General features: G+C 58.9%; 193 protein-coding genes and 1 tRNA gene (2 of these 194 only partly in view). 84 read left to right on the top strand and 110 right to left on the bottom strand.

Annotation, left to right across the window (positions count from 1 at the left end):
* Positions 1-1,906, bottom strand: the 5' portion of a protein-coding gene (locus tag EGJ27_RS02480) for a membrane-bound PQQ-dependent dehydrogenase, glucose/quinate/shikimate family (protein ID WP_125829128.1). 488 nt of this gene lie to the left of the window's left edge; the window shows 1,906 of its 2,394 coding nt (coding positions 1-1,906); the start codon lies at positions 1,904-1,906; the stop codon falls past the left edge of the window.
* A 355-nt stretch (positions 1,907-2,261) separates the two neighbouring features.
* Here EGJ27_RS02480 and EGJ27_RS02475 point away from each other — a divergent pair, with 355 nt between their 5' ends.
* On the top strand, positions 2,262-3,245 hold the full coding sequence (locus EGJ27_RS02475; RefSeq protein ID WP_125829127.1) for an EthD domain-containing protein: 984 nt from the start codon (positions 2,262-2,264) through the stop codon (positions 3,243-3,245).
* Positions 3,246-3,312: 67 nt separating this feature from the next.
* On the opposite strand, the gene EGJ27_RS02470 is transcribed toward EGJ27_RS02475, so the two are convergent.
* Both EGJ27_RS02470 and EGJ27_RS02465 read right to left on the bottom strand, forming a co-directional pair.
* Complete coding sequence (locus tag EGJ27_RS02470; RefSeq protein ID WP_125829126.1) at positions 3,313-5,727, bottom strand: glucose/quinate/shikimate family membrane-bound PQQ-dependent dehydrogenase; 2,415 nt, start codon at positions 5,725-5,727, stop codon at positions 3,313-3,315.
* Between the two features lie 304 nt (positions 5,728-6,031).
* A complete protein-coding gene (locus EGJ27_RS02465) occupies positions 6,032-6,661 on the bottom strand; it encodes a TetR/AcrR family transcriptional regulator (protein WP_158619326.1) in 630 nt (209 codons plus the stop codon).
* Positions 6,662-7,871: 1,210 nt separating this feature from the next.
* Between EGJ27_RS02465 and EGJ27_RS02460 the strand changes: the two genes are divergently transcribed.
* The 3 genes from EGJ27_RS02460 to EGJ27_RS02450 are packed head-to-tail and all read left to right on the top strand — an operon-like array spanning position 7,872 to position 11,780.
* On the top strand, positions 7,872-8,591 hold the full coding sequence (locus tag EGJ27_RS02460) for a gluconate 2-dehydrogenase subunit 3 family protein (protein ID WP_125829124.1): 720 nt from the start codon (positions 7,872-7,874) through the stop codon (positions 8,589-8,591).
* A gap of 34 nt (positions 8,592-8,625) precedes the next feature.
* Positions 8,626-10,395 (top strand): GMC family oxidoreductase, encoded by a 1,770-nt coding sequence (locus EGJ27_RS02455; protein WP_125829123.1) that lies wholly within the window; start codon positions 8,626-8,628, stop codon positions 10,393-10,395.
* Between the two features lie 11 nt (positions 10,396-10,406).
* Positions 10,407-11,780 carry a cytochrome c gene (locus EGJ27_RS02450; protein WP_125829122.1) on the top strand — a complete coding sequence of 458 codons (1,374 nt, stop codon included), beginning with the start codon at positions 10,407-10,409 and terminating at the stop codon, positions 11,778-11,780.
* A gap of 127 nt (positions 11,781-11,907) precedes the next feature.
* On the opposite strand, the gene EGJ27_RS02445 is transcribed toward EGJ27_RS02450, so the two are convergent.
* Positions 11,908-12,600, bottom strand: a complete 693-nt coding sequence (locus EGJ27_RS02445; RefSeq protein WP_125829121.1) for a response regulator transcription factor — start codon at positions 12,598-12,600, stop codon at positions 11,908-11,910.
* A 333-nt stretch (positions 12,601-12,933) separates the two neighbouring features.
* Here EGJ27_RS02445 and EGJ27_RS02440 point away from each other — a divergent pair, with 333 nt between their 5' ends.
* A complete protein-coding gene (locus EGJ27_RS02440) occupies positions 12,934-14,298 on the top strand; it encodes an aminotransferase (RefSeq protein ID WP_125829120.1) in 1,365 nt (454 codons plus the stop codon).
* A gap of 340 nt (positions 14,299-14,638) precedes the next feature.
* On the opposite strand, the gene EGJ27_RS02435 is transcribed toward EGJ27_RS02440, so the two are convergent.
* The 7 genes from EGJ27_RS02435 to EGJ27_RS02405 all read right to left on the bottom strand — a co-directional run bounded on the left by EGJ27_RS02435 (position 14,639) and on the right by EGJ27_RS02405 (position 20,883).
* On the bottom strand, positions 14,639-15,403 hold the full coding sequence (locus EGJ27_RS02435) for a transporter substrate-binding domain-containing protein (RefSeq protein WP_125829119.1): 765 nt from the start codon (positions 15,401-15,403) through the stop codon (positions 14,639-14,641).
* 83 nt (positions 15,404-15,486) lie between these two features.
* Positions 15,487-16,272: an amino acid ABC transporter ATP-binding protein gene (locus EGJ27_RS02430; protein ID WP_125829118.1), complete on the bottom strand. Its 786-nt coding sequence runs from the start codon at positions 16,270-16,272 to the stop codon at positions 15,487-15,489.
* Positions 16,273-16,279: 7 nt separating this feature from the next.
* Positions 16,280-16,963 carry an ABC transporter permease gene (locus EGJ27_RS02425; RefSeq protein ID WP_125829117.1) on the bottom strand — a complete coding sequence of 228 codons (684 nt, stop codon included), beginning with the start codon at positions 16,961-16,963 and terminating at the stop codon, positions 16,280-16,282.
* 3 nt (positions 16,964-16,966) lie between these two features.
* Entirely contained in the window at positions 16,967-17,677 is a 711-nt protein-coding gene (locus tag EGJ27_RS02420; protein ID WP_125829116.1) for an ABC transporter permease, read from the bottom strand.
* Positions 17,678-18,005: 328 nt separating this feature from the next.
* Positions 18,006-18,812 (bottom strand): sugar phosphate isomerase/epimerase, encoded by an 807-nt coding sequence (locus EGJ27_RS02415; RefSeq protein WP_125829115.1) that lies wholly within the window; start codon positions 18,810-18,812, stop codon positions 18,006-18,008.
* Entirely contained in the window at positions 18,809-19,549 is a 741-nt protein-coding gene (locus EGJ27_RS02410; RefSeq protein ID WP_125829114.1) for an SDR family NAD(P)-dependent oxidoreductase, read from the bottom strand. The genes EGJ27_RS02415 and EGJ27_RS02410 overlap by 4 nt, the downstream gene beginning before the upstream one ends.
* Positions 19,546-20,883, bottom strand: a complete 1,338-nt coding sequence (locus tag EGJ27_RS02405) for an MFS transporter (RefSeq protein ID WP_125829113.1) — start codon at positions 20,881-20,883, stop codon at positions 19,546-19,548. The genes EGJ27_RS02410 and EGJ27_RS02405 overlap by 4 nt, the downstream gene beginning before the upstream one ends.
* Positions 20,884-21,181: 298 nt before the next feature.
* Here EGJ27_RS02405 and EGJ27_RS02400 point away from each other — a divergent pair, with 298 nt between their 5' ends.
* The gene (locus tag EGJ27_RS02400) at positions 21,182-22,117 is read left to right on the top strand and encodes a LysR family transcriptional regulator (RefSeq protein ID WP_256672625.1); all 936 of its coding nucleotides are present in this window, start codon (positions 21,182-21,184) and stop codon (positions 22,115-22,117) included.
* A 218-nt stretch (positions 22,118-22,335) separates the two neighbouring features.
* On the opposite strand, the gene EGJ27_RS24940 is transcribed toward EGJ27_RS02400, so the two are convergent.
* On the bottom strand, positions 22,336-23,217 hold the full coding sequence (locus EGJ27_RS24940) for a nuclear transport factor 2 family protein (RefSeq protein WP_218568045.1): 882 nt from the start codon (positions 23,215-23,217) through the stop codon (positions 22,336-22,338).
* 527 nt (positions 23,218-23,744) lie between these two features.
* Between EGJ27_RS24940 and EGJ27_RS02390 the strand changes: the two genes are divergently transcribed.
* From EGJ27_RS02390 to EGJ27_RS02380, 3 genes are read left to right on the top strand one after another with little or no spacing between them, the layout of a single operon-like run.
* Entirely contained in the window at positions 23,745-24,869 is a 1,125-nt protein-coding gene (locus tag EGJ27_RS02390; RefSeq protein WP_125829112.1) for an efflux RND transporter periplasmic adaptor subunit, read from the top strand.
* 10 nt (positions 24,870-24,879) lie between these two features.
* Entirely contained in the window at positions 24,880-28,032 is a 3,153-nt protein-coding gene (locus tag EGJ27_RS02385; RefSeq protein ID WP_125829111.1) for an efflux RND transporter permease subunit, read from the top strand.
* Positions 28,022-29,458 (top strand): efflux transporter outer membrane subunit, encoded by a 1,437-nt coding sequence (locus tag EGJ27_RS02380; protein WP_125829110.1) that lies wholly within the window; start codon positions 28,022-28,024, stop codon positions 29,456-29,458. Before EGJ27_RS02385 ends, EGJ27_RS02380 begins: the two co-directional genes overlap by 11 nt.
* A 346-nt stretch (positions 29,459-29,804) precedes the next feature.
* Here the strand turns inward: EGJ27_RS02380 and EGJ27_RS02375 are convergent, their stop codons facing one another.
* Complete coding sequence (locus tag EGJ27_RS02375; protein ID WP_125829109.1) at positions 29,805-30,809, bottom strand: LLM class oxidoreductase; 1,005 nt, start codon at positions 30,807-30,809, stop codon at positions 29,805-29,807.
* Positions 30,810-30,906: 97 nt separating this feature from the next.
* Here EGJ27_RS02375 and EGJ27_RS02370 point away from each other — a divergent pair, with 97 nt between their 5' ends.
* Both EGJ27_RS02370 and EGJ27_RS02365 read left to right on the top strand, forming a co-directional pair.
* A complete protein-coding gene (locus EGJ27_RS02370; protein WP_125829108.1) occupies positions 30,907-31,857 on the top strand; it encodes a LysR family transcriptional regulator in 951 nt (316 codons plus the stop codon).
* 182 nt (positions 31,858-32,039) lie between these two features.
* The gene (locus tag EGJ27_RS02365) at positions 32,040-32,369 is read left to right on the top strand and encodes a LysR family transcriptional regulator (RefSeq protein ID WP_158619324.1); all 330 of its coding nucleotides are present in this window, start codon (positions 32,040-32,042) and stop codon (positions 32,367-32,369) included.
* Positions 32,370-32,401: 32 nt separating this feature from the next.
* On the opposite strand, the gene EGJ27_RS02360 is transcribed toward EGJ27_RS02365, so the two are convergent.
* On the bottom strand, positions 32,402-34,024 hold the full coding sequence (locus EGJ27_RS02360) for a sigma-54-dependent Fis family transcriptional regulator (RefSeq protein ID WP_125829106.1): 1,623 nt from the start codon (positions 34,022-34,024) through the stop codon (positions 32,402-32,404).
* 217 nt (positions 34,025-34,241) lie between these two features.
* On the opposite strand from EGJ27_RS02360, the gene EGJ27_RS02355 reads away from it, so the two are divergent.
* The 10 genes from EGJ27_RS02355 to EGJ27_RS02310 are packed head-to-tail and all read left to right on the top strand — an operon-like array spanning position 34,242 to position 45,253.
* Positions 34,242-35,465, top strand: a complete 1,224-nt coding sequence (locus EGJ27_RS02355; protein ID WP_125829105.1) for a CaiB/BaiF CoA-transferase family protein — start codon at positions 34,242-34,244, stop codon at positions 35,463-35,465.
* 26 nt (positions 35,466-35,491) lie between these two features.
* Positions 35,492-36,271, top strand: coding sequence for an enoyl-CoA hydratase-related protein (locus EGJ27_RS02350; RefSeq protein ID WP_125829104.1), 780 nt, complete (start codon positions 35,492-35,494; stop codon positions 36,269-36,271).
* 28 nt (positions 36,272-36,299) lie between these two features.
* Entirely contained in the window at positions 36,300-37,466 is a 1,167-nt protein-coding gene (locus EGJ27_RS02345; RefSeq protein WP_125829103.1) for an acyl-CoA dehydrogenase family protein, read from the top strand.
* Positions 37,467-37,492: 26 nt separating this feature from the next.
* Positions 37,493-38,365, top strand: coding sequence for a 3-hydroxyacyl-CoA dehydrogenase family protein (locus EGJ27_RS02340; RefSeq protein ID WP_125829102.1), 873 nt, complete (start codon positions 37,493-37,495; stop codon positions 38,363-38,365).
* Positions 38,366-38,368: 3 nt separating this feature from the next.
* Entirely contained in the window at positions 38,369-39,016 is a 648-nt protein-coding gene (locus tag EGJ27_RS02335) for a 3-hydroxyacyl-CoA dehydrogenase family protein (RefSeq protein WP_125829101.1), read from the top strand.
* Between the two features lie 41 nt (positions 39,017-39,057).
* On the top strand, positions 39,058-40,170 hold the full coding sequence (locus tag EGJ27_RS02330) for a CaiB/BaiF CoA-transferase family protein (RefSeq protein ID WP_125829100.1): 1,113 nt from the start codon (positions 39,058-39,060) through the stop codon (positions 40,168-40,170).
* Positions 40,171-40,184: 14 nt separating this feature from the next.
* Positions 40,185-41,183 carry an NADPH:quinone oxidoreductase family protein gene (locus EGJ27_RS02325; protein WP_125829099.1) on the top strand — a complete coding sequence of 333 codons (999 nt, stop codon included), beginning with the start codon at positions 40,185-40,187 and terminating at the stop codon, positions 41,181-41,183.
* Between the two features lies 1 nt (position 41,184).
* Positions 41,185-42,717: a 3-hydroxyacyl-CoA dehydrogenase PaaH gene (paaH, locus tag EGJ27_RS02320; RefSeq protein ID WP_125829098.1), complete on the top strand. Its 1,533-nt coding sequence runs from the start codon at positions 41,185-41,187 to the stop codon at positions 42,715-42,717.
* Positions 42,718-42,767: 50 nt separating this feature from the next.
* Entirely contained in the window at positions 42,768-44,468 is a 1,701-nt protein-coding gene (locus EGJ27_RS02315; protein ID WP_125829097.1) for a class I adenylate-forming enzyme family protein, read from the top strand.
* The gene (locus EGJ27_RS02310) at positions 44,465-45,253 is read left to right on the top strand and encodes an SDR family NAD(P)-dependent oxidoreductase (RefSeq protein WP_125829096.1); all 789 of its coding nucleotides are present in this window, start codon (positions 44,465-44,467) and stop codon (positions 45,251-45,253) included. The genes EGJ27_RS02315 and EGJ27_RS02310 overlap by 4 nt, the downstream gene beginning before the upstream one ends.
* A 104-nt stretch (positions 45,254-45,357) precedes the next feature.
* Here the strand turns inward: EGJ27_RS02310 and EGJ27_RS02305 are convergent, their stop codons facing one another.
* Positions 45,358-45,990: a TetR/AcrR family transcriptional regulator gene (locus EGJ27_RS02305; RefSeq protein WP_125829095.1), complete on the bottom strand. Its 633-nt coding sequence runs from the start codon at positions 45,988-45,990 to the stop codon at positions 45,358-45,360.
* Positions 45,991-46,359: 369 nt separating this feature from the next.
* Between EGJ27_RS02305 and EGJ27_RS02300 the strand changes: the two genes are divergently transcribed.
* From EGJ27_RS02300 to EGJ27_RS02290, 3 genes are all read left to right on the top strand, one after another.
* On the top strand, positions 46,360-47,127 hold the full coding sequence (locus EGJ27_RS02300; protein WP_125829094.1) for an enoyl-CoA hydratase/isomerase family protein: 768 nt from the start codon (positions 46,360-46,362) through the stop codon (positions 47,125-47,127).
* Position 47,128: 1 nt separating this feature from the next.
* Entirely contained in the window at positions 47,129-47,869 is a 741-nt protein-coding gene (locus EGJ27_RS02295; RefSeq protein WP_125829093.1) for an SDR family NAD(P)-dependent oxidoreductase, read from the top strand.
* A gap of 258 nt (positions 47,870-48,127) precedes the next feature.
* Positions 48,128-49,480 (top strand): MFS transporter, encoded by a 1,353-nt coding sequence (locus tag EGJ27_RS02290; protein WP_125829092.1) that lies wholly within the window; start codon positions 48,128-48,130, stop codon positions 49,478-49,480.
* A gap of 113 nt (positions 49,481-49,593) precedes the next feature.
* Here EGJ27_RS02290 and EGJ27_RS02285 read toward each other — a convergent pair whose 3' ends face one another.
* The 5 genes from EGJ27_RS02285 to EGJ27_RS02265 form a co-directional block, all read right to left on the bottom strand.
* On the bottom strand, positions 49,594-50,952 hold the full coding sequence (locus tag EGJ27_RS02285; protein ID WP_125829091.1) for an OprD family porin: 1,359 nt from the start codon (positions 50,950-50,952) through the stop codon (positions 49,594-49,596).
* A gap of 335 nt (positions 50,953-51,287) precedes the next feature.
* On the bottom strand, positions 51,288-52,898 hold the full coding sequence (locus tag EGJ27_RS02280; RefSeq protein WP_125829090.1) for a rhodanese-like domain-containing protein: 1,611 nt from the start codon (positions 52,896-52,898) through the stop codon (positions 51,288-51,290).
* A gap of 86 nt (positions 52,899-52,984) precedes the next feature.
* Complete coding sequence (locus EGJ27_RS02275; RefSeq protein ID WP_125829089.1) at positions 52,985-54,196, bottom strand: acyl-CoA dehydrogenase family protein; 1,212 nt, start codon at positions 54,194-54,196, stop codon at positions 52,985-52,987.
* A gap of 129 nt (positions 54,197-54,325) precedes the next feature.
* Positions 54,326-55,402 (bottom strand): LLM class flavin-dependent oxidoreductase, encoded by a 1,077-nt coding sequence (locus EGJ27_RS02270; RefSeq protein WP_218568044.1) that lies wholly within the window; start codon positions 55,400-55,402, stop codon positions 54,326-54,328.
* The gene (locus tag EGJ27_RS02265) at positions 55,399-57,003 is read right to left on the bottom strand and encodes a rhodanese-like domain-containing protein (protein ID WP_125829087.1); all 1,605 of its coding nucleotides are present in this window, start codon (positions 57,001-57,003) and stop codon (positions 55,399-55,401) included. Before EGJ27_RS02265 ends, EGJ27_RS02270 begins: the two co-directional genes overlap by 4 nt.
* A gap of 283 nt (positions 57,004-57,286) precedes the next feature.
* On the opposite strand from EGJ27_RS02265, the gene EGJ27_RS02260 reads away from it, so the two are divergent.
* From EGJ27_RS02260 to EGJ27_RS02220, 9 genes are all read left to right on the top strand, one after another.
* Positions 57,287-58,273: an ABC transporter permease gene (locus tag EGJ27_RS02260; protein ID WP_125829086.1), complete on the top strand. Its 987-nt coding sequence runs from the start codon at positions 57,287-57,289 to the stop codon at positions 58,271-58,273.
* A 2-nt stretch (positions 58,274-58,275) separates the two neighbouring features.
* Positions 58,276-59,217, top strand: a complete 942-nt coding sequence (locus tag EGJ27_RS02255; RefSeq protein ID WP_125829085.1) for an ABC transporter permease — start codon at positions 58,276-58,278, stop codon at positions 59,215-59,217.
* Positions 59,214-60,872 (top strand): ABC transporter ATP-binding protein, encoded by a 1,659-nt coding sequence (locus tag EGJ27_RS02250; RefSeq protein WP_125829084.1) that lies wholly within the window; start codon positions 59,214-59,216, stop codon positions 60,870-60,872. The genes EGJ27_RS02255 and EGJ27_RS02250 overlap by 4 nt, the downstream gene beginning before the upstream one ends.
* A 221-nt stretch (positions 60,873-61,093) precedes the next feature.
* Positions 61,094-62,323: an acyl-CoA dehydrogenase gene (locus EGJ27_RS02245; RefSeq protein WP_125829083.1), complete on the top strand. Its 1,230-nt coding sequence runs from the start codon at positions 61,094-61,096 to the stop codon at positions 62,321-62,323.
* A gap of 42 nt (positions 62,324-62,365) precedes the next feature.
* Positions 62,366-62,824 (top strand): nuclear transport factor 2 family protein, encoded by a 459-nt coding sequence (locus EGJ27_RS02240; RefSeq protein WP_125829082.1) that lies wholly within the window; start codon positions 62,366-62,368, stop codon positions 62,822-62,824.
* 133 nt (positions 62,825-62,957) lie between these two features.
* Positions 62,958-64,514 carry an ABC transporter substrate-binding protein gene (locus tag EGJ27_RS02235; protein ID WP_218568043.1) on the top strand — a complete coding sequence of 519 codons (1,557 nt, stop codon included), beginning with the start codon at positions 62,958-62,960 and terminating at the stop codon, positions 64,512-64,514.
* 84 nt (positions 64,515-64,598) lie between these two features.
* The gene (locus tag EGJ27_RS02230) at positions 64,599-65,642 is read left to right on the top strand and encodes an LLM class flavin-dependent oxidoreductase (RefSeq protein WP_125829080.1); all 1,044 of its coding nucleotides are present in this window, start codon (positions 64,599-64,601) and stop codon (positions 65,640-65,642) included.
* Between the two features lie 280 nt (positions 65,643-65,922).
* Complete coding sequence (locus EGJ27_RS02225) at positions 65,923-67,623, top strand: hypothetical protein (protein WP_177522911.1); 1,701 nt, start codon at positions 65,923-65,925, stop codon at positions 67,621-67,623.
* A 200-nt stretch (positions 67,624-67,823) separates the two neighbouring features.
* The gene (locus EGJ27_RS02220; protein WP_125829079.1) at positions 67,824-68,108 is read left to right on the top strand and encodes a DUF3892 domain-containing protein; all 285 of its coding nucleotides are present in this window, start codon (positions 67,824-67,826) and stop codon (positions 68,106-68,108) included.
* A gap of 113 nt (positions 68,109-68,221) precedes the next feature.
* Here the strand turns inward: EGJ27_RS02220 and EGJ27_RS02215 are convergent, their stop codons facing one another.
* Positions 68,222-68,452 carry an AbrB/MazE/SpoVT family DNA-binding domain-containing protein gene (locus tag EGJ27_RS02215; protein WP_256672623.1) on the bottom strand — a complete coding sequence of 77 codons (231 nt, stop codon included), beginning with the start codon at positions 68,450-68,452 and terminating at the stop codon, positions 68,222-68,224.
* 58 nt (positions 68,453-68,510) lie between these two features.
* Positions 68,511-68,906 (bottom strand): helix-turn-helix domain-containing protein, encoded by a 396-nt coding sequence (locus tag EGJ27_RS02210; RefSeq protein WP_125829077.1) that lies wholly within the window; start codon positions 68,904-68,906, stop codon positions 68,511-68,513.
* 423 nt (positions 68,907-69,329) lie between these two features.
* On the opposite strand from EGJ27_RS02210, the gene EGJ27_RS02205 reads away from it, so the two are divergent.
* Both EGJ27_RS02205 and EGJ27_RS02200 read left to right on the top strand, forming a co-directional pair.
* Positions 69,330-69,767, top strand: coding sequence for a nuclear transport factor 2 family protein (locus EGJ27_RS02205; protein ID WP_177522910.1), 438 nt, complete (start codon positions 69,330-69,332; stop codon positions 69,765-69,767).
* Between the two features lie 891 nt (positions 69,768-70,658).
* Positions 70,659-71,006 carry a hypothetical protein gene (locus EGJ27_RS02200; protein ID WP_125829075.1) on the top strand — a complete coding sequence of 116 codons (348 nt, stop codon included), beginning with the start codon at positions 70,659-70,661 and terminating at the stop codon, positions 71,004-71,006.
* 165 nt (positions 71,007-71,171) lie between these two features.
* On the opposite strand, the gene EGJ27_RS02195 is transcribed toward EGJ27_RS02200, so the two are convergent.
* The 4 genes from EGJ27_RS02195 to EGJ27_RS02180 are packed head-to-tail and all read right to left on the bottom strand — an operon-like array spanning position 71,172 to position 77,722.
* Positions 71,172-71,936, bottom strand: a complete 765-nt coding sequence (locus EGJ27_RS02195) for an RNaseH domain-containing protein (protein ID WP_158619322.1) — start codon at positions 71,934-71,936, stop codon at positions 71,172-71,174.
* Positions 71,937-71,938: 2 nt separating this feature from the next.
* Positions 71,939-73,594 carry a pPIWI_RE module domain-containing protein gene (locus tag EGJ27_RS02190; protein ID WP_125829074.1) on the bottom strand — a complete coding sequence of 552 codons (1,656 nt, stop codon included), beginning with the start codon at positions 73,592-73,594 and terminating at the stop codon, positions 71,939-71,941.
* On the bottom strand, positions 73,572-76,700 hold the full coding sequence (locus tag EGJ27_RS02185; RefSeq protein ID WP_125829073.1) for a hypothetical protein: 3,129 nt from the start codon (positions 76,698-76,700) through the stop codon (positions 73,572-73,574). The genes EGJ27_RS02190 and EGJ27_RS02185 overlap by 23 nt, the downstream gene beginning before the upstream one ends.
* Positions 76,688-77,722, bottom strand: a complete 1,035-nt coding sequence (locus EGJ27_RS02180) for a hypothetical protein (protein WP_125829072.1) — start codon at positions 77,720-77,722, stop codon at positions 76,688-76,690. The genes EGJ27_RS02185 and EGJ27_RS02180 overlap by 13 nt, the downstream gene beginning before the upstream one ends.
* Positions 77,723-78,057: 335 nt before the next feature.
* On the opposite strand from EGJ27_RS02180, the gene EGJ27_RS02175 reads away from it, so the two are divergent.
* On the top strand, positions 78,058-79,101 hold the full coding sequence (locus EGJ27_RS02175; RefSeq protein ID WP_158619320.1) for a serine protease: 1,044 nt from the start codon (positions 78,058-78,060) through the stop codon (positions 79,099-79,101).
* A gap of 151 nt (positions 79,102-79,252) precedes the next feature.
* Here the strand turns inward: EGJ27_RS02175 and EGJ27_RS02170 are convergent, their stop codons facing one another.
* Positions 79,253-80,221, bottom strand: coding sequence for a tyrosine-type recombinase/integrase (locus tag EGJ27_RS02170; RefSeq protein ID WP_125829070.1), 969 nt, complete (start codon positions 80,219-80,221; stop codon positions 79,253-79,255).
* A gap of 193 nt (positions 80,222-80,414) precedes the next feature.
* Between EGJ27_RS02170 and EGJ27_RS02165 the strand changes: the two genes are divergently transcribed.
* Positions 80,415-81,488, top strand: a complete 1,074-nt coding sequence (locus tag EGJ27_RS02165; RefSeq protein WP_125829069.1) for a DNA-binding protein — start codon at positions 80,415-80,417, stop codon at positions 81,486-81,488.
* A gap of 252 nt (positions 81,489-81,740) precedes the next feature.
* Here EGJ27_RS02165 and EGJ27_RS02160 read toward each other — a convergent pair whose 3' ends face one another.
* The 6 genes from EGJ27_RS02160 to EGJ27_RS02135 form a co-directional block, all read right to left on the bottom strand.
* Complete coding sequence (locus tag EGJ27_RS02160; RefSeq protein WP_125829068.1) at positions 81,741-82,463, bottom strand: HNH endonuclease; 723 nt, start codon at positions 82,461-82,463, stop codon at positions 81,741-81,743.
* The gene (locus EGJ27_RS02155; RefSeq protein WP_125829067.1) at positions 82,463-83,806 is read right to left on the bottom strand and encodes an ATP-binding protein; all 1,344 of its coding nucleotides are present in this window, start codon (positions 83,804-83,806) and stop codon (positions 82,463-82,465) included. Before EGJ27_RS02155 ends, EGJ27_RS02160 begins: the two co-directional genes overlap by 1 nt.
* A gap of 137 nt (positions 83,807-83,943) precedes the next feature.
* On the bottom strand, positions 83,944-85,860 hold the full coding sequence (locus EGJ27_RS02150) for an AAA family ATPase (RefSeq protein WP_125829066.1): 1,917 nt from the start codon (positions 85,858-85,860) through the stop codon (positions 83,944-83,946).
* Positions 85,850-86,356 (bottom strand): ABC-three component system middle component 5, encoded by a 507-nt coding sequence (locus EGJ27_RS02145; RefSeq protein ID WP_125829065.1) that lies wholly within the window; start codon positions 86,354-86,356, stop codon positions 85,850-85,852. Before EGJ27_RS02145 ends, EGJ27_RS02150 begins: the two co-directional genes overlap by 11 nt.
* Positions 86,350-86,922: an ABC-three component system protein gene (locus tag EGJ27_RS02140; RefSeq protein WP_125829064.1), complete on the bottom strand. Its 573-nt coding sequence runs from the start codon at positions 86,920-86,922 to the stop codon at positions 86,350-86,352. Before EGJ27_RS02140 ends, EGJ27_RS02145 begins: the two co-directional genes overlap by 7 nt.
* Positions 86,919-87,311 carry a hypothetical protein gene (locus EGJ27_RS02135; protein ID WP_125829063.1) on the bottom strand — a complete coding sequence of 131 codons (393 nt, stop codon included), beginning with the start codon at positions 87,309-87,311 and terminating at the stop codon, positions 86,919-86,921. Before EGJ27_RS02135 ends, EGJ27_RS02140 begins: the two co-directional genes overlap by 4 nt.
* Before the next feature lie 186 nt (positions 87,312-87,497).
* On the opposite strand from EGJ27_RS02135, the gene EGJ27_RS02130 reads away from it, so the two are divergent.
* Together EGJ27_RS02130 and EGJ27_RS02125 are read left to right on the top strand one after the other, a co-directional pair.
* On the top strand, positions 87,498-88,652 hold the full coding sequence (locus EGJ27_RS02130) for a DUF2235 domain-containing protein (protein WP_125829062.1): 1,155 nt from the start codon (positions 87,498-87,500) through the stop codon (positions 88,650-88,652).
* Between the two features lie 60 nt (positions 88,653-88,712).
* Positions 88,713-89,180, top strand: coding sequence for a DUF1810 domain-containing protein (locus EGJ27_RS02125; RefSeq protein WP_125829061.1), 468 nt, complete (start codon positions 88,713-88,715; stop codon positions 89,178-89,180).
* 88 nt (positions 89,181-89,268) lie between these two features.
* Here the strand turns inward: EGJ27_RS02125 and EGJ27_RS02120 are convergent, their stop codons facing one another.
* The 6 genes from EGJ27_RS02120 to EGJ27_RS02095 form a co-directional block, all read right to left on the bottom strand.
* Positions 89,269-89,517, bottom strand: a complete 249-nt coding sequence (locus EGJ27_RS02120) for a hypothetical protein (protein ID WP_125829060.1) — start codon at positions 89,515-89,517, stop codon at positions 89,269-89,271.
* A gap of 102 nt (positions 89,518-89,619) precedes the next feature.
* Positions 89,620-90,414 carry an NYN domain-containing protein gene (locus tag EGJ27_RS02115; RefSeq protein ID WP_125829059.1) on the bottom strand — a complete coding sequence of 265 codons (795 nt, stop codon included), beginning with the start codon at positions 90,412-90,414 and terminating at the stop codon, positions 89,620-89,622.
* A 111-nt stretch (positions 90,415-90,525) separates the two neighbouring features.
* On the bottom strand, positions 90,526-90,720 hold the full coding sequence (locus EGJ27_RS02110; RefSeq protein ID WP_125829058.1) for a hypothetical protein: 195 nt from the start codon (positions 90,718-90,720) through the stop codon (positions 90,526-90,528).
* 538 nt (positions 90,721-91,258) lie between these two features.
* Complete coding sequence (locus EGJ27_RS02105) at positions 91,259-91,897, bottom strand: hypothetical protein (RefSeq protein WP_125829057.1); 639 nt, start codon at positions 91,895-91,897, stop codon at positions 91,259-91,261.
* 218 nt (positions 91,898-92,115) lie between these two features.
* Positions 92,116-92,472 carry an antitoxin Xre/MbcA/ParS toxin-binding domain-containing protein gene (locus EGJ27_RS02100; protein WP_125829056.1) on the bottom strand — a complete coding sequence of 119 codons (357 nt, stop codon included), beginning with the start codon at positions 92,470-92,472 and terminating at the stop codon, positions 92,116-92,118.
* 321 nt (positions 92,473-92,793) lie between these two features.
* Positions 92,794-93,189: a hypothetical protein gene (locus EGJ27_RS02095; RefSeq protein ID WP_125829055.1), complete on the bottom strand. Its 396-nt coding sequence runs from the start codon at positions 93,187-93,189 to the stop codon at positions 92,794-92,796.
* A gap of 722 nt (positions 93,190-93,911) precedes the next feature.
* Between EGJ27_RS02095 and EGJ27_RS02090 the strand changes: the two genes are divergently transcribed.
* From EGJ27_RS02090 to EGJ27_RS02075, 3 genes are all read left to right on the top strand, one after another.
* A complete protein-coding gene (locus EGJ27_RS02090; protein WP_125829054.1) occupies positions 93,912-94,625 on the top strand; it encodes a DUF6875 domain-containing protein in 714 nt (237 codons plus the stop codon).
* Complete coding sequence (locus EGJ27_RS02085; protein ID WP_158619318.1) at positions 94,625-96,025, top strand: ABC transporter ATP-binding protein; 1,401 nt, start codon at positions 94,625-94,627, stop codon at positions 96,023-96,025. Before EGJ27_RS02090 ends, EGJ27_RS02085 begins: the two co-directional genes overlap by 1 nt.
* Before the next feature lie 1,681 nt (positions 96,026-97,706).
* Complete coding sequence (locus EGJ27_RS02075; protein ID WP_256672622.1) at positions 97,707-98,669, top strand: DUF4062 domain-containing protein; 963 nt, start codon at positions 97,707-97,709, stop codon at positions 98,667-98,669.
* Between the two features lie 135 nt (positions 98,670-98,804).
* On the opposite strand, the gene EGJ27_RS02070 is transcribed toward EGJ27_RS02075, so the two are convergent.
* The 3 genes from EGJ27_RS02070 to EGJ27_RS02060 form a co-directional block, all read right to left on the bottom strand.
* Positions 98,805-99,218, bottom strand: a complete 414-nt coding sequence (locus EGJ27_RS02070) for a hypothetical protein (protein ID WP_125829052.1) — start codon at positions 99,216-99,218, stop codon at positions 98,805-98,807.
* Positions 99,219-99,965: 747 nt separating this feature from the next.
* Positions 99,966-100,184 carry an antitoxin Xre/MbcA/ParS toxin-binding domain-containing protein gene (locus tag EGJ27_RS02065; RefSeq protein ID WP_125829051.1) on the bottom strand — a complete coding sequence of 73 codons (219 nt, stop codon included), beginning with the start codon at positions 100,182-100,184 and terminating at the stop codon, positions 99,966-99,968.
* Between the two features lie 524 nt (positions 100,185-100,708).
* Entirely contained in the window at positions 100,709-102,943 is a 2,235-nt protein-coding gene (locus tag EGJ27_RS02060) for a hypothetical protein (protein ID WP_125829050.1), read from the bottom strand.
* An 825-nt stretch (positions 102,944-103,768) separates the two neighbouring features.
* Between EGJ27_RS02060 and EGJ27_RS02055 the strand changes: the two genes are divergently transcribed.
* Positions 103,769-104,248, top strand: coding sequence for a VOC family protein (locus EGJ27_RS02055; RefSeq protein ID WP_125829049.1), 480 nt, complete (start codon positions 103,769-103,771; stop codon positions 104,246-104,248).
* Positions 104,249-104,339: 91 nt separating this feature from the next.
* Here the strand turns inward: EGJ27_RS02055 and EGJ27_RS02050 are convergent, their stop codons facing one another.
* The 4 genes from EGJ27_RS02050 to EGJ27_RS02035 all read right to left on the bottom strand — a co-directional run bounded on the left by EGJ27_RS02050 (position 104,340) and on the right by EGJ27_RS02035 (position 109,016).
* Entirely contained in the window at positions 104,340-106,382 is a 2,043-nt protein-coding gene (locus EGJ27_RS02050; RefSeq protein ID WP_125829048.1) for a pyridoxamine 5'-phosphate oxidase family protein, read from the bottom strand.
* Between the two features lie 52 nt (positions 106,383-106,434).
* A complete protein-coding gene (locus tag EGJ27_RS02045; RefSeq protein WP_125829047.1) occupies positions 106,435-107,061 on the bottom strand; it encodes a glutathione S-transferase family protein in 627 nt (208 codons plus the stop codon).
* A gap of 153 nt (positions 107,062-107,214) precedes the next feature.
* Complete coding sequence (locus tag EGJ27_RS02040) at positions 107,215-108,117, bottom strand: LysR substrate-binding domain-containing protein (RefSeq protein WP_125829046.1); 903 nt, start codon at positions 108,115-108,117, stop codon at positions 107,215-107,217.
* Entirely contained in the window at positions 108,114-109,016 is a 903-nt protein-coding gene (locus EGJ27_RS02035; RefSeq protein WP_177522909.1) for a LysR family transcriptional regulator, read from the bottom strand. Before EGJ27_RS02035 ends, EGJ27_RS02040 begins: the two co-directional genes overlap by 4 nt.
* Before the next feature lie 276 nt (positions 109,017-109,292).
* Between EGJ27_RS02035 and EGJ27_RS02030 the strand changes: the two genes are divergently transcribed.
* On the top strand, positions 109,293-110,480 hold the full coding sequence (locus tag EGJ27_RS02030) for an MFS transporter (protein WP_177522908.1): 1,188 nt from the start codon (positions 109,293-109,295) through the stop codon (positions 110,478-110,480).
* A gap of 107 nt (positions 110,481-110,587) precedes the next feature.
* Here the strand turns inward: EGJ27_RS02030 and EGJ27_RS02025 are convergent, their stop codons facing one another.
* Both EGJ27_RS02025 and EGJ27_RS02020 read right to left on the bottom strand, forming a co-directional pair.
* Positions 110,588-110,920, bottom strand: coding sequence for a hypothetical protein (locus tag EGJ27_RS02025; protein ID WP_125829044.1), 333 nt, complete (start codon positions 110,918-110,920; stop codon positions 110,588-110,590).
* An 84-nt stretch (positions 110,921-111,004) separates the two neighbouring features.
* Positions 111,005-111,901, bottom strand: a complete 897-nt coding sequence (locus tag EGJ27_RS02020) for a LysR family transcriptional regulator (RefSeq protein WP_218568042.1) — start codon at positions 111,899-111,901, stop codon at positions 111,005-111,007.
* A gap of 121 nt (positions 111,902-112,022) precedes the next feature.
* Between EGJ27_RS02020 and EGJ27_RS02015 the strand changes: the two genes are divergently transcribed.
* The 5 genes from EGJ27_RS02015 to EGJ27_RS01995 all read left to right on the top strand — a co-directional run bounded on the left by EGJ27_RS02015 (position 112,023) and on the right by EGJ27_RS01995 (position 118,395).
* Entirely contained in the window at positions 112,023-112,961 is a 939-nt protein-coding gene (locus tag EGJ27_RS02015; protein ID WP_125829042.1) for a 2-hydroxyacid dehydrogenase, read from the top strand.
* A gap of 64 nt (positions 112,962-113,025) precedes the next feature.
* A complete protein-coding gene (locus tag EGJ27_RS02010) occupies positions 113,026-114,402 on the top strand; it encodes an MFS transporter (RefSeq protein ID WP_125829041.1) in 1,377 nt (458 codons plus the stop codon).
* 96 nt (positions 114,403-114,498) lie between these two features.
* Positions 114,499-115,398, top strand: coding sequence for a YghX family hydrolase (yghX, locus tag EGJ27_RS02005; protein ID WP_125829040.1), 900 nt, complete (start codon positions 114,499-114,501; stop codon positions 115,396-115,398).
* Between the two features lie 416 nt (positions 115,399-115,814).
* The gene (locus EGJ27_RS02000; protein ID WP_125829039.1) at positions 115,815-117,464 is read left to right on the top strand and encodes a phosphoethanolamine transferase; all 1,650 of its coding nucleotides are present in this window, start codon (positions 115,815-115,817) and stop codon (positions 117,462-117,464) included.
* Positions 117,465-117,720: 256 nt separating this feature from the next.
* A complete protein-coding gene (locus EGJ27_RS01995) occupies positions 117,721-118,395 on the top strand; it encodes a response regulator transcription factor (protein ID WP_125829038.1) in 675 nt (224 codons plus the stop codon).
* A gap of 202 nt (positions 118,396-118,597) precedes the next feature.
* On the opposite strand, the gene EGJ27_RS01990 is transcribed toward EGJ27_RS01995, so the two are convergent.
* Together EGJ27_RS01990 and EGJ27_RS01985 are read right to left on the bottom strand one after the other, a co-directional pair.
* Positions 118,598-119,347, bottom strand: coding sequence for an SDR family oxidoreductase (locus tag EGJ27_RS01990; protein WP_125829037.1), 750 nt, complete (start codon positions 119,345-119,347; stop codon positions 118,598-118,600).
* A 118-nt stretch (positions 119,348-119,465) separates the two neighbouring features.
* A complete protein-coding gene (locus EGJ27_RS01985) occupies positions 119,466-122,513 on the bottom strand; it encodes an FAD-binding and (Fe-S)-binding domain-containing protein (RefSeq protein ID WP_125829036.1) in 3,048 nt (1,015 codons plus the stop codon).
* Between the two features lie 178 nt (positions 122,514-122,691).
* Between EGJ27_RS01985 and EGJ27_RS01980 the strand changes: the two genes are divergently transcribed.
* From EGJ27_RS01980 to EGJ27_RS01965, 4 genes are all read left to right on the top strand, one after another.
* Positions 122,692-123,597 (top strand): LysR substrate-binding domain-containing protein, encoded by a 906-nt coding sequence (locus EGJ27_RS01980; RefSeq protein ID WP_125829035.1) that lies wholly within the window; start codon positions 122,692-122,694, stop codon positions 123,595-123,597.
* A gap of 11 nt (positions 123,598-123,608) precedes the next feature.
* Positions 123,609-124,505, top strand: coding sequence for a LysR substrate-binding domain-containing protein (locus EGJ27_RS01975; RefSeq protein ID WP_125829034.1), 897 nt, complete (start codon positions 123,609-123,611; stop codon positions 124,503-124,505).
* Between the two features lie 183 nt (positions 124,506-124,688).
* Positions 124,689-126,014 carry an MFS transporter gene (locus EGJ27_RS01970; protein ID WP_125829033.1) on the top strand — a complete coding sequence of 442 codons (1,326 nt, stop codon included), beginning with the start codon at positions 124,689-124,691 and terminating at the stop codon, positions 126,012-126,014.
* Positions 126,011-127,270, top strand: a complete 1,260-nt coding sequence (locus tag EGJ27_RS01965) for an amidohydrolase family protein (RefSeq protein WP_125829032.1) — start codon at positions 126,011-126,013, stop codon at positions 127,268-127,270. Before EGJ27_RS01970 ends, EGJ27_RS01965 begins: the two co-directional genes overlap by 4 nt.
* 99 nt (positions 127,271-127,369) lie before the next feature.
* Here the strand turns inward: EGJ27_RS01965 and EGJ27_RS01960 are convergent, their stop codons facing one another.
* The 6 genes from EGJ27_RS01960 to EGJ27_RS01935 form a co-directional block, all read right to left on the bottom strand.
* Positions 127,370-128,266, bottom strand: a complete 897-nt coding sequence (locus EGJ27_RS01960; RefSeq protein ID WP_125829031.1) for a polysaccharide deacetylase family protein — start codon at positions 128,264-128,266, stop codon at positions 127,370-127,372.
* A 202-nt stretch (positions 128,267-128,468) separates the two neighbouring features.
* Positions 128,469-131,564, bottom strand: a complete 3,096-nt coding sequence (locus EGJ27_RS01955) for an error-prone DNA polymerase (RefSeq protein WP_125829030.1) — start codon at positions 131,562-131,564, stop codon at positions 128,469-128,471.
* Positions 131,561-132,976 (bottom strand): DNA polymerase Y family protein, encoded by a 1,416-nt coding sequence (locus tag EGJ27_RS01950; RefSeq protein WP_125829029.1) that lies wholly within the window; start codon positions 132,974-132,976, stop codon positions 131,561-131,563. Before EGJ27_RS01950 ends, EGJ27_RS01955 begins: the two co-directional genes overlap by 4 nt.
* A 7-nt stretch (positions 132,977-132,983) precedes the next feature.
* Entirely contained in the window at positions 132,984-133,601 is a 618-nt protein-coding gene (imuA, locus tag EGJ27_RS01945; protein WP_125829028.1) for a translesion DNA synthesis-associated protein ImuA, read from the bottom strand.
* Positions 133,601-134,218, bottom strand: a complete 618-nt coding sequence (lexA, locus tag EGJ27_RS01940; protein ID WP_125829027.1) for a transcriptional repressor LexA — start codon at positions 134,216-134,218, stop codon at positions 133,601-133,603. The genes imuA and lexA overlap by 1 nt, the downstream gene beginning before the upstream one ends.
* Positions 134,219-134,281: 63 nt before the next feature.
* Positions 134,282-134,968 carry a hypothetical protein gene (locus EGJ27_RS01935; protein ID WP_125829026.1) on the bottom strand — a complete coding sequence of 229 codons (687 nt, stop codon included), beginning with the start codon at positions 134,966-134,968 and terminating at the stop codon, positions 134,282-134,284.
* Between the two features lie 502 nt (positions 134,969-135,470).
* Here EGJ27_RS01935 and EGJ27_RS01930 point away from each other — a divergent pair.
* From EGJ27_RS01930 to EGJ27_RS01920, 3 genes are read left to right on the top strand one after another with little or no spacing between them, the layout of a single operon-like run.
* On the top strand, positions 135,471-136,481 hold the full coding sequence (locus EGJ27_RS01930; RefSeq protein WP_125829025.1) for an aliphatic sulfonate ABC transporter substrate-binding protein: 1,011 nt from the start codon (positions 135,471-135,473) through the stop codon (positions 136,479-136,481).
* Complete coding sequence (locus EGJ27_RS01925; RefSeq protein ID WP_125829024.1) at positions 136,478-137,323, top strand: ABC transporter permease; 846 nt, start codon at positions 136,478-136,480, stop codon at positions 137,321-137,323. The genes EGJ27_RS01930 and EGJ27_RS01925 overlap by 4 nt, the downstream gene beginning before the upstream one ends.
* Before the next feature lie 2 nt (positions 137,324-137,325).
* Positions 137,326-138,054: an ABC transporter ATP-binding protein gene (locus EGJ27_RS01920; protein WP_125829023.1), complete on the top strand. Its 729-nt coding sequence runs from the start codon at positions 137,326-137,328 to the stop codon at positions 138,052-138,054.
* A 58-nt stretch (positions 138,055-138,112) separates the two neighbouring features.
* On the opposite strand, the gene EGJ27_RS01915 is transcribed toward EGJ27_RS01920, so the two are convergent.
* Positions 138,113-139,183, bottom strand: coding sequence for a polyamine ABC transporter substrate-binding protein (locus EGJ27_RS01915; RefSeq protein WP_125829022.1), 1,071 nt, complete (start codon positions 139,181-139,183; stop codon positions 138,113-138,115).
* Positions 139,184-139,524: 341 nt separating this feature from the next.
* Here EGJ27_RS01915 and EGJ27_RS01910 point away from each other — a divergent pair, with 341 nt between their 5' ends.
* Positions 139,525-139,782: a DUF1652 domain-containing protein gene (locus EGJ27_RS01910; protein ID WP_125829021.1), complete on the top strand. Its 258-nt coding sequence runs from the start codon at positions 139,525-139,527 to the stop codon at positions 139,780-139,782.
* 64 nt (positions 139,783-139,846) lie between these two features.
* On the opposite strand, the gene EGJ27_RS01905 is transcribed toward EGJ27_RS01910, so the two are convergent.
* The 7 genes from EGJ27_RS01905 to EGJ27_RS01880 all read right to left on the bottom strand — a co-directional run bounded on the left by EGJ27_RS01905 (position 139,847) and on the right by EGJ27_RS01880 (position 145,877).
* Entirely contained in the window at positions 139,847-142,327 is a 2,481-nt protein-coding gene (locus tag EGJ27_RS01905; RefSeq protein WP_177522907.1) for a UvrD-helicase domain-containing protein, read from the bottom strand.
* 144 nt (positions 142,328-142,471) lie between these two features.
* Positions 142,472-143,677, bottom strand: a complete 1,206-nt coding sequence (locus EGJ27_RS01900) for an amino acid deaminase (RefSeq protein ID WP_125829020.1) — start codon at positions 143,675-143,677, stop codon at positions 142,472-142,474.
* A 22-nt stretch (positions 143,678-143,699) separates the two neighbouring features.
* A complete protein-coding gene (locus EGJ27_RS01895; RefSeq protein WP_125829019.1) occupies positions 143,700-144,095 on the bottom strand; it encodes a RidA family protein in 396 nt (131 codons plus the stop codon).
* A gap of 50 nt (positions 144,096-144,145) precedes the next feature.
* The gene (locus tag EGJ27_RS24755; RefSeq protein WP_158619314.1) at positions 144,146-144,496 is read right to left on the bottom strand and encodes a 2-oxoacid ferredoxin oxidoreductase; all 351 of its coding nucleotides are present in this window, start codon (positions 144,494-144,496) and stop codon (positions 144,146-144,148) included.
* Positions 144,497-144,554: 58 nt separating this feature from the next.
* On the bottom strand, positions 144,555-144,998 hold the full coding sequence (locus EGJ27_RS01890; RefSeq protein ID WP_125829018.1) for a hemerythrin domain-containing protein: 444 nt from the start codon (positions 144,996-144,998) through the stop codon (positions 144,555-144,557).
* Between the two features lie 125 nt (positions 144,999-145,123).
* Entirely contained in the window at positions 145,124-145,549 is a 426-nt protein-coding gene (locus EGJ27_RS01885; protein WP_125829017.1) for a DUF3830 family protein, read from the bottom strand.
* A 130-nt stretch (positions 145,550-145,679) separates the two neighbouring features.
* Positions 145,680-145,877 carry a hypothetical protein gene (locus EGJ27_RS01880; protein WP_125829016.1) on the bottom strand — a complete coding sequence of 66 codons (198 nt, stop codon included), beginning with the start codon at positions 145,875-145,877 and terminating at the stop codon, positions 145,680-145,682.
* Positions 145,878-146,241: 364 nt separating this feature from the next.
* On the opposite strand from EGJ27_RS01880, the gene EGJ27_RS01875 reads away from it, so the two are divergent.
* From EGJ27_RS01875 to EGJ27_RS01865, 3 genes are all read left to right on the top strand, one after another.
* A complete protein-coding gene (locus EGJ27_RS01875) occupies positions 146,242-147,831 on the top strand; it encodes an ABC-F family ATPase (protein WP_125829015.1) in 1,590 nt (529 codons plus the stop codon).
* Positions 147,832-148,239: 408 nt separating this feature from the next.
* The gene (locus EGJ27_RS01870; RefSeq protein WP_125829014.1) at positions 148,240-149,430 is read left to right on the top strand and encodes an MFS transporter; all 1,191 of its coding nucleotides are present in this window, start codon (positions 148,240-148,242) and stop codon (positions 149,428-149,430) included.
* Positions 149,431-149,660: 230 nt separating this feature from the next.
* Positions 149,661-152,294 (top strand): autotransporter outer membrane beta-barrel domain-containing protein, encoded by a 2,634-nt coding sequence (locus tag EGJ27_RS01865; RefSeq protein WP_125829013.1) that lies wholly within the window; start codon positions 149,661-149,663, stop codon positions 152,292-152,294.
* Between the two features lie 96 nt (positions 152,295-152,390).
* Here the strand turns inward: EGJ27_RS01865 and glgB are convergent, their stop codons facing one another.
* The 3 genes from glgB to EGJ27_RS01850 are packed head-to-tail and all read right to left on the bottom strand — an operon-like array spanning position 152,391 to position 159,991.
* Positions 152,391-154,622 carry a 1,4-alpha-glucan branching protein GlgB gene (gene glgB / locus EGJ27_RS01860; RefSeq protein ID WP_125829012.1) on the bottom strand — a complete coding sequence of 744 codons (2,232 nt, stop codon included), beginning with the start codon at positions 154,620-154,622 and terminating at the stop codon, positions 152,391-152,393.
* Positions 154,619-157,951, bottom strand: a complete 3,333-nt coding sequence (gene treS / locus EGJ27_RS01855; protein ID WP_125829011.1) for a maltose alpha-D-glucosyltransferase — start codon at positions 157,949-157,951, stop codon at positions 154,619-154,621. Before treS ends, glgB begins: the two co-directional genes overlap by 4 nt.
* An 18-nt stretch (positions 157,952-157,969) precedes the next feature.
* Positions 157,970-159,991, bottom strand: coding sequence for an alpha-1,4-glucan--maltose-1-phosphate maltosyltransferase (locus EGJ27_RS01850; protein ID WP_125829010.1), 2,022 nt, complete (start codon positions 159,989-159,991; stop codon positions 157,970-157,972).
* 374 nt (positions 159,992-160,365) lie between these two features.
* Here EGJ27_RS01850 and EGJ27_RS24845 point away from each other — a divergent pair, with 374 nt between their 5' ends.
* Positions 160,366-160,524 (top strand): hypothetical protein, encoded by a 159-nt coding sequence (locus EGJ27_RS24845; RefSeq protein ID WP_177522906.1) that lies wholly within the window; start codon positions 160,366-160,368, stop codon positions 160,522-160,524.
* Positions 160,525-160,534: 10 nt separating this feature from the next.
* Here EGJ27_RS24845 and EGJ27_RS01845 read toward each other — a convergent pair whose 3' ends face one another.
* Positions 160,535-161,089, bottom strand: a complete 555-nt coding sequence (locus EGJ27_RS01845; RefSeq protein WP_125829009.1) for an MgtC/SapB family protein — start codon at positions 161,087-161,089, stop codon at positions 160,535-160,537.
* Between the two features lie 135 nt (positions 161,090-161,224).
* Between EGJ27_RS01845 and EGJ27_RS01840 the strand changes: the two genes are divergently transcribed.
* Positions 161,225-161,458 (top strand): DUF3203 family protein, encoded by a 234-nt coding sequence (locus EGJ27_RS01840; protein ID WP_125829008.1) that lies wholly within the window; start codon positions 161,225-161,227, stop codon positions 161,456-161,458.
* A 17-nt stretch (positions 161,459-161,475) separates the two neighbouring features.
* Here the strand turns inward: EGJ27_RS01840 and EGJ27_RS01835 are convergent, their stop codons facing one another.
* From EGJ27_RS01835 to EGJ27_RS01790, 10 genes are all read right to left on the bottom strand, one after another.
* The gene (locus EGJ27_RS01835) at positions 161,476-162,222 is read right to left on the bottom strand and encodes an SDR family oxidoreductase (RefSeq protein WP_125829007.1); all 747 of its coding nucleotides are present in this window, start codon (positions 162,220-162,222) and stop codon (positions 161,476-161,478) included.
* Between the two features lie 129 nt (positions 162,223-162,351).
* Positions 162,352-164,448, bottom strand: coding sequence for a bifunctional diguanylate cyclase/phosphodiesterase (locus EGJ27_RS01830; RefSeq protein WP_125829006.1), 2,097 nt, complete (start codon positions 164,446-164,448; stop codon positions 162,352-162,354).
* 166 nt (positions 164,449-164,614) lie between these two features.
* Positions 164,615-166,081 (bottom strand): efflux transporter outer membrane subunit, encoded by a 1,467-nt coding sequence (locus tag EGJ27_RS01825; RefSeq protein WP_125829005.1) that lies wholly within the window; start codon positions 166,079-166,081, stop codon positions 164,615-164,617.
* Positions 166,078-169,182 carry a multidrug efflux RND transporter permease subunit gene (locus EGJ27_RS01820; protein ID WP_125829004.1) on the bottom strand — a complete coding sequence of 1,035 codons (3,105 nt, stop codon included), beginning with the start codon at positions 169,180-169,182 and terminating at the stop codon, positions 166,078-166,080. The genes EGJ27_RS01825 and EGJ27_RS01820 overlap by 4 nt, the downstream gene beginning before the upstream one ends.
* Positions 169,179-172,286, bottom strand: a complete 3,108-nt coding sequence (locus EGJ27_RS01815) for an MdtB/MuxB family multidrug efflux RND transporter permease subunit (protein WP_125829003.1) — start codon at positions 172,284-172,286, stop codon at positions 169,179-169,181. Before EGJ27_RS01815 ends, EGJ27_RS01820 begins: the two co-directional genes overlap by 4 nt.
* The gene (locus EGJ27_RS01810; RefSeq protein WP_125829002.1) at positions 172,283-173,587 is read right to left on the bottom strand and encodes an MdtA/MuxA family multidrug efflux RND transporter periplasmic adaptor subunit; all 1,305 of its coding nucleotides are present in this window, start codon (positions 173,585-173,587) and stop codon (positions 172,283-172,285) included. Before EGJ27_RS01810 ends, EGJ27_RS01815 begins: the two co-directional genes overlap by 4 nt.
* Positions 173,588-173,741: 154 nt before the next feature.
* Positions 173,742-174,242 (bottom strand): thiol peroxidase, encoded by a 501-nt coding sequence (gene tpx, locus EGJ27_RS01805; protein WP_125829001.1) that lies wholly within the window; start codon positions 174,240-174,242, stop codon positions 173,742-173,744.
* Between the two features lie 98 nt (positions 174,243-174,340).
* The gene (locus EGJ27_RS01800; RefSeq protein WP_177522926.1) at positions 174,341-178,024 is read right to left on the bottom strand and encodes a translocation/assembly module TamB domain-containing protein; all 3,684 of its coding nucleotides are present in this window, start codon (positions 178,022-178,024) and stop codon (positions 174,341-174,343) included.
* Between the two features lie 5 nt (positions 178,025-178,029).
* Positions 178,030-179,757, bottom strand: coding sequence for an autotransporter assembly complex family protein (locus EGJ27_RS01795; RefSeq protein ID WP_125828999.1), 1,728 nt, complete (start codon positions 179,755-179,757; stop codon positions 178,030-178,032).
* Between the two features lie 67 nt (positions 179,758-179,824).
* Complete coding sequence (locus tag EGJ27_RS01790; RefSeq protein ID WP_125828998.1) at positions 179,825-180,475, bottom strand: GNAT family N-acetyltransferase; 651 nt, start codon at positions 180,473-180,475, stop codon at positions 179,825-179,827.
* A gap of 225 nt (positions 180,476-180,700) precedes the next feature.
* Between EGJ27_RS01790 and xthA the strand changes: the two genes are divergently transcribed.
* Positions 180,701-181,513, top strand: a complete 813-nt coding sequence (gene xthA / locus EGJ27_RS01785) for an exodeoxyribonuclease III (RefSeq protein ID WP_125828997.1) — start codon at positions 180,701-180,703, stop codon at positions 181,511-181,513.
* Positions 181,514-181,638: 125 nt separating this feature from the next.
* Entirely contained in the window at positions 181,639-182,982 is a 1,344-nt protein-coding gene (locus EGJ27_RS01780; RefSeq protein ID WP_125828996.1) for a substrate-binding domain-containing protein, read from the top strand.
* A gap of 118 nt (positions 182,983-183,100) precedes the next feature.
* Here the strand turns inward: EGJ27_RS01780 and EGJ27_RS01775 are convergent, their stop codons facing one another.
* Positions 183,101-184,306 (bottom strand): acyl-CoA dehydrogenase, encoded by a 1,206-nt coding sequence (locus EGJ27_RS01775; protein WP_125828995.1) that lies wholly within the window; start codon positions 184,304-184,306, stop codon positions 183,101-183,103.
* A gap of 172 nt (positions 184,307-184,478) precedes the next feature.
* Between EGJ27_RS01775 and EGJ27_RS01770 the strand changes: the two genes are divergently transcribed.
* The 7 genes from EGJ27_RS01770 to EGJ27_RS01740 all read left to right on the top strand — a co-directional run bounded on the left by EGJ27_RS01770 (position 184,479) and on the right by EGJ27_RS01740 (position 193,197).
* The gene (locus tag EGJ27_RS01770; RefSeq protein ID WP_125828994.1) at positions 184,479-185,414 is read left to right on the top strand and encodes a LysR family transcriptional regulator; all 936 of its coding nucleotides are present in this window, start codon (positions 184,479-184,481) and stop codon (positions 185,412-185,414) included.
* A 184-nt stretch (positions 185,415-185,598) separates the two neighbouring features.
* On the top strand, positions 185,599-185,991 hold the full coding sequence (locus EGJ27_RS01765) for a MerR family DNA-binding transcriptional regulator (RefSeq protein ID WP_125828993.1): 393 nt from the start codon (positions 185,599-185,601) through the stop codon (positions 185,989-185,991).
* A 14-nt stretch (positions 185,992-186,005) separates the two neighbouring features.
* Positions 186,006-186,905: a hydroxymethylglutaryl-CoA lyase gene (locus EGJ27_RS01760; protein ID WP_125828992.1), complete on the top strand. Its 900-nt coding sequence runs from the start codon at positions 186,006-186,008 to the stop codon at positions 186,903-186,905.
* Positions 186,906-187,614: 709 nt separating this feature from the next.
* Positions 187,615-188,778 (top strand): isovaleryl-CoA dehydrogenase, encoded by a 1,164-nt coding sequence (locus tag EGJ27_RS01755; RefSeq protein ID WP_125828991.1) that lies wholly within the window; start codon positions 187,615-187,617, stop codon positions 188,776-188,778.
* 15 nt (positions 188,779-188,793) lie between these two features.
* Complete coding sequence (locus EGJ27_RS01750; protein ID WP_125828990.1) at positions 188,794-190,401, top strand: carboxyl transferase domain-containing protein; 1,608 nt, start codon at positions 188,794-188,796, stop codon at positions 190,399-190,401.
* A 13-nt stretch (positions 190,402-190,414) separates the two neighbouring features.
* Positions 190,415-191,233 (top strand): gamma-carboxygeranoyl-CoA hydratase, encoded by an 819-nt coding sequence (locus EGJ27_RS01745; protein WP_125828989.1) that lies wholly within the window; start codon positions 190,415-190,417, stop codon positions 191,231-191,233.
* Positions 191,230-193,197 carry an acetyl/propionyl/methylcrotonyl-CoA carboxylase subunit alpha gene (locus EGJ27_RS01740; RefSeq protein ID WP_125828988.1) on the top strand — a complete coding sequence of 656 codons (1,968 nt, stop codon included), beginning with the start codon at positions 191,230-191,232 and terminating at the stop codon, positions 193,195-193,197. Before EGJ27_RS01745 ends, EGJ27_RS01740 begins: the two co-directional genes overlap by 4 nt.
* Before the next feature lie 178 nt (positions 193,198-193,375).
* Here the strand turns inward: EGJ27_RS01740 and EGJ27_RS01735 are convergent.
* Positions 193,376-193,452, bottom strand: a tRNA-Val gene (locus EGJ27_RS01735).
* 182 nt (positions 193,453-193,634) lie between these two features.
* Here EGJ27_RS01735 and EGJ27_RS01730 point away from each other — a divergent pair.
* Complete coding sequence (locus EGJ27_RS01730) at positions 193,635-194,918, top strand: FAD-binding oxidoreductase (RefSeq protein WP_125828987.1); 1,284 nt, start codon at positions 193,635-193,637, stop codon at positions 194,916-194,918.
* Positions 194,919-194,976: 58 nt separating this feature from the next.
* Here the strand turns inward: EGJ27_RS01730 and EGJ27_RS01725 are convergent, their stop codons facing one another.
* Entirely contained in the window at positions 194,977-195,675 is a 699-nt protein-coding gene (locus tag EGJ27_RS01725) for a peptidase C39 family protein (RefSeq protein ID WP_125828986.1), read from the bottom strand.
* 219 nt (positions 195,676-195,894) lie between these two features.
* On the opposite strand from EGJ27_RS01725, the gene EGJ27_RS01720 reads away from it, so the two are divergent.
* Positions 195,895-196,077: a hypothetical protein gene (locus EGJ27_RS01720; RefSeq protein WP_177522905.1), complete on the top strand. Its 183-nt coding sequence runs from the start codon at positions 195,895-195,897 to the stop codon at positions 196,075-196,077.
* 71 nt (positions 196,078-196,148) lie between these two features.
* Here the strand turns inward: EGJ27_RS01720 and EGJ27_RS01715 are convergent, their stop codons facing one another.
* Positions 196,149-196,907, bottom strand: a complete 759-nt coding sequence (locus EGJ27_RS01715) for a TerC family protein (protein WP_125828984.1) — start codon at positions 196,905-196,907, stop codon at positions 196,149-196,151.
* Positions 196,908-196,939: 32 nt separating this feature from the next.
* Positions 196,940-197,176: a hypothetical protein gene (locus tag EGJ27_RS01710; protein WP_125828983.1), complete on the bottom strand. Its 237-nt coding sequence runs from the start codon at positions 197,174-197,176 to the stop codon at positions 196,940-196,942.
* 122 nt (positions 197,177-197,298) lie between these two features.
* Between EGJ27_RS01710 and nhaR the strand changes: the two genes are divergently transcribed.
* Entirely contained in the window at positions 197,299-198,201 is a 903-nt protein-coding gene (gene nhaR, locus EGJ27_RS01705) for a transcriptional activator NhaR (protein ID WP_125828982.1), read from the top strand.
* Here nhaR and EGJ27_RS01700 read toward each other — a convergent pair.
* The gene (locus EGJ27_RS01700; protein ID WP_125828981.1) at positions 198,198-198,707 is read right to left on the bottom strand and encodes a DUF1993 family protein; all 510 of its coding nucleotides are present in this window, start codon (positions 198,705-198,707) and stop codon (positions 198,198-198,200) included. The genes nhaR and EGJ27_RS01700 overlap by 4 nt on opposite strands.
* Positions 198,708-198,873: 166 nt before the next feature.
* On the opposite strand from EGJ27_RS01700, the gene EGJ27_RS01695 reads away from it, so the two are divergent.
* Positions 198,874-199,551, top strand: coding sequence for a YceH family protein (locus EGJ27_RS01695; RefSeq protein WP_125828980.1), 678 nt, complete (start codon positions 198,874-198,876; stop codon positions 199,549-199,551).
* Positions 199,552-199,563: 12 nt separating this feature from the next.
* Here the strand turns inward: EGJ27_RS01695 and EGJ27_RS01690 are convergent, their stop codons facing one another.
* A complete protein-coding gene (locus EGJ27_RS01690) occupies positions 199,564-200,376 on the bottom strand; it encodes a shikimate 5-dehydrogenase (protein ID WP_125828979.1) in 813 nt (270 codons plus the stop codon).
* A gap of 245 nt (positions 200,377-200,621) precedes the next feature.
* On the opposite strand from EGJ27_RS01690, the gene EGJ27_RS01685 reads away from it, so the two are divergent.
* Positions 200,622-200,993, top strand: coding sequence for a hypothetical protein (locus EGJ27_RS01685; protein WP_125828978.1), 372 nt, complete (start codon positions 200,622-200,624; stop codon positions 200,991-200,993).
* 158 nt (positions 200,994-201,151) lie between these two features.
* The gene (locus tag EGJ27_RS01680) at positions 201,152-201,334 is read left to right on the top strand and encodes a hypothetical protein (RefSeq protein WP_125828977.1); all 183 of its coding nucleotides are present in this window, start codon (positions 201,152-201,154) and stop codon (positions 201,332-201,334) included.
* Between the two features lie 138 nt (positions 201,335-201,472).
* Here EGJ27_RS01680 and EGJ27_RS01675 read toward each other — a convergent pair whose 3' ends face one another.
* Positions 201,473-202,033, bottom strand: a complete 561-nt coding sequence (locus EGJ27_RS01675) for a DUF5336 domain-containing protein (protein WP_125828976.1) — start codon at positions 202,031-202,033, stop codon at positions 201,473-201,475.
* Between the two features lie 253 nt (positions 202,034-202,286).
* Here EGJ27_RS01675 and pbpG point away from each other — a divergent pair, with 253 nt between their 5' ends.
* Complete coding sequence (gene pbpG / locus EGJ27_RS01670; protein ID WP_125828975.1) at positions 202,287-203,228, top strand: D-alanyl-D-alanine endopeptidase; 942 nt, start codon at positions 202,287-202,289, stop codon at positions 203,226-203,228.
* Between the two features lie 112 nt (positions 203,229-203,340).
* On the opposite strand, the gene EGJ27_RS01665 is transcribed toward pbpG, so the two are convergent.
* The gene (locus EGJ27_RS01665; RefSeq protein ID WP_125828974.1) at positions 203,341-204,198 is read right to left on the bottom strand and encodes an SDR family oxidoreductase; all 858 of its coding nucleotides are present in this window, start codon (positions 204,196-204,198) and stop codon (positions 203,341-203,343) included.
* A gap of 311 nt (positions 204,199-204,509) precedes the next feature.
* Positions 204,510-205,379: a LysR family transcriptional regulator gene (locus EGJ27_RS01660; protein WP_125828973.1), complete on the bottom strand. Its 870-nt coding sequence runs from the start codon at positions 205,377-205,379 to the stop codon at positions 204,510-204,512.
* Positions 205,380-205,481: 102 nt separating this feature from the next.
* On the opposite strand from EGJ27_RS01660, the gene EGJ27_RS01655 reads away from it, so the two are divergent.
* A complete protein-coding gene (locus EGJ27_RS01655) occupies positions 205,482-206,873 on the top strand; it encodes an aldehyde dehydrogenase family protein (protein WP_125828972.1) in 1,392 nt (463 codons plus the stop codon).
* A gap of 46 nt (positions 206,874-206,919) precedes the next feature.
* Here EGJ27_RS01655 and EGJ27_RS01650 read toward each other — a convergent pair whose 3' ends face one another.
* Positions 206,920-207,504 carry a flavin reductase family protein gene (locus tag EGJ27_RS01650; protein WP_125828971.1) on the bottom strand — a complete coding sequence of 195 codons (585 nt, stop codon included), beginning with the start codon at positions 207,502-207,504 and terminating at the stop codon, positions 206,920-206,922.
* 67 nt (positions 207,505-207,571) lie between these two features.
* Here EGJ27_RS01650 and EGJ27_RS01645 point away from each other — a divergent pair, with 67 nt between their 5' ends.
* Entirely contained in the window at positions 207,572-208,174 is a 603-nt protein-coding gene (locus EGJ27_RS01645) for an NTP transferase domain-containing protein (RefSeq protein WP_125828970.1), read from the top strand.
* A gap of 3 nt (positions 208,175-208,177) precedes the next feature.
* Here the strand turns inward: EGJ27_RS01645 and EGJ27_RS01640 are convergent, their stop codons facing one another.
* From EGJ27_RS01640 to EGJ27_RS01620, 5 genes are read right to left on the bottom strand one after another with little or no spacing between them, the layout of a single operon-like run.
* The gene (locus EGJ27_RS01640; RefSeq protein WP_125828969.1) at positions 208,178-209,146 is read right to left on the bottom strand and encodes an XdhC family protein; all 969 of its coding nucleotides are present in this window, start codon (positions 209,144-209,146) and stop codon (positions 208,178-208,180) included.
* Positions 209,147-209,171: 25 nt separating this feature from the next.
* Entirely contained in the window at positions 209,172-211,388 is a 2,217-nt protein-coding gene (locus tag EGJ27_RS01635; RefSeq protein WP_125828968.1) for a xanthine dehydrogenase family protein molybdopterin-binding subunit, read from the bottom strand.
* Positions 211,389-211,397: 9 nt separating this feature from the next.
* On the bottom strand, positions 211,398-212,393 hold the full coding sequence (locus EGJ27_RS01630; protein ID WP_125828967.1) for a xanthine dehydrogenase family protein subunit M: 996 nt from the start codon (positions 212,391-212,393) through the stop codon (positions 211,398-211,400).
* Positions 212,393-213,073, bottom strand: a complete 681-nt coding sequence (locus tag EGJ27_RS01625; RefSeq protein ID WP_125828966.1) for a (2Fe-2S)-binding protein — start codon at positions 213,071-213,073, stop codon at positions 212,393-212,395. The genes EGJ27_RS01630 and EGJ27_RS01625 overlap by 1 nt, the downstream gene beginning before the upstream one ends.
* Positions 213,074-213,118: 45 nt before the next feature.
* The gene (locus EGJ27_RS01620; RefSeq protein WP_125828965.1) at positions 213,119-213,610 is read right to left on the bottom strand and encodes a cupin domain-containing protein; all 492 of its coding nucleotides are present in this window, start codon (positions 213,608-213,610) and stop codon (positions 213,119-213,121) included.
* A gap of 945 nt (positions 213,611-214,555) precedes the next feature.
* On the opposite strand from EGJ27_RS01620, the gene mqo reads away from it, so the two are divergent.
* Both mqo and EGJ27_RS01610 read left to right on the top strand, forming a co-directional pair.
* On the top strand, positions 214,556-216,220 hold the full coding sequence (gene mqo / locus EGJ27_RS01615) for a malate dehydrogenase (quinone) (protein WP_177522904.1): 1,665 nt from the start codon (positions 214,556-214,558) through the stop codon (positions 216,218-216,220).
* Positions 216,221-216,385: 165 nt separating this feature from the next.
* Positions 216,386-216,622, top strand: a complete 237-nt coding sequence (locus tag EGJ27_RS01610) for a hypothetical protein (RefSeq protein ID WP_125828963.1) — start codon at positions 216,386-216,388, stop codon at positions 216,620-216,622.
* 40 nt (positions 216,623-216,662) lie between these two features.
* Here EGJ27_RS01610 and EGJ27_RS01605 read toward each other — a convergent pair whose 3' ends face one another.
* From EGJ27_RS01605 to EGJ27_RS24840, 3 genes are all read right to left on the bottom strand, one after another.
* Positions 216,663-217,406 (bottom strand): DUF72 domain-containing protein, encoded by a 744-nt coding sequence (locus EGJ27_RS01605; RefSeq protein ID WP_125828962.1) that lies wholly within the window; start codon positions 217,404-217,406, stop codon positions 216,663-216,665.
* Positions 217,403-217,834, bottom strand: a complete 432-nt coding sequence (locus EGJ27_RS01600) for a DNA methylase (protein WP_125828961.1) — start codon at positions 217,832-217,834, stop codon at positions 217,403-217,405. The genes EGJ27_RS01605 and EGJ27_RS01600 overlap by 4 nt, the downstream gene beginning before the upstream one ends.
* Before the next feature lie 65 nt (positions 217,835-217,899).
* Positions 217,900-218,046 carry a hypothetical protein gene (locus tag EGJ27_RS24840; protein ID WP_177522903.1) on the bottom strand — a complete coding sequence of 49 codons (147 nt, stop codon included), beginning with the start codon at positions 218,044-218,046 and terminating at the stop codon, positions 217,900-217,902.
* A 551-nt stretch (positions 218,047-218,597) separates the two neighbouring features.
* On the opposite strand from EGJ27_RS24840, the gene EGJ27_RS01595 reads away from it, so the two are divergent.
* Entirely contained in the window at positions 218,598-221,417 is a 2,820-nt protein-coding gene (locus EGJ27_RS01595) for a winged helix-turn-helix domain-containing protein (RefSeq protein WP_125828960.1), read from the top strand.
* A gap of 158 nt (positions 221,418-221,575) precedes the next feature.
* On the opposite strand, the gene EGJ27_RS01590 is transcribed toward EGJ27_RS01595, so the two are convergent.
* The 13 genes from EGJ27_RS01590 to EGJ27_RS01530 form a co-directional block, all read right to left on the bottom strand.
* Positions 221,576-222,622 carry an EscU/YscU/HrcU family type III secretion system export apparatus switch protein gene (locus EGJ27_RS01590; protein ID WP_125828959.1) on the bottom strand — a complete coding sequence of 349 codons (1,047 nt, stop codon included), beginning with the start codon at positions 222,620-222,622 and terminating at the stop codon, positions 221,576-221,578.
* Positions 222,619-223,431, bottom strand: a complete 813-nt coding sequence (sctT, locus tag EGJ27_RS01585) for a type III secretion system export apparatus subunit SctT (protein ID WP_125828958.1) — start codon at positions 223,429-223,431, stop codon at positions 222,619-222,621. Before sctT ends, EGJ27_RS01590 begins: the two co-directional genes overlap by 4 nt.
* Before the next feature lie 6 nt (positions 223,432-223,437).
* The gene (locus EGJ27_RS01580; protein WP_125828957.1) at positions 223,438-223,707 is read right to left on the bottom strand and encodes an EscS/YscS/HrcS family type III secretion system export apparatus protein; all 270 of its coding nucleotides are present in this window, start codon (positions 223,705-223,707) and stop codon (positions 223,438-223,440) included.
* 4 nt (positions 223,708-223,711) lie between these two features.
* Positions 223,712-224,368 (bottom strand): type III secretion system export apparatus subunit SctR, encoded by a 657-nt coding sequence (sctR, locus tag EGJ27_RS01575; protein WP_125828956.1) that lies wholly within the window; start codon positions 224,366-224,368, stop codon positions 223,712-223,714.
* On the bottom strand, positions 224,365-225,432 hold the full coding sequence (gene sctQ, locus EGJ27_RS01570; protein WP_125828955.1) for a type III secretion system cytoplasmic ring protein SctQ: 1,068 nt from the start codon (positions 225,430-225,432) through the stop codon (positions 224,365-224,367). The genes sctR and sctQ overlap by 4 nt, the downstream gene beginning before the upstream one ends.
* Positions 225,429-225,914 carry a hypothetical protein gene (locus tag EGJ27_RS01565; protein ID WP_125828954.1) on the bottom strand — a complete coding sequence of 162 codons (486 nt, stop codon included), beginning with the start codon at positions 225,912-225,914 and terminating at the stop codon, positions 225,429-225,431. The genes sctQ and EGJ27_RS01565 overlap by 4 nt, the downstream gene beginning before the upstream one ends.
* Positions 225,915-225,950: 36 nt before the next feature.
* Entirely contained in the window at positions 225,951-227,207 is a 1,257-nt protein-coding gene (locus EGJ27_RS01560) for a FliI/YscN family ATPase (protein WP_256672645.1), read from the bottom strand.
* A gap of 65 nt (positions 227,208-227,272) precedes the next feature.
* Positions 227,273-227,866 (bottom strand): FliH/SctL family protein, encoded by a 594-nt coding sequence (locus EGJ27_RS01555; RefSeq protein ID WP_125828952.1) that lies wholly within the window; start codon positions 227,864-227,866, stop codon positions 227,273-227,275.
* Complete coding sequence (locus EGJ27_RS01550; protein WP_125828951.1) at positions 227,859-228,506, bottom strand: type III secretion protein; 648 nt, start codon at positions 228,504-228,506, stop codon at positions 227,859-227,861. The genes EGJ27_RS01555 and EGJ27_RS01550 overlap by 8 nt, the downstream gene beginning before the upstream one ends.
* Entirely contained in the window at positions 228,503-229,282 is a 780-nt protein-coding gene (gene sctJ, locus EGJ27_RS01545; RefSeq protein ID WP_125828950.1) for a type III secretion system inner membrane ring lipoprotein SctJ, read from the bottom strand. Before sctJ ends, EGJ27_RS01550 begins: the two co-directional genes overlap by 4 nt.
* A 3-nt stretch (positions 229,283-229,285) precedes the next feature.
* Entirely contained in the window at positions 229,286-229,717 is a 432-nt protein-coding gene (locus tag EGJ27_RS01540; RefSeq protein ID WP_256672616.1) for a hypothetical protein, read from the bottom strand.
* Between the two features lie 10 nt (positions 229,718-229,727).
* On the bottom strand, positions 229,728-229,943 hold the full coding sequence (locus tag EGJ27_RS01535; RefSeq protein WP_125828949.1) for a hypothetical protein: 216 nt from the start codon (positions 229,941-229,943) through the stop codon (positions 229,728-229,730).
* A gap of 42 nt (positions 229,944-229,985) precedes the next feature.
* Entirely contained in the window at positions 229,986-230,600 is a 615-nt protein-coding gene (locus EGJ27_RS01530; RefSeq protein ID WP_177522902.1) for a type III secretion protein, read from the bottom strand.
* Here EGJ27_RS01530 and EGJ27_RS24750 point away from each other — a divergent pair.
* Positions 230,599-230,686, top strand: the 5' portion of a protein-coding gene (locus EGJ27_RS24750) for a hypothetical protein (protein WP_158619312.1). Its footprint extends 62 nt past the window's final position; 88 of the gene's 150 nt are visible here — the first part of the coding sequence; its start codon is at positions 230,599-230,601; its stop codon lies beyond the right edge, outside the window. The two genes, EGJ27_RS01530 and EGJ27_RS24750, sit on opposite strands and share 2 nt — an antisense overlap.

Below are 230,686 nucleotides of genomic sequence, written 5' to 3'. Positions count from 1 at the left end.
CGTCATGAACGCCGGTGCTTTGGGACTCGCCCAGCGCTCGCGGTGTAACCAGGGTCGAGAGCAACGGCAGGCGAATGTCGTTGACGATAAGCGTACCCGTGTCTTCGTTCACCGAGGCACTTCCCCAGTTCATGCCACCATAGTTGCCCGCAAACTGGAGTCCGGTCGAGTCCGGGCGAGGGGGCGTGAACTCTCCGTCATAGCGCACAGATTTGAAAGTAATGCGACACAACATCTGATCGAAGATAGTCGCCCCCCACATGTCCGACTCCACCAGGCGCTTGGTACCGATGACGGGCATTTCAGTAGAGTAGGGCTGCGTGGCGGAAACAAAGTCGCCAGGCGCTGCACCTTGCGGCACAGGACGCTCTTCCACTTTGCGCACAGGGACACCGGTCTGCCTATTCAACACGAAGATCTGGCCGCGCTTGGTCACCTGCACCAGTGCCGGCACCTTCACACCCAGAGCACCAGGAAGGTCGACCAGGGCAGGTTGGGCGGGCACATCGTAGTCCCAAAGATCGTGGTGAACGGTCTGAAACTTCCAGGCGACCTTGCCGGTGGCGATATCGAGAGCAACGATCGACGACGAGTTGGCTTCATCAAAATCCCGGCGCTTTGCGCCGTAGTAGTCTGGAGTCGCGTTGCCGGTTGGCAGGTAGACAAGTCCCAACTTCTCATCCACCGCAGGCGTGCTCCAAACGTTGGGGGTGCCACGGGTGTAGAGATAATCAGCAGGTGGGGGAACCTGAAGATTAGGGTTCCCAACATCCCAAGCCCACGCGATCTTGCCTGTACGTGCATCGTAAGCACGGAACGCACCGGAAGGTTCGTTCACCTCCTGGTTGTCGTACACCCAGCCACCGACCATGACTAAGCCCTTGCCGACCGTTGGTGCAGAGGTCGGCACGTAGAACGCATTCTTGATCTCGCCCAGACCTTGCTTGAGATTGACGACACCCTTTTCGCCGAAACTCTCACATTGGCGGCCTGTCGCTGCGTCCAGGGCGATCAGCCGGCCATCAACGGTAGAGGTGAATATCCGTCTGCTGCATGACTGATCAGAAGTTGCCTGCTCAGAAGCCGAAGCAACGGCTGAACTGTTGGTGGCTGAATCAAAGTAGCTAACGCCACGGCAACGCTGCCATTTTCCATTCCCTTTGACTTCCGGGTTAAAGCGCCAGCGTTCTTCGCCCGTATCTGCATTGATGGCAATGACCTGGTTGAGGGGTGTGCACACATACAGCGTGTCACCCACCTGCAAGGGAGTGTTCTGATTCTCAGAACCATTAATGGGCAGCTCACCCGTTCTGAATGTCCAAGCGACTTTCAGGTGGCCAACATTCTTTTTATCGATTTGCTCTGCGGTTACAAAACGGGTGCCCGAGGGGGACTTGCCGTATGCGCTCCAGTCAGAACTAATGCCGTTGTCAGCCGTGTTGGTTATGACGTCCTCACCAGGATTGCTAATTAATCCGTGAGGGGAAAACATTGCCGCGAAGCCTGCAATCACTGCAATTGTCATGACTGAGGCTGCGACGTACCACTGTCGAGCTGAGGTCGCTTTGCCTTGGAGTCTCGGGGCGAGGAGGAGTGCAGGAATTGCCAGGATGAAAACACCGGACAGCCTTGGTATCAAAGGCCAGAATTGGAGCCCCACTTCGTTCAATGCCCATAGGAGGGTGCCGACGAAGAGTCCGGAAAACACCCAGAAACCACTACGTCTGCCTCTCAGAAAAAAGAAGCCACTAATCAGGCAGGTGATGCCGGCGATCAGGTAATACCCTGAACCACCTAATTTCACCAGCATCGCGCCGCCAATGGCGAGCGCGAGTCCGCACGCCAAGAGGACGCAACCAAATAGCGCGGGCGCTGTTCGACTGGTTGCGGGTTTCGTTTCGCTCATATTGTTACCTTTTTTGGGGCCAAGCACGGGCACAGCTGTTCAGCATCCAGAGCTGCGCAACTTGGATTGTTGGTAGTGACAATGCGTGTCGAAATCGTGGTCGACGAAGGGTGCGCATTTAACGCGCAGCCGAGCATAACAGCCTGCCTAGAAGTAATAGACGAATGCCAGTCAACTCAGTTGCGATGCATCTGAGGTGTACTTCATCGGCGCCTCACATTTAGCATAAGTCGCTCATCGCCCATTCTTCCTGGCAATGGAAAGCAGTGTTTCAGTTTTCCGAAACTGCTCATGCGTTTGTAACGGGCCCTGATCTAGCTATGCCACCGCTATCTTTGCAGGGTCACCGTATAGAATGTTGGAAATTATTGAAGACCGTCTTTTGCGCTTGCCGTATCTTCAACCTCGTAATCACAGCCAAGAACCATTGACTGTATTATTCTCATTGCTTACGCGCTCTGTTGAGCTCAGCCGTGATCATCTGAATAGCCCGGGAGTCAGCTGTCGAGCTTTCCCAACGTCTGACCAGGCCACAACGTCCGCAGACCAATGGGGAGCCTACTGGCGACAAGTCCATGCCCCTTGTTTCATACACACAGATGAAGCCGGTGATAACTCGATCGAGCGCCTGCACCGATACGTTCAGCTGCATCGCTTCGCCCCCGGCCCCTCTCAAGTAGCGGCCCCTCCCTACAATGTCTGCCTGGATCAGCTAGGGACGCTTTGGTCTTCCGCCACCGTGCCCAAAGGGACGCGTCAGCGGCCTCATTGGGATGGTGCCTCCTACCTGACCTTTTCTGCCGTAGACGACATTCCTGTTGTGTTCGGTGCAGGGCGGACGAGGCAAAGAGTCTTGGCGGACGACCAAAGCATTTTCCAGGACTTGGCACCCATTCTCGCCCGGGAGTACATCATCATCCCTAGCTCTACCGCTAACGAAACCATCGTTTTGGTAAAGCTGCATGTGCGTTCACTCGCGTTGGACAGAGTGACATTTCATCATCGATGGTTGAATGAACATGGCGATGTGATCAGAAGCAACGCGAACTCACTGATCAAGCGCTATGTTCAGCTTCATAACGTCGGGCCAACCAAGGCTGGCAAACCCTTCTTTCATCCTGACGCAAGCTGGATAGATGGGGTGACACTGATGAGCTTTACGAGCATGAATGACATCGAAGACTTTTTTAGAAGTGCTGAATACCGTGCCATTGCTCAGAGTGAAGCACTGATCAGCAATGTCGGCGCGAGTGAATGGTGGACAGCAATAAGTATCGGAATTGTGGATCGAATTGGCCGTGAAGAGGCAGGCGATCCTCCTAAAGGCGAGACGAATTGAAAGTGCGCACGGGCGTGCGCACTTCCTAGCTGTAAAAGCGTACTTGCGTTGATGCTTGGCTCAGTTTCTATTTTTCGCCAGGCAATGCGTAGGCAATGACATAGTCGCCGCGATCAGGCGACTGGCGTGCGCCGCCAGCGGTAATGACGACGTATTGCTTGCCCGTTTTAGGCGATACATAGGTCATCGGGCCACCTTGGCTACCCACTGGCAGACGGGCTTTCCAGATCTCCGCTCCATTCGCTGTGTTATAGGCACGCAAGAAGTAATCCTGGGTGCCCGCAATGAACAGGAGGCCGCCCTGAGTCGAGAGGGTGCCGCCAAGTGTTGGCATCCCGATTGGCAACGGCAGATGCATCTTGATGCCAAGTGGGCCAGTGTCCTGCACAGTGCCGACTGGAACCTGCCAGGCGATGCTTCGCGTTTTCATATCGATCGCGGTCAAGGTACCAAACGGAGGCGCCTGACAAGGAATCCCTGCGACTGACAGGAACCGGTTTTTATTCACGGAGTACGGCGTACCTTTCAGCGGCACCGCTCCCATGCCTGTGTTGAGGGCTTCACCGCCGGAGGCGGTTTTCTCACCTTGCTTCTGAGGCGTCATCGTGACCCAGAGGCCAAGCCGCATATCGTTCGCAAAGATGTAGCCGTGGACTGGGTCGAAGGACAGACCGCCCCAGTTCATGCCGCCAAGCGATCCTGGGAAGCTCAACGACAGATCGGTACCAGGCGCGGTGAACAATCCTTCATACCGCATCTTCTTGAAAGCGATCCTGCAAAGCATCTGATCGAACGGTGTGGCACCCCACATGTCCGATTCCGTCAAGGTAGGAGCCCCGATCTGAGGCATACCAAGCGATTTTGGCTGAGTCAGTGAGTACTGCTCGCCAGGGATGTTGGCTGCCTTGACGGGTACTTCCTTAACCTCAGTCAGCGGCTTTCCGGTTTTGCGATCAAGAACAAAAAGCTGACCGGCTTTTGTGCCGATCACGATGGCGGGCACCGGTTTGCCGTCGACGGGGAAGTCTACGAGACTTGGCTGCATCGGCAAATCAAAATCCCACAGATCATTGTGAACGGTTTGATAGACCCATTTCTCCTCACCTGTAGTGGCGTTCAGGGCAAGAACAGAGGCGCCATATTTATGATTCAGCTCGGTTCGCTCAACACCATAGATATCGGTCGAAGAGCTACCCATTGGCAGATAGATCGTGTTCGACGCTGGCTCATAGGTCATCGGAGCCCAGTTATTCGGCGTGCTTCGAACGTACGTCTTGCCGTCAACAGGAGCTTGTCTATCGTCTGGATTGCCCGGGTCAAAGGCCCAGCGCATAGCCCCAGTGATGACATCAAAGCCGCGGATAACGCCGCCTGGCATATCGGTCTGAACGTTGTCGGCAATACGGCCGCCGACTACTACTGTGGTACCTGCCATCTGAGGTGGGGAGGAAAGTGAGTAGTAAGAGTCAGGCATATCGCCCATGCCAGCTTTGAGATTGACCTCGCCGTTGTTTCCGAAGCCCTGGCAAAGTTCACCGGTGTCAGCGTCTACAGCGATCAAGCGCGAATCGATGGTGTTCGTGAGGATACGACGTTGGCAGTTGGCCCCGGCTGGCACTGCAACAGGGGGCACTGGAGTGCTGCCGTCAGAAGGCTGCACGATGGACGCAGTGGCATCGAAGTACGCCATGCCACGGCAGCGTTGCCAGAGCTTGGTTTGAGCATTGGTTTCGTGCTTCCAGAGCTGCTCACCCGTATCGGCATCAAGGGCGATGATGTTGTTGTGAGGGGTGCAGATGAAAACCTTGTTGCCAATCTGCATCGGGGTCAGTTGGTCTTCTGCTCCATTGCCATCGCTGAGGGCGACGTCACCTGTGTGGAAAGTCCAGGCAGGTACCAATTTCGAGACGTTGTCCCGATTGATTTGATCTAGTGCAGCAAAGCGACTTCCGCCGACGTCGTTACCGTAGAACTCCCAATTCTTCTGCGCATGAGCAGGATCGACCTTGGTTAAGCCTGGGCCCTGCCCGTTGATTGGATTGTGAGGTTGAAACATACCCCAGAAACCGGCGACCAAGGCCAATGCGAGGATTCCCGCCGTCGAGTATCCGGCGGCGCCAGCGTTTAGACCGACCGACTTGCGCGCAGTCGGATAGGTCAGCGATACAACAAAGCTGAGCACCCCGAGGGCGAAAAGGCGCGAGATTAATGGCCAGAATTGCAACCCTACGTCAATAAGCGACCACGCCACGGACGCAACGATGATGGCTGTAAACAGCCAGAAACCAGCAAGTTGGCGACGCGCAGTCAAGACCGCACTGACAATGAATCCGAGTCCCGCCAATAGAAAGTACCAACTGCCTCCCAGTGATGCGAGATAGGCACCGAGTGCGGTGTAGGGGAGGCCAAACACCAGCATTCCGAAGACAGCGAGCCAGATAAGCCAGCGATTGTGAATCGCTGTTGATCTTGGGGTAGTCATGTTGCGTAGATCCTACGAGTGAAGATAGCGGTAAGCACATCGCTCCGGGTTGTAGCCGGGAATGTGCTGCTTGGTGTACTAATCAGTACCAAATTAAGGCGAGTTTGTTTTACCTGCGATGGTTTCGCGCAGGTTCAACAATCAGAGATGAATAGCTCCTCTGGTCATAGCCAGATTGGCTGCGATGGTGGTTAGGATCCGAATAAGAATCGTTGAACTGGCAAGTCTCGACGGCAAGCGTCAGGAAGGAAGGGCAGGCATGAGTTCCCGGCTTTTGTATAACCCATTACCCGCTGCAAGCGAATTACTTAGCACTGGCTTCATAAGCCATTGTTGCCAGCCGGGTGGCTGTCTCGATTGCAGCAGACCTTTCACCTGCGGGCGGGGTGACCAACGACGTGGCCGCATTGCTCAGCAGGCAGAACACCAAAGTCCCCTGTAATGCGTCCGCCAAGCTTCGAATCCACTCATCATCGCGCTGGTCAGCAGTAATATGGCTGCGTAGAAAATTTTGGAAGACAGCGGATACAGCACCCACCCCCTTGGAGTACCAAGTGGTGCCCACCACAGGAAACCTCGCGGTGTTGCCTAGTACCAACCGATAAAATGCTACTTGACGTTCGTCGACAGCGATGTCAACCAGCGAGACGGCCAGTCTGCGGAAACCCGCCTCGAAAGAGTCGGCCGCGTAATCAATAGAGCTTAGCTGTCGGTTATACCCATTACAGATTGACTCGATCACAGCTTCAAACAGTTGCTGCTTGCCACCAAAAGCTCTATATACCGTGGCGCGCGAGCCGCCCGACTTTGAAATAATGTCTTCCAGGCTTGCACCGTCATAGCCCTGTGCCAGAAATACTTCAGTGGCAACGCTCAGCAAATTCTCCACTCGCTCACGGCCTTTTGGGGTCGGTGGGACAAACTCGGTTTTCACAGACAATAGCTCGCTAGGCCTCAAGACGGCGGCTAGTGTGCCACAGTCTGGAGATCAAACGGGTTCGCGTGCGAAATCACTAAAGCCTCAGGCCAAGCGGCCCGAAATCCATGGTTGATTTAAGCGCTACATTTTAGGGACAGCTTCACGCGGCTAGCTTCGCAAAACTCATTAAGCGTTTGCTAAACCATGCCACTACTCTAGCCGTTGGAAACATGACTCAGGTTTTCGAATCGTTCCTCACTGGAGGCTGTCCCCCGTAGATTACGACGATGCTGCCGGCCGCGCTCATTCCTAGATCGCTCAAACTATTAGGCCAGGTTATGGAATGAGCGAGGGATCACCGGAACGACCGATTTTCGCGTTCGAAGGTTAATCCCTCTCAGTTTTTTTCAGAGCGGCGTCCTGCGTGCCGCCTCGGTGCTGCGAAGTGAGGTGGCAAGGGAGAACTCATTTCAGAAGAGGCTTCAGAGCCTCGGCCATCATTAGCGTCACTCCAGCAAAGAAAATCGCAAAACCAAGCCAGTTTCTCAGACGCATTTTGCTGTTCTTCATTTCTTCTAGTTCTCATCAATCACACGGGTGAATCGGCCGTGCCAATTCACGGCTTTCAACTATCTGCGTTTAGAAGCAACCTACCCCAGTTCTCCTCATGTACTTCCATCCGCTTCCACCGGCCGGAGTACACCGCCAGGGTCACTCGTATAACAAGCGTCCAGTCAATGGCCACGCGGAACGCGATGTAATAGTGACTCGTACGTCCCTCATTGCCTTGAACGGGCGGCGAATTGTGGTCGAAGCCAGGAGATGCCTGCATGTGAGGATGATAACTGCAAATCTGTACTCGCGGTTACATTCTCTGTTGCATCTGGTAACATGTCCTACAACCCGTGATGACCAAGTGATTCAGTCCTACCACTTGATGCCGGCCCGGTCACAGTCCGGGGCCTAGCTCGCACACACCACAATCAGAGCAGACGAATATCTGCCGCCTCCCATCTCTTTACCGGTGTCGAAATCAGTTCGCTTGGCGTACTCAGCGCGAGCAATTTCGCAGTGGCGAAGCCATGCCTCTCGGTTTGTAGCCTGATCCTGATTTGGGATGCGCAATCTACAGCCTGGTGTAGGGAGTTTCGGTTTGCACAGCATCAGACGTGGAGACTTGCTCTTGGGCGGGACGTTCTTCTGAGCATCCATAGGTAGCCCGTACATGCTTCTAACCAGACCTACATCTCGTCGAAAATTTCTACTGTCGTCACTGATTGCACTACCTGCGATGGGCGTGACGGTTAAAGGGCTCACGGCTGCTGCCGCAGCCGAGATGGCCGCCCCAAGCATCGAAACCTATAAGCCGGCATTTTTCTCTCCGGGCGAGTGGGCATTCATCATGGCCGCGTGTGATCAGTTGATCCCCGTTGGCGGCAAAACGCCGGGAGCGCTGGAAACCAATGTACCCATTTTTATGGATCAGCAATTGGCAGGCGATCTGGGTAGCGAGATCTATCTCGACGGCCCATTCGATCTCAACGCTCCCAAGACGCTTGGGTATCAGATCCCCTACATACCTCAGCAGATCTATCGCAAAGGGATCGGCGCGGTTGATGCATGGTGCCAACAAAATCACAAAGCGAATTTCGCTGCTCTGAGCGTTGAGGAGCGTGTCCATGTCCTCAAGAAAATCCAGGCAGGCGAGGTGAACTTCAAAGATTTTGGCGAAGACATCCTCCCATCCAAATTGTTCTTTTCAGAAATGCTCACCCTTACCCAGCAGGGCTATCTGTCCGACCCGATTTACGGCGGCAACAAGGGCATGAAGGCGTGGATCGCTATCGGGTTCCCAGGTGCTCGCGCCAGCTATCTGGAATGGGTTGCGCAGCACAACGTGCCATACCCCCTTGGGCCTGTAAGTCTTAACGGCGACCGCGGCTAACCCTAATTTTGTCCTGATGAATTCAAGGTTTTGTATGCCAACTATTACCAATGACGAAGTTGACGTTGTAGTCGTCGGCCTGGGTTGGGCCGGCTCCCTGATGAGCATTGAACTGGCTAAAGCCGGTCTGAAAGTGCGAGCACTGGAGCGAGGGGAGGATCGTGTCAACGCTGACTTCGCCTATCCGAAGCCTGCTGATCAATACGCCTATGGCGTGCGCAACAAAATCATGGTTACTCCCAAAGCCGGTGCATTGACTGTACGTCACGATCTGAAAAGCACGGCCCTGCCTACCCGAAAATGGGGCGCATTTGTGCCTGGCACTGGGGTAGGCGGATCGGGTCTGCACTGGACAGGTGTGTTGATCCGTCCGACGCCGACAGATATCAAACTCAAGACATACGCTGACCAGGCGTACGCGCCCGGCATTCTCGGCGAGGGTATGCAGATCCAGGACTTTCCGTTCACCTGGGAAGAAATCGAACCTTACCTGGACAAGTTCGACAAAATCTGCGGTCTTTCGGGCAACACTGGCAACCTGAACGGACAGATTCTTGTAGGAGGCGACCCCTTCGAGGGCCCTCGATCAAATCCGTACCCGCTCCCCGCGCTCGAGGACACTCTGAACAACTCCATGTTCTCAGATGCAGCGCGCAAGCTCGGGTATCACCCGTTCCCCAACCCATCAGCCAACGTATCACGGGCCTGGACAAATCCTTACGGGAACCAGCTAGCCCCGTGCAACTACTGCGGCTACTGCAGCAAATACCCGTGCCTGAATTACTCCAAAGCGTCACCTCAGACAAGCGTGCTGGATGCGCTCAAGCGCATGGACAACTTCTCATATCGTACTCAGGCGAACGTCCTTCGGGTTGATCTGCATGCAGATGGGAAGACGGCGAAGGGCGTGACCTACGCTGACGCGTCTGGCAACGAAGTGTTCCAACCCGCAAAGATCGTCGTGCTTGCAGGCTTTCAGTTCGTCAACGTGCGCTTGATGCTGCTTTCAGGTATTGGCAAGCCATATGACCCGGTGAGCGGTACCGGTACGGTGGGGCGCAACTACGCATTTTTGAGCAATGGCGGCGCAACACTGTTCTTCAAGGACAAGCACTTCAACCCGTTCGCCACGGCCGGTGCGACCGGGCAGATGTTCAACGACGTTTCTCCAGGCAATTTCGATGGCCCATCCTTAGGATTTATCGGGGGCGCCAAGATTCACAGCTCCCAGGCCACTGGTGCACCTATCGGGACTTCGTTGCCAAGTGGCACGCCTGAGTGGGGAGCAGGGTGGAAGGAAGGCCTTGCAGACTGGTATGGCCGCTCGATGAAGATCAGCATCTCTACTGGCTGCATGTCATACCGCGATCACTATGTAGATCTCGACCCGACCTATAAGGATCCATGGGGTCAGCCTCTTTTGCGGATCACTTTTGACTGGAAACAGAATGAGCTGAAGCTTCAGCAGCACTTGCGCAAGATTGTCTTGAACATTACCAGGGAGCTTGGGCCGGATAGCTTCTCTGAGAGCTTCCTGGGAATGGATTCGCACTGGGATATCACAAAGTACGTCTCCACCCACAACGTCGGCGGAGCCATCATGGGGGATTCCCCCCAGACCAGCGCTCTTAACCGTTATCTGCAGAGCTGGGACGTGCATAACGTATTCGTGCCCGGCGGTAACGCTTTCCCGCAAAATTTCCAGGCCAATCCGACATCGATGATCGGAGCGCTGACCTTGTTCTCGGCTCAAGCGATCAAGGATCAATACCTGAAAAACCCTGGCCCACTGGTGCAAGCGTGAGGAGCGCGACGATGAAATTGAATACTCGCTCTTTGCTGCTTGTACTGGTGGCACTTGGTTTCGTCGCCGCAATCGCGGCCTGGTTGTTTGCGTCAGTGCTCAACCGATCCGGAGATCCAGCGGAGCCACTGTCAGTCGAGATTACGCCCTCGCTCATCGCCAAAGGTGAGTATCTGGCCAAGGCGGGAGACTGCGTGGCGTGTCATACGGCGCACGACGAAGGAAAGCCATTTGCTGGTGGGTTTGGCATCAAATCGCCAATTGGTACGATCTACTCCACCAACATCACTCCCGACAAAGAAACCGGGATCGGAAACTGGACGTACGGAGCTTTCGAGCGAGCGGTGCGCCGTGGTGTCGGTCACGATGGAAGTGCACTCTATCCTGCTATGCCGTTCCCATCGTATGCAAGTACTACCGTCGAGGATACACAGGCGCTCTACGCGTATTTCATGAACGGTGTAACGCCCGTCAAGCAGGCGAACAAAACTAACGACATACCTTGGCCGCTGTCGCTTCGCTGGCCGCTCGCTTATTGGCGTACGTTCTTTTCACCCTCTCCTGAAGCAGCCGCCTCTTCGCTGAAAATGGCTGCTGTCGGGGCTGGCGATATCGCTCGGGGCGCTTATCTGGTAGAGGGCTTGGGACATTGTGGCTCCTGCCATACACCAAGGGCGCTAACCATGCAGGAAAAAGGTCTGGATGCTTCGTCCAAGACCTATCTGACCGGGTCAGAGCTCAATGGATGGGCGGTACCGGCATTGCGCGGCGTGCAGCACTGGACACAGGAAGAGCTGGTCGACTACTTAGGAATGGGTCGCAACGCTCAGGCTTCCGTTGCAGGAGAAATGACGGATGTCGTGGCCAACAGTACGTCGCACATGACCGACGCTGACCTAAATGCCATTGCGGCATACCTCAAGTCTCTAGCTGGCAGCCCGCAACCCTATCAGTACCTAGCACAGCGCACCGACGCGACTATCAAGAAGCTCACCGCTGCCAAAGATTTGAATTTGGGAGAGCGACTCTATCTGGACAACTGTGGCGCGTGTCACTTTGTGGCGGGCAATGGTGCGCCCAAGGTGTTCCCGAAGCTTGACGGTGCTTCTGTGGTCAACGCAGAAAATCCGACTGCGCTCATTCAAGTCATCTTGGCAGGCACCAAGACGCCTTCCACAGAAAGAGCTCCATCAGTCCTGCCTATGCCTGGATTTGCATGGCGATTGAATGATCATGAAGCCGCCGAGCTTGCTACATTCATCAGGAAAGCCTGGTCTAACCAGGCGAGCGAGGTTTCTCAGCAGCAAGTCGAAGCTGTGCGTCAGAGCCTGGATGCGCATACGAGCGTCGGGACTTCAGCGGGGCCGTTGAAAGCACCCCACTAGAAACAGACATACCATGCATCAGTGATAAACCGAGCCTGGCGTCTACTGACGCATCATAAGCCGCCTTAGGGCGGCTTTTTCGATTCGTGATCCCGGCCGTTCGGACTGGTTGTCCAGGCGCGGCTTGCTATGCGTTCAATAACGATACCGCTTTGCTGCGGCTCTGCACTTCGAGTTTCTGAAAGAGGTGTATCAGGTGGGTTTTTACGGTCGCTAACTCCACGTCCATCAATGATGCGATGGACTTATTCGACTCACCTAGAACGAGCAATTCGGCCACTGCGATCTCTTTGGGCGTCAGTTTGTATCTGTCTCTCAGGCGTTGCTCTCGGTCTCGCATTTTCACCGCCGGCAGCAGCGAAAAACCATACTGCAGGTAACCCTGCATTTCTTTGAGGGCAATGATACCCAAGGAGGTCGATGTGTCCTGAGTCTGCACAAGAGCAGCAGAGGCAACGGCTTTCCCTCCCGCCCAGAAAATGAAATCGATCTCCTCTATGACACCGTATTTGTGTAGGTGGGGCTGATACTGCTCAAGCAGCTCCTCGTCATGTTGTTCCGAGGCCTCGGAGAGTGTTTCGAATGTTTTGCCAAGGGCGGCCAACCGCTCGGCGCGCATCGGGTCACTGCGCTGATAATCGCAATAGTATTCTCGAATCTTGCGGCTATCCCCACCGAGTTGAATGGTCGGGGGAAATTCAGAATGGTCTTCCCACCAGGTGAACACCACTGCAGATGAGCCTGTGCTGTGCTTGAGGAACGAGACGGTTTTTCTTGCGTAGTCCTCACAGCTTATGCTCAGCCTGCGTGTATCAAACATCGGAACCTACCTCTGTATTGCCGTATTAAGGGCGCGGCTTCAGAAAATGCACCTCGCTAGTGCGATTGCCATCTGGCCGCGCCCAATGCGGAAGATTTCCGCACCAGCTTTTCTACAGCACGACCCATGCCAACCGAATACCTCAACCGAATGGTTGACGTGAGCGCCTGTAAGGGGCGGTAAGCTCCAGTCTCTCCCAAAAGAGGATCCTGCCTTCACGGGAATCATAATGCGTTTGGCCGATTTGATTCTGAGTCATCTTGAACCAGTGCGCATCGAGGGTGGAGGCGGCGGTCAGTTGTTCTGAAGTCCCTTACTCACGGCTGGATTCAAATGACACCATCACTGCAAGTGCAATCTCTGGAAGCTCTGGACAAGAAATACATCCTGCATTGTCAAACCGATCCGCTCAAACATGAGGATAAAGGCCCTCTGATCATTGAGCGTGGTGAGGGTGTGTTTGTCTATGACAACCACGGCAATCGTTATCTGGAAGCTATGTCCGGCCTATGGTCGGTGGGCCTTGGCTTTAGCGAAAAGCGCTTGGGTGACGTGGCGAAAGCACAGTTCGACAAATTGCCCTTCTACCATCAGTTCTTCCATCGCTCGACCGAACCGGCGATCCGGCTTGCTGCCAAACTCATCGAGATGGCTCCAGTACCAATGTCAAAGGTCTTCTTCGGCGCTTCCGGATCGGAATCCGTCGATTCAGTGATCAAACTCTTGTGGTTTTCAGCGAACGCCGCAGGTCAATCTGAAAAGAAGAAAATCCTCGCCCGACAGGGGGCGTATCATGGTGCGAACATCACTGCCACGAGCGTGACTGGGCTCGAGGCCATGCACTTGGGACAGGACAATGTTCTTCCCATTGTGCGGCTAACCTGTCCCAACTATCGGCGTGAAGCCCTGGAGGATGAGTCGGAAGAGGACTTCTCCACTCGTCTTGCCCGCGAACTTGATGATCGAATCCTTGAGGAGGGGGCTCATACCATTTCTTGCTTCATCGCGGAGCCTGTGATGGGCGCTGGTGGGGTCATTGTGCCGCCAGCGACTTACTGGGAAAAAATTCAAGCTGTGTTGCGCAGACACGACATCATCTTCGTCGTGGACGAGGTTATATGCGGGTTTGGGCGCACTGGCAATATGTTCGGTACGCAGACGTATAACCTGTCACCAGACGTCATGATTTATTCAAAACAACTGACTTCATCCTACATTCCCTTCAGCGCCATCGTCCTCAACGAGCGAGTGATGGCTGGCGTTTATGCAGGAGCGAAAGTCCACGGAGGGGTCTGGCACGGCTTCACGACCGCCGGGCACCCGGTAGCCTGCGCCATCGCGCTAGAGAACATTCGCATCATCGAAGAAGAAGGACTGCCGCAAAACGCGTCCGTCATGGGCGCCAAACTTCGCGCGGGGTTGGAAGCTCTGGGTCATCCGCTGATCAGTGAAATTCGAGGAGTGGGTTTGATGACGGCGGTGGAGTTGGATGCGCGGCACATCAGCTCGACTTCAATCCTCAACAAGGAGCTGGCTGCTCTCGCCATAGACCGGCTGCTGGCAAATGGTGTGGTCAGCCGGCCCTCCAACGGTGCGATCCTGTTTGCGCCGCCTATGATCATCACCGCAGAACAGATTGACATGATCGTCACCGCCGTCTCCATTTCGTTGGATCAAGTCGTGATGCAGATCGACTGAGGTGATGATGAGAAACGTGCAGCTTTTGGAGGTTGCACGTGTTTCCCCTTCTGTCTGAAGCGTAGTTGGCCACAGAACCGGGACAACACCCGGTTGGATGTTTCTTCATGGGAGCGTCTGCGGTCTTGCGCGGCCATTGTGCTATTCAATTTTCTCCCAACGACCTCCACCCTGAACGCGCAACGCAGCGCCATGGCAAGCTTTGCGTGTCACTCGGCCGCGGTGTTTCGACCAGTCGGTCAGACAGGAGAGGAAGAACGCGAAGGACGCACGATTCCGGCTGGGGTACTGAGATGGTCAGCTCCGCAGATGTAAACGCGAAACTGACCAGAATCGCTGATCAGTAGAGGGGGAAGGGAAAGTATTTGGCATTGATTTTCTGGAAGGTGCCGTCTGCGAGAATTTCATTTAGTGCTTGATTGAATGCTGCCTTGAGCTCCGGATCATCCTGACGCAGCCCAATGCCCTTGCCATCACCGAAGAAGGCGGCGTCTTTTATGCCCTCACCCGCGAGCATGCAACACTCGCCGTCTTTGCTTTTGATCCACGTGTAGACACTGGCTGAATCGTTCAGAATCGCGTCAATCCTTCCGTTGGCCAAATCCATGGCAGCGTCGTCAACAGTTTTGTACTGCTTCATCTCTGACTTAGGATATTTGGCTTCGATATAATTGGCCTGAACCGAAGACACTTGCACGCCGATCGCTTTACCCTCAAGGCCTCCTGGCGAGACGTCGTGTACACCACCATCCTTCATCACAACGAATTGCGAGCTGGTGGAGTAATATCTGTCGCTGAAGGCGATTTTCTTCTTACGCTCTTCTGTCATGTTCATCGAGGCGACAATCGCATCGAATTTGCCAGTCACCAGGCCTGGAATCATGCCGTCCCAGTCTTGGGCCTGGACTGTGCAGTGTACTTTCATCTTCTCGCATAGCGCTTCAGCAATGTCGACATCAAAGCCTTTAAGCTTGCCGCTTTCCATAAAGCTGAAGGGTGGGTAGGTGCCTTCTGTCGCGATGCGAACAGTCTTCTCTCCCTGGGCATGAGCAAACGAGGCACAGAAGGTAACGGGAATAATCAAAGCCTTGAGCATTGTCTTCATAGGAAGCCTTTTCATCAGGTGGTGGAACTTTGCACTTGCGTATCGGTGTGTGAGATACACCGCCGTTGCGGTACTGGGGCGACTCAGTGCGCAATGATTTGCGAGAGAAATTTCTGAGCCCGCCCACTTTGAGGATTGAGAAAGAATTCATCCGGAGTTGCTTGCTCGACGATCTGCCCTCTATCCATGAAGATCACACGATCGGCCGCCTGCCGTGCAAACCCCATCTCGTGCGTGACGCAAAGCATCGTTATCCCATCGTTGGCCAGGCCTAGAACCACATCCAGAACCTCTTTCACCATTTCAGGGTCAAGGGCGGATGTGGGCTCATCAAGGAGTAAGATCCGCGGGTTCATACACATGGCGCGTGCAATCGCAACGCGCTGTTGCTGGCCGCCGGATAACTGGCTGGGATAATGATTTGACTTATCCTTCAATCCGACCCGATTGAGGAGCTCGACTGCTTGCTCCCTAGCTTCGCTTTTGCTCTTCTTGAGTACCCGCATGGGCGCAAGCATGCAGTTTTCAACAGCGCTTAAGTGTGGAAACAGGTGAAAGCCCTGGAACACCATGCCTGTTTCCTTGCGGACTATGTCGACCCCGTCAGGCGTCGCCATAGAGTTGCCATTGACCACCAGATCACCGCTTTGAAACTCCTCAAGGCCATTGATGCAACGGATGAGTGTTGACTTCCCGCTTCCGGAGGGCCCGCAGATAACGATGCGCTCGCCTTGGTGAACATCAAGGGTGACTCCATTCAAGACCGCGAAGTCCGAGTACCACTTTTTCAAGTTATTGACCCTGACGACTACCTCACTCGACGCTTTACTCTTGGCCCGTACCGGAACCACATTTTCAATCTTGGACATAGTTATCTCAACGAATCACGTGTTTAGTCAGCCGGTTGTTGAACCAAGCGCAGATGCGGCGGATTAGCTCCACCAGTGAGAGGTAGAGCAGGGCTGCCCAGAGGTAGACTTGGAAATCAAAGGAGCGGGCAAATGCCTGGTTCGTGATCCCCATGAGTTCAGGCACGGTGATGGTGCTGGCGATTGCCGAGGACTTCAGCATGAGGATCAACTCATTGCTCAGAGGCCTTAAGGCGACCATCAATGCTTGGGGTGCAATGACTTCCTTCAGTCCCGTAGGTTTGCTCAAACCCAGGGCATGGATTGCCTCCCATTGGCCTTTGCTGACTGACAGCACGGCGCCTCGCCAGATTTCAGCCTGGTAAGCGGCGGTGTTGAGCGTGAACGTCATCACCGTGCACCAGAATGCATCTCTGAAGAACCACCATATTCCTAGCGACTGCAACTCAGGGCGGATCTGGCCTGCGCCGTAATAGACCAGGAAAACCTGCGCAATCAGTGGGGTGCCTCGAAACAGGTACGTGTAGGCGGATGCTGTGCGGCTAATCCAGCGCTTACTACTCATGCGTGCCGCGGCCAGTGGCAAGGAAATGAGTGCACCAAGGGCGATGGAAATCAGTACGATCTTGAGCGTAGTGCCCAAGCCGTCGAGCATGCGCGGGCCATATGTGTGTAAGAGTTCCCAGTTCATGATTCAGGCTCTCCCATAATATCGATTGGCACGTTTCTCCATCCTCGACAGCAATTGCCCGGACATAAGTGAGAGCAGCAGGTAAATCCCGCAGGTAAACGCGTAGAAGAAAAAAGGCTGTTTGGTACTCGCGACTGCCATGTAGGTTTCACGCATCAGGTCGGAAAGAGAGATCACGGACAACAGCGATGTCTCTTTGAGCAACACAAGCCACAGATTGCCAAGTCCAGGCAACGCGATTCGCCACAACTGCGGAGCAATGACGAACCTGAATCGATCAATGCCAGAGAGCCCGAGAGCATGTGCTGCCTCGCTTTGCCCCTTGGCGACTGCTTGAATGGCCGTCAGGAACACCTCACTAGAGAACGCGCCAAACACCAACCCAAGCGCAACCATGCCGGCAAAGAAACCATCTACCTCAAAGCTTTTCGAGCCCAGGAGCGTGGCCGCCTCTCGCACAAGCAGTTGCCCGCCGTAATAGATGATGAAAATGGTGAGCAGCTCTGGCAGGCCTCGAAAGATCGTGACAAAGACTGTGCACAAACGGTTGAGGAGCACATGTTTGCAGTTCATCCCCAGCGCCAGCAAAAGTCCAAGGACAAGGCCGCCGGGGAGGGTTGCAATGGCAAGCCTTATGGTCAGCCAGGTACCTTTCAGAAGTGGTATGCCCCATCCATGGGGCTCGAAGGACAACAACGCAAAAAATTCACTCATAGGATCGTTCCGCTCGTCTAACCGTAATCTGTGGGGTGCCGAGCTGTCCTGAGATGCACTCACCCTAGTCGGTCGGCGCATTGCTCAAGGCGATCGCACTCCACTGGCAGGAATGAAAGCCAATGCCAATTCTTGTTGTCGTGAAAATCATCAATGCAAGCTTTCTAGCCGGAGAGACATCCCTTTTCTTGGGCTCGACTCTCGGAAGAAGCATAAGAGAAAATTGATCGTGCTCCATCCACCAAACGGTTGAGCACAGCGTGCAGTGGGGGCGCGGTAGATACCGCGCAGGAAGCCAACATGCACGCGGGGGAACGACGCCCGCTGCTCAGCCGGGATAGAGATGCGCCGAGAGTGCGGATTGCAGTACGCTTGCTGCGCCTCGGCTCAAGCGCTCGCCATTCGATAAGCCCTTTACTGGAGTTTCGACACTGTAGCGTACGTCCCGCGGCAGCTTTAAAATGAGGTCAGCAAGTGGCAGGGCACCATCGCCAGGAAGCAGCCGACCCTCTCTAGCCTCCTGGATGATGAGGTCGGCTGCCGGCGCGGTGAGCGGTGCGTCACAGAGCTGAACATCGGCCAACCAGGCGGGGTTAAGCCCTCCAAGATCATCAGAGGTATTGCCAGCACGGAATAAGTGCAATGTGTCCACCAAAATTCCGGCATTCGATTTAGCCGTAGCTTCAATAAGTGCCGCTGCGTGCTGGAGATTCGCTACCTGGCGCCAACGCATGAACTCGATATTGATACGTACCCCGTAAGGCGTAGCGAGTTCACAAAGGGCACTGAAATTGGATGCCAGTCGTGTGAAATCAGGATCATCACCAGATACCGTAAGTGAGCTCGCGCCAAGCTCAGCTCCCGATTCCAAGAGCCACTCGAACGAGGCAATGTCGACGTCCGGCGCTAGCTCGACAAACTCGATGTCATTGACTCCAACACCCTCATTATTGAGCACCGTGAGCAATTCTGTCATCCCCGAGGTGCCGGAGCGCAAGGGATAAGCGATTCCGCCCTTCATGGCAGGGTGTAGTCGCAACCCTACGTGCGTAAAGCCAGCTCGACCAGCCTCCCTGGCCAGCGTTTTGGGCTGCAAATCGAGTGCGGTGAGATGAGCGACGCTTAAGCGTTTCAATACGTTGCCCTCCCGCCACTCAGGTCAAATACGAAGCCTGTTGTGAAGCTGCACTCAGGCCCGGCGATCCAATTCACCATGTTGGCAATCTCCTCGATTTGCAGGAATCGGCCCATCGGAATCTTTGCCTTGCTGGCAGCGATGTGCTCAGGCGTCATTTCGTCCATCAACGCTGTTTCAGCCATGGCAGGGGCGATACAGTTCAGGATCACACCGTCCTGTGCGAGCTCTTTGGCCGCGGCCTTGGTGAACGCGATCACACCCGCTTTGGCAGCCGAGTAAGCCGAGATGTACTGGACACCATCTTTGCCAGCCATTGACGCGACGTTCACGATTCGGCCATAGCCATTCTGTCGCATGTGCGGAATTGCTGTCCTGCAGCAATAGAACACTCCGTTCAAATCAACTGCGATTACCTGATCCCATGCTTCCACGGGGTATTCCCAGGAGGGCACTACGGGGCCGTTGATGCCAGCGTTGTTGACCAGAATGTCGACTCGACCAAATATCTCAACGGCATGAGCAAATGCCTGTTCTACAGAAGGGAGTGAAGCCACGTCCACGGCTTGTCGATGAGCTGGTTCAAACCCGGCTGCGCTGGCATCCCACTTGTCGACGTTCAGATCCCAGATGATTACTTGAGCACCTGACGCATGGAGGCGCTTGGCGATGCCAAGGCCGATCCCTCGCATGCCTCCAGTCACAATGGCTGTTTGGCCTTCGAGATACAGTGTCATTTAGAAACTCCTTGCTCAGGCTGCTCTATGGCAGGCAAGCGGGTAAGGTCACGAACGATGAATAGGTAGCAGAGGGCGCCAAAGACGGTAATCGAAGAAACAAACGCCAGAGCCCACACAAAAGATCCGGTGGTCGAAACGATCACGCCAATCGTGAGAGGAGTGACGATGCCAGCGGCGTTAGCGAAGAGATTGAAAACGCCCCCGGATAGGCCGAGCATCCCTTTGGGTGCGATGTCGGACACAATCATCCATGCCAGCGCAGACATGCCTTGAGCAAAGTAGGCGACGCAGAGAATGCCGATGACCAATGCATCAGATTCAACGTAGTTGGCGAGTACGATCACAGAGGCCGTCAGCAGACCTGCGATCACTGGCAACTTGCGGGCTACGTTGAGCGAGTATCCGCGGCGAAGGAGGGCATCGGACACCCAGCCGCCGACTAGGGTGCCCAGGGATGCTGCGATAAAGGGGAGAACGGCAATCCAGCCCACCTTTAGCCATGGCATATGCCGCTCTGTCACCAGGTAGGTCGGGAACCAGGTCAGAAAGAAGACGTTTGTGGAGTTGCAGGCAAATTGTCCGAGGCAAATGCCCAGCATGTTGCGGTGTTTCAGCAGAGCTGGGATTTGGCGCCATTCGAAGCGTGTAGCTTTCTGCCCACCGTCCACAATCCCGCCGCCTTCGCGGATGTAGTCGAGCTCTGCTGCATTCGCGGTTTTTGATTCGTGCGGCTCGTGGTATTTACGCCACCAGATCAGGCCGTACACAACACCCACGGCGCCGACGCTCAGGAGCAGCACTCGCCATCCATAGGCATGGAGAACCCAAAACAGCGCCGGGGACAAAAAAGCCAGACCGATGTATTCAGCGAAAGTGTAAATACCAGTTGCGCGCGCTCGCTCGCTTTGAGGGAACCATGTGGCCACAACTCGGCTGTTGGTCGGGAAACAAGGTGCCTCTGATGCGCCCACGAGCATCCGTAAGCCGAGCAGGGAAGCGAACCCTTGGGCGAGCCCTTGAAGTGCAGTGAAGAGCGACCACAGGGTCAGAGCCAGCCAGTAGGTGAGCTTCGTACCCAAGCGGTCGATGAGGATGCCACCCGGAATCTGAGCGGCTGCGTACGTCCAGGAGAATGCTGAAAATACCAGGCCCATCATTACCGCGGAGAGGCCTAGATCCTGACTGATCGCCGGCGCCGCAATACCCATGACCGTCCGATCAAGGTAATTGATCATCGTGCCGCCGGAGATGAGTGCCAGGATCATGAAGCGAGTGCGGGTACGCCGCGCATGGGTAGCCGGCGTGTCCATTACAGGAGTATCAAATGCCATTTTGGGTGCCTCTTATCATTGTTATTTAGTGGCGCGCAGGCTTGGCGAGTTGAAGCTAGACAGACCCACGGGATCGCATCCCTTGAGCCTCAGCCTCGTCCTGAGAACAAACAACCGTAAAGCCTGAGCCAAAGAGCCACATAACGAACCGGTAGGCATCGGTAGGCGGGTGCTTGACGTTTCGTTGTCGCCAAGGCCCACTGTTAGTGTGGCTCGTAATTACATTACGACGATCCTGAAGGCGACGCTCATGAGTAGATCGCCGAGACTATTAGCCAGAGTAATGATGTCTATGCCGATGCCAGATTCGACCCAATGGGTCTTCAAAATGCGCCACATGGAAATGTTTCGTGCGGTGATGCTCACCGGCTCAGTCAGCGCAGCGGCAAGGATGATGTATGTGACTCAGCCTGCTGTGAGCAAGCTGATCCAGTACGTTGAGTCCAGGCTTGGCTATCGTCTATTCGAGCGGATCAACAACAGGCTAGTACCTACCGCGGAAGCTCAAACGCTTTATCGAGAGGTGGAGCGGGTCTACCTCGCCGCTCAGGCGGTGAATGAATGCGCCATTGCGCTTTCCGTACAACCTGCCAGACAGTTGCGGATCTGCTGCAGTACGACGTTGGCTACCGTGCTGATCCCCTATGCATTGGCCACGATCAAGCGCGCAGTCCCTGGACTGGAAATCCAGTGGCAGTCGGCGCTGATAAGTGACATGCCGGCTCAGCTTTTGGGGAAAAAGGTCGATCTGGCGATATCTGCGTTGCCGGTCACGCACGAGCATCTGCACTCACTCGCCTTCATGCGCGGGAGTATGGTCTGTGCAGTTCCAACTGACCATGAATGGGCCGGACGTGAAGAGGTATCTCTCGAAGAGCTTGCAGGGCAGGATCTCGTACTTTTTCGCCGAGACATACCTTTCGGCCGAATCCTGGCGGGAGAGTTTGAGGAGCGAGATTTGAAGTACGCCTCCATCCTGAATTTCACAACAGCCGTAGAAGGCGTGGCGCTTGTGAGACAGGGGTTGGGGATCGCCGTGATAGATGAGTTTGTGGCGCAAGACTGCGGCCTTGCTGTGGTCAGGCTTGCTCAGCCTATCGAGTTTGAGATCAGCTTTGTGTATTCGCGGTTCGAGCCATTATCGGAGGCGTCGCTACACCTCATGAAGATTTTGCTGGAGCGAGCAGCCTCGTTGAACAGGCTCATCAAAGGATGCAAGCTTCCAAAGGTGTAAACCGAACGGTAGACGAACCGGTCTACGAACCGGTCTACGAACCAGCATGAACCCTCGACTGTAGGCGCAGGCCAGGGCTCTGATCAGCTGGCAGGATTTTCTTGAATGAAGTCAGCACGCCAGTAGCGAGGTTTTGAATACCTGTTTACTGACTGATGGACTCAATCTTCGTTGCGGCATCATGGCTTGCCCAGACGTGGCAGCGAGGTGAGCCAGGCTCAAAACATCGTGTTCTGATTCGCAGATTTCTCGGGCACATCTTGGATCACATCCCAATGCTCTACGATCTTGCCGTCTTTTACGCGAAAAATATCCAGCACCGCTTGGCCGCGATCGTTAGGCGACTCCGTTGAATGCACGTGCAGCCAGACGAGGTCATTCTGAGCAACGCTGCGCACAATCTGAGCCCGTGAGTCCGGATGTGTTTTGAAGTAATCAGTAAAGTACTCAACAAACGGCGCCTTACCATCAGGCACTCCAGGGTTGTGTTGAATGTAATCGCTGGCGATCACGCCACTGGCGTCGACAACCTTGTGCTGGTTGAACACGCCATCGTAAAACGCCAAGACCGTCTTGAGATTTGCGCTCTCTTGAGCAACGTCACGTGCTCCTGTGGCTCTGGGCAAAACGTCATCAAACATTCCGTTAGCGTTCGCAGATTCCGCCGGCACCGGCTGGATGATGTCCCAATGCTCGACGATTTTTCCTCCTTTAACGCGGAAAATGTTGAGGATCGCCGACCCGCGACTGCTGGCGTCAGGTTTACTGAGTAGGTGCACGTACACGAGGTCATCAATGGCAGCGCTGCGAACTACCTCTGAATGGGCGGCAGGATGCGTCTGGTAGAACTTCGCGAAGTAATCTACGAACGGGGTTCTCCCATCCGGTACTGTCGGGTTGTGTTGTTTGTACTCGGTAGACACCACTTGCTCAGCCACATCCGTACGGTGCTTGTTGAAAAATTGCTCGTAAAAGTCCAGAACCAGGGTCTGATTGGCTTTTTCCTGCGCCAGATTCCGAGGGGGCTCAGCAAAGGAAACAGTGGACAAAATCGAAGTGCTCAGCAGAGCTGCCTTTACTGCGCGCAGAAGAGTTGACATCGCGATGCTCCTAATTAGATACACGAAACTCTAAATCTCTCAGGTTGCGTCAACAAGACGGGCGCCACGATCATGGTTCAATTCTCTCCGCCGTGCGGTGGTCGTGGCAGCCTGGCAGCCCTTCACTTGGTTGAGGATCTTGCCGCCGGAATCTCCGATTTTTTTGCACAGGTGTAGCCCAACCGCACCCGCTCACTCAGCGCAATGAAGCAACTCGCTATCACAAAGAATGACTGAACTACCCGGGTTCATTTTGGAATCTGCGGATGAAATGGTTGGAATGATCGCCCGTTAATCGCTCTTTGATGGCCCAGTAGAATGACCGTCCATCGGTGAGCCAGGCCAGGAAGATTGATCATCATCCTTCATGACTGCGGCTCTAGCTCGGCCATCCAAATATAAAAACCGGCTCTGTGTACCTTGTCGAAATTAGTTACACCCTCGACAGGCACCTGGCTCGGCTCACCTTTTTCCAGGACATACGGACGAGAGCTCCGTATCCAGTTTTTTTTGGTGAGCGCAGCTTTATGAAAAGTAACGGATTTATGCTTTTGGGGCTTCTTCCCCTTGCTGCAATGTTGATGGCGGGTTGCAAGCCGGGGGATTCACAACCCAAGCCTGCTGCCGCCGTGAAGGTTGGATATTACGAGGTGTCAGCAGCTCCGCTGACCCTTACGACCGATCTCCCAGGCAGGACGACGGCATACCGGGTTGCCGAAGTGCGGCCTCAGGTATCTGGCATTCTCCTTCATCGTTTGTTTACAGAGGGTACTGAGGTCAAACAGGGCCAGCAGCTCTATGAAATCGATCCTCGTACCTATCTGGCACAACAGGCTCGGGCTGAGGCCAATCTCAAAAGCGCCAAAAACCTTGCTGAGCGCTACGAGCGCCTGCTGATGACGCGTGCCGTCAGCCAGCAACAATACGATGATGCGTTCGCCGCCTGGAAACAGGCAGAGGCAGACAAGCGTGTCGCTGATATCAATGTCCAATACACCAAAGTGCTTTCGCCGATCTCAGGACGCATCGGCCGCTCGACGGTCACTGAAGGCGCATTGGTCACCGACGGCCAAAGCACAGCGCTTGCGACTGTCAACCAGCTCGATCCTATCTACGTCGACGTGACTCAACCCATCACCCGAATCCTGCGCCTGCAGCGTGCATTGAAATCGGGTTCTCTAAAAACCGCTGGTGACGATCAAGCTGAGGTGACGCTCACGCTTGATGATGGCAGCGAATACCCGCTTCCAGGCACGCTCAAATTTTCGGAAGTGAGCGTGGATCAAGGTACCGGCTCTGTGACGTTGCGCGCGGTGTTCCCTAACCCTAGTCGGGCTTTGCTTCCTGGCATGTTCGTGCACGCCGAAGTGAAAGAAGGGGTAAGGGAAAATGCGATCCTGGTGCCTGAGCAGGCCATTGTTCGCGATAGCCGCGGGGTAGCGACCGTGTGGGTCATCGACCCGGATAACCACGTCGAATTACATGACCTCAAAACCGTTCGCACGGTCGGCAACGCCTGGTTGGTGGACGCAGGTGTGAAACCTGGCGACCGGGTGATCACCGAAGGCCTTCAATTCGTGCAACCCGATTCAGTAGTCGAAGCGAAGCCGGCCACCAACGTCCGTCTTCAAACAGCTCTGAGCGCTAACTGAGGGATTGACGATGTCACGCTTTTTCATTGATCGACCCATTTTTGCCTGGGTGATCGCCCTCGCGATCATGTTAGCCGGAGCGCTGGCCATTCACGGCCTTCCAGTTAATCAATATCCCAACATTGCCGCGCCCGCGGTACAGATTTCTGTGACCTACCCGGGAGCTTCCGCCCAAACGGTGCAGGACACCGTTATCCAGGTGATTGAGCAGCAGCTCAATGGGCTGGACGGTTTGCGCTACATCAGCTCCAATGCCAACAGCGATGGCAGTGTCGAAATCACGGTGACGTTCGACCAAGGCATCAATCCAGACATCGCTCAGGTACAGGTTCAGAATAAACTCCAGCTTGCCACGCCAAATCTGCCGCAAGAGGTTCAGCGACAGGGCATTCGCGTGGTCAAGTACCAGGCGAATTTCATGCTATTGGTCAGCATCTACTCAACCGATGGCAAGCTCAGCTACGGAGATCTGGGCAACCTGGTGGTTTCCAACTTCAAGGATCCGCTGTCACGTACCAAAGGCGTTGGAGATTTCTTCGTCTTCGGTTTCCAGAACGCCATGCGCATCTGGCTGGATCCGGCAAAACTCAACAGCTATCAGTTAATGCCGAGCGACGTCACGGCTGCGATTTCAGCGCAGAACGTTCAGGTATCGTCAGGGTCGATTGGCGGCTTACCAACTCGAAAAGGCGTCGAACTCAGCGCTACTGTGATCGGTAAAACTCGCCTGCGCTCCGCGGAAGAGTTCAAGGAAATTCTGGTCAAGGTTCAGCCGGATGGGTCTCAGATCCGCCTCAAGGATCTGGGCGAGGTGGTGCTTGGCAGCGAGACCTACTCGTACGACGTGAATTACAACGGCAAACCCGCTGCAGGTATTGCTTTGCGTCTTGCCAGCGGTGCCAACATGCTCGACACCGTTGAGCGCGTCAAACAAACCGTTGACCACCTGAAAGCCTCCTTGCCGCCCAATGTCGAGGTGGTTTATCCCTACGACACCAGTCCTTCGGTGAAGGCATCGATCGAGTCGGTGATACACACCCTGTTCGAGGCTATTGTCCTGGTTTTCCTGGTCATGTTCCTGTTCCTGCAGAACATCCGCGCGACCTTGATTCCGACCCTGGCTGTTCCTGTCGTACTGCTGGGGACGTTCGGTGTTCTTTACGCCTGCGGTTTCACGATCAACGTAATGACGATGTTTGCGATGGTGTTGGCCATCGGATTGCTGGTCGACGACGCGATCGTCGTCGTGGAGAACGTTGAGCGTCTGATGGCTGAGGAGCATCTGTCCGCGAAGGAGGCTACCTACAAGTCCATGCAGCAGATATCCGGGGCGCTTGTGGGGATCGCCCTGGTCATCAGCGCAGTGTTCATGCCAATGGCTTTCTTCGGCGGTTCCGCGGGGATCATCTACCGGCAATTTTCGATCACCATCATCACCGCCATGGCCTTGTCGGTACTGATCGCGTTGATATTCACCCCTGCGCTTTGCGCAACCATTCTCAAAGACCACGCACATGGCGAGAAAAAGACGAAGGGCTTCTTTGCCTGGTTCAATCGGATGTTTGACCGCAACACCAGCCGATACCATGCCTCCGTCGCCGGGATATTGAACCGCCCCAAACGAACCTTCTTCGTCTACGTATTGCTGCTGATCGGCGTCGCACTGATGTTCCACAAACTGCCGGCAGCATTTCTTCCTGATGAGGATCAGGGGCTGATGGTGGTTCAGATCCAGACCCCGCCAAATAGCAGTGCGCAGAGAACTGAGTCCGTTATTCAGAAGGTGCGCAGTTACCTTTTGGAGCAGGAGAAGGCGGGGGTCATGTCTGCGTTCTCGATCAGCGGCTACAACTTCGCGGGCCGGGGCCAGAACTCAGCAGTCGTGTGGGTTCGCTTGCGGCCTTTCGAGGAGCGCACATCGAAGGAAAATTCGGCCTCGGCGATTGCGCAGAGAGTCACTCAATTTGCCCATACAATTTCCGAGGCGAACATCGTTTCGATCGTTCCACCCGCCATCCTGGAAATGGGTAATGCGACCGGCTTCGACCTCTACCTGCAGGACAATGGTGCGCATGGACATGCGGCACTCATGGCGGCCCGTGACCGACTCATGAAGTTGGCAGCTCAAGAGCCAGCACTGTCGACTATTCGACCGAACGGTCTGAATGACGAAGCACAGTACCAAGTGACCATTGACGATGAAAAAGCGCGCGCGCTGCAACTTACCATCGAATCAATCGACAACACGATGTCAGTAGCCTGGGGCTCGACTTACGTGAACGACTTCATCGACAAGGGCCGTGTGAAGAAGGTCTACGTCCAGGGCCAGACGGATGCCCGGATTTCTCCCGAAGACTTCGATAAGTGGTACGTGCGAAACGCAGCAGGCCAGATGGTACCGTTTTCGGCATTTGCCTCAGGCAAGTGGATATACGGCTCACCAAAACTCGAGCGCTATGCAGGCATTCCTTCGGTCGAACTGCTGGGCACCCCCGCAGAGGGCTACAGCACCGGTGAGGCGATGGCCGCAGTGGAACGGGTAGCCTCGCAGTTGCCGAGCGGCTTTGAGGTTGCCTGGACGGGTCTGTCGTACGAGGAGCGCGCGGCGGGTTCTCAATCGACGATGCTGTATGTCCTTTCTCTCATCATCGTGTTCCTGTGTCTGGCTGCGATGTATGAGAGCTGGTCTGTCCCTGTCTCAGTGATGCTGGTAGTGCCATTGGGTGTTCTTGGCGCAGTGGCGGCAACCCTCGGTCGCGGTTTGGCCAATGACGTGTTTTTCCAGGTGGGTATGCTTACCACCATGGGCTTGGCGGCAAAAAACGCGATCCTGATTGTCGAGTTCGCCAAGGAGCTTCAGGAGAAGCATGGCCGCAGCTTGATCCAGGCGGCAACGGAAGCGGCTCGGCTGCGTCTGCGCCCAATCATCATGACGTCGATCGCGTTCGTGATGGGCACGCTGCCTCTAGCCCGCGCCCATGGCCCGGGAAGCGGAAGCCAGCACTCTATCGGTACTGCTGTGGTAGGGGGAACGCTCGCGGCGACATTCCTCGCTATCTTCTTCGTCCCTTTGTTCTACGTGGCAGTCATGCGCCTTTTTGCTTCCCGCAAACGCAAGAGCACTGAGGAGTTTGCGAAAGGGGGTGTCAGCCATGACGCGTAATCCTCTATTGCTTGTGCTCGCCATGTCTCTGAGCGGATGCAGTTTCATTCCTCACTATGAGGAGCCTGCAGCGCCGATCCCTGGCGCGTATCCAACGTCGACGGCTGACTCAAAACAGGTGGAAACCAATGCGACTCAGGTCAGCTGGAAGGTCTTTTTTCAAGACCCAGGCCTTCGCCGGTTGATCGGGTTGGCGCTGGACAACAATCGCGATCTCAGGAAAGCAGCTCTCAACGTTGCCGCATATCGTGCCCAGTACCATATTCAGAGCGCCGAGCTCTTGCCTGAGATTGGAGTAAATGGAAGAGGCGGGCGTTCTCGCACGCCCGCGGATCTGTCCAACACGGGCAAGGCTCTGACCACTGGTGATAATGCGCTGCAGGTTGGTCTCGCCAGCTATGAGCTGGATCTCTGGGGTCGTATCCGCAGCCTGGACAAGAGCGCGCTCGAAACTTATCTCGCCACGCAGGAGGCTCAGCGCAACGTTCAGATTGGTCTGGTCTCTAATGTCGCCGTCGCCTATCTCAGCTGGCAAACCAATCAGCAGCTGCTCGCGGTGACTCAATCCACGCTGGAGAACTACCGCCACAATCTGGAACTTGTCGAAGCCAGTAGCCAGGCCGGCACTGGCTCTGATCTTGATGTCAGACAAGCCCGCACCCTGGTCGACAGTGCTCGCGGGGAAGTGCAAGCCTACCTGCGGCAAGTCGCACAGGACGAAAACGCGCTTCGTCTCTTGCTGGGAACGGGGCTCCCTACAGATCTGCCTCACGCGGCTCTGGATACTCAGGTGCTCGTTCGGATACCGGCTGGTTTGCCGAGCGGACTGCTTCATCAACGCCCCGACATTCTTGCAGCTGAACACCGGCTGATTGCGGCTAACGCCAACATCGGAGCAGCAAGGGCAGCTTTCTTTCCCAGCATTACCTTGACCGGGAGTGCAGGGACTGCGAGCAGCAGACTCAGTGGTCTCTTTGATAGCGGATCTGAGAGCTGGAGCTTCATGCCTCAGATCAACATCCCCATCTTTACTGGCGGGCGGCTCAGTGCGAGCCTGGATTATGCCGAGATCGAAAAAGACATTGAGGTCGCGAACTACGAACAGTCCATCCAAACAGCTTTCCGTGAGGTTGCGGACGGCCTGGCGGCGATGGACACGTGGGATGAGGAGCTCGGCAGCCAGCAAGATCTCGTACGCAGTACGAGCGAGTACACCCAAATGGCACAGCAACGCTACGATGAGGGGGTAGACAGTTACCTGACGCTGCTGGACGCGCAGCGTCAGTTGTTATCAGCCAGGCAAAAGCTGCTCACCGATCATCTCGCCCAACTGACCGCGCAGATCAATCTGTACAAAGCCTTGGGCGGAGGTTGGGATTCCACAGCCTCAACCCCATCCACGCCAGGCAGTGATAGAAAAGGTTAGATCATCCAACGAACGGTACGGGGGGCAGCCTGTAGACTGCCTCCCGGCATTTCCCGCACCGCCTCGGCAGCGTTTCGAGACGCGGGATATCACTGAAAAGCCTTCGTGCATGAGCTCAGGGAATTCATCGAAACCTTGCACACAACAACCCGATCCTCAAACCCAAACTGATGTCGGGAGGAACGCGTGCAGAAGATGTGGGCGAGGAATGGATTGCCGCAGGATGTTCAGCTGAGGGATGACTGCGGTCGCGGCAATTACCGGCGGGCTGCGAAGCGTGACGCGACCTGCCGGTGAAGCAAACTGTGGGGCGGACAGGTTCCGCCCCGTTTGGAAACTGGATGATCTACCAGTTTGTATGGGATTTGAAAAACGGCAGAACTTCTGTCGCAAGCTCTTCCAATATGCTTTTGTAGGGCCGATTACTGACCTTCAAATTGAGAGCGAAGTGGTTAACGCCCGCCTCCTGCGCGGCCTGCAGATATTCCACCAGCGCCTTTGCGCCTGTTCTGAAGCCGCCGCGCGTACGGCGCAGGGGAACGTCTGAATCCTCGACCAGGTCTACGAATGCTCCCACTCCCAATGGTTTGAATGCCGTGGCCCCAGCCTCGACAAGCGCGCCTTTCCACTGGCCTGCAATGTTGATCAGATCCGCAGGTTCCGGCGCGGAGCGTATCAGGCCATCCATGTGCTCCGCGATCCAGGGTAGCGACTGTTGTGCCTGGCCAACCGCCAGTGTAGGGGCACGGCCTGTAACAGGTTTGGGGATCAACTCGAACTCACCGTTGGATTGGCCGAATCGAGGCGAGTCGAACTCTGGGAATGACTCTTCTGTGAGCTTTCTGAAGACGCTGTAGATCTCACGAAATCTGTCTCCCCGGGTATCGAAATCGATCCCAAACAGCGGGTATTCAGCAGGCCGATCACCAGAAGATATCCCTAGCAACATTCGCCCTGACGAGAGATGGTCAATTGAGGCGATCTGCTTGGAGAAAATAAGCGGCTCACGAAATGGAAGAACAATACCGGTGGTTCCCAGCGCGATGTTTCTCGTAGCTGCCGCGAGATATCCGAGGTAGGGAATGGGGTCGAAAACCTGGGCCACATCGCCGTAGCGGGGATCGTAAAACGGGACGTCGCGTAACCAGAGCGCTGCGAAACCGAGCCGATCTGCAAGCTGGGCCATCTCCGTATGATCTTCCATGGTGGGTGCTGGCCTGATCGCATGAGTTTCCAGAGGGGCAATCAATCCCAGCGTCAGCTTGCTGTTCGCAAACACACGACGATAGCCGCGGTGGGGAGCGAGGCTGGCGGGGTACTGAAGGTTTGCCGGGGGCGTCACTGAGTTCATCCGTAAGCTCCAATCAGAGAATTACGGCCAGTGTATTACTGTATAATTAAGCGATTAACCCGTTCGGATTCTCTACATTGTTGCCTGGAATTCTAAAATGTCGATGATTAGCTTCGACGGTATCAGAGAGTTCGTCACTGCGGCGCAGACGTTGAGCTTTACAGCCGCCGCGCATGAGCTAGGGGTTACCAGTTCCGCCGTTGGAAAGAGCGTGACCCGCCTGGAAGCACGCCTGGGCGTGAAACTCCTGCATCGCACAACTCGCCGATTGATACTCACGAATGAAGGCGAGGCTTACCTCGCCAGTTGTCTGCGAGCGATGGAAGCGCTCGTAGAGTCAGAAAGTTGCCTCACCACCGGGCATCAGGAGCCCGTCGGGCGGCTGCGGATAGACTTGCCTGCCGCATTCGGGCGCCGGCATATCCTGCCCACCCTGATTAACCTTGCCGCGCGATACCGCAAGCTGGATTTGTCAGTCAGCTTTAGCGAACGCTTGGTCGACATCATGAATGATGGGTTGGATCTTGTCGTGAGGATTGGAACGCTTAAGGATGACGGCGAAATCGTGGCGAGGAAATTGGGGGCGCAAAGCCTGCTGATCTGTGCAACTCCAGATTACCTGGCTCGGCGAGGAATCCCAGAAACGCGTGAAGACTTGCTACGCCATGACTGTATGGTGGGATGGAAGAGCGGTACCCGGAAAACCTGGATTCTGCGGGAGTCGAATGGCAGCGCGAGCGAGCAAGAGATTTACGTCAAGCACGAGATGGGCGACGGTGAGATGTTGCTGGAGATGGCTCTTGCAGGTGGAGGGTTGGCTCAACTGCCCACCTGGTTAGTCCAAGACTACATCGAGCAAGGCGTTCTGATCCCAGTACTCGAACAGTACGCTGGCGCTGAAATGCCCATCCACGTCCTTTGGCCGCGCACGCGCTACATCCAGCCCAAAGTCAGAATGATCGTGGATGAATTGCTGGCGCTGGCTTTACGAGAACCCAAGGCTTTTCGACCAGACGTCTCATCACCCGCGCTTCCTCGCCATAGCTAGAACCAGCCAGCTGCGGATTCCTTCCAATGCACCGGCGGCCTTGGCCGCCGATGCTCAACACCTTGGCCTGAGATTCCAAAATGTGGAGGTCGGCCAGCGCCTAAAATAGCGGCCGTTCCTGTTTGGTTTAGAGGAGGGAATGCATGAGTACCGTGAGCGTTGGCGGAAGTGAATCTCGACAAATGCCTACCTTTCTGAAACGAGTCGACCTTGCAAAACTGATCGTGTTCATGACGGTGTTCCGCGAGCGGAATGTCAGTACCGCAGCGTTGCGCCTGGGCGTGACTCAACCCGCTGTCAGCAACTGTCTGCGTGACTTGCGCCATGACTTTGCGGACGATCTGTTCCTGCGAATGCAAGGGATGATGAAGCCAACGCCGAAAGCCGAAGCCATCGCAGCAGCCTTGCTACCCGGGCTCGAGATTCTCAGCCACGCCGTGATGAGTTTCGCATCGCCGATGTGGTGTCAGACTCTGGAAATCCCATGCATGGAACGCCATGGCGTCCGCTGAAGACACCTGCACGGGATTCCAGCACAGGACTGTCACTCCTCATCAAGATCCGCCAGCCGCTTATAGAGATAAGACCGTGAGATCCCGAGTTCTTTGGCAACTCGCTTTTTATTGCCACCGTACTGTTTGAGAGCGTCACGGATGAGGTTGAGCTCAACGTTTCCCATAGTGTCTTTCATCGTCAACGCGCCTGCCTCCAAATGCGCCTCGTTATCGTGCGGGACGTCGATGTTATCCAGGTGCCCAAAGTCGCTGGCTTCCAGCTCATGGTGGTTGGCAAAGATGATGGCCTGCTGAATCTCGTGGTATAGCTGCCGGACATTCCCTGGCCATGGCTGGCGCTGCAGGAGAGCCAGCGCTGCCGGATTGATACTGCGCACGTCCGAGCCTACCCGGTTTGAGATGTGAGCAATGAAGTGACGAGTAAGCAACGGGATGTCTTCTCGCCGTTCGCGCAGTGGAGGGATGGTCAGCGTCACCCCGCTGATGCGGAAATAAAGATCTGCGCGATACTCCTGGCCAGCAATCGCGCTTTTGAGGTCTCTGTTTGTCGCACTGATCAAACGGAAATCTGTGGTGCGAGCCTTATTACTACCGACACGCTCAAAACTGCTGCCTTCCAGTACACGCAGCAGCTTGACCTGAGCCTCCAGAGGAAGGTCGCCGACCTCATCAAGAAACAAGCTGCTGCGATCCGCGAGCTCGAATTTCCCCACCCGGCCTTCACGCTTGGCTCCAGTGAATGCGCCTTGGTCATAACCAAACAGTTCGCTCTCGACCAAGGTGTCGGGGAGGGCGCCACAGTTGACGACAACCATGGGCTTCTCGCTGCGCCGACTCAGATTGTGGATGGCGTGAGCAACGAGCTCCTTGCCTGTCCCGCTTTCTCCGGCGATGAAGACAGGAACGTCGAGCGGTGCGACCTTTCGGATCTGAGATTTGAGTCTTTGGATGGCCTCACTTTCGCCCACGATCTCATCCAGTCCATAGGTGCGGTGCCGCAAGCGAGTGAGCTCTGATTCGTAGTAATTGACCTCTGCACGCAGTGACGAGATTTGACGACTCAGTTCATGAACCTCCTCAGGAGCGCGAAACATCACACGGCCAATTGCGCCTACGACTTCGCCATCGCGCGTGATCGGTATTCGGTTGACGACACGTGAGGTATTACGCATCTGCTGTACTTGGCCAATCTCCGCCTTGCCGGTGCGCACCACCTCCTGCAGGCGAGTGTTCTCGATAACGTCCTCCACAGGTTGCCCGACAGCGCCACCTGGTTTGAAACCAAAAAACCGCTCATGCACGGGGCTGATGTACCGTAGCACCGCATCCCGGTCGACGACGGTTATACCCTCATAGGGATTGGTGATGAAGTGCTTGAGGATATCGAACGCGATGTCCACGGAGCCGATGAAATCGAGCAACGTATGGTCGGCGGAGTCTTCGTGGACGATTGCCATCGTTTGGGTGGGCTGACGCAGGAACAATGCAACCCGCTTGTCTTCCTGTCCTAGGGGAACGAGTTGCCGAGATTCGGGGGTGCTGTGGATCAAGCGAGCTAGTTGGCCATGAAGCTCAGGATCAGCCCCGCCGCGAGTGCAAAATTGAACCTGACCATCGTCATCAAAAACGACCACTTCGAAGCTGGGATGCATCTTGGCACCTCGTGTTTTTTCTATAACCGCACTGTGCACAACGCAGACAGAGTAGGCGGATGGTGTGTCTTTCTAAAATACAACTTCGATGCGCATAGCTGCTTAAGTCAATGGGCATGCGATGAGTTTGAGCGCTTAAATCCCTGATCTGCAAGCGATCCTAAACGTATGGCATAGCTGTTGCAAAACATCATGCAAATACAAAAAGGGGAACTTCATGCTAGCCACCAGCCTCCCGATTGGTCATAAAGAACCGACGTTTTCCATCCTCGAGGGGGTGCGCGTTCTAGACCTCACTACGTCCATCGCTGGGCCCTACGCAACCATGCTGCTGTCGGATTTCGGCGCCGATGTCATCAAGGTTGAACGGCGCGGCGGGGATGACGCCCGTTTCTGGGGCCCTCCATTTCTGGATGGTGAATCGTTGTGGTTTTTGAGTGTGAATCGGAACAAGCGCAGTGTCAGGCTTGATTTCAGCACCGTTGAGGGACGTGCTGTGCTGGATGCCATGCTGGACAAGGCCGACGTTGTGGTCACCAACCAGACCAAAGATGTTCAGTTAAAACTTGGCATGACACCTGATCAGCTGCGCTCAGGTCGTGATCGTCTGGTCGTCGCCAGCATCACCGGTTTCGGGCTCACAGGGCGAAATGCGAGCAAGCCATGTTATGACCTGATTGCAGAAGGTTACAGCGGCATCATGGATCTTACAGGGCCATCTGATGCCGCCCCTCAGAAAGTTGGTGCTCCAGCCGCAGACATGCTCGCCGGCAACGATGCAGCCATGGCCGTCCTGGCTGCGCTGTATCGCCGCCAGCAAACGGGCCAAGGGGCGACGGTGGACATCGCACTGACTGAAAGCATGGTGCGATTCACTTCCCCGAGGATCACTCCCTACCTGGGCTCTGGCGAGGTTTCGCGCCGAACCGGGGGCAGGGACAGTGTCATCGCTGTCTACCAGACGTTTGATACCGCAGATGAGCCCCTGACGTTGAGCTTGGGTACTGATCGCATCTGGCAGCGTTTCTGGGAACTGGTGCAACGGCCAGAAATGGGTCTTGACCCTGAACTCGCCAGCAATGCCCAGCGTCGAGAGCGCAGAGAAGAAATCGTCGCCGCCATCCAGGACATTCTTCTGCACAAGCCTCGCGCTGAGTGGTTGGAATTGCTGGCTGGGGCAGGCGTCCCCGCGGGGCCGATATACCGTGTCGATGAAGTCACCGACGACGCGCACTTTCACGACCGGAACCTGTTCTTCCAGATTCCCCGCGACGGCCATTCCCTCCCTCAGGTTGGGCTTGGTATTCAGCTGGACGGCAAGGCAGCAGGGTACCGTAGCGCGCCCCCAAGACTCGGCGAGCACACGCATGAGGTGCTGGGGGATATGCTGGGCTACACGCCTGAGCAAATCGAGCTGCTCAGCAACGACAAGATCATTTGAACTGCCACGTAACAAGGAAGCCTCTCATGCAATACGAAACGATTCTGTACGAAGAAGACGGTGCGGTAGGGACGCTGACGCTCAATCGCCCGGACGATGGAAACATGTTCACGAAGACCATGTGCCTGGAGATACGCGATTGCATCGAGTCTGTTCGCAATGAGACACGCACCCGGGTGCTGGTGATCACAGGCGCCGGTGACCGCTTTTTTTGCACAGGTGGCCGTAAAGACGGCATGGAAGATTCGCTGCTTTACGCGGGGGTGCTTCCGACGTTGGAAATGTATGACGCCATTGAGCGCCTGCAAAAGCCAGTGATCGCGAGCGTTAACGGCCACGCCGTCGGAGGTGGAAACGTTCTGCAAGTCGTGTGCGATCTCTCGATCGCCAAAGAGAGCGCCATTTTTCGTCAGGTCGGCCCAATGGTTGGCAGCTTCGATGCGGGGTATGGCACCTGGTACCTGGAAGATCTGGTAGGTAAGCGTCGAGCGAAAGAGATGTGGTTTTTGAACGACAAGCTCACCGCCCAGCAGGCTCTGGAGTATGGACTGATCAACAAGGTCGTTCCTGATGATCAGCTCGCGGCGGCTACTCGGGAGATGGCGCTTGCGGTTGCCGATCGTGGCGCCTTTGCGCTGGCATCTCTGAAAGCCGCATTTACTGCCAGGCACAACGGCGTTGCCGGCCTGGCTCGCATATCCCACGACCTACTGCTGCGACCTTATCTCGACTCTGAGGAAGCCCATGAACTGAAGGCGTCTTTCAACGCTCGGCGCAAGCCTGACGCTGACAAGTTCGGCCACTGATCAACCCTCATAGCAACAGGTGCCTTCAATGAATGTAATCGAACGGCTGGACAGCCAACTGGGCCTCAACCCGGAAGAGGCCATGCTCTTGGAGTCGGTCAAAGCGCTGGCTCGCGAAGAGATAGCCCCTCGCGCCGCTCATTACGATGAGACGAAGGAATTTCCGTGGGCGAATGTTGAAGCGATCAACAGGCTAGGACTGAACGCTATGTTCATTCCGGAAGAGTACGGAGGCGCCGGGCTCTCGTACCTCGTGTATCTTGCTTGCGTTCGTGAAATCAGCGCGGCTTGTGCGAGTACAGGCATCATCTGGGCAACGAATTACCATGCGATTAAGCCGATCATTGAGTTCGGTACCGCTGAACAGAAAGAGCGGCTGCTCCCTGTAATTGCGAACGGAGGCATCGGTGCACTGGTCATCACGGAGCCCGATGCAGGTTCTGATGCGACGGGTATGCGCACCAGCTTTCGCGAGGATGGCGATCACATCGTCGTCAATGGCAGTAAAACCTTCATCACCAACGGCGATGTCGCTGACGTGTACCTGGTGTTCGGAAAGTGGGCGGGCGTTGAAGATCCCAAGCAAGCGATCTCCTGCCTCGTGATCGAGAAGGGTACTGCTGGTTTGAGTGTTGCCCGCCTTGAAGACAAGCTTGGGCACCGTGCATCCAGTACTGCGACCTTGAATTTCGACCAATGCCGGGTTTCGCGGCACAACCTTATCTGCGGCCCTGGCGAAGGGCTGAAGATGCTCATCGGGTCTCTGAACAAATCTCGCCCCAGTGTCGGTGCGCACTCGCTCGGTATTGCGCGAGCAGCGTTCGAGGATGCAGTGGCCTACATCAACGGGCGCCGTCAGTCTTCCCGACGCATCATCGAGTTTCAGGGCATCCAGTTTCTGCTTGCCGATCTGGCGTCGGAGCTCGCGCTTTGTGAGGGCTGGTTACTCAACGTTGCCCGACTCGTCGATAGCGGCATTCACGACATCGGCGTCGAAGCGTCGATCCTCAAGCTACGTGCGTCTGACCTCGCAATGCGCATGGCCACCGAAGCCATTCAGCTTCACGGCGGCTATGGCTACTGCAAGGAATACAGAGTGGAAAGGTTGTTCCGTGACGCGAAGATTGAACAGATCTGGGAAGGCACGAACCAGATCCACCGACAAATCATCGGGCGCAGCTTCATCGAGCGTTAACCGTACCTGCGTAAGGAATAAAAACAATGTCAAAACTATCCATCTGCGTGGCCGGGTGCGGAACCATGGGCACCGGCATCGCGATCGTTGCCGCACGTAGCGGCGCCAGCACTGTCCTTTTCGATGTCGATCAGGGTCGTTTGGAAGCGGCACGGGCACAAATGGCAGCCTTCTTTGAAAAGTCCGTTGCCCGCGCAAAGCTCACAGCAGAGCAGGTCGAAGAGATCATGGAACGTGTCGGCGTTGCCACCGACCCTGAGCAAATCAAAGACTGCGACCTGGTGATCGAGGCAGTCTTCGAAGACCTCAAGGTAAAGGGCGCGTTGTTCCAACGGCTCGACCAGCACTGTGGGCCGAACACGCTGTTTGCGTCCAACACGTCGACGTTATCGATCACTGAGATTGCCGCGGTGAGCGGCCGGCCGGATCGATTCGTCGGGATGCATTTCTGTTTGCCTGCACAGCTCATGAAGCTGGTCGAAATGTCACCAGGGCTGGAAACCAGCGACGACACATTTAGCCGAGCGTGGTCGATCTGCGAAGAGATTGGTCAGCGTCCTGTGAAAACTCAAGATCAGCCTGGGTTCATCCTCAACTGCTTCCTCGTGCCATTCAACAACGACGCGATCCGCCTCGTGGAACAAGGTGTGGCCGATCCTGCAGAGATCGATAAGGCCATCAAAGGAGCGTTGGGTTACGCCATGGGCCCGATGGAGTTGCTCGACCTTGTCGGGCTCGACACGCAAGTGCTGCTCTGCGAAGCCCTGCATGGTGTTACGCATGAGCCCCGCGCCGCATGCCCGCCGCTTCTTCGGCGAATGGTCGCGGCAAAACGTCTGGGGCGTAAAACCCAGCGCGGCTTTCTCGAATACGACTCAACCAAGATCTTCGGGAGCTAAACCATGAAATGCTCAATTCACCACGCTGGCAGCAGCCGCTCATTCCCGACGCCGCATGCTCTGATCGAAGCGCACACCGTCGACACCGATATCCTGGTCATCCTTGGCAGTGACGCTGGGCAAGCCTTTGCGCAGTTGAGCGATGCCGGTCACTACCGACTGATTCTGATCGAATTGGGTGACGAGTGTCTTGGAGTGCACACCGGTGAGCATCGAGGGGAAGAGGGCAGTCGGGTCATGGGATTTGCGCGCTTTCGCCTAGGAAATGCATCCCCCAGTGATCTCGTAGAGATTGTGCGTCAACCCAACACGCCTACAGATGCAATTGCCCTCGCCGAGAACCTATTTCAATCGCATAAGTTGAAAACTGCGGTGTGCGCCGATTTTCCTGGCCGCATCGTCAATAGATTAGTACGCCCTTACTACAACGTCGCCTTGGCGAAGCTTGATTCGGGGTTGGCGACAGCTGATGACCTGGATTTGACCCTGCGGCTTGGCCTCGGCTACCCCGAGGGGCCAATCGAGCTTCTTGAACGCACCGGCCTGGCTGAGCACTGTTTGACCACCGAAGCGTTGTACAAGGCGCTCGGGGACGCCGCCTACGCGCCTCCTCGTCGCGCCCAGGTCGCCTTGGCTCGCCTGCCTCGTTGAGATCATCGTTTCACCCATAAAGCGAATAAGAGGTGAATACCATGCAACCATTGGAAGGTCTGTTAGTTCTCGATTTCAGCACACTGCTGCCGGGGCCCATGGCCAGCCTCATTTTGGCAGACGCCGGGGCTCGGGTAGTGAAACTGGAAAAGCCGGATCGTGGCGATGAGATGCGCACCTACGAACCCAAGCTTGGCGACGACAGCGTTAACTTTGTGCTTCTAAACCGGGGTAAACAGTCGATTGCCATCGACCTCAAATCACCTGATGCAATTGCTCGACTAAAACCACTCATTGAGCGTGCGGATGTCCTGATCGAGCAGTTTCGCCCGGGCGTCATGGAGCGGCTGGGGCTTGGCTATGAGGCGGTGCGCCGCATGAACCCCAAGCTGGTCTATTGCTCTATCACTGGTTGGGGGCAGTCTGGGCCCAAAGCACGCAATGCCGGCCACGATCTCAACTATATGGCCGAAACTGGCGTCCTCAGCGTGAGCGGAATTGATTCCGTACCGGTACTTCCGCAAGTGCTTGCTGCTGACATTGCTGGCGGCGCGTACCCAGCCGTAATGAACATCATGTTTGCCCTCGCCAAGCGAGATCGCACGGGCCTCGGTTGCCATCTGGATGTCTCGATGGCCGATAACCTGTATGCGTTCATGTACTGGGGGCTTGGTAACGGCTTTGCTCATGGCCGCTGGCCTGGGACGGGTGATGAGGTGGTTACCGGCGGGTCGCCTCGGTACCAGATCTACCCGACCGCAGATGGCCGATACCTGGCTGCAGCTCCGCTAGAACCCAAGTTTTGGGCATTGTTCTGCAACCTGATTGAGCTCCCATTACATCTGCGAGAGGAACATGCGCCCGCGGATCTGGTGAAGTCAGCGGTCGCGCAGATCATTGGCAGTCGTTCCGCCGAGCACTGGCGATCAGTGTTTGAAGGGCAAGACGTCTGCTGCTCGATCGTGGCCACGCTTGAGGAGGGGGTGCAGGATCCTCAGGTCACCGCTCGGCGGGTGTTTGACCGCCATGTAGAGGCAGGCGGTCAAAAAATTCCTGCCCTCCCGACGCCTGTGTCGGCGCTTTTCAGATCGGCTCATGCCTGTTCCAACGCTCCGCGCCTCAACGAAACCCAAGACCCACTGTTGCTCGTCTGATCAGGAGAAGAACGATGCGTAGTTATCGCGTGCATGAACATGGCGAGCCTCACACTCTTCAAATTGATGAGCTGCCGCAGCTAAAAGCCCAGCCGGGTGAAATTGTCGTAGACGTCAAGGCAGCCGGGATCAATTTTCCAGACGTGCTCGTCATATCGGGAAAATACCAACTGCTGCCACCACGGCCCTTTACCCCCGGCAAGGACTTCGCGGGGGTTGTAAGCGCTGTAGGTGAAGGTGTTGAGGGCTACGCTCCGGGTGATCGCATCATGTCGCAGATCGAGTGGGGCGCGCTGGCGGAACAAGCCATCACAACGCCTGCCCAGAGCTTCCATATGCCTGAGGGGCTCGACTTTCCAGAAGCGGCTGCAATGGGGTTGGTTTATCAAACAGCCTACTTTGCGCTCACTGAGAGGGGGCAACTTAAAGCTTGTGACATCGTTCTCATCGGTGGTGCCTCGGGCGGCATCGGCTTAGCCTCGGTTCAAATAGCAAAGGGCCTGGGCGCTCAAGTGCTTGCCGGTGTTCGGAACGATGCTGAGGCTCAGGTCGCTCGGGAATCTGGAGCGGATCACATCATTGATCTTTCAGGCGACAACCTGAAGGACAGCATCCGTGAACAGGTTTACGCCGTGACGGATGGCTACGGCGCCGATGTCGTCATTGATCCTCTCGGCGATCCGTTTTTTGCTGGCGCGTTACGCGCCACAGCTTGGTGTGGACGTATCGTCGTCATCGGGTTCGCGGCAGGAGAAATCCCTCACATGAAGGTGAATTATCTGCTGCTAAAGAACATTGGTGTTTGCGGTCTGCAATGGAGTGACTACCGCGACCGCACGCCAGATAAGGTGGAGGCTGCTCAGCAAACGCTATTCAAGCTGTGGCGTGAAGGAGCAGTCAAACCGCGGATCATGCGGTTATTCGACTTCGAGAATGCCGGCGAGGCGTTGACCTTGGTCAAAGAGGGCAAAGTGCAAGGAAAGGCCGTCGTATCGATGAAAAGGGGGGCCTGAGATGAATGCTCTGAGTTCTTCTACCGAAATCGCCGTCATTGGGGCTGGAGCGATGGGCAGCGGTATTGCACAGGTCGCTGCCGCCGCCGGGCACACTGTCTGGCTCTTCGATGTTCGTGAGGGTGCTGCAGCGAAAAGCCGCGAACAGATACGCGCTATGTTCACCCGCCTCGTTGAAAAAGGGCGGATGAAAACCGAACAGGCTCAAATGGCCTCGGAGGCGCTTAGGGTTGCCTCCTCCATCAACGATGTCGCCGCCGCAGGACTGGTCATTGAGGCCATCGTTGAAGACCTGGAGGCGAAGCAGCACCTTTTTCTCGAGCTAGAAGCGGTAGTTGATCCAACCGCGATTTTGGCCACCAATACATCTTCTGTGTCCATCACAGCGATAGCCGCCAAGCTTGCATATCCAGGGCGCGTCGCCGGGCTTCATTTTTTCAATCCTGCCCCGTTGATGGCACTCGTCGAGGTCGTTTCAGGCCTGGCTACCGATAAGACAGTCGCACAGACGCTTTATCAAACAGCGTTGGCTTGGGGAAAGAAGCCAGTCCTTACCCGATCAACCCCTGGCTTTATCGTCAATCGTGTAGCGCGCCCGTATTACGCTGAAGCCCTTCGGCTGCTCGAAGAGCAGGTCTCGAATGTGGACACCCTGGATGCATTGATGCGAGAAGGGGGAGGCTTCCCTATGGGGCCGTTCGAACTCATGGATCTGATTGGTCATGACGTCAATTTTGCCGTGACGTGTTCGGTGTTCCAGTCGTACTTTCAAGATCCTCGTTACAAGCCTTCACTGAGCCAACAAGAGTTAGTCTCGGCGGGTTTTCTTGGCCGCAAGTCAGGGCGCGGCTTCTACTTCTATGGCCCCCAGGCGACGCCTCCCGCCGTCTCAGAGCACGAGCCCAAGCCTGTACCCGCTAAATTGATCGTTGAAGGCAATCTTGGCCCCGCCGAAGACCTTCTTGCATCACCACTGCAAGGCGTTGACCTTCAATGCGTTCAGGGTGGAGGGCTACTGCGTATGGACGGCTGTACGCTTGCCCTCAGCGACGGTCGGAGTGCAACGATCCGCAGTGCCGAGGACAACCTGCCAAACCTTGTTCTGTTCGATCTCGCTCTCGATTTCAAAAAGTCTGGACGGCTGGCCATCGCCAGGGCTGACCAGGCATCGCCAGCGGCCATCGATGTCGCCACAGGCTTGCTCCAGGCGCTTGGTTGGCGGGTCAGCGTGATTGACGACACACCCGGTTTAGTGGTGCTTCGTACTGTCGCCATGCTCGCGAATGAGGCCTCAGACGCGTTGATGCAATCGGTAGCCACTGCGCACGACATTGATCGTGCGATGCGGTTCGGCGTGAACTATCCCGAAGGGCCTTTGGCGTGGGCCGATCGCCTTGGAGCAGATTATCTCTACCGCGTTCTCGACAATATTCAGCGCCACTACCAAGAGGATCGGTATCGGCCCTCTGCGCTTCTGCGCCGATTAGCAGCAGGTAAAGGCCGCTTTGTGGAGAGCCAATCAAGCGCTCCGTGAGATTTACGAGATCAACCCTTCTCAATAATAGAAATAATATTGGAGGCACCATGCGCTCGACTTTGATGACACTGCACGATCCGCAGCTCGCCAAGGAGTTTTACTCCAAAGGGCTATGGCAAGACGTGACGCTGTATGGAATGGCCGTTCAGCACGCAGCTTCTCACCCGGAACGGTTCGCCATCCGAGACTCCGAGCTTCGCCTGACATGGGCAGAATTGGTGAGTTGGGCTGATGCACTCGCAACGGATCTCCATGAAGCTGGACTGCAGAGCGGAGACCGTGTGGCCGGCTGGCTTCCGAGCCGGGTGGAATGCGTAGTTCTGTTGTTGGCCTGTTCTCGTAATGGTTACGTTTCGATGCAGGCACTGCACCAGAATCACACAGTTGACGAGATCTACACGCTGCTTGAGCGCTGCGATGTCCGCGCTTTCGTAGGACAGCCTGGATATGGCGCAGATGCCGATAGAAAAGACATTTTTTCCCGTCTGCACAGTCTCAAAGGATTCTGCCAAGCCTACGTCGTCGCACCTCCCGGAACATCCAATTTGAATTTGCCGCCAGAGGCAAAACGCTTTCCTCAGAATCGTGGTGTTAAGGATAGCCCGGTACCGGATGGCAATCCGGATAAGATTGTCTACATCGCCTTTACCTCAGGAACGACGGGCCAGCCAAAAGCGCTTATGCACAGCGATAACACGTTGTTGGCCAATGGGAGGGCATTGGCGGCTGACTGGGGTCTGACCCGAGAGACAGTGATTTATTGCCTGGGCCCTCTCAGTCATCACATCGCCACCGTTGGGTTGGAGCAGTGCCTGATTACCGGTTGCGAGTTCATCGTGAATGATCAGGTCAAAGGCAAGCAACCCATTGACCGTATGATTGAATCTGGCGCCGACTATGTGATGGGCGTTCCTACCCACGCCATTGATATCCTCCAGGATGTCCGCAGCAGAGGACTGGAGCAACTGGGCCGGGTGAAGATGTTCTACATGGCCGGCGCCGCCATTCCAGAAGAGGTTGCTCGCCAGTTGGTTGCTCTGGGTGTGATGCCTCAAAACATCTATGGGATGAGTGAAAACGGCTCCCACAATGCGACCATTCCAACCGATAGCGTTGAAACCCTGACCAGAACAGTGGGACAACCGGTCGGCCGCGGTAATCCGGCTTACGAGGTCAAAATCTGGAAAGCGGATAACCGTGACATCGAGGCGGCCATTGGCGAAGTAGGGGAGATTGGTGGGCGCGGGGCGACTCTCATGCTGGGTTACTTCGGTAATCACGTCTCCACTCAGACTTCTTTCAATCGCCACGGCTGGTTTATGAGCGGTGACCTGGGGCGACTGGACGCGAACGGTAACCTGGAGATAGTAGGGCGCTCAAAAGATCTGATCATCCGTGGTGGACACAATATTTACCCCGCGGAAATTGAAAACTTAGCACTGCGCCACCCCGGGGTCGCTAAAGCCGCAGCGTTCCCCGTCGCGGACGCAAGGTTAGGGGAAAAGGTTTGCCTGGCAATCATTCCCGCCGTCGGCACAGCGCCGCTCAGCGAGGAGATCCTTCAGCACCTTGATGCAGTCGGTTTGTCTCGCTTCGATATGCCCGAGTATTTCCTTAGCGTAGAAGCATTTCCGATGACGGCGAGCGGCAAGATTTTGAAGCGCGAGTTGTCCGAGCAAGTCAAGGACGGTCATCTCAAACCGGCAGCTGTTCGCTGGGTGGGTACTTCTGAGGCAACCAGCGCATGAGCGTCACGCCAGACAAGGTCAGCGAGATGCTTCGATTCGACGGCAAGGTGGTGCTGATCACTGGCGCCGCCTCCGGCATCGGCCGTGCTCAAGTGGAGTTGTTCATGGCCGCCGGGGCAAGGGTCGCCGCGGTAGATGTCAATGCTGCCGGACTAGAATCATTGGCCTGCGCGTCAGGGGCTGCACCAGACAAACTGTTTACTTTTACAGTTGATCTGGGTGACGCCGAGGCGATTACTGAGTGCATCGCGCAAATACAGCCCCAGCTGGGTTGTATCGATGTCCTCTGCAACACGGCAGGCGTTCTCGATGGATTCAGCCGCTGTCTGGATACCGACGAGGCGCTATGGCAGCAGACGATGAACATCAACGTGAGCAGCATTTTCCGACTGACCAAGGCAGTGTTGCCACAAATGTTGGAGCGAGGCGGTGGTGTCATCATCAACGTTGCTTCTATCGCCGGCCTGTTTGCCGGCGGGGGCGGTGCGGCTTATACCGCGAGCAAGCACGCGGTGCTGGGCTTTACCAAGCAGCTCTCGTTCGACTACGGCCGTAAGGGGGTTCGAGCCAATGCGATCTGCCCGGGAATGATTGATACCGGTATGACCCAGGATGTCTTGGCCGACCCTGACTCCAAATTCAGCCAGGTCGTTCGCAGTGTGCCCGCTGGGCGAGTCGGACACCCCCAGGACATTGCCAACGCAACCTTGTTCTTGGCGAGCGAAGCGGCACAGTTCATTCATGGGGCATCAATCATGGTCGATGGTGGGCTCACGATTAAGTGAGACCTGTCAACGACGTACAGCTTTTTGGGGCCCTTCCAGGCCCCAATGTTCGATTTCCCGCCCTGATTGACACTAGCGTGCACAGGACTGATCAACCGGCTCTGCTAAACATCGCTGACGACGCCAGGTACGCCAGTTTTCCCACGTGTGCACACAAGCTCTGTCGCTAAGACATCCACGATGCGGCAAAGCAGGTTGCCGTCATCTGAACCCACCAGCCAAGGTTCGTCATACAGGTGGCTTTTAAGCACCGACAGGATTCCCCCTGTGATTCCCATATGCTGTAGATAAGAGCAATCCACCCCACAACGAGCGCTGATAGCTTGATCCAACTGATCTGTGAAGCGCAGCAGCAACCCGTCAATCTCACCGCGATGATGAGTGGACAACCTGCCCGACTCGCGAAAGGCTAAAGCGAGTTGCAAGCCATCTCTCCTGGCCTGCTCAAGGAATACGTTCGTCAAAAGCGCCAGCTGTTTTGAGGGATGTACGCGAGCGATTCCAGCACTCGTCACCGCGTGCAGCAATGCGCTCAGCGACTCCTCCATGAGGTCTACCAGCAGCGATTGCTTGCTTTCGATGTAGTAGTAAAGCGACCCGGAGCTGATGCCCGCCCGCTTGGCAATGTCTCGAAGCGACACCGCTTCGTAGCCCTGTTCGTGGAACAGTTGCGTCGCAACCTCCATTATGCGGAGCGAGCGCTCCTTGTGGGGATTCAACGCGGTAGTCTCAGCCATTGCAGCTCTCCGACAGGTTTGGTGCTTGCGTCGCAAGCGCTGTGCCAAGGTCTTTGTGCTAACCCTGTCGCGGTTACCGATGAGGCTGGGCGGATCATTGAATGAATGGGCACGGGCGATCAGTGCATAAGTGACCGATTAGCACACACTTCAGATTGCACGAGTGTCTTCATCGCAGACATTCTCTGGTCTGCCGCCTCACACCTGGGTCAAAAGGTCTCTGTTTTGAAGGTGTACAACTGAATCTCGAGCGATGGCACGCAGCTTGCGGGGAAGAAATATGTGTCTGTCCAGAGCTGGCCGGATTTTTTCGATTACTTCTGGCCATCGATCACATGCTTGAATCCAACAACAAAACGAGGGAAGTCGATGACAGTGTCTCTAACACGGGCTGGCCCCTATGCCCACTTGATTTTGAACCGCCCCGAAGCTCTGAATGCGCTCAGTTTTGAAATTCTCGCTGAGATCGGCGATGCATTGGACGAAGCGGCCGATTGGGATATCAGAGCATTGATCATCAGCGGCAGTGGGGAGAAGGCCTTTTGTGCCGGCGCCGATATCAAAGAACTCCAGGATCGTAGCCTTTCCCAGCAACGAAAGGGGCTGGAAGTCGGCCAGTCGGCATTCTCCCGGTTGGATCGATTCCCCGTTCCTTCGATAGCTGCCATTAACGGCTATGCCTTCGGCGGTGGTCTGGAGCTGGCCCTCGCATGCACTTTTCGAGTTGCATTGAGCAAAGCAAAGCTAGGGCTGCCAGAGGTCAAGCTTGGCCTTATGCCCGGCTACGGGGGCACACAACGCCTGCCTAGATTGATCGGCGAAGCGCGTGCCATGGAGCTGATCCTGACGGGACGCACCCTGGACGCAAGCGAAGCGCATTCAATTGGCCTGGTGAATAAGCTGGTTGAGGAGGACGTCATGCTCGCAGCGACAAACTTCGCTGACCAGTTCAGCGGTTTCAGTAAGCAGGCGACTGCCTTTGCACGAGAGGCGGTTCAGCGAGCAATGGGCGGCACCCTGGCCGACGGTTTACGCATTGAGGCCGATCTGGCAACGCTTGCATTTCAAACCGCTGATGCCAGGGAAGGCATGGCTGCGTTCGTGGCAAAACGTCCACCCCAATTCAAGGATCATTGAGATGACTGCCAAGAACATCTTTCTCACCGGCGCCAGCCGTGGCATCGGTGCAGTAATCGCCATTGACCTCGCACAGCGCGGGTATACCGTCGGTTGCCTGTCACGCAAAGGTATGGGGCCAGAATCCTTGAACGTTCCTGATGAGCTTCGAGATCGCCTGATTTACCTTCAGGGGGATGTGACCGATCCGGCTTCCATTGCGCAGGCATTGGCATCGTTCAGTGACCAGGTTGGCGACATCCATGGGCTTATCAACAACGCCGGAATCCAGACCGAGGCACCTTCCGCCAAACAGCCTCTTTCTGAGTTCAATGAAGTCATCCAGACCAACGTGGCCGGAACATTTGCTGCCTGCCAGCAAGCCTATCCTTATCTGGAGCACAGTGGCGGACTGATCGTAAACGTGGGTTCTTTTTTCGACAAGATGGGCGTCAAGCGTAACGCAGCATATGCCGCGTCCAAGGCGGCGATTGGAGCCATCGGGCGGTGCCTCGCGGTCGAGTGGGCGTCCAAAGGTATACGGGTGCTAACCGTCGCACCCGGCTATATCGAAACGGATTTGAATAAAGACTTCATGCAATCCGAGAAGATCAAGAACTTCCTTGCTGCGCGCATCCCTGTTGGGGGCCCTGGCTCGGCGCTGGATGTAGCCGGATTTATCGCCATGCTTTTCCATGAACAAATGCCCTATTTCACCGGAGAAACAATCTACCTGGACGGTGGACAAGGCGTGGCGCTCTGACCGCCAGGCTGCTCGATAACAAAAACGGCCAATTCTGGCCGTTTTTTTTCGTCCACCCGCGCAGCCAAATGTGTCCTCCAAGACGACACTGGCCCAAGGAGCCCTGCGTTCATATCAAAATTAGTTGTTTAGTTTCAATTGGTTAGCTTGGCGGATTGCTTTGGTACGCTGCTTGCAAACTTCACATGAGTTGCCGGGATGCATAGGCGACGGGACGGTTCACAAACAAAACAAGAAACCTCCAGTGGAGATGCGCCCATGAGTCACCTAAGTGATAAACCACCACGCTCACCTATTGTCAGGGTGGCCTTCGCAAGCTTCATCGGTACGCTGATCGAATACTTCGATTTCTTCCTGTTCGGCACCGCGGCGGCGCTGATTTTCAATAAAATCTTCTTCCCGACACTTGATCCGCTCACAGGCACACTCGCAGCATTTGGTGCTTTTGGCGCCGCCTTCGTTGCACGCCCGCTTGGAGGTGTGATCTTCGGTCATTTCGGTGACAGGTTAGGGCGCAAAACCATGCTGGTCTTGAGCTTGCTCATGATGGGGCTGTCCACGCTTTCGGTGGGACTCATGCCTACCTATGAGCAAGTAGGTGTACTGGCACCCGCTCTTTTGTTGACCGCGCGTCTGTTTCAAGGGATTGCGATTGGTGGCGAATGGAGTGGGGCGGTTCTGATGGCGGTGGAGCACGCTCCGCCTGGCCGACGAGCCTTTTACGGAAGTTGGCCACAATGTGGCATCCCCGCCGGCCTGGTTTTAGCAACGTCTTCCTTTTATCTGGTGCAGTTGCTGCCCGAGGCAGAAATGCTGGCCTGGGGGTGGCGAGTTCCTTTCGTCGCCAGTGCATTGCTGGTGATCCTGGGCCTCTACATCCGATTGAAGATTACCGAAACACCGGAGTTCAAAGAAGTAAAGCGCGAGGGGCGTGAGGTGCGGTTCCCAGTGACACAGGTGATTACGACGGCTTGGAAGTCCGTCCTGATCACCATGTTCTCGATGGCGGCCGCGAATATCATTTTCTACATCGCAACCGTCTTCATCCTGCGTTACGTGTCGACGACGATCGGCCTGCCCAAATCAACCGTATTGGGCGCGGTGTGTCTGGCGTCGCTGATACAAGTGTTCACCATACCTGTGATCGCCATCATGGCTGACAAATACGGGCGCCGACCTGTGCTGATGATCGGGTGTGTGCTGATGATTATCCTGGCGTACCCCATCTTCTGGCTGGTGGATTCGGGCGACACTCTGAACGTCTACCTGGCCATGTTCATTTGCCTGCCTGTGCTTCACGCAGCGACCTACGGCCCCCTTGCCAGCTTCGTGACCGAGCAGTTTGAAACCCGCTTGCGGTACACAGGCTCAGCAATCGGATATCACTGCGGTGGGATGATCCATAGCGGCCCCGTTCCGTTCATAGCCACCACCCTGGTTGCATGGTCAGGGGCGTCTTGGCCGTTGGCGCTATACATCATTTTTGGAGGGGTCTTGACCTTCATCGCTGTGGGGTTTGCAAGAGAGACCGCTCCTCATCTGGCATCCTCTCAAAGCCCGTCATCATCGGAGGCGGGTGAGGCGCTGATTCGAACCCCTTCGGCTCCTTAAGGGTATAGCGATAAACGGGCTCGGTTGGACGTCATCCAGGCGAGCCCGTTTCAATCGATGTTTGATGGCGTCCACCTGTCATTCAGGTCAGGTCAGCCGATCAAAAACCGATCTTAAAAAGTCCCGGTTAACGGGAAGTCGATCGAAAATCTCCACCAATCCTGATCCGCCTCGGTCTGAGCCTTGTTGGCACGATGGCTGTTATACCTGAGGAAGAAGGACATTCCCTTGGCGGAGCCACTCTGCACGACGTACTTCGCTGAGACCCCACGTTCCCAGTGCCGACCATCCTTCCCGTAGCCAAGGTATTTGTAACCGCCGGTACGATCCATGTGGGTTCCGTCGATGTTCCATCCCTTCACATAGTTGCTACTGAACGTCAGTCCCGGAACACCGTACGGCGCCATGTTCAGATCGTATCTGGCTTGCAGTGATTTCTCGTTGGGCGCATCGAAACCAGAAATAGGGGATGAGTTGCTCAGGATTTTTCCGCTGCGTGTGAGGTAGTCGAAAGGCGTGTTTCCATCGACTTCCTGATAGCCCAGCATGAACGTGTGGGCGTTGTAGGAATAGCTGGAAATCAAGCTCCAGGCAGTATCATCAATTTTACCCGACAACGCTTTGCCGGTATCCGTCATACGGTAGAGATTGAAGTTCAGTGCAACTGCTTGCTGCGGCGTCAACGGGTAGGCCCATGTGCCACCGACATAATGTTTGCGCCAGGTGTCTTCATACTCTGAGGTGTAGAGGCTGATGGATGTATCCTTGAACCCGGTGTAGGTAGAACCCACGAAATCTGACCGATTTCCTTGCTTTGCATTGGAGTAGTTTACGACAAAGCCTTGATCGTGGCTCGACGCATTGCGGTCAGTGCTCTCTGTGAAGTGGCCAGCAACAAATTTATAGTTCGGGATTTCTTTGCTTTCTAGGAATAGACCTGTCGCAGTCTCAGGCAGCAGTCGATTGTCAGACGAGTTGAACACTGGAGTGACTACGCGCTGCTCCCCGATGGCCAACGTTGTGTTGGACACACGGAACTTGATAGCGACGCCTCCGCGCGAAATGTTGTTTTTCATATGGCCGTCATTGTCGACCCCGAGAAGCCGAGCTTTACCGCCGCGCCCACCGCCGCTGTCCAACTGTTGACCGTAGTAGACATGTGCGTCCAGGCCGACGCCCACAACGCCCTGTGTAAAGCCTGACTGGATGTTCCCCATCAGGCCATACGCCCATTCTTCTGCATAGCCATTACGCTCAGACTTGGGCTTTACAGCGTTGCGAGCTCCGGAATTACTCGCTCCATGACGATAATCCCTATAATCGATCAGCGTTCGATTCAAGAGCCCCCATGTGCTGTCCTCAATGAAGCCTTTGGACGATTCTTGGGCGCTATCAGCAAGCGCTGACTGAAAAGGGTCAGAAGCAATAAAGGCAAGCGAAGAAAGCCAAAGCAATTTGTTAGATGGCGACATCGTGAAACTTTCCTAAGGTGTGTGAATGCCGCTCATTGCCGCAGGCAGGTAAGCCGTTGTATATGAGCGCTGGGCCTGTCACTCTAATTTCACAAACCTCGGGACGTGTTTACACGCGCCTTCGACTTTAGAGTCGGTGACATTATTACTATCGATTCTCTTATTAGTATTGTATGAATCGCCGAGCGACTGGCGTGGTGCATACCCTTCACATGCTGATCCGCCGTCAGAAGAAGTAGTACTACCAGTTGCTCGTACAATGATTGCCCGCTTGTTATTGCGTCGGCTTTCTAGCTGTTCTTTACATGTAAATTTTTCTGGAGGCGCAAGCTGACCTAGACGAGATCCGGCAGCTGAAACTCGGCGGTTCCATCGCGCTGGAGTTGTTCAACAAGTTGAAGTTCCCAATCTAGGTATTCTCGAAACGCTGCGTGAGGATTTTCCGCGGTGTAGGGGCTTGGCCATATGTCCAAAAACTGTTGTCGCTGCCCGTTGTCACCTCCAATCAATGGAAGGCCTGCAGCCAACCAGGCGTTGGTTCCACCTGATAACACCAGGACATCTGTCAGCCCAGCTTGTTCGCATCGCGCGGCTGCGTAGGAGGCTACGATACCGTCTACGGACGTGAGCACCACCGGATGGTCATTCTTGATGCTGCGTATCTTGGCAATCAACTCTGTGCCTAGCGTGAACTCGCTGCCAGGGATGTGACCGATCTTGAAAAGGTTGCTGGCTGAGACGTCGATCAGATTGACTTCATTTGCCGCCAAAAAGCGATGCAAGACTACAGCGTCGATTTCCCGCGCCTTTGGAGGGGTGATGGCATAGCGATGAGGGGCCGTGCCCACCTCGACAGCTCCAGCAAGAGCATCCTGAAGAATGTAAACCTCAGCCCAGTTGATTTGGGTTAACCATGAGGCGGTTATTGCTGCGCGCACCCCATCCGCACCGTCGATCAATACAATCCGCGCGTTCTGCGTGCCAACCCACTCACCCACCTGTTGGACAAGCTGCCCACCATAGGCCCATCTCGATCCCGGATAATGCGATGTCTCGAACTCCTGTTGGCTTCGCACATCGAGCAGGTAGAGCGAACGCTCCTCCAGCAGGGCCTGAGCAGTGAAGGTCGCAAGCTCCTGTTTGGTGATCGATTTCAGATCGAACTGCCGGGCTAGCTTCGCGGCAGACTCCAGTGCGGCTTCCAGCGCATGAGAGGAGGGCTCCCGCACTGGTTCAGCGGTACCGGGTTCCAATGGAAAACCGTGCAGCAACCAGTCCATCGTCCCATTGGCGAGGGCAGCAACCTTATTGGGAACGCCAGCATTAATGAGCGCTTGGGCGCCAATAATGCTACGTGTGCGGCCAGCACAATTGACCACCACCAACGCATCGGGATCGGTTACGACCTCGTGAAATCGATAGACGAGCTCGGCGCCTGGCAAATCAATCGCCCCGGAAATGCTGAATTTACGATATTCATGCTCTGGCCGGCTGTCGAGCAGAACAATGTTTTCGCCGTTATCCCGCCGTTGTTTGAAATCCACGACGCTGATGCTAGGCGTCCCATAGTGGTGCTCTACCACCTCACCAAACGCCTTCCCGATCGCATGCACGCCGGTAAAAATTTCATAGCCTGCATCTCTCCAGGCCGAAGTGCCTCCAAGGAGAATCGAAACCTTGTGATACCCCAGCGACTCAAGTCGCTGTTTCGCGGCTTCCGCCAGCTGTCTCTTGCCGTCGTCGTACACAACCACCTGTGTCGAGAGAAGGGGCACCAGTTCGCCGATACGGTATTCAAGGACACCTAACGGCAAAGAGATACTGCGAAGGATATGACCATCACGGGCATGTATTCCGCCTTCCCTGACGTCGAGAACCGCAATCTCGGTTGCCTTCAAAAAGAGCGACTGCAGTTGCTCGGGAGATACAGCGGTTTCTTTGGTCATTGTTATTTTCTCGTTTACATGATCGAGTGCTAGACCGTTCCGAGTGACTGGAACGGTTGGCACGCTTGCTGGTTACGCTGTCAGAATCAGAAGAAACCGCCTCGGGGCAGCGGTGCTCCGTTGAGCTCGTAGTCGCCGATTACCCGCAGCTTGTAGACCCGCGGGTTGTGCGCAGAAAGCGTCTTGATGTTTCGCCAGTGCCTGTCCAGGTATGTCCCCGAACGAACGGTTTGACCGCCGCCGGCTTCAAACAACAGGTTGGCAGTGACAGGCCCAAGCTCATCGACAACAACCTTGACGCGCGCTGCTGCGAGCGAGGATTGCATTCTGGAGCCCTCATCGTCGCCGTGAGCTCGTTCCTGCTGCTGGCAGCGCTCGAATCCACGGGCAGCCTCTTGAACCACGGTTCTAGCAATCCAGGCATTGGTCGAGATTTGCCCAACGATCTCCTGAACACCGGACTCTTGCCGCGGGAGGTCTGCCAGCCCGTGGTAGAAATTCCTGCTGCGGTTTTTGACCAGCGCAATAGCGTCGTCCTGAATGTTCTCCATGATCCCGGCAATTACTGCGCTGAGGTACAGCTGATGAAAAACCGCCCGGTAGGCGCGAGCATCAAGCTGGACGTCCAGAATCTCTTCTGGAGCAACGTCGACATTTGTAAATTTTGTCGAACCCGATCCGGTGAGGCGCTGGCCAATGCCATCCCAATCCAATGGCCGCTCGATGCCTTCCCGAGAGGCGGGGATCGTGGCCATCGCATGCTTGCCATCATCACGCACGGCATTCACGCTCAGCCAATCGGCGTAGAGGTTGCCCGTGGTGTAATGCTTTGTGCCTGTAAGGCTGTAGCGATCACCGGAGCGTTTGAATACCGTGCTGAAGTCGGCACCACCAGATACAGCGGTGGTCAGCTCACTGAACGCCCCGCCAATCGTTTCGCCTCGTGCCGCAGCCTCCAAAAAGAACCGGGATGTCGGCGCGTTCGGGTTAAGTAGCGCGCTTTCAATCGTTGCAAAGTGGTTTCGAAAAGCATGAGCAATGTTCGGATCTGCTTTGCCCAGATCGATGACGATGTCCATCAGCTCCGTGTATGAGATACCTGCTCCCCCTAGGTCAACAGGGACACGCAATGCCCCGAAACCTTGGGCCTTAAGTTCCGCCACCTCAGCAAACGGATGCTCGCGACTTGAATCACGAGCCCCAGCGGTTTTTGCAATGTGTGCAAAAATATCGTTGAAACGATCGCGCACAGAATCCAGTTTGGATTCGTTATTTGTTGATGGAACAACGGTACTCATGAATTAAGCTCTACTTATGTTGGTTGTTATGTTTGCATGTGACAGCCTGCCACTCGCCAAGAACTGGGCGTCGTACGGCATGCAGAATGGTCATGTAAATTTTTTGGAGGGTTTATCCCTCAGCAGTGATCATTTGTTGAATAGCGGAATAACGCTCTCTCCAAACTCATAGCTGCTTTCAAGCCTCGGATACCCGGACATGATGAAGTGCGTGATACCTGCATCCCGGTATTCCGAGATCCTTTGCGCGACCTCTGCATGGTTGCCAACTAGCGCAGGATTTCCGTAAATGAGGCTCGATCCAGCCCATATGTTCGGATAGACCTGCAACGCATCCCGATCCCGCTTAGTGCCGTCATGAAGCGCAGCCAGCCGTTGGTGGCCCACTGCGCCAGAATCTCGGAAGCGCTGCTGGGCTCGATTTATGATGTCTTCCGGCAAGCCGTCGAGGAGCCGATTGGCATGGGCCCAGGCTTCATCGGATGAGTCTCGGTTGATCACATGCAGGCGCACCCCAAAAGCCATGTCACGGCCTTGTTGAGCAGACAACTCGCGAAGCCTCGCAATCCGTTCCCGCAGCATCGGCGGCGTCTCGCCGAAGAACAGCTGAACATCAGCGTGACGAGCGCTGACTGACTCCGCTTGCGGTGAGGCGCCCCCGAAGAAGATGGGAGGTCGCTTTATCAACAGAGCGGGAAGGCCACCCTTTGAGATCTTGTAGAACTCACCTTCATGCACATACGGAGTCGCCGCCCACTCTTGTTTGAGGATGCTGAGAAATTCGTCTGCTCGCGAATACCGCGAAGATTTGTTTATAAAATCTCCATATGACATTTGCTCAGCATCGTCCGCGCCAGTCACTACGTTTAACGCAAGTCGTCCACCCGAAACCTCTTGGAACGTCTGTGCCATCTGCGCCATAAGCGTCGGATGAACCAGGCCTGGTCGAAATGCCACCAGAAACTTTATACGGCTCGTAACTTGAGTCAGAGCAGCGGTGATGAGCCATGGATCGGGGCAGGATCGACCCGTTGGGGTCAGCAGTGATTCAAAACCATTACGTTCCGCAGCAAGCGCTACTTCTTTCAAATACCCGATGTCTGGGATTCTTCGATTTTCACCACGCTCAAGGAGTGCGCGACTGTCTCCAACGGTGGGCAGATACCAGTGGAAGATCGGATTGCCAGACGGCAATGATGTGCTCACGCGCCACGCCCTAACGCCAGCGTCCCGTCTGCCCGGATCAGATCGACAATCGTGTCTCCCCATGCCACATAACGGTTAAAATATTTCTTCCACTCGGCAGTGGTGTGTATAGGGTTCGGTGGCCCAAGAGGATCAAGGCTATTCGGGTGCACTTGGTCTGCCACCGGCAAGCCGGCTGCCTCCCAACTTTTCTTTCCACCCCGAAGCACAAACAGGTCTCGGTTTTGAGAGGGCGCTATGTCTTGGGCTGCAAACGCAGCCTCTCGACCGTCATCCGATATGAAGAGGACGGCCCCTTTGCCTGGCAATTCATCAACGCTGCCTGGCAGAGACTCACGTGACGAGTACCACGACCCATCAATGACTCGCCTGGATCGTGAACCAGAGTGAGTGGGAGCAAAGTCGATGATAGTCAGAGGCTGGGTATCGATCAGCGCTTTGAGTTGCTGAGATTCAAGATATAGCCCATTGGACAAGAGTGGGTCTGTGGGTTTTATGACACCTGACTCAGTGAAGTCGGCTGAGTCAGCGTTGAACAAAAACACTTCCCCGATGCCGAGCTGCGTCAGCCAGTAAGCTGTAATAGCTCCACGCACACCGTCAGCACCATCAATCACGACAATTCTTGCGTTATTGACACCTACGAAAAGATCGGTTGTTTGGAGTAACTGGCCGCTTGGAACGTGCTGACTTCCTTTAACGTGCCCGGCTGTATATTCATCTTCCGTACGAATGTCGAACAGATACGTCGTACGCGTATTTTCGGACTGGAATGCCTTCAGAAGATCGTTATCGATCAATTTCAAACCATATTTAGTCTGCAGCGCGGAGGCTCTGTCTCGAGCTTTTTCAAGCGTTTCTGCACTGGGGGTTGGTAGAGGATTGGCTGAGCCTTTGGACGGCTCAAGCCCGGCAAATCTCCACCCAGCAGTGCCGTTTTCAAGCGAAAATACAGGGTTTCTGACCCCTGCCGTGATCAGCGCCTGCGCCCCAATAATGCCTCGCGTGCGTCCGGCACAAGTCACCACGACGGTGGCATTTTCCGAGGGCACGACCTGGTCAAAACGATAGAGGATTTCTGCACCTGGGAGCACAGTGGAGCCGGGGATCGATACATACTGAAACTCAACTTCTGGGCGCGTATCAAGAACGATGATCTGTTCTCCGCTCGATCTACGCCGTGCCAGTTCCTCAGCCGTAAGTTTAGGGGTTGAGAATTCCCGCTCGATGAATTCGCCGAGGGCTTTGCTGATGGCATGCGCGCCAGGGATCAGTGGGCGGCCAATAGCGGCCCAGCCGCTAATCCCACCCAGCAAGTAACGAATGTTGGAATACTTCAACTTTTCCAGGAGTTCAGCGGCACGAGTAGTCAGCGTTTCGTCGCCGACCAGAACAATCTCAACCTTTGTGTTTGGGATCAATGAGGGTGATCGAGTCTCTAACTGCGCCAACGGCAAATGCACTGACCGAAGTATATGTCCCGCCACGAATTCAGCATGTGAGCGCACATCAACCACTGCAACTTCCCGTGATTTTAGAGCGTTAAAAAGTTCATCGGGCGTTAGGGCGCCGAATTGGGTAAGGACGGGATTGGGATTCACTGCACAGCCTCCTAGGTTCGCTTTTTTTAAGCTCTAACCAGTCGACTGCGATTTCTCCAATACTTAAATCATCTAACCTTATGCCCGAACCTGGCAGAGGTTTGATAACCAAAAATTCTAGGTTTAGATCTAAAAATTTTCTCAGAATTTGTTGCCTGCACCCTGTTCCAAGCCAGGAAATAAATCTGTACTCTTGGGTACAAACCTGCCCAACAAGATCATTTAGTTCGTTCTGACCATAGCAACGGAAGACGAATTTGCAACCGTGCCATGAGGGAACTCAATGATTCAACTGACGCGACTCGCCCTGAGCTTCGCACGCAACGTAACCAAAGCGGTTCCCACGATCTTCGCCGTCATAGTCTTGAGTTTTTTCCTTCTCAAACTAGCCCCAGGGGACGCAGCTGACTTCGCTGCCGCGGAGTCAGGTGCTGCGACGGTTGAGAGTATTGCGGAAATCAGGCATTCGTTTGGTGTGGACAAGCCTGTCTACGAGCAGCTTGCCAACTACTTTAAGCAACTGTTCCATTTTGACCTTGGTTTTTCACAACGCTACGGGCTTTCTGTATCTGACCTGATCCTGGATCGGCTTCCCGGAACGTTAGTACTAATGGGCGTGGCCATTGCCGGAGCACTCATTCTTGGCATTTCGCTCGGTACAGTCATGGCAGTGTTTGCTAACCGATTACCGGATCGGATCGCCTCAATGGCTTCGCAGTTCTTCTATTCAGTACCTGCCTTCTGGGTTGGGATGATGCTGGTGGTGTTGTTTTCCGTGAAGCTTGGATGGTTTCCAAGTGGCGGCGCACGCACCATCGGCGGGCCATCTGAAGGGTTTGCCTGGCTGATTGACCGCGCCAAATATGTTGCGCTCCCAGCCTTGTCGCTGATGCTTTATTACCTAGGCATTTATGCGCGGCTGACCAGAGGGGCGATGTTAGAAGCACAAAGCCTGGACTACGTTCGCGTAGCGACTGCGAAAGGACTTACACGCGCTCAGGTGATCCGCCGCCATGTTCTTCGCAACGCGCTGATACCCATCACAACGGTGGCAGGCATGCACGTCGCTGGAATTCTGGGAGGAGCAGTCGTCGTTGAGACAGTGTTCAACTGGCCAGGAATGGGCCGGCTCGCTTATGAAGCCGTCATGGCTCGTGAGCCTCAGATATTGATGGGTGTGATGCTTGTATGCGCTCTGATGGTCATCGTTACGAACGCTGTGATCGACCTTGTACACACGTTGTTGGATCCCCGGGTAAAGGTTCGTTGAGTATGAACAGCACAACCTCTAACGCCGCCTTGCGGTCACTTTCAAAAGCCATTGGCAAAGACATCGCGCCCCAGCGCAGCGCGAAGCCTGCACGACCCGCCCGGAGAGTGAGCTTGTTGGTTACGGCATCTATCTTGGTTGTCCTCGGAGTCGTTGCGTTACTCGCACCATGGCTCAGTCCATATGATCCTCTCAAGGTGGTAGGCCCGGCTTTTATCTGGCCAGGGCAAGACTGGAGCTTTCCATTGGGCACTGACTCCCTGGGACGTGACGTTTTGTCAGGGATATTTCATGGTGCTGGGGTCTCCATCTTTATCGCTTTGGCTTCAACGGTTTTGGGGTTGCTCCTCGGTGTCGGAGCGGGGGCCGCGGCGGGGTACTTCGGCGGCCTCTTTGACGACTTGGTTGTTGGCATCATCGGGATTTTTCAGACCATTCCAAATTTCGTCCTGTTGGTCGTGGTAGTCGCGGTCGCGCCTCCGTCAACCTGGGCGGTCGTGCTCGGCGTGGCGTTGGTCTCCTGGGACTTCATGGCGCGATTAACGCGTGCAGAGTTCAGATCCTTGAAGGAAAAGGAGTATGTACTCGCGGCGCGTAGTGAAGGCTACGGGCATCTCAAGATCGTATTTCGAGAGATTTTGCCCAACGCGATGCCATCCATTGTGGCGGGCACATCAGTGATGGTTGCGAACGCGATCCTAATGGAGTCGGCGATGTCCTTTATTGGTTTGGGCGATCCCAACGCTGTTTCGTGGGGTTCAATGATCGGCGCTGGCCGGGAAGTGTTGCGCTCGTACTGGTACCTCACCGCGATCCCAGGAGCATTCATTGTAATTACCGTGCTTTCTTTGAACGTTCTGGCTGATCGCCTCAATCAAATGTTGAACCCTCAGCACCGACAGCATGAAAGTGAAAAGTCGCACCTGGCGCAGGAAAAGGCATGACTCACACATTGTTAGAGGTGAACGACCTCATAGTCCGTTACCCTTCAAAAACGGCGGTAAACGGGCTCTCGTTCACTATTCAAAAAGGAGAGGCCGTAGCGGTTGTTGGTGAATCGGGCTGCGGTAAATCCACCACGGCGATGTCTATCCTTCGCCTGCAGCCCAATACCTCACTTAGCGGAAACATTCTCTACCAAGGTGAGAATCTGGTAGGCGCTTCAGCACAACGAATGGAGGCGATACGAGGCAAAGAGATTGGCATGGTGTTCCAGGATCCCATGTCATCTTTGAATCCTGTCTACACGATTGGTGAACAGATCGCCGAAGCGTTGCGCCTTGAGGGAGGGTTGTCGGCAACCCAGACCACGAAGATGGTTCTGGAGCTGCTGGATCTGGTCAAGATCAAAGACCCGCAACAGAAAATTTCTGCTTACCCGCACCAGCTCTCAGGTGGCCAGCGCCAGCGCGTGGTTATCGCGATGGCAGTGGCTCGGGTACCCAAACTCCTCATAGCAGATGAGCCTACAACTGCCCTTGATGCACAGGTGCAACTGCAGATACTGGAGCTTTTGGATTCTCTGCGCCGCGAACTTTCAATGAGCCTGCTCCTGATCTCACATAACCTGCCCGTTGTTTCGCGATGGACGGATCGAGTGGTCGTCATGCACGCAGGCGCGAAGGTCGAAGAGCTCAAATCAGAAGATCTGTTCACTCACGCCAGCCACCCATATACCGCGGGCCTTGCGACGGTCACCATGCGTCTTGAGGATAGCCGGCACTACAAAACCTCTAAGCTGCCAGAAATCCTTGTGGACACTGCAAGGCCTCATGGCACTGCATTCAATGTACGCACCCCAGACCCGATTGCTCCGCCGACGGCGCTTACCGATGACCCGCAGAAGATCCTCGACGTGAAGCACCTGGTCGTCAAGTACACCGATGCGCACAAAAGAACCGTCACCGCCGTCGATGACGTCTCTCTTCACGTTAATCGCGGAGAAACTCTTGGCCTTGTCGGTGAATCAGGGAGCGGCAAAAGCTCGCTTTCGAAAGCAATAATGCGCCTCACACCTTTGCAAAAAGGTACGGTGGAACTGAACGGTGTCGACATCACCGCAATCGGCAGTAGAAAAATGCGGGACGTTAGGAAACACGTCCAGATGGTGTTTCAAGATCCATTTTCGTCGCTGAATCCTCGGCACACAGTCGGGGACATATTGGCCAGTGTGGTCAGAACGCACCTGGACTTGCCAACCAAGGATGCGGCGAAGCTGGTCGCGAACTGCCTGGACGATGTCGGACTTCCGAAAGGGTCAGTAGATCGGTACCCATTTCAATTTTCCGGTGGACAACGCCAGAGAATCGCCATCGCTCGGGCAATCATCCTAAAGCCCAGTTTGATCATCTGTGACGAGCCCGTATCGGCGCTAGACGTGTCCGTCCAAGCTCAGATCCTCAATCTCATGTCAGATCTGAAGCAAGAACATGGCCTGGCCTACCTTTTCATCTCTCATGACTTAGCGGTCGTGCAGTACATGTCCGATCGAATAGCGGTCATGCAGCATGGCGCAATTGTCGAAGACGGCGACCACAAGAACCTTTGGAATGATCCGAAGCATGCCTACACACGCAACTTAATCGCCGCGCACGCTTAGTTCCAGCCGTGACGCAGCACTTACGAATTCCATGAATTAACTGGCTTCCTCATCGTTTGATTTCGTCAGGTTTATTTTTGCGCGGCAAGTAAGGCTTCGATTCACCGCGGCCATGGGCAAATAGGTAGATATTGCTGACTCGCTGAAGTCTTGGGCGGCCGTTGTGCTGTGCCTGCGATCTGGAAAGTGAGTTATGAAATTTATAATGAAAGGGTACACAAGTGAGTCTAGATACTAATCATTCGCTGCATGACGCAGAGGCGTTTCTGGTTTCCGATCCGCTGAGCAGTGAAGAAGGGCGCCTGGCCCTATTGAGCCTGATTGCCAAAGGAGTACCCGCTCGTGAGAGAGGTGAGGAAGATACTCGCGATGCAGTGAACCTGCTCCGTGACGCGGGCGTGGGGAAGTTGCGGATTTCAAAAGATGAGGGTGGTTATGGTTTGTCGCTCCCCGAGCTTATCGGATTTGCGACCCTGCTCGGGCAGAGTGATCCGTCCGTGGCACAGATTCTCAGGAATCATTTCGCTTTCGTCGAGCACGCACTGCGCAACCGTGGCCTTGCACATTACGAGCGCGGGCTCACGTTCGTTAAGCAAGGGAAGCTGATTGGACTTGGGGCTACCGAGCAAGGTGTGGCTCAAGCCGGCACCATGAAATCGGATACGGCACTCGTTCGGGAAAACGACGAATTCCGAATGACCGGTCGCAAATTCTACAGCACCGGAAACATGTACTCCGACTACATCAGGGTATACGCATCCCTGGACGGGCAGTTGATCTCTGCACTGATCCCGGCGGATAGAGAGGGTGTGGCGTTCGAAGACGACTGGGACGGCTTCGGTCAGAGCCGTACAGCCAGCGGTACCACGGTACTGGCGAACGTACGCGTGCTGCCTGAAGAAATTTTCCCGGCAGAAGAGAAAGTGAAGTTGCCTTTCTCCGCAACATTCCCTCAGCTCTACCTCACAGCGATCGTGGTGGGGATCATTCGAGAAGTCGAAGCCGATGCCATTTCGGTGCTTAAGCGACGCGGCCGAAATTTCTACCACGCGGTGGCCGAGCAGCCCACCGAGGATCCGCTGCTGCAGGCGGATATAGGACGAATCGCCAGTATTGCGTTCGTGGCTGAGTCCGCGGTGATCCGCGCCGCCACTGCATTGGGTGCCGCCTTCGATTCAGCCATCAATGGCGAAATCGACCATCAAGCCTTTGAACTAGCAGCTCAATACGTGGCGAAATCCAAGGTGATTTTGGACGGTTTAGCGCTGGATGCAGCCAACTCCCTGTTTAGCGTTGCGGGCGCATCGGCAACCTCTCGCGCGGCTCAGCTTGATCGCCATTGGCGCAATATTCGCACGCTCGCCTCGCACAATCCGGTCTCCTACAAAGCGCGGGCGATTGGCAACCATGCAGTCAATGGGAACTCGCTGCCGAGTGCTGGATTCTTTTGAACACCCTGGAATAAATACTTAAAACTGCGGACGGAGTGTCGAATGGTTTCTTTGGTGGAGCTTCAGGATCATATTGAGGTTGAACAGGTAGTCAAGCGTGTGGCTTATGCAATTGACCACCTCGATTGGAAACTATGGGAAGACTTATTTGCCCATGATGCCGAGTTGGACTTTTCGAACCTGAGCGGCAATCGCGGATCGCCTGAGTTTTTTCAGGAGCGTATCACCAACAACAGCAAGACCAGAATCGGCTGTCAGCACCTGACCAATAACATTATCGTCACCCTAGCCGGTGAAACAGCGACCACGCATTCGGAATTCTCGATATTCAACGTCAAGCGATCTGCCCAGCCTGGTCAGTTGCTTCTAGAGTCCATGCACGGTCAATACAAAGACACCTTGGTAAAAACCGGCGAAGGATGGCGCATTCAGCGACGGGAGGGATATCTCACTTGGAAAGAGTCACGTGAGGTGTCCGAGGAACATGTGAAGTTCAGGTAATGAGCCTGACCTAGTCGGCTAAAGAGTCGTTGCTGATTAATTTTTAGAAGGCTCGGTGAGTGCCGAGCCTACGAATCCTTGAGGTGAATAAATGTTACGGATGACTCGCAGAGAGTTCAGTCTAGGTCTAGCTGTGTCTGGCCTCTTGCTTTCAGTACCGTCGTCAGTGTGGGCACAAACCGGCCGTCCACGCGGCGGGACGCTGAGCATTGTGTCTTCAAACGAGTATCCGACCCTGGTACCGCTGTATCAGAACATCGGTATTGCAGGGACGAGCGGGCGGGTGCTCGAAGGACTGTTGGAAACACGCTCTGATCTCAGCGTTGCTCCCAGTCTGTGCAAGAAATGGGACGTTTCCGAAGGTGGCCATGTTTTCACCCTCAACTTGCAAGAGGGCGTTCGTTTCCACGATGGCAGTCCCTTCACATCGTCTGACGTCCAATTTTCACTCCAGCTCATCCGCGAGACGAATGCGCGTCGCAAGGTGACATTCCAGTATCTTGAAAAAATTGAGACCCCAGATCCTCTAACCGTCATCTTGCGTTTCTCCAGACCTGTACCTTTCCTCCTGACCACGCTCACGGCCAAGAGCTGCCCGATGTTGCCTCGACGCCTTTGGGAAGGCACCGATCCGCGTACCAATCCCTACAATGCAAAGCCAATCGGGACAGGGCCATATGTTTTCAAAGAATGGGAGCGCGGCAGCTACCATCTCCTTCAGCGCAATCCAGATTACTGGCGCAAGGATCTGCCGTACCTTGATCAGATCATCATCAAGTACATCATCGACCCTGGCGCGCGTCTCTCTGCCTTCGAATCTGGCACGCTGGGATTAGGCTTTCAGTCTCCGATAGCCGTTGAAGAGCTTGACCGGGTGCTTAAGGCCCATCCCGACCTGACGGCCTCCACCGAGGGTTATGAAGACAATGGTGCCATGAACCAGTTGTTCTTCAACTTACGTACCCCTGTGCTGCAAGACGTACGAGTGCGTGAGGCTATCGCCCACTCACTCGACGTCCAGGATTACATTCAGCGAGTCTGGAAGGGTTACGCCGTATCAGCTCCGTCACCGATACCTCCGAACCAGAAAGCGTTCTTCGATACCGGCATCAAGCACCGCGCATTCGATGTGGCCAAGGCCGAGCAGTTACTGGATCAGGCCGGACTACCGCGGGGCGCTTCCGGACGCAGATTTTCGCTCCGGTTGACCTACAACCCATATTTCAAAGAGTTGAAGGGCGGGGCGGAGTTCATCAGGTCAGCTCTGGACGCAATTGGGGTAGATGTCGTGCTTTCAAACTACGACAGCGCCACATACGTACGGACGGTCTACACCAACGCGGCATTCGATCTTGACCTGGGCGGGGTCGATGGGGGATTCGATCCTACGGACGGCGTCCAACGCATCTACATCTCGAGCAACAGGCTGATCGGCTTACCGTTCTCCAATAACAGCTGGTACGCCAACGACCAAGTGGATGAGCTACTCGATAAGGCTTCGGTCGAGACCGATCCAGCAATCCGACGCAAATACTACTTGGAATTCCAAAAGCAGGTTGATCGAGATCTGCCGGTCATCAATTTGGTATCGCAGCGCCTGTTCACCCTGGCCAAGCGTGAGATCCATGACCACACACCGGATGGGTTCGCTTCGAGTCCTTCCTTTGCGACGACCTACATTCAGGCCTAAGCCTTGGCTCCATCCGGACTGATCCCACAGGTTGGGATCGGTACCTTTTACTTCGTACGGACATGAAGCAGTGGAACGGTTTTCATGAAAATAGGTAACATGCTTTACCCTCAAAGCCTCAACAGTGCCCATGACGCCACTCGAATTCATGAGTGCGTTCAGGAAGCTGTGACCTCTGAGCAACTTGGCGTTGATACGCTATGGCTCGCTGAGCATCATTTTGACGGGAACAGTGTTTATAGCGACCCTGTTACTTTTGCCTCTCACCTGGCGGCGCTCACCCAACGGATCAAGATCGGCTTTGCCGTGCTTCAGACTTCCCTGTATCACCCGGTGAGACTGGCAGAGCAGCTATCACTCCTGGATATTCTGTCGAATCAGCGTGTCGTCGTGGGGCTCGGCCGCGGTACCAACGGGAACATCTACGAGTACCAAGGGTATGACCTCGACGCCCTGGAAGCGCAGACTCGCTATGTGGAATTGACCGAGGTCTTGCTGAAGCTTTGGAATGCTGAAGCTTCTGTGGCTCATGAAGGTACGCACTGGAATCTCAACGTTCCTGCGCTGCGCCCGAGATCCATCAGCCGACCCCATCCGCCGGTGATTCATGCCTCAGGTAGTCCGAGTTCAGTGAAAGAGATTGCCAGTCGAGGCGAGCCCATCTTGATGGCGCCACTGTCCTACGACGAGACTGCGCGGCGACTTGAAGTCTACACGCAGACCATGAAGGAAGCCGGATATGACGCCCGGCACATCGAGAACGCTTTAGATCAGAGCTGGGTCTGGCGTGAAGTCTACGTGGCCGACTCCTTGCGAGAAGCCCAGGACATTGGCCTTGCCAATTTCCTACGGACTCACGACAGTCGAGGACAGCTGCGGCGCAAGGTTTATGCCGAACAAGGACTTGAGCCACACAGTCGTGATCTACGCCAGGCAACGGCGGAAAACGCTGCTGACATGGGTTTTCTCCACGGTACCGTCGAAACGATGGAGAAGGAGTTCTCACGAATCGCAAGTCTGGGTGTCGGAGGTGCATTTGGTGCTTTCCGATTGGGAGGGCTGACTCAGGAGCAGGCCACGCAAAACCTTGCTCTATTCATGACAGAGGTCGCGCCGAGGCTCCGATAGTCAGGTAATCTTCGTATGTCCGGCGCTAGCCGCCGGGCGTACCCTTGTCTCGCTGATGTCGGGTTCAAAAGCCTGGCGGGGAACATCCGGACGCCCTAGTTACCCGATTTTCTTCTGCTATTGCATCCAGCAGCCTTGGCGCTATCACGAAAAACCAGGCTGTGCAGCTTTAATCGGCGTCTGTGATCCTCACCTCCCAACATGCGAAATTCCCCGAAAGCCTTATTCGCGGCGGAGCATTTTCCCGGCATGATTCGGCCACAGGACGAAGGGGATCATGATGAGCGGAGCAAAAACCAAAGCAAAGAAATCCACGGTAGCGCAGGGAGAGGCCCCTCACGCACGTCACGATTTCATTCAGTCGACCGTTCAACGGCTGCGAGATCGCGCAGGGAACGTTTGCTCGTTTCCCGAGTGCCACGTGCATACCCATGGAGCGCCCTTCGCCGGGGAAAAAGCAGTGGGGGTTGGCGTGGCTTGCCATATCAAAGCCGCCGCCCCCGGCGGGCCTCGCTACGATGCCAGCCAGACGAAGGACGAACGTCGCCACATCGACAATGGTATTTGGATGTGCCAAACGCATTCCAAGCTCGTCGACGCCGACGACTCGGCCTACAGCGTCGAAACCTTGCTCGATTGGAAGCAACTGGCCGAGGTCCGATCCAATAGCCTCATCAACAAGAAGAGCTTTACGGAAAATGAGGTCAAGGCAGCCGTTGAGGAGGGGAGTGTTTCTGTTCTTCAACGCTGGGTCAACAAGTCCGATGACCCTCTTGATACCCCGATTACCGAGGTGATGACGGGATATGAGACTTCGTTGCAGTCACTTGATCCCAGGTTCAACGTTCAGGTCGACCGGGTAGACGGCAATTACTATCACCTCATCAGTGCTGCTCAGGACAATGTCAGCCTGAGCCTCATTTTGCGGGATCTGGATCAGCTGGCGGGCTTTTTGGAAGCGCAGAAGGCGTTGTATGAAGAAGGCCGTCCAATGGCGATTCCTGGAGCCCACGTCATGTTCGAAGGTTCCAAGCTGTTTGAGGCCATCCACAACAGGGCACACCGCTCAGGACAAGGCGTTTTAACGCTGGGTGCTCCGAAACGAGCGCTGACCGCCAACCTGTACATACGAACCCCGGAAGGTCACGAAACCTCCATCGACACATTTACCTGCCACTACACGTCCGGCACCGTTCGCACGGTTTTCGATGGGGAGGCGCTGGGAGGTTTCTTCAAGGTCAGTGCTTCATATGAGCATGACGGGCAGGGTACTAAAATGGATCTGACGTTCAATGCCGAGGCATGGAGCGGGAGAAACATTCTCGATCTACCTCGCTTCTCCCGTCTTCTGAAGGGAGCACGGAGCCTTGAGAAGGGGCGCTTGGTGGTCGAGATCGAGGTGGGTAACAACGTCGCAGTCTTCGACACCAAGATCAGCGCCCTCAACGAGGAATACCACGCGCGGTTGCGTTGGCTGATCGAATACCTGGATTTCGCTCGGCAAGTGGCAGAGCAGTGCAGCGAACCGGTCATTCTGAAAAGCCTCGACTTCGATCACGAGGTCTATGGCGCGATTCGCAAATATGCGACGTTGCTAAAAGGGCCATACTCATCCACTCGGACACCCGGCTTGCTAACCAAAGGTGGGTTCAACGCTCAGGACGAGTTCAAGTTCTCGAGTTTCCTGAAGGATGACATGCCGCCTTTGATAACGGTCTCTGAAAAGAGCAGCGTGGCATTTGATCTCTTCGGGCAGACCATCATTCCTCCCAGAATCGAGACCCTTTACACGGGAATCGAGATCATCGCGTACACCGAGCTTGATGCTCCGACCAAGCCCAGGACGGAGCTCTACACCACAGCGGAAACGACCGTGACCATGCAACTGCATGGAGGAGATCCATGGCTCGTTCATCCGAGCGCGGATGTGATCGGTGAGGACACGAACGAAAAAGTGAATAACTCAAACACCGGTGGCTGAGTGACGCTGTGAAGAGGGGTACGGGCCGCGGCGTATCGTGGTCGGGGGATAGCAGCAATCGCAACTGCCACGGCCTCTCGCAGACCAAGTTGTTCGGCCATCCGGTAGGTGAACTGTATTGACGACGACATCAAGAAGCCAGTACAAAAAAGGCGCAGTTTTTCTGTTGTACGCACCTCAACCGAGACAAGGAAATCCACATGGCTGATGCTCAAGTAACGTGCATTACGAAACCGAATGTGAACAGCTCCCATGAGCACATCACTCACCTGGGCAACCCAGTAAGTCAGTGGCGCTGGACTCGAGAGCAGGTGATCGCGAGTATCGACGCAGGAACCAACACGTTCTACGTGCTTGATCCGGTGAGCGGTGCGCGAGCGAACATCGGCGTGGTGCGGGAAACTGGCCGCATGCCTTATTTGCGTACCTACGCAGATGGGCAATGGAACAACAACCTGTTGTCGCTCAATCAGTGTCCGATCTGATGCTCGAGGCGTTGGCCGGTAAGCGCCAATGAGCTTGCCGGCCACCCAGAACGTCTGGCGGACGGAGCCTGCTATGGCCACCAGGAACCCATCTTCTAGGCGCGTCTAGCAGGTTATTCAGGCTGGATTGTCTGAATTTTCCACGACTCAACCAGCTCATCGATCCTGTCAGGCAGCTTTGGCGTCCTGGAAAGAACCAGGCACCGTTCGCTGCCCACAAACTCTTCACTGACATACAGCGAATCGCCGACGTCGACTTCCAGCGCCTGGAGAACTTCATCTGGGATGCGGATGGCACCATCACCGTCCCAGTCTTCAATGGTGACTTTGACCGAAATGCTCATGGGCAACTCCATATCGCGGTGTCATCTTGAACCGATCTGACACCACCGATACGCCAATTTACCTAGAAAAACAGAACTCGCCTTGCTGAGCGGAGTTGATTTGCGTTTTCGATGGAGAACGGGTCTTTCCCGGAGCGGCGATATCCGCAGGTATCCCCAGTTCCGCAAGCACACCGACTTGCGCCAGCTCGGTGACTTCCTCCTCAAGGAGTCTGACGAGAGACCTGATCGATTGTCCCGTCTCAGCACCAATGGTGAGGGCTACCAACGTCAGCGTGCTCAAGCCCATAGGGGGACTCAGCGTCGCCATCATTTCTAGCGTGGGGCTGCTTTGTGCACGCTCAAGTTTGCTGACATATGTCCTGCTGCTCACTTCAGCCAGGTTTTTCTGTGAAAGCCCTCGGGCTCTGCGCATCGCCTTCAGTACCGCGGCGACGGCTGTCTTTAGGGACATAAACCATTCCTGTATTAGCTTCGTAGTGCTGGCTCGAACTCAAGATTCGGTTTCTTGATCAGCTCATCGAACAAGGAGGCTACCACAGCAGCCCCTTCGGCTTGGCTGCGCAGTGATCTCGATCCAGAGCATTTTTCTCCCTCGACTGGCACTGGAATCCCCGACGGCGTCAGCCATGCGCCCGGAGTCACCTGCGAGGAGGCCTACGGAATGCTCAGAAAGCAGCAGCCATAGAATTTCAGCCTGGAATTCCGAAGAGACTGGAATCAGGAGGTCATTATCTTTGGTCGCTGGATGGGTAGAGTAGGCGCGCGGTCGTGAGAGGGCGCTTGCATGCGCACTCTGTGGTTGTAGGTGCTCAGGATTCATCTGACTCAGACCTCACAGACCTGCCCGTAGCTCATCGACAACAGAGACCCGCTTTTGAACAATCAAGATCTCATCGATCGTGAAGAAATTCGGAACCTCCGAATCCTGTACGCCCACCACCTGGACAGCAATAACATTCAGTCGCTGGACGAAGTCTTCTCCGCCGATGCGGTCATGGAAATCAACATCGGCAGGATGGTGGGCCTAGATGCGATACGCACGGGTCTCAAATGCGCCTTTGAGCTCTTTGATCGCGAAAATCGTGGCCGCTATCCCTTCATGCACGTCATTGCCAACCATTGGATCAAACTGACGGGGCCCGACACGGCCGAGGGGCGCTGCTATCTGGTGGATTTCGAAACTGCTCCGAAGCCATATTCGAACCAGCTCTCACTTCTCGGCGTATACGCGGACGAGTATGCGTTGCTGCAAGGCCGTTGGCGCATAACTCGAACTCGGCTGGAGATGGTCTGGCCCCGCCGCAATGATTAGATGCCAATCCCCTGAGCTCTACTCAGGGATGGTATGACAGACGCAGGCCGTGATCTGCCATCCCTCCTTTGTCTTCGCGAACTGGCTTTGGGCATCAACACTACGTTGTCTTGAAGACGTACCCAAGATGGCGTCATTTGCCATCCTTTTTTCGGCATTGGCACACTGATCAAACCCAGGGAAATATTCAAATCTGCTCACTGCATTGGCATTTTCGCACCAAGACCGCATGGATTTTGTGAGCCATTACGGGTTCGTCGGCCACCTTCCGAAAATAGAGGTATATTTCCGCTCGGATGCCCGGTTTTACTGGCTCAGGCGGGTATTAATCGGCATTGCCAAATAGTCAACTTAGCGACCGTTCATCTGTTTTCGCGAAAATAGTCGACCCCCACCCCCTTGAAAATTTTTAAAGACGACGGAGTTTATATATTTGAGAGCAATGAAAAAGCAGCAGTGCCCCAAACACCGCCGTTGGCACAGGACACCGCCGGTTTCGACGGGTTTTTTTTAGCTTGCAAATGACACGGTCTTGGAGGCTGAAACCGAATTCAGATTGTTTGGGGTTGCCCGGGGGGCAGGGGAAAGTCGCGTTTGTTAGCAGCCGTAGGCTGCTACTGCTGCTTTGAATCCAAAAAAATAATGAAGGAACAATCCGTCTCGAATTGTGCCAGTGTCGGACAACATGAGTTCCCGGCCCCGTTTTTGCGCTGAAAATCACAGCCTGTGTGTGAGCTCCTGAGGAGGTGGAGTAAAGGCCTCATGACCGCCATCCAATTCTTGGATATCGACGCCGGTTAACCCTATATTGCACAGCTCGACAGAACGAAATGGATGGGGACGTTGAAGATCAAACCATGCACGGCGAGTAATCGATATGCGTGAGGGGTTATGAATCCGCCCCTGGAGAATGAGGTGTTTTGCATTGCCGCTGACGTCTACGGCTCAGATCTGGCAATCGTGGTTGAACGGGCGTTGTCGAGCTATCGCAGAGAATCTGGTCGGGAGGATCTCGCACGCATTCATCTGACCGAGATCGGACATAAAGCCTTCGCAGGGCTAACCCAGGCACTAGCGTCACCTGAGTCACCTTGGCATCACAAGTATGAGTGGGGAGTGGAGGTACGTTCGCCGGTGCGCTGGCATCTCTATCATCACCTGATCCGCAAGCTAATCGCTGAAGGTCATGCGACAAATGCTATTCGCGATGCTGGATTTTCGGGCGATCTTGGACTTTAAGGTTTATTGGTTTTAAAGCATTCACAAGACGTGTCCGCCCCAAACGGTCGGTCACCGGATAGAGCCCAAGGGAGATACCTCGGGCGTGCTGAAGGCTTTGCCGATCATCCATACCCCAGGCTGATAGCAAGTGTTCATCAACTCTTACGATCGTGAGGCCGCTGTTCAGAAGCTGCTTTTGCGATGGCGCTCCATGATGGGATGATCCGTGGCGATCTGCTTGGCGGCGTGAAGGGGAGAGGGTAGGCGCAGGTACCCGTCCCAAAGGGGGGCGTTTTTGCACCAAAGCCCTACTTGCAGTGCCAAGCGGTCAGCGGTCGCATACTCTCCCTCTTGGATCATTACAAACTCCGTCACTCCCAACTGTTGCCAAGGTTCTCTGAGCTTACTTTGCGCGATGTCGTAGCGCGTGCTGCTGCGCTGGGAGATCAGACGGCTGTAGTGCTTGGTGTAGGAAGTGAAGTAATACACGCTTGGCTGATCCTCTGCCTGATGAACACCGATTCTGCTGCCAATGAACATTGGGGCAAACGGAGACTTGCTGTGTACCCCAGTCATCTGCGCGGTTTGGGAGTCGGCACGGACGCGCACTGCCCAAGCATGCCGAGGAAACCGGGGAAGGCCAGAACCTTCTCCATCATTGAGACCTGGGTAAAGCTTCTTCAGACCAGCATTCATCAACACTATCAGCGGCGTACCTGCTATCGGAGTCGGAGCAAGCATTGCCCGATTGATCAGCTTGGTCGCTTCGTCCTGGCTCATCAATTTCGGCGTTGCTTGAATCCTGCACAAGCCTTGCTGGTAGGGCACCCACGCGTCTGTCGCGGGGGAAAGTGGGTGCGCTGAACGTGCTGTCTCGACGGGGGCGGGGTAGAACACCTCAAGGTCAAGAGAGCCAACATGGGCACGGGTTATGACGGGTAGGTACATGTCTACCCCTGATGACGGATATGATCCAGGTAGATAGAAAGCACTATGGTGTCTTCAGGCACCCCGCTCACACTTTGCAGGGGTTGTGGTGCGTATCCTGTGCTGCGTATGGCATCAAGGAATCCATTGATGGCAGGGTAATCGATGGCGTCCTCTTCTTCCCCTTGCTTGGCCAGCCGAGTGGCAACCAGCTTCTTGATGCGTTTGCCCATCTTACGATCCATGGGCGCGGGCTCTGAGCTGACTGTTGCGCCGGCGGCTGTCTTCGACCTTGCTTCAGTGATGTGAAACAAAAACTGCGTCGCTATACCATGCTTGGCAAACAACGTGCGCAAGATATGTTTCGGGTCAGTATCACTCTTGGTCGCCACCTCGGGCACGGTCTCGACGATTGCCACAGGCGCCCCCATCAGCTTCACAACTGGAAGCACTTGCGTCTCAAACCATTGCTTCAAGTGATCAAATGATGTGATGGTCGTAAGCGCCTCCATGGCTCCAGGACGTTGTACTTGCTGAAGCACGACTTCAGGCTTGGTGCCTGCTGAAAATACCGGCGTCAGGTCTTCCAGGTTGTCATGGACATGCGCGACTCTTGCCATGATATCGGTGTGTGCCGTTATGACCGCCACCTTGATTGGAGTGACGGGCGTTTGCACCACGCCGCGGCCGCTGGCGATCAACTTACCCACGTACCGCGTGAGCATGGGCTTGGCACTCGGAACGCACTTTTGGAAGTGAAAACTGGCTTGATCGAGAAACAGCGGGCCGGCTCCATTGCCAACTGGCCAAAATGGCGGCAGATGCGCATGAATAGGCCGAAGGTTTCCAGCCAACTCAAGCTCACCCTGCCCAAGGGGTGGCAGTGAAGGCTCGCCAAGCTTCATGAGCACTCTATCGGCCACGGTGGAGTACCGAGTTTCAAATTGTCCGTCCTTCATCGGTGGGATCTGGATGGCAAACTTGGAAATACCTCGGTCAGTCTTGTACCAGACCTTATGGGTAGGATGTCGCCATTGAGGCAATATATGGCTAAGGTGCACGCCCACTGCCGCGTAAGGCCGCTGGCGACGGTGAACCAGCAGCAGTTGAGTGGTGATCGCATGCATCGCAATCGCCCGGCGATCGTCCTTTGCGTACATGAGCGGCTGATCCCACGCCAGCAATGTCGAATCGCTGCAGAGGCTGAGCGTCAACGGTTTCGAAGACTCCATCTGCTGCTCGGTCAATTGCCTGGCCAGCATCCAGGGCACAACCTTGTACATTGCTTCCGACTGCTTAGGATCGGCGAACAGAGTTGAAGCGTCGAGGTGCACTGCGTCTTCGGGACGCAGAAACTGCGTCACCTCGTCAGCGCCAGTCGTTATTTCACGTGCCCATATTCTGAGGGCCTCGCACAACTGACTGTAGGAAATCGGGTTGAGGGAGGCGATCGCCGTGCCACCACCTTTGGCGGCCGTCTTGTAGTTGACCCACACCGGCCCTCCCGACAATGCAGCTAGCACTTCTTCGAGGCCAGCACTTGGCAAATACTGTTTATTGTAGAGTCTGGTAAGCTGCTTCCAGCCATGGCAGTACTCGTCCGTGGCCCGGAACTGATAAACAGGCGGAAGTTCTTCCGGGTCGAACTGAAGCAGGTTAGTCCTCAGCTGAAGGCTCATCGTGATATCTCCGACCAGAGTCATTTTCAGATTTTTCGATGTACAGCTGCATGGCCTCAACAAGCCCCGCGTGATGACGCGAGAATTCAGGCCACTGGCCGGCGTCCTCGAGAGTCTTGATCGTGCCAGCCAACAGCTGCGCCCACGTCGTACGGTTGTCAAAAAATGCGGCGTCGGCGAGATAGCAGGTGACCGGAGTTCCGCCTCGACGTGCGCGTCCCACCAACTGCGTCAGTGTGACTAGGACGTTCATGATGGTGAAGTGACGAATCGCCTTGGGTTGGCGGCTGAAGTAGGGCGGCGATGTACGAATTCCATTGAGTGTCTTGTTCGCCAACGCCCTCTCCTCCATGAGCGCCAACCCAGGGCTGACATTGGGGAGTAGCTGATCACCCACGATGTAGCAGAGGTGGGCCAAATTATTGCTCGGCTGATCCGAAGAAGGCATGGGCCTTACGCAAACAACGACTCCGCCCAACGCAGATTTTCCTTGGTCAGTGACCATGTTATGTCCGCGAGCCATTGGATAGATGGAGCTGTCGAGCAACTCCATCTGCGCGCCTGGGCCAGCAGCAAAATTGGCCAAATCGTCATACGTCATCCGCTGCTCACGTGGCAGCCGATCCTGTCGGTCAGCCTTTTTCCCGCCCCTGAACCATCCGATTCGCTTCGATCCCCCACTGACCTCATATAGGGTGGACGCCAGCTCTTCGGCCTCTGCATCGCTCCCTGTCACCAGAAGTAATCGAGCACGCTCCTTGGTCGTGTCGTCCAGCCGAAGAGCCTCAAGCTTGGCGTCAAGCCACGGCCAGATCTCCTGGCCCAAAGCACGTACATTTTCAAGCCGGTTATCCAGGTCTGAACCCGAGACATGAACACTGACGGGTACATCTTCAAAGACGATGTTCCCCTTCGCATCAGGAACATCCACAAGCGTTTTTGCTTTCAAATCGAAGCTGCTGGCGCCAGGAAAAAAGGCTGTCGCGCTGAATCCGATAAAGGTGCGATCGACGTTGGCAAAAATCTGTGAGGTCAGGTTTGGCAGAAATTGCAGCGTGCGATGCGGATCACCGCACATAGCCACGACCTGGAGCGACCACATGCCCCGCCCCGTACGTTTGCGTTTGAACCCGTAGACGACCCGTTGAAGTGGGCCCAGAGGCGTTGGGCTGAACGGAGCGGAGCCCGCCAGATCCTGTTGCACCTTCAATGCAGAGAGTACCTTGGCGCGCACCAGCGCAGGGATGTCGGCATACAACGTGCGAAGGCTCTCCTCGATGTAGTGCAAGCTGGCCCTCAAGATCAGCGCAGCCTTGAGCCGCCCAGCCTGGTCTTCGCTGAGGTGTTTGCCTAGTTTCTTCGTTGTGCCCAGCTCATTGAGCGCCAGTTTTATGCCCAACGAGACCTCTTCTGGCCCAGGTTGAGGATTGTTCCTCGAAAACGTCCTTAGCAGCGCCTGCAGGTCATGGAGGTGTTCCGGGATGGGGTCTTCGTTAAAGCCGCAAACGGCGTCAAGAGACTCAACAGGGACAGCCAGACCCTCACTGATCATCAGGTCATCCGCGCGTTCCCAGACCGTTTCGCGATTTGGCCATGGCAGGTGCTTTTCGTTTCGCGCCAAACGCAGCAGCCGCGTGGTATTCATGATCACAGCAGGGCAGGCTCGCTGCACCCTAAACAGCACGCTGTCATCCAGGTCGGGAATGCTGTCTTTGCCGAACACTTCGAGGTAAAGCTCCGCCAGGCTGCTGTGCTCGTGATGGTTGCTCAGTGGCAGCTCGAACTTGCTGGTGTCGATTGCGCTCTGGAGAAGTCCGTCGATTTCATCAATGAGGAACAAGGGGGATGATCGCAGCAACAACTCGAGGATGCTTCGGGTGGAAGCGCCATCGCCGGCGATGGGGATGCGAGTTGTGCTGGAGATCAGGGCGTGATGGTTAACGACAACAATGTCAGCTGAAAGCGCCTGCTCAAGCATGGTGCGCTTGCCACACTGCCCGATAAGTGGGCACACGCGCAGCCTTTTGACATTCTCCTCGCCCTCTTTCACGCCCGTTATGTGAAGGTTGAAACAGGGTTCATCGTCAGCAACGCTTGTGGAGTCATCCGTTGCGCAATAATCCAATAAACACCGGTATTCATAGGGATGGTCATCCCGACCTTTCGAGATGTAATGAGCGCCCGCTTGTGCAATTTTTCGCTGAGAGTGCAGAGGGGCGATCTGCAAATTTGGCCCAACAACCGCAGCCTCCCGCTTCAGCTCTTCAACGGTGTTGCGGACATCGGTAAGCGTCGGGACAGCAATCACGACCCGATGCCCCTCCAGCGCACTGGTGATTGCCATCAGTTTCACCCCTACGCTTTTGCCGGAACCGGTGGGTGCATTGACGCGGTAAAAAACGCCCGAAGCCGCTTCCATGAAGCCATTTTCAGGGACAATGTTCGCAAGGGACGTCCGGTGGCTGGCATGCAATCCGAGCGACTGATCTGCCGCTTGCTCGTCGAGCCGGGTGGCGAGGTCATGGAGGACATGCCAGTCCCAGCGAAACAACGGCTGGTGAGGAGCATCATGGAGTTCCAGTTTGGCATCTGGGTTATCAAGCCGTGGTCGAAGCTCCTCCGGGATGACGAAGGTGCGATACCCGTCAGATGTTTGCTCCCGAAGCTTCAGCGCGCCAGTGGGCGGGAAGGCCTGGGTCGACGACGCCGTCGGAGGTTGTTTCACCGCGGCCAGCAACTCCTCGATCAGCCCGTCCAGATCGAATCCAGGCTTCAGGCAGTAGAAATCTCTTTCCCTGATCGCTGGCCCAAATGGAAGCCCTGGCTGGGTTACACCCTCTGCGATCCGAAACGCCCCTTTCGATGACGTCAACAACTTGCTGGCTTGGCCAATAAAATTGCCGCTGAAATTGAGGTCATATGGACGCCATTTGATGAGCTGTATCACCTGCCCACGGGCAGTGGGCGTCGCGGTTTCCCAGCCGAGCCAAAGATGAGGACGCCCGGTGATCAAGGCTTCGGCGTCAGCGAGCATGGGCTCCTTGCTGATGTGTTTGACGGCAAGGGCAAGCGCCAGGTTGGGCGCGTTCTCAGTTAGCGTCGGCATAAGCGGCTGATTCGACTGTGGCACTGAGATTCAGTGAGGATTACGCGTGGATCGCATTGCTCACGCAGGGAGGCTACATAGTCCGCCTGATAATCAGGTATCACGATCCAGGAGCCATTCGGTTCACTGGAGGCCAGGTGGTACCCCAGCATCGAGGGAGATCTCCATACCTTGGCGTCCAGCCATATTTCCTGGTCACCCACGCATACCTTCACATCCGCCCGATCAACCTCTGGCCAAAGCGTGGGCGTAAGCCCCAGCTTTGCGATCCTATCATGCAATCTGCGCTCGAGAATTCCCGGAATCAGGGTGAATTTCCATAACGCGGTATTCAGGCGGTACCTATTTTCAGCCGCGACGCCAGGCACCGCTTTACCGGTATCAATCCGATACAGCTCACCACCCATCCAGCGGCAAAGACCTACGTTTTTTTCACACCACTGAGCGCCGCAGCATACCTCTGTGCGGTGAATCTGCATGGGCCAACCACAACTCGGGCACGGGTAGATCTTGCCGGCCTTTATGAGGTGCTCGGGAATTTCCTCGAAGGCATAACGGAACTGAACGCCCAGCTCCATTAGAAAATCCGTCGCCTCGCTGGCATGGATGTGGGCGTGTTCACAGAGAAAAAGGCGGAATGCCCGGTATTCGTTGTCTCCGTGTGGACGTAGCTTGCAACGTTCTCTGACGTCCTCGACCATTGCCTGAACGCGTTCCCAACCCAGGCGTCGATCGTATTCCAGTGCAATATCGTCGCAAAGGACGCTGGGTACGCCGTCAACCTCGAGGCAACCTTCAAAGCCGTTTCGGTATCGGGCGTCGATCCATTTCTCGATAGGTAAGCTCAGGCAGCGGGTGAGGGCGGCGATGCCCAAGGCAGGCTGATCCGGGTTCAGCCACCACAAAATGGCACTGACCTGGCGAAGAAGTGCATGGCGTTCAACGACCATCGATGCGTCGAGTTGGGTAGCCTTGACCAATACGCTCATCAGTCGCTGAGCGTCGCTTTCGATCGGAACCATGGGCCCTCCGAAATGCGCGCACACAACGCAAATGAGCCATGCGCCTCAGGTTTTGCGGTTAAAATGCCGACAATGAGGCTGGTTCAATATTCGTGATAATGCAAGGCGCTCCGCCTAACGGAGTCCAGGCGACTTTTTCAATGGGCAGGGGAGGGGCGTATCGCGGCAACATACGCAGCCAAGGCGATTTCGCTACCACTCGTGTCGTGGAATACGCCACCATTCCTAGTCTAGTTGACCTCCCGCATAACCTTGTACCCGCTGACCGGCATCCACCCCATTGCAGACGAAATAAGCGTACTGGCTTGCACGTTGGAAAAAAGACGGGTCATGGGATGCATGAGCTATTTCAAACCTTCCGAGCGACGACTCCATGTCTTTATCCACATCACCAATTCGACGCAAACTTCAACCGTTGGAAGCCGCCAACCGGCAAGCAATGGCAGTGCATGCGTTCAATTTTTTTTAGCCCCATGCGCTATGACGAAAACCGTCATGCGTTGGCAGCCCCCGAGACGCCAGGCGAAACAAGACCGTTTTCCGTTCAACAGTTTTTGACGTACTTGGAGCAGACCAACATATTCCCGAACGCAATGCAGTTTATTCCCCAAGTGAAAGGCGTTCTGGATGCGATGGAGCGTGAAGGGATACTTGTTGCGATGGGAAACGGGCCCTTCGTGGCCGCTCCAAAGTTTTATTACACAATGAAATTTTTAAGCAAAAGAGAGGAGAGTGGACATGCGTGGCTAACGCCTGCACTCGGCCCAGATTACCTGTATTGGCATTTCGGCCCGCACACCGTCCACCTGATCGGGGACAACGACGGTCAAGAGCGCGGCGGGACGGGCTGGATCATTTCTGATCGACACGTGCTCACATGTGCGCATGTCATTGGTGACATGGACGTGCGGCCTATTCAACATGTCAAAGGACGTGATTGCGCCGTTAGGTGTACCTATCAACATCCAACGATTGACGTCGGGGTTGTTGAGTTCGAAGAGCCGTGCTTGCAATCAGACACGACCATTGGTTTCCGAGATCCAGTTATTGGGGAGCAGCTCTTCGTGCTCGGGTATCCCCCGGTGCCCATGTCTAGCGAAGCTCCACTCATACTTCAGGGAGGTGAGGTCGTGAATGAAAGCATTGCAGATTATCAACGTAGGCAGGTGTTCCTCTATTCTGCGATTGCTCGCCCTGGGAATAGTGGCGGGCCTATCGTTGCTCGAACGGGCCACATCCTAGGGATCGTCACAGAGGATAGATACGATCCTGAACGTCCCCAAGTGCAATTTTTTGCTGGAATCTCCACCTCGACGATTACGCGAGCCTTGTCCGAGCTACCGGTTGATGTTGAACTCCCCCTTGAAACCTATGAGTAGCCAACCATAGCCATGGTTTTTTGAGTCTGGGAGCGGCGGCAACCAAAACCGAGCCGCTCAGGGGGTTCTTGTTTCCCGCCAACCCGAACTCATCCAAACCTTCTGCCGAGATGGGCCGATCAAGGCTACGTAACTAGGGGCTGATGCGTCATCAGCCACTACGGGGTTTAGGCGCATTCGCTCCGATTCCCATCTTGGGTGCTGTGATGGATAGCCCTCCGAACGAAACAGTGGCATCTACATAACGCAGAGCGGACTTCATATCCTTCCAGCCCACATAGCTCATCAGCCCCTTGATGTCCCAGCCACTGGCCGAGGCCCAAGTTGCGAAACCGCGGCGCAGCGAGTGGCTACTATAGAGTTCTCCAGGCAATCCGGCCTCTTTCAGAATCCGGCGCAGCACCGGAATCAGGCTGTGCGGCTGCAAGCCTTTGCCTGACAGATTGCCCCAGCGATCAATCCGCTGAAACACAGGGCCTTTGGCGATCCCAGCTACCGTCACCCAGTTAATGTAGGCCTCCACTGGGCAGAGCATGGCGAGCGCCGGCGTCTGGAATGTCGTTCCCTCATGCTGGCGGTCACCCTTGGTGTAGGGCAGGAAGAAGGTGATGCCTTCACTGCTGATGGCTTGGGTGTTCTCAACCGTCAGCCTGGCCAGCTCATCGCCCCGGAAACCGCGCCAGAACCCAATGAGGATGATCGCCACCGATCGGCGGTGTCGGATCAGCGACTTGTAGTCCCCGCGTTCAACCGCAACCGCAGCTTCTCTTTCAAGCCAGGTGATTGCTTGCTCAAGGTGCTCGAGGAGCAGCGGGGCAGCCTGTTTGACCTGGGCGGGGTGCACAACCCTGATCCCTTTGATCATCTGGCGCACGTCAGGCGTCTTGGTCGGATCAGGGAAACCCTGAGTGATGTGCCATTGGGCAAGCGCTGCCAAGCGTTGCTTTAGGGTGTTTAGGGAGAGCTTGTCCGCATACTCAGCCAAGTAGCGAACGATGCCTGCGCCGGTAGTGGGTAGGTACCCACCCCAAGTCACCTCGAAATGCTCGATCGCGGAACGGTAGCTTTTACGCGTGTTCTCGCGAGTACCGGCGCTCAGGTACCGATCAGCCTTCTCCACCGTTTTGTCCTCAAAGTCGACGCATTTCGCCCGTGTACGCCATCGAGCCGCTTTCGAGGCGCGGAAAACGATCAAGAGGCGATAAACTTCTATTATGTGCTTCTAGAAATCGAAGATCAAACGGCGTAAAATTTGCGTTTCATGTTACGTATTTACATGTCATGTAACACAGTACGAAATCGTAGGAGGATCGATGGCCAGAGGCGGAATCAATAAAGCTGTTGTGCAAAAAGCACGTCAGACGCTGCTGGCTAGAGGAATCAATCCAAGTATTGATGCCGTGCGGGTTGAGCTCGGAAACACAGGCTCCAAATCCACGATCTCTCGGTATCTAAAAGAGCTTGAAGGTTCCAGCCCAGCAGTTGCTCCCGCATCGCGTGAACGCTTGGGAGAAGCGCTCAGCGGGATGGTGCAGACACTCCTGGATCAGCTTATGGAGGAGGGCCAGGAAGCCATCTCCGAAGCCACCGCGGCCTTTGCGCTGGAGCGCACGAGGCTCGAGGCCCAGATTCTCGAACTCACATCTGCGCTTGCGAAGGTTGAGCGTCAGTCGGCGACCCAACATGCCGCGCTGGAGGTGCAGAGTGCCGAACTCGCAACCGCCCAATCCTCGCTACAGGCTGAACTGACACGAAACGCTGGTCTCCGCCAGCGCTGCAGCGACCTCGAGGCTCTGGTTGTCGAGAAGGACAAGCACATTCAGTCGCTGGAGGAAAAGCATGTCCAGGCCCGTGGCGCTTTAGAGCACTATCGGGAGGCGGCGAAGGAACAGCGAGATCAGGATCACCGTAAGCATGAGTCTCAACTGCATGAGATGCAGGTCGAACAGCGCAAGCTGCGAGAAACGATTGCGGTTAAACAGGATGAATCGACACGGCTCAATCGTGATAACGAACGTCTGCTCGGGGAAGCCAGGCAGCAAGCCAAACACCTGCACACTCAGGAATCCCTGGTTCAATCGCTCAACAACCAGGTCGAGACATTGCGTCAAGGAGAGGCGAAGACCGCTGGCGTGGCTGAGCATCTCAACGAGCAGATTTCCGCGCTGCGTGAGGAAGTTAAGGCGCTTCACAAGGCAGCGGCTATAGCAGAGCTGAGAGAGCAAGAAACCGTAGCGACGATCACGTCACTGCAAAACGAGAACGAACAACTGCGGCGCGCTCGCCCTGTAGAGTCCGCTCCGGGAGAGGGAAGCAAGGCGTCCCCTCAGGTTGAAAATCAGCAAGGCAACGAGAAAGCAAAAAACTCAAAACGACCCAGGAGATGAATCATGGATCAGATCACAAGCAATCTAGGTAGCAGTGAGGAAGTTTCATCCAGCTGGAAGCACGCTCATCAGCGCCTGTCCTTGATGCTGACGGAGAGATCTGACCGCGCGGCACCCAATCAAACGAGTCAAAATCGTCTGGAACCTCGAAGTCTGAATTGTCTGCATGCTTTGAGACGATGAGGTGTACCCGCAGCATGTGGAGCGGGTAGCAGCCCCGTCGCCCGTGATCCAGAGAGAAATGAGCGAACCTCAGAGCTTACCTGCTCGCCTGCGCCGCTTGATGACTTTCACAACAGCATCAGACACTTCTCGCGCTCGGTGCGCGTCGAGTTCGGCCATCGCGCCGACGAGCAGCGACAGCCATCCACCACGGCTTTCCAGGCGCTCAGAAAGCGCCCGTGCTTCGATCGCCTCGATTTCATTCAATCCGGCACCTCGAACTGTTCTGACGCCTTTGGGGGTAATGCCTTTGAAAATCCAGTTTTTGGCAACCTGGATGTGATCTGAGTAGTTATGCACATAGGGATTCACCCAGCGAAAATCGTCAGGATTAGTTGGGTAGGGCGCCCCAGAAGCCAGGCTAGGTTTCAGCACCGGGAGTCGAAGGACAGGAGGGCCTCCTACAGGAACGAACATGCGATCAAAACGGTATCTCCACGTCTTGAAATGCCCGTTCTTTCTGCCATTGCAGGTGCCGCAGCTTAGCGCTAGATTACGGATCTCGTAGGTATAGCCCGCGTACGCATCCTTATCGATGAAATGTTCGAGCTGGCTTGCATAATCATCAAACAACGTTCTTCGGCAAAAACAGCACTGGGCTTTTTGAGCCAGTCTTAAAGATTTTTTAATTTCAGCCTTGAATGTCTTTAAGACTACCTTTCCGGAGCTCCATGTTGTCCCTGCCAACGCTAAAGCGCTCGTCCCAGCGGGGTAGTCAGGGACTGGATCAATTTTCTCAAATTTGATTTTCATCACACGACCTCTTCATCGAGAAGAGCATCGATCACAGCTACCAATGGATCAGTATCGAGTAAGGATTCGCGGATGTTCAGCAGATTAGGGATAATCGATGTAAATTCAATACTATCCAGGCCATTGGTTTCCACAAGTGATATAGCCTTTTGAACAGTATCCACCACCAGCTTGTTGCGACTTGAGCCGACACCGAATTGATTGAGTAATAGCTGGTCAGACGAAGCGCCGTAAGAGGCAAGAGTCAGTACGGGCTCCTCATCAGTAAGGTCAATGACCGTGCTGCCTTGAATAGCCGACCCCACGATGAGCGGAGAATGAGTGGAAACGACCAAGTGTCCGTCATCCAGAATGTGATCACAGACCTGGAAGATCAGCGCCATCAAGGATCTCTGCCACTGCGGGTGAAGATTATTTTCTGGCTCGTCTATTAGCAAAACGGAAGATTTTTCCAGGCTGAAACCAATCCCCAGAATGGTAGTGAGAAGATGGAACTCTCCAGAACTGAGCTCGAAGATAGAGAACGGATTTTTTGATTGAGTTCGACACACCTTGGCTTCATTCAGTTTTATGATGTCGAGCAGTAGCCCCAGACGAATGACGTTCACCGAAGTCGGTTCGCAGGAAGGGCCATTAGGATCGATTATTAATGACAGCTTTCTTCTGGGCCGCTCTAGGAGGAGATCGAGTTCGTCAAACTCTTCGAGCGTGAATTCACTTAAAAACCATTGAGCAAGTTGAAAGCTGATTCTTTCGAAAAACTGCCCTCTGCGATCTGCTTTGGCGTCGACTTGTTTTTCAAGCAGGAGCTTTCTAATGCCCTTTGCACGAAGAGCCTCTGTGCTAAGTATGTACTCAACCCGTGGAGCGACGCCTACAAGACGATGGCACTCGGAGTAAAAATTCCAGGCGTATCTATTTTTTTTCGATGCATTCAAGGCAGATGTAAGTAACGTTTCGAGTGGGAGTTTTTGGCTAAGTAGGTTGCCGTATACTCGCTGTCCGTAATAGGTGTAGTTTGGAACATCGAAAAGAGTTCTGCCGCCGCCAGGTTTCTCTTTCTGCGGAAACCGGTCTGAAGGAGAGCCGGATACGCAGACAACGTGAGAAGTCGGCTTAGGCTTTTTTGTTCTTGATCTTCTCGGGGGCTTTTCATCTTCGGACGGGGTGATTAAGTCATAGACAAGTTGTTTGAGAAGGGTGCTCTTGTGAGAGCCGTTTTGCCCCGTCAGGATCGTGGTCTTGTACTTGGTGTCGAAGGCAGCAGCGTCGGGATGTAGAAGACTTATCTGTTTTGTATGTCCCTGCCACGTGCGCCACGTGGCTGTTTGAACTGCAGGCATATGGAGCTCCTTGCAAATGATAGAGTGCTAAGGCTGGTATGGAATGGACTATTGCGCCGAATTCCTGAGCGGTTGAAGAGAGCCCCCTGGCGCGATCGTATGGTTGACAACGCCATGGCAGGCTCGCGCTCAGGTTGTCAAAGATTAAGTGTGTGAGTGCCTTTGATGTAGTGTGGCCCTACACAAAGGTCGGACTTATCGAGGGTCGGGTCAACCATCGAAGTGGTCATGATCACCTGGTACGGCGTGTTTTGATACTCGGCCAGCGCATCTACCAGGACTCGCTGGAAGTTTTGGCTGCGATCAGGCCCCATTCCTTTATCCTCGGTGTTGTCCAGAAGGAAGAGGCGCGGGTAACGCATGCTCTCGTCCTCTAAGGACTCCAGCAGGATCGCTAGGTGGAAGCTGTTCTTCAAGACGGTTTCAGAACTGGCAGAAAACTTGGAGCGGCCATCGACCAACATGAAATCTTTAGCGAAATCGAACAGAACAGTTTGGGCATTGTTGAAAGCCGGCTCGAATCCACCATCCATTTTCAGGAGCTCGACGGTCTTTTCAGACAGCTTGCTTTCGACGGTTTCGCGGCGCTCACTGGTTCTGGCCTTGCTGTCTGCAATCCGCTCTTTCAAATCACCCATCGTGCCATTGAGGCTTTCTTTCTTCGCTATCAGCCCTTCGATTGCGCTAACCAGCTGTGCCTTGGTCTCAAGGTTCTTGATCCGCTCTTCAATAGTGCCAATGTTGGAGGAGACCTCATTGAGCTGCAGCACGCGGTCAGAACTCAAACGCAATGCTGCAATGTGATTGGCCTTTACGGTTTGAAGCATGCGCTGATTTGATGCGAGGTAGCGGGAGTGCTCGCTGAGTTTGGTGCGCAGCTCCACCAGAACCTTTGTGCTTTCTTTCTTCTGAAACAACAGTTCATTGAGCGCAGCCAGGTACGAGGCCTCACGAGACTTATCATCCAATTCGGCCTTGCACAGGTGACATTTCTCTCGCCCCGCATCGGTCAGCGCGCACAGGCAACTTGGACAAAACTTGAATCTGACTTCCCCAAAAAAGTCGTAAGCGGTGCGAGACTCCTTGAGCGCCTTGATTCGGGACTCGATAGCGGTAATGAACAGCTCGGACTCGAGGATCTCGTTGACCATCTCGGCTTGTTTGGCTGTGCGGATGTCGATTTCCTTTGTCAGAGCGGCAATCTCTTGACCCGCCTGGGCAGCCTTAACTTTGAGCTCGTCATCGGAGCTCGCCTCCTCAGGCTGCGCCAGCAGTACCTCCCGGCGGTCAAGCAATCGCCTCAACTCAAGGGTGGCGTTGTCGATGTCAGTCTGAAGCGCTGCGACGCGCAGGACACCTTCAGAAGGGGATACGAACCTGTAAATCGAATCGAGCTGACCGTCGATCTGGGCAAACTCAGACTCTGCTTTTGAAAGCTGCTGCTTCAACGCATAGATGCCAAGGTCATCTAGACCGAGCAGAAAATCCCCGATAGCTTGACGCATGCTGGGCTTGTCAAATGTTGAATGTTCGGCCCGCAGAATCTTGTTCACCGCGGTGCCTTGGTCAACGTAGATTAGACGCAGGACTTGGTGAATGGTCAGGTTCGCGAAATCATCAGTCTGGCTGTGAGGCCAGTTCAAGAGCTCAAAAATCTGCTGTGAAAAACTCAGCTTTTCGTCGGTTCGACTGATGCCGTAACTTTGCCAGACTGAGGCTGAGTTTATGGCAAGCAGGTGCTCATAGCTCCCGTCAAAGAAATTCATGGGGGGCTTTTTGCCGGGCTGTACCTGCCGATGGATCGTCAGTACGTGACCATTGAGCTCGATCTCCGCGAAGACAGCATCGCACGACCTTGCTTCCTCGTTCCACCGGTCTTCCGCGATGTCTCCACCCAGACAACTGAAGAGGAAATCCATGATGGTGGACTTACCGACGCTGTTGGCACCACGAATGATGTTGACGCCTCTGTGGAAAGTCTCGTCGTAAACGACTTTCCCGCCTTTGCCGATAATGAAGCGATTGATGAAAAACGTGGACGCTTTAGAGGTCATAAATATACTCCATCAACCCGGAGCGCCGCTTGAGGCCTTTTGACCCGTCGAACTGTACAGATGGAAGCCCCTTGGTGATCACGGCAAAGGCGTCGCTCGTGAGGAAATCATCCGTGGCCAGTAAGTCGATGTAAGCAGAAGAGAGGGATTCGGGCTCTAGTTCCATGATGCCTTTATCAAATGCGGATTTGGAAATGACGCCCTTCGCTATGAGTTCGAGCGTTGCGGATTTTTGGAAGGTTTCCAGTTCAAAAAATGTGCGGGCAGGATTGGTAAGATCCTCGAACTGCTCCGGAATTTTTGAGACCTGGGCTTTCATTTTGGAAATTTCCCGCGGCCACGGGTGAATGCATTTCAGTTGCCCCGGGAACAGGTAATAAAAATCAAGCATTCTCAAGAGCGGCCAGCTGATCTGGGTCTCGCGAGTCGCATTGAGGATTGACACAATTCGGTAGAGACAATGGTTCGCATCGAAGGCAGGGTGATACATCAGCATTTCGATTTCTCCCAAATCAGGTGACACTTCCCGGTTAGGAAATACAGCATTCCCGAGATTATGTACTGATCTACGGTGAAGTCTTCAGCCATCACCTCACGAAAAATCGTGTCCACGATTCCATGTAGTATTACGGTGTCGATGACGGTGTCGGGAGCCCCCTGCTTCATGAGAGGGCGAACCTGTTCCTCAAAGGCGAAGCTGATCTTTTGCAGGATGTAAAGAAAAATACCTTGGCGCCTTCGATTGAGCTGCGATTTGAACAGACGCTTGGCAAACGCATCTTTTCGCTCAATCGCGATTTCGAGAAGATCGTCCCGGCCACCGTTGCGCAGCTTCTGTTCAAGGCCAATAACAGGAGTTTGGGTTTTTTGGTTCGTGAAAAAATCCAGGCGCCCAATGAAGTACTGAAAATCCTCGTCGGTCTCACTCAGCTCCTGGATTTGGGTTAGGAGCCGAGACAGAGCTGCGGGATCAGGCGGGGGAGGGTTTATGATGTAATGGGTATCATCGCCCACCCGGAGATCCCCATCTACACGGGAACCCCACAAGTTCGCTTTATTCATTTCTTTTCGTAGGTTTTGTTGTTGCCGGCCTGGACATTTCCATGGACGGTGGTGCGTTTGAGGTTGACGGTGTTGCTCCCGGCCTTTGGCTTGAGGCCGGCATTCACCAACGCCAGACACAGACCGAACACCACCAGCACGATTAGCGCGAGAAGAGCGAAGAGCTCAGTGTGCGTGAGGTTTTTGAGATAAGGAGATGCGATGATCTGCGGATAGACGGTATAACCTACGAATGCTGCCACAGCACCGATGCCGCAATACTTGACGGCACCTGCCCAGAATCCTTCCATGACTAATCCAGTAGCTGAAATCAAAACGCTATCATTGCTCATCAGGCCCCAGTCGTAAAGCTTAACTTGTTCGTAAATTAAGGCTTTTGAACGACGCACACATGCGCTCAGAGGCCGCGCATGCACCCAGCCGCATGACAGCTATTTCATGAATTACCTCAAAGCATTGTTTTAAGATCGGCCCTCCGATTATCGACCGCCCACGAGTCAACACGTGCCGGTCATCCGAGGCTGATGCCCCCCCAACAGCACGACTAAAATGCAAAGGCTAAGCAGGAGCTAAGAATGTCTGACGTGAAGCGTATTGCCCTTTTTCTGGATGGCACCTGGAACAACGTCGACGACAACACCAACGTCTACCGTGCCAAATCTCTGTGTAACAAATCGCCTGAACAGCTGTGCTACTACAGCGCCGGCGTCGGTACTCAAAAAGGCGAACACCTGAGTGGCGGCATGTTCGGCATAGGTGTCAACGAAGAGGTATTGGCGGCCTACGAGTGGCTGGTTGACCACTATGAGCCAGACGCCAAAATCTTCATCTTTGGTTTCAGCCGCGGCGCATTCACTGCCCGAAGCCTGGCGGGCTTCATCTCGGTCTGCGGACTTCTCAAGCCTGGATCGCCCATTTCTCTGAAACAGGTCTACGAACGCTACCGGCACGGCAAAACGAAGAACTCGATTCTGACGCTGGCGCACAAGGATGAAAGCGAGCTGTCACAGGAAGACATCTGGCAGAAGCGCTACTCACGCCCGATCCCGATCTGGTTTCAGGGGGTATGGGACACCGTGGGCGCATTGGGCGTACCCGGGCCGTTGATCCCGCGAGTGAGCAAGGATGATTTCGCGTTCCTGGAAACAGATCTGCGGATCAACGACACGCATGCCTACCATGCGCTGGCGATCGACGAACACCGTGAAGCATTCGCTCCCACTCTCTGGGTGAAGAACACGCCTAAACAGGGTGATACGTTCGCACCCCGTCGCCTTGATCAGGTTGAACAGCGCTGGTTTGTCGGCGCCCACGCAAACGTTGGGGGCGGTTATGAAAACGACCTGCTGGCCCAAATCCCGTTGAAGTGGTTGATGTCGAAAGCCGTCGCTCACGGTTTGGTGTTCAACGACGATGTCCAGCTCGACGGTGACGAGTCCACGTGTGAGGTTCGAGATTCGTATGCCGAGATGGCGCACGGGCTTTACGCACTCGCGACCCTGGGGAAGCATTACTATCGTTCTATCGAGGCTCCGTCGGTGGACAACGGTGACTCGACGACCGCCACGATCAACGAGACCATCGATGCGTCGGTGTTTGATCGTTGGCGTAAGCTTGATGACTACCGGCCTAAAAATTTGGTTGAGTGGGCAGGCCGGTTGGCGGTCGATCCGGGGCAGATCATGAATTCAGTGCTTGCGAGCTCTCCCGCCACTGCAGTGCCGGACTGACTATGGCTTCTGATGATGGGGGCTGCGCAGCGCCTTCATCTTTGGAGCGAGGGACGTGTTATGCATGAAGATTTTGATCTTGATCGCTTCGTGCATGCTCAACGAGCAGTCTATGGTCGGGCTATGGATGAGCTGCCCGCGGGCCTTAAGACGAGCCACTGGATGTGGTTCATATTTCCACAACTGCAGGGACTTGGTCGAAGCGATATGGCCCAGAGGTTTGGGATCTCCTGTCCCGCTGAGGCACATGCCTACCTGCAGCACCCGTTACTTGGGCCCCGATTACAGTGCTGCGCCAGGACGCTCCTGGATCACCATAACAAGACCGCTCACCAGATATTTGGCTCGCACGACGACCTCAAGCTGCGCTCCAGCCTAACGCTATTTGCAGCAATGAATTCCGACTCTTCGGTCTATCAGAAAGGTCTCGATCAGTTTTTTGATTGCAAACCGGATGAGAAGACCCTGCAGATGCTTCAACCGGCTCCTCGGCATCTTCAGGTTGAGGTCGGCCGGGGTAGTGCATGACCGAGCGAATGCCGAACAACCTGTAATGGCAAGTGGGAAGGGGCGTTGGTTACCTGAAACTCAAGATCGGGCGCAATGAACGTAGGTGTCAGGCAGGCTCGAGCAGCGAATTCTCCAGGGCATCCTCAACCGAAATCCAAGGCGGCTGCTGATTCTGTTTACGAGCAGTCAAAAATGCCTCGGTGCGCTCAATATTGAGACGTTGCCCAGTAGCTTGAATTTGCTCGACTAGCTCCTCTGGCATGCCGTAATACCCGCACGCCTTGCACTGCCTTACCTGAAATTGGCTGACGCATGAAACTACCTTGTCCTGTAGATCGCAAATGACGCAAGTCATCGCCGTTCCTCCCTGATTGGCTCGGAGGCGAAAATATCGGATTGATATGGTGGTGATCAACAATGGCCCGATGAGCTGCGGTTGGAGACGAAGACGCTCCCCCTATTTACCTGGCTGCTTGTGACGCGCGTACATCGCTGCGGTACCGCCGGATGCGCCTCTCGCCTGAATCTCAAAGGCATGCGGATAGCCTTTGATGAGATCGCTAAGCTTCTTGTAGCCATGAGTCCTTGGATCAAAATCCGGCCGAAGCTTCGTAATGTTCGCGCCCAGCGCGCCAAGGTGGGCCCAGCCATCCTCGTCGGCAATGTCATCCAGGATCTTCGCGATGAAACCGACAGGGGCTTTCGGCTTCTTCTGAGGCTCAACTTGCGGTGTCGCGACACCCTGATTGACCTCAGTCGCTGGTGCCTCGGATAAGTCATTAGCTGGTGAGGGCAGGGTGTCGTCACGCAGCAATTCGATGTACACGAACTTGTCGCAAGCCGCCACAAATGGCTTTGGGGTCTTTTCTTCACCAAACCCGTACACCGTGAGCCCTTCTTCACGCAGACGTGAGGCGAGGCGTGTGAAATCGCTATCGCTCGACACCAGGCAGAATCCATCAAAGCGGCGGGTGTAGAGCAAGTCCATCGCGTCGATGATCAACGAGCTGTCAGTCGCGTTTTTACCCTTGGTGTAAGCAAACTGCTGGATTGGCTGTATCGAGTGGTCGAGCAGTACCTTCTTCCAGCTACCCAGCTGAGGCCCAGTCCAATCCCCATAGATGCGCTTAACGCTAGCGACGCCATATTTGGCAATCTCCTCAAACAACCCCTCAACGATGGCAGCGGGGGCGTTATCGGCGTCGATCAGGACTGCGAGATGCTTCTGGGTATTAGAGGTGTGATTGGCCATGGGACGTCCTTGAGTGTTAGCCCACCATACAATCAGTAGGACTAGTTTTCATCTCACACCTCAAGTAGCCGAGAAAGCACCCACGAAGGGACGTCATTGGAAATCGATTGACTAAATCTCAAAGTGCTCTGCAATCAAGCCGACCATGAGCAAGGGATGCTTACTGTCGATCACTTTGTAGATACCATGCCGCTTGCTACGAGGCAGCTTATTCACGACGCTTTTCGCAGCAGCACGCACACCTTCATCCGTACCATGAATTCGAGCGGCCAGTAGCAGCACGATCATCGCGTCTGTGAGGTTCATGGATGAGCTCAGTGCAAAGGAGGGCAGAGTTTACTGAATCACCTGCCAGTCGCACAGGTGCTGCACTGGTTCGGGGCCCTAACACAGGTGTCACTGCTTCGGTCAACCGATGAACCGTTTTCAAGGCGTCTGGCGAGGAGGGCGGCCAGGGCGTCATCTCGATCTCAATTTGAACGATCATCAAGTATTCCTTTGTAATCATCTGGCTGATGATTACAAAGCGCAAACGAGATCATCAATTCAAAGCCTTTTTGATGAGATAAACATGATTGATTCCGCTCCTGCAGTATTCGAGTGGTTCATTCCCTATAAGAGATCCAACGATCTGACGAGATCGAGTTGACTCGGCCTGATCAGCCAAGCGCGCCAGGGGGGATTCGGAGCCTATGCCAGAACAGATCTAGGCGTTCTGGACAAGGCTTTGGGATTTACCCAGAAGCTGCGGATGGCCTTGAACATTGATGACCTGATCAACCCTCGGGGGAGCATTCGGGGAGCTGCGTTGTCGGTGGCGTTAAAGTCATTACTGGGCATCAGATCACGGATAGGTTTGATTAAGCGCATCTCTGCGTCGCTTGGTGTGATCGCTGGTTTGCGCGTAGGCATTCAAGCTTTTTTCTGCGTCCCATTGCTCTTTGGTTGCCAAGCGGTTGAAGCCTGCTGCGCCCAAGGAGTTGGCGATCAAAAGGGCGATCGCGAGCTGCCGTCCTGATTGCCATTTATGGGCCAGCGCATCTTTGATTACAGGCTTCATCAACTGGGCCCATGCTCGATGTTGGATGTCTTTAGATTCGTTGGTTTCGAGGAATTTTCTCATACCCTCGTTCCACCACTTCTGTGAGTAGCATCCCCACCCCGTATCATCACCCTTCTTGCCAGCAGGTCTGCAGGTCGTGGAGTATTGTTGACGCATCGTTGCTCCGTCTTTCCCAAAATACTTGTTCGTATCCATGTTGTCGTAGAGCGCGTTAAGGCCGCCCTTAGCAAAATGAGCGATACCAACCGTACCCCCATCCAGCGGAAGTAGGTCTGAGTAGTTCTTGGATTTGCCATCACGGGCAATGACATGCCACAGGACGTTCTCAGGCAGAGAGGACAGCGCTACATCTTCATAAGATGAAAACGTCTGGCTGAAGGATGCAGCGCTGCAGAATGAGGCCACAATGGCCACTGCCATGCTGAGTATCCTATGCCTGTCAGACTGGTTTTGACCCGCTATCTGAGTGCTCATGGCGATCCCTTGATTGGACTGAAAATCTCAGAGACGGGACGGCCTGCTCTGCCTCGAACGGCGAATATTATAGTCTGGCTTCCCGTGCATGCCGCTCACGGGTAGCCACCGTCTCGGGTCGCCCGTGCAATCGCAGGATGGCTTTGCCGAGCGCGAAGTTCTAATCAGGCAAATACCCCATGCTCCAAGCGGCGGATCAGCGTCAAGGCTTCTTCAACTGAGACATCGAGCGGCCGTTTACCATCCAGGGCACGCATTGGCTTAGACAACCAGTTGATCGCTAGCGCCCTTTCCTGAAACAAACCGACCGCTGCCTCAAGAAGCGCAGGGTCAATCATTACCATCGCCTCATCGTTCAGGTGCTGACGTTCGACGGCATCCTTGATCGCGCAAGCTAGGGCTTCTAAAGCATCAGCGAGTCTAGAGTCCTCTCGAAAGTCGCCAGTATTGGCCCGGTATTCAGCACAGTGTCGAAGCAGTGCCTCCGAGTCATTTGAATTCAGTTCAAGCTCAATCAGCATGTCGAACCCTCTCTCTAAGGTGTATGGATGCTCTAGGGGATGAGACCGACAATAGACGTTGCTACGCCGGAGTCTTAGGTGAGGTGAAACAGGGGTAGGTACCTGGCGCGACAAACACGAGATGTATCCACTGGTGTTTGACAGAGTGGGTGATGCATATTCAGGTCGCGGCTGCGAGCGCGTGTGGGGGCCTGACGCCACTCCCCCAAGATGCCCGGCGACGAATAATCTGCGGAACGAAGATGTTGGGCGGTACGGAGGGTGACTCTGGCCCCCTGGTCTATTCAGATTACAAACCCCGATGACACAAGGCCTGTTTCTTCAAGAACTCATCACCCACCAGTTGTGGGTGGAAAGACATGAAGTCTTTGACTCCGTCGGATGGCCAAGAAGCGTTGCACCGATAAACTCGGGCCAATCGTTGCGTACGCCAATGCTGGTGAAAAAAGTGAAACCTATAATCTCGTGGCTGGGCAAGGTCAGCCATGCATGAAAGTTTGCCCGCTGCAGTGGATGGTTTAGTTCCAGCATTGGCTTAAGGTCAGTTGTGGGCGTGTAGAAAACCAGCTGTTTTTGGTAGCTGACGTAGCCGAGGGTGACTGCAACCGGCACATCGAGAATGCGTTCAAGAGGCTTGTGCATCGCGCCAGTCACCGCAAAGCATTTTCCTGCGAGGTGCTTAGGGTTCTGACCTTTAGGTTGATTTCCGCTTCCCATGAGCGACCTGTGGTTCCTTTGTCTTGAGTGGCAGTTGCTGGTGCTGATCCAGGTAGTCAGCGGCAGGTGGTGCGGCACATTACTACACTATGGCCGCTCAGGACTTTGAAGGCCGTTCCGTTTGCAGGAGAGATGAGGTGCGCCGATGATGCGTTTTGTACAACGTGCATCCATTGTTTCAGGGAAATTTCTGTGCCGCGTAGGTTTCACGAGCGCACGGTAGCACTCGTCTAGGGTTACCACCTATTACCTCCCATTTTCCTGATGAGCCATTACGCCCCGGCAGCAATGAATATCTAGTAAATGCCCAACCGCAATTCGCCGGGGAGAGGAAGCGTATAAAAATGTCAAATGAAACAAAACATGAAATATTTTTAACGCCCATTGATCTTTGCTACCCTAACTACGATTATGCAGCTGCGTCACATTCGCATTCCGCACGTGACGTTCAGTATATAAGGATATAAATATGCAATCTGACTTCTCCTCTCCGTTGTCCTCAGCGTTTCATGACTCCCATGACAGTGTTACGTTCGCTGATATTGTGAGCGGGGGCCTGCTGGCAAAAATCGCTTCAAAGCTCAACATCAAAAAAATCGCGCCACGTAATCAGCGGTGTCCGAGGGGCATCGTAGGTTGCCCAGGCTGGAACTGGTAAGCTTTCAAGAGTGATGTAGGGAAAGCCAATCTAATGATTGGCTTTTTCAGGGAAGGAGCAACGTGTGAAATTTTGGACTGTTCAGACATTCGATCCGAATATGGTGCCAGCGTGGGTGAGTGCCAGCTTTGAGAAGGTTATTCCTTATGTGACTGCCTTTTTGCCTGCTAAGCACCCACACAGGAATGGGGCAGTATGCCCTTTTATGCCGAAGGCGCTGAAAGAGGATTTAATCTACTTCACTTTCTTTGACTCAAGAGGGCTGACCGCTAGTGATGCTTTAATGAAGAGCTGCTTGAATCACTTTGAAGCGAACGTTGGTGAGAGATCAGGCGCGACCATTGTTCTTTTTAAAGAGGATTTTGACATCACAGATCTCTTTCGTATACACGTAAGGCATAAAAAGGCCTGTATAGCACGAGAAATTATGTTGGGTGTACTGTACGATAAAAGCTCTGCTCCTAGCCTACATTCTCCTAATTTCTTCCCGCTGAGGACGCCGATTCCAACGCTGGTTTTTCGCAATCTCACCGTCCAGGATTTGATATTTTTAGATCCCCAGCATCATTCCCCTCGTGACCGTCAGGCATTTCTCTCAGTATTTATTTCAAAATTTTCGAGCAATGATGGAAAATCTCACTTCTATAAGTCCAGGGTAGATGAGGCGACCGTTTTACGAGATCACTATGCGCGGTCACGTGCATCGCTCAATAGAAAATTGATAGCCGTAATAGTATGCGGTGCAGCCATATTTTCTGCTTTAGTATGGTGGCTATGATGTTTGGACAGAACAGATACTTCCGCGCTTCAATTGGCGTAATCATCGTCCAACAGGTGCTGCTTGCGGCATCCACCTGGAGCATAGCCGCAGCCGGCGCTGCCGTCTCCGCAGGTAGCGCCCCTCAGGCTAAGCAATGCCTGGTAGCATTTTTTGTACTTGCGCTCGGGGCTTACTTGGTCAGCTCATTAGCTGCAATTTTGGCCGTGAAGGCAGAAAACTCAGTCTGGAAGGTGTACTTTGACAACACAGTTGAGGAGGTAACCAGGGCGCCTGAGCTTGGGGGGAGCGAGAACAGAAAGCTGACTTCGCAGTGGTTATCATCTGAAGCATTGCCCTCCATCCAGTACGCCGTCTCCTATTATACCGGCGCCACGGCAACGATTGCGAATGTAATTCTGACCAGCAGCGTGTTCTATATAGCATTGGGCTCTGGGATGGGAAGCATCGTCGCCTCTGCAACTTGTCTATCGCTACTGGTGGTAATTTGCCTGCGTGGCCGGATTCAGGCCACTTCGACTCAGATCCAGACTGCGAAACTAAATCTCCTGACGCGTATCGACAGCGTGCTTGCAAACCTTTTTTTTGCAAACAAGTCCATGGCTGCTAACTCCAAACGACGTTTCGATGAACGTGCTAGTGACTATTTTGTGGAAACTCAGCGTTACATCTACCTCGAGCAGGCCGCAGCCTCTGTCCCAACATTAATTTCTGTAACAATAATACTGGTAAGCCTACTGTCACCATCAGGTCTGGACGCTGGCAAACTGGGCGTGCTTGTAGCCCTGCTGCCACGATCGCTACAGCTTTTCGGCAGTGTACATGCGTTGAATATTTATCTTTCCCAGTTTGTGATGATTCGTCAGAAGATTAAAAACTTGAAAGATTTCCCTGCTACGCTTACGCGGCAACGGTTCGAGCTACAAATAGATTATGATTCTGTCGAAATAATCAACATGGCTAACGGCTTGATCATCAAGCCGAGAGAATTTTTAGCACTGTTAGATGCAGAACTGTCTTCGAATGGAAGATATTTGATTACAGGCCCAAATGGCGCGGGAAAATCCACATTGTTGAAGGTCATTAAATCGGAACTTGACGACGCTATTCTTATGTCGCTCGGAGTTACGTTTGGCGACAGGGCCAACGAATTGTCGACTGGACAGACGTTGGTCGAAGAAATGAAGCTTGTTATTAAGGAGGGGGCTCGTACCTTGCTTCTTGACGAATGGGACGCAAACCTCGACCAGAGTAATGTAGCTGAGATCAATGCTCTGCTAGAGGACGCAGCCAGAACTTCGTTGGTTATTGAAGTGCGCCATCACTACATTCCCCCACTTATGGCAGGTACAAGCGCCCCAAGGTATGGCCGCCCGGACGCCGCTGGCACCCAAGGTTGATATGCTGATTCAGGCTTGCAAAGGGGGTGGTAGGGTTGACAGAGCGTCGGCGAACCGGGAGTCCTCGCGGCAGTCATCCGAGCCGGGCTGAAAGTCAGCAAAATTGAGCAGCAGTGACTCGGAATCATTCATGTTAAGGTCGAGTTCGATCAGCATCTCGATGCATGTCCTTCAAGCTGAGGGGGATGCAAATGATACTGGCATCTGAAGCCGATGCGCTGGATTCTGACTATTACTTGAGGTCAATCGGGACAGCGGATACTTGGAGCCACGAGCATGATCTTAAAGCACGGCGCTTGATGTCATGGGGGAGGAGGGTGTAGATCGCTGGCTGCGCGAGCAATACAACCGGCGCAGCGCTTTAAATGGGCTAGTGATGACACCCAACTGGCTGCGCGCAGATTCGAACTAGAGTTTTGGGATCGGTTCAAAGCCCGTTAGGAGCAAGAGCAATCAGGCGAGGCGCAGGAAGGATTTCTGGAGCGTCTGAGTAATTTCATGGACAAACTGTGGTTGTCGGTCAGCCGTGCCAGTCACAACCTAGCAGCTTGAGGTCTGAACAGCGCGCCAACACTTCCGTGCGTGCGCCGTGCCACCTCAGTTTTTGGTCGGAGCAGGTGATTGACATACCACAGAGCGTTTCGAGCTTACATTGTCGCGAAGTGCCGATTGAATAGCTGAGGCAGATGGACTCCCGTCTGCAGTAGGCGATGTTCATCGAGCAACTCTCAGGTACGGGGAAAGCTTGGATTTCTCATCGCACCCCCATCGCGGTTAAAGACGCTGAACCGCGCCCGTTATTGCCCAGGCGCGATCGTCTAAACGGGTAAGGCGCAATGCGTTTCCGATTGCTGCCCCGGCCGACCTCGCATCGGTAAGATCCTCTATTCAAGTTGTGGCCGAGGAGGATCGCCGACTCCAAGCAGATTGAATTCATAGGGAATCTCTTCGCTGGCCGGCCAAGCGGCCCACTGTCTTGCCCATTCGTCCCAGCCCGGGTTACACAAGTCGGTGTTGGGCCGTAGCTGTGGTTTTCGCTGTAAACAAGCTGCTGAACTACAGCTCGCTCCTTATCCCGATGACTCACCACGCCGCAGCCATGCGGGTGGCCGATGTGCCAGCGGTCAATATATGCACCGGGTTATGGGTTTCAAACCCTAACGCGCCTACCTCAGCTCCGCATCCCTGCATGGCGGTGATCAAACACACATGAGCGGACTCATCTCCAGCCTGTGCATCGACCTAGCGCAGAAGAAACCCAAGCGCTTGAAATTTGCTGAGCTTGCGACTCAGCCTGTCTGTCCTCATGGGCACCGGTTAGATACCCACCATTACAGGGGCTGAAGCTGCGAGAAGTGAAGGCTGATTGAGACATGCCGAGTGTTCCTTTTTTTTCCCTAGGATACGAATGGGGCAAAGCGGATATGCAGGGGCAGTTACGCTTGGTCGCATCTGAGGCTAAAGGAGCGCCCACGTCACCCGAGGCAGAGCAAACGGCCGCCATCGCAAATTCAAAAGCGTGGGGCTCTTTCAGCGCAGTGACGGCTAAGAGCCCTCTGCGTGAAGGCACCATCAGAAATCCGCTGGTGAGCGCGGTAACGGGCGAGTATGTTTGCTGTCTGGATGTACAGACGTTTATGACCGCCCTGAATGTGGGGCGACTGCTCATGGGGGGCAGGTTATGAAGGTATTCATCAGCTCGGTAGTACGTAACTTTGAAGGCTATCGCGCCGCCGCCAGGAAAGCGGTCGGGCTTCTCCAGCATCAGGCCGTCATGTGCGAAGATTTCGGTGCTAGACCCGATTCGTCGGAAATCGCATGTATGACCGAGGTCGATCAGGCTGACGTGGTCATTGTGATTTTGGGGGCGGATTTTGGCTTCAAAACGCCAAGCGGAGAGTCTGTGACCCAGCAGGAATTTCGTCGTGCGAGGGCAGGTGGAAAGCGGGTGCTTGCCTTCCTTCAGGACGTTCCGGTCGAAGGGCCTCAGGAAGCATTTAGGTGGGAGGTCTCTGATTACGTTGACGGGTTGTTCCGGGCGACGTTTCGCAACGAGCACGAGCTTTCAGACGCCATCGTTCAGGCGCTGCATCAGCTCAATGTTTCGAGAGCGGCGATCTCTGAGCAGGAGTTTGTTGAGCGCGTTCAGAAACGCCAAGGTTATGGCCAGAGGCTTTGGAACAATGGGAGTCGCGATACTCGGTTGGAAATTGCCTTCCTGCCTCAGCCAGAACTTTCCGGGACTCTGCGCCAGATGCACTCCGAACACGAAACGTTCTTCCTCAAGCTATGCCAAGCAGGGTTGAGCTCGCTAAAGGACGGATACAAGGATTTCGATCAGGGCGATTTGACCGGCGTCGACGCGGGCACTGTGGCGTGGCGTCACCATGATTCCGGAATGGCTTGGCTCACAGCTGCGCTCACCACCCGCTCATCTAACCATGATCCATTCGCCGGCCATTACATATCTCCTAGCCGGGTTCGAACTATCGCCGAGGCTGCATTCGGACTGATCACACATGGCCGAGGAGGGTGGTTCCAGCTTTCCCTGACTGACATCTCCTACAAGCTTTTTTCGAGAACCGCCGGCCGTTCCATCGAACAGTCTCTCGATGCCGCACCGCCAAGAGGAGCAGATTGTTGAACGGCAGCTGCTCATCCCAGCGTCGCAGGTGGCCTATAACCGCTGGCTTGATGACGTGTTTTTCAGGATGGGGCGCAAGCTTGCCGGCTGACCGCTGAGTGCACTCTTTGCACCTGTTCCTGCTGCGGCTTAATCCTATTGTGCGAACTGAAGGGGGTCTTTGGCGGGCAGTCCGAAAGAGCTGCCAAATTCGAACTCAATGTGACTAGGCTGATGCGTGGACAAACAGGCAAACCTTGCTTGGACTTGGGCTTCCCATTCGAGATCACAGAAACCCGCGTCGGGCCAAAAATTATGCACCCCTTCAGCGACCAGCTTCTTTGCAAATTCTCGTTCAGCCGAGCCAATTAGACACCAGGCTACAAGAAGCCTTTCATCCCAATTCGCAGAGCATAAGAGGTGTACGGGTGCAAAATACCCGAGAGAGAGCTGATCAATTTCGCGATCAAAACAAAACATGCCATTAATCTGATCCAGAATAGATCCTTCGGCCATTATGTCGACCGCATTGAAGAACCAACCAATCGCCTGGAACTTGCTAAGCTTCATCGACTTCTTCTGCGCAGTGGAGAGGCTTCTCCTACCGAACCAGTGTTTGGCTCGCCTCTGAGGGGCTGTGAGTTTTACTTCAGGCACTTTGGCTTCCTAGTGTTTTCTTATTTGTTACATGTTGCACTTGGAGCGATAGCTGGCGCAAGAAGCGCTAGGAACATCATGTCTTCAGATGCCCCCTGTCATGAGCACCCTCAGCTGAAACAATGCGCAGGTGGCGATTAGGTTGGTTCATGGGGTTAGAATTGGTGTCGATATTTTTGAAAATGCTGAACAGAATGCCGGCTTGCAGCCGCATCAGTAGGCCCTGAGAGCTGCCGGTGTAATCAATCTTGGACGCTGCTTGTCGAGGGTGCAGTGGCTTTGGCCGAGACAAACGACCTATGCCCGACATGATTTCAATCAATATACTGAAATGGCGTCGTTTACGGGGGGGAGCGAGGTTGGCTGTCTAGGACTGACCTTCACGAATCATATCGCGTGCGATGATCACCTGCTGAACCTGAGTAGTCGCAGGCGTACGATCCTGGCCATCATCCTGCAATTTCTTTCCGAGCTCATTGCTGGCGTCCCTTCCTTCGCCTGCTCTCCGTGGGCCATACCGTGAGGTCGCCCGGGCACAGCCGTGCAACGATTTAGGGTCAAGGGTTTGACTTAATGAACGACCGACCAGCCTCCGCTTGAGCTGAGTATCGAAACCGGCGACAGGCCGCATGGATGCTTGAGTACGCAAATCCAGGCCTATCAGATAACGAATCCGTGCTCCAAACGCCTCGCATAGTCGACAGTGGTCTCAGTCTCCACACTGCTGGTGATCATGCTGGCAGGGGCTTTGCCGCCAAATGCTTTTACCGGACGTGTCATCCAGTGCATGGCTGCGTCGAAATCGCCGCCATACAAGCGCTTTGCTGCGTCGAGCACTTCCAAATAACGGGCCTGTTGATCGAGGGGCAAAGTGCTCATGAGTACGTTCCTTCTGCGGGCTAGTCCTATCATACACCACCGCCATCCGTTCACTGTCTCCCTTTATAGGCGAACCCGTTGCCAGTTTCAGACATGACTGTTACTACGATCCCGGCAGGTGGTTACGGTCGCCTGAGGCTGACGTCTCAGAAAGCCTGTAAACCAGTTTTTTGACGTGTAAAGCGCGGTGGTTCACACATCAAAAAATTGGTTAATAGTGGGAGGAGTTTTGGATCTCAGATGGGAATCCTCCGCACCAGTCATATACATCTGGTCGTTGGAGATCGGGTCATTGAATTGACGCTCCCCAATGACGAGCAGCATCTTGATTGCCGTGCCTCTTGACCACTAGGTTCTCAAATCATGAGGGCGCGGGCCCTCTTTGAACTCAAAAGCCTGAGGGCAGGGCCGTTTGGCGCGATGGAACCATCAGGGGGAGGACTCATGCCGAACCGTCAGGGCACGCCTCTGCTCAACGATCCCAGGAAGCTTCGAATGTCTCTTTGCCCATTTTATTCGGGCCGCTAAGATAGCGACTGCTTAAATAAATATGTTTTAGGCTTACCCGTATGAGCGAGAGTATTTATAGTGATACTGCGCACCCGTTCCACCACGACCACAGGTGCTTGATCACGAACTAAGGCGTCAGCAGCGACCTCACGAAGACGAATTAGCATCCACGTGACCGCACCCTCAGAAATTGAAGACCGGCCGTTCAATGCGCAGAATACTGGGTAGCTATCAAGGTCATGCAAACCTAAGCCCAGCAAGTATTCCTTGTAAGGCAAAAATACGTTCTCTATATAGCTAATCGCCACTGGGATTAAAGTAGCCTCTGCATTCGCCCGGGTAAGTTTCAGGCTCCACTCACCCTTATGGACTTTAGTGAAATCCCCTATAGTGAAATTTTTCCTACATGCTCGAAAATCAACCCAAGACAATGAAAGCTCGTTGATTGTGTAAAGGATGAACAGCATCCGATGCAGCTTTAAGCCTTTATATAAACTTAAGCACGCATCGATTACGGTTTTAAATACCTGCTCACTGAGCCCTCTGCGTTTTTTGGGGGCTGGGCGCTCGCTCATCGTATAGGACGAAAACGCGTCGTGGTTAACTAGCGGATTTGAATCGACTAGCCCTTTTGAGATTAGAAATGCATAAAAGCTACGCACCGTTGTGTACTGCCCAGAAGACGTCTCACTGGAAGCGTGATACGCAACGCCGATATCTTCAACATCTGAATTGATGCTGATCCAAAATGGTTTCCAGTCAGGGTTGGAACGCCTGACCGCGAAAGCCATGCCTATTGCCCCTGAATGAACCTGGACAAACCTGCGTTCAAATGTTGTCCTTACCCACGTGATAGGGGGTGATTTACAGAATTCAAAAAACTCGTGCAGGTCAGTCTGCGTCAGAAGGTGAGCCGGCTTGTGCTTCAGGTGAAATGTCCAGAGCAACAGACGTTCAATATATTTCCTATAAGTGTCGAAGCTGTTTTTGTTACGAAATTTACTCAGAAATAATTTCGCATAATGGTAGGCCTGCAGTGGCTCTGCCGCTCTATTGCATGACGCCAAGTAGAGGAGGGTGTCAGGATGATCCGGGATGAAGCCATCTTCCTGCGTAATCTCATTATAGTCAGCAAAAATGGGGCTCAATTGCGGATGGGCATCCGCGCTGGTTCGTCCGCCCCCACAAAAGGCTTGATTCAGTTTTACGTCAGAGCGTAACCACGCATTATAGGCGTCACGCAGAGACTGGAGGCGATGGTCAGAGGTGCCACTGGCTTCCATGTGGCGCAAGGCTTCAACCACCGCATCCTTACTGATTTTGACCAACGTACGCCGGGTAACCTGCCCATAGCCTCTGATCCTGGGAATTAAGGGCTGCGACGCGTTGCGCTCAAAGCATACCTCGCGAAAATTCATGTATCGCCGCATGTATGGATCATATAGTTCTTGTGGAATCTGAATGTCGCGAGAATCCAACTTCAACAGCCACGTCTCGCCAGTCCACACGATTCGTCTGAAAGTTATGCAATTTCCATTGGAATCGATAAAGTCAGAACAGCTTACATTCAGGTATGCAAGGCATGCGATCAAAAACAATGTCCGCTCGTGCATGACAGGCTTGGCAGCGGCCAGTCTCTTAGCTGCTGAGATGATGATCGCCCAGTCGTCTGCTGTTAGGATTGTCGAAACCTGGGCGGTTGGTGTTTCTGTAGTAGGCTCTTCATAAAGCAGCTCGGCGAATGGATTGCGTGTTGTCTGTGCTGTACTCACCAGGTGTTTATAAAAGACAGAGCATAGATTCAGCGCTTTGGATACTGTAGGAGGCTCCGTGGGGAGACGGCCTGCGGTAAAAGGCCTCCACTTGGAGTTTGGGACAGTCACCATTACGCCAGACGTGGACGCTACTTTCTTGAAACGTAAAGTGCCATACCCACATTGCCACGCCTCAGGCGGGTCTTGCGTAAACCAGATGAAAGCAAATGCATCGGCTCTAACCAGGCTGAGTAACGGTGCCTTCCTGATCAGAAGCGTCCACAGTACTAGCCGTTCTATGACACCCCGGGCGTGGTCATAACCTGCAAAATCGCGGCGAGTCTCCAAGAAAGCGTTTGCCAGCTCATATGCTTCCATGGGCTTAAGCGCAGGATCAATCTCGAGCAAAAAGGCTCTGGCCGAAATCGGAGCGGATTGATCTGAATTGGAGAGGGAGCGGGCGGAGCCAAATAATGGACGAGGTAGAATTACCATAAACGACTTCCGGCACCTGATGGGCTACGCCCATCATAGCCCATGAGTCAACTTAAGGAGGCGCAAAATTAGATATACAAAATGCGGAATAACCGGCGGTTGCCGGGCGGGCTCTCGCGGTGACCATGGATTGGAGGTTTCATCCTGGAGCCCAAAGGGCTGGCAAGGATTTCTGGAGTGTCAGGACTATGATTGGTTTGTCGTCCGCACGTCACTGAACGCATGTGGATCGATCGATTGCATCATCCATGGGTGGTTAAACTGGGGCTCGATCCCAAATTGATCCTGGCAACCTGATGAGGTGCAGGACATCGTGGAACCGATAGCGAGCGGTAATCGAGTTGGATCGACGTCAGCACCAACTTGAATTGAGTCGCGGCTGACTAGGTGAATACCTGCCAATTGAGGAATTAGGCGACGTCCGGGCCCATATCCCGCAAAAAAGCGCATCTTTACGTAGATGCCGTGCCATGAATGGAAGCGCATTTTTACGTAGATAGATGTCTGAAAGCAGATGATAACACCGCTTGGTTTCCAGAAATGGTCTAATCAAGCCGCTGCAAAGCATTGATTTTTAACAGGCGCATTTTCAGATAGACAAAAGCGCATCTTTACGTGGGCCTGACAATGCGGCGAATCCTACCCCTCAACGCGAACTCCACAGGTACGCATAATGTATATTATGTTAAACCGTGTTTCTATTTGTATGAAGTCAGGACACGCTGACTTCTTTGATAAGCCCGTCGCCGAACCGTCGTATACCACCGCTCCACATCCGTTGCGTGACTAACATCCATGGGTCAGCGTTTCTCATGGAGAACCAAGATGAACAGCAAGAACATCGTATGCCTTTGGTACGACGGCGTTGCGCTGGAGGCCGCACGCTTTTACGCCGAAACGTTCCCGGACAGCGCGGTCGGTACGGTCCACCTGGCTCCGGGCGATTATCCTGCCGGCAAGCTCGACGACGTTCTGACGGTCGAATTCACAGTAATGGGTATCCCATGTCTGGGGCTCAATGGCGGCGCCATGTTCACGCATAACGAGGCGTTTTCTTTTCAGGTCGCCACCGACGACCAGGCCGAGACGGATCGATTGTGGAACGCGATCATCGAGAATGACGGTCAGGCCAGTGCCTGCGGTTGGTGCAAGGACAAATGGGGGGTGTCATGGCAGATCACCCCCCGGGTTTTGACGAGCGCGATTGCCAGTGCTGATCGTGCGGCGGCCAAGCGTGCGTTTGAAGCGATGATGGGCATGCAAAAGATCGATATTGCGGTGATCAAAGCTGCGTTTGTGGGTTAGGCATTCGGTCAGGCCCAGCGCGGCAAGCACCGCCAGTGCCGCGCTTGAGACGCCACCGCCCTCCCCGCATCGTTAAATTCGACGCCCGGCGTCACAGATCAAGCACCAACGCCGGGCCGTTGCCTTGGGTGTGTGCCGGTATCGCACAGCAGATCAACACGGTATCGGCCGCCGGCATTTGCGCCGGTGGGTTGGGATAGTGCACGTGGCCGCTGATCAATCGGGTGCTGCAGGTTCCGCACGAGCCGCCACGGCAGCTGAATTCCGGGTTCAGGCCGCGACTTTCGGCCAGTTCCAGCAGGCTGCCGCCGCCCGGTTTCCAGCGGGCCTCGGTGGCGGACGCGCTGAAGTACACCGGCACTGGAGCGTTTGCTGCCGGCGGTTGTACCGGGCCCGAAGCAGGTTCGGCTGCCGAACGCTGTAGCGCAGAAGGCCCGAAGGTTTCGGCGTGGATACGCCGGTCGGGGATGTTCACGCCGCGCAGGCCGTCGTACATGTCCTGGAGGAACCCGGCCGGGCCGCACAGGTAGAAGTCATAATCGTCCAGCGGCAGGCGCGCCTTGACCTGGGCAAAGGTCAGGCGCCCCGCCAACTGATAGTCGCGTTCCAGCACAGCGTCCGCTTCGGGACTGCTCAGGGCGCGGTGAACATGCAGCGATCCGGCCGAACGGTGTTGCAGCTGTGCCAGCTCGGACTGGAACGGCAAGTCATCCAGGGCACGCGAACTTTGAAACAGGTGGATCTGGCGGCTCTGGTTTTGTGCCACCAGTTCCCGGGCCATGGAGATCATCGGCGTGATGCCGACCCCGGCGCCCATCAAGACCACTGGCCTCGTCGCGTCGTCAGTCAAAGTAAAGCTGCCCAGCGGCGGGCGCACGTCCAACAGATCGCCGACCTGCACGTTGTCATGGAGATGGCGCGACGCCTTGCCCATCTTTTTCACGCTGATGCGGATGTGTCCATCCGAAGGCGCGCTGGAAATGCTGTAGGTTCTGGGCAAGGTCTCGCCATCGTCGGCCACGATGCGTATCGGCAGATGCTGCCCCGCAGCGAACGGGACGGCGCCATGGTCAGGCGCTTGCAGGCAAAACGAGCGAATGTCGCTGCTCTCCTGCTGAACCTGCGTGACCCGCCATGGCTGCCAGCTGCGCCGCTGTTCGTTCTGGCGCAGGCGCTCTTCGGTTTCCGCCCAGGTGCCGGTGGCAAGGCTGGTGGGCGCGTAATCATGGAACAGCCAGCGAAGTCTGACGGCGCCGGGCCGCACGACCGCCTGTTCTACCTCAAAGGTCCAGAGCCGTTCGGCCCCTTCGAAGAGTTTGATCAACGGGCTGTCCAGCAGCAGCTCGGTGCGTCCGGTGAGTTGCAACATGTCGCCGCTGGCAAAATCGACGAACAACAAGCCTGCCACCGGGTTGGCCTGCAGATTGCCCAGGGTGTTGAAGAACAGATTGCCCGCGTAATCTGGAATGGTCAGGCGGTTATCGTCGACTTTGACGAAGCCGGCACGCCCGCCGCGGTGCGAGACATCGACTGAACGCCGCTCGCCATCATCCACATAGCTGGCGATGAAAAAGGTGTCCGCCGCGCGGATCATCGCGCGGGTCTGCTCATCCAGCGTGGTGAAATCCTGGCGCAACGAACGCCCGCTGTCCGGTACGGGCATCGAAGTATAAGACCGCTCCTGAATGTACTTAGGGCAGTTGCCGTAGGACTGCTCAACCGCCACTTCAAGGCCGGCGGCCGAAGCCTGCTGAATCACCCCGTTGATGCGATTGCGTCGACGGGTATGCAATTCGATACCCAGCATGCCGATGGCGTTGCCGGTCTGGAGGCCGGAGGTCGCCGGGTCCTGTGAATCCGTATGGGCTGCCAGGCGAAGGTGCTGTGGGTCTGCGCTGGTGACGAAACCTGGCGGCCCCTCGAGCAAGGTGGCCCAGGGCCGGTTGTCGGCATCGACCGCACCGACCACCATGAACGGCAGCTGGTGGTAGAACTCTCGGTGCTGGTCGGGCATGTAATCGCGGATCACACGGCGGCCGAGCTCGTCCATCCGCTCGGCCACCTGATAGAGGGCTTGCAGCTTTTTTTCACCGGCATGCCAGGGTGATTTTGCCGAACTGGAACGTGGGTCCATGGCGGGTGCTCCTTGAACGGGCTGCCGGAAACGCCGGCGCCCTGATCCAAAATCAGTGGGTTTGCAGGCCGACCACCGTGCGCTGCATGGGCACGAAGCCGGGAAGAGCCTCGATGCGTTGCAGCCAGGCCTGCACATTCGGGTAGGTCTCCAGCGATACGTTGCCTTCCGGGGCATGGGCGATGTAGCTGTAGTTGGCCACATCCGCAATGGTCGGCTCGGGTCCGGCCAGAAACGGGCTGTCCGCCAGTTCGGTATCCATCACCTTGAGCAGCGTATGGGCGCGGGTGATGACCTCGTCGGCATTGAAGGCTGCACCAAACACCGTGATCAGGCGTGCCGCCGCCGGCCCGTAGGCCACCTGCCCCGCCGCTACCGACAACCAGCGCTGAATACGCGCCTCGGCGAGCGGATCCTGAGGCTGCCAGCTGCCGCTGCCGTATTTCTTCGCCAGATACACCAGAATCCCGTTGGAATCGCTGAGCACCGTGCCGTCGTCGTCGATGACCGGCACCTGACCGAACGCGTTGATCGCCAGAAACGCCGGCTGTTTATGCTCGCCCTTGGCCAGGTCCACGAGAATCAGCTCGGTAGGTAGCGCCAGCAGCGACAACATCAACTCGACGCGATGAGAGTGGCCGGACAGCGGGTGGCGATACAGTTTGATGGCAGTTGGCATGGTGTGGCTCCGCAACAGGTGAGTGGGAAACAGCGCGGGGCGATGCGCTGGGTGAAGCCATGCTGCGCTGATTCAATGCGCAGCAGAATCACCACGCCGGGCAATCCACAATTCCGCTTTTCGAAACAAGCCGCCCAGGCCGCAGCGTCCGCATCAGTCCAGAAACGCAGGATGGTTGCGCAACAAGGGTGCTGCGAAGTCAATGAAAGTGCGCACACGGGCTTCGGCACGACGGCCATGTCGGTAGATCAGATTCGCCGGCAAGGCGTCACCGGCGTAGTCCGTCAGCACCGGTTCCAGCGTTCCGCAGCGCACTTGATCGTAGACTTCGTAGCTCAGGCAGCGCACCAGGCCCGCCCCCAGCGTCGCCGCCTGGATGGCTGCACGCTGGGTCGTGCAGGTCAGAACCCGGGTGGGTTTGACCGCAGGCAGCGTGCAACTGGAAGGGAAACGCCACGCTGGCTCGTAGCCGGGCAAGGTGGTGACCACCGCACGGTGGGTCTTGAGGGCGGCCGGCGTCGCAGGTCGACCCCACTTCGCCAGATAGGCGGGCGATGCGCACAGCATCGGTTTGACCATGCCCAGCAGCATGGCGAAATCGGAAGAACTGGGCAGCTGACCAACGACAACGGCCACATCTATACCGTCCTTGAGCAGCTTGGGGACGCCGTCGCTGGCCTGGATGACCAGGCGTACACCGGGAAAAGCCTCCAGATAAGCCAGGGTGACGGGTGTGAACACTTGGAGGTCGATCAGCAGCGGCAAAGCGACGGTCAACTGACCCAGGGGGCTGGCATGCCGACCTGCTGCCGAGCGCTCGGCCACCTCGGTTTGTTCCAGAATGTACCGGCAGCTTTGCGCGAACGCCTCGCCCGCATGGCTCAAGCTCACGCCGCGCGGCCCGCGAGCGAACAGCGTGCAGTGCAGCCGTGCCTCCAGCGAGGCGATGGTGCGCATGATGGTTGCGGGCGACACATTGAGATGCCGTGCGGCAGCCGCCAGGCTACCGGCCTGCGCCACTGCTTCGAAGGCCTGCATCTGACTGAATCGGCTCATGGCCGCACAACCGCAGCGGCTTGCAACGCCGGATCGACGAGCAGCCGACTGGCGCAATGATCGACAAAAGTCCGCACCTTGGCGAGCACGCGCCGGTCGCCCTGGTACAGCAGGTGCACCGGCAATGCCGGAGTCTGATAGGCCTCAAGCACAATCTCCAGCTCGCCCTTTTCCACCCACTGCGCCACCTGGTATGACAATACCCGCGTGACACCCCAGCCCAGCCGGGCGGCATTGATGGCCGCCTGATTGGAACTGACGATCAAGCGCGGTTCAGGATGCAGGACAACGGCGCCGTCGCCCGCCCGGAAGTGCCAATCGGTCAGCAAGTTGCTGGCTGACGACATCACCACCGGTAGCGCCAGCACGTCCTGAGGGGCTTTGGGGCGGCCGACACGGTCGAGAAAGGCCGGCGCGGCGCACACCACCGGGCGAATCTGCCCGACTCTGACGGCCTGCAAGCCGGTGTCCGGCAATACCCCGATGCGCACAGCGACATCCACGCCTTCGTCGGCCATGTTTACGAGTCTATCCACCAGTAACGCGTTGATGGTCACTTGCGGATAGTCCGCCAGATAGTCGGTGATCAGCGGAATCAGAAACAACTCACCAAACATCACCGGCGCCGTCACCGTGAGATTGCCGCGGGCGCGAATGTTGCTACCGGTAGCCAGTTCTTCGGCCTCCTCCAGATCCAGCAAGATGCGCTTGCAGTCCTCCACATAGCGCCGACCCGCTTCGGTCAGCCGCAACAGGCGCGTGCTGCGTGCCAGCAGCAGCGTGCCCAGACGACTTTCCAGCCCGGCTATCACGCGAGTGACGCTCGGCGGTGACATTCCCAGCAGCTTGGCGCCTCCGGCAAAGCTTTCCGCTTCCACGACAGCCAGCAACACTTTCATTTCCTGAAACCTGTCCACAATCACCGCCGGCTAACAGAGTGGGTCGAATGGCTATCAGCGTAGCGGGAGAAATGAGCCGTGTGATTCGTTGTCCATGCGGCCCCCTTTGCGGCTGAATGCCGCTGCCACCCAGTGCTTGCGCAGGAGTGGACTTGTCCGCGGCAGGCCCGCCATTGTCAAGTCCGTCTGTTGAGGCGCCGCCGATGCTCGACGCCCTGCCCCGGGATGTCTAAGATCACCGCTTTATCGTTTCAGCTTATTTCAGTAAGGAATTAGATGTCTGTCCACGAAGCGCCACCGCTCGCTACCTCCAAGAGCACGATTGCCAAGATGGAAGCCGCGATGGCTTTGGGAAGTTTTGCCATCGGCACCGGGGAATTCGCGATCATGGGGCTGATGCCGGATATCGCTGGCAATCTGCAACTGAGCGAACCCCAGGTCGGTCATGCCATCACCGCTTACGCCCTGGGCGTGATGGTCGGTGCTCCGACGTTGGCGATTCTGGGTGCCAGGCTGTTGCGCAAGCACATGCTGCTCCTGCTGATGGCGCTGTACGCCATCGGCAATATCGCGACCGCGTTCGCGCCGTCATTCTCCGGCCTGGTTGCTTTCCGGTTCGTCAGCGGCCTGCCCCATGGCGCTTACTTTGGTATCGCCGCGGTCGTGGCCTCAAGCATGGTACCGAGCAATCAACGGGCCAGCGCCGTGGCACGGGTGATGCTGGGCCTGACCTTGGCCATGCTGCTGGGCAACCCGCTGGCGACTTGGCTGGGCCAACTGTTCGGTTGGCGCTCGGCCTTTGTGTTGGTGGGTGCCATAGCGCTGTGCACCCTCGGACTGGTCTGGCGTTTCGTGCCGCAGCGCCACGATGAGGTGCGCAGCGATCCACGCAAGGAACTCCAGGCGTTCCGTCATCCGCAGGTATGGATGGCCCTTGCCATCGCTTCGATCGGCTTCGCCGGCATGTTCTGTGTGTTCAGCTACCTGGCGCCGACCATGCTGGAAGTCACCCGGGTCAGCCCGCAATGGATTCCAGTCGGCCTGGCGGCATTCGGAGCAGGCGGCATCATTGGCAATATCGCAGGCGGCAAGCTGTTCGACCGGTTGCAGTTCCGGGCCGTGGGCGTTGTGCTGGTGTGGTCAATCCTCGTGCTGCTGTTCTTCACCTTTGCCGCCGGCTCGCTGTGGTCGATTCTTCTGGGGATCGGCCTGGTCGGCACCATGATCGCGCTGGCCGCGCCGCTGCAGATCCGTTTGATGGATATCGCCCATGAAGCGCCGAGCCTGGCCGCGGCGTCCAACCATGCGGCGTTCAACCTGGCCAACGCCCTGGGTCCGTGGTTCGGCGGAATGGCGATCACCGCCGGACTGGGCTGGACCAGCACCGGCTTCATCGGCGCCGCCACTGCCCTGGTCGGGCTAGGGATCTACCTGGTGGCGCGGCGTATGAAGGGTGGCGAATAACGGCTGCATTCACCTCAGCTCATTCAGCCGCGTCGGCATGTCCCGGGCAGCTGAATGAGTGAGTGTTACGTCCATGCCCTGCGTGGCTGATCGCTGTGCAAGAACGATCAGGCCCCAACAGACATTGATCCTCCCGCTGCAACCTCCTCCTCACTCATCAATGAAGCCGCGCCGATGTCGGTCAGCCCACTGATGATGTGCTGGGTATAGGGGAAGTCGGGGTGCTCATCCAACACTCGTTCCGAGATCAGCAGCCCTTCAGTCACCAGCACATCCACAGCTTGCACGCAGTGTGCGATCGAGGGAACGCTGGTCTGGAGCTGGATAAGTTGCATGTAGATCTGTCCGAACGTCAGTTTCCTGGAGCGATCAGGGCTCAGGCGGCGGACCGATTTCAAGATGGACACTTCTATCCAGTGCCCTGCGCTGTTCGTATTCATGCCGCGAGCTTATCAGGGGCTTAAACAGAGCGCTAGTTAGGTTTTTTGACGAGCACGGATTCGCGTCCATCAGCCCTGTGAAAGTCATGAATGAACGCGGTCCTTGAAGTAGGCCCAGGCCATTTCCATGAACGGCGCCAGGGCCGGGTTGTCGTTGTCCCGGCGGGTCGCCATGTAGATTTCCGCGCGCGGGCTGGCATCCTGCAGTGGCCGGAATTGCAGGTGCCCCGGATACAGCTCCCGAGAAGCCTGAGGCACGATCGCCAGCCCGAGACCTGCGCGAACCAGGCCCAGCACCGAATGGGTCTGCCCCAAATGGTGCAGATAGCGCGGCGAAACGCCGGCGATGGCGAACAGCCCGACGATGCAGTCGTAAAAGTAACGACCCTCGTCCGGGGAATACATGATGAAGGGCTGCTGATCCAGATCGGCCATCGCCACCTGTGCCTGTTGCGCCAACGGGTGCCGCTCCGACATCGCGACCAGCAGTGGTTCGCTGCACACCAGTCGGTAGTCGAAACCGGTCCGCGGCACCGCCCGGCGCACGAAGCCGATGTCGATCATGCTCGCTTCCAATGCTTCCATCTGCGCGCCGGACACCATCTCCCGCAACTCGACCCCCACGTCCGGCAAGGCCCATGCGGCGTTTTCCAGCAGACCGGGTATCAGGCTGTAACCGCTGACGGCCGTAAACCCCAGCAACAGTTGGCCTGTCTCACCCCGCGCCAGGCGCCGCGTGGAGGCGCTGGCCTGTTCGGTGTAGGTCAACACATGACGGGCGTCGCGCAGGAAATGCTGCCCGGCCAGCGTCAGCCGCACCTGGCGATTGCTGCGGTCGAACAACTCTACGCCCAGCGAGCGCTCCAGCAACTGGATCTGCCGGCTCAGGGGCGGCTGTGTCATGAACAGGCGTTTGGCGGCGCGCCCGAAATGCAGCTCTTCGGCGACCGTGACAAAGCAGCGAAGCTGATGGAGTTCCACGATTCAATTCTTGTATTGATCGATTCAGTATGAATGTTAGACCGGTATCGATGGATTTCCTACTCTGGCCTTCACGACGACGCCTGCTGACCAAAACAATCACAATCGAAGGAAGGCCAAATTGACTATCGACATTTTGTTGACCCAGCCCGTCCCTGCGCCCATCGATGCGCAGCTGCAAGCCTTGTACAGCATTCATCGGTTCTACGAAGCCGGCGACCCTGACGCCCTGCTCCTGCGGCACGGTCCGAGTATTCGCGGCGTGGTAACCGGCGGTGCCAAAGGGCTGAGTAACGCGATCATGGATCGCCTGCCCGCGCTGCAAGTCATCGCCATCAGCGGCATCGGCACCGATGCGGTGGATCTGGTACACGCCGCTCGTCGTGGCGTGCAGGTCACCACCACGCCCGGTGTGCTGACCGATGATGTCGCCGACATGGGCATGGGTCTGCTGATCATGACCCTGCGCGGTCTCGGCACCGGCGACCGCATCGTGCGCGCCGGCCAATGGGGTTCGGTGGTCCAGCCGCTGGCCCGCAAGGTCACCGGTATCAGCCTGGGCATCGTCGGCCTGGGTCGCGTCGGCCATGCCATTGCCCGGCGGGCCGAGGCGTTCGGCATGACCATTCACTACACCGATCTGCGCGAGCAACCCACCAGCGGCTACCACTTCGTGCCCGACCTGACGGAGCTGGCGCAACGCAGTGATGTCCTGATGCTCGCGGCCTCCGCCGATCAGGGCAGTGCAATCATCACCGCCCCGGTGCTCCAGGCGTTGGGCCCGCACGGTTACCTGATCAACGTCGCGCGAGGCAAGCTGGTGGACGAGCCGGCGCTGATCGCCGCCCTGAGTTCAGGCGCCATCGCCGGTGCCGGTCTGGATGTATTCGCCGACGAGCCGAATGTGCCGCTGGCGTTGCGGGCATTGAACAACGTGGTGCTGCAACCGCACCGCGCCAGCGCTACGGAACAGACTCGACTGGCCATGGGCGAAATCGTTCTGGCCAACCTGCAAGCCTGCTTTGCCGGTGCGCCGTTGCCAACCGCCGTGGCCTGCTGACCCGCACCTTTCAACTCCGTAATTCCAACAATTAAGCCTTCCCCGAGGAAGGCCGGAGAACGCCATGACCGCCAAAACCGCTTCAATGGCCGTGCCCCTCGCCGACGCTCGCGTCGGTCGGCACCGGTTCGTCATCCTCGCACTGATTTTCGTCGTCACCGTCCTCAACTATGCCGATCGGGCGACCATGTCCATCGCCGGCACCGAAGTGGTCAAGGACCTGGGCTTGGACCCGGTCATGCTGGGCATGATCTTCTCCGCCTTCGCCTGGGCCTACGCACTGGGTCAGGTGCCCGGCGGATGGTTGCTGGACAAGTTCGGCGCGCGCCGGGTGTACGGCTGCAGCCTGTTTCTCTGGTCACTGTTCACCATGCTGCAAGGCACCGTGGGCTGGATGGGCCTGGCCGGGGCCAGCGCGGCGGTTGCGCTGTTCGCCATGCGTTTCATGCTCGGCCTGGTGGAGTCGCCGGCATTTCCGGCCAACAACCGTATCGTCTCCTGCTGGTTCCCGACCCGGGAACGGGGCACGGCTTCGGCGCTGTTCAACTCTGCGCAATACATGGCGGTGGTGGTGTTCGCGCCGCTGATGGCCTGGCTGACCCACGCCTGGGGCTGGGAATACGTATTCCTGTGGATGGGCGCATTGGGCATGGTCGCCACCGTATTCTGGTTCGCGATGTACCGCGACCCGCTCAGTGCCCCGGGCCTGAGCGAGGCGGAGCTGAACATGATGCGTGAAGGCGGCGCCCTGGTGGATCTGGAAGCCAACCGCAAGGTCAGCAAGCCCAAGACCAAGATGAGCGAAGTGAAGCAACTGTTCACCAACCGCACTTTGTGGGCAATCTATCTGGGCCAGTATTGCATCACCGCCCTCACCTACTTCTTCATTACCTGGTTTCCCATCTACCTGATCAAGGGCCGCGGGATGACCATCATGGAAGCTGGCTGGGTGGCAGCACTGCCGGCGATCTGCGGATTCTCAGGCGGTGTGCTCGGTGGCATGGTCTCCGATTACCTGATCCGCAAAGGCATGCATCCTTCGAGGGCACGCAAAACGCCGTTCGTGATCGGCATGGGGCTGGCGGCCAGTCTGGTATCGGCCAATTACGTGGATGCGAACTGGATGGTGATTGCCCTCATGGCGTTGGCGTTCTTCGGCAAGGGGCTGGCGGCGGTTGGCTGGGCGGTGTTGTCCGACACTGCGCCCAAAGGCATGGTTGGCCTGAGCGGCGGCGTGTTCAACGGCATCGGCAATATCGCCGGGATCGTCACGCCGGTGGTGATCGGATTTTTCGTGGCCTCGACCGGCTCGTTCAATTCGGCACTGTGGTTCGTCGCGGCTCACGGCCTGATTGGCATCTTCGCCTACGTAGTGCTGGCCGGACGATTCGAACGGGTGGTGATTGCCCGGCCTGAGGATTCTGTGGCGCAAAACAGCTGATAAGTTGGCGGATGATGCAGGGCGACAGGCAGCGGATATCTATATTTCTGCTTAACTGTCGCCTTTGCCGTCCGAATGATCGAAGGATGCCTATCGATGGAACGTCTCACCGCCAAAGACTTCGCTCCAGAGCTGCTCGAACTCTACGATTACTATGCCCACGGCAAGATCAACCGCCGAGAATTCCTGGATCGGGCGGCGCTGTTCACCTTCGGTGGTCTGACCGCCAGCGCGGTCCTGGCTGCGTTGAGCCCCAACTATGCGCTGGCCGAGCAAATCGCCTTCACCGACCCGGACATCGTTGCCGAGTACCTGACCTACCCGTCTCCCAAGGGCCACGGTCAGGTGCGGGGTTACCTGGTGCGTCCGGCCAAAGCCAGCGGCAAACTGCCGGCCGTGGTAGTAGCCCATGAAAACCGTGGACTCAATCCCTATATCGAAGATGTGGCGCGGCGAGTCGCCAAGGCCGGCTTTATCGCCCTGGCGCCGGACGGACTTTCCTCGGTGGGTGGCTATCCGGGCAATGACGACAAAGGCCGCGAACTGCAGCAGAAGGTTGATCCTGAAAAACTGATGAACGACTTTTTCGCCGCCGTTGAATGGCTGATGAAACACGACGAGTCCACCGGCAAGGTTGGCATCGTCGGTTTTTGCTACGGCGGCGGGGTCGCCAATGCGGCGGCGGTGGCCTATCCCGAGCTGGGGGCTGCGGTATCGTTCTACGGTCGCCAACCCAAGTCCGAAGATGTGGCCCGGATCAAGGCGCCGGTAATGATCCACTACGGCGAACTCGACACCCGCATCAACGAGGGCTGGCCAGCCTATGAACAAGCGCTGAAAGCGGCCGGCACCACTTATGAAGCCTTCGTCTACCCCGGTGCCAATCACGGTTTTCACAACGACTCTACCCCGCGCTACGACGAAGCCGACGCGAAGCTCGCCTGGGAGCGGACCATAGGCTGGTTTCGCCGGTATCTGGGGCCGGCGGCGAGTTGATCACAACGTTGAACCGGCCGAGGAGCAACGTCCAAAGGATCTGATTGGCCGGCACCCCTGACTCGATCAGGGCGCTCTCGCTGCCCCTACTGCATAAGTGTCCGTCACGTCAGCATTGCGACAACTCTGGGTTCAAGCCTAGGCAAACTTCCTGCGCCTATCGAAACTGTCGCACACTAGAGCATGTTGCTTTTGCCAAGCGAATGAATCGTCAACAATATGTTCAGCTCTCAAACCAAATGTTTAAAGTGTAAGCACGCTGGTCGTTGCTTGATGTTGCAATGAGTGTATTCAAGCGGCCACTGTTTATTGGCATCTCCTTCACAAAAATTTGATTATTCCCCACCTAGAGTTCGCGCCGTTGGCGATGCGGCGTCATCGCTCCGCTTCCGTATTCTCTGTAAAAGTAGAATTCTATGCCTGAACTCAAACCTGCTCGCGCGGAATGGATCACTTTAATCGCCAGCCTCTACCTGCTGGTGGCTTTCAATAATGTTCTCTGGAGACAACTACGGGCGATCATAAGTGACAGCGGTGTGGGTTTGCTGCCCATCGTCGCCTTTGGCGTGATGATACTGGCCGTCTTCAATATCGTGCTTAATCTGGTGGCGTTCAGACGCGTCCTCAAACCAATCCTGATACTTCTGTTCGTAGTGAGCGCCGGCGTTGCCTTTTTCATGAGTCAGTATGGCGTGGTGATCGATAAGGGCATGCTGCGCAACGTTGTCGAGACCAATGTCACAGAGGTCCGCGATCTGCTTTCGTTGCGACTGGCCGGCTACGTTGTACTGCTGGGCATCGTACCGTCGCTGCTGCTCTGGAAAACACCGGTCAGCTACCGTCCCTGGCACCGCGAGCTGGCGGTCAAAGGCGTGCTCTGCACAGGCTTCGCCCTGCTGATCGGAACAGTCGCCTTGCTCAATTACCAAGGCCTGGCCTCGCTGTTTCGCAATAACCATGAGCTGAGGTTGATGGTGGTGCCGAGTAATTATCTCAGCGCGTCGGTGGGTTATCTGCGCGAACAAATCGCAACCGCGCAGCAGCCATTCATGAAAGTCGCCGAGGACGCCACGCTGAGCGAGGCCTGGGCACACCGCCCACGCAAGTCCCTCACGGTATTGGTAGTAGGCGAGAGCGTCCGGGCGCAAAGCTTCGGCCTTCTGGGCTACAGCCGCGATACTACCCCGCAGTTGCGCGAGGAACAGGGGCTTATCGCCTACCCCGATGTCAGTTCCTGCGGAACCGAAACGGCGGTGTCGGTGCCTTGTATGTTCTCGACCATGGGGCGCCGGAATTACAACGCGGCCGTGGCGAAATCCCAGGAAGGTCTGCTGGACGTCCTCCAGCGCGCCGGTCTTGAAGTGTTGTGGCGCGATAATCAGTCCGGTTGCAAAGGCACTTGCGACCGAGTGGTCTTCGAGGATGTCAGTAACGCCAATGACGAAAAGCTCTGCGCCGACCATGAATGTATGGATGAAATCCTGCTGACCGGGCTGCAGAGCTTGATCGACCATCTGCAGCGCGACACGGTATTGGTACTGCACCAGATGGGAAGCCATGGACCGGCTTACTACAAGCGCTACCCCAAGGCGTTCGAGCGGTTCACGCCGGTGTGCCGCAGCAACGTGCTGGACAGCTGCAGTCAGCAGAGCATCATCAACAGCTATGACAATACGGTGCTGTACACCGACCATGTGCTGAGCAGCCTGATCAGGCTTTTGCGCAACAATCAGGAACGGGTCGACACGGCCATGATGTATATCTCCGACCACGGCGAATCGCTGGGCGAATACAACCTGTTCTTGCATGGCACCCCTTACATGCTGGCCCCGCCTCAGCAAAAACAGGTGCCCATGCTGGCCTGGTTCTCAGAGGGGTATCAACGTTCTTTTGTCCTCGACACGCAGTGCCTGCAGCGCAATCGAAACGCTCCGTTGAGTCAGGACAACCTGTTCCACTCGATGCTGGGATTATTACAGGTCAACACCCAGGCTCGTGATCCGGCGCTGGATATCTTTGCGCCGTGCAGAACCCTGCCGGCCGACACGAACTTGAGTCAACGCTGACACACTCCATACCTGAGTACACGGCGAAGAAAGTTTTGACTGTGTTTTCACCAAAGCTTGACCTTTACCACGGTAACTTTGCGCACCAGGCAGCAGTGGCCAGGCATTGCGGTGTCTTCTTTCCAGCCCTTGCGGATTTCTGGCTGCCGGAACTCTTTTCCCACTGAAGACGAATGGCGAAGTACGGAATCCTGGAATAGCCCTTAGTTAAGGGCTGGCCGAATTCTGAGTGATGCAAACCATTAAGGATCGCTTGATGCGCGTGCTTGTGATTGAAGACCATAAAGATATTCTGGCCAACATTTCGGAATATTTCATACTTAAAGGGTGTGACGTAACGACTGCCATGGATGGCGTAACAGGACTGCATCTTGCCGATACGGGAAACTTTGATGCAATCATTCTGGATATCATGCTGCCCGGCATGGACGGTCTCAAAGTCTGCAGTAACCTGCGGGAGAAAAGTCGGCATAAAGCGCCAATACTGATGTTGACCGCCCGGGATGAGTTAAGTGATCGGCTTATCGGTTTCGAGGTCGGCGCAGACGACTATATCGTCAAGCCGTTCGCCCTCTCGGAGTTGCTGGCCCGCGTCGAATCGGTGACACGACGCTTTACCGGCCTCAAGACCCATGTGCTTCAGATACACGATCTGACCTACGATCTGAATTCACTGGAAGTCAGGCGCGCAGGGGCTTTGCTGCGCCTGAACCCCACCACCCTGACCCTGCTGGAGTTGCTGATGCGCAGAAGCCCTGCCGTGGTTAAGCGCAAGGATCTTGAACGAGCTATCTGGGGCGACAACGTCCCGGACTCGGACATTCTGCGGACCAGTATGTACATGCTGCGCAAAACCATCGATAAGCCGTTTGAAATTCCTTTGCTGCATACCATTCATGGTGTCGGTTACAGAATGCTGGGGCCTGGATAACGGGGCTTGTCCACGGCAGGCCGTTCTCCCGCAGGAGCCTGCGGGCGGCGATTTGTCTTGCTGGCGAAAGCGACGTTTCAGGCGACGCCTTGGTGTGTATGCACCGGTCTCTTCGCGAGCAAGCTCGCTCCCACGGTCGACCCAGGCCCTTGATCCGCAGGAGCCTGCGGGCGGCGATCAAGACGCCGGAACAGATTCGCGACTAGTAAGGACTGGCCGTCGGCCGCACGATCAGTTCGCTGACGTCCACATCGGCCGGCTGTTCCACTGCGTAGGCGATGGCGCGGGCGATGGCTGTGGCGGGTATGGCGATGCGCCGGAACTCGCGCATTTCGTTGCGCCCGCCTTCATCGGAAATGCTTTCGGCCAGTTCCGACTCGGTCACGCCCGGCGCGATGGTGGTCACGCGGATATCGCCGCCGACTTCCTGGCGCAAACCTTCGGAAATCGCCCGCACCGCGAACTTGGTGGCGCAGTACACCGCAGCCGTCGGGCTCACGGCGTAGGCGCCGATGGAAGAAATATTGATGAACTGCCCAGAGCGTCGCGCCTGCATCAGCGGCAACGCAGCCGCGATACCGTGCAGCACGCCGCGAATGTTCACGTCGATCATCCGGTTCCACTCTTGCACCCTTAGCGCATCGAGTCGGGAAAGCGGCATGACGCCGGCATTATTGACCAGCACGTCGACACACCCGTGGGTTGCGACGGTGAAATCAATGAAGGCCTGCATATCGGCGACATCGGTCACATCCAGCGCCCGAAAATCGGCGACGCCGCCGGCTTCGCGCAACTCGCTGACCAGCGCTTCCAGACGCTCGGTACGGCGCGCCCCGAGTACGACGCGAGCGCCCTTTTGCGCCAGTAACCTCGCCGTCGCTTCACCGATGCCGCTGCTGGCACCGGTGATGGCGATGACTTTGCCTTGAATGCCTTGTTGGATCGTTTGCATGGTCCGGCTCCTGTTCCGATTGAGTCCCCGCCGTTCGGGGCGTGGAATCAGATTAGGCGGGCCGGGCCGGGATGCGTTATCCAGGAAATCCTGAGTGCTTGCACGATTTACCGCGGCATCAGGCCGCCCGCAACTTCTCCAGAAGAATCTGCAACGGATGCCGCATCTGCTTGCCGTCCTGGCGCTTGACCTGGCTACGGCACGAATAGCCGTCGGCCAGCAGACGCTCATCGCCGCCATAGCGCGCCACCAGCGGCTGCCAGGACTGGCGGTAAATGGTGGTCGAGGTCGCGACGTTGCGGGTCTCATGACCGTAGGTCCCGGACATGCCGCAGCAGCCGCTGGCCAGCACTTCCAGTTTCATTCCCATGCGGGCGAATACCTTCTGCCACAGGCCGACGCTGCCCGGTTCGTTAGTCTTCTCGGTGCAATGCGGCAGGAAGTACCAGGTTTCATCTGACGGTTGCGGTGCGCTGTCTTCCTGCTCTGTCGCCAGCCATTCCTGAGGCAGCATCACGGTGGGCACGTCTTCGCTGCCCAATACTTTGCTGTACTCCTGGCGATACACCAGCGTCATCGCAGGGTCCAGGCCCACCAATGGGATGCCGCTGGCCTGCAGCTTGCGAAGTGACCGGCTGTTGAACAGCGCGGCTTTCTCGAATGCAGCCAGGAATCCCTGAACCTGGAGCGGCTTGCCGTTGGGGGCAAATGGCGCGAGGTAGATCTGATAACCCAGGCGCGAAATCAGCTCAAGCCAATCGGCAGCCAGCGGCGTTTCGAAATAGCGGGTGAAGGCATCCTGCACCAACACCACGGTACGTTTACGCTCTTCGGCACTCAACGCGGCAAGGCGCTGCGGCGTGGCAATGCCCACATTCCAGCGAGCGCAGGCGGCACGGAAATCAGTCATGCTCAGCAGCGGGCTATCAACCATCCCGGCCACATGTTCCAACAGGTAACGCACCGGCGCCGCGCTCATCACCGTGTTGTAGACGCGAGGGAAACGGGCCAGATACGGAATGCTGAATTCCAGCGAGCCGATCAGGTAATCCTTCAGCGGACGCAGGTAGCGGCTGTGGTACAGCTCCAGGAACCGCGAGCGAAATTCCGGCACGTTGACCTTCACCGGGCATTGCCCCGCGCAGGATTTGCACGCCAAACAACCGGCCATGGCGTCATACACTTCGTGGGAGAAGTCTTTCTGGCCTGTCACGCGGGCCACGCTATTGACGGTTTTTTCCGCCAGGCTCTTCAGCACATTGGCCGAGCGTGCCCTGGCGCTGGCGGTCAGCACATCGACATTCTGTTCGCCTTGCAGGCGCAGCCATTCCCGCACCAGCGACGCCCGGCCCTTGGGTGAGTGGATACGATTGCGGGTGGCTTTCCACGACGGGCACATGGCGTCGTCAGGATCGTAGTTGTAACAGGCGCCGTTGCCATTGCAATGCAGTGCGCTGTCGTAACTGTTCCAGACTCGCTCGTCGATGGTCCGGTCCAGGTCGCCACGCAGGGTGACTTCATCCACCAGCGTCAAGTGTGCCGACGGCACGGACGCCGGGGTGGCAATCTTGCCGGGGTTGAGCTGGTTGAACGGATCGCATGCCGCTTTGAGTGCCTGCAACGCCGGATACAGCTCGCCGAAGTACTCGGGCACGTATTGCGAACGCAAACCCTTGCCGTGCTCGCCCCACAGCAGGCCGCCGTATTTACGGGTCAACGCCGCCACCGCGTCGGAGATCGGCCGGATCAGTGCAGCCTGGGCCGGGTCTTTCATGTCCAGGATCGGGCGCACGTGCAGTACGCCCGCGTCTACATGGCCAAACATGCCGTATTGCAGGCCGTAGCCGTCGAGCAATGCACGGAATTCCTGGATGTAATCGGCCAGGTTTTCCGGCGGCACGGCGGTGTCTTCCACGAACGGCTGCGGACGCGCCTCGCCCTTGACGTTGCCCAGCAAACCCACCGAGCGCTTGCGCATGGCGTAGACCCGGTTCACCGCCGCGCTGCCGGTCGCCAGCGTATGGCCCAGGCGCACCACCGAAGTGTCGGCCTGCAAATGTTCGACGAAGGCGTGTACCCGCGCTTCCACTTCGCTCTGTTCATCGCCGCTGAATTCGATCAGGTTGATACCCAGCGTCGGGGTCTGCGGGTCTTGGGGGAAATACTCGGCCACGCCGTGCCAGACGATGTCCTGCATGGCCAGCATCAACACCTTGGAGTCCACGGTTTCAATGGACAGCGGTTTGTGTGCCATCAACGCCTTGGCGTCGCGCAGCGCATCCATGAAGCCCGCGTAGCGCACGTTGACCAGAATCGAATGTCGGGGAATCGGCAGCACATTGAGTTTGGCTTCAACGATAAAGCCCAGGGAGCCTTCCGAACCGCACAGCACGCTGTTGAGGTTGAAGCGGCCGTCGCTCTCGCGCAGATGCGCCAGGTCATAGCCGGTCAGGCAGCGGTTGAGCGGCGGGAAGGTGTCCTTGATCAGTTGCGCCTGGTCGTCGGCAATCTCACGGGCGCAGCGATAAACCCCGCCGGCGCGATCTGCCCGAGCCTGTTCGCTGACCAACTGCTCGCTACTCAGCGCATGGCTGTGTATATAGCCACCGCCGAGCAGCACGGTGGACAGTTCCAGTACGTGATCGCGAGTCTTGCCGTAGGTGCAACTGCCCTGCCCGCTGGCGTCGGTGTTGATCATGCCGCCGATGGTGGCACGGTTGGAGGTGGACAGTTCCGGCGCGAAAAACAGGCCGTGTGGCTTGAGCGCGGCGTTGAGCTGGTCCTTGACCACGCCGGTTTGCACCCGCACCCAGCGCTCTTCGACGTTGATTTCCAGAATCCGGTTCATGTGCCGGGACAGGTCCACCACCAGGCCGTCGGTCAACGACTGGCCGTTGGTGCCGGTGCCACCGCCGCGCGGAGTCAGGACCACCTGTTTGTACGCAGGCAGTGCCGCCAGCCGGGCGAGGATTGCCACGTCATGGCTGCCGGTGGGAAACACCGCGGCCTGGGGCAAACGCTGGTAGATCGAGTTATCGGTGGCCAGTACGGTTCGCGAACCCAGATCACGGGCGACTTCGCCTTCGAAGCCCTCCTGCACCAGAGCGTCGAGAAAACGGTCGTACTGATCGGCCGGTTCAGTGGTGGGTTTAAGGAGGGCAATCATGGCGGTTTCCTTATAGCCGGGTGGCAAACCCAGGCTTTTTATATGCAGAACACGTATGCTTTGACTCGCGCCGAAAAATCGTGACTGTCATTGAAGGTAGCAACGGTTGTGCGGATTTTCGGGCCTTATACCGCCCGGCACAAACGTAAAAGCTGCCGTTTTTGCATGAGTTTTATGAATGAATCCAAGACGCCTTACCCCTTCCATGTCATTGCTGATCGCTTTTGAGGCCGCGGCCCGCCACGGCAGTTTCACCAAGGCCGCCGACGAGCTGGCCCTGACTCAGAGCGCGGTCAGCCGCCAGGTGCAGGCGTTGGAAGCGCAATTGGATGTCGAGTTGTTCAAACGCGACGGCCGGCGTATCGAGCTGACCACCGCAGGCGCACTGTACCAACATGAGCTGGCGGCCGCGCTGGGCCGGATTCGTAGCGCCACGCTCAAGACCATCGCTCACAAATCAGAAGGCGGCATGCTCCATCTAGCGGTGTTGCCCACCTTCGGTTCCAAGCTGCTGCTGCCACGCATGCATGACTTCTACGCCCGCCATCCGGGGTATGTGGTGCATATCCATTCGCGAATCATGCATGCCGACCTCACACCCGCAGCCGGCGAGATGAATGCGATCATTTGTACAGGCAGCGGCAACTGGCCCGGTTACATCGCCCACCGGCTGGTCAACGAAAAGCTGGTCGTCATCGCCAGCCCCGCAGCGCTGCCCCACCATGCCGCCATGACCCCCGAACAGGTCGCCCTGCATTCGTTGCTGAGTGTGGTGTCACGACCCAGCGCATGGTCCGACTGGTTCGATCGCTATCGGCTGGACCACCATGTGATGCGCCCCGGCCCCAGCTTCGAGCTGACCTCGCATTTGATCCAGGCCGTCGCGGCGGGGATCGGTATCGCGCTGGTGCCGCGCATCCTGGTGCAGGACGAAATCGACAGCGGCGAACTGGTGACCCTGTTCGAACCCATGGACAGCGGCCGTGATTACTACCTGGCGTACGCCACGCGCTTTCAGAACCTGCCGTCATTGTGTGTCTTTCGAGACTGGCTGATGTCCACGCCCTTCCCCGACGCTGCCTGACTGGAGTCGCCATGCGCATCGAACCGCTGCCGCCGTTGCAGAACCTCATTGCCTTTGAAGCCACTGTGCGGCATGGCAGTTTCACCCGTGCCGCCAGCGAGCTGCACCTGACCCAGAGCGCCATCAGCCGGCAGGTGGCGCAGCTGGAAGAGTTCCTTGGTCGGGCGCTGTTTCGCCGGGAGCATAAACGCATTCATCTGACGGTGGCCGGGCAGATCTACGCCGAGCAGATCCACCGGGTCCTGACTCTGTGCGCCGAAGCGACTGCACAGGTCATCACCCACAGCGGCGAACAGCAATTGACCCTGGCCTGTTCCAGCGGCGTCGCGGCGCTTTGGCTCGGCCCGCTGCTGGGCCGCTATCGCGATGAGTTTCCCGGCGTGGACATTCGCCTGCGCGTGGTGGACGGCCTGGATTCGCTGGTGCGTGCCGAATTCGACCTGGCCTTGTATTTTCTGCGTGAAGCGTCGCCGCCGGGACTGGACAGCCGTCTGCTGTTTCCCGAATCCGTCAGCGCTTACTGCGCACCGGGGTATCTGCACGGCGCACTGCTGGAGCCAGCGCAATTGCTCGACCACTGCCTGTTGATGCTCGAAGACGGCCAACGGCAGTGGCTGTCCTGGAACGACTGGTTCGGCCGCCAAGGGGTGGATGCGTCGTTGATTCGCCAGCGCATGACGGTCAATCACTATCCGGTGCTGGTGGACCTGGCGCTGGCCGGACATGGCGTGGTGTTGGGCTGGCAGCCGATGATCGACCGTCATGTGCAGTCCGGGGCGCTGGTGCCCGCCTGCAAGGTCAGTGTCGGCGCGGTGGGTGGGTATCACCTGTTGACGCCCAGCGGCCAGACCCCGCGTCGCGCGGCGCGGGCGTTCGAGCAGTGGCTGACCCGGCAGGTCGAGGCGTAACGCTCGGCCTTGCATGCGTCCTGCGCATGCAAATCTGCGTAAAGAGCGTTTTCACAAATTCGTTACAGGCCCTAATGTCGTGTCCAGCGGGCAACAGACCCGCAGGCTGTTTCCCCTTTCAACTCTGCCCCCCATGTTCACTGCAGGGTCGATCCCTGCGTGTATCGCATGCAGGAGACGAATGTGAGCACTGCACAACAATATTCCGCCGGTACCTCCGACACCCTTGCGCACAACCCACAGGCGCGCCGGGCGGTCGTCGCCACGGTCATCGGCAACGGCCTGGAGTGGTTCGACTTCACGGTCTACAGCTTCTTTTCGGTGATCATCGCCAAGGTGTTCTTCCCCACCGGCAGTGAGTTGACGTCCTACCTTCTGGCTCTGGCCACCTTCGGCGTCGGCTTCTTCATGCGCCCGGTGGGCGGCATCGTCCTGGGGATCTACGGCGACAAGCATGGCCGCAAGGCCGCGCTGTCGTTGACCATCCTGCTCATGGCGCTGGGCACCCTGATCATTGCCCTGACTCCAAGCTACGCGCAGATCGGCCTGTTCGCGCCGGTGCTGATCGTGCTCGCCCGGTTGCTGCAGGGTTTCTCGGCAGGCGGCGAAATGGGCAGCGCCACGGCGTTTCTCACCGAACACGCCCCCGAAGGCAAGAAAGCGTTCTATTCCAGCTGGATTCAGGCCAGCATCGGCGTCGCGGTGTTGCTCGGCTCGGCGCTGGGCGCGATTTTGTCCAGCTATCTGACTCAGGCGCAGCTGGAGAGCTGGGGCTGGCGCGTGCCGTTCATCATCGGCACGCTGATCGGGCCTGTGGGCTTCTATATTCGCAGCCGGGTCGACGAAACCCCGGCCTACAGCGCGGCCAAGCCGGTTGAATCGCCGTTGCGCGAAGTGCTCAAGACCTATCCGCGCCAGACACTGATCAGCTTCTCGCTGGTGGTGCTGTGGACGGTGTGCACCTACGCGATCCTGTTCTATATTCCGTCCTATGCGCAGCGGGTGCTGGGCCTGCCATCGTGGATGGGCTTCAGCGCCGGGATGATGGGCGGTGCGGTGCTGATTGTCGCCACGCCGATTGTGGGTGCGCTGGCCGACCGCTACGGCCGCAAGCCCTTCCTGCTGGGTTCGGCCCTGGCGATCTTCTGCAGCGCTTACCCCATGTTCCTGTTCATCAACCAGATGCCGGGGCTGTTCTCGCTGCTGGTGTTCGAGTTGGTGCTGGGCATCCTGATCTCCGGCTACATCGGCTCGATCCTTGCCGCGTTCGGCGAATTGCTGCCTACCCACGTCCTGTCCACCGGGTTGTCGGTGGCCTACAACTTCGCGGTGACTATCTTCGGCGGCTTCGCCACGTTCACCATCACCTGGCTGATCGCCTCGACCGGCAGCAATGTCGCCCCCGCTTTCTACATCATGTTCGCTGCGCTGGTCAGCGGTACCGGAGCGCTGCTCTATCGTGACCGTGCACCGGCGATCAGGCGTACCCTGACTGGAGCTTATCAATGACGACCCCTGATTCTTCGCGAATGATCCTGCGCAACGGGCGCCTGCTGGACCTGCAAGCCGGTGCGCTGGTGGCCGGCCAGGAAGTGGTGATCGAAGGCGAGCGTATCGTTGCGGTACGGCCGACCACCCAAGGCTGCGAAGCCGACACCCAGGTTATCGACCTGGGCGGCATGACCCTGATGCCGGGGCTGATCGACTGTCACGTGCATGTGCTGGCTTCCAATGCCAACCTGGGTCTCAATGCGCTGCAACCCAACGCCATCACCATGTACCGGGCGCTGCCGATCCTGGCGGCCATGTTGCAGCGCGGCTTCACCACCGTGCGTGATGCCGGCGGCGCGGACTGGGCGCTGGCTCGCTCCATTCAACTGGGGCTGATCCCCGGCCCGCGCATTTTCGCGTCGGGCAAGGCGCTGTCGCAGACCGGTGGGCACGGCGACATGCGCGCCCGTGGCGAGTTGCTGCTCAATGAACCCTGTTCCTGCTGCTTTCGTGCCGGGGCCATCGCGCGAGTGGTAGACGGCGTCGACAACGTGCGGCTGGCGGTGCGTGAGGAACTGCAACAGGGTGCCAGCCAGATCAAGATCATGGCCTCGGGCGGGGTTTCATCGCCGACCGATCCGATCGCCAACACTCAGTACAGCGAGGCTGAAATCCGCGCCATCGTCGACGAAGCCGAAGCGGCCAACACCTATGTCATGGCCCACGCCTACACCGCGCGAGCCATTCGCCGCGCTATCGAGTGCGGCGTGCGCACCATCGAGCACGGCAACCTGGTAGACGCCGAGACGGCGCAGTTGATGGCCGAGAAAGGCGCGTTTGCCGTGCCGACCCAAGTGACTTACGAGATGCTGGCTGAGTACGGCGAGCGCTTCGGCTTGCCTGCCGATTCGGTCGCCAAGATCGAGGACGTGCGGCTGGCCGGGCGCAATGCGTTGAAGTTGTACGCCGATGCCGGCGTGCCCATGGGCTACGGCTCCGATCTGCTGGGCGAGATGCACGAATACCAGAGCCATGAGTTGCGGATTCGCGCCGAAGTGCTGGGCAACCTGGCGGCCTTGCGCAGTGCGACCAGTGTCGCGGCGCAGATTCTGCAACGCGAAGGCGAGCTGGGCTGCATCGCCGAGGGTGCGCTGGCCGACTTGCTGGTGGTTGATGGCGATCCGCTGACCGACATCAATTGCCTGGTCGGCCAGGGCGAATGCCTGGCGCTGATTCTGCAGGCCGGCCAGGTGCGGAAAAACACCCTGGCGTGATCTGAGCTTCTCGCCTGCAAGACGGATCGCCGCCCGCTCCCTCCCACTGATTCGCGGTACGGCGCGGGCGCTGTAGGAACCACCGGATGGTGATCCGCATCAGTGGGAATTGTGGTCCCAGATCCAGTTCCAGATTCCGGGCAAATGCACCGGCTCGTCGGCGGTCTTGACGGTTCGTGCCAGCGCCGCTCGCTCAAGGGTGGCGGTGTTTTCATAGAAGGGTCTGGCCGCAAGAACCAGGCCGTTCTGCCGGGCACTGTCGACCAGAATCTGCAGATATTCTTCGATATGCCGGGCCGTGTACCGATTCAGGTCGTGAAAAGTCACCACCACCGGTATCGCGCCATCGACCGTCGGCAACTCTCCCGCGACAATCCGCTCTCGCACCTGCGACAGCTCGCGCAGGAAATGCGCGCGGCGTCGCAGGCTCATGTTCCAGCCCCAGATTTTTCCGTCATTGGCGCTGATGTCAGTCAACAGCACGTGCAGGCCATGGCGCTGGTAGGCGGCAAAGGTGCGCTTGTCGTAGTTCCAGAAAGGTGGGCGCACCAGGACGGTAGAACCTGTGATTGAATCCAGGATATCGCCGCCTTGGGTCAGGGATTGATCCAGTTCCTCATCGGACAGCGAGCGGTGATTGGTGTGGTGCGGTGTGGCGCTGTGCAGGCCCAGCAGATGACCTTCCGCGTGTTCACGCTGCATCAACGCCCTGCCCTGGTCACTGTTTCCCGCGCCGGTGGCACCGGTCTGCACAAAGAACAATGCCTTGATGCCGAGTTGGACCGCGTTGTTGGCCAGGCCCTCGAGCACGCGCTCAGTGGGATTGTAGAAGCCCGATGCGCTGGGGCCGTCGTCGAAGGTGAGCAGGAAACGCACCGGAGCCTGCTCACGCAGGTGGGCAGTAGCTGCTGACGTCAGAGGGATAGGCGCACTGATACAGCCCGCAAGGCCGCTGGCCAGGGCAAAGACTGCAACGATGCGGCTGAAGATGTTCATCTAAGGATGCGTCTGGAGGCTAGAGCGGCGGCATTATCCACGAATTGCCGCGCAAGTGAACCGGGAGCGCTGAATCCATGCAGGAGCCGGCCCTGCTGGCGAAGCCAATGTTTCACGCAACACGTCTGCCGTATCCGTACCGAGCCCTTCGCGAGCGAGACGGTTCGCCGCCCGCTTGCTCCGGGGTATCGAGGCGTGGCATCTACTGAAAATCCCGGCTGCGCACATCCAGCCCGGCCAGCAACGGGGTCAGGTCGAACAGGCGCTGGGCGATGACGTGACGCACGCCGTCCTTTGACTCGAATCGACCGAACACCTGCAGCAGTTGCGAACCCACCAGAATCTTGCGCTGTCGCTCGGCCAGGTCGCGCCAGACCACCACGTTGATCATGCCGAACTCATCCTCCAGCGTTACAAACGTCACGCCGCTGGCAGTGCCGGGGCGCTGACGGCCGATGACGATGCCGGCCACGCTCAAGGTGCACTCATGCTCCAGGCTGAGCAGGTCTCGGGAACTGCGGAAACGTTTGGTGCTCAGTTGGCGGCGCAGCAAGGCCAGGGGATGTGGCCCCAGCGTGGTGCCGAGGGTGTCGTAGTCGGCGCGCATGTCCTGCGCCACGCTGGGCAGCGGCAGCGCGACGTGCTGTTCTTCGCTGGGCAGGTCGTCGAACAAGGGACGCTGGGCTTCGACCCCGGCCACTTCCCAGCGAGCCCGATGGCGGTGACCGATCAAACCACGCAAGGCGCCCGAGTCCGCCAGGGCTTCGGCGGCGCGGGCGTCGAGCCCGGCGCGTAGGGTCATGTCAGTGGCATCAGTGAAAGGTCTGACCGCACGAGCCGCTTCAATCCGGCGTGCGACGTCTTCGCGAAAGCCGCTGATCATGCGCAGACCCAGGCGAATGGCCAGGTTGCGGCGGTAATCCGCATGGTCCACCGGTTCCAGCGTGCAATCCCACTCGCTGTAACGAATGTCCACCGGATGAATGACGATGTGGTGCCGCCGAGCATCCTGCAACAACTGGTCAGGAGTGTAGAAACCCATCGGCCAGCTATTGATGAGCGCACAGGTAAACGCAGCGGGCTCATGGCATTTGAGCCAGCAGCTGGCGTAAGTCAGCAACGCGAAGCTGGCGGCGTGGGATTCGGGAAAGCCGTAGCTGCCGAAGCCCTTGATCTGTTCGAAAATGCGTTGGGCGAAATCGTCTTCGTAACCGTTGGCCTTCATGCCTTTAGCAAGTCGCTCCCGATGAGGCTCCAGCCCGCCATGCCGCTTCCACGCCGCCATGGACCGGCGCAGCTGGTCGGCTTCACCAGGGCTGTAGCCGGCAGCAATGATCGCCACTTCCATGACCTGCTCCTGAAACAGCGGTACACCAAGCGTGCGTTCAAAGACTTTTTTCAGCTTGTCCGGATAGGTCACCTTCTCAGTCCCGTTACGCCTGCGCAGGTACGGATGCACCATGTCGCCCTGAATCGGCCCGGGCCGGACGATGGCGACTTCGATCACCAGATCGTAGAACTCCTTGGGCTTGAGGCGCGGCAGCATGGCCATCTGCGCCCGGGACTCGATCTGGAACACGCCGATGGTGTCGGCGCGGCTGATCATCTCGAAGGTGGCCGCATCCTCGTGCGGCAATGACGACAGCTCCCAATGGTCGTCCCGGTAGCGCTTGACCAGTTCGAAGGTGCGGCGCAGTGCGCTGAGCATGCCCAGCGCGAGAATGTCGACCTTCAGCAGCCCGACCTGATCCAGGTCGTCCTTGTCCCACTGGATGATGGTGCGCTCGGCCATGGCAGCGTTTTCCACCGGGACCAGCGTGTCCAGCGGGTGTTCGGAAATCACGAAACCGCCCGGGTGTTGCGACAGGTGCCGGGGAAAACCGATCAACTCGCCGGTCAGGGTCAGGACCCGGCGCAGGATCGGCGTATCGGGATCGAATCCGGCCTCGCGCAGGCGAACCGGCTCGGGCAGGTTGTCGGTCCAGCGGCCGAAGGCGTCGGCCAGCGCGTTGATCTGGTCCGGCGGCAGGCCGAGTGCCTTGGCAACATCGCGCACCGCACCGGCACCGTGATAGGTGCTGGCCACAGCGGTAAGCGCCGCCCTGCCCCGGCCGTAGCGTTGGAAAATATATTGCAGGACTTCTTCGCGGCGATCGTGCTCGAAGTCCACGTCGATGTCCGGCGGCTCGTTTCGCTCTCTGGAAATGAAGCGCTCGAACAGCAGGCTGCATTTTTCCGGGTTCAGCTCGGTGATGCCCAGCGCATAGCACACCACCGAATTGGCCGCCGAACCGCGGCCCTGGCAAAGAATGGCGCGGCTGCGGGCAAAGGTGACGATGTCGTGGACGGTCAGGAAGTAGCTGTCGAACTTCATTTCCGCGATCAGGCCCAGTTCTTTCTCGATCTGTTGGCGGGTTTTCGGGCTCACGCCGTCGGGCCAGCGACGGCGCGCGCCTTGCTCGGTCATTTCCCGAAGCCATGAACTGGGGGTGTGCCCGGCGGGAACCAGCTCATGAGGGTATTCGTATTTCAGCTGACTGAGGTCAAAGTTGCACCGACGCGCAATGCGCACCGATTCGGCCAGCAGAAAACCGGGGTAGACCTCGGCAAGCGCCGGCAATGGCCGCAAATGCCGCTCACCATTGGGAAACAGACGATGTCCGGCTTCGGCCACCGGCAGGTGATGACGAATGGCGGTCATGGTGTCCTGCAAGGCCCGCCGGCCGCGGGCATGCATATGCACATCGCCCATGGCGACCGCTTCGATGCGTTGGGATCTGGCCAGCATCATCAGGTTCGCCAGCCGCTGACGATCGTCCGGCCCGCAATGCAACTCGACGCCGAGCCAGAGCGTATCGGCGAAGCGGTCGCTCAGCCATGCGCCCTGCTCTTGAGTCTGCGCCACAGGTTGTTCAAGGTCCGGCAGCCAGATCGCCAGCAAACCGTGCAGTGGTTCGGTGAAATCTTCATGCAGCAAACGGTACTCACCCTTTTTCGCCCGGCGCCGGGCCAGGGTGATCAAGCGGCACAAAGCCTGATAACCGACCAGGGACTCCACCAGCAACACGATCTTCGGTCCTTGCTCGATCTGCATTTCACTGCCGATGATCAATCGCAGGCCGGTATCGAGGGAGGCCTGCCAGGCGCGAACGATGCCGGCCAGGGTGCATTCGTCGGTGATCGCCAGCGCGGTGTAACCATGCAGCACTGCGCGGTCGAACAGCTCGCGGGCGCTGGAGGCTCCGCGCTGAAAACTGAAGTTGGACAGGCAATGCAGCTCGGCGTATTCGATGTTCACGAAAACCAGCCGTGCAGCAACAGCTCGCCGTTATCGCCCACCTGGCGGTAAGCCCAGGCGCGTTGCCCGGCCATGGTCTGGACCCGGTAATAATCGCGACGCACATCGCCGCCGTCCCACCAGCCTGATTCGATGCGTTCCGGCCCTGCCAGAATCTGCGTGGCGTGGCCGTGTAAAGGCTGCGGCTCGCGCAGCAACCAGCCTGGGCGCGGGATACCCGGCTGCAGGGTCGAGGGTTTTGCACTGCTGCCCGGTTGCCAGGCCCATTCCGGACGATGATCGGCCAGCGCACACAAACCATTGACCGACTCGTCCCCCAGCCGCGCCCGCAAGCGTTCCCGCAGCTGTTCCCATGGCAGCGTCTGTTGCACACGTTCGTCGAACAGTTCGCGGTGCGCCGGGACGAATGAGGGCAAGTCTTGCGCCAGCAGGCGCATTGCGCGCACCGGCGAGCTGACCTGCACCTGTTCCAGCCGGCCACGCGCCAGTTCGAACAGCATCGTCGCATCCCGCTCGGCACTCAGCAGGCCGACCGGCACCAGCGTCTCAGGCCCGTCGACATGTTCCAGATGGATCACGAAACGCTGCACGCCGCTGTCTCTGCCGCCCAGGAACACCGCCAGATCGGCAATCAGACGTTTCAGGGGAAACAGCAACGCCTGGTTGGACTCGACGTCGTAATTGAGCTCGATGCGCAAATCGAAGCTGTCCGGTGGCGTGTAGTACGCCAGTGCCACCGGACGCTCACCCAGCAATGTGTCCAGGTGGTGCAGCAGGCTGGCGGGAAAACGCCGCGCCAGGGTGCTGCGCGGCAAGGCCAGTACCTCGCTGAGCTTGCGCAGGCCCATGCGGGCGAAGGCGGTGGCGGTTTCCTTGGGCAGCCCGATACGGTCCAGCGGCATGGTTTCCAGCATCGAACGCAGGCTTGAGGCATTTGCCACGGCAAGGCCGTCATGAACGTTGGCCAGCATCCGCGCCGCCACCGGATTGGGGGCGACCACGATGCGGTGGCGAAAACCCAGCGCGGTCAGTTCCTCGCGCAACCGGGCCTCGAACACCGGCCAGGGGCCGAACAGCTTGAGGCTGGACTCGATTTCCATCAGCAACACCCGTGGGTACTTGAGGCTGACATGAGAGCTGAAACCGTAGGCCCATGCCGCCAACAGCTGCTGCAGTCGATCGGTTTCAGCCGGGTCATGCTCGATGGCGGTGAACTGTGGCACCAGGGTTTGTGCCGCCGTCAGGCTTTGCCCAGGCTTGAGGCCCAGGGCGCGGGCCGCAGGATTGACGGTTTGCAGGACCCGACGCTGGACGCTGCCACTGAGCAATGCCAGCGGTTGATCGGGGTCGGGGTGGCGGCGCATGACACCGTCCAGCGCCAGTTGCGGCAGCAAGACACAGGCCCACAGCATAAGAACCTCAGGAGTCGGTTGAAAAAGGAATCGGCGAATGAGGGGCCAGCCCGCCACGGCACTTGAGCACCCGCAGTTGCTGGGGATGTGTGTCGATCATGAGGCGCAGTGCGGCGGGCGACGGATTGGCAGCCGCCTGACTGGGACGGCAGGCAAAGGCCAGGGTCTGGCCGGTTTCCGCGGCCACTTGCAGGCGGCGCAAGGCGCGGTCGTCGGCCATACCCGGCCAGCACACCACCGCACCGCAGCTGCCGGAACGCAAACATTGCTCCGCGGCCCACAACGCATCACGCGGCCCGGCTTCGATCACCACCAGCCACTGCAAATCGACGCCAGCCGCCTGCCAGGCATGGGGATATGGCACGTAAGGCGGTGCCACCAGCACAACGCGCTCTGCACGGGTCGACAGACGCGCCAGACTCGGCCAGAGCAGTCGAAGTTCGCCACTGCCATCGGCCGGCAACAGGATTTCGGTGAGGGCCGATGCCGGCCAGCCTCCAGTGGGCAAAGCCCGGTCCAGCGCCGCGTGGCCACTGGGATGCGGGCTGACCGCAGCGGCAGGCGAACGCCCTTTCCAGACCCTGCGCTCGTCGAGCAAGGCGTCCAGGCTGACGACGGCGGCCATCACTCGCGCCTGACCAAGCCGCAGAACACGCCTTCGATGGCGAAATCCTGGTCAGGGTTGACCACAATCGGTGCATAGGCCGGGTTGCGCGGTAGCAGGCGCAAGGCATCGGCACCCCGTTGCAGCCGCTTGATAGTGACTTCACCGTCCAGACGGGCGACGACGATCTGGCCGTCGTTGGCTTGAGGGTTGCGCAGCACGCCCACCAGATCGCCGTCGAGAATGCCGTCTTCGATCATCGAGTCGCCGCGCACGCGCAGCAGGTAATCAGGGATTCTGGAGAAGGTGCTCCGGTCCAGCAGTAGCGTGTCGTGCAGGTCGACGTCCGGCCCGATGGGCGCACCGGCAGCTACCCGACCCAATACCTGGATTTCCAGCAATTCAGGGCGCGGCCCGGTGTGCACCAGACGGATGCCTCGGGCCTGATTGGGCTGGACTTCGATCAGGCCCGCTTCAGTGAGGGCCAGGATGTGTTTGCGTGCGACGCTGCGCGAGGCAAAACCGAATGCCTCGCAGATTTCCGCCAGGCTCGGCGATTGGCCGTGACGGGCAATGCGGTCACGGATGAATTCCAGGATGGCGCTACGGCGCGCAGATAATGTGCTCATGGAGTACATTTGTACTCCATTGCGTTTTTTTTGCCTAGTGCCGGTCGCCAGGTGGCCGACAATCGGCCAACGTCATGCTGAAGTCGGGCAGGTATGGGCGCCGTCGTTCAGGCCCTGCTTGTGGTTCTTGTAATCGAGCGTGGCCTTGCCGTTGTGCCACTTGAGCGTCACTACCACGACCGAATCGAAGTCATCGCCGGTCCAGTCGTCGATCAGGTTCAGTGACTGGCCCGAAGCTTCTTCGGCCACCGCATTGATCAGTTCCGGCAGGTAGCCGTGGGACCAGGCGGTATAGATAGTCGCGTTATGGTACTTGTCGTGCATCAACTCACCGGCCAGGTCGCTGGTATCGTTGGCGCCGAAGTCGATGTTGATGGGCAACCCCAGCTTGATTGCACTAGGGCCGACAGTCATCAAGGGGCGCACGTAGCTGTAGGACAGGTCGCCCTCGCCCTCTTCGACATGGCGATTGGGATTGGCGGCAAAGATGAAGTCGGCTTTGCCGAATTCCTTGGGTAACACTTCGGCCAGCTCGATGGCGCGGTTGAGCCCCTGACAGTTCAACTGGCCCAGACCCATCTTGGGTTTTTCGGCGTGGCGCAGGAAGACCAGCGTCTGGATACCGTTCTTGGGTTCGGCATGCACACCGCCGCCCATGAAAAACCAGAAGAGTGCCGAAGCCACCAGAAGCATGGGAAGTAACAGCCAGGCCACGCGGCGTTGCAGCCGGCCGGGAAAGGATGTTCGGGAAATCGTCATTTTTTCTGAACCCAGTATGCGGTTAGGGGAAGGTCAACTTTCGTAGTGGCGAAAGTGCCTGTCATATGCGGGTTCGCGGCCCTTGCACGCTTTTACCGAGAGGCCCCTTGATCACCAACAGAGCCTAGCGCGTCAATGTTTCGCTATGAAGAATGCGGACGATAGGAGTCCCAAAAACCGGGGATGTTGCAAAATCGGCTGAGAAATGCCGAATGTTGTCTCGATAAGCTGTGTGCAAATGTGTCTTGCGTACTCGAACGGACCTGCACCACCTCCAGCGACCCTTGTAGCGCTGTTTACCAGGCAACAGTGTTTCAACAGAGTGTTGCCCCACACACAGTGGTTGGCGCTGCCATGGCGCCGCAGCCTTGAAGATCCGCCAGTGCGAGAGTGGCACGACCTCTGCAATATTCCATTTATGCAGGTCCGCCCGACTGAACTACTGATTTGAAATATATCAATCGGCGGTTGCAGCCTTGCCACTCTTATCTGGATCGCCTCTATGACACAGCCTTATGTGAACCTGTCCCTGAACACGCCTTTCGCTCTGGCCAAATGGGCGATGGCGGCCTGCGCGCTGGCCTTCAGCCTGCAAGGCACTGTCCAGGCAGCGCAAACCGCACCGTCGGAAGTGCGCCTGGATTATGCCTACTATTCGCCGGTGAGCCTGGCGCTCAGGCACTTCGGCTGGCTGGAAAAAGCCCTGCCCCAGGCCAAGGTCACCTGGGTACTGAGCCAGGGCAGCAACCGTTCACTGGAATACCTCAACAGCGGCAGCGTTGACTTCGGCTCATCCGCCAGCCTATCGGCGGTGCTCGCCAGGGCCAATGGCAGTCCGATCAAATCGGTCTATGTCTACAGCCGCGCCGAGTGGACGGCCTTCGTCGTGCCCAAGGATTCTGCACTGAAAAGCGTTGCCGACCTCAAAGGCAAGAAAATCGCAGCCACCAAGGGTACTGACCCGTACCTGTTCACCTTGCGCGCGCTGCAGGAAGCGGGTCTGAAGAAGGATGACGTCGAGTTGTTGCATCTGCAGCACCCCGACGGCCGGGTCGCTCTGGAAAAAGGCGACGTGGATGTCTGGGCCGGTCTTGATCCACACATGGCGGCCAGCGAGATCCAGGCCGGCTCGCGCTTGCTGTACCGCAACAAGGACTTCAACAGTTACGGCGTGATCAGCGTCACCGAAAAATATGCCAAGGAGCATCCGCAAGCGGTGGCCAGCGTTCTGAAAGCCTATGAACAGGCCCGTGAGTGGTCCCGCGCCAATCCCGAAGAGCTAGCAAAACTGCTGGCCAGCGAATCGGGCCTGCCGCTGGAAGTCGCCAGATTGCAGCTGTCGCGTACCGATCTGGATCACCCGCAATTGACCGATAAGGACATTGCCGCGTCCAAAGCCGCAGCGCCGATTCTGGTATCTGAAGAGCTGGTACGCAAAGGCGTCGACGTTGACAAGGTCATTGATGAACTCATCGACCCGGCTTTGGGCAAAAACGTGATCGACCCGCGATGAGCACCAGCAAGAGCAAAGACTGGGACCGCCCCGCCCAACCGGCCCGGCCGGCCGCTGCCGAAAGCTGGCAGCGTTACGGCACGGCGCTCAAGGGCCTGGCGCTGCCGATGGCGATCATTGGGGTGCTGGAAATCGTGGTCAGGATCGGCTGGCTGCCTTCCTACCAGATGCCGGCACCCAGCGAAGTCGCGGCGACCCTTACCGACCTGGCCGACGGCGCGTTGTGGAAACACATCGGCGCCAGCCTGTTGCGGGTGCTGTCCGGGTTTGTCATCGGGGCCGGCCTGGCGCTGCTGTTTGCGGCCTGGGTGGGCCTGAGCCGTGAGGCCGAAGCCTATCTGGAACCGACTTTCGCCGGGCTGCGCTCGATTCCCAGCCTGGCATGGGTGCCGCTGTTGCTGCTGTGGCTGGGCATCGGTGAAACCTCAAAAGTGGTGCTGATCGCCATTGGCGCGTTCTTCCCGGTGTACCTCAATGGGGTGGCGGCGATTCGCGGCATCGATCGCAAGTGGGTGGAAGTCGGCCTGATGTACGGTTTCAGCCGCCCGCGGCTGGTGCGCCGCATTCTGCTGCCTGCCGCCCTGCCCGGTCTGTTCACCGGCTTGCGCAGCGGCATGAGCCTGTCGTGGATGTTCCTGGTGGCCGCCGAGCTGATCGCGGCGACCAAAGGCCTGGGCTACCTGTTGAGCGACGGTCGGGAAACGTCACGGCCGGATATCGTGCTGGCGGCGATCATCGTCCTGGCACTGCTGGGCAAAATCAGCGACGGCTTACTGGCCGGCCTTGAGAAACGCTTCCTGGCCTGGCGTGACACATTCAACGGCCAGGGCCGTGAGGGTTGAACATGAGCACATCCTTGATGACGATCCGCGTCGAGCGCAAGGCATTTGCCGAGACCACGGTCTTGCAGAACATCGAGCTGACCTTGCACGAGCAGGAAACCGTGAGCCTGCTCGGGCCTAGCGGGTGCGGCAAGAGCACGCTGCTGCGCATTGCCGCCGGCCTGGAAAAGGACTTCAACGGCAGCGTACGCCGGAACGGAGAACGACGCACGAACGAGCAGGTCGCGTTCGTGTTTCAGGAACCCAGGCTCATGCCCTGGCTGAGCGTGGAGCAGAACATCGGTTTCAGCGACGATCTGCACTACGACAAGGCCTGGGTGACGCGCCTGATCGACGAAGTCGGCCTGACCGGCTTTGCCAACGCCCTGCCCAAATCGCTGTCAGGCGGCATGGCCCAGCGGGTGGCGATTGCGCGCGGGCTGTATTCCCATCCCCAAGTGTTGTTGCTGGATGAGCCGTTCAGCGCAGTGGACGCCTTTACCCGCATGAAACTGCAGGATCTGCTGCTCGAACTGGCCGCACGGCATGCCATTACCTTGCTGGTGGTCACCCATGACGTGGATGAAGCGCTGTACCTGAGCGATCGGGTACTGGTGATGAATCATCATCCCGGCACCGTAGCCCATGAACTGGCGGTCGACCTGGCGTGGCCGAGGGATCGGCTCGATCCGCGCCTGGCGCAGCTCAAGACATTGGCCCTGACACGCCTGCATCAGGCTCATCTGATCTGAGCGCGCCTGTCCGGGCAGGCAAGCCTGGCGCCGTGCCTGCGATGCGCCAGGTGCGTGCTTACTTTCCTGTCCGAAAACGATTCCATATCTCGACGCGCAACGCTTCGATGCTCGCCGCCACTGGTTCCAGGACGAACATGCGACTCATCACGTCGGCGTCCGGATAGACGCTGGGGTCGGTCCACAGCTTGGGGTCGATCAGGGCCTCGGCCTTCTCGTTGCCGTTGGCGTAGTGCACGTGGTTGGTCACCTCGGCGATCACATCCGGCTTGAGCAGGTAATTCATGAACGCGTAGGCCGCCTGCTCGTTGGCAGCATCGGCGGGCATCGCCATCATGTCGAACCACATGGGCGCCCCTTCGCGTGGCACTGAGTAATGAATGTCCACGCCGGCAACCGCCTGATCGCGAGCCTGGGAAATGTCCCCCGAGTAGCCGACCGCGACACAAATCTTCCCTGCGGCCAGGTCGGCGATGTATTGGGTCGGATGGAAATACGTGACGTAGGGGCGCACGCTGCCCAGGGTTGCCCCGGCTTTGGCGTAGTCCTCTGCGCTTTCGCTGAAAGGCGACAGGCCCAGGTAGTTGAGGGTGATCGGCAGCAATTCCGGAGCGCTGTCCAGAATCGCGACACCGCATTGGGACAGTTTGCGCATGTTCTCGGGCTTGAGAATCAGATCCCAGGAATCGACCGGTGCGTCATTGCCCAGCACGGCCTTGACCTTGACCGCATCGTAGCCGATCCCGGTGCTGCCCCACAGGTACGGAAAGCCGTGGCGGTTGCCCGGATCATTGGCCTGCAAGGCCTTGAGCAGCACTGGATTGAGGTTTTTCCAGTTGGGCAACCGGCTTTTGTCCAGCGGCTTGAGCACGCCCAGCTGGACCTGCCGTGCCATGTAGTGCACGGATGGCACCACCACGTCATAGCCTGACCGGCCCGCGACCAGCGCCGCGTTGAGGGTGTCGTTGTTGTCGTAGGTCTCGTAGATGACTTTCACGCCCGAGGTCTTCTCGAACTGCTTCACCGTGTTCGGCGCAACATAGTCTGTCCAGTTATAGACATTGACTGTCTCGGCCGCGTGACTGGTGGAGGCCAGCAACATCAGCGCAGCTATCGATTTGTGCAACATCCTGGGACTCCTCGGGTCAGTGCCGACAGCTTGCCCTAGAGCGGACCGGGCCGACAACACATGCAGTAACACGGCTGGACGATAGCAAACCCTGGTGCCCGTCAGATAAATGAATCTTTTTGCCGGCGCCATGAAAATATTTTCGTTGCGTCAGCGGACAGGTGCTATTTTTAGTGCTCATCGAGACCGCTTCGATCATCCTCAGGAAAGCACTGCGACCCGCCACAGGACGCCGTTGGTTGTCCTTGCAAGGTCTTCAGGCTCGCCGGTCATGGGTCGATGGGTCTTCCCTACCCATTTGAGCCAAGGAAGTGCTCGATTGCAGCAGGTGGGCCGCCGTCATGAACAAAGTTACCTTCCCCAACGCCTGTCAGTTGATGCGCTGGCATTTTCATCCGGTTGGCTTTGAGGCCAGCATGGATGCGCCCAGCAGCATGATCGCGCGCCTGTTCGACCGGGCCAGTGGCGAAACCGTTCTGGCGATTGCCGGCCTGCCCTGTTCCATGGTCATGAACGCCACCGATGTGGAACGCATCATCGAGGCCATTGAGGCGGAGCTGGACATGTTCGGCGTGCAGCCCATGGTCAGGTTTTCCTGAGCGCAATGTATCCACAATCACGGCGGCGGTGCATCGGTCTCGCGCCAGCGCTTGTATGGCGTGGTTACCCGCGACGCAGGTCTTCGAAGAAGGGCTTGTCCGCCGCTACCCGGTCCGATGCCTTGGGCATCGCCGCATGCTCGGCATTGCCACCGGCCTTTTCCACGAACCAGTAGCAATGACGCACGGCCCGGGTGATGGCGACATAAGCCAGACGGAGGATCTCGTCCTTCTGGGCAGAGTCGAAAGGCTGCAAATCCCCCGTCTCACCCAGCCCTGCCTGGCGATAAACCTGATTCTTGTACGGTGAAACCGTCAGGTGCTGGCAATCCCCCAGCAGGAAAACTGCGTCAGCCTGCAACCCCTTGGAACTGTGATAAGTCAGGCTCTTGATCCGGCGTGACGCTGCAGGCAGCAACTGGTCGGCATCCAGCAGCGCCTGCAGAGCCGGGGCAAAGCGGGCTTTTTCACTGCCCTTGCGGTACAGCAACAAAATCGAGTCGCCGTCCTGGTAATGCTCGGCCACGCGGGCTGCCAGCGCTTCTTCGTCACGATCCAGCACCCGAACCGGCAGCAACTCCTGTGCGGCACCGCTGGCCCTGGCCTTCTTGCCGGGGATGGCAGGCGCGGCGCGCACGATGTGTTCGGCCGCGTCGATGATGTGCTGGTGGCTGCGGTAGTTGTCGCTGAGCATCACCTTAGTGGTCGCGGGCGAGGAAAACTGTCGGGCGAACTCCATGAAGAATTTCGGCGAACTGCCGCGCCAGCCATAGATGGACTGCCAGTCATCGCCCACGCATAGCAATGACGAGCGCTGGGCAATGCGCCCAGCCTGCATGGCGGGGCCGCGACGGCGAATTTCCCGCAGGCTGGCTCGAACCCAGGAGACGATCTGCGGCGAGACGTCCTGGAACTCGTCAATCATCAGGTGCGACAAGGGACGCAGTACATCGTCGCTGACCAAGCGCAGGTTCTCCGGCGACGTTTCGCCGAACAGGGCGAACATGCGGTTGTAGGTCATCACCGGAGGCGCCTGGGTCAGCAGGTGGTTTTCAAAGGCTTTCCAGAACAGGCTCAACGCTTCGAAAAAGTACCGGTCCGGATCATCGCTGGCAAAGCTCATGTGTGCTACGGCCGCCGGAACATCCAGGCCCAGGTTTTCGATGAAGTTCGCGGCGGTGACAAAACCATCCAGCAACGGCGCCGCGCTCAGCTCGCCCTTGACCCGATAATCGAAGCCCGGTCCGGCCACTGCGGTGCCGGCCAGCGATTGCAGAACCTGGCGGCCTTCCTGATAACTCTCGATCCATATCAGGGGCTTGCGGCAGAAAGCTTGAAACAGAGTGCGCTTGATCACCCATTCAGCCCATACCGGCAGCTTGGCGCCGGGGCGCTTGAGCTGCTGGTCCTCGCTTGAGTCCAGGCCCAGCACGATCCACGCATCCAGCTCGGCGCTGTAGCCATGCACATGGAAGCCAAAGCCATTGATTTCGACGGTCTGGCGCATCGGCTCGATGCCCTTGATCGGCCAGGCGCCGGCCCGGATCCACAGGTCTTCGATGGTGTCGCACAACTCCTCGTCGCGCTTGGCCGACAGTTCGGTCACGGTCACGCGCTTTTGCACGTCCGGATGATCGCGGTCCAGCTCCTTGAGCTGCAACGCGTGTCGGTACAGGGGCGCGATCACTTCACGAAAACGTTCGTTGCCAGCGTACAGGTCGCGGTAGCACAGATTGAGCTGCTGGCGCTGGGCATCGTTGATGCGCAGGTCGAACGGGTTGCTGTCGACGTCGTCTTCGCGGCCAGTGCCGTTGCCCAGGTTCTCGAAGGCGCGCAGCTGTTCGAACCCTGGCAGGCTGCGCACCAGCGGCAGGATACGTGAGTGGAAGGTCCGTACCAGGTCGCGTCCTTGAGCGGCGCTCAGGGAATGTCCCCATATGCCAAGGGTTTGCGTGAGCTTGTTGATAAAGTCTTTGCGCGATTCGCGGGTGAACGTCACCACGGTCATGGCGTTCAACTCATAGCCCAGATAGTGATGCAGCAACAGGATGCGCAGCACCAGCGTGGTGGACTTGCCGGCACCGGCGCCGGCGATCACGTAGGTGGACGGCGTATCGCTGAAGATCATTTTCCACTGCGCGGCGCTGGGCTGGGCGTGAGCGGGAAGCTTCTCGGCCACGTCCTGCCTCACGCGCTTCTTGAGTTCCGGCGTCAGGGACAGACGCCAGTCATCGAACAGATGATCGTCGACCTTGGGGCCGCGGTGTTCTGCGGGCCGGGTGTCGCGGATCACCAGCATATGACGGCCCTGCTCGATGCCGTCCAGATGCCCGTCGGCATAGCCTTCCCTGACGCCCTCGATATGTCCGTTCAGATAACCGTCGGCATGCCCCTGAAACCACGACGGCTGATGCTGCGCACCCAGGCCGCTCAACGCCTTGCCGGTCATTCGGGCCAGCAGGCGCTTGAAGAACGGCAGCTGTTCAGGCGGGTTGAGTTCGAGATCCAGATCGGATACGGGGGCGGTTGGCAACTCGGCAGGCACGCAGACTCCAGATGATGGCTGGCAGGCGAAGGAGCCCTATGGTCGCCGGAATCGCCGCCAAGCTCCAGTGAAATGCTTTGCTGTCAGGGCCTTAGCCGATCAACTGCATGTTCGTTGGAGATTGCGCAGCAGGGTCTTGGCCGTTCAGAAAAACGTGCTGAACGACTCGATGACCTTCAATTCCTCGTCCACCAGGCAGCCGTTGCGCCATTTGTCGAACGTCAGGCACGGGTGCGAGGTGCCGAAGGAGATGATGTCGCCCACTTTCAGAGCGCACCCCGGCGCCACTGTCATGAAGGCGTGTTGATCCATTACGGCGGTGACGCGGCAGGCACTGACGTCCTCGCCTGCCAGTGGCGATATTCCCGGCCTGAATCGCCACAACGGGTTCGGCAGTCCGGCATCAAAGGCGACGTCGCGTTTGCCCATGGCCACGACCGCGAACCCCGGTTCCGGCAAGGACTGGACGTGGGCCCAGACTTCCAGCGCCGGGCGCAGCCCCTCGGTCAAGCCGGGGTGGCGGTCCAGCACGCAGCATTGGGCGTCCTTGTAGAGGCCATGGTCGTGGACCACGTAACTGCCGGGGCGCAGCACGCCGAGAAAGCGTTCGCGCACCGCCTGGGCGTCGAAGGCTGCGGCGATCAAGTCGTACCACGCTGAACCGGACGCCGTGACGATCGGCCGAGCCAGGGCAAATGCGCCCCGATCCTGCAGTTCTACGGCCAGGCGTACCAGCGACGCGGCGAAATCGTTGATCTGGGTCACCGCGTGCTCGCCGTGAATCACCCCTTCGTAACCTTCGATGCCGGTCAGCGCCAAGGCCGGCTGTGCGGCGATGGCATCGGCCAGTTCCAGCACCTGGTCTTCGCTGCGACAGCCACAACGCCCGCCGGGCACGCCGTATTCGATCATCACATTGAGCCGAAGTCCGCGAGCGGCGAAGAATTGGCCCAGCGCCGCAATGTTGTCCGGGTGATCGACCAGGCAGTGGAAATCGAACATCGGGTCGGCCAGCATCTCGGCAATCAACGCCATGTTCGGCTCACCCACCAGCTGATTGGCCATCAGCACCCGGCGTACACCATGGGCATAAGCCGCACGCGTCTGCACGGCAGTCGCCAGGGTCATGCCCCATGCGCCTTCTTCCAGCTGCCGGCGAAACAGGGCCGGGACCATGCTGGTCTTGCCATGGGGAGCCAGTTCCGCACCGCTGTTGGTGACGAAGGTCTGCATCCAGCGAATGTTGTGCTCCAGCGCTGCGCGATGAATCACCAGGGCCGGAAGACTGACGTCCTCGACGAGGCTGTCGCCGGGCTTGGCGCTGCCCTTTTCGATCACGGTCATGCTCATCGCGCACCTCCTGGCAACCGGGCTAGCCGGGCTGTTTGGCCTTATAGGCAATGCAATCGATCTCGACCTTGCAGTCGACCATCATGCTGGCCTGGACGCAGGCGCGCGCCGGCGCGTGTTCAGGGGTGAAATACTCGGCGAATACCTTATTGAAGCTCCAGAAATCCCGGGGGTCATCGAGCCAGACGCCGACCCGCACCACGTCCTTGAGCTCATAGCCGGCTTCTTCCAGAATCGCGACCAGATTACGCATGGCCTGGTGCGTCTGTTCGACGATGCCGCCGGCAATGATCTCTCCCTCCAGCGCCGGCACCTGGCCGGACACATGCAGCCAGCCATCGGCCTCGACTGCGCGGGCAAAGGGCCGTGGTTGGCCGCCGCCGGCCGTACTGCCGGCGCCATAACGGGTGATGCTCATGGGATCTCCTTGAATTTTCATTGCAAAAGCACCGCTTTGCAGAAGCGGTGCTACAGGCAGGTCGCAACCGCAGCGGCTCGCAGCGGAGCCTGGCTGTCGGTGAGCGGCGCATAGAACTCGACCGTCGTCTCCTGACCCGTGGCCCGCACGTCGGCAAAGTAACGCGCCTCGGTGGTGAACACGGTGAAGCCGCCCTCGCCCAGCTTATGCATGAACACGTCCGAGATGGCGCCGAACATTGCCTCGTTCTGCCACGACACCTGAATGCACTGGGCGACGGCGGCCGCCTGCTTGGTGCTGGTCAGCACCTTGTTGGGACCTGCCGAGCGATCCGATTGCGAAGGGGCTGCGCATCCCGCCAACATCGCCGTTGCTGCTACTACAAGTACCGCAGATTTCATGATCTGGCCTTTCCCTGACGAGCTTCGCCGAAAAAAAGCGAAGTCTAGCATCGCAGCCTCAACCTTCGGCCAGTTGCTCCTCGTATTCCTTGACGTACTGATTGGCCAGGGACTGTTTCTGGCTGTCATCCAGAATCTTGCCCGCCATCTGGAAAAACTTGTGTTCCTCTTCTTCAAGGTGGTGATGGACCTTGTCTGACAGCTTTTTAGCGGTCGCCAGCCAGGACGGGCTGGACATCTCGGTCTCGTCCAGTTCCTCGATCATTTCGTCCATTTCATGGTGCTCGGAAATGGCGTGGCGGCTGAGGTCGACCCCGGTGTCGTGGGCCATCAGCGGTATATAGAAAAAGCGCTCCTCTGCGGTTTCATGGGCATGCAGCTCTTCCTTGAGCTGTTTATAAGCCTGCACCCGCTCCTCGCTGTTCCCACTGGTCTGCACCAGCGCCTGGGCATAGCGACGCTGACGTTCATGGCTTTCACGCAAGGCTTCAAAAATATTCAAGGGTTGTCTCCAGGACGGCTTCCAGGAAACGGAAGCGTTGTGGACTAGACCCTGGGCGACCCGCGGCAGTTCAGAAATACTGGCTATCTAATGCCGCCGCCGCGCCGCCCGGCCTGGCGAACGTTTCAAGCCAGCTCGAACAACACGTCCTGGGCGCCTTCCCACAGGGTCTTCACGCCCAGCTTGCGCAGGTTCTCCTTGCCTTCGACGATGGTCAGGAAATGGTTACCCGCCAGTTGCCCCATCTTGCTGGCGAAACAGCACGAACCGTAGGCCAGGATGATCTCGGTTTCGCTGTAGCCGCCTGGGTAGAATAGGATGTCGCCCACCGACGGATGGCTGGTGGCGTTCTCGAAACCGATCAACTGGTCGCCACTCTTGAGCTGGTAGTCACCCAGCGGCACCCAGCAGCCCTCGCCACTCCAGCGCACATGAATGAGCTTTTGCCGGTACGGCAGCAATGCGAGAAATGCGGCTACGGTCTGCGGCGCGTCGGGGTTGGCCTGAGCCAGAAACTCAAACCCGCCTGCGGTGATCTTGATGGTGGTCACAGCGACAACTCCTTGAACAATGGACATCAGATGAATCATGGGCCGATGGCGCAGCAGGATATACCAGGCTGACCGGCCAGGGCTCATCCGAGCCGAACATGTTTCACGACGGCAGGAGTTGCAGCGGCACTCAGTGCTGGAACAGCTGTTCCTTGGCCGCCTTGATGCGTTTCTGCCGCTCGCGCAGCAACGCGTCAGCCAACTGGGCGGCGACCTCCACCGCCTGTTCGGAAGGCTCCCCGGCCGCAACCGTCGCATTGAGCGCAGCGGCTGCAAAGCGATCCCATGCCTGGATTTCGTCGGTGAACAGTGGAGTCAGGTTGGACATTGGCGATTCCTCCATACGGTCCTGATGCAAGCGTCGGACAACCTGCCAGACAGCCTAGGCGGTGATGCGTATTTGGCAAATTGTCGATTCGCACACCCTGCCCGCCGATCGTGATGCGCACTTTGTCGCAGGCCCCAAGACCGGCTGCCATGCAATTGCCGTCATACCTATGCGACAATGCGCGCCAATGTCTGGCATCTAACCCGCATTCATCTCCCGGCAACTCGGCTGTGACATGCTCAAGTTGCTGTCGACGCATGTCCGCTGGCCCACGCTCACTGAATGGCACCGGTTCGTTCCGGTTGCTTTCAGGAGCCGTAATATCCGAAGCCGGCACCCCCCAAGTTATTGATAGGTATGGCAATTGATCTCCACAGCTAACATCACCATGCAGTTCGGTCCCAAGCCGTTGTTCGAGAACGTCTCGGTCAAGTTTGGTGCCGGTAACCGTTACGGCCTGATCGGCGCGAACGGCTGCGGCAAGTCCACGTTCATGAAGATCCTCGGCGGTGATCTGGAGCCCTCGGGCGGTCAGGTGATGCTCGAGCCGAACGTGCGCCTGGGTAAGCTGCGCCAGGATCAGTTCGCCTACGAAGAATTCACTGTGCTCGACACCGTGATCATGGGTCATGAAGAGCTGTGGAAGGTCAAGGCCGAGCGCGACCGTATCTACTCGCTGCCGGAAATGACCGAAGACGATGGCATGGCAGTGGCCGAGCTGGAAACCGAGTTCGCGGAAATGGACGGCTACACCGCCGAATCCCGCGCCGGTGAACTGCTGCTGGGCCTGGGTATCGGCATCGAGCAGCACAACGGCCCGATGAGCGAAGTGTCGCCGGGCTGGAAACTGCGCGTTTTGCTGGCGCAGGCGCTGTTCTCCGATCCTGAGGTGCTGTTGCTCGACGAACCGACCAACCACCTGGACATCAACACTATCCGCTGGCTGGAAAACATTCTGACCCAGCGCAACAGCCTGATGATCATCATTTCTCACGACCGTCACTTCCTGAACAGCGTATGTACCCACATGGCTGACCTGGACTACGGCGAGCTGCGCCTGTTCCCGGGTAACTACGACGAGTACATGACCGTCGCGACCCAGTCCCGCGAGCAATTGCTGTCCGACAACGCCAAGAAGAAGGCGCAGATCTCGGAACTGCAATCGTTCGTCAGCCGCTTCTCGGCCAACGCCTCGAAAGCCAAGCAGGCCACTTCCCGCGCCAAGCAGATCGACAAGATCCAGCTGGCCGAGGTCAAGCCTTCCAGCCGCGTCAGCCCGTTCATTCGGTTCGAGCAGACCAAGAAGCTGCACCGCCAGGCCGTGGTCGTGGAACGCATGGCCAAGGGGTTCGACGGCAACCCGCTGTTCAAGGACTTCAGCTTCACCGTCGAAGCCGGCGAGCGCGTGGCGATCATCGGTCCGAACGGTATCGGCAAGACCACCCTGCTGCGCACCCTGGTCAATGAGCTGCAACCGGATGCCGGTACGGTCAAATGGACCGAGTCGGCGGAAATCGGCTACTACGCCCAGGACCACGCCCACGACTTCGAAGACGACAGCACGCTGTTCGACTGGATGGGGCAATGGACTCAAGGCGGCGAGCAGCTGGTTCGCGGTACCTTGGGCCGCATGCTGTTCTCCAACGATGAGATCCTGAAATCGGTCAAGGTCATCTCCGGTGGTGAACAGGGCCGCATGCTGTTCGGCAAGCTGATCCTGCAAAAGCCCAACGTGCTGGTGATGGACGAACCGACCAACCACCTGGACATGGAATCGATCGAAGCGCTGAACCTGGCGCTGGAAAACTATCCGGGCACGCTGATTTTCGTCAGCCACGACCGCGAGTTCGTTTCCTCGCTGGCGACCCGCATCATCGAGCTGAGCCCAAGCGGCGTGATCGACTTCAGCGGCACCTACGACGACTACCTGCGTAGTCAGGGTGTAGCGATCTAAATCCGGGGCCGCTTTGCGGCCCATCCCGGTCAAGTCCGCTCCTACGGCAGTTTCCCTGTAGCCAGCTTGCTGGCGAAGGCGACCTTACGGCTTAGGAGCATATCCCTTATCAGGTCGCCTGATGGTCTGGTTCCGGCCGTAAGGGCCGGAACCCAAGACCCGACAACGCGGTAACGGATATACCCTCAAACCCAGTGGCGCCGACACGCTCGGACCTGCGGCCGACACACTTGTAGGAGCGAGCTTGCTCGCGAAGAGGTCGGGACATCTGCAGCAGGTGTATCGCCTTGAATGCCGTCTTGCTGGCGATCTGGCGTTTTCCAGCAGCAATATCGTTAGCCTGCTTTCTTTTCCGCTTCGCTCACGCCATGATGGTGGTCTCCTACCGCCTGCCAGCGAACGAGCCCAATGCCTGCCGCTTCCAGTCAGCCCAGCTCCACGACGATCACCCTGCAGATCGTCTCCATCGTTTTCTATACCTTCATTGCCTTCCTGTGCATCGGCCTGCCGATTGCGGTGCTGCCGGGCTACATCCATGACCAGTTGGGCTTCAGTGCCCTGATTGCCGGTCTGGCCATTGCTTCACAATACCTGGCGACGCTGCTCAGCCGCCCGTTCGCCGGCCGTGCGACGGACAGCCTGGGCAGCAAGCGAGCCATCGTGTTCGGCTTGATCGGCATTGTCATCAGCGGCGCCTTGACCTTGCTCGCTACTGCGCTGGAAAGCTTTGCGGTGGCGAGCCTGTCGATCCTGATCGTAGCCCGGGTGTTTCTTGGGGTAGCGCAGGGGATGATCGGCGTCGGGACCATCAGCTGGTGCATCGGCAAGGTGGGCTCTGAGCACACGGCACGCTCGATTTCCTGGAACGGCATTGCGTCCTACGGGGCGATTGCCATTGGTGCGCCTCTCGGCGTGTTGGTCATCGACCGGGTAGGCTTCAACAGCCTGGGCCCTGCCTTGATGGTGATGGGCGGCCTGGCATTACTGCTGATTCGCAACAAGCCGTCGGTACCGGTGATCGCCGGCGAGCGCCTGCCGTACTGGTCGGTGTTCGGACGCATCGCGCCGTATGGCGTGGGCCTGACCCTGTCTTCAATCGGCTATGGCACGCTGACCACCTTCATCACCCTCTTCTACTTCAGCCGCGGCTGGGAAGGCGCTGCCTGGTGCCTGACGGTGTTCGGCGCCTGTTTTATCCTCGCACGACTGCTGTTCATCGGTGCCATCAACCGCCTGGGCGGGTATAACGCAGCAATCCTGTGCATGGTGGTGGAAACCTGCGGACTGGTCATGCTCTGGCTGGCGCCCAATACCGGCGTGGCCCTGACCGGCGCCGGGCTGGCCGGCCTGGGTCTGTCACTGGTGTACCCGGCATTGGGCGTCGAAGCAATCAAGAGCGTGCCCCCGCCCAGTCGCGGTGCCGGCCTGAGCGCCTACGCGGTGTTCTTCGACCTGGCGCTCGCCGTGGCGGGCCCGCTGATGGGCGCCATCGCCCTGGGTCAAGGCTATGACTGGATCTTTTTCTACGCATCACTGCTGTCGATCGGCGCCTTGCTGTTGACGATCTGGCTGTCCAGGCGCGCACAGGCCCGCGTCTGATATACCCCGACACTAAACACTGCCCGCCTGCTTATGAACAACTGCTGCTCCGTCGGTCGGTCAAGTTGTTGACGCTCTTTAGGATCCAATCTTGACTTCTCCTATCCGGTCATTGATTTGGCTGGAAAATCGTCGTGATTTTCACGGCGCCTGGAATTCGTGGCAGTCGGGCACCGAACGGGCTGAACCCTCCTCACGCCTCCCTGACCACATCCTCGGGGAGAGTTGTCATGAAACTGGGTTTTTCTCTCGGCCATGCGCTCAAAATAGCGCCAGTTACCCTGCTCGCTTTCACGCCCGTCGACCTCCACGGAGCCTGCACGCTGGTCGCCACGTCCGGCGATGACGTGCACGTGTGCGACAGCGGCAACAGCGGCCCGTTGACCGACACCGCTGGCAACAACAGCCTTGGGTTTGCGGCTGGCGGCACCGGCGCCATCGGCGGCAATGTGACCTTCGGCGACGGTCAGGACCGGGTCGACATGGCGTCCGGCCGTATCAGCGGCAGCGTCGGTCAGGCCGGCGGTGCCGACTCGTTCGTGCTCGGCAGCGGCCTGATCGGCGGCGACGTCAATCAAGGTTCCGGGATCGACACCTTCACCATGAGCGGCGGCAGCCTGCGTTCGCTGTATCAAGGGGACGGACTGGATCGCTTCACCATGACTGGCGGCACGATCAGCAACGCGTTCGAGGATGGTGATTCGGCCACCATGAGCGGCGGGAGCATCGGTCGGGTCGACATGAAGCTGGATGACAACCAGTTTCAGCTGTCCGGCGGGCGCATCGTCGGCAACCTGGTCACCGGATTCGGCAGAGACACCATCATCGTCAGCGGCGGCAGCATTGGTGGTGCAATCAGCGTCAGTGGCGGTGACGACAGCGTCAGCGTCAGCGGCGGAGAAGTCCTCGGGGAGATCCGCACCAGCTTCGGCAACGACCTTTTCAACTGGAGCGGCGACGGTGCTCTGCGCAGCAACGTGTTGTTGGCTGAGGGCAATGATACGGCGCGGCTGGAGAATCTTGATCAGGACCACCTGAGCGCCACGCCGTTGATTGCAGGCGGCCTGGGCAACGATGCCTTGACCCTGGTGAACACTTCCAGCGCGGGTGCCGCTCGCTTCACTCAGTGGGAAAGCGCCAGTCTTACCGACGGCTCGACCCTGGCGCTTGCCGAAGCGTTCACCTTGGGCGACAGCGTTAGCGGCAGTGGAACGCTGGCTATCGACCCAAGCAGCACGCTGGCCTCCACCAGCGGCAGTGTCTTGCCTTTTCTGGCGCAGCAGCTGGTGACCGTGACCAACGCCGGCACTCTCGACATGACCACCGGCAGCAGCGTCGCCGGTGATACCTTGCGCATCGATGGCAATTACGTCGGCAACAACGGGCAATTGTGGCTGCAGAGCGTGTTGGCTGACGACGCTTCGACCAGCGATCGGTTGATTGTGGCTCGGGGGCGTATCACCGGCACGACGCAGTTGACCGTCGCCAATCTGGGAGGCGCGGGGGCGCTGACCCAGCTCAATGGCATCGAAGTGGTGCAAGCCAGCGAGGGTGCGATCAGCGACGCCAGTGCCTTTTCGCTGCGCGGCGCGTTGTCCGCCGGCGCGTACCAGTACTACCTGTTCAAGGGCGGTGCGACGGCCGGCTCGGAAAACAGCTGGTTCCTGCGCTCGGCAGTGGTGTCGCCGCCCGCGGCCCAGGCGCCACTGCCAGACCCGGCGCCGGCGCCCGAGCCACCACCGGTACCGCAAGCGCCCGGGCAACCAGTGCCACCCACCCCCGCGCCACCTCCGCAACCCGCCCCGGTTCCGCAACCTGACCCTGGACCGGGTCCCGCGCGGCTGTTGCCGGTTCCCGCCATAGGCACCCCGCCACTGCCCGCCGCCGTAGTCGGTGCCGAGCCGATTGCGCTCTATCGCGTGGAAGTTCCGACATGGTCGGTCGTGCCTTCGGCCGCTGCGATCCTCGCGCTGACATCGCTGGGCACGTTTCACGAACGCCAGGGTGATCAAAGCCTGTTGCGTGAAACCGGCGCCGTGCCGGCCGGCTGGACTCGGCTGCTGGGCGATGATTTCCGGCAACGCTGGTCCGGCACGGTTTCACCCACGCTGGACGCCACCCTGAAGGGCTACCAGATCGGCCACGATCTGTATGCCCATCAGCACGATAACGAGCAGATACAACGCGCCGGCCTGTTCGTCGCGCACAGCCGTCTGGACGGCGATGTGAAGGGTTTCGCCCAGGGCCATGAGGACCGCAGCAGTGGCAAGCTGGATATGCAGGGCGACAGCCTCGGCGCTTACTGGACGCTGACAGGTCCAGGCGCCTGGTACGTCGATGTCGTGTTGATGGGGACTCGTCTGGAAGGTCGCGCGCGATCAGAACGCGGCGTGCGGATCGATACCGAGGGTGAGGCATTCACCGCGTCCATTGAGACGGGCTACCCGTTCAACGTCAGCGCCCACTGGGTGTTAGAGCCGCAGGCCCAGTGGATTTACCAACGCAGCGACCTGGACAGCCAGCATGACGGCATCTCCCATCTGTCCTTGGACTCGGGAACCCGCAACACCGGACGGCTCGGCGCCCGGTTCAAAGGGCGCTACCCGCAGAGCGGGCTGCTGCTGGAGCCTTACGTGCGTGCCAATCTCTGGCGGACATTCAGCGGCGAAGATCACGTGACCTTCGACAATGCCGACAGCATCGACACTGACTACGCCTCGACCCGAGCTGACCTTGGCCTCGGTATCAGCGCCAGGGTGTCCCGCGAAGTCAGCTTTTACGCAGGCGCGGATTACACCCAGAATCTGGACGCCAATGACTACCGCGGTGTACGCGGCAGTATTGGGATGAGGGTCAGTTGGTAAGCCAGACATCGCAACCCGTGGGAACCCGCTTGCTGGCGAAAGCACTTCGAGCGTGCCTCTTCGCTGACAAGTCCGTTCCCACGAAGCGGGTTGCGCTTATTCTTCGGACGCCTTGGGCTTGAGGATCAGCACCGCCAGCGGCGGCAGGCTCAGGGACACCGAGACCGGCATGCCATGGGCGCGTTCGTCCTGGGTATGCACCCCGCCGCCATTGCCCAGATTGGAGCCGGCATAGGTTTCGGCATCGCTGTTGAGCAACTCCACCCAGGTCCCGGCAAACGGCACGCCGACCTGATAACCCTCGCGTGGCACTGGCGTCAGGTTGGCGACCACCAGCAGCGGTTCACCCTCCTTGCTCCAGCGCAGCCAGGCGTAGACGCTGTTGGTTGCGTCATCGCCGATCAGCCACTGGAAGCCCATGGGTTCGGCGTCGCGGTCATGCAGCGCCGGCTCTTGCCGATAGAGCCGGTTCAGGTCGCTCACCAGCGTTTTCACGCCGATATGCTCGGCGTATTGCAGCAGGTACCAGTCCAGTTGCTCGTCGTGGTTCCACTCCCGCCACTGGCCGAACTCGCAGCCCATGAACAGTAATTTCTTGCCCGGATGGGTCCACATGAAGGTCAGGTAGGCCCGCAGGTTGGCGAACTTCTGCCAGCGGTCACCGGGCATTTTGTCGATCAGCGAGTGCTTGCCATGCACCACTTCGTCATGGGAAATCGGCAGGATAAAGCGCTCGGACCACGCGTACATCAGGCCGAAGCTCAGCTCGCCATGGTGATGGGCGCGGTGGATCGGATCCTGCTGCATGTAATGCAGCGAGTCATGCATCCAGCCCATGTTCCACTTGTAATTGAAGCCCAGGCCGCCCTGTTGGGTGTTCTGGGTCACGCCCGGCCAGGCGGTCGATTCTTCAGCGATGACCATGGTGCCCGGCGCTTCCAGCGCCACCACATCATTGAGGTGACGCAAAAAATCGATGGCTTCCAGATTCTCGCGACCGCCAAACCGATTCGGCACCCATTCACCGGCCTTGCGCGAATAGTCGCGGTACAGCATCGAGGCCACGGCATCGACCCGCAGGCCATCGATGTGGAAATGCTTGAGCCAGTGCAGCGCCGACGCCAGCATGAAACCGTGCACTTCAGTGCGGCCCAGGTTGTAGATCAGCGTGTCCCAGTCCTGATGGAAGCCTTCCTGGGGGTTGGCGTACTCGTACAACGCTGTGCCATCGAATTGCGCCAGACCATGGGTGTCGGTCGGGAAATGCGCCGGCACCCAGTCCAGAATCACGCCGATGTCGGCACGGTGACAGGCGTCGACGAAAAACGCGAAGTCTTCCGGCGAACCGAAGCGTGCGGTGGGCGCGAACTGGGCCAGCAACTGGTAGCCCCAGGAGCCGCCGAACGGGTGTTCCATGATCGGCATCAGCTCGACATGGGTAAACCCGAGTTCCTTCACATAAGGAATCAGCCGTTCAGCCAGTTCCCGCCAGTTGTACTGACGCCACTCGCCTTCTTCGTTCTGTTCCATCTGCCACGAACCGGCATGCAGCTCGTAAATCGACAGCGGCGCCGCAGGCGTGTGACGGGCGGCGCGGGTTTCGATCCATTGCTGGTCCTGCCAGTCGAACTGCAGGGTGCGGGCCACTTTGGACGCGGTGTCCGGCGGCAATGTCGTGGCCAGCGCCATGGGGTCGGATTTGAGCGGCAGAATGCCGTGGGCACCAAGGATTTCGTACTTGTAGAGTTCCCCCGGCTGCAGGCGCGGTACGAACACTTCCCAGACCCCGGTCGGATGGCGCAGGCGCATCGGATGCCGACGACCGTCCCAATTGTTGAAGCTGCCGACCACTGATACCCGCCGGGCATTGGGTGCCCAGACGGCAAAACGCACGCCTTCGACGCCATCGACGCTGAGCACCTGGGCACCCAGACAGCTGCTCAGGTCGCGGTGATTGCCTTCGGCGAACAGATACAGGTCCATCTCGCCGAGCAGTGGGCCAAAGCTGTAGGGGTCTTCAGTGATTTGCTCACCGCCTGCCCAGTTGATTTTCAGCAGATAAGGCTGCGGCTGTTCGAGGCGCCCGACGAAAAAGCCCGGCACTTCGCTCATTTCCAGCTCACCCAGATCCCGCTGGTCATCCCTGGACAACAGGCGAACGCTCAGCGCGCCCGGCAGGTAGGCGCGCACGAACTGCCCGCTACCGCCGTCCCCATGAGGGCCCAGAATCGAGAACGGATCGTGGTGCTCGGCACGGATCAGCGCGTCCATGTCCACTGTAGCGGGCATAGCCGTGCGGCCGGTGCCGGTTTTATCAGGCGCATTCATCGTGACTCTCCATCAGACAGTTGCAGCAATCCGCGCAGACCTTGCAGTGGAACCGCCAGCCAGGCTGGGCGGTTCTCGGCTTCGTAGATTACTTCATAAGCGGCTTTTTCCAGGGTGAACAGCTCCAGCGCGGCGCTCTCCCCGTCTTGATCTTTCCATTCATGGGCCATGCCGACGGTCGCCTGGCCGTAGCCTTCGATGAACGCCTGGCGGGCCTGGGACAGATAGGTTTCGGCGACACGGCGGCGAGCCGCTGCCGCCTCATCGGATGTATCGACGCTCTGCGCGCTGCGAATGGCCATGGCGGCCGCGTAATCGAACGAGCGCAGTACGCCGCTGACGTCCTTGAATGGACTGTGCTTGGCACGCCGTTCTTCCAGCGGGCGCGCAGGCTCGCCTTCGAAATCGATCAGGTACGCATCGCCCTTGACCACCAGCACCTGGCCCAGGTGCAGGTCGCCGTGCACACGCATCCGCAGACCACCCACCGACCCCATGGCCAGGCGCAGGACGTGCTGACGGATGGCGTCGCGACGGGCGAGCAGGTCGTCCACCAGTTGCTGGTCGTCCGGTTCCAGATCGGCCTTGCGCTGTTCCAGTCGCTGCAGCGCTTTGTCGAGCTGCGCTGCCACGCTTTCGCCGGACGCCTTGCCATCCTCTTGCAGCGTAGGCTGTACGGCGAAATCGGCATTGTCGGTGGGTGCGGCCAGAATCTGATGCATTTCGCCCAGGCGCTGGCCCAGATGGCGGGCAAAGTCCGCCAGTTCCAGAAGCGCGTTGTAATGCTGTTCCTGGCCGGAAACCCCATGGGACAGCTCGTCACGCACCGCGCGTTCCAGATTGTTCTGGGTCCATTCCCAGGCGTCGCCCTGATTGCTCAGATAACCCTGGGCGATCATCAGCAGGTGTGGCTGGCCGTCATTATCGACGCGGACCACAGAACCCAGAAGCGGCGAAATGTGTGCGTAACCGGCGTTGGTCAGGTACGCCCCCATTTCCAGTTCCGGGTGGATGCCGCCGCTGACCTTGCGGATCAGCTTGAGCACCAGGGCGCCGCCCACCACTACCGAACTGTTGGACTGTTCCGCGGACAGGTAACGCACCTCCGATTCCTGGTTCAGGCCCAGCGGCGCCAGTTGCGCGGTTTGTTCGAAGCGCAGGTCGCCATCGGGGGTGTGAATCACGGTTTGCGCCTGCATGCCATGGATCACCGCGCGAATGAAGGTTTCCAGGGTGAAGGCGTCGGTGATCAGGCCGACCTGGCGACCGCGACGGACGCGGGCCAGGGCCAGCTGCTGCGGCAAGGCGCTGGCGATGTCATCTTCGGCCAGCAGGCCAAACGGCAGCTGATAGCGCTCGGTCTGACCGCCGGCAGTGACCTCGATTTCATTGAGCAACACCGGGTGCGCCGGGTCACCGAAACGCGCTGCGTAGGCGATGTGCACGCGCTCGATGGGCTTGTCCTTGCCGCCGAACCAGCGCCGCTTGGGCAGATAGACCGCCAGCGAGGTGTTTTCCATGGTGCCGCGCAACGGTTCATCGAGCAGTTCTTCCAGACGCTTCTTGAGTACCAGCGTCGGAAAGTCCGGCATGCTTTGAGCAGGTTCCACGTGCCAGCTGGGCATTTGATTCTCCGAAGCCAAAAGAAACCAGTAGAAGCCATAAGGGGGCAAGGTGAGCAGATAGTTCAATTGCCCGATCGGCGGGAAGGCGCTGCCACCGAGCATTTCCACCGGAACCGTGCCCGCGTAGCCGGACAGCTCCAGTTCGGCCGCCTGGGCGGCGCTGGACACGTTGGCCACGCACAGCACGATTTCACTGTGGCCATCGGGCGCCGTGTACTCACGCAGATAGGCCAGGATGCGGCGATTGGCCGGCGACAACATCTTCAATGTGCCACGGCCGAACGCCTTCTGCTGCTTGCGCACGGCGAGCATGCGTCGGTTCCAGTTAAGCAGTGAATGCGGGTCTTTCTCCTGGCTTTCGACGTTGACCGACTGAAAACCGTAGAGCGGGTCCATGATCGGCGGCAGCACCAGGCTGGCCGGATCGGCTCGGGAAAAGCCGCCGTTGCGGTCGATGGACCACTGCATCGGCGTGCGCACCCCATCCCGGTCGCCCAGATAGATGTTGTCGCCCATGCCGATTTCATCGCCGTAATACAGGGTCGGCGTGCCGGGCATGCTCAACAGCATGCTGTTGAGCAACTCGACACGACGCCGATCACGCTCGACCAGCGGCGCCAGGCGTCGGCGAATCCCCAGGTTGATGCGCGCCCGGCGATCTGCAGCGTAGTAGTTCCACAGATAGTCGCGCTCCCGATCGGTGACCATTTCCAGGGTCAGTTCATCGTGGTTGCGCAGGAAAATCGCCCATTGGCAGTTGGCCGGGATCTCCGGCGTCTGGCGCAGGATATCAGTGATCGGGAATCGGTCTTCCTGGGCCAGCGCCATGTACATGCGCGGCATCAGCGGAAAGTGAAACGCCATGTGGCATTCGTCGCCATTGGGGCCGCCGTGACTGTCGCCGAAATACAGCTGGGTGTCCTCTGGCCACTGGTTGGCTTCGGCCAGCAGCATGCGGTCCGGGTAATGGGCGTCGATCTCGGCGCGGATGCGCTTGAGCACCGCGTGAGTCTCGGGCAGGTTTTCGTTGTTGGTGCCGTCGCGCTCGATCAGATACGGAATCGCGTCGAGCCGCAGACCGTCAATCCCCATGTCCAGCCAGAAGCGCATCACGCCCAGCACGGCCTCCATGACCTGTGGGTTATCGAAGTTCAGATCCGGCTGGTGGGAATAGAAGCGGTGCCAGAAATACTGGCCGGCCACCGGGTCCCAGGTCCAGTTGGATTTCTCGGTGTCGAGAAAGATGATTCGCGTGCCGTCGTACTTGGCATCGGTGTCCGACCAGACATAGAAATCCCGCGCCTTGGAGCCGGGCTTGGCGTGGCGTGCCCGCTGAAACCATGGATGCTGATCGGAAGTGTGGTTGATGACCAGTTCGGTGATGACCCGCAGCCCGCGTTTGTGCGCCTGGGCGATGAACCGACGGGCGTCGGCCATCGTCCCGTAATCGCTATGCACGCCACGATATTCGGCAATGTCATACCCATCGTCACGCCGCGGCGAGGGATAGAACGGCAGCAGCCAGATCGTGTTGACCCCAAGCCCTGCGATGTAATCGAGCTTGTCGATCAGCCCGGCAAAATCTCCGATCCCGTCGTTGTTGGAATCGAAGAAAGACTTCACATGGACCTGGTAGATCACCGCATCCTTGTACCAGAGCGGGTCCTGGATGAACGTAGCGGCGGTAGCGGGCTTTTTTGCCATAGGTCACTCCTTGTTGTTTTAGTTGGCGGCCTTGATTCGCCAGATGCCGAACGGCTGATAGGCCGGGTCGATGCGCATCCACTGCACCTTGCCGTACCAGGTCCAGCGGTGGCCGGTCATCAAGTCTTCACCCGAAGTCGCGGCATCGTCGCGCAGGCCCATGTCCCACAGCGGCAACTCGAAATGCGCTTCCTGCACGTTGTGCGGGTCCAGGCTCACCGCGACCAGTATGAAATTGCTGCCGTCTGCCGTGCGCTTGCCGAAATACAGGATGTTGTCGTTCCAGGCCGTATACAGCTTCAGACCCAGGTGCGTGTGCAACGCGGGGTTCTGGCGGCGGATACGATTGAGTTGGGCGATCTCGGCGATGATATTGCCCGGCGCCGCGAAATCGCGGACGCGAATCTGGTATTTCTCGGAGTCCAGATACTCTTCCTTGCCCGGAATCGGTGCCGATTCACATAGTTCGAAACCCGAGTACATGCCCCAGAGTCCCGAGCCCATGGTCGCCAGCGCTGCCCGGATCAAAAAGCCCGCCCGCCCAGACTCGTGCAGGAAGGAGGGGTTGATGTCCGGCGTATTGACGAAGAAGTTCGGGCGATAGCAGTCGCGCAGCGGTGCCTCGTTGAGCTGGGTGAAATACTCCGACAATTCGGCCTTGGTGTTGCGCCAGGTGAAGTAGGTGTAGCTCTGGGTGTAGCCGACCTTGCCCAGTCGCGCCATCATCGCCGGTTTGGTAAAGGCTTCGGCGAGGAACATCACGTCCGGATGCTGGCTGCGGATATCGCCGATCATCCATTGCCAGAACGGCAGCGGCTTGGTGTGCGGGTTATCGACGCGAAAGATCTTCACGCCCTCTTCGACCCAGCCCAGCACCACGTCGCGCAGCTCCAGCCACAGGCTGGGAATGGCATCCGGTGCGTAGAAATCGACGTTGACGATATCCTGATACTTCTTCGGCGGGTTTTCTGCATAACGAATGGTGCCGTCAGGGCGCCAGGTGAACCAGCCTGGGTGCTGCTTGAGCCAAGGGTGGTCCTGGGAACACTGGATTGCGAAGTCCAGCGCGATCTCCAGGCCATGTTCAGCGGCCGCAGCCACCAGATCGCGAAAATCCTCACGGCTGCCCAACTGCGGATGAATGGCCTCATGGCCGCCGTCCGGACTGCCGATGGCGTATGGACTGCCTGGATCGTCGGGACCGGCGGTCAGGGAGTTGTTCGGACCTTTGCGATGCGCACGGCCGATGGGGTGAATCGGCGGGAAGTACAGCACGTCAAAGCCCATGTCGCGGATCATCGGCAGCCGTGAATGGACATCCTTGAACGTGCCGTGGCGCGCCGGATCATCGGTGATAGAGCGCGGGAACAGCTCGTACCAACTGGCGAACTGCGCCAGTTCGCGCTCCACATCCAGCGCAAATTCCACGCTGCGGCTCAGGAACGCGTGATTGTCGGCCTGCTGCATGACGGCCGACGTTTCACTGTGCAACAGCAAGGCGACTTTGCCTTCCTTGTTGGCCTTGGCCAGGTGCTCGATCACCTCTTCGATCTGTTGGCGCAGCTCGCCCTGGCTGCGTTCGGCCGCGTGCACCAAGTGCAGGCGCCCTTCCTCCAGTTCCAGTTCGATGGGCACCCCGGCCGCGTATTTCTTTTCCAGCTCGTAGCGGTAGCTGGCGAACTGGTCGATCCAGGCTTCGATGCGAAACGCGTAGCGGTCGACCGACACCGGAGTGAATTCGCCGACCCAGCTGTCGTTGCCCAGGTCACGCATCGGCGCACTGTGCCAGTGCTCTTCGTCCGAGGCCCGCCAGCGGATGCGCACCGCCATTTTGTCATGGCCGTCGGCGAATACCTTGCTGGTGACCTCGACGGCCTGACCGACGATGCCCTTGGCCGGAAACAGGCCGCCATCGATTACCGGCGTCGTGTCTTCGATCGCGATGCGCGGCAATTGCAGGGCCTGGGTCAGGGTCAAGGGTCGGGTTGGGTGGGGAACATCGGTGGCCAGGGAATCTGGGCCGTATGGCTGATCATTCATCGAGCATCACTCCTCACGCCCCAGGGACGCTCCTGTGCGGATCCGTGCAGAAAAAGATGGGTCAGTTCAGCGGCAGACCGGCCAGAAGCGGTACTGACTTCGCTTGACGGGTCGCCTGAGTTTCCGAGCCGCCGCTATCGGCAAAGTTCAAAAAGTTTGCCAGCGACGAGCGTAGACCATGGGATCGCACCGACGGCCCCCCAAGCCCTGATCCGGAACAGCCGGAGCAACATCGATTTTCCCGATCGCCACCAACGTGGCGCCTGCAGATGCCTGGTTACAGGCTGCAGCACGCCTGAAACACATAACTCGCTGAATTAAACCCACGCTGCTACGGTCAACTGCCTTGCCTACTCCACCAAGAGGAGCAAACGATGAATATCCCGATTCCACCCGAAGCGCCCGATCCGAACATCGACGACCCGGCCCTGCCCGTTCCGCCGCCGGACGAAGAGCCGCCACCGACCATGCCGCCGGTCATCGAGCCGCCGGTGGGCGATCCGCCCGCGCAGGAGCCGCCTGCGATTCTGTGATCGGTCGGTGTCAGGGCGCCCGCCAGTCATCCTGCGGCTTGGCGCTCTGGTTATCCGCCGATTTCGCCGGCTGCTTTTCGATTTCGGTGTGGTCGATCAGACGCGGTACAAGACTGAGAATGCCCAACGCCAGCAAGGTACTGAGCACCGCAGTGGCCTCGCGCCCCATACCCGCCGCCACGCCAATGGCGGCGGTCATCCACAAGCCTGCGGCGGTGGTCAGCCCTTTGACCTGGGCGGCGCTTCGCACGCCGTCCTTGAGAATGGTCCCGGCGCCGAGAAAACCGATGCCGGCCACGATGCCCTGCACCACCCGGCTTAACGCCGCGTCATCGGCCCCCGCCATGCGCGGCACCAGCACGAACAGCGCGGCGCCCATGCACACCAGCATGTGGGTGCGGATACCAGCGGCCTTGCCGCGATGCTCGCGTTCGTAGCCGAGTATGCCGCCCAGCAGCGCGGCCATCAGCAGCCGAACCGTGATCCGCGTCAATTGCGAAGGATCGGTGATGTCGGAGAATTCCGACTGCAACGTGTCCACGACTTCCTGCCACCAACTGTTCATCACCACTCCCGTCACCCTCTGTGCCATGTGGACCGCAGCGAGACGGCGGAGTGCGGTGGATCAGGCAGCCCGGTTGTGGCGCAACGTCAAGGATGGACCACACTTGTCAGCAGCACCCACACAGGAGAAAACCTCATGCCCCTGGACATCGACAGTGCCAGCCAGACCTGCACGGCCACACTCAACGACGTGGTATTGAGCAGCTCGATTCCCGATGTGGTGATCACCACCAATGATCAGACGCATATGTCCGAGGCGTTGCTGGACGGTACGCCGGTGCCCATCACCGAAGCGGAGGCGGATGCCCTGACCGTGCTCGGCGCCCAGGACAAGCGCCATCACACGGTGGATCGGGGTGGGGCCATCTGAAACCGATGCCGGATGCCTCAGCGCCCGCCAGCCAGGTCGATGAAGGTGCCGGTGGCGTAGGACGCTTTGTCCGACAATAACCAGAGGATGGCTTCGGCCACCTCTTCGGCCGTGCCGCCGCGCCCCATGGGCAAGGCCCCTTCCAGCTTGCTGACGCGAGACGCGTCGCCGCTCAGCGCATGGAAGTCGGTGAAAATGAAACCTGGACGCACCGCATTGACCCGCACGCCTTCGGGCGCCACTTCCTTGGACAAACCGATGGTAAAGGAGTCCAGCGCCCCTTTGGACGCGGCATAGTCCACGTATTCATTGGAGGCGCCGAGGCGCGAGGCCACCGATGACACGTTGACGATACTGCCGCCGCTGCCGCCGTGGGCCGGCAGCATCCGTAACAGGGCATGCTTGCTGCACAACATCGGGCCGACCACGTTGGTCATCATCATTTTGAGCAGGCGAAACTCGGACATGTCTTCAACCCGGCAGGCGGACGACAGGGTTCCGGCGTTGTTGACCAGATGCGTGACGCGGCCCAGTTCGGAATCTACCCGGGCGAACAGGCGGATGATCTCGTCTTCGTTACTCACATCGGCCTGGACGGTAATGGCCTGGGCGCCCATTGCCCGGACCTGAGTGCAGATCTTCTCGGCCGAAGCGTAATCGGAAAGGTAGTTGATGCAGATGCGATAACCCTGTCCAGCGGCGAGTAACGCGGTGGCTGCCCCGATTCCACGGGAGCTGCCAGTGATGAGCAGGACCTTTTCCATGTATGTGTCTCGTTGGTTCGCGAAGATCATTCAATACCGGCAGACGTTGCCGCGGCCCTTGGTTGCAGGCAGCCCGCATGATCCTGCCAGCGTTTTAACATTAACGCCACCCGACCGGTCACATTGTCCTCACGCCGCGCCGGAGGGCGCCTTCGAACCGAGTGCAAGTGCCTTGATATCGGCCATGAACTGCGCAGCCGGCAACGGGTGGCCGAGCAGGAATCCTTGCAGCGAGCTGCACCCAAGTCGGGTCAGGAAGCTCTGCTGAACGCTGGTCTCCACCCCTTCGGCGACGATGCGCAGGTTCAGCGCCTGCCCCAATGCGACGATGGCCGAGACGATGGCGGCATCATCGCTGTCATGCTCCAGATCGCGCACGAAGCCTCGGTCGATCTTGATTTCATTGGCCGGCAGTCGCTTGAGGTACATCAGGCTGGAATAGCCGGTACCGAAGTCGTCGATCGACAGGTCCACGCCCATGTCGGCGAGCTGCTGCAACACATTCAGACTGGCGTCCGCGTCACTCATGGCCGTGGTTTCGGTGATTTCCAGTGTCAGGCAATTGGCGGGCAGGTGGTGCCTGGCCAGCGTACCGGCTACCGTGGCCACCAACTGCGCGTGGCAGAACTGCAGGGCCGAGAGGTTGACCGCAATGCGCCACTGGGTGAAACCCTGGACGTACCATTCGCGCATTTGACGGCAGGCCTCGTCCAGCACCCACTCGCCGATCGGAATGATCAGCCCGGTCTTTTCCGCCAGCGCGATGAAATGGTCCGGCCCCAGCAGCCCGCGCTGCGGATGGTTCCAGCGCAACAGCGCCTCGGCCCCGACCGGGCTGCCGCTCAGGGCGTCGAACTTGGGCTGGTAATGCAGGCAGAACTGCCGTTGATCGATAGCGGTGCGCAGTTCCTGCAGCAACTGCAGTTTGTTGCGCGCATTGGTGTTCATCGAAGGGTCGAAGAAGTTATAGCTGTTCTTGCCGGCCGCCTTGGTATGGTACATGGCGGCGTCGGCGTTCATCAGCAGTTCGTGCTGGGTCTCGCCGTTGCCCGGATAGATGCAGATGCCGATGCTGACCGAGACCTGCACCACATGGGTGGCGACCTCGAACGTGCGGGACACCACGCTCACCTGTCGGGCGGCGATGGTCTGCGCGTCCTGTGGGTCCTCCAGCTCCATCAGCAACACAAACTCGTCGCCGCCGATCCGGGCGAGCGTGTCGTTGCGATGCAGGTTTTCTCGCAGCCGCGCCGCCACCTGGCAAAGCAGCTGGTCGCCGATGTGATGGCCGAAGGCGTCGTTGACCGGTTTGAAGCCGTCCAGGTCCATGAACATCAAGGCGAAGAAACCGCCCTTCTCGCTGACGGTGTTCATCGCCTGTTCGATGCGGTCGGTGAGCAGCACCCGATTCGGCAGCCCGGTCAGATTGTCGTGCAGCGCCAGTTTGGTCAGCTCGCGGTTGGCCTCGGACAATGACAGGGCGAGCACCGCGGTACGGGCTTCCATGCGCGCATCGAGAATCGAGGTCAGCAACGCGATGGTCAACACCGCCAGGGTGCCGACCAGCACCAGCTTGTCCAGCCCGTCGCGGTGCAGCCCGCCGTTCAAGGCGCCACAGAAACTGCCGTCGGCAAAGTTGGCCGCCGCCATCCCGGTGTAATGCATGCCGACGATGGCGAACCCCATCAGCACCGCCGCCGCGATGCGGGCCGGCAGCACATGGCGCGACTGCCGACGCAAGCGGAAGGCGATCCACAACGCCGCGCCGGATGCCACGACCGCAATCAGCAACGACAGACCGAACAGGTCAGGGTCATAGTCGATGCCCGGCTGCATGCGCAATGCGGCCATGCCCAGGTAGTGCATCGAGCTGATGCCCACACCCATGCACAGCGCCCCGATACCCAGATGAAGGGCCGGCAGCTGCGGCTGGCTCACCAGCCACAGGGCGAAACCGGATGACAGCATGGCGGCTAGTAGCGATGCCAGGGTCAGAGGAATGTCAAAGGCGGTTTCGAAAGGAGGTTCGAAGGCCAGCATGCCGATGAAGTGCATGGACCAGATGCCGGTGCCCATGGCGAAGGCTCCGCCGCCGATCCAGCCGTACACCGCTCGGCCGCTCGCCGAAGCGATGCGGCTGGTGAGATCCAGCGCCGTGTATGAAGCCAGAATCGCAACCAGAATGGAAATCAGGACCAACGAGGGGATGTACGCGCCGCTTGACATAAACTCACCGAGATAAGGCCGTCCGGCTTCCATGCGGGTCGAGTATAGAGATTGTACCCAAACGGCACCGAATGTCTCTGCGACGGCCTCACAAATATGGCGTTGAGCCATAAATAAATGGCGGACGGTACGTGCCTGACCTCGGGGAGCTGTGCGGTGGACTGTTTCAGTCCTTGAGTGTCAGGCCCTGCTCGATGTCCCAACCGCCGCCCAGTGCCGCCATCAGCTGAACGCTGGCGATCAGGCGGCTTTGCAGCACATTCAACACGCTGCGCTCGTTGCTCAAGGCTGTGGCCTGAACATTGACCACATCCAGATAGGCGATCAAGCCGGCCTTGTACTGATTGCTGGTCAGGCGCAGCGACTCGCGGGCCGCCTCCAGCGCTTCCTGGCGCACCGACGCTTCCTGCTCATACACCTGCAACTGGACCATGTAGTTTTCCACTTCCTGGAAACCGTCGAGAACGGTCTGGCGATACTGAGCGACCGTCTGGTCGTAAACGGCCTCGGTGCGTTCCAGCTCCGCGGAGCGACTGCCGCCGTCGAACAGGGTCAAGGCCAGTTGCGGGCCGACCGACCAGAACCGGTTCGGCAGGCTGATCCAGTTGGCGAAGGTGCTGCTGCTGTAGCCGCCGCTGAGGCTCAAGGTGAAGTCGGGGTAGTACGCAGCCTTGGCCACGCCGATGTTGGCATTGGCGGCCATGACGCTGCGCTCGGCGGCGGCGATGTCCGGGCGACGCTCCAGTAACTGCGAAGGAATGCCGACCGGGATCTGCGGCAGCGCCGGCACTGAATTGGTCGCTGCCAGATTGAATTCGGCCGGGGCCATGCCCATCAGCACGGCAATGGCATTTTCGAACTGCGCCCGCTGCCAGGCCAGGTCGATCAGGTCGGCCTCGGTGCTTTTGAGCTGGGTCTGGGCCTGGGCCACGGCTTCGCGTCCGGAAATACCGGCGCGGTACTGGTTCTGAGTCATGGTCAGGGAGCGCCGATAAGCCTCGACCGTAGCCTCGAGCAGGCGCTTCTGCTCGTCGATGACCCGCAACTGCAAGTAGTTCTGCACCAGTTCCGATTGCAGGCTCAATTGCATGGCGGCCAGGTCGGCCAGACTCGCCTGGGCACTGGCGGTATCGGCTTCCAGGCCGCGGCGCAGCTTGCCCCACACGTCGGCCTCCCAACTCACGCCCAGTTGCGCATTGTAGGTATCGCGGATGCCGCTGCTGTTGTTGCTCAGGCTAGAACTGCTGCTGCCGGTGCCCTGGCTGGACCGGGTCTTGCCGGTCGTCAGGTCCAGGGTCGGCAGGAAGGCGGCGCGGGAGCTGCGTACCAGAGCGCGGGCCTGGCGATACTGGGCTTCATACTGGGCAACGGTCTGGTTGGACGTGTTGAGACGTTCCACCAGGGCGTTGAGCTGGGCGTCGTTGTAGATCTCCCACCAGGCACCGCGCGCTACCGCATCGCTGGGCGTGGCCTGGCGCCAGCCTTCGGCCGCCTTGAAGCTGGCCGGCGTCGTCATGTCCGGGGTGTGGTAGTCCGGGCCGACGGCACAGGCACTGAGCAGCACGACAAGGCCCAGCCCGATGGGACGTGCCCAGCGAGTGAAGTGGGTGGGAACAGTCAGGCGATCGGTCATAGCGGGTTTTCCAGAGCAGCATCGGTACGCACGCCGCGCCAGTGATTGAAACGATGGCGCGCACGGTCGAGATAAAGGTAAACCACAGGTGTGGTGTAAAGCGTCAGAATCTGGCTGAAGACCAGGCCGCCGATGATGGTCAGGCCCAGCGGCGTGCGCATTTCGGCACCTTCGGCGGTGCTGAGCAACAGCGGCAAGGCGCCGAGAATCGCGGCCATGGTGGTCATCAGAATCGGCCGCAGACGCTGCAGGCAGGCGCTGCGAATCGATTCCTGCGGCGTCAGGCCGTTCTCGCGTTCCAGATGCAGCGCCAGGTCGATCATCATGATGGCGTTTTTCTTCACCACGCCGATCAGCAGGAACAGGCCCAACAGCGAGATCAGGCTGAACTCGCTGCCCAGCACGTAGATCGTCAACAAGGCCCCTACGCCCGCCGACGGCAGGGTCGACAGGATGGTCAGCGGGTGAATGTAGCTTTCATACAGGATGCCCAGCACCAGATAGACCGCCAGCAGCGCCCCGAGAATCATCCACGGCTGGCTTTTCTGGGTCGAGGCGAAGGCGCTGGCGGTGCCGGCCATCTTGGCGATGACCTCCGAGGGCAGGCCCAGGGCTGCGACGGCCCGTTCGATGGCCACCGTTGCCTGATCCAGCGTCACGCCTTCGGCCAGGTCGAACGAGATATCTTCGGATGCGAACTGCCCATCGTGGGACACCCGGTCGTTCTCCAGGCTGCGCTCGTAACGAGCGATGCTCGACAGCGGCACCCGATTGCCGTCAGAGGTAATCACCTGGACCTGCTGCAAGGTCACCGGGTCCTGGGCGTACTTGGGATTGACCTCCATCACCACCTGATATTGGTTGAGCGTGTCGTAGATGGTCGACACCTGGCGTTGGCTATAGGCATTGTTGAGCACGGTGGTCACCATGTTCATGTCGATGCCCAGGCGCTTGGCCGCGTCACGGTCCACCACCAGCGTGACCTGCTGGGCGCCGCGACCTTCGCGGGCGTCGATGGCGGTCAGTTGCGGCAGCGCCTTGAGTGCGTTCACCACCTTGGGGTACCACTCGCGCAATTGGGTCAGGTCACCGCTTTGCAGAATGTACTGGTATTGCGAGCTGGTCTGCTCGCGGCCACCGCCCAGTTGCAGGTCCTGGTCAGGCGCCAGGAACAGGCGGCCGCCCGGCACTTGCGGCATGTTCTTGCGCAGGCGCTCGACCACCTGGGTGGCGTCCAGCTTGCGTTCGCTGATCGGCTTGAGACGCACGATCATGAAAGCATTGTTGGTCCCGCCGTTGCCGCCAATGAAACCGGCGATACTCTCCACGGCAGGATCGGCCAGCACGGCGCGGCGAAAGATCTCCATCTTGGGCTGCATGACCTTGAACGACAGGCCGTCGTCGCCGCGCACAAAGCCCATCAACTGCCCGGTATCCTGCTGCGGCAGGAACGTCTTGGGCACCACCACATACAACGCGACGTTGACCACGATGGTGACCAACAAACTCAGCAGGGTCAGGCGCGGGTGGCGCAAGACCCAGCCCAGCGAGCGGTCGTAACCTGCGACCATGCGTTCGTTGACTCGCTGGCTCCAGCGCTGGAAAGCGTTCTGCTCGCCGGTATGGGGCTTGAGCCAGCGGGCACAGAGCATCGGCGTCAGGGTCAGCGAGACCACCAGAGAAACGATGATGGCCACCGACAGCGTGATGGAAAACTCGCGGAACAGACTTTCCACCAGCCCGCCCATGAACAGGATCGAGATGAACACCGCCACCAGCGAGACGTTCATCGACAGCAGCGTGAAGCCCACTTCCTTGGAACCGCGATAGGCTGCGGTCAGCGGATCGACCCCTTCATCGATGTGCCGCGAGATGTTTTCCAGTACCACGATGGCATCGTCCACCACCAGCCCTGTGGCCAGGATCAGCGCCATGAGCGACAGATTGTTCAGGGAAAAACCGCACAGGTACATGATCGCGAAGGTCCCGACCAGCGACACCGGCACCGCCAGCGTGGGGATCAGCGAGGCGCGAAAGTTGCCCAGGAACAGAAACACCACCATGACCACCAGCACCACGGCAATCAGCAAGGTCATTTCCGCCTCGTGAAGTGTCGCCGTGATCACCGGTGAGCGGTCCATGGCCAGGTCCAGCCTGACGCTGGCCGGCAGCACTGCCTGCAACGCCGGCAGCTGTTGCTTGATCTGCGCCACGGTTTCGATGATGTTGGCACCGGCCTGGCGGTTGATGACCAGCAGCACGGCGGCGCGGTCGTTGAAAAAGCCGCTGTTGTAACGGTTCTCCACCTCGTCGCTGACCGTGGCTACGTCGCGCAGGCGCAAGGTCGCGCCGTCCTGGTAGCGAATGATCAGCGGCGCGTAATCTACCGCCTTTTCCAGCTGGTCGTTGGCTTGCACCTGCCAGTTGTGCTCGGCGTTTTCCACCGAGCCTTTGGGCCGGCGCACGTTGGTGTTGGCGATCGCCGTACGCACATCGTCCAGCGCCACGCCGTACTGGTCCAGCATGTGCGGCTCCAGCTCGATGCGCACCGCGGGCAGCGAGCTGCCGCCGATCTGCACTTCCCCGACCCCGGTCACCTGAGACAGGCTCTGGGACAGAATGGTCGAGGCCAGATCATACAACTGGCCCTTCTCCAGCACGTCGGAGGTCAGTGCCAGAACCATGATCGGCGCCTGGGACGGGTTGACCTTCTTGTAGGTCGGCATGCTGCGCATCCCGCTGGGCAAGAGGTTGCGCGACGCATTGATGGCGGCCTGCACTTCCCGGGCCGCCCCGTTGATGTCACGGTCCAGGTCGAATTGCAGGATGACCCGGGTCGAGCCCTGACTGGAATTGCTCGACATGCTGCTGATGCCGGCGATGGTGCCCAGCGACCGCTCCAGCGGCGTGGCGACGCTGGAGGCCATGATTTCCGGACTCGCCCCCGGCAGACTCGCCGACACCACGATGACCGGGAAATCCATGTTCGGCAGCGGGGCCACGGGCAGCAGGCGAAAGCTCATGGCGCCCAGCAGCATGATCGCCAGGCTCAGCAGGACGGTGGCGACCGGGCGACTGATAAAAGGGGCCGACAGGTTCATGCGTCAGCCTGCTCCAGGCGTGCGGTGTCGGGTTTGCGACCCCAGCGACGGCCCAGCCGGTCGAAGTACAGGTAAATAACCGGTGTAGTAAACAGCGTCAGAATCTGGCTGACCAGCAGGCCGCCGACCATTACCAGGCCCAACGGCTGGCGCAGTTCGGCGCCGGAACCGGTGGCGAGCATCAGTGGGATCGCGCCGAACAGCGCCGCCAGGGTGGTCATCAGGATCGGCCGGAACCGCAGCAGCGCCGCTTCATAGATCGCCGTTTCCGGATCGATGCCGCGATTGCGTTCGGCATCCAGGGCGAAGTCGATCATCATGATCGCGTTCTTCTTGACGATGCCGATCAGCAGAATGATACCGATGATCGCGATCATGCCCAGGTCGTTGCCGCTGATCATCAACGCCAGCAGCGCACCGACTGCGGCTGACGGCAAGGTCGAAAGAATGGTGATCGGGTGGATGTAACTCTCGTACAGCACGCCTAGCACGATGTACATGGTGACCACCGCCGCCAGAATCAGCAGCAGCGTACTGGACAGCGACGCCTGGAAGGCTTCGGCGGCACCCTGGAACCGGGTCTGCACCCCCAGCGGCATGCCGATATCCTTCTGCACCTGCTCGATAATCTTGACCGCCTCGCCCAAGGCCACGTCCGGCGCCAGGTTGAACGACATCATCACCGCCGGAAACTGGCCGATATGGGCAATCGCCAGCTGCGCCTGGCGCTGCTCGACACGCGCCAGGCTGGACAGCTTGACCTGCGCGCCGTCGGTGGTCTTGACGTGGATCTGTTCCAGCGCCTGCGGGCCCAGTTCACTGGCCGAATCGGCCTGCAACACCACCCGGTACTGACTGGCCTGGGTGTAGATGGTGGAAATCTGCCGCTGGCCGAAGGCGTCGTACAGTGCGTCGGTGATATTCGAGACACTCACCCCTACCCGGCTGGCGGCGTCGCGGTCGATGGCCAGATAGACCTGCAGACCCTTGTCCTGCAGGTCACTGGCGACATCGGTCAGTTCCGGGCGCCTGGTCAGAGCGTCGACCAGCCTGCCGCTCCACAGACTGAGCAGTTCGGCGTCCGGCGACGACATGCTGAACTGGTATTGCGTGCGGCTGACTCGGTCCTCGATGGTAAGGTCCTGGACCGGCTGCATGAACAGGCGGATCCCGGACAGCTTGTCCAGTTGCGGCTGCAGGCGCTGGATGATCTGGGTGGCGGTCAGGTCCCGTTCGCCATGGGGCTTGAGGTTGATCAGCAGGCGGCCGCTGTTGAGCGTGGCATTGTCGCCATCCACCCCGATATAAGAGGACAGGCTCGACACGGCCGGGTCTTTGAGGATGATGTCGGCCAGCGATTGCTGACGCTCGCTCATGGAGGCGAACGACACCGATTGCGGTGCCTCGGAGATGCCCTGAATCACACCGGTGTCCTGCACCGGGAAGAAGCCCTTGGGCACCGCCATGTACAGCAGTACGGTCAGGGCCAGCGTGCCGATGGCCACCAGCAGCGTCAACGGCTGGTGCTTGAGCACCCAGCGCAATTTTCCGGCGTAAACCTCAATCATCCAGTCGATCCACGCGCCGCTGGCACGATAGAACCGGCCTTGCTCGTGCTCCTTGGGTTCACGCTTGAGCAGCCGGGCGCACATCATCGGCGTCAGGGTCAGGGAGACCACCAGGGAAATCAGGATCGCCACCGCCAGGGTGATGGCGAATTCGCGGAACAACCGCCCCACCACGTCGGCCATGAACAACAGCGGGATTAGCACGGCAATCAGCGACAGGGTCAGGGAAATCAGGGTGAAGCCGATCTGCTTCGCGCCCTTGAGGGCCGCCTGCATCGGCGTTTCGCCCTCTTCGATATGCCGGGAAATGTTCTCCAGCATGACAATGGCGTCATCCACCACGAACCCGGTAGCAATGGTCAGTGCCATCAGCGTCAGGTTGTTGATCGAAAACCCGGCCAGGTACATGACGCCGAACGTACCGATCAAAGACAGCGGAACCGCGATGGACGGAATGATGGTGGCGCTCAGGCGGCGCAGGAACAGGAAGGTCACCAGCACCACCAGGACGATGGCGATCAGCAATTCGTGCTGCACGTCGGTGACCGAAGCGCGGATGGTCTGGGTGCGGTCGGTGAGCACCGTCACGTCCAGGCCGGCCGGCAGGTTGTCGGTGATACCGGGCAGCATGGCCTTGATCCGGTCCACCACATCGATGACGTTGGCGCCGGGCTGGCGCTGGATATTGAGCAACACGGCCTGGCTGCGGTTGGCCCAGGCGGCGAGGCGCTCGTTCTCGGCGCCGTCGACGATCTGCGCCACGTCCTTGAGGCGCAGCGGCGCGCCGTTCTGGTAAGCCAGGATCAGGTTGGCGTATTCCTCGGGCGACTTGAGCTGGTCGTTGGCATCGAGCATCGACACCCGGGTCGGGCCGTCGAAGTTGCCTTTGGGCTGGTTGACGTTGGACGCGCTGACCAGCGTGCGCACGTCGGACAGGTTCAGGCTGTTGGCAGCCAGCGCCTGGGGGTTGACCTTGATTCGCACCGCCTGGCGCTGACCGCCGGCAATGCTGACCATGCCCACACCACTGATCTGCGAGATACGCTGAGCCATGCGCGTGTCGACCAGGTCGTTGAGTTGCGGCAGCAGCATGGTCTTGGACGTGATCGCCAGGGTCAGTACCGGTGTGTCGGCCGGGTTGACCTTGTTGTAGACCGGCGGCGCCGGCAAGTCATCGGGCAGCAGGTTGGTCGCGGCGTTGATCGCGGCCTGCACTTCCTGCTCGGCGACGTCCATATTGATGTCGAGACTGAAACGCAAGGTAATGACCGAAGCGCCGCCAGAGCTGGTGGACGCCATTTGCGTCAGACCGGGCATTTGCCCGAACTGGCGTTCCAGCGGCGCGGTGACCGCGCTGGTCATCACCTGCGGGCTGGCGCCGGGATACAGGGTCATGACCCGGATGGTCGGAAAGTCCACCTGCGGCAGCGCAGACACCGGCAGCAAGGTGTAGGCGATCAGACCGGCCAGGACGATCGCCAGCATGCTGAGCGTCGTGGCGACCGGACGCAGGATGAACAGGCGTGACATGTTCATACGCGAGTCTTTTCCGCCTTGTCGACCATGGCCGACTTATCGGTGGCCTTGGCCGGCGCGCCCTGAAGCTGCTGACCCGGACCTGCCGGCACATCCTTGCTGTCGCTGACCACCTCGACCTCCGCGCCATCGCGCAGTCGGTCGGTGCCTTCCAGCACCACGCGGGCGCCGGCGGCAAGCCCTTCGGTAATGACCGTCGATTGCTCGTCGCTCGGCCCGGTCTTGAGCAGGTTGATCTTCACTTTCTTGTCGCCGTCCAGCACGTACACGAAGGTGCCGTTGGTGCCGAACTGCACGGCCGCGGTAGGCACCAGTACTGCCTGGCGCAGCGTATCGGCGCGCAGGCGGACATTGACGAACTGATTGGGAAACAGGACTTCATCGCGGTTTTCGAAGCGCGCCTTGAATTTCAGGGTGCCGGTGGCGACATCGATCTGGTTGTCGAGACTGGCCAGTACACCGGTCGCCTGCATCTGCACATCGCCCCGGTCCCAGGCTTCGACCGGCAGTTTGTCGCCGGTACGGTAACGGGTCAGCACGGCGGACAGGTCTTTCTCCGGCAGGGTGAAATTGACCGAGATCGGTTGCGTCTGGGTAATCACCACCAGTGCTGTGGTGTCGTTGGCGGCTACCAGGTTACCGACGTCCAGCTGCTTGAGGCCGACGCGTCCGGCAATCGGGGCGCGAATGCGGGTGAACTCCAGGTTCAGCCTGGCTTCCGCCACGGCCGCCTGATTGGATTTGATCGTGCCCTGGTACTGGTTGACCAGCGATTCAGCGGTGTCCAGGGTCTGCTTGGCGATGCTGTCCTCGGCGAACAGGCCGCGGTAGCGCTGCACGTCGAGTTGGGCATTCTTGAGCAGCGCCTGATTGGTCGCCAGGGTGCCCTGGGCCTGTTGCAGGGCAACCTCGTAGCTGCGCGGGTCGATTTCGGCAAGCAGGTCACCGGCCTTGACCATCTGGCCTTCCTGGAAATGCAGCTTGACCAGCTCCCCCGCCACGCGGCTGCGCACATTGATCGTGTTGGTCGCGGTGACCGTGCCCAACGCCTTGTAGTAGATCGGGAAGTCGCCCTGGGTCACCGGCGCCACGCGCACTGGCACGGCCGCGGCCGAACCGCCGAAGCCTGGTCGTACCGGGCCGCCCGCCCGCGCCTGGCCACTGGACGACGCGCCCTTCTGGGCAGCCGACGAGGGCCAGAGCCACCAGCACAGGCAGACGATAGCCAACAGGACCAAAAGACTGATCAACCAGCGACGAGAATTACGGGGGCCAGACGATTGCATGAATAAATCAACCATTACGGGGTGTGGGGCTTGTTCAGAAGGCTGAACAATAAGCACAGATGCATGACAAGCAAAGCGCCTTTACCAAGCGCTTACTTTCGTTAAACGGTTGAGGCAGCAGAAAAAAAGCGGCCTGAACGAGTTCAGGCCGTTGTCACACCAGCGGTTCTTACTTCAGAACGGCCAGGGCCGCGTCGTAGTCCGGCTCCTGGGCGATCTCCGAGACCAGCTCGCTGTGCAGAACGTTGTCGTTCTCGTCCAGTACCACGACGGCACGGGCGGTAAGGCCCTTGAGCGGACCATCAGCAATGGCAACACCGTAGTTGCGGGCGAAATCGGCACTGCGGAAAGCCGACAGGTTCTGTACGTTTTCCAGACCTTCGGAACCGCAGAAGCGCGCCTGGGCGAACGGCAGGTCAGCGGAAATGCACAGCACTACAGCGTTGTCGATGTCGTTGGCCTGGGCGTTGAACTTGCGCACCGAGGTGGCGCAGGTTGGGGTATCGACGCTTGGGAAGATGTTGAGCACCTTGCGCTTGCCGGCAAGGTCTGCCAGCGAGACATCAGCCAGGCCGGCGCCTACCAGTGTGAAAGCCGGTGCTGCGCTACCGGTTTTCGGCAGTTCGCCGTCGATTTGAACGGGGCCGCCTTTGAGAGTCACTTGAGCCATGAAACCAAGTCCTTTTATAAGAGAGAGAAGAATCGGAAGTTAACCATGAAAGCGACCGGTAACCTACCGCAGGCTGCCGAAATCGCCTCGTTCGAGCATCAGAAATCGCGCTTGTAGAAAATATCCAGCGAGCTGGCAATCCCGCTCGCCGCTTCCAGGTACACCCGCTTGCTCAGCAGATAGCGCAGGGCGATGGTATTGGCAGGCTCGAAGACCCCTACCCCATAACGCAAGCTGAGCTTGTCGGTGATCTTGCCGCTGGCCACCACATTGGTCTTGTCACCGGTACCGGAGGTGTCCAGTTCAAAATCCTTGATGCCCAGGTTGTCGGCCAGCTTGCCGGTGGTCGAGGCGCTGCCCGCAACGCCCAGCGCCAGGGCCGCCTGGGCGACGACGTTGGTATCCTCGCCGGATTCGCCCAGCGGACGCCCCATCACCAGGTACGACAGCGCCTGTTCCTGACTCATTGCTGGCTCGGAAAACACCTGGGTGGTCGGTTGCTCGGCGCTGCCGCTCAAACGGATACCGGCGATCACGTCGTCGGTCTGGCGGATGGCTTCGATGTCCAGATAAGGCTGTGAAATGGGGCCGGCGAACAGCAGGCGTGCCCGGCGGATGGTCAGGCGCTGGCCATAGGCGCGGTAACGCCCGTCCTTGAGATTCAGCTCACCCCGGGTGTCGAGGTTGTCGCCAATGTGGAAATGCCCGGCCAGGTTGGCCGTCAGGCCAAAACCGGTGAAGGCCAGACGCTCTTCACCCACCTCGACGTCGATGTCCATGCCCACGGCCATGGGCGCCTCGCCCTCGTCGGTCTGTTGACCGACGATCACCGTGTCTTCGGAGACCTTGACCGTCGAGGGCGGCAGCTCCCGAACGGTGATCGCCCCCTTGGGAATCCGCACCTTGCCGGACACCGCCAGGCGCTCGCCCTGCAGGCTGATTTTCAGGTCCGGTGCCGCTTCCACCGCCGCGTAGGGCTCGACCGTGATCGGTAACTGCGAGCCCTTGAGATTCAGGTCGACCAGCAGCGCCTGCGCCCAGCTGACTTGCCCGGTCAAGGAACCCCGGCCTGCCGCGCCACTCTTCCAGCCGCCCTTGATCTGCACGCTCTCACCCGCAATCAGCGCCTGCAGCTTGAGATCCCGCAGTTCCATCGGCAGTTCCGGGCCGGAGACTTCGCCGCCGTCCAGGATGACGCTGCCGTTGACCTGAGGTGCCAGCAAACCGCCGGACAGTCGTCCGTTGCCGTTCAGGCGCCCGGTGAGCTTTTGCACCATCGGCGCGAAGGGCCGCGCCACGGAAATGTCCAGTCCGGCCAGATTGAAATCGCCGGTCAGGGCCTTGTCCCTGGTCAACGGATCGATGCGTGCATTGACCAGCAAACGGCCGAGTCTTGCCCCGTCGAAGTCCAGGCGCGTGTCGATGCGCTTGGGAGTCAGCGTGCTGTCGAGCTTTAGTGCCTGGTAGGGAAAGTCCAGCCATTGGTCCTTGTCGTCACGGATGCGCAGCACGCCGCCGCTGGCGTCCACGGAAATCTGCCCGGACGGCCCGGCTGCCGGTACATCCAGGCGCAGATCGGCATTGAGCGCGCCCTTCCACATCAGGTCTTTGGGCAGCCATTGTGCGAGGCTGTCCAGCGGGAAGTGCTTGAGGTGGTAGCGCAAGCGAGGTTCGGGCATCAGCCGCTGATCCTCGCCGCACAGGCTCGCGGCGCCGGACACCCAGCAATGAGCGCCAAAATCGAGACGGCCGTTTGCCAGGTATTCCAGCCTGGCCGGGCCTTGCAGCCGCCAGTCCTGACCACCGGCCTGCACGTTGCCTGCGGCCAGTCGGCCGCGCCAGTCGCCCTTGTCCAGGGTTCCGTCCAGGGCCAGCGCCAGATTCAACGTCGGACCCTTGAGATCCAGCTTGAGTTGCTGGGCCTTGAGCGTGCCCTGGCCGTCGACACTGAGTGTGCCCAGTTGGGTATCGCCGGTCTGAATGCCTGAACCGGTCAACGAGAGCGTGCCGCGCTGGGCCTGATCGACCCGGGCCGACAGATTCAGGCTTTGCAAGCGATTGGCTTCCAGCGCCAGCTGACTGCCTTGTAACGCCAGTTGCCCTTGCGGCGCCTGAAGTGTTCCGGCCAGGTCCAGACGGCCTTTGACCCGCCCCTGCAGGCGCGGCCATAACTGCGCGAGACGCGGCAGGTCGAGATCCAATTGCCCTGTCAGTTGCTGCTGCAAACTGCCTTTGCCCTGAATGCGGTTATCGCCCAGGCGGACATTCAGCTCAGTGAGGTTCCATTTGCCACCGGCGCCGTCGGCGGTGGTCTTGATCACCGCCGGCTGCCCGCGCAGCCGACCCTTGAGGTCCAGATCGGCGTTGAGCTGCAAGCGCTCATTGCGCAGTTGGCCTTTGCTGTGCAGGGGACCGGCCAGGGTGCCGGGCAACTCGGCGACCCAGTAGGACGGATCGAGTGCGCTTAGCTGCAGTGCCGTGTCCCAGCCGATGCCGTCGGCAAATTGCAGGTTGAGGTGGCCGCTGGCCTTGCCCTGCCCTGCAACCAGTTCCAGTTGGGGCAGGTAAACGCTTTGCAGGTCGCCGCTGAACGGGCTGGTAATGCTGAACGCTCCGGCGGGACCGTCGAGCTTGCCATTGAAGTGTCCCAGGTACTGACCGTCGGTGAACGAGACTTCGCCGTTGAAGGCGCGCAGCGTAACGGATGGCTCGCTGGTCACCGGATACAGCCGCTGCCACGGAAAGTCCTGCCAGTCGATGCCGGCGTCGGCCTTGAAAGCGGTTTTCCAGTCCAGGGTGCCGGTCAGCGCCAGTCGCTGCCGCTCGTTGGCGGTCAGATCGAGCGCGGCGATGTCCGCGCCATTGGCATCGACCCGGCCTTTCAGCGCCAAAGCAATCGGCCCTTGCTCAGCAGGCAGGCTGGACGTGCCGTGGATCTGGTAGCCGGCGGCGAGATCGCCTGTGGCGTTGAGCACCAGATTTTCCAGCTGCAAGGTGTCTGGTAACCCGGCACTGGGTTTGAAGCGCTCGGAGGTCAGGGTCACGGTCGCCGGCAGATTATCCGCCAGGGGCCGCAGCTCGCCGGACAACTGCCCGTGCAGGTAGCCGCTGCTGTCAGCCTTCAACTTCAGGGTTTCCAGCAGCTCGCCCTGAATATCCAGCGCCAGTGTCCAGGCTTGATTGTCCTGAGCGGGCAGTTGCAGCTGGCCGTTGGCGGTCAGCGGCCAGTTGCCGACCGGCTGGAGTAGACCGGCGAGGTCGAGGATCAGCTCGTCGCGTTGCAGATGCGCCTTGTCGATCCGCAAGCCCTCGGCGGTCCAGTGCGCGTCCAGCGTCAGGTCGCGAAGCTGCTCGACACCGTCCAGTTGCAGGCTGCCTATCTGAATGTCCTGGAGTTGCAGCTTGAGCGGCAGTCGCAGATCCGGCAGGACCAGCGGCCCTTGGCTGGCCGGCTGATCGCCGGGTGGAAACACCAGGCGGACCTGGCCTGCGTGGAGCTGATTGATGCACAGCGTCATTTTCAACAGACAGCCCGGCGACCAGTCGAACACCGCCGCGTCTAGTTCTGCCCGGTCGAGGCCTTGCTGCCAGACGACCCGATCAGCGCTCCATTTCCCGCCCAGACGCCCGGCAAACCGTTCGACCTGTACGCCCGGCACCAGACCCAGCGCCCAGCGGCTGCCGGCGTGGGTACCGAAGATCAGCACCACGCCGGCGACGAGCACCAGCAACAGTGCGGCCAGGCCGGCCAGGGTCCAGAGCGCGCCACGTTTGAGCTTCAAGCGGTTCACAGTTCAGGCCCCATGGAAAAGTGCAGGCGCACACCGCCGTCGCCGTCGAGGGGGTGTGCCAGGTCCAGACGCAACGGGCCGACCGGTGAGACCCAGCGCACACCGATGCCGACACCGGTCTTGAGGCTGGGCAGGTCCAGGCTGTTGAACGAGTTGCCCTGATCGACGAAGGTCGCTACGCGCCATTTCTCGGCCACCGAGTACTGGTACTCGACACTACCGGCCACCATGTAGCGGCCGCCGATGCGGTCACCGTCGGAATTGGTCGGTGAAAGCGTCTGGTAATCGTAGCCGCGGACACTCTGGTCACCGCCGGCGAAGAAGCGCAGCGACGGCGGGATCGAGCTGTAGCCGTTGGTAAAGTTGCCGCCGACTTGAAGTCGACCCAGCAGTCGATGGTTCTGGGCAAAGGTCGTCAAACCTTTCACCAGCGCATCGCCGCGCAGCAGGTTGGCATCCGACAGCGCGCCTTCGGCCGCGACCTGGGTTTCGAACTGCAAGCGATAGCCATTTTGCGGGTCGATGCGATTGTCGCTACGTAAATAGGAATAGCTGATGCCGGGCATGAGCAGCGTGCTCAGCCCCGAGTCGTCGCCCAAGCGGTACTCTTCACGCTGCCATTTGAGGGAGATCACCCGTTCCCAACCGCTGGGCAGACGGCTGTGCCATTCAGGTCCGACAGTCAGCAGCTTGCTCAGGCTGTCGGTGCCGGCGATTTCTTCGTACTGATAACCACCGGCGTAGCGCAGCTTGTCGGTCAACGGCGGATCGAGGGGCACGTCGTACCAGATTCCGACGTTCTGACGCGGTGCGGAAAGTTCCGACTCCAGTCCCCAGCTATGGCCTTGCGGGTTGACCCAGTGCCGGGTCCAGTTGGCTTTGCCACGCGGCCCCACGTCGGTGGAAAAGCCCAGGCCCAGGCCCATGGTGCGAGGCTTGCGGGTATGCAACTGGACATTGACCGGGATCACCTGCCCCACGGCGGCGGTAGGTGCTGCGTCGACCCGGATGCTTTCGAAATAACCGCTGGCCTGCATGGCCTGGTTCAGCTCGGCGATCAGTTCGGAGTCATACGGTGTGTTCTCCTTGAACGGCACCATGCGCCTGAGCAGGTCTTCGTCGAAGGGGGTGTCGCCGCTGAATGCCACCTGCCCCAGCGTATAGCGCGGGCCGCTGTCGTAGATCAGTTCGATGTCGGCGACCCCGGCGCGCGGGTCCACCGCCAGACGCTGACGGGTAAAGCGGCCGCTGAAGAATCCATAACGGGACGCCTGATTCTGGATCAGGCTCTTGGCGTCCTCGTAATGACCGTGGTTGAGCGCGGCGCCCGGTTTGAGCGCATCGCTCTTGGGCACCTTGAAGGCTTTCATCGAGGCCGCCGGCCCATCGATGCGCACGGTCACCGTGCGCAAGCGCACCGGCTCGCCGGGCCGGATCTTGACCACCAGCAGCGGATCACGGCCGTCGACCACCTCGCTGTCGACCTGCGCCTGATAATAGCCCAGCGCCTGGGCGGCCTTCTGCGCCTGCTCCTCGGCGCCCAGGCTGAACTGCCGCAACGCCTGGGCGTCACGCTCGCCCAGGCTACCGACATAACCCTCGACATTGGCTTTCAAGGCCGAGTTCGCGGGGTCGACTCTTACGTCCAGACGGGGTTCGGCCAGGGCCGTTGCACTGAGTGACAACACCAGCGCGCTACTGCTCACAACTTGGAAAACCTTCATGGGCGTGGATGCTAACACGATCAAAGCATGCTGCTGAAACATGCCAAAGGCTCGATTTTTCAAACCCTTACGCCATGATCGGCTGTACAGCCTGAGGGTTGGGATGGAAAAACACATGCTCCAGGACAGGCCCTACAGCCACCTCGCCGATTTCCTCATAGCCCTGTCGTTTGTAGAACTCCAGATAGTGGGGGTTTCCCGTGTCGAGCACGACGCCTGCCGAATGCTCATCCACCGCACACCATTCATGCAGCGCTTCAAGCAGCTGCTCGCCCAGATGATGACCCTGGAATTCCGGAAGCACGCCCAGCAATGGCAGCACGTGAACCGCATTGGTGGGCAGGCAGGCCAGCACCGAGTTGTAGTATTCCAGGTAGCGTCGGGTGCAGCTCAGGCCGGTGCTCATGACCATGCGCAGCCGCCACGCCCAGCTTTCCGTGATGCCCAGGCGGCGTTGCGGCGGCGCGATCAGTGCGACGGCGACCATTCGGTCGTCGATGAACAGCCCCAAGGCCGGCAGATCCTGTAGAAAGTGCTGTTTGACCAGTTCGCGAATCGTGGCCCGGACCCGATGCTCGTAACCGGAACGCTGGGAATTGAACAGCCAGGCGAAACTGGGTTCATGGCGATACGCCTGAAACAGCAGGGAACGGGTCTCCCGCGAGTAACCGCTGTCCAGTTGGCGAACTTCGGCCGCGATGGCGGTGGTTTGGGTCATGGAGGTTCGATCTCGCGTTCATGGCACTGCTCGTTGGGCAGCGCTTCCTGAGTGCACGGCGTCAACCGTGCACAGGTTTCGAGTGATGGCATGTGACGACAGTTCCACCGCATTCGGCGCCCCGTTTCCAGCGTAGCAGTCCAATGACGATGGCGAATGTGCACTGGCTGTAACCGGGCATGTCGGCTAGCATCGCGTTTTGCTTTGTTTCAGGATTGCCGCTTCATGAAAATCATCTCGTTCAACATCAACGGTCTGCGTGCCCGGCCGCATCAGCTGGCGGCGCTGATCGACAAATATCAGCCGGACGTGATCGGACTGCAGGAAACCAAAGTCTCGGACGATCAGTTCCCCCAGGCCGAAATCGAGGCCCTGGGCTACCACGTTCATTTTCACGGTCAGAAAGGTCATTACGGCGTGGCCTTGCTGTCGCGGCAGATGCCCCTGGCGTTGCACAAGGGGTTCGACAGCGATGACGAAGAATCCCAGAAGCGCTTCATCTGGGGCACTTACGCCGATGCCGACGGCCAGCCAATCACCATCATGAACGGCTACTTCCCGCAAGGGGAAAGCCGGGACCATCCCACCAAGTTTCCGGCCAAACAGCGCTTCTACAGCGACCTGCAGGCCTTGCTGGAAACCCGGTTCAGCAACGACCAGCCACTGATCGTCATGGGCGACGTGAACATTTCACCCCAGGACAGCGATATCGGCATTGGCCCCGACAACGCCAAGCGCTGGCTGAAAACCGGCAAATGCAGCTTCCTGCCCGAAGAGCGGGAGTGGATGGAGCGCCTCAAGAACTGGGGGCTGGTGGACAGCTTCCGGCACCTGCACCCGGAAGTGGTCGACCGTTTCAGCTGGTTCGACTACCGCAGCCGTGGTTTCGAGGATCAACCCAAGCGCGGCCTGCGTATCGACCTGATCATGGCCTCCACCGGTCTGCAACCCAGAATCAAGGCTGCCGGCGTGGATTACGACCTGCGCGCCATGGAAAAACCGTCCGATCACGCGCCGATCTGGCTCGAACTGACCTGACCGAACCGACTGCCCAGTGCCTGCCGGTGGACACTGACGGGCAACGGGCAGTGGATCAACCGTCATATTGCAGCAACCTTTCTGACTTATTCTCCCGGCACTTTCAGTCATTCAAGGTGACGCAGATGCTGCGCGCTATGTTTCTGGTGCTGGGCATCTGCGCTGTCGCCCTGCCCGTCCCGGCTTACGCGGCCTTGCCGATGCCGGTTGGCGACACCGCCGTGCTGCGTATCCAGGGTTCCAACACCATCAACGCCCGGCTCGGGCCTGCGCTGGTCGAAGGCCTGATGCGCCGGCAGGGCTTGCAGGGTGTCAGGACGCTGCCCGGTGCCGTGCCCAATGAAGTGCGGGTGGTGGGCACCGCAGCGGCCGGCCAACAGCTGACGGTGGAAATCGCCGCCCACGGCTCAGGCACCGGATTCACTGCCCTCAGGAGTGGTCACGCCGACATTGCCGCCGCCTCGCGCCCGATCAAGGCCCAGGAAGCCGCTGACCTGGCCCGCCTTGGCGACCTGCAAAGCCCCGCCGCTGAACAGGTGATTGCCATCGACGGCGTAGCCGTGATCGTCCACCCCGACAATCCGTTGCGGCAGCTGGATACCCGACAACTGGCGCGCATTTTCTCCGGCCATGTGCGCGACTGGCAGGAAGTGGGTGGCGGCGCGGGTGCCATCCATCTTTACGCCCGTGATGAACAGTCCGGCACCTACGAGACGTTCAAGGACCTGGTGCTGACCAAGCACGGGGCAAGCATGGCCGCCCACGCCAGGCGCTTCGAGTCCGGCGAGCAACTGTCGGACGAGATCAGCCGTGACCGCAACGGGATCGGTTTTATCGGGCTGCCTTACGTGCGGCAGGCCAAGGCTCTGGCGGTGGCGGATGGCGAGTCCAAGCCCATGCGCCCCACGGTCGACCTGATCGCCACCGAGGACTATCCACTGTCTCGCCGGCTGTATCTGTATGTGCCGCCGTTGGCCCACCATCGCTGGGCCGAGGCATTCGCGCATTTTGCCCAGAGCCCTGAAGGCCAGGCGATCGTGGCGCGCAACGGATTCGTGGCCCAGACCGTCGAGGCGGTCAAGGTTCAGCCCAGCGCCCGGATGCCGGGCGACTATCAGGCCCTGAGCCGCGAGGCGCAGCGCCTGTCGGTGAATTTCCGCTTCGCCCAGGGCAGTGCCAGGCTGGACAACAAGGCCCAGCTGGACCTCAAGCGGGTGGTCGACTACCTCAAGGCCAATGAAAAGCTAAACCAACGGGTAACGCTGGTGGGCTTCGGCGACGCCAAGAGCGACGCCGCCCGGGCCACCTTGCTGTCACGTCTGAGAGCCATGGCCGTTCGACGTGAACTGCAGAAAAGCGGCGTCACCCTGCACGAAATTCTTGGCCTGGGCGACGAAATGCCGGTGGCGACCAACGAGGCCGACGATGGGCGGATCAAGAACCGTCGGGTCGAGGTGTGGGTGCAGTAGCGCGCTATCTCCCTCGGCAGCGACCCTGGTGGCGAAGACCGGATCGCGGAAGATGCAAGAGCACCGGATGTGCCCGCCTTTTCGCCACCAGGGTGGCTGCTACAGGATGTGCGCAGAATCAGCGCATGTATTTACCGATTTCAAACTTGCCGACCGCAGCGCGGTGCACCTCGTCGGGGCCGTCTGCCAGGCGCAGGGTGCGCTGCATGGCGTACATGTAGGCCAGCGGAAAGTCACCGGACACGCCGGCGCCGCCATGCATCTGGATCGCCCGGTCGATCACTTTCAGGGCCACGTTCGGTGCCACCACCTTGATCTGCGCGATTTCGCTTCTGGCCACTTTGTTGCCCACGGTGTCCATCATGTACGCGGCTTTGAGGGTCAGTAACCTGGCCATGTCGATTTCCATGCGCGAATCGGCGATCAGGTCGATATTGCCGCCCAGTCGCGCCAATGGCTTGCCGAACGCCACACGGTCGATGGCGCGGCGGCACATCAGCTCCAGTGCCCGCTCGGCCATGCCGATCGAACGCATGCAGTGGTGGATACGGCCCGGCCCCAGGCGACCCTGAGCAATCTCGAAGCCGCGGCCCTCGCCCAACAGCACGTTGTCGTAGGGCACCCGGACATTCTCGAACAACACTTCGGCATGGCCATGGGGTGCGTCGTCGTAGCCGAATACCGGCAGCGGCCGAAGGATGGTCACGCCCGGCGTGTCGCGGGGCACCAGAATCATCGAATGCTGCTGGTGACGCGGCCCGTCCGGGCTGGTCAGGCCCATGAAGATCAGCAGCTTGCAGCGCGGGTCGCAGGCGCCGGAGGTCCACCATTTGCGACCATTGATGACCCAATGGTCGCCGTCGCGCTCGGCGCACGCCGCCATGTTGGTCGCATCCGAGGAGGCCACCTGCGGTTCGGTCATGGCGAATGCCGAGCGGATCTCGCCGCGCAGCAACGGTTCCAGCCACTGCTGCTTCTGCGCCTCGCTGCCGTAGCGCACCAGCACCTCCATGTTGCCGGTGTCAGGCGCAGAGCAGTTGAAGGGCTCAGGGCCGAGCAGGGAGCGGCCCATGATTTCCGCCAGTGGCGCGTACTCCAGATTGCTCAGGCCCGCGCCTCGTTCGGAGTCCGGCAGGAACAGGTTCCACAGCCCTTGCGCCTGCGCCTGTGCCTTGAGCTGTTCCATGATCGCGGTGGGCTGCCAGCGGTCGCCCTCGGCGACCTGGCGTTCGAACACCGGCTCGGCGGGATAGACGTGGTGATCCATGAATGCGGTCACACGCTCACACAAGTCCTGCACTTTCGGGGAGTACGCAAATTCCATGAGCAGCTACCTTCTCATTGAGGCCATCGAGGTCATGACACGATGCTAAGGAAGGCGCAGATATTTATCTAACCTATTCTCCGCGTGTATAAACATTCATAACCGATATATGATCCACCCCACGCTGCGGCATAAGCAGCGACCCACAAGAACAGTACGAGGCGCCCCACCAATGAACCTGAGCAAGGTTGATCTCAATCTATTCATTGTCTTCGACGCCATCTATACCGAAGCCAACCTCACCCGCGCCGGGCAGATCATCGGCATTACCCAGCCCGCCGTCTCCAACGCCCTGGCGCGCTTGCGCGAGACCTTCAACGACCCGTTATTCGTCAGAACCGCACAAGGCATGGTGCCCACGCCCATGGCCCAGAACATCATCGGGCCGGTGCGCAATGCGCTGTCGCTGCTGCGGGTTTCGGTGCAGGAGAGTCGGATCTTCAACCCGATCAAGGCCAGCAAGAATTACCGGATCAGCATGACCGACCTGACCGAGGCGGTGATCCTGCCGGTGCTGTTCCAGCGCCTGAAACGGCTGGCGCCGGGGGTGACCATCGAGAGCTTCCTGTCCAAGCGTCGCGAAACCACCAAGGAACTGGCCGCCGGCCGTCTGGATTTCGCAGTCGATGCGCCGCTCAATACCGACCCCCAGGTCCGTCATGTGAAGTTGATGGAAGACCGCTACGTGTGCGCCATGCGCAAGGGCCATCCACTGGCCGGCAAGGAGGTGTTGCGCCTGGATGATTACCTGGCCCAGGCGCACATTCATATTTCCAGCCGTCGCAGCGGACTGGGGCATGTGGACCTGTCGCTGGGCAAGATGGGCATCCAGCGCAAGATCGCCCTGCGCTCCCAGCACTACCTCATGGCTACCCAGGTGTTGCAGCAGACTGACATGGTCATGACCGTGCCGGAGCGCTTCGCCCGGCGCAATGACCTGCACCACGTCTACCTGCCGGTCAGTGACGTGCCGTCCGTGGAAACCCATCTGTACTGGCACGAAAGCACCGATCAGGATCCGGCCAACCGCTGGATGCGCGAGCAGTTGATCGAGCTGTGTCAGCGCGTCACTGCGCACGAACCGGCAGAAGAAGTCACATTAGCTTGATCCAGCAGGCTATTGATTTATATCGAATTTATTGTTAATTAAGTCATTACTGAATGAGCAGCAGAAGTTAAAGTGATTTCTAGCCGTGCCTGGCGCCTGCGGCGATTCGGCTCCTTGCCGCTTGACGTTTACGTAAAGCGCGCCGTAGCGTAGGGCATCCTTTTACGCCGAGTCATTGCCCGCCATGAGCACCCCGACCTACAGCATTTCAGACCTTGCCCGGGAGCTGGACATTACCACCCGGGCCATCCGCTTCTATGAAGAGCAAGGCATGCTCAGCCCTCAGCGTCGAGGGCTGGAGCGAGTCTATTCAGCCAAGGATAAAGTGACGCTCAGGCTTATCCTGCGTGGCAAGCGCATCGGTTTTTCCCTGGCCGAGTGTCGGGAGCTGATCGAACTGTACGACCCGACGGAAGGCAATCGGAAACAATTGGACAGCATGCTGGGCAAGATCGCCGAGCGCCGCCTACAACTGGAGCAGCAGCTGCTGGATATCCAGCAGATGCAACTGGAGCTGGACACCGCCGAGGAGCGCTGCCACGCCGCGCTTGGCAGGACCTGCGCACCCGCCCACTGACCGGATCGATTGCCATGCCCCTGCCCCAATTCGTGCATCTGGTTGAAGTCGGACCCCGCGACGGCCTGCAAAACGAAGCACGCCCCCTCTCCATCGAAGACAAGGTGCGGCTGGTCGATGACCTGGCCGCGGCGGGTCTCACGCGGATCGAGGCCGGCAGTTTCGTGTCTGCCCGGTGGGTGCCGCAGATGGCCGGGAGCGCCGAGGTATTTTCCCGGATCGAACGGCGCAGGGACGTGGTCTATTCGGCCCTTACCCCCAACCTGCGGGGCTTCGAAGAGGCCATGCAGGCCGGTGCCACGGAAGTGGCGGTGTTTGCGGCGGCCTCCCAGGCGTTTTCCGAACGCAATATCAATTGTTCCATCAGCGAAAGCCTGGAACGCTTCGTGCCGATCATGGACGCCGCCGCCCGGCAAGGCGTGCGGGTTCGAGGCTATGTGTCCTGCGTGCTGGGTTGCCCTTACGAGGGCACGGTGTCGGCGCATCAGGTGGCGGCGGTGGCCAACGAGCTGATCGCCATGGGCTGCTACGAAGTTTCACTGGGCGATACCATCGGCGTCGGCACCCCTTCGGCGACCCGTGTATTGCTCGATATCGTCGCCGGACAGATCCCGCGCAGCCGGCTTGCCGGGCATTTCCACGATACCTACGGGCAGGCGCTGGTCAACATCTACGCCAGCCTGCAGGAAGGAATCAGCGTGTTCGACAGTTCGGTCGCCGGCCTCGGGGGCTGCCCTTACGCCAAGGGCGCCAGCGGCAACGTCGCCACCGAAGACGTGTTGTACATGCTCAGTGGCCTGGGCATCGTCACGGGGGTGGACCTGGATCGCGTCATTGACGCGGGCCAGCGCATCTGCACCGTCATGCAGCGCGCCAATCAGTCGAAAGTGGCCCTTGCCCGCCAGACCGGGTGACGCTGGTCGGGCAGGATACGCCAGCAGTGCGACATACTGCCGCAGGGGTGTTACCCTGCGCGTCACTGAAGCGATGCAATCGGGTATCTCGGGAACACATCTGCACGAGCGCCCGCCGGAGCCGCTGACTGAAAACCCCTAACATTCTGTTCTGTAAGGCTTTTATAAAACTGGCACGGCTCCTGCTATCTCTCAGGCATAACAACAATAAAAACCAGCAGCATCCAATAAAAACAACATGTATCGGCTCTGACACAACAAGAACAACACGCACAGAGACGCAGCTAACAGATTTTTTTGAAGAAGATGGCTTTCCCGAAGCACTTGCCGAGCAAGGGTTTCGCAGCCGGGCAGAGAACAATAAAACTACCGTGAGGTAGCGCCCGAATCGGCTGAAGTGACGAAAGCGGTCAGCGCTCAAAAAAATACGTTTGCTCTTGACCCGGATAGGGTCGCCTACGGCAGCAACGGGCCTGGTCATCAAAAACAACAACAGACTTACCCGGATAATAAAAAAAGAGCATACAAAGAAACCTTGAAGGGGAGCCCAGGCTCCCCTTCGTGCTTTGCGTCGTTCACCTTTCCTTGTCGCTTCCCTCCCCGTTCGCGCCCCGGCAGATGCCGGACATTGACACTCCATTGCCGGAGGTTTACGTTAACGTAAAGGTCATTGCGAATCCGCCTAAAAACAATACAGGAATGCGAGCCCATGTCTTATCCCAGTCTGAATTTCGCCCTGGGCGAAACCATCGATATGTTGCGCGACCAGTTACAGTCCTTCGTGGCTGCGGAACTTGCGCCGCGTGCCGCTCAGATCGACCAGGACAACCTGTTTCCGGCCGACATGTGGCGCAAGCTGGGCGATATGGGCGTGCTGGGCATCACCGTCAGCGAAGAATACGGCGGCGCCGGCCTGGGTTATCTGGCCCATGTGGTGGCCATGGAAGAAATCAGCCGCGGCTCGGCATCCGTGGCACTGTCCTACGGTGCCCATTCCAACCTGTGCGTCAATCAGATCAACCGCAACGGCAACGCCGAGCAGAAAGCCCGCTACCTGCCGCGCCTGATCAGCGGCGAGCATGTCGGCGCGCTGGCCATGAGCGAGCCCAATGCCGGCTCTGACGTGGTATCCATGAAGCTGCGCGCCGAGCGGCGCGGTGACCGGTTCGTCCTCAACGGCAGCAAGACCTGGATCACCAATGGTCCTGACGCCCACACCTACGTCATCTACGCCAAGACCGACCTGGCGAAGGCGGCCCATGGCATCAGCGCGTTCATCGTCGAGCGGGACTGGAAAGGTTTCTCCCGCAGCGGCAAGTTCGACAAGCTGGGCATGCGCGGTTCCAACACGTGCGAGCTGTTCTTCGACAATGTGGAGGTTCCAGAAGAGAACCTGCTGGGCCAGCTCGACGGCGGCGTGAAAGTGTTGATGAGCGGGCTGGACTACGAGCGCGTCGTATTGTCCGGCGGGCCGACCGGAATCATGCAGGCCTGTCTGGACCTGGTACTGCCCTACATCCACGACCGCAAGCAGTTTGGCCAGAGCATCGGTGAATTCCAGTTGATCCAGGCCAAGGTGGCCGACATGTACACCCAGCTCAACGCCAGCCGCGCTTACCTCTATGCCGTGGCCCAGGCCTGCGATCGCGGCGAGACCACCCGCAAGGATTCAGCGGGGATCATTCTGTACAGCGCCGAACGGGCGACCCAGATGGCCCTCGATGCCATCCAGATCCTGGGCGGCAACGGCTATATCAACGAGTTCCCGGCCGGCCGCCTGCTGCGCGACGCCAAGCTGTACGAAATCGGAGCCGGAACCAGTGAGATCCGTCGCATGTTGATCGGCCGCGAGCTGTTCAACGAGACCCGTTGATTGACTGGAGTTCACATGGCTATCGTCCACACGCGTATCAATCCCCGTTCTGCCGAGTTCGCTGCCAACCACGCCGCGCTGTCCGGCCTGGTGGACAACCTGCGCCGCCAATTGACACTGATTCAGCAAGGCGGCGGCCAGAGTGCGCAGCAGCGGCACACCTCGCGAGGCAAACTGCTGCCTCGCGAGCGCATCAATCGCCTGCTCGATGTCGGTTCGCCGTTTCTGGAAATCGCCCCGCTGGCCGCCTGGGAGGTCTATGAAGAGAGCGTGCCGGCGGCCGGACTCGTGGCCGGAATCGGAAGGATAGAAGGCGTCGAATGCATGGTCATTGCCAACGACGCGACCGTCAAAGGCGGCAGCTACTACCCGCTGACGGTCAAGAAACACCTGCGCGCCCAGGCCATCGCCCAGCAGAACCGCTTGCCGTGCGTGTACCTGGTGGATTCGGGCGGTGCCAACCTGCCGCGTCAGGACGAAGTCTTTCCAGACCGCGAGCATTTTGGTCGAATCTTTTTCAATCAGGCCAACATGAGCGCCCAGGGCATTGCCCAGATCGCGGTGGTCATGGGTTCCTGCACCGCAGGTGGTGCCTACGTCCCGGCCATGGCCGACGAAGCGATCATGGTGCGCCAGCAAGCGACGATCTTCCTCGCCGGTCCGCCGCTGGTCAAGGCTGCCACCGGCGAAGTGGTCAGCGCCGAAGAACTGGGCGGCGCCGATGTGCATTGCAGGACGTCAGGTGTAGCCGACCATTACGCGGACAACGACGAGCATGCGCTGCAACTGGCAAGACGTTGTATCGCTAATCTGAACTGGCGCAAGCAGGGTCGCCTGGAATGCAGTGCGCCTGTCGAGCCGATGTATCCGGCCCAGGAGCTGTACGGCATCATCCCGGCCGACGCCAAGCAGCCATTCGATGTGCGCGAAGTGATTGCCCGACTGGTGGACGGCTCGGCGCTCGATGAGTTCAAGGCGTTGTTCGGTACGACACTGGTGTGTGGCTTCGCCCGCCTGCACGGCTACCCCATCGCGATCCTGGCCAACAACGGCATCCTGTTCGCCGAAGCCGCGCAAAAAGGCGCGCACTTCATCGAGCTGGCCTGCCAGCGCGGCATTCCCCTGCTGTTTTTGCAGAACATCACCGGGTTCATGGTCGGCCAGAAGTACGAAGCCGGCGGCATTGCCAAGCACGGCGCCAAGCTGGTGACGGCCGTGGCCTGCGCCAGGGTGCCGAAATTCACGGTGATTATCGGCGGCAGCTTTGGCGCCGGTAACTACGGCATGTGCGGCCGTGCCTATGATCCACGCTTCCTGTGGATGTGGCCCAATGCGCGGATCGGCGTGATGGGCGGCGAGCAGGCCGCAGGCGTGCTGGTGCAGGTCAAATGCGAGCAGGCGGCGCGCAATGGCGAACACTTCACATCGCAACAGCAGGCGGCGTTGAAACAGCCGATCCTCGATCAATATGAACACCAGGGTCACCCCTACTACTCCAGCGCCCGGTTGTGGGACGACGGCGTGATCGATCCGGCGCAGACCCGTGACCATCTCGCCCTGGCATTGTCGGCGTCCCTCAACGCCCCCATCGAACCCACCACATTCGGCCTGTTTCGAATGTAAGCCGGAGAACGCCATGACCGATTTCGCGACGCTGGAAATAGTCAACGATCCGCGCGGCTTCGCCACCTTGTGGCTCAACCGCCCGGAAAAGAACAACGCCTTCGATGCGCAGATGATCCGCGAGCTGATCCTGGCGCTGGAGCGCGTCCAAGGTGATCCCGCCCTGCGCTTTCTACTGATCCGTGGCCGCGGCAAGCATTTCAGCGCCGGCGCCGACCTGAGCTGGATGCAGCAGGCCGCCAACATGGACTACAACACCAACCTGGATGATGCTCAGGAACTGGCCGAGCTGATGTACAACTTCGAAAAGCTCAGGATGCCGACCCTGGCGGTGGTGCACGGTGCGGCATTCGGCGGCGCATTGGGGCTGGTCAGTTGCAGTGACATGGCAATCTGCGCCGATGACGCCCAGTTCTGTCTTTCGGAAGTGCGCATCGGGCTGGCGCCGGCGGTTATCAGCCCGTTCGTGGTGCAGGCCATCGGCGAACGGGCGGCGCGGCGTTATGCACTGACCGCCGAACGCTTCGACGGCCCGAGGGCCAGACAGCTGGGCATGATCGCCGAATGCTATCCGTCGGCCGAGCTCGATGCCCAGGTTGAACGCTGGGTCGAGCAGTTACTGCTCAACAGTCCCCAGGCCATGCGGGTCACCAAGGATCTGTTGCGCGAAGCCGGTAACGGCGAGTTGAGCCCTGCCCTGCGCCGCTACTGCGAAGGCGCGATCGCGCGCATCCGGACCAGCGCCGAGGGCCAAGAGGGCCTGCGGGCCTTTCTCGAAAAGCGCACCCCGCACTGGCAGCTGTCAGCCATCCACAGCGAGCCGAACTCATGAACCGTACGAACTTGCCCGTTATCGATACGTTGCTGGTGGCCAATCGCGGGGAAATTGCCTGTCGCATCATGCGCACGGCCAAGGCAATGGGTCTGACCACGGTCGCGGTGCACAGCGCCATAGATCGCGACGCCCGGCACAGCCGGGAAGCCGACATTCGGGTCGACCTCGGCGGCAGCAGGGCGTCGCAAAGTTATCTGTTGATTGACAGACTGATCGCCGCTGCCCGGCAAAGCGGCGCCCAGGCGATCCATCCCGGTTATGGGTTCCTGTCTGAAAACCCGGATTTCGCCCGTGCAGTCGAACAAGCGGGCCTGATTTTCCTCGGTCCTCCCGCCTCGTCCATCGACGCCATGGGCAGCAAGGCCGCCGCCAAGGCGCTGATGGAAAATGCCGGGGTGCCGCTGGTGCCCGGTTATCACGGCGCTGCTCAGGATCTGGAGACCTTTCGCAGCGCCGCCGAGCGCATCGGTTACCCGGTGCTGCTCAAGGCCAGTGCCGGGGGCGGCGGCAAAGGCATGAAAGTCGTCGAGCGCGACAGCGAGCTGGCCGAGGCGCTGGCTTCTGCCCAGCGTGAAGCCCGCTCTTCGTTCGGCGATGCACGGGTGCTGGTGGAAAAGTACCTGCTCAAGCCACGCCATATCGAAATCCAGGTCTTCGCTGACCAGCAGGGGAACTGCCTGTACCTCAATGAACGGGACTGCTCGATCCAGCGTCGCCATCAAAAGGTCGTCGAAGAAGCGCCGGCGCCGGGTCTGGACCCGGAGCTGCGGCGGGCCATGGGCGAAGCGGCGGTCAGATCGGCCAAGGCCATCGGTTACGTGGGTGCCGGGACAGTGGAGTTTCTGCTGGACGCCCGTGGCGAGTTCTTCTTCATGGAGATGAACACCCGGCTGCAGGTCGAGCACCCGGTAACCGAATGCATCACCGGCCTGGACCTGGTGGAGTGGCAGATCCGCATTGCCCAGGGCGAACCGCTGCCCATGACCCAGGAGCAGGTGCCGCTGCTGGGGCACGCCATTGAAGTGCGCCTGTATGCCGAAGACCCGGCCAAGGATTTCCTGCCCGCCACCGGGAGCCTGGAACTCTACCGTGAGCCCGCCTTGACCACCGGACAGCGCATCGACAGCGGCGTCAGTGAAGGCGACAGCATTTCGCCTTATTACGATCCGATGCTGGGCAAGCTGATCGCCTGGGGCCAAACCCGAGAGCAGGCTCGCCTGCGCCTGCTGGCGATGCTCGACGGGTTTGCGGTCGGGGGTGTGAAAACCAACCTGGCGTTTCTGCGCCGGATCGTGGGCCATCGTGCATTCGCTGCCGCCGAGGTGGACACCGGGTTTATCCCCCGTCATGAACAAGACTTACTGCCCGACACCGCTGCGTTACCCACCGCATTCTGGCAGGTGGCCGCCGAGGCATTTGCCCAAAGCGAGCCTGCCCGGATGAATCCTGACGATCAGCACTCACCGTGGAGTAACGCCCGTGGCTGGCGCGCCGGGCTGCCGGCTGAGATCGACTTGCACCTGAGTTGCGATTCCCAGCGGCAGGTCGTCAGGCTACGCACCTGTGGCGGCTCACTCTGCACCCTGGAAGGCGAACGGCTGGTCGTCGACGACCAGGGCGTACGGCGCTCTCATCGGGCGATCCGTCGCGGACCGTTGCTATACCTTCAATGGCAGGGCGAGATCCATATGGTGCGCCGCTTCGATGCCGTCGCCGAGGCCGATGCCAGCCACACACCACACGGCGGCCTTGCCGCGCCCATGAACGGCAGCATCGTGCGGGTATTGGTCAAGGCTGGCCAGAAGGTCCAGGCCGGCGAACAGCTGGTGGTGCTGGAAGCCATGAAGATGGAGCACAACATCCGCGCCGCCGAGGCCGGAGAAATCGCCGCGGTGCATTGCCGCGAAGGCGAGATGGTCAACGAAGGAATGGTGTTGGTCGAGCTGACCGCAAATCTGTAGGAGCGAGCTTGCTCGCGAAGAAGCCGGTACAGCCGCATTGGCTATGTGGCCTGGAATGACGTCTTCGCGAGCAAGGTCGCTCCTACAGTGGTGCGAGGCGTGGCTAAAAAACACGCAACAAAAAAGGGCCCACCTTTCGGTGAGCCCTTCGAGACCGCCCAGCAGAGCGGATTTTGTCTGGTAGGCGCGATTGGACTCGAACCAACGACCCCCACCATGTCAAGGTGGTGCTCTAACCAACTGAGCTACGTGCCTGCTGTGGGTGTGCATCCTACGCAAATTCGCGGATATGTCAAACGGTATTTTCCGTAAGCCACTGTTATTCCGTGGTTTTATCATTCCGCCCTACCTTCTGCCGCGGTCCCTGCGTCTGGCAGCGGCTTCCGACTTCGGGTAGGATCGGCGCACTCGTCAAGAATATTAAACGGAGTTACGGGATGGCCAACACGTCTTATCCGCGGTCGTACTATGCCGCCTCAGCCAATGCGGCTCCCGAGCGCGCCGCCCTGGACGGCGAAGTCGAAACCGACGTGTGCGTCATCGGCGCCGGGTACACCGGGCTTTCCAGCGCCTTGTTCCTGCTTGAACACGGTTTCAAGGTCCGGGTTCTGGAAGCGGCCAAGGTCGGATTCGGCGCATCAGGCCGAAACGGCGGGCAGATCGTCAACAGCTACAGCCGTGACATCGACGTCATCGAACGCACCGTAGGTCCACAGCAAGCGCAGCTTCTGGGGCATATGGCCTTTGAAGGCGCGGCGATCATTCGCGACCGGGTCTCGCGTTATGGCATCCAGTGCGACCTGAAAGACGGCGGCGTTTTCGCAGCCCTGACTGAAAAACAGCTCGCGCATCTGGAAGCCCAGCAACGTTTGTGGGAACGCTACGGCCACACGCAACTGGAACTGATGGACAAGTCGCGCATCCAGCAAGTCGTGGCCTGTGATCAGTACATCGGCGGGCTGCTGGACATGACCGGCGGCCACATCCATCCGCTCAACCTGGCCCTGGGCGAAGCCGCAGCCGTGGAATCGCTGGGCGGCATCATCCATGAGCAGTCAGCGGCGATTCGTATCGAGCGCGGCGCCAATCCCGTGGTCCATACCGCCCAGGGCCGGGTGCGGGCCAAGTTCGTGATCGTTGCCGGCAACGCTTACCTGGGCAATCTGGTGCCGGAACTGGCGGCCAAGTCTATGCCGTGCGGCACTCAGGTGATTACCACCGAACCGCTCGGCGACGCGCTGGCCAAGACCTTGCTGCCGCAGGATTACTGCGTCGAAGACTGCAACTACCTGCTCGACTACTACCGCTTGAGCGCGGACAAGCGCCTTATCTTCGGCGGCGGCGTGGTCTATGGCGCGCGGGACCCGGCCAACATCGAAGCCATCATCCGGCCCAAGATGGTCAAGGCGTTCCCGCAACTCAAGGACGTGAAAATCGACTACGCCTGGACCGGCAACTTTCTGCTGACCTTGTCGCGCCTGCCTCAGGTCGGGCGGCTGGGCGACAATATCTATTACTCTCAGGGCTGCAGCGGCCACGGCGTGACCTACACGCATCTGGCCGGCAAGGTGCTGGCCGAAGCGTTGCGCGGTCAGGCCGAGCGCTTCGATGCGTTCGCCGACCTGCCCCACTACCCGTTTCCTGGCGGACAGCTGTTGCGCACCCCGCTGACGGCGCTCGGTGCCTGGTACTACAGCCTGCGGGACCGCTTGGGTTTCTAAGCGGAATCCATAAAAAAACGGCGCCTGGAGAGCGCCGTTTTCGGTCCAGCCGATCAATTCAATTAACACCCTGGCGCCCGAGGCTCTTGATTGCCTCCCCGGCAGCCTGCTCCTGACCGGCCCTGGAGAGTTCATTCGCCGCGTTCACCCAGCGCTGCTGATCGACTTGCGCCGGCAGTTGCCTGGGTCCTTGGATCAACACGGCCCAGCTTCCGGCGTCTTTCCACGCGGCGTTGAAGTCGTCGAAGCTCATCACTGCGCGGCGGTACATGCCGGCGTTCAGCAGCACGGTCTGCTTGACGCGGTTGTAGCCCACCAGCGTCGCGTAGCGCGGCGTCTTCCACCAGGCCGAGCCATCGCGATAGCGCACCATGACCGGATACCCTGCCGACACCTGTGCCAGCAATGCCTGCAATTCGCCATCCAGCGGATAGACCATGAAACCGTACTCACGGGCAACTTTCGACATGTTCTGCTCCAGACGATCTTCACCCCCGGGGAGCTGCAACGGCTTGTCGAGCAGACCCGGCGTGATCTGGACTTGATGATGGGCCAGCATGGCCGCGAGGGTGCCCGGCCCGCTCTGGTAGGCATTGCCGCGGAAAAAAGGCACGGAGTTCAGCTCGACGCGATCCGGCAAGCGCTGGATCTCGGGCGACAGGCTCGACGCGCAGCCGGCCAGGCCCAGCAGCAACGCGGCGGTGAGCAAGGTTCGCCGACAGGCGACGGTAGCAAAACAGGAAAACAGGCGCGGCATGTTCACTCACTTTCACAGATGTCGGGCATCTGCGCCCGAGTCGACAGACGATCATAGAGCGCTCGGCAGCGCGGGTATAGCACTTCCAGTGTGGGGAAAGCGTGCGGTTAGACCAAATCGATCATAGCTCATGGCCATTGGTCAATTTGCCGAAACATGCCGCGTACTAGACTGTCAGTTATCAAGACTGCAACACCAAGCAGCAATCGGGAGGCAATTATGAGCCTGGAAATGACCATCGTGATGCTGATCGCCTCATGGCTCGCCATCGCATGCGCCATGCTCTGGGGCATCCTGCGCATCTCCCGTCGCCACCAGCACCGCCCTGCTCGCCCGGTGATGCCCGCCACGTCTGTAAACCTGGATAAACGCCCCAAGGCACGGCCTGCGACAGCCCACTGATCGACAGACGATACACAAAAAACGGTCAGCCCCGGGTCTGGAGGCTGACCGTTTTCGTGAGCACGGTCAGATCAGTGTTGCGTGACCTGCTCCGCCGCCTTACGGCGCTTGGCACGACGGGCCATCATGTTCAGGCCTTCGATCAGGGCCGAGAACGTCATGGCGGCATACACATAGCCTTTCGGCACATGGGCACCAAAGCCTTCGGCGATCAGCGTCATGCCGATCATGATCAGGAAGCCCAGCGCCAGCATGACCACGGTCGGATTGTCATTGATGAACTTGGCCAACGGGTCGGCCGCAACCATCATCACCACTACCGCCGATACCACGGCAATGATCATGATCGGCAGGTGCTCGGTCATGCCGACCGCAGTAATGATGCTGTCGATGGAGAACACCAGGTCCAGCATCAGAATCTGCGCAATCGCAGCTGACATGCTCAAGGTCACGGTTGAAGCCAGGGTTTTCTCTTCCTCGGTCTTGACGTCGACGCTGTGGTGGATTTCCGTGGTCGCCTTCCAGACCAGGAACAGGCCGCCAGCGATCAGGATCATGTCCTTCCAGGAGAATGCCTGGCCGAACATTTCAAACACCGGCGCGGTCAGCTGGACGATATAGGCCACGGTACTGAGCAGGCCAAGGCGCATGATCAACGCCATGCCGATACCCAGGCGCCGGGCCTTGGGCCGCTGATGCTCGGGCAATTTATTGGTGAGGATGGAGATGAAGATCAGGTTGTCGATACCCAGCACGACTTCCATGACCACCAACGTCGCCAGCGCGATCCACGCTGCCGGGCTGGTCGCAAGTTCCAGTAGATATTCCATAGGTATGCCTGCCTGAGCCAAAGGGTTGAACGTTAGATGTCCTTGCTGGATTTTTCCTGCGTGTCTGCAGGTTTCACTTCCAGTACGGAAAGGTCTTGCCTGGCATCCTCCAGTGCCTGTGTTGCAGCCTTGTGAGTGTCATCGATGGCTTGTTTGGCCGAGTGGGCCGCCGTGTCCAGCAATTGTCTGGAAGATGATTCGACCTGATCGCAGCCAGCCATTACTACCAGAGAACCACCAAGGATCAACGCACAGATGGGTTTGAACATGTTTCCCTCTATTACAGGGCCAGACGAACCTGGCGATAACGCAGCATTCTAGAGAGCCATGACCATCAGTTAAATTCGTATTTAACAGAGCTATACTTCGCTTTTAACGAACTGTTGGTCTTATGCTCAATTATCGCCAGCTGCATTATTTCTGGGTCGTCGCCAAAACCGGCAGCATCGTTCGCGCCTGTGAACAACTCAATCTCACACCGCAAACCATCAGCGGCCAGATCAGCCAGCTGGAAAGCACACTGGGCATCGACCTGTTCCAGCGCGTCGGCCGTCAGCTGGAGCTGACTGAAGCCGGCCGCCAGGCCCTGCCCTACGCCGAGCAGATGTTCCAGCTGGGCAGTGAACTGGAGAATGTGCTGCGCTCGCAGTCCGGGGAGCAACAACTGCTGTTCCGCATCGGCGTAGCGGACGTGGTGCCCAAGTCGATCGTCTACCGACTGCTTGCCCCGACCATGGTCATCGACCAGCCGATCCGGATTTCCTGCCGGGAAGACAAACTGGAGCGCCTGCTGGCCGATCTGGCCATCCAGCGGCTGGATCTGGTGATATCCGACAGTCCGATGCCGCCGCATCTGGATATCAAGGGCTTGAGCCAGAAACTGGGGGAATGCGGGATCAGCTTTTTCGCCACCGATGACGTAGCGCAACGCGTGGGGACGCCGTTTCCGCAATGCCTGCACGGCGCGCCGCTGCTGATTCCAGGCCAGGACACCGTGGTGCGTGGACGGCTGATGCGCTGGTTTGCCGAGCTGCGAATCCAGCCGCGCATCATCGGAGAGTTCGATGACAGCGCGCTGATGAAAGCCTTCGGCAAATCCGGCAGCGGTATTTTCGTCGCCCCCAGCGTGATTGCCGATGAGGTGCAGAGCCAATACGGCGTGCAGATCATCGGCCAGACCGAGGCGGTGACCGAGTCGTTCTACGCCATTACCGTGGAACGCAAGGTCCGGCACCCCGGCATCGTTGCGATTGCCGAGAGTGCGCGCAATCAGCTGTTCACGGCCGGGGTTTAGAACTTGCCCATGTAGTCGCGCTTGCCGATCTCCACGCCGTTGTGGCGCAGCAGATCGTAAGCAGTGGTGACGTGGAAGAAGAATTGCGGCAAGGCATAGGTCAGCAGGTAGGCCTGGCCGTTGAGGCGTTTTTCCTTGTCGGTGCCGGGACGCAGCACGACTTCAATGCCTTCGTTGCCGTCCACCTGAGCAGGCTGGATGTCGCCGATAAACGCCAGAGCCTTGGCCAGCAGCGCCTGAAGCTCAGCGAAGCTGGTTTCGTTGTCGTCATACTTGGGCACTTCAAGACCGGCCAGGCGTGCCGAGGCGCCCTTGGCGAAATCCACTGCGATCTGGATCTGGCGAGTGAACGGCAGCATGTCCGGGTACAGGCGAGCCTGGAGCAGCGCTTCGGGCTGGATTTTCTTGGCGACGGCATGGGCCTCGGCCTTGACCAGAATCTCGTTCAGAGCATTGAGCATCTGTTGGAAGACAGGGACGGATGCAGCGTACAGGGAAATGGACATGGGAATTCCTGGGTCTGAAAGCGAGAGATTATAGACGTGTCGGCTACCTGCCATGGGTGGTGTTTTCCGCCAGACGCAAAACGACCATCAGCCGCTGGAATAAATCACCGATCCGTCCTAGGCTGGCAGCCCGCCACACCACGTCGAATTGTTCAGGGAACGCACCATGTCCACCGAGCTTTCCAGCATTGAATCCGAATCCTCAAGCGCCGATGAGCAGACAGTTCGACTGACCGCCATTCAGGTGAGGCTGTTGGGCTGCCTGATCGAAAAGCAGGCCACCCATCCGGAAACCTACCCGCTGACCCTCAATGCGCTGGTCCTGGCCTGCAACCAGAAAACCAGCCGTGACCCGGTGATGAACCTGACCCAGGGCGAAGTCGGCCAAGGCTTGCGCGCATTGGAGAACCAGGGCCTGACACGACTGGTAATGGGCAGCCGCGCCGATCGCTGGGAACATCGCCTGGACAAACACCTGGAACTGGTGCCGGCGCAATTGATCCTGACCGGATTGCTGTTGCTGCGCGGACCGCAGACCGTGAGCGAACTCTTGACCCGCAGCCAGCGCATGCACGATTTCGAAGACAGCGAGCAGGTTGGCCACCAGCTGGAGCGCCTCATCGGCCGCGGTCTGGCAATCCTGCTGCCGCGCCAGCCCGGCCAGCGCGAGGACCGCTACATGCACCGCCTCGGCGAAACCGAAGACCTGAACGCCTTGCTGGCCGCCCGCCAACCTGCGCCTGAGCGTAGCGCAGCCGCTGCAACGGCGGCTGACACCTCCCGACTCGACGAACTGGAAGCGCGCATCGCCGCACTTGAAGAGCGGCTGGCGCGACTGGAGTGACGCGCCCGGCTTTCAGCTCCTGGCAAAGGCGGCGGCTTCCCGGTACTGCGCCTCGGTCGGGCGCACGCCGGTGTACAGTACGAATTGCTCCAGAGCCTGGATCGCGGCCACCTCATCCCCGCTGATCACACGCTTGTCGAGCCGCCGGGCCGCCTTGATCAATGGCGTGTCGGCAGGCGTGGCTACAACGTCGAACACGGTCTGCGCGGCGGCGATGGCGGGCAGATCGAACGCCAGTTCATCGGCTTGCGGGCCGATCATGCCCAGCGGCGTCACATTGACCAGCAAGGCGGGCCGCTCAGTGCCCAGGTCGGGCTGCCAGGCGAACCCGCAGGATTGCGCCAGCGCCCGACCCGCCTGTTCGTTGCGAGCGACAATCAAACCGTCGGTGAAACCTGCGTCGCGCATGGCGAACGCCACAGCCTTGGCCATGCCGCCGCTGCCACGCAAAGCAAAAGCGGTGTGCGGTACGCCGTGGGTTTCGAGCAACTGCGCGACTGCGATGTAATCGGTGTTGTAGGCCTTGAGATGGCCGTCAGTGTTGACGATGGTATTGATCGACTGGATCGCCGCCGCCGAAGGATCGAGTTCATCCACCAGTGCGATGCAATCTTCCTTGAACGGCATCGACACACCACAGCCGCGGATGCCCAGCGAGCGGATGCCGCCGACTGCCGCCGAGAGATCATTGGGGGCGAACGCTTTGTAGTAAAAGTTCAGGCCAAGCTGCCGATAAAGATGGTTATGGAAGCGCACGCCGAAGTTTCCCGGGCGTGCGGCCATGGACATGCATAACTGGGTGTCGCGGTTAGCGGTGACGGGCATTCTTTTCCCCCCAATGGTGTTGGATTGATCCGTCGAGGCAGGCGAACACTCGCGTCCGGCCAGCGATGGCCACCGGAGCAGGACGCCGCCCAATGCGTTGTGAGTGAGCTACAGAAGTACCTTACACAAACTTTACCCAGCGCCTTCGCAGTTTTTTCCGCAAACGCTGTCTTAGAAGTTATCCCGTGGCAGTGCTTGAGCATCGTGCAGGCCGGCGACAACGGGTCGAAAGTCGAGGAACCACCATGATTCGTCATATTCCCAAGATTGCGCTGTTTATAGGTGCGCTGGCCATCGCAGGCCAGGCCAACGCCGACCGTGGCTGGGGTGGCCCGGCAGTGGTCGGCGCCATCGTAGGTGCGGCGGTCGTCGGAGCGGCGGTGTCGTCCGGTCGGGACAGAACCGTGTATGTGGAGCGTGAGCCGGTGTATGTACAACCGCAGCCGGTCTACTACGCGCCGCCGCCCCCGCCGGTTTATTACCAGCCGGCCTATCAGGTGGTGGAGCGCTACCCTGCGCCGCCGCCTGGTTACTACCGCCGCTACGCGCCGCCGCGCCCGGTGTATTACGGCCCGCCTCCGGGCTACTACCGTCATGACCGTCACGATCGCTGGTAACGGCGCCGCCAACCCCGTCTCGCCAGGCGGGGTTTTTCGTGGATACCGGGGTTTTCAGGCGTGCACACCTTTTTTATCAATGACGACTATCGAGAACGTTGATTTCTGCTGACCATACCGTCGCCTTACAGTGGCGGCATAGTTTGTTGGAGGCACTTATGAACAAGGTTCAAATCATGTCGGTGGTCGGCAGCGCCGTCCCGGCTCAGCTTAGAGAGCGTGGCCTGCTGGCTTGTTGGTACCTGGTGCAGGATGGTGAGCCGCTGGTCGGACCATTTGCGTCATTGCCGGCCGCCCAGGCCCAGTCCGAAAGACTTCAGGTCCGCCCGCTGCCTAACTGAGTGCCCTTTTCAAACGCTCGATCCTCGTGCGTTGCTCCGCACAACCCCTTGCCCGCTTTCTTGAAGCGGGCTTTTTTATGGGCGTTGCGCGGCAACCTGCGGGAGTTGATCTGTTCGAGTCCGCTCCCACGATGCAACTCAGAGACGCTCTGCCATAGCCGCATTGACCTGGCAACGATGAGCCAGCTTTTGCAGGCGTTTTTCCAGGGCGATCAACACCACCCGGTCGGTCCGACCGCTTTCCAGCTCGTCGATCAGGTCATTGGCGACCTGCCGCAGTTCGTGGGCCAGCACCACCCGGTCATCGTTGAGATCGTGCTTGTGGGACTCGAACAACCGGTGCAGGTAATCCTGCAGCGTGTGTTGCAGCCGGTGGCGATCGGTGGCGCGCAGGTGGTTGAGATTCAGGTTGATCCGCCCTTGCAGTTCGCTCAGTTCGCCACACAGGTACTGCATGCGCCGGGCATAACCGATTTCCCGTTCCTTGCGCAGCGCATGGGCCGTGTCCGTTTCCTGCTTGCGCTGGATGCTCGGAACCGCCACCGCCACCATAATGCCGACGAGCAGGCCGATAGCCTGGACCCATCCGGCCCAGTCCGCGGGGCGGGAAAAAAAGCCGGCGAGCAGCAACAGCACGGCAATCACTGAAGCAACGATCACCAATACCACGTGATCCTTGCCGATAAACCCTTTGAGCATTGCTCGACTCCTTCAATCGATGACCTTCCACGGCATCGAATGCTAATCGGTGAGCGGCGCCGACACCACGAATATCGAAGACTTGCGCAGGCTTTGTGCACCTTTCCTACTTAACCGCAACTTAATGGGATGAACATTCCCGAACTTAAAGACGAAACACAGCGCCCTACCCATCGACAGGGGTTCAAACGTGCTCCTAGAATGCAGCGTTTCCCTACTGTCCCGTGCGCAATGCACTTTTAACGTGTGAGCAATGCTCTTGAAAATCCGCCTGCCGCTCCTGGCCCTGATGTTTACACTTACGGGTCCGGGCTTTTCATCTCTTACGCTGGCAAACGAACCTGTCGCCCTCAACCGTGACCCTGCGCAACTTCATCTGGCTTCCGGCAGCGCGCTGGTCATCGACCTGCAGACCGATAAAGTCCTGTATTCCAGCAACCCGGACGTCATCGTGCCCATCGCCTCGGTGACCAAGCTGATGACCGGGATGGTGGTGCTCGACGCCAAGCAGTCGATGGACGAATACATTCCGGTCGATATCTCACAGACGCCTGAAATGAAGGGCGTGTTTTCCCGCGTCAAGCTTGGCAGCCAGCTGACCCGCAAGGATATGCTGCTGATTACCCTGATGTCTTCGGAGAACCGTGCCGCCGCCAGTCTGGCCCACAGTTATCCGGGCGGTTACCCGGCGTTCATCCTGGCGATGAATGCCAAGGCCAAGGCGCTGGGCATGAAGCACACCGCCTACGTCGAACCGACCGGTCTGTCCGTGTATAACGTGTCCACCGCACGCGACCTGACCAAGCTGGTGATGGCCGCCCGCAAATACCCGCTGCTCAGCGAGCTGAGCACTACCGATGAAAAGACCGTGAGTTTCCGCAAGCCCAACTACACCCTGGGCTTTCGCAATACCGACCACCTGGTGCGCAAGGAGAACTGGGACATCCGTCTGACCAAGACCGGCTTTACCAACCAGGCCGGTCATTGCCTGGTGTTGCTCACGACCATGGCCAATCGTCCGGTGTCGGTGGTCATCCTCGATGCTTTCGGCAAGTACACTCATTTCGCCGATGCCAGCCGCCTGCGCAAGTGGCTGGAAACCGGACAGAGCGGCCCGGCACCGGAAGTGGCCCTGCAGTACAAGAAGGAAAAGAACCTGGTGATGCGCCAGACGGGCATTCAGGCCAAGGACTGACCGCGCCCGGGCAACACGAACAAACGGTCGCGAAGGCTCAGCCTCGCGACCGTTTTTGTTTCGCCGGGCGGTGGCTCGACCGAACCACGCGCCCGCCTTAAAGCCGGCTTGGCTAGAGAATCGGCTTGCCGCCGGTAACACCGTAGCGCGTACCGGAGATATAGCTGCCTTCGTCCGAGGCCAGCAGGACATAGATCGGCGCCACTTCTACCGGTTGGCCGGGTCGGCCCAGCGGCGTCTGGCTGCCGAAGTTCTGTACTTCTTCTTCCGGCATGGTTGCCACAATCAGCGGCGTCCAGATCGGACCAGGCGCTACGCTGTTGACCCGGATTCCACGCTCGCCCAGCATCTGCGCCAGGCCGCCGGTAAAGTTGGCAATCGCGCCTTTGGTGGTCGCATACGCCAGCAGGGTCGGCTTGGGCATGTCCGAGTTGACCGAGCTGGTGTTGATGATCGAACTGCCGGATGCCATGTGGGGCACGGCCGCCTGGCAGATGCGAAACATCGACGTGATGTTGATATCGAAGGTGCGCACCCATTCCTCGTCGGGAATCTCTTCGAAGGTTTCGTGGGTCATCTGGAACGCAGCGTTGTTGACCAGCACATCGATGCGGCCAAATTCCTCGACGGTCTTGCTGACAATGTCGTAGCACTGTTGCTTTTGCGCCAGATCACCCGGCAACAGCAGGCACTGACGGCCCGCCTGCTTGACCCAGCGAGCTGTTTCCTCGGCATCTTCGTGCTCGTCCAGGTAGGAAATCGCGACGTCCGCACCTTCGCGTGCGAAAGCGATTGCCACAGCCCGGCCGATGCCGCTGTCGCCACCGGTGATCAGCGCGATCTTGTTCTGCAGCCGTCCGGAGCCGGTGTAACTCTCTTCACCACAGTCGGGGTACGGGTCCATGCGGCCCTGCTGACCTGGAACCGGTTGGCTCTGTTTCGGGAACGGTGGTTTTGGGTAGTCAGTCATTGCGGTCTCCTTGAGTTACGTCCCCCGTCGGCGCTTCGAAAACCGCCGAGCAAGGAGCTTCAAAACGTACAAGCCGTTGGCGGCTTACCCGTTATCTGTCATGCCAGGCAAGGGCATCGTTCAGACAAGTGTTGGCGGAGCTGACGAATGGTGCACGACAGCGGCGACTCGCCACCCTGCGCCACCTGTTGACTTGGTATGAGGAGGTGGCAGGAAATCATTAAAATGGAAATTTGGGGTGGTATTAATGTGACTGCCAAGCGCCTTGCCTACGGAGCGCCATGCGCCGCCCCCGCCTGTACTGACGGCCGTCAGCAGGCCGCGTCTTGCGTTTCGAGCAACTCCACGAAGCGCGTCAGGCTCTGGGACACCGTACCCCGGCGCCAGATCAGCCAGGTGTGCAGCAGGCGAAAGTTTTCCGACAACGGCCAGATGCTGACAGTGGTGCAGCCGGGCATGCTTTCCAGCATGCTGCGCGGCATCAGCGCCAGCCCTGCCCCGGCGCTCACGCAGGCCAGCATGCCGTGGTAGGACTCCATCTCGTAGATCTTGCCCGGCACGGCGGCGTCGTCGCTGAACCAGCGTTCGAAGTGATGGCGGTAGGAGCAATTGGCGCGGAACGCGTAGATGCTCTCGCCGGTGACATCGCGACCGCGGGTCACCGGCGCATGGTTGAGCGGCGCGATGATCACCATTTCTTCCTCGAACACCGCCACGCCGTCCAGCGCCGGATGCAGCACCGGCCCGTCGACGAACGCGGCGACCAGGCGCCCGGCCAATACGCCGTCGATCATGGCTCCAGACGGCCCGGTGGTCAGGTCCAGTTCGACCTTGGCGTATTGCTGGTTATAGCGCGCCAATAATCCCGGAATGCGCACTGCCGCTGTACTCTCCAGCGAACCGAGGGAAAACGGTCCTTGCGGTTCTTCGCCGGAAACCGCCGCGCGGGCTTCCTCCACCAGCGCCAGTATTCGCCGGGCGTAGTCGAGGAAATTCCAGCCCGCCGGTGAAAGGCGCAAGCGATGCTTCTCGCGAATGAACAGCTCGACCCCCAGGTCGTTTTCCAGCTGCTTGATACGGGTGGTGAGGTTCGAGGGCACGCGATGGATTAACTGGGCGGCCGCGCTGATGCTGCCCTGCTCTGCCACTGCCTTGAAAATCTCCAGCTGGACCAGATCCAATTCATTCTCCAAACGTGAACGTATCGCTCAGTATTATTCAGTTTTCGAAATTCGAGCATGCCGTTACGCTGGGTTCATTGTCAAACCACGCAGGACCCCACGATGACTTCCTTATCCGCTCATACCCATGCCATTTCCATCGATCCAGCGACCGGCGAACAGATCGGTCACTATCCGTTCGAATCCGACGCGGCGCTGGACGCGGCCTTGGCCCGCGCTGCCCAGGCCTTCGCCGGCTGGCGGCGCGAAACCCCCAAGCAACGTGGCCGCATGCTGATTGCCCTGGCCCATGCGTTGCGCGACAACGGCGAAACCATGGCGCGTATGATCACCTCGGAAATGGGCAAGCCGATCACCCAGGCCCGTGGCGAAATCGAGAAGTGCGCGCAGCTGTGCGAATGGTACGCCGCCAACGGGCCGGCCATGCTCACCGCAGAAGCGACTCAGGTCGAGGACAACAAGGCGCGGATCGAATACCGCCCGCTAGGCCCGATCCTGGCGGTGATGCCCTGGAATTTCCCGATCTGGCAGGTACTGCGCGGCGCTGTTCCGGCGCTGATTGGCGGCAATACTTACGTGCTCAAGCATGCGCCGAATGTCATGGGCTGCGCTTACCTGCTGCATGACGCGTTCGTCCAGGCGGGCTTCGTGCCCGGCGTGTTCGAAGTGCTCAACGTCACGCCCGATGGTGTCTCCAAAGCCATTGCCGACCCGCGCATCGCAGCCGTGACCCTCACCGGCAGCGTGCGCGCCGGCATGGCCATCGGTGCTCAGGCCGGTGCTGCGCTGAAGAAATGTGTACTGGAACTGGGTGGTTCAGACCCGTTTATCGTGCTCGATGATGCGAACCTGGACGAGGCCGTGCAGGCGGCTGTGATCGGTCGTTACCAGAACACCGGCCAGGTCTGCGCCGCCGCCAAGCGCCTGATCGTCGAACAAGGTGTGGTCGATGCCTTCACCCGCAAGTTCGTCGAGGCCACCCGCCGGCTGGTGGTGGGCAACCCGCAGGACGACGCGACCTATATCGGGCCGATGGCGCGTTTCGACCTGCGTGACGAGTTGGACGGCCAGGTCCAGGCGACCCTTGGCGAGGGCGCCACGCTGTTGCTGGGCGGCGGCAAGACCGAAGGCGTGGGCAATTTTTATCAGCCAACCGTGCTGGGCGGCGTCACCGATCGGATGACGTCCTTCAAGCAGGAACTGTTCGGCCCCGTGGCCTCGATCATCACCGCAAGGGATGCGCAGCATGCGTTGCAACTGGCCAACGACAGCGAGTTCGGTCTGGCGTCGACCCTCTATACCCAGAACCTGGAGCTGGCCGAGCAAATGGCCGCCGAACTGGAGACCGGTGGCGTGTTCATCAACGGCTACTGCGCCTCGGACCCGCGCGTGACCTTCGGTGGTGTGAAGAAAAGCGGCTTTGGCCGCGAATTGTCGCACTTCGGCGTGCGGGAGTTCTGCAACGCCCAGACCGTCTGGCGCGACCGCAAGTAAACCTGCGGCACAACAATAGAACGGGGAGCCTTGCGCTCCCCGTTTTTCATTCTTCGCCGGTATCCACCACCGCCGGATCACCGATGGCGTAGAAATGCCCGCCCGCGACGTAGTGCAGGCTGCGCAGGCTCGGGTCGGCGGTTTCGAATTTCCAGTGGCCGCCTTCGAACACTCGCGCGTCCGCCCAGGCGCCTACCACTTCAGCGATGAACAGATCGTAGGTCTGCTGGTTGTGCGGCTCGGGTATGAGTCTGCAAATCAACCAGGCCGAACAACCCGCCACCAGCGGCGTATCATGCCCTTCGACGCGAAACAGCTCGACACCGGCCTGATCCAGCTTGTCGGGGGTGAACATCAGGCTCTGGGTGCCGACCTGGTGGGTCAGTTTCAGCTGACCGAGGTTGGGCACCTGCAGGGCGAAGTACCCGCTTTTTTCCACCAGAGAACGGGTGCGGGTCATCTTGTCGATCACCACGGTGACCTTGGGCGGGTCAAAATCCAGCGCGCAGGCCCAGGCGGCGGACATCACGTTGTAAACACCTTCATGACTGGACGACACCAGCACGGTCGGCCCGTGGTTCAACAGCCGATAGGCCTTTTCCAGATCGACGGGGCGGATATGATTGGCCACTTGAAACCTCTTGAAGACGCAAATTCAGGCATTGTAAATACACCTCCACCTATCGACAGGCTTTGGATTGATCAGCATAGACAGCACAACCCCTCAAGTGTTCGGCCTGCTCCTGGCGGCTGGTCGCAGCCGGCGCTTTGGCGGCGACAAACGCCGTGCCCTTTTGCCCTGCGGCCGTAGCCTGTTGCAGGCCAGCCTCGACAACGCGCGTGCCGCATTTTGCGAGGTGTGGGTGGTATTAAGGGAGGACGATAACCCTCACGCGTTGGGAATTCCCGGCGACGTGCGCATCGTGCGCTGTGCCGATGCCGATCTTGGCATGGGCCACAGCCTGGCCAGCGGCATCGGAGCACTGTTGCCTTCCTCCGCCGTCGCGGTGGCCGTGTTGTTGGCGGACATGCCCTGGATCGGGACCGACACTCTGCTGCGCCTGGCCACCATGGCTGACGCCGAGCGCATCGCCGTGCCGGTGCATGAAGGACAGCGCGGTCATCCGGTGATCATTGGCCGCCGTTTCTGGCCGCAGCTTGTCGCGCTGCAAGGCGATCAGGGCGCCAGGGCCGTGATCGCCGCCCATGCGGAGCGCTGTGAGGTACTGGAATGCGCCGATGCCGGCATCCTGCGCGATGCCGACACCGCACAGGCGCTGCAGCAAGCCCTCAAGCCGTGATCGCTACAGTTGGTGACGGGCAATCCCGTTGGCCACCCGCAGAATGTCCGCCATCACCGCCAGGGCGATCTCGGCTGGGGTCTTGCTGCCCAGGTTCAGCCCGATCGGTGCGTGAATCCGCGCCAGCGCCTGTTCGTCCAGTCCGCCGATCCGCGCCAGGCGTTCCAGGCGAGCGCGGCTGGTGCGTTGTGAACCCATCGCGCCGATGTAGAACGCGTCGCTGCGCACTGCCTCCAGCAGCGTCAGATCGTCCAGCCGCGGATCGTGCGTCAGTGCCACCACGGCCGTCGCCGGATGGCAGCCGCCTTCTTCGATAAAGACCGCTGGCAGCACGTCACGCACTTCCACCCCAGCCATGGAGAATCCGGCCGTCACGTCAGTGCGCGGGTCGCACAGAATGACTTCGTAGCCCAGCGCCACGGCAAAGCTGGCGCAGTATTCGGCTACCGGCGACAGCCCGGCCAGCAGCAGCCGGAAGACCGCACCCATGCGAATCGCGACCTCGTCCTCGCCACGCTCGACCCGCGCCTCGCCCATCGCCGCCGGACGCAACGCCCGTTGCGAACCACCGAGGCGAATCTGGCGGGTCACTCGTTCGCGGCCCGACAACGCTTGTTCCACGACGCCCAGATGCGCGTCGCTGTCCGGGCCCGGCGCGAAGTGCTCAACCAGTACGTCCAGCACCCCGCCGCAGGGCAAAGCCAGGGTCGGCGCCAGACCGCCCTCGCCGTAGCGCACCACCTGGCTGCGGGCGGCAAACTGTCGGTTCGCCACCCGTTCCAGAAAGTCCTCTTCGACACAGCCGCCGGACAGCGAGCCACAGTGCTCGCCGTTATCCAGTGCCACCAGCATCGCCCCCGGCCCGCGCGGGGCCGAGCCGAAGGTCGAAAGCACGGTGCATAGCCACACCGGTTTTCCCGCCGCGAGCCAGTCGCGGGCCTGCTGGATCACCTGCAAGTCCAGTTGTTTCATCTTGCCTGTCCTCGCCCAGCGCGCATCACAGCTGCGCCATCAGTTTTTCCTTGGTGATGGGCAGATCGCGTACCCGTTTGCCGGTGGCGTGGTAGACCGCATTGGCTACAGCAGCGGCCAGTCCGGTCACGCCGATTTCACCGATGCCTCGCGCACCGAACTCGCCGAGCTTGTAGTCCGGGTAGTCCAGCAACAGCACATCGATATCCGGCTGGTCGGCATGCACCGGCACCACGTATTCGGCGTAATTGTTGTTGACCGGCATGCCGTTGCGCGGGTCGTACTCGGCCGCCTCGAACAGCGCCATGCCGATCGCCATCACAATTGCGCCTTCCACCTGGTTGCGCGCCGCCAGCGGGTTGATCACCTTGCCGACGTCGATGGCACTGACCACTCGCGATACCCGCAGGCTGGAGATGCCCGGGTCCCAGCGCACTTCCACGAAATGCACGCCGAACGAGCGGAAGGCGTGTTCCTTGTCCTGGTTCATGTCGCTGTGGAAATGACCCTCGGCACGGGCCAGGCGTTTGCGACGCAGAATCTCGGAGAAGGCCACCCGCTGCTCACCCTTGACGAACTGGCCGTTTTCCACGGACAGGCTGTCGCCAGGCTGATCGGCAAACACACCGTCCTTGGCAACGGCATAATCGCGCAGCTTGCCAAGCGCCTCGCGGGTAGCACCGGCAATCGCCGGCATGACGCTGGCGGTGACCCAGGAACCACCAGACACCGGCCCGGAAGGAAATGAAGAACTGCCCAGCTCGACTTCGATCTTGTCCAGCGGCAGGCCGGTCAACTGGCTGACGGTCTGGGCCACGATGGTGTAGGTGCCGGTGCCGATATCCTGCAGGCCGCATTGCGCCAGAGCGGTGCCGTCGGCACGCAGGATCACTCGCGCTTCGGTCGGCACCTGATAGGCTTCCCAGTTACACGCGCCCATGCCGTAGCCGATGATCTCGTCGCCATCGCGCATCGAGCCGACTGCCGCATTGCGCTGGTGCCAGCCGAAACGCTCGGCGGCCTGGTCGATGGCTTCGGGCAGGTGATTGCTGGACCAGGGCAGGTTCTGACTCTCGTCCTTGACCGACAGGTTCAGCTTGCGGAATGCCAGCGGGTCCATGCCGGCCGCCAGGGCCATTTCATCGATCGCCGATTCCAGGGCGAACAGTCCAGGCGCGGCGCCGGGTGCGCGCATTGACGTCGGCGTGCCGCGATTCACGCCACTGATCTTGTGGCTGACCAACACGTTGGGGCACGAATACAGGCTTTTGGTCACGCCGCCGCAGTTCTCGGTATAGGCGTCCAGCGTCGAGGTGCTGTTATACGACTCATGACGGATCGACACCAGTTTGCCCGCGGCATCGGTGGCCAGACGCAGGCGCTGTCGGGTTTCCGGGCGATGGCCGACAGTGGTGAACATCTGCGCCCTGGGCAGCATGAACTGGACCGGATGGCCGGTTACTTTCGCCGCGGCGCACACCGCGACCGAATGCGGCCACGGCCAGAGTTTGCTGCCGAAGCCCGAGCCAATGAACGGCGCCCGCACTTCCACCCGATCCGGCGGCAGGTCAAAGACGTTGGCCAGGAAGTTGCGATGGTTGACCACGCCCTGGGAGCTTTCATAGAGATACAGCTTGCCGTCCTGCCAGTAGGCGGTGCTGGCATGCATTTCCATGGGGTTGTGGGTTTCCACCGGGGTGGTGTAGGTCTGGTCGATGCTGCGCGCCGCACTCTGGAAGGCGCTGTCGGCATCGCCGCGGCTATGCCCTGCCCCGCCATCCTTGGCACCGTTGGCTTTCAGACCCTCGGCCAGGCTTTTGATCGGTTCGGCGCTCTGGTAGTCGACCTTGACCGCGTAGGCCGCGGCCCGGGCTTGCTCGAAGGTCTTGCCCACCACCAATGCCACGAACTGGCCGGGGTAGTAGACCTGATCGTCCTCGAACGGCAGGCGGTGCTCGTCCGCCTTGCTGGCGGTCAGCATGGCGGCGAAGCTCAACGCCGTGTCCGGCGTGCGGTGCAGGTCCGGAAAGTGCCGGTGATGGAAGATGTCGACCACGCCGGGCATGCTGCGCGCCTGCTGGTCGTGGATCGACAGGACACGGCCGCTGGCCACGGTGCTGTAGACGCCATAGGCGTAGAGCATGCCGGCGACCGGGTGATCGGCGGCGTAACGTGCCTGGCCGCTGACTTTCTGCCCGCCGTCGATGCGACGCTGGGGCATGCCGAGGATGGATTCGCTCATGTGTATCTCCTATACCGTGCCGGTGGCCGTGAGGTCACGAAGATTGCGGGCGACGACCTGGCGGCCAAGCGGGATCTTGAACGCGTTATGCTCGTAGCCCCGCGCGCCTTGCATGGCCAGTTCGGCGATTCGGGCAAAGGTCTCGGCATCGGCGGGCTTGCCGATCAACGCGCGCTCCGCTTCCACGGCACGCCACGGTTTGGTGGCCACACCGCCCAAGGCGATTCGGGCATCGGCGATACGCTTGCCGTCCATGACCAGGATCACCGCGCTGGAGGCCAGGGCGAACTGATAGGAAGTACGGTCACGCAGCTTGAGGTAGCCGGAGCGGCTGTCCTTGAGCGGCGCGTCGAGGGTGACATGGGTGATCAGTTCATTCGGAGCCAAGGCGTGTTCGCGTTCCGGGGTGTTGCCCGGCAGCAGATGGAAGTCGCCGAAATCGATGTCACGGCTGCCGTTCGGGCCTTGCACCGTGACCGTGGCGCCGATGGCCGCCATGCCCACGCACATGTCGGACGGATGCGTCGCGATGCAGTGGTCGCTGGTACCCAGCACTGCATGCACGCTGCGATTCATGCCGCCCAATGCCGCACAGCCGGAACCCGGCTGGCGTTTGTTGCAGGGGGAAATCCCGTCGCGAAAATAATTGCACCGCACCCGCTGCATGATATTGCCGCCGGTGGTGGCCTTGTTGCGCAACTGGGTGGATGCGCCGGCCAGAATCGCCTGGGACAGCACCGGGTAGCGTTCCCGGACCACGGCATGATTGGCCAGGTCGGTATTGCTCACCAGGGTGCCGATGCGCAGCCGACCGTCCGCCAGCGACTCGATCTGCTTGAGCGCCAGGCGGTTGATGTCCACCAGTTGCGTGGGTTGCATCACATCCAGCTTGACCAGATCCAGCAGCGTGGTGCCGCCGGCCAGATAGAAACGCTGGGCCGCGCCGCCGGCGGTGGTGACGGCCTGGGCGGGCGAGTCGGCCCGCGCATAATCGAAAGTACGCATCAGGCCACTCCTCCCATTTTCGAGCGAGCCGACTGCACGGCCGTGAGAATGTTCTTGTATGCACCGCAGCGGCAGATATTGCCGCTCATGGCTTCCCGCACGCTGGCGTCATCGCCGGGAATGTTCGGGTCCTTGAGAATGGCCACCGCACTCATGATCTGCCCGGAGGTGCAGTAACCGCACTGGTAGGCGTCATGTTCCCAGAAGGCTTCCTGCACCGGATGCAGCTTGCCGTTGTCCGCCAGGCCCTCGATGGTGGTGATTTCGTCGCCATCGTGCTGCACGGCGATCGACAGGCACGAGTTGATCGCCACCCCATTGACCAACAGGGTGCAGGCGCCGCACTGGCCCTGGTCGCAGCCTTTCTTGGTGCCGGTCAGTTGCAGGCGGTCGCGCACCACATCCAGCAGTATCGCGTTGGCCGGGACATTGAGGGTATGCGACTGGCCGTTGACCTTGAGCACGATGCGCTGCTCACCCGCCCCTGGTGCGTCGCTGTCGTTGACCACCGGAGCGGGCGCCGCGACCGGCGCGGCCTGGACCATGCCGTCGGCGGGTATCCAGGTAGAAAGCGTGGCGGCGGCGATCCCGGAGGCGCCGAATTTGAGAAAGTTGCGTCGCGAAGGCTGCACGGAATCGGCTTCGGGGACGGGGTCTTGATGCTTCTTGATTTCGTTCATCAGGATCACTCGTAAAATGCCATCACTTTCATGAAGCGATGGGCGTTATTGTGGGTCAGCGGCCTGGGCGTACTCCTGATCACTGACCTGTTGCATCCAATCGACGACACTGCCGTCCAGCGCTTCGGCAATGGCGATGTGGCTCATGCTCGTGGTCGCCGTCGCGCCGTGCCAGTGGCGGACATTGGGCGCAATCCACACCGTATCGCCGGGCTGGATCACCTGCACCGCCTGCCCTGCCTCCTGTACCCAGCCCTTGCCGGCCGTCACGATCAACGTCTGACCCAGAGGGTGGGTATGCCAGGCGGTACGGGCACCGGGTTCGAAGGTCACGCTGGCACCACTCACCCGGGCCGGCCCGGTTCCCTTGAACGGCGCATCCACACGCACCTTGCCGGTGAAGTATTGCGCAGCCCCTTGGGCCGAAGGTCTGGAGCCGTTGGCCGTAACGGTCAGCCGGTGGTTCTCTTCAGCGGACGTCTCGATCGTGAGTAGTGAAAGTGAAAGTGAAAGCGCGGCGACTGCAAGTTTATTCATCGGATTTCTCATCTCTGGAAAATGACAAACCTGCGCAACCAAGCCCACTCAACGGATAAGTGTTTAACTGGCGCGCGCCGGGAAAGTTCCCTTTTTCGTCGCCACCGCTGCAGCCAAGCTGTGGAGTGACAGATTCGCCAGGATCACGGTGTCCGCAGGAGTCGTCCGGCTCATGCGGATCAGGATTGCAGCCATCGAGGTTATCAGCGGGGAACCCAGTCGATTAGCCACCGGGATCGGCTAAGACTCATTAGCCTGGCTCATCAATACCGCGTTCTGCTCATGGCGAGGCGGACAGGCGGCAGAGCGCCATGTGTTGTGAATTTCTTACAACAAGGCGTCGAAATCGTGCCGGCGCCCTATCGGGTGTGTCTGGCCAGACGACATTTCCGCCACCTTATTAAAGCCGTGGCAAAAACCGACGATATAGAGGTCACGCAACACGAGAGGGAGTTGGCAGGGGGAAACCGCTGGCAGGAGCCATGTCCACGCCGCGTTTACACATCGTGAAAACTTTGTTGAAACCGTGATGGCAACTCGCACCATGAGGGCACTTATGCCAAAATGGCGCGTCTTTGCCGATTGGGACACGCGAGTGACACTTTACGGGGCAAAAAATTCCCTGCGGACGTGTCTTCATCTTCCTGCACGGCGTCGAAGACTCCGTGAACAGGCTGACCAGGTGTAGCCACGCATTCGAAGCGGCTTCGCCAGCCGAATGCGTTGCACCAAAGAGCAAATGTCGCAAGACGCTGAAACCAAACGATAAGAAGTCAGCGCGGTGGGACATGAATTGAGGTCTTGAGCGGTATTGTATTGGCCTTGTATGTCCACCTCCAGTCCCTGCGGGTGTGTGATTTCGTCGCATGCGTGTCACGCGTGCAGCAAGTTGCAGTGGTCCAAGGGGTTCAGAGGGCGGATGGCGTTTATCAGATGGATGACAGTATGTTGAAGAAAGTGAACACGGCTCTTGTGGGCCTGGCTCTGGCCATGGGCCTGACGCCCCTGCACGCTGCAGAAGCAAAGAAGGTCGACGTATTGCTCGTCGGCGGCGGGATCATGAGTTCCACCCTGGCTGTCTGGCTCAACGAACTGGAGCCAAGCTGGTCGATGGAAATGGTCGAGCGCCTTGACGGCGTCGCCCAGGAAAGCTCCAACGGCTGGAACAACGCCGGTACCGGGCACTCTGCCCTGGCCGAGTTGAACTACACGCCGGAAGACAAAGATGGCAACGTCAACATCACCAAAGCCATCGAAATCAACGAAGCGTTCCAGATCTCCCGCCAGTTCTGGTCGTGGCAGGTCAAGAACGGCGTACTGAAGAACCCGCGCTCGTTCATCAACTCCACTCCGCACATGAGCTTCGTCTGGGGCGACAACAACATCGCCTTCCTGAAGAAGCGTTATGCTGCCCTGCAGGCCAGCCCGCTGTTCAGCGGCATGCAGTACTCCGAGGATCCGGAGCAGATCAAGAAGTGGGTTCCGCTGATGATGGAAGGCCGTGACCCGAGCCAGAAGCTCGCGGCCACCTGGAGCCCGATCGGTACCGACGTGAACTTTGGCGAGATCACCCGCCAGTTCGTCGGCCACCTCAAAGCCCAGCCGAACTTCTCCCTCAAGCTGTCCAGCGAAGTCGAAGACATCAAGCGCAACGACGACGGCACCTGGCGCGTCAGCTACAAGAACCTGAAAGACGGTACTGAAACCGAGACCGACGCCAAGTTCCTGTTCATCGGCGCGGGCGGCGGTGCACTCCACCTGCTGCAGGATTCCGGCATTCCTGAAGCCAAGGAATACGGCGCCTTCCCGGTCGGCGGTTCGTTCCTGGTCACCGAGAACACCGAAATCGCCCAGCAGCACATGGCCAAGGCCTACGGTATCGCGTCCACCGGCGCGCCACCCATGTCCGTTCCGCACCTGGACACCCGTGTTCTGGACGGCAAGCGCGTCATTCTGTTTGGCCCGTTCGCAACTTTCTCGACCAAGTTCCTGAAAGAAGGCTCGTACCTGGACCTGCTGACCAGCACCAACCTGCATAACGTGTGGCCGATGACTCGCGTCGGCGTCAAGGAATACCCGCTGGTCGAGTACCTTGCTGGTCAGTTGATGCTGTCCGATGACGACCGCTACGCGGCGCTGAAAGAATACTTCCCGAACGCCAAGAAAGAAGACTGGCGTCTGTGGCAGGCCGGCCAGCGTGTGCAGATCATCAAGCGTGACGAAGAGAAAGGCGGCGTCCTGAAGCTGGGCACCGAGATCGTTGCTTCCAAGGACGGCAGCATCGCCGGCCTGCTGGGTGCTTCGCCAGGCGCTTCGACCGCAGCTCCAATCATGCTGGGCGTACTTGAGAAAGTCTTCAAGGACAAGGTTGCCACCCCGGCCTGGCAGGAAAAACTGCGTCAGATCGTGCCGAGCTACGGCACCAAGCTGAACGAGAATCCTGACAGCGTTGCGAAGGAATGGGCCTACACCGCAGAAGTTCTGCAACTGACCCCTCCTCCGGCGGTCAACAAGGCATCCGCAGCAGCCCCGGCACCCGCCCCGGCCGCCCCGGCCGCCGCTCCTGCCAAAAAGCCTGAAGGCAGCGCCGCGCAAGACATGGCACTGTAAGCACCACCCCGCTGCATGAAAAAGCCCCGCCAGATCTGATCTGGCGGGGCTTTTTCGTTTCCGACTGGCGGTTCGGGCGAAGATGCGGCTCATGTCCTCAGATAAATCGAACTCCTGAACGGCGTGTCGTCTCCAACCGGTATCACCCATCTGCGAGGAAATGACATGAATCACGAACGCTCGAACCCAACCGAACCACAGTCTTCACCCAAAGCCGGCGCGGTCGATCAGTCCGGCAAGCCGGTGAATGTCGTGCGCAAGGACATCGAGCACGAACACTCCTCCACCGAAGGCGTCGACAAAGTCATTACCCCCACGTCGATCAAGGAAAAGGAACAGGACGCTCAAGCCATTCGCGAGAAATCAGCCCAAGCCGAGCGCAAGCTGGCGGACCGGGACTGATCCACGCATTCAGAGGCCGTCATCCTGGCGGCCTCAGCCGTCAATCGCGCAACAGCGAATCGAGCAGCAACGCATCAGCCACGGCCGCACCGCTGGCGGTATTGTCGAAGATGCACCAGCTGGGCACCGTTTCACTTCCCCACGCGCGGATATCGGCCGCGATCCGCTGCACCCGATCCTGCCCATAAGCGCTGTGATAGATCTGCGGTGAACCGTGCAACCGCCAATATCGCAGCCCCGGCCAGCCGCCTGGCAGGTCCGCACCGTGAAATGGCGCAGGATCCGCAGCCACCCGGGCGACACGGCGTTCGATCAGCAACTGCTCGGCCAACCGCCAGGATTCATGCCGAGGCTCCAGCACCACGTCCCCAACGAAGCGTGCCCGCAAGGCGTCGAGAAACTGTTCGGCCGAATCCGCCGTGAAAGCCAGGGATGGCGGCAGCTGAACCAGCAGGCAGCCCAGCCTGGCGCCCAACTCGGTGCATTGGGCGAGGAATTCATCGAGTAACGTCTCGCAATCGTGCAACCGCCGCTCATGGGTAATGGCCTTGGGGACCTTGACGGCGAAGCGGAATGCCAAAGGCACCGAAGCGGCCCAGCGAGCATAGGTCTGCGGACGATGCGGACGGTAGAAGGAGCTGTTGATCTCCACGGCATTGAAGCGCGACGCGTAGCGCTGCAGGTGAGTTCCTTGCTCGTCGAACGCCGGCCAGTGCTCGCGAGGCAGACTCCATCCTGCACAACCGACATATTGCGCAGGATGGCAAGAGCCTGGCCGATTCAATACAGCACGCCTGCAGCTTCACGCATGAAGATCTCGACCGTCTTGGGGCCGACGCCGTCGAACGCCTGCAGCCGTTTTTCAAACTCGGCGCGGTTTTCGCTGGCCGCCTGTATATGACTCAACTTGCCGCCGTATTCGTCATTGAGTTTATGGCTCAAGGCTGAAAGACGATCGGCGGTGGACTCGTCGTAGCGCACATAATGCGCCTCGCCCAGCATCGCGACCAGTTCGCGATGCGTACAGTTGGCCAACTTTCGCGGCGTGTCACGCTGATGTTTTTCCACAAGAACGTGGTAGGCATTGCAGGCGATATCCGCCTGAATACGCTTGCCCATCAAAAAGCTGGCAAGAAACCATTTGAATAAGGCGCTCTCGCCGTCGGCCTGAAGATCAATGTTCAGATCCGCTGCGCTGATACGCTTGCTCATACCCCTTCTCCCTCCAGGTTGCGGAACAAAGACCGGTATTGGCTGTCATTGAGACATCACCTGTTTTACTTCTGATCCGATTTGCCTTCCTGCATTTGCACGGATGATTTCGTGCCGTCGGTATTGTTTTTGGTCTCGTTGCCCGAGTTATCGAAGCAGCCGTTCAGGACCAGTAGCGATACGATCAGCAAGATGGCGCGGGGCGTGTTCATGGGGCAATACTCCTGTGTACGACAATTCATTCTCGGTGCCATAGGCAGCGCACCGATTACGCGCAAATGGCCGGCATTGAGCCTTGGCCACCCTGCAATAGACCGTTTTACCGTCTGGAGTTTGATGTTTTTGTCGAGGGATGCGACCGACGGCAGCGCAAGGGCTGTCGCGTGGATAGACCGGTACGGCAGCAGGCACGTCGTGCCGCGGGTCGATAATGGATTTTTATTTTTAACACGTACGCAAATCTGCCATTTATGGTCATGATAATGCGCGCGTATTGTATCCGGATAACGTCGTGTTACCGATGTTCCTGGACATACAGGCCATTCAAGGTAGGAAATTTTTTCCGGAACTGGCGCACGCTTCTGAACAGCGCACATTGAATGACGCAAAGCTGGCCTCCTAATTGCTACATGACCTGCCTTCTTTGCGTTACAGAACTGCGCCTGCATACAGCGGCAGGCAAGATGCAAGATGGGTCGGCTCGACGGCCGCCAGGTTTCTACACGATAGAAGCTCTGCAAATACTTCTGATACAGGTCTAACCATGGATTACGAAGCAAGCGGACCGCAAGAACAGGTCAAATTCAGGACTCAGGAAGATATGCAGCCGGAGGACGCCATTTGTTTCGGCGCGTTCTCGCTGTTCCCTCGCCAGCACTTATTGTTCAAACATACCGAGCCCGTTCCCTTGGGTAGCCGTGCGATGTCACTGTTGGTAGCGCTGGCGGCCCGCCCCGGCGAACTGCTGGAGAAATCCGAGCTGCTGTCACTGGCCTGGCCCAAGGCGGTGGTCGAGGAATGCAACCTGCGGGCGCAGATCGTCGCGCTTCGCCGCGCGCTGGGTGATGCTGAGGATTTCGACTACATCGTGACGGTCCCCGGCCGGGGTTATCGCTTCACTGCACCGGTCAGGCTCCAGCAGGCCGCTGCACAGCCGGCCCCCGTCACGGAGCCGGTCAGTCCGCCGCCGGCGCTCAAGCGTCAGGTGCTGGGCCGCGACAAGCTGATCCAGCAACTGGCCGACCTGACCCGCTCGCGCCGCCTGCTGACGCTGACCGGACCTGGAGGTGTCGGCAAGACCACCGTCGCCCTCGCGGTGGCCGAACAACTGGCCCCCGGCTACTGCAACCGATTCGGATTCGTCGACCTGGCGCCGGTGTCGACCGCTCAGCCGGTGCAGGGCATGATCGCCTGTGCGATGGGGCTGAGCGCTGAAACCGAGCACCCGTTGCGCGATCTGCCGGCCAGCCTGGTGAATCAACCGCATTTGCTGGTGCTCGACAACTGTGAGCATGTGCTGGACGAAACCGCCGCCGCGGTCGAAACCCTGCTGCTCAATGCCCCGCTGTGCTGCATCCTGATCACCAGCCGCGAGCCGCTTCGCGCCGAGGGCGAATGGGTTCACGAACTCGCGCCGTTGCGTGTGCCCCACGACCATCTGGCCCTGAATGCCGACCAGGCCCTGAGCTTTGCCGGCGTCGCACTGTTCATAGCACGGGTCAAGGAACAGGACCCAGGCTTTGTCTTCGCCGACAGCGACACCGACGACGTCGCCGCCATCTGCCGCAAACTGGACGGCAATCCGCTGGCCATCGAACTGGCGGCGGCACGGGTGCGCACCTTCGGCCTGCGCGACCTGGTCGGTCTGCTCGACGGCAGCTTTCGCCTGCAGATGACCGGCCGGCGTACGGCGTTGCCACGCCAGCGTTCCCTGAGTGCCACGCTGGACTGGACCTACGGCGCCCTGTCGTCCGATGAACAGGCGCTGTTGCGCCAGCTGTCGATTTTCAATGGCTCTTTCACGCTGGAAGGAGTCATGGCGATCGTCAATATCGGGCTGCCGGACGTGCGCATGACCCTGCCGATGATCGAAAGCCTGCTCGACAAATCGCTGCTGGGCAGCGTCGAACATGACCTGGGCAAGCGCTATCGATTACTGGAGACCACCCGCCTCTACGCCCGTGAAAAGCTGTTCCAGCTCGATGACGTAGAGCGGCTGTCCTGCGCCCACGCCAACTGGGCGTTGCGCTTGCTGGACGGCGCGCGGCTGGATCTGGAACGCCTGAGCCACGATACCTGGACCCGCCGCTACGGCGTGGAGATCGACACGGTGCGAGCGGCGCTGGACTGGGCGTATTCCGCCCAGGGCAATCGTCAGCTGGGCATCGAACTGACCTTGCTCAGCTCGCCGCTGTGGCTGCGGCTGTCGCTGATCGGCGAATACTACGACTGGGTCAATCGCGGCTTGCCGCGCCATGTGGAAGTCCAACAGATGGACCGCCGCCAGCGCATGCGCCTGCTGACAGTGTCCGGCAGTATCCTGATGCTGACCTACGGTGCCGGTCAGAAAATGCGCGACGTCTGGCAGCAGGTGGGTGAGGACGCCGAAGCCCTCGATGATTCCGAACACCGCCTGCGCTCGCTGTGGGGTTTGTGGAACGACCTGTGCTGCTGCAACCGCCACGCCGAGGCGCAGCAGATCGCCGAGCGCTTCCTGGCGCTGGGCAAGGACCCGCGGGTTGCCGACTGTCTGTTGCTGGGCAAGCGCATGCGCGCCACCAGCGCCTTCTACATGGGCGATATGCAAGGCGCCGGGCAAGCCATCAATGAAGCGTTGGGCGCACCGTCGTGCCTGGCTTCGCACATCGTCGACATGCACTTCGACCAACGCATCGCGGCACAATCGCTCAAGGCGCTGATCCAGTTGCTGCAAGGCGACATCGGCCAGGCGATGCTGACCCTGGACAGCAACCTCGAACAGGCCGTAGCGCTCAGTCACCCCGCGACACTGTGGTACACCCTGACCCTGAGCGCCATTCCGGCAACCATCATGGCCGGCACCCTGCACAAGACGCGGCGCTTCCTCGACCAGTTGAAGCAGAGCACGGCCCGCCAGCCGCTGCCGATCTGGCGCGACCTGAGCCTGTGTTTCGAGAGCATCCTGGCGATTCGCGAAGGCGATGCGGCCACCGGCGTGCCGCAACTGGGCGAAGCGCTCAACCAGTTGCGCAGCAGTGCGCAAACGCCGCTGCACTCGATGCTCTACGTCGAATACGCTCAGGGCCTGGCAAGCCTGGGGCTGGAGCCGCTGGCACTGGAGACCCTGGATGAACTGCACGCCACCGCCGTGGCACGAGAAGATCGCTGGTACCTGCCGGAACTATTGCGCATCAAGGCGCAACTGATGCACAGCCAGCCGCACATGCATACGCTGGAACAGGTGCGCAAGGTGCTGTCCGACGCACTGGAAATTGCCCGTGAAGACGGCACGCATTTCTGGGCCTGGCGGATCAACACCGACCTCAACCACCTCAAGACCGTGCCGGCTACATTGCCCAACCGGCAGCGCTCGGCCATGCATTGAGTGATCCATGAGATGCAGGGCCCGAGCACAGCGCCGCTTTTGCAGGAGCGGTTTCAACCGCCAAGAGACCAGCGCAGTCAGTAAAAACGCCGAGTCCACATCGGCCCGTTCCTGGTCAAGCGGGGCGCCGCGCGGTCCGCTGCTACGGGGCGCGAGGATCAGATCAACCGATGCGCCACCAGCGCGTCCGCCACGGCCTGGAAGGTATTTTCCGGTACCGGATCGCCGGACACAGCGCGCTTGGCCACTTGCCCGGCCAGTTCGTCCACCGGCCACAGCGGGATACCCAACGGCGCTGCTTCGCGCAGCAAGGCGCTGGATTCCTCCGGCGAGGCACGGCACACCACCACCGGCACCGGGGTTTCGCCACGCACATAACGCACGCCCACCACCCAGCCGCCGGGAACGCCAATCATCAACGACGCACGCCCCAGGCCCAGCTTCGTCGCCAAGGCCTGCATTTCGCGCCGCTGGCGTTGTCGCTCGCGTTTGATGGTCGGATCGCCGTCGGCATCCTTGCGCTCACGCTTCTGTTCGCTGCGGGTCATCTTCATGTCGCGGCCGAACAGCCAGCGCTGCATCAGCACATCCACGGCGCCCACCAGCAAAAACGCCGCCAGGATAGTGAACACCAAGGGCTTGAGCACCAGATAGAACGTCGATTCGATACAGCCGGCCCCACAACGCGAGGACTCCATCAGCGCCTGCAACGCGTTGCGCCCCACGATGTAGAACGCCAGGGCCAGCATCAGCACCTTGACCAGCCCCTTGAGGAATTCCACCAGATTGCGCATCGCGAAAATGCGCTTGAAACCTTCGCCGGGGTTGATGCGCTTGATGTCCGGCTTGATCGGATCGACCGAGAACACCACCCCGCGCATGGTGATGATATTGGTCAGCACTACCGCCGCGACCGTGACGCCGACCACCGGCATGGTGATGGTGATGACGATCTGTTCGGCGTGGTCCAGCAGTCGCGGCCACACCGTAGGAAAGGGTTCGATATAGATCAGCGCCGCCAGATCGATCAACGCGGTGATCTGCGCCTGGGCACGCGGCACCAGCACCGCGATGCACAGCGTACACATCAGAATCACGATGCCGGACACCAGATCCTGACTTTTCGCGACCTGGCCTTTCTGCCGTGCATCGCGCAGCTTCTTGTCCGTGGCCGGCTGGCTTTTCTCCTCGCTGCCGCCGCTCATGTGCCGCTCGCCAGGCTCTTGAGCACTTCAACGGTGCCACGGAACTGCGCCAGCTGATCGATCATCACCGGCACCAGAAAGCCGATGTAGATCACCATCAGCACCGAGAAGAACAGGTTCTTCACCGGTAACGACAGGTCGAAGATGTGCAGGCTGGGCGCCATCCGCGACAGGTAGGCGAGCATCAGGTCGGTGATCAGCATGGAGATGATCAGCGGTGCAATCATCAGCACGCCGATGCGCATCACCTGATCGAGAATCGCCAGGATCGAGGACAACGCCGCGCTGCTGAACAGCGGCGTGAACTCGGTGACCGGCCATAGCTGGTAGCTGTGGTAATAGCCGTCGACCATCATGATGAAGCCGCCGGACATGAAGAACAGCGTGATCAGCATCACCGTCAGCAGCGTCGCCATGACGCTGGCCTCCCCTTGCCCCAGCGGGTCCAGCAGCTGCTCCATGGTCGAGCCGCGTTGCAGGTCCACCAGTTCGCCGGCCACCTCCGCCGCCCAGAATGGAATGCCGAACAGCAGACCGATCAGCAGGCCGATCAGGAATTCCTTGATCATCAGCCCGGCGAGAAAGAAGCCGTTGTGTTCCGGCATCGAGGTAAATGCGCCGAATACCGGCAGCACCATCGGCACCGAGATCGCCACCGCCACACAGCCGCGCACCATGCCGGTCAGGCCGAGGCGGTTGAAGGCCGGAGTGATGATCACCAGCCCCATGGCCCGGGACGCCGCCAGCGAGGTGGAGCTGATCACCGGGTACGCCACTTCGATGAAGGCGTTGGTCAGTTCAGCTTGCATGACGCCTCAACGTGTCCACGCCGGAAAATTGTCCAGCACCAGGCTGCCCAGTTCCGCGACCTGCCCGGCCAGCAGCGGCCCGACGAAAACGATCACCAGCAGCACCGCCACCAGCTTGACCACCTGCGGAAGCGTCTGGTCCTGGATCTGGGTCAAGGCCTGCAACAGGCCCACGCTCAAGCCGACGATGATCGCCGCGCCCAGCGCCGGAGCCGACAGCAGCAACACCGTCATCAGTGCCTGATTCATCAGCGAGAGAAATACATCCTGGCCCATGGCGTCAGCCCCCGTAACTTAGAATCAGGCCGTGCATCAAGCGTGACCAGCCGCTTAGCGCCACGAACAGAAAAATCTTCAAGGGTATGGAGATTAACGTCGGCGACACCATGGACATGCCCATGGCCATCAACACGTTGGACACCAGCAAGTCCACCACCAGAAACGGGATGTACAGCAGAAAGCCGATCTCGAAGGCGCGGGTCAGCTCCGAGCTGACGAACGCCGGAATCAGCACCACCAGATCGTCGTCACGCAGGTCGGCGCGGGCTTCGGGCGACCAGATGGTTTCGGTGGCCTGCACGAAGAACCCGCGCTCGGTTTCGTTGGCGAATTTCGCCAGGTGCGCCTGCAACGGCGGTCGCAGCGCGCTGCCCAGTTCCTCCAGCTGCTGGACGTTCTGCAGACTGATTTCCCGGCCCTGCACCTCGCGGTACATGTCGCCGATCAGCGGCGTGGTGACGTACACCGACAGAATCAGCGCGATGCCATATAACACCAGGTTCGGCGGCGTCTGCTGAACTCCCAGCGCGTTGCGGATCAGGAACAACACCACGGAAATCTTCAGAAACCCGGTCAGGGTCACTACCGCCAGGGGGATCAATCCGATGGTGGCGACAACCAGGATGATCTCGATCAGATTCGGCTGATAGCCGCTCATGGGGCATTGAATCCCAGCAGGCGCACGCCAAGGCCGTCACCGATATTGACCAGTTCCCCGCGCCCGACTCGCCGGCCATTGACCATCAGATCGACGCCTTCATGGGCGGTTGCGGTCAGTGGCAACAGGCTGCCAGGCCCCATTTCCCTGAGCTGCGCCAGTGACAGCTCGACGCTGCCCACCTGGCAGACCAGCTTGAGCGGCAAGTCGTCCAGCGACACGTCCAGATCGGAAGCAGCAGAGGTTTCGGTCATTACATCATTCCTGTCAGGGTTTACGGCTTTCAGTGGCGCCAGGCATTCCAGCCCGGCGCCGGTGCGTCGGGCATGGGTTTCAAAACGCTGGCCCTGGGCGTTGCCATTCATCAGGCGCAGCAGCAGTTGCTGGTCCGGCAGGCTGTCGAGCATCACCACGTCCCCCGGTTGCAGGCTGCGCAGTTCGCTCAAGGTCAGCGGCGCTTCGGCGGATTCCACCGCCAGCACCAGACGCAGCGCGTCAAGGGGATCGGCCAGCGGTGTCGTGTGCTGACCGAGCCAGTCAGCAATCCGCCCGGCCGCTTCCACGTTCAGATGCAGTTCGGCGATCATGGCCGGCGCTTGCCCGAGGCGGATTTGCAGCGGCACCACAATCGGATACGGCACCGCTATCGCTGCAACGCTCACCACTCGCAGCGACTCGCCGAGCAGGGCTTCCAGCGGCTCGATCCAGCTCAGCCACGCCAGCTCCAGCAGCATCGCGTCGCTGTCAGTGCGCGCCGCACGTCGCGTGGCATCCAGCCCGTCGCAGCCCGAGCGCGCATACAATTCGCCGGGGCCGCGCAGCTCAAGGGGGATGTCCCCCAGCATCAGGCCGACCACCACCGGATCGGCAACGGTCGTGCCCCCGCAGGCCCAGTTCACGCTGACCGCTTCGCCCGCCAGGGTCGACTGCCAGGTCGCGCAGCGGCGATGCAAGCGGTTGTACAGCTCAACCTCTTGCGCGAGAAAGCGCGGCAAACCCTGCAGCGGCGTCCAGTCCAGCGATGTACCGATATCACACCGGCCAGCAGACAGCCGGCTATTCATCCCGGCACTCCGGGTGCGAGACCAGAGGCGCTGGCCGGCAGCTCATCGGTTTCGTCGCGCTGTTCCCCGGCTCGCACGTCCTGGCGTACGCGCTGGTCGAGCAAGGCGTTCCACGCCAGGGTTTTCTGCTGCCGGGCCAGGTGTTCCCGCCGCAGTTGCTGGCGGGCCTGTTCTTCGCTTTCTACGCTGCGCACCGCGTCTTCGGTCTTGTCCTGCAATTGTTCGCGTTCATCGTCCAGACGCTGCAACTCATCCTGCGCCGCGTTCCAGGCGCTGACCGACAACCCTTCGCTGAAACGCCCGTAGACGTCCTCAGCTTCACGGGCCAGTTTTTCCCGGTGCAGATGCAGCGCTTCACGAGCCTTGTCCAGTTCGGTCCGGGTTTCCCGGCAGCGTACCTGCTGCGCGGCCAGGCGGCTCGATGCGCGTTGTTCGCGCAATTGACGCAAGGCTTGCAGACTGTGCAAATCAGCGGTCTTCATGGTGTTCTCCGGCCTGTACGGCCTGTTCGATTAGGGTCATGCCAGCACCTTGCGCATGCGTCCGAGCATGTGTTCGGGGCTGTCGTGCTCGTGGGCAGGCTGGCGCAGGAACGCTTCGATGGCGTCGTGCCGAGCGATGGCTTCATCGGCCAGCGGATCACTGCCGGCGGCGTATTCACCGACCTGGATCAGCAATTCGATCTGTTGTCGGCGGGCGATCAGGTCACGCATGCGCGCCGCCAGTTGTTTGTGTTCGCTGGTCGCCACCTGCTCCATCAAGCGGCTCCGGCTGCGCAGCACGTCGATGGCCGGGAAATGGTCGCGCTGGGCCAGTTCGGCGCTCAGCACGATATGGCCGTCGAGAATCGAGCGGGTTTCTTCGGCCACCGGGTCCATGGCCGCCTCGCCTTCGGTCAGTACCGTGTACAGCGCGGTGATGCTGCCTACCGGGCCAGGACCTGCGCGTTCAAGCAGCCTGGGCAAGGCCGAGAAGAATGACGGCGGATAGCCGCGACGGGTCGGCGGCTCGCCCACCGCCAGGCCGATTTCCCGCTGGGCGCGGGCGAAACGCGTCAGGCTGTCCATCAACAGCAGGACATTGCGGCCTTGATCCCGATGATATTCAGCCTGGGCCGTGGCTACGTAGGCGGCTCGCACCCGTTCTGCCGCAGGCCGGTCGGACGTAGCCACCACCGCCACGGTGCGCGCCCGGGCATCGGCGTCCAGTTGGCCTTGCAGCAGCTCGCGCACTTCGCGACCCCGCTCGCCGATCAGGCCGATGACGATCACGTCCGCATCACTGTTGCGCACGATGCTGGCCAGCAGTGACGACTTGCCGACGCCTGGTTCACCGAAGATCCCCATGCGCTGGCCCTGGCCCAGGGTCAGCAGACCGTCGATGGCCCGCACGCCAAGGGACATCGCCCCGGCAATCAACTGGCGACTGAACGGCGCCGGCGGTTCGGCATGCAGCGGGTAGCGGCGCAGCCCGGCGGCAACCGGTGCCGGGCCGTCGAGAAATTCACCCATTGGGCTAAGCACCCGACCGAGCAACGCATCGCCGACCTGCACGCCCAGTGCCTGGCCGGTGGCGATGATCTGGGTGCGGGTCGACAGGCCTTCCATGGAACCGATGGGCGACAGAATGGCGTCGTCCTCGTCAAAACCGATGACTTCGGCCGACAGCTCGCGACCGTTGCCCGGATCGCGAAGCAGGCACAGCTCGCCGATGCGCACCCCGGCGACGCTGGCCCGCAGCAACACGCCGCGAATGCTGCGCAGAGTACCGCGCATCGGCCGTGGCTGCGCGCGACGCAAGCGCTCGGTCAGGGCTGGCAGCAAGGCATTCAACACGGCATTCACGCGCTTTCTCCATCGGCCAGCGGCAGCAACGCCCGGCGCAGATTATCCAGTTGCGCGTCGAGGCCCAGTTCCACCGAGCCTGCCGGGCTGACGAGGCGCGCCTGGCCGCTTTCCAGCTGATCGTCGCCTTCGATATTCAACGCGCGCAGCGCCAGTGGTCCGGTGCTGATGCGCTGGCGCAATGGCTCCACTTGCGCGAACGGCACGAACAGGCTCAGGGTCTGGTCGACGCGAAACGCCGACAGCGCATGGGCGGTGCAGCGCAGCAGACGGTCATGCTCGTCCAGCTCGCCCAGCACCTGACGGGCAATGCCCAGTGCCAGCGATGCCAGGGACGTTTCGAGACCCGCCAGGTATTCGTCCACTTGAGCGCTGGTCTGCGCCAGCAGCAGCGCCTGTTGTTCCGCGCCTTCCTGGCGGGCTTTTTCGAAGCCTTCGTCACGGGCCTGTTGCAGCCATTGGGCGCTGTCTTCGCGGATCCGCAGGGCTTGTTCCCGTGCCGCCTCGACCATGGCGTAGCCGTCGATCCAGCGCTCGGCTTCGGCGGCACGCAGAATGCGCGCCTTGGGTTGGGTCGGTAACTCACTCATCGCGCAGGCTTCCTTGCTCAAGCGTCGCTTGCCCGGCAGCGGCGATCTCACCCGCGACGCTGCGCACCACCAGCACCTGTCTTTCGTCATGGATACCGGCTTGCAGCGCAGGGTCCAGGCGCAGCTTCAACCAGTCCCGCAGCGCTTCGGGCTGGGCCGCGAACCAGGCGCCCATGCAGGCGCTACCATCGCGATCAATGGCCTGCAAGAGCGCGGCCGGTGTGCGCAGCAGGTCCGCGGCACCGGCCAGATGACGTAGACGCAACGCCAGGTTCAGGGTGTCCATGCCCAAGGCTTCGCGGTACTCGTTGACCACTTCGCTGCGAATCTCACGGCTCAGGGTTGCCGCGTGCCAGACCGCCCCGCACAGTTTCGGCAACCGCGACAGGTCAACGTCGGGCAGCAGCAGCACCGTCAGATCCGCTGCGTCGGGCACCGGCAGGCGGTTCAGCGGCTGCAACCGGAAGTGCTCTGCCAGACGCCGCTCAATGCGCTCGTCAAAACGCCGGGAACCGCGCAAGGCGGCCAGCTGTTCGGGGCTCACCGGCCGTTCGAAACACTCGACCAGCGCCTGCGCCCGCACGAACGTCAGAGGCTGGTCGATCAGGTCGCGCCACTGCGCCATCAACAGGTCGCTCATGGCGTGTCACTCAGCACGTATTGCTCGGTAGCGCGCTTGCGTTGCCAGAACTGCCGGCCCAGCAGCCCGACCGCCAGCAGGGCGATCACCAGCAACGTGCCGAACATGAAGCGCGCCTTGGCCAAGTCGTCTTCCAGCATCCACAGACCCAGGAAACTGCCCATGCGCGCCTGGCTTTGCGCTCCGGCCGGCACTACCGCCTTGATCGCCGTGACCGACACGCCGTCATAACCCAGCCCGGAAATGCCGTTGGCCACCAGCGTCTTGATTTGCGGGATCAGCACATTGATGTCGGTGCGTGGGTCGTAGCGCACCAGCACCGAGGCCGAGGACGGTGAAATCACCCGCTTGAGCAGGTCGTTGTCCGGCAGCACCACGTGGACCCGCGCCGAGAGAATGCCGTCGATCTGCGACACGGTGTGGGACAGTTCTTCGCTCAGGGCGTAGACCATCTGCGCCCGCTCCTGCACCGGCGATGACACCAGGCCGTTGCCCTTGAACACCTCGCCCATGTTGGAAAAACTCTGGCCCGGCAGCCCCGCGTCATCGAGCACCGCCATGGCCTGGGCAAAACGTTTTTCGTCCACCACCACTTTCAGCTGTCCGTCGTCCTGAACCTTGCGCGACGCCGGGATGCCCTCACGCAGAAGCACGGCCAGCATGGCGTTGGCCTCGCGCTCGCCCAGGTTGGTGTAGAGATCGATGTCACAGGCCTGCAACAGGCCAGCGAGCATCACCACGATCATCAGGCGCAAGGCGCGGCAGCGTTTGGACATGCGTCATTGACCCTTGAGCAGAGTGTTGGCGGAACCGGAAATCTGTGTCGCGCCACGCACGACCATTTGCGTTTCGATGGAGTAGTCGAACATGCGCCCCAACGACTGCACGATCTGATCGACCTGCGGGCCGCCGACCTTGCCGGCCGGATCGGCGCCGGTCTTGAACGCATTGGCCGCTTCGCTGGTCGGCTGCGACGCCGTGCCACTGGTCATGGCGTCGGCGCGTTCGGACATTTGTCGCGAACGGTCGATGAAGCCGTCGAGCCGCTCCATCAGGTTGCTGCCGATCTGGTGCGGAGACGCGCCCTGGGGCATGCCCCTGGACGTCTCGGCCATGTGTTCGAAAAGGTTCTGGGATGCCTGGGGCACCCCGCCTCCTCCCGGCGACTGCATTGCTACAGTCGCCGGTGCTGCACCTAGTTCAAGGGACATTGATCAGTCCTTATTCGTCGTCGTCGGATTGCGCTTCTTTCAGGATTTCCTGGGCGCGCGGCATGATGATGAACTGGCCGCCGATCACCACGGCGTTGGTGATCAACGCTTCGTTGAACTCGGCATCATCGGCAGCGGACTGCTCGGCGTTATTGACCGCTGCGTCGAACTTGGCCTGCTGGGTGTTGCTGACGTCGATGTTGCTGTCTACGGCTGTCACGGACATGGATAGCGCTCCTGTTACGTTTCAGTTGAGGTGTGGGTTCAGTTATTCACGGTCGGTCGCGACCTGGGTGACGACACCGCCACGGAACACCCGCACGCCTCGCTCACGCACCACAGGTGCAGGCTCGGCGGCAGGAAGGCGATCAAGGTGCTGCTGGACCTGGGCCAGATAAGCCGGCGGGCCGGAGACGAACAGGCTGTCGCGCTCCGGGCTGGTCCGGCTGGAGAGCGGCTCACCGGCCACGTCCAGCTGTTGCAGCCAGGTCTCCAGCTCGTCCAGCTGGCTGCCCTGCAGATCGAAAGTTCGGGTGCCGACTTCATCGGCGCTGGCGATGTGCAGCACATTGCCGTCGAAGTACCAGCTCAGCTGGTTGGCATCGCACAGCCGATCAAGAAATTGCCCGGCGGTCTCGCCGCGAATGCTGCCCCGGGAATTGCCCCGGACCTTGTCCGAGAACACCACGATCAGGTTCAGGTTACGGCCCAGTTCCGCCAGCGCACCGCGCACGTCCTGATCGACCACGACATAAGCGTAAGGCTCGGCGAACCAGCCGGGTTCGCGGTTCGGCGCGGCCTGCGCGGCGGTGGCAGCGAAAACGCACAGCCACAGCGTCAGGCGGGCGGCAGTGCGCAACGGCTCAAGCCTGGAAAGTGCCATGGCGACCTCCTTCGCATTGCTCGGCCCGGCAGTGCAGCGTCCGCTGGAAATCGGCCAGATAACGGTCGCTATTCACCGCCGAGGCT

The organism is Pseudomonas sp. v388 (assembly GCF_003935425.1).
GTDB lineage: Bacteria > Pseudomonadota > Gammaproteobacteria > Pseudomonadales > Pseudomonadaceae > Aquipseudomonas.
This window is presented reverse-complemented; position numbering and strand designations above follow the sequence as displayed.

What these genes read in the sequence shown, in the direction of transcription:
- EGJ27_RS02125 (WP_125829061.1), top strand. Translation starts at nt 88,713, where the DNA reads ATGCATGAAGATTTTGATCTTGATCGCTTCGTGCATGCTCAACGAGCA.
- EGJ27_RS02420 (WP_125829116.1), bottom strand. Translation starts at nt 17,677, where the DNA reads ATGAGTGAATTTTTTGCGTTGTTGTCCTTCGAGCCCCATGGATGGGGC.
- EGJ27_RS02025 (WP_125829044.1), bottom strand. Translation starts at nt 110,920, where the DNA reads ATGAATACGAACAGCGCAGGGCACTGGATAGAAGTGTCCATCTTGAAA.
- EGJ27_RS02295 (WP_125829093.1), top strand. Translation starts at nt 47,129, where the DNA reads ATGACTGCCAAGAACATCTTTCTCACCGGCGCCAGCCGTGGCATCGGT.
- EGJ27_RS01550 (WP_125828951.1), bottom strand. Translation starts at nt 228,506, where the DNA reads ATGAGCGACCTGTTGATGGCGCAGTGGCGCGACCTGATCGACCAGCCT.
- EGJ27_RS02455 (WP_125829123.1), top strand. Translation starts at nt 8,626, where the DNA reads ATGCCAACTATTACCAATGACGAAGTTGACGTTGTAGTCGTCGGCCTG.
- xthA (WP_125828997.1), top strand. Translation starts at nt 180,701, where the DNA reads ATGAAAATCATCTCGTTCAACATCAACGGTCTGCGTGCCCGGCCGCAT.
- EGJ27_RS01725 (WP_125828986.1), bottom strand. Translation starts at nt 195,675, where the DNA reads ATGCCGCGCCTGTTTTCCTGTTTTGCTACCGTCGCCTGTCGGCGAACC.
- EGJ27_RS01555 (WP_125828952.1), bottom strand. Translation starts at nt 227,866, where the DNA reads ATGAGTGAGTTACCGACCCAACCCAAGGCGCGCATTCTGCGTGCCGCC.
- EGJ27_RS02310 (WP_125829096.1), top strand. Translation starts at nt 44,465, where the DNA reads ATGAGCGTCACGCCAGACAAGGTCAGCGAGATGCTTCGATTCGACGGC.
- EGJ27_RS01565 (WP_125828954.1), bottom strand. Translation starts at nt 225,914, where the DNA reads ATGAAGACCGCTGATTTGCACAGTCTGCAAGCCTTGCGTCAATTGCGC.
- EGJ27_RS01840 (WP_125829008.1), top strand. Translation starts at nt 161,225, where the DNA reads ATGCCCCTGGACATCGACAGTGCCAGCCAGACCTGCACGGCCACACTC.
- EGJ27_RS02400 (WP_256672625.1), top strand. Translation starts at nt 21,182, where the DNA reads ATGCCAGATTCGACCCAATGGGTCTTCAAAATGCGCCACATGGAAATG.
- EGJ27_RS01580 (WP_125828957.1), bottom strand. Translation starts at nt 223,707, where the DNA reads ATGGGCCAGGATGTATTTCTCTCGCTGATGAATCAGGCACTGATGACG.
- yghX (WP_125829040.1), top strand. Translation starts at nt 114,499, where the DNA reads ATGGAACGTCTCACCGCCAAAGACTTCGCTCCAGAGCTGCTCGAACTC.
- EGJ27_RS01830 (WP_125829006.1), bottom strand. Translation starts at nt 164,448, where the DNA reads ATGTCAAGCGGCGCGTACATCCCCTCGTTGGTCCTGATTTCCATTCTG.
- EGJ27_RS02085 (WP_158619318.1), top strand. Translation starts at nt 94,625, where the DNA reads ATGTTTGGACAGAACAGATACTTCCGCGCTTCAATTGGCGTAATCATC.
- EGJ27_RS02430 (WP_125829118.1), bottom strand. Translation starts at nt 16,272, where the DNA reads ATGTCCAAGATTGAAAATGTGGTTCCGGTACGGGCCAAGAGTAAAGCG.
- EGJ27_RS02350 (WP_125829104.1), top strand. Translation starts at nt 35,492, where the DNA reads ATGCAATACGAAACGATTCTGTACGAAGAAGACGGTGCGGTAGGGACG.
- EGJ27_RS02450 (WP_125829122.1), top strand. Translation starts at nt 10,407, where the DNA reads ATGAAATTGAATACTCGCTCTTTGCTGCTTGTACTGGTGGCACTTGGT.
- EGJ27_RS01990 (WP_125829037.1), bottom strand. Translation starts at nt 119,347, where the DNA reads ATGCAAACGATCCAACAAGGCATTCAAGGCAAAGTCATCGCCATCACC.
- EGJ27_RS02190 (WP_125829074.1), bottom strand. Translation starts at nt 73,594, where the DNA reads ATGAGCCTTCAGCTGAGGACTAACCTGCTTCAGTTCGACCCGGAAGAA.
- EGJ27_RS02390 (WP_125829112.1), top strand. Translation starts at nt 23,745, where the DNA reads ATGAAAAGTAACGGATTTATGCTTTTGGGGCTTCTTCCCCTTGCTGCA.
- EGJ27_RS01960 (WP_125829031.1), bottom strand. Translation starts at nt 128,266, where the DNA reads ATGAACATCTTCAGCCGCATCGTTGCAGTCTTTGCCCTGGCCAGCGGC.
- EGJ27_RS02230 (WP_125829080.1), top strand. Translation starts at nt 64,599, where the DNA reads ATGAAAATAGGTAACATGCTTTACCCTCAAAGCCTCAACAGTGCCCAT.
- EGJ27_RS24755 (WP_158619314.1), bottom strand. Translation starts at nt 144,496, where the DNA reads ATGAAATCTGCGGTACTTGTAGTAGCAGCAACGGCGATGTTGGCGGGA.
- EGJ27_RS01770 (WP_125828994.1), top strand. Translation starts at nt 184,479, where the DNA reads ATGAACCTGAGCAAGGTTGATCTCAATCTATTCATTGTCTTCGACGCC.
- EGJ27_RS01665 (WP_125828974.1), bottom strand. Translation starts at nt 204,198, where the DNA reads ATGACTGACTACCCAAAACCACCGTTCCCGAAACAGAGCCAACCGGTT.
- paaH (WP_125829098.1), top strand. Translation starts at nt 41,185, where the DNA reads ATGAATGCTCTGAGTTCTTCTACCGAAATCGCCGTCATTGGGGCTGGA.
- EGJ27_RS02330 (WP_125829100.1), top strand. Translation starts at nt 39,058, where the DNA reads ATGCAACCATTGGAAGGTCTGTTAGTTCTCGATTTCAGCACACTGCTG.
- EGJ27_RS02200 (WP_125829075.1), top strand. Translation starts at nt 70,659, where the DNA reads ATGAATCCGCCCCTGGAGAATGAGGTGTTTTGCATTGCCGCTGACGTC.
- EGJ27_RS02140 (WP_125829064.1), bottom strand. Translation starts at nt 86,922, where the DNA reads ATGAATAAAGCGAACTTGTGGGGTTCCCGTGTAGATGGGGATCTCCGG.
- EGJ27_RS01965 (WP_125829032.1), top strand. Translation starts at nt 126,011, where the DNA reads ATGACGACCCCTGATTCTTCGCGAATGATCCTGCGCAACGGGCGCCTG.
- EGJ27_RS24840 (WP_177522903.1), bottom strand. Translation starts at nt 218,046, where the DNA reads ATGAACACGCCCCGCGCCATCTTGCTGATCGTATCGCTACTGGTCCTG.
- EGJ27_RS01610 (WP_125828963.1), top strand. Translation starts at nt 216,386, where the DNA reads ATGAATCACGAACGCTCGAACCCAACCGAACCACAGTCTTCACCCAAA.
- glgB (WP_125829012.1), bottom strand. Translation starts at nt 154,622, where the DNA reads ATGAATGCGCCTGATAAAACCGGCACCGGCCGCACGGCTATGCCCGCT.
- EGJ27_RS02370 (WP_125829108.1), top strand. Translation starts at nt 30,907, where the DNA reads ATGTCGATGATTAGCTTCGACGGTATCAGAGAGTTCGTCACTGCGGCG.
- EGJ27_RS01820 (WP_125829004.1), bottom strand. Translation starts at nt 169,182, where the DNA reads ATGAACCTGTCGGCCCCTTTTATCAGTCGCCCGGTCGCCACCGTCCTG.
- EGJ27_RS01630 (WP_125828967.1), bottom strand. Translation starts at nt 212,393, where the DNA reads ATGCGTACTTTCGATTATGCGCGGGCCGACTCGCCCGCCCAGGCCGTC.
- sctT (WP_125828958.1), bottom strand. Translation starts at nt 223,431, where the DNA reads ATGCAAGCTGAACTGACCAACGCCTTCATCGAAGTGGCGTACCCGGTG.
- EGJ27_RS01560 (WP_256672645.1), bottom strand. Translation starts at nt 227,207, where the DNA reads ATGCGCGGTACTCTGCGCAGCATTCGCGGCGTGTTGCTGCGGGCCAGC.
- EGJ27_RS02050 (WP_125829048.1), bottom strand. Translation starts at nt 106,382, where the DNA reads ATGGACCCACGTTCCAGTTCGGCAAAATCACCCTGGCATGCCGGTGAA.
- EGJ27_RS01695 (WP_125828980.1), top strand. Translation starts at nt 198,874, where the DNA reads ATGTCCACCGAGCTTTCCAGCATTGAATCCGAATCCTCAAGCGCCGAT.
- EGJ27_RS02115 (WP_125829059.1), bottom strand. Translation starts at nt 90,414, where the DNA reads ATGGCCAATCACACCTCTAATACCCAGAAGCATCTCGCAGTCCTGATC.
- EGJ27_RS02000 (WP_125829039.1), top strand. Translation starts at nt 115,815, where the DNA reads ATGCCTGAACTCAAACCTGCTCGCGCGGAATGGATCACTTTAATCGCC.
- EGJ27_RS02305 (WP_125829095.1), bottom strand. Translation starts at nt 45,990, where the DNA reads ATGGCTGAGACTACCGCGTTGAATCCCCACAAGGAGCGCTCGCTCCGC.
- EGJ27_RS02215 (WP_256672623.1), bottom strand. Translation starts at nt 68,452, where the DNA reads ATGAGCATTTCGGTCAAAGTCACCATTGAAGACTGGGACGGTGATGGT.
- EGJ27_RS02405 (WP_125829113.1), bottom strand. Translation starts at nt 20,883, where the DNA reads ATGGCATTTGATACTCCTGTAATGGACACGCCGGCTACCCATGCGCGG.
- EGJ27_RS02460 (WP_125829124.1), top strand. Translation starts at nt 7,872, where the DNA reads ATGCTTCTAACCAGACCTACATCTCGTCGAAAATTTCTACTGTCGTCA.
- EGJ27_RS01915 (WP_125829022.1), bottom strand. Translation starts at nt 139,183, where the DNA reads ATGTTGCACAAATCGATAGCTGCGCTGATGTTGCTGGCCTCCACCAGT.
- EGJ27_RS01765 (WP_125828993.1), top strand. Translation starts at nt 185,599, where the DNA reads ATGAGCACCCCGACCTACAGCATTTCAGACCTTGCCCGGGAGCTGGAC.
- EGJ27_RS01845 (WP_125829009.1), bottom strand. Translation starts at nt 161,089, where the DNA reads ATGAACAGTTGGTGGCAGGAAGTCGTGGACACGTTGCAGTCGGAATTC.
- EGJ27_RS01745 (WP_125828989.1), top strand. Translation starts at nt 190,415, where the DNA reads ATGACCGATTTCGCGACGCTGGAAATAGTCAACGATCCGCGCGGCTTC.
- EGJ27_RS02380 (WP_125829110.1), top strand. Translation starts at nt 28,022, where the DNA reads ATGACGCGTAATCCTCTATTGCTTGTGCTCGCCATGTCTCTGAGCGGA.
- EGJ27_RS01675 (WP_125828976.1), bottom strand. Translation starts at nt 202,033, where the DNA reads ATGCTCAAAGGGTTTATCGGCAAGGATCACGTGGTATTGGTGATCGTT.
- EGJ27_RS02435 (WP_125829119.1), bottom strand. Translation starts at nt 15,403, where the DNA reads ATGAAGACAATGCTCAAGGCTTTGATTATTCCCGTTACCTTCTGTGCC.
- EGJ27_RS02175 (WP_158619320.1), top strand. Translation starts at nt 78,058, where the DNA reads ATGCATGAGCTATTTCAAACCTTCCGAGCGACGACTCCATGTCTTTAT.
- EGJ27_RS01910 (WP_125829021.1), top strand. Translation starts at nt 139,525, where the DNA reads ATGAACAAAGTTACCTTCCCCAACGCCTGTCAGTTGATGCGCTGGCAT.
- EGJ27_RS01895 (WP_125829019.1), bottom strand. Translation starts at nt 144,095, where the DNA reads ATGAGCATCACCCGTTATGGCGCCGGCAGTACGGCCGGCGGCGGCCAA.
- EGJ27_RS01595 (WP_125828960.1), top strand. Translation starts at nt 218,598, where the DNA reads ATGGATTACGAAGCAAGCGGACCGCAAGAACAGGTCAAATTCAGGACT.
- EGJ27_RS01710 (WP_125828983.1), bottom strand. Translation starts at nt 197,176, where the DNA reads ATGTTCAAACCCATCTGTGCGTTGATCCTTGGTGGTTCTCTGGTAGTA.
- EGJ27_RS01975 (WP_125829034.1), top strand. Translation starts at nt 123,609, where the DNA reads ATGCGCATCGAACCGCTGCCGCCGTTGCAGAACCTCATTGCCTTTGAA.
- EGJ27_RS02120 (WP_125829060.1), bottom strand. Translation starts at nt 89,517, where the DNA reads ATGACTTGCGTCATTTGCGATCTACAGGACAAGGTAGTTTCATGCGTC.
- pbpG (WP_125828975.1), top strand. Translation starts at nt 202,287, where the DNA reads ATGCTCTTGAAAATCCGCCTGCCGCTCCTGGCCCTGATGTTTACACTT.
- EGJ27_RS01590 (WP_125828959.1), bottom strand. Translation starts at nt 222,622, where the DNA reads ATGAGCGGCGGCAGCGAGGAGAAAAGCCAGCCGGCCACGGACAAGAAG.
- EGJ27_RS01640 (WP_125828969.1), bottom strand. Translation starts at nt 209,146, where the DNA reads ATGAAACAACTGGACTTGCAGGTGATCCAGCAGGCCCGCGACTGGCTC.
- EGJ27_RS01755 (WP_125828991.1), top strand. Translation starts at nt 187,615, where the DNA reads ATGTCTTATCCCAGTCTGAATTTCGCCCTGGGCGAAACCATCGATATG.
- EGJ27_RS01775 (WP_125828995.1), bottom strand. Translation starts at nt 184,306, where the DNA reads ATGGAATTTGCGTACTCCCCGAAAGTGCAGGACTTGTGTGAGCGTGTG.
- EGJ27_RS01825 (WP_125829005.1), bottom strand. Translation starts at nt 166,081, where the DNA reads ATGACCGATCGCCTGACTGTTCCCACCCACTTCACTCGCTGGGCACGT.
- EGJ27_RS02425 (WP_125829117.1), bottom strand. Translation starts at nt 16,963, where the DNA reads ATGAACTGGGAACTCTTACACACATATGGCCCGCGCATGCTCGACGGC.
- EGJ27_RS01625 (WP_125828966.1), bottom strand. Translation starts at nt 213,073, where the DNA reads ATGAACGAAATCAAGAAGCATCAAGACCCCGTCCCCGAAGCCGATTCC.
- EGJ27_RS02445 (WP_125829121.1), bottom strand. Translation starts at nt 12,600, where the DNA reads ATGTTTGATACACGCAGGCTGAGCATAAGCTGTGAGGACTACGCAAGA.
- EGJ27_RS02185 (WP_125829073.1), bottom strand. Translation starts at nt 76,700, where the DNA reads ATGCCGACGCTAACTGAGAACGCGCCCAACCTGGCGCTTGCCCTTGCC.
- EGJ27_RS02210 (WP_125829077.1), bottom strand. Translation starts at nt 68,906, where the DNA reads ATGTCCCTAAAGACAGCCGTCGCCGCGGTACTGAAGGCGATGCGCAGA.
- EGJ27_RS02345 (WP_125829103.1), top strand. Translation starts at nt 36,300, where the DNA reads ATGAATGTAATCGAACGGCTGGACAGCCAACTGGGCCTCAACCCGGAA.
- EGJ27_RS02060 (WP_125829050.1), bottom strand. Translation starts at nt 102,943, where the DNA reads ATGGTAATTCTACCTCGTCCATTATTTGGCTCCGCCCGCTCCCTCTCC.
- EGJ27_RS02105 (WP_125829057.1), bottom strand. Translation starts at nt 91,897, where the DNA reads ATGGCAGTGGCCATTGTGGCCTCATTCTGCAGCGCTGCATCCTTCAGC.
- EGJ27_RS02195 (WP_158619322.1), bottom strand. Translation starts at nt 71,936, where the DNA reads ATGTACCTACCCGTCATAACCCGTGCCCATGTTGGCTCTCTTGACCTT.
- EGJ27_RS01790 (WP_125828998.1), bottom strand. Translation starts at nt 180,475, where the DNA reads ATGACCCAAACCACCGCCATCGCGGCCGAAGTTCGCCAACTGGACAGC.
- EGJ27_RS02070 (WP_125829052.1), bottom strand. Translation starts at nt 99,218, where the DNA reads ATGAAGCTTAGCAAGTTCCAGGCGATTGGTTGGTTCTTCAATGCGGTC.
- EGJ27_RS02055 (WP_125829049.1), top strand. Translation starts at nt 103,769, where the DNA reads ATGAACAGCAAGAACATCGTATGCCTTTGGTACGACGGCGTTGCGCTG.
- EGJ27_RS02240 (WP_125829082.1), top strand. Translation starts at nt 62,366, where the DNA reads ATGGTTTCTTTGGTGGAGCTTCAGGATCATATTGAGGTTGAACAGGTA.
- imuA (WP_125829028.1), bottom strand. Translation starts at nt 133,601, where the DNA reads ATGGCCGCCGTCGTCAGCCTGGACGCCTTGCTCGACGAGCGCAGGGTC.
- EGJ27_RS02100 (WP_125829056.1), bottom strand. Translation starts at nt 92,472, where the DNA reads ATGCTGATTGAGCTTGAACTGAATTCAAATGACTCGGAGGCACTGCTT.
- EGJ27_RS02180 (WP_125829072.1), bottom strand. Translation starts at nt 77,722, where the DNA reads ATGGTTCCGATCGAAAGCGACGCTCAGCGACTGATGAGCGTATTGGTC.
- EGJ27_RS01635 (WP_125828968.1), bottom strand. Translation starts at nt 211,388, where the DNA reads ATGAGCGAATCCATCCTCGGCATGCCCCAGCGTCGCATCGACGGCGGG.
- EGJ27_RS01690 (WP_125828979.1), bottom strand. Translation starts at nt 200,376, where the DNA reads ATGCCCGTCACCGCTAACCGCGACACCCAGTTATGCATGTCCATGGCC.
- EGJ27_RS02045 (WP_125829047.1), bottom strand. Translation starts at nt 107,061, where the DNA reads ATGCCAACTGCCATCAAACTGTATCGCCACCCGCTGTCCGGCCACTCT.
- EGJ27_RS01920 (WP_125829023.1), top strand. Translation starts at nt 137,326, where the DNA reads ATGAGCACATCCTTGATGACGATCCGCGTCGAGCGCAAGGCATTTGCC.
- EGJ27_RS01930 (WP_125829025.1), top strand. Translation starts at nt 135,471, where the DNA reads ATGACACAGCCTTATGTGAACCTGTCCCTGAACACGCCTTTCGCTCTG.
- sctR (WP_125828956.1), bottom strand. Translation starts at nt 224,368, where the DNA reads ATGAGCGGCTATCAGCCGAATCTGATCGAGATCATCCTGGTTGTCGCC.
- EGJ27_RS02360 (WP_125829106.1), bottom strand. Translation starts at nt 34,024, where the DNA reads ATGCATCCCAGCTTCGAAGTGGTCGTTTTTGATGACGATGGTCAGGTT.
- EGJ27_RS01985 (WP_125829036.1), bottom strand. Translation starts at nt 122,513, where the DNA reads ATGATTGCCCTCCTTAAACCCACCACTGAACCGGCCGATCAGTACGAC.
- EGJ27_RS02250 (WP_125829084.1), top strand. Translation starts at nt 59,214, where the DNA reads ATGACTCACACATTGTTAGAGGTGAACGACCTCATAGTCCGTTACCCT.
- EGJ27_RS02160 (WP_125829068.1), bottom strand. Translation starts at nt 82,463, where the DNA reads ATGAAAATCAAATTTGAGAAAATTGATCCAGTCCCTGACTACCCCGCT.
- nhaR (WP_125828982.1), top strand. Translation starts at nt 197,299, where the DNA reads ATGCTCAATTATCGCCAGCTGCATTATTTCTGGGTCGTCGCCAAAACC.
- EGJ27_RS02375 (WP_125829109.1), bottom strand. Translation starts at nt 30,809, where the DNA reads ATGAACTCAGTGACGCCCCCGGCAAACCTTCAGTACCCCGCCAGCCTC.
- EGJ27_RS02440 (WP_125829120.1), top strand. Translation starts at nt 12,934, where the DNA reads ATGACACCATCACTGCAAGTGCAATCTCTGGAAGCTCTGGACAAGAAA.
- tpx (WP_125829001.1), bottom strand. Translation starts at nt 174,242, where the DNA reads ATGGCTCAAGTGACTCTCAAAGGCGGCCCCGTTCAAATCGACGGCGAA.
- EGJ27_RS02335 (WP_125829101.1), top strand. Translation starts at nt 38,369, where the DNA reads ATGAAATGCTCAATTCACCACGCTGGCAGCAGCCGCTCATTCCCGACG.
- EGJ27_RS24845 (WP_177522906.1), top strand. Translation starts at nt 160,366, where the DNA reads ATGAATATCCCGATTCCACCCGAAGCGCCCGATCCGAACATCGACGAC.
- EGJ27_RS01700 (WP_125828981.1), bottom strand. Translation starts at nt 198,707, where the DNA reads ATGTCCATTTCCCTGTACGCTGCATCCGTCCCTGTCTTCCAACAGATG.
- EGJ27_RS02410 (WP_125829114.1), bottom strand. Translation starts at nt 19,549, where the DNA reads ATGACACTGTATCTCGAAGGCCAAACAGCCATTGTGACTGGAGGCATG.
- EGJ27_RS01995 (WP_125829038.1), top strand. Translation starts at nt 117,721, where the DNA reads ATGCGCGTGCTTGTGATTGAAGACCATAAAGATATTCTGGCCAACATT.
- EGJ27_RS02150 (WP_125829066.1), bottom strand. Translation starts at nt 85,860, where the DNA reads ATGACCTCTAAAGCGTCCACGTTTTTCATCAATCGCTTCATTATCGGC.
- EGJ27_RS01935 (WP_125829026.1), bottom strand. Translation starts at nt 134,968, where the DNA reads ATGACGATTTCCCGAACATCCTTTCCCGGCCGGCTGCAACGCCGCGTG.
- treS (WP_125829011.1), bottom strand. Translation starts at nt 157,951, where the DNA reads ATGGCAAAAAAGCCCGCTACCGCCGCTACGTTCATCCAGGACCCGCTC.
- EGJ27_RS02130 (WP_125829062.1), top strand. Translation starts at nt 87,498, where the DNA reads ATGTCTGACGTGAAGCGTATTGCCCTTTTTCTGGATGGCACCTGGAAC.
- EGJ27_RS01715 (WP_125828984.1), bottom strand. Translation starts at nt 196,907, where the DNA reads ATGGAATATCTACTGGAACTTGCGACCAGCCCGGCAGCGTGGATCGCG.
- EGJ27_RS02470 (WP_125829126.1), bottom strand. Translation starts at nt 5,727, where the DNA reads ATGACTACCCCAAGATCAACAGCGATTCACAATCGCTGGCTTATCTGG.
- EGJ27_RS02145 (WP_125829065.1), bottom strand. Translation starts at nt 86,356, where the DNA reads ATGCTGATGTATCACCCTGCCTTCGATGCGAACCATTGTCTCTACCGA.
- EGJ27_RS01740 (WP_125828988.1), top strand. Translation starts at nt 191,230, where the DNA reads ATGAACCGTACGAACTTGCCCGTTATCGATACGTTGCTGGTGGCCAAT.
- EGJ27_RS02290 (WP_125829092.1), top strand. Translation starts at nt 48,128, where the DNA reads ATGAGTCACCTAAGTGATAAACCACCACGCTCACCTATTGTCAGGGTG.
- EGJ27_RS02325 (WP_125829099.1), top strand. Translation starts at nt 40,185, where the DNA reads ATGCGTAGTTATCGCGTGCATGAACATGGCGAGCCTCACACTCTTCAA.
- EGJ27_RS02095 (WP_125829055.1), bottom strand. Translation starts at nt 93,189, where the DNA reads ATGGGAAGCGGAAATCAACCTAAAGGTCAGAACCCTAAGCACCTCGCA.
- EGJ27_RS01730 (WP_125828987.1), top strand. Translation starts at nt 193,635, where the DNA reads ATGGCCAACACGTCTTATCCGCGGTCGTACTATGCCGCCTCAGCCAAT.
- lexA (WP_125829027.1), bottom strand. Translation starts at nt 134,218, where the DNA reads ATGTACTCCATGAGCACATTATCTGCGCGCCGTAGCGCCATCCTGGAA.
- EGJ27_RS02285 (WP_125829091.1), bottom strand. Translation starts at nt 50,952, where the DNA reads ATGTCGCCATCTAACAAATTGCTTTGGCTTTCTTCGCTTGCCTTTATT.
- EGJ27_RS01530 (WP_177522902.1), bottom strand. Translation starts at nt 230,600, where the DNA reads ATGGCACTTTCCAGGCTTGAGCCGTTGCGCACTGCCGCCCGCCTGACG.
- EGJ27_RS01540 (WP_256672616.1), bottom strand. Translation starts at nt 229,717, where the DNA reads ATGTCCCTTGAACTAGGTGCAGCACCGGCGACTGTAGCAATGCAGTCG.
- EGJ27_RS02280 (WP_125829090.1), bottom strand. Translation starts at nt 52,898, where the DNA reads ATGACCAAAGAAACCGCTGTATCTCCCGAGCAACTGCAGTCGCTCTTT.
- EGJ27_RS02385 (WP_125829111.1), top strand. Translation starts at nt 24,880, where the DNA reads ATGTCACGCTTTTTCATTGATCGACCCATTTTTGCCTGGGTGATCGCC.
- EGJ27_RS01850 (WP_125829010.1), bottom strand. Translation starts at nt 159,991, where the DNA reads ATGAATGATCAGCCATACGGCCCAGATTCCCTGGCCACCGATGTTCCC.
- EGJ27_RS24940 (WP_218568045.1), bottom strand. Translation starts at nt 23,217, where the DNA reads ATGTCAACTCTTCTGCGCGCAGTAAAGGCAGCTCTGCTGAGCACTTCG.
- EGJ27_RS01620 (WP_125828965.1), bottom strand. Translation starts at nt 213,610, where the DNA reads ATGAATAAACTTGCAGTCGCCGCGCTTTCACTTTCACTTTCACTACTC.
- EGJ27_RS01760 (WP_125828992.1), top strand. Translation starts at nt 186,006, where the DNA reads ATGCCCCTGCCCCAATTCGTGCATCTGGTTGAAGTCGGACCCCGCGAC.
- EGJ27_RS02300 (WP_125829094.1), top strand. Translation starts at nt 46,360, where the DNA reads ATGACAGTGTCTCTAACACGGGCTGGCCCCTATGCCCACTTGATTTTG.
- EGJ27_RS02065 (WP_125829051.1), bottom strand. Translation starts at nt 100,184, where the DNA reads ATGAGCACTTTGCCCCTCGATCAACAGGCCCGTTATTTGGAAGTGCTC.
- EGJ27_RS02275 (WP_125829089.1), bottom strand. Translation starts at nt 54,196, where the DNA reads ATGAGTACCGTTGTTCCATCAACAAATAACGAATCCAAACTGGATTCT.
- EGJ27_RS02035 (WP_177522909.1), bottom strand. Translation starts at nt 109,016, where the DNA reads ATGAAAGTGTTGCTGGCTGTCGTGGAAGCGGAAAGCTTTGCCGGAGGC.
- EGJ27_RS01795 (WP_125828999.1), bottom strand. Translation starts at nt 179,757, where the DNA reads ATGAAGGTTTTCCAAGTTGTGAGCAGTAGCGCGCTGGTGTTGTCACTC.
- EGJ27_RS02475 (WP_125829127.1), top strand. Translation starts at nt 2,262, where the DNA reads ATGTTGGAAATTATTGAAGACCGTCTTTTGCGCTTGCCGTATCTTCAA.
- EGJ27_RS01750 (WP_125828990.1), top strand. Translation starts at nt 188,794, where the DNA reads ATGGCTATCGTCCACACGCGTATCAATCCCCGTTCTGCCGAGTTCGCT.
- EGJ27_RS02155 (WP_125829067.1), bottom strand. Translation starts at nt 83,806, where the DNA reads ATGCCTGCAGTTCAAACAGCCACGTGGCGCACGTGGCAGGGACATACA.
- EGJ27_RS01900 (WP_125829020.1), bottom strand. Translation starts at nt 143,677, where the DNA reads ATGAGCATGACCGTGATCGAAAAGGGCAGCGCCAAGCCCGGCGACAGC.
- EGJ27_RS01835 (WP_125829007.1), bottom strand. Translation starts at nt 162,222, where the DNA reads ATGGAAAAGGTCCTGCTCATCACTGGCAGCTCCCGTGGAATCGGGGCA.
- EGJ27_RS01810 (WP_125829002.1), bottom strand. Translation starts at nt 173,587, where the DNA reads ATGGTTGATTTATTCATGCAATCGTCTGGCCCCCGTAATTCTCGTCGC.
- EGJ27_RS01720 (WP_177522905.1), top strand. Translation starts at nt 195,895, where the DNA reads ATGAGCCTGGAAATGACCATCGTGATGCTGATCGCCTCATGGCTCGCC.
- EGJ27_RS01865 (WP_125829013.1), top strand. Translation starts at nt 149,661, where the DNA reads ATGAAACTGGGTTTTTCTCTCGGCCATGCGCTCAAAATAGCGCCAGTT.
- EGJ27_RS02030 (WP_177522908.1), top strand. Translation starts at nt 109,293, where the DNA reads ATGTCTGTCCACGAAGCGCCACCGCTCGCTACCTCCAAGAGCACGATT.
- EGJ27_RS02225 (WP_177522911.1), top strand. Translation starts at nt 65,923, where the DNA reads ATGAGCGGAGCAAAAACCAAAGCAAAGAAATCCACGGTAGCGCAGGGA.
- EGJ27_RS01925 (WP_125829024.1), top strand. Translation starts at nt 136,478, where the DNA reads ATGAGCACCAGCAAGAGCAAAGACTGGGACCGCCCCGCCCAACCGGCC.
- EGJ27_RS01685 (WP_125828978.1), top strand. Translation starts at nt 200,622, where the DNA reads ATGATTCGTCATATTCCCAAGATTGCGCTGTTTATAGGTGCGCTGGCC.
- EGJ27_RS02315 (WP_125829097.1), top strand. Translation starts at nt 42,768, where the DNA reads ATGCGCTCGACTTTGATGACACTGCACGATCCGCAGCTCGCCAAGGAG.
- EGJ27_RS02260 (WP_125829086.1), top strand. Translation starts at nt 57,287, where the DNA reads ATGATTCAACTGACGCGACTCGCCCTGAGCTTCGCACGCAACGTAACC.
- EGJ27_RS01780 (WP_125828996.1), top strand. Translation starts at nt 181,639, where the DNA reads ATGCTGCGCGCTATGTTTCTGGTGCTGGGCATCTGCGCTGTCGCCCTG.
- EGJ27_RS01950 (WP_125829029.1), bottom strand. Translation starts at nt 132,976, where the DNA reads ATGCTGTGGGCCTGTGTCTTGCTGCCGCAACTGGCGCTGGACGGTGTC.
- EGJ27_RS01655 (WP_125828972.1), top strand. Translation starts at nt 205,482, where the DNA reads ATGACTTCCTTATCCGCTCATACCCATGCCATTTCCATCGATCCAGCG.
- EGJ27_RS02355 (WP_125829105.1), top strand. Translation starts at nt 34,242, where the DNA reads ATGCTAGCCACCAGCCTCCCGATTGGTCATAAAGAACCGACGTTTTCC.
- EGJ27_RS02220 (WP_125829079.1), top strand. Translation starts at nt 67,824, where the DNA reads ATGGCTGATGCTCAAGTAACGTGCATTACGAAACCGAATGTGAACAGC.
- EGJ27_RS01600 (WP_125828961.1), bottom strand. Translation starts at nt 217,834, where the DNA reads ATGAGCAAGCGTATCAGCGCAGCGGATCTGAACATTGATCTTCAGGCC.
- EGJ27_RS02110 (WP_125829058.1), bottom strand. Translation starts at nt 90,720, where the DNA reads ATGAACCTCACAGACGCGATGATCGTGCTGCTACTGGCCGCTCGAATT.
- sctJ (WP_125828950.1), bottom strand. Translation starts at nt 229,282, where the DNA reads ATGTCCAAACGCTGCCGCGCCTTGCGCCTGATGATCGTGGTGATGCTC.
- EGJ27_RS01535 (WP_125828949.1), bottom strand. Translation starts at nt 229,943, where the DNA reads ATGTCCGTGACAGCCGTAGACAGCAACATCGACGTCAGCAACACCCAG.
- EGJ27_RS02010 (WP_125829041.1), top strand. Translation starts at nt 113,026, where the DNA reads ATGACCGCCAAAACCGCTTCAATGGCCGTGCCCCTCGCCGACGCTCGC.
- EGJ27_RS02040 (WP_125829046.1), bottom strand. Translation starts at nt 108,117, where the DNA reads ATGAGCCGATTCAGTCAGATGCAGGCCTTCGAAGCAGTGGCGCAGGCC.
- EGJ27_RS01870 (WP_125829014.1), top strand. Translation starts at nt 148,240, where the DNA reads ATGCCTGCCGCTTCCAGTCAGCCCAGCTCCACGACGATCACCCTGCAG.
- EGJ27_RS01980 (WP_125829035.1), top strand. Translation starts at nt 122,692, where the DNA reads ATGAATCCAAGACGCCTTACCCCTTCCATGTCATTGCTGATCGCTTTT.
- EGJ27_RS02365 (WP_158619324.1), top strand. Translation starts at nt 32,040, where the DNA reads ATGCCTACCTTTCTGAAACGAGTCGACCTTGCAAAACTGATCGTGTTC.
- EGJ27_RS01815 (WP_125829003.1), bottom strand. Translation starts at nt 172,286, where the DNA reads ATGAACATGTCACGCCTGTTCATCCTGCGTCCGGTCGCCACGACGCTC.
- EGJ27_RS02075 (WP_256672622.1), top strand. Translation starts at nt 97,707, where the DNA reads ATGAAGGTATTCATCAGCTCGGTAGTACGTAACTTTGAAGGCTATCGC.
- EGJ27_RS01680 (WP_125828977.1), top strand. Translation starts at nt 201,152, where the DNA reads ATGAACAAGGTTCAAATCATGTCGGTGGTCGGCAGCGCCGTCCCGGCT.
- mqo (WP_177522904.1), top strand. Translation starts at nt 214,556, where the DNA reads ATGTTGAAGAAAGTGAACACGGCTCTTGTGGGCCTGGCTCTGGCCATG.
- EGJ27_RS02165 (WP_125829069.1), top strand. Translation starts at nt 80,415, where the DNA reads ATGGCCAGAGGCGGAATCAATAAAGCTGTTGTGCAAAAAGCACGTCAG.
- EGJ27_RS02255 (WP_125829085.1), top strand. Translation starts at nt 58,276, where the DNA reads ATGAACAGCACAACCTCTAACGCCGCCTTGCGGTCACTTTCAAAAGCC.
- sctQ (WP_125828955.1), bottom strand. Translation starts at nt 225,432, where the DNA reads ATGAATAGCCGGCTGTCTGCTGGCCGGTGTGATATCGGTACATCGCTG.
- EGJ27_RS02340 (WP_125829102.1), top strand. Translation starts at nt 37,493, where the DNA reads ATGTCAAAACTATCCATCTGCGTGGCCGGGTGCGGAACCATGGGCACC.
- EGJ27_RS01880 (WP_125829016.1), bottom strand. Translation starts at nt 145,877, where the DNA reads ATGTCCAACCTGACTCCACTGTTCACCGACGAAATCCAGGCATGGGAT.